The following is a 230,686-nucleotide window of genomic DNA, read 5'->3' as shown; positions in this document are numbered from 1 at the left end:
GCCCACGCATCTGGAGCGCATCGTCGTCAACCTGCTCGACAACGCGTTCGCGTATGGCGCCGAGCCGGTCAATGTGCGCACCGCCGTGGACGAGACCGGCTATACGCTGACGGTGGAAGACCATGGCGCGGGCATCCCCGCTGCCGACGTTGACCGTGTCATGCGGCCCTTTGTGCGCCTGGACCCGGCGCGTGGCGGCAATGCGCACTGCGGGCTTGGCCTGGCAATCGTCGATCGGCTGGTGCGCCACCTGGGCGGCGATCTCGCGGTCGGGCCGACGGCTGCGGGCGCGGCATCGCCGGGCTTCCGTATCACCATGCGGTTTCCGGCCTCAACTGCGGCGGCTTGATCGCCGGATCGCCCGATCGCCCGACTGACATACGGGTAAGCGCTTGCGTAAGCTATCCTAGGCGGGGCGCGCGCGTTTGTTGCGTGCGCCCACCAGAACTCTCGGGAGGAAAACGCATGAATCGCGCTGTCTGTCTCGTCAAGGATGCTGGCCAGGCCCGCAAGGCCGCCGCCGTTGCCGCCTGTGTGCTGGCGATGGGTCTGGCGGCTTGCTCGTCGCCGATGCCTCCGTGGCAGCCGCCGCGCATGACCATCCAGCCCGCGCCGCCGCCCGTACCCACGCCTGCACCCGTTACTACCTTGCCGCCTTCACCGGCCATGCAGCCGGCGCCGTCCGAGCCGCCTCCATATGCACCGCCCCCTGCCGCAGGCACCGAGCCCCCTTCCGCAACGCCGGGCATGGCGAATCCTGCATCCACGTATTGCCTGCAGCGCGGCGGTCAACTTGAGTTTTCCACGCGTGCCAACGGTGCTGACGTGGGAATCTGCGTGAGCCCCCGCGGGGATGAATGCGAGGAATGGGCGTTCCTGCGCGGCAGTTGTACATGGTAAGTGCCGGCAGTTGCCGCAGGTAATGAAAAGGGCCGCAGATGTTGCGGCCCTTTTGTTTGGCAGATGCGCTGCGTTGAGGTGTTTATCGCCGCGCCACCACCACCTTGTCGGCAGATTCGGCCACCAGGCGCATCGGCACGCCGGCTTCCTGCAGCTTCTGCCATGTCGTGCGGCGCATGAAGGCGTAGGCAGGCGGCCCATCGGTCCAGCGCTTGATCCATTCGTCCGTGGTGGCAACCACCTTGCTCGGCTCCAGGCCGGCACCCATTTCCAGTTCGTCAAAGCCCGAGACCAGCGTCATCGGCCGACCGAGGTAGTAGATGGCGGTCTGGTCCAGCCATTCGACGGAGTAGAACGGCGTCTCGGCGGGAATCGGGCCCGTCGCATTCAGCGTTTTTTCGATGACGTCACGGGCGGACAGCGCATCGCGGAAGATCTCGCTGGCGTTGAGCACGCGGTCCCAGCAGAACAGGGCGGACATCGACAGCACGATCACGGCCACGGTGCGCTGCTGCCAGCGCAGCGCCACGAGTGCGGCCAGCGTGCCGACAGCCAGCATGGCCATCACCTCGCGCAGCGCCGGCATGGCTATCGCAACCTGTTCGGCGGGCATCTTCGCGCCGGCCTTGGCGCCGATCATCGGCACGGCAAGCCATAGCCCGATCGCGATCAGCAGATTGATGCCCAGCGACCACGCAACGGCGCGCGTCGGCATTTTCTCCAACGCCAGTGCCAGCACAATCGCGAGGGCGGGGAAGGCCGGCACGATATAGCCCGGCAGCTTCGAGCTGGATGCCGAGAAGAACAGGAAGATCATCCCCGCCCACGCAATCGACCAGCGCATCAGGTCAAACTGCCGCGTGCCGACGAAGAGATCGGCCACGCGACCCATGCGCCGGCCGATGGCCGCAAACAGCAGCGGCGTCCATGGCAGCAGCCCCGCCGCGCCCACCGCGATGAAATACCACCACTTGCCGCTGCGATGGTGCTCGTTGGTCAGGAAGCGCTGGAAATGCTCGTGGATGAAGAAGAAATTGAAGAACTCCGGGTTGCGCTGCTGCACGATCACGAACCACGGCACCGTGGCGACCAGGTACAGCGCAAGGCCCGGCAGCCAATGCATGCGGCGGATCAGCGCCCAGTCGCGCGTCATCAGCAGATAGGCCACGCCGATCAAGCCGGGGACTACCAGCCCGATCAGCCCCTTGGTGAGCGTTGCGCCGGCCAGCGCCAGCCAGACCACCAGCATCCATGCGAGCTGCCCGCCACGCGATGCACCCGGCCGCTGCGCCAGCGCAAAACCACACGCACCGACTGTCAGGAAGAAGCCCACGCCCATGTCGAGCGTGATGACCTGCCCGAACAGCAGATACAGCAGCGACGAGGCGAGAATCGCCGCGCCGGTTGCCGCCGCCCGCCCACCGCGATAGACCGCCAGCGTCCATGCCGTCATCAGGATCCCGCCCAGGCCGAACAGCACTGGCCACAGGCGCGCACCCCAGGCGTTGACGCCGAATGCCTGGAACGTGGCGGCCGTCGTCCAATACTGCAGGGGCGGCTTCTCGAAATATTTGAGATCGTTCAGGCGCGGCGTTACCCAATCGCCGGAGACCACCATCTCGCGCGGGATCTCCGCATAGCGGCCTTCGTCTGGGCGGAACAGGGTGGAGCGCTGGAACAGGTCGTCCGTCCACAGCGCGAGGAACACGGCGACGAGCGCGACGACGATGAGCGCCATCCACGGCGAGCGGCGGCGGGAAGAAACAATGCGGGATTCCATGCAGGGGGGTGATCTTCGCGGGCACGGTCGGAAAGGGTAGGATTCTAGTCCATGCCGGGTTAACCGATGGTTAGCCGCATGGCATGTGGCTTGCATTGGCCGAACGCCCCCAACGACCCCACGCAATACGCCCGATGAGCAAGGCCAAGCTCGATACCTACCTGAACGACCGCCTCGACTGGAACCTGCTGCGCACGTTTCTCGCCATCGCGCGGGAACGCAGCATCAGCCGCGCCGCAACGCGCCTGCACCTGACGCAGCCGGCGGTGAGCCAAGCGCTCAAGCGGCTTGAAGATCAACTCGGCCTGCAATTGATCGACCGTCAGGCCAACCCCATTGAAATCACGCGCGCCGGCGAGGAGGTCCGCTTGATTGCCGAGGAGGTCTACGGCACCATTTCGCGCCTGTCGCAAGCCAGCCGCGAAGGCGGGCACGAGATCGCGGGCATGGTGCGCGTGGCCATCGTCAGCGGGCTGGATTTTCCGGAGTACGACGCGTTTCTCGGGCGTTTCCATCGCGATTACCCGCGCATCGAACTCGAATGCCAGGAGATGCGCAGCGCCGACGTGGTGCGCAGCCTGGAATTGCGCACGGCCACGCTGGGTCTGTCGCCCAAACGGGCGCTGCCGAAGAAGATCGAGCACCGGTTGTTCCTTCGCCAGCGCTACGCCTTGTTCTGCGGGCAATACCATCCGCTGTTCGGCAACGCCAATGTGCAGATCGCCGATCTGGCGGGCGAGAAATTTGTTTCGTTTACCGGCGACAAGATCGGCGATCCGCTCTCGATGCTCACGTTTTTCCGCGACGAGATGGGCCTGACAGGCCCGGTGGTCGGCTCGTCGTCGAGCATGTGGGAAGTGCGGCGCCTGATCGTGGCGGGCTTTGGCATCGGCTGCCTGCCCGAGCACGTAGCGCAGGACGATGTGGAGCAGGGCCGCTTGCAGCGGCTGCCGCCCGAAGGCGGTGTGGCCGATGTCGACATGCACCTGCTGTGGATGGCCGACCGCAAGTACAGCGCGGCGGAAGCGGCGTTTCTGGAGGCACTGCACCGCTTTATCGATGCACGCTATCCGCAGACCGCTCTGAGGACGATGAGCGGTCAGTAACCGCGCTTGATATCCACCACGTTGGCGAGCGCCTCGCCCTTGAGCAGGCGCCGCACGTTCTGCGCGACTTGCAAGCCGATGGTGTCTGAGCTGGCGACTGAGGCCATATGCGGCGTGACGATCAGATTGGGCGCACTCCAGAGCGGATCGCTCGCGGGCAGCGGCTCGTTCGGAAACACATCGACGATGGCGCCCCCGAGGCGGCCGCTTTGCAGCGCTTCGAGCAGATCGTCTGCGACCAGGTGTTCGCCACGCCCGACGTGAATCAGCTTGGCACCTGGCTTGAGTCGCGCGAATGTGTCTGCGTTCAGCAGGCCCCGTGTGGCTTCGGTCAGCGGCAACAGGCAGATCAGAATATCGGTGCCGTCGAGAAACATCGGCAAGCCAGCCTGGCCGCAGTACACACCGATGCCGGGCAGGTCATGCGATTGACGCGCCCAGCCGCGCACAGTAAAGCCCAGGCGATGCAGTTCTTTGGCCACATGCGAGCCGATTTCTCCCAAGCCCATCACGCCCACGGTACAGGTTGACGGATGTTGCTGCAGGGGGCGCAACCACATTGCGTTGCGCTGGTTTGCGAGCACGCGGTCCAGCTGTCGATGGAAATGCAGCACACCCCAGGTGATGAACTCCGCCATGCCGCGTGCGTGCTGCGGGTCGACCACGCGGCACAGCGGTACCGCAGGCAGCGTGGGGTCGATGAGGATGTTGTCGACGCCCGCGGCGATGCTGTGCACGAGCCGCACGCGCGGCATTGCGGCGATTGCACCTGCGGGCGGGTTCCAGCAGACGGCGACTTCCGCGTCCTGCGCGGCGGGCTCGCCATACATGCGCACATCGAACTCCGGCGCTGCGCGCAGGATGGACGGCACCAGGTGCGACATGTCGTAGTCGCGGCTGATGAGGGTGAGGGTCGTCATGCGCATCAACTCCGGTAATCGGAGCGGGATGTGTCGATCAACCGCAGCGCCGCCAGCCATGCGCGGCGCGCGATGACAGGGGACGCTTCCCGATTGAACTGGGCGGCTGTGCGCTGGCGCACTTCTTCCGGCGGAACGCGCAGCGGTGCGCCGCCGGCCAGCGCCTGAATCTGTGCCTGGCAAGCGCGTTCGAGAAAATAGATCTCGTGAAACGCATCCGCTGCGGTGTTGCCGCCGGCAAGCAGCCCATGGTTGCGCAGGATCATCGCCTTGTGTTGGCCGAAGTCATGCACGAGGCGTTCGCGCTCGCCCAGGTCCAGCGCGATGCCTTCGTAGTCGTGATACGCGAGCTTGCCGTAGAACTTGAGCGCATGCTGGCTGATCGGCAGCAGGCCATGCTCCTGGGCAGACACCGCAATGCCCGCCGCCGTATGCGTATGCACCACGAAGTGCAGGTCATCGCGCGCTGCATGGATGGCCGAGTGGATCGTGAAGCCGGCCGCGTTGACGGCGTAGTGTTCAGGGTCCGCGTCGGCACGTTCGTCGATGACGACGCCGTCCAGATCGATCTTGACGAGGTCCGACGCGCGCATCTCGCCGAACAGCACGCCGTAGCGGTTGATGAGGAAGGTCGGGCGGCCGTTCTCATCGGGCAGGCGTGCCGTGATGTGCGTGTCGATCATGTCCGTCATGCGGAAATGGTCGACGAGGCGGTACAGCGCGGCAAGATCCGTGCGGATCTGCCATTCGACTTCAGAGAACACCGCGGAGCGGCGTGTGTGCAGCGAAACGTGTTGGGCTTCCATGGGAATACGGAGGGAGGTGGACATCAATTCGGGGCGAGCACCGCGGATTCTTCAGGCTGCCTGCCGTCGCGATACCGACCCAGACCGATGATGCCGACGAGCGAGATTGCGGAGAGCACCGTAAAGAACAGGGCCAGCGGCAGCCATTCGCCCTTGTAGCGTTCGGCGAGCATGGTGCCGATCAGCGGCGTGGTGCCGCCCGCGATCATGGTGCAGACCTGATAGGCGATCGAGATGCCCGAGTAGCGCACGCGTGTCGGGAATGCGGGCGTCATGAAGCCCGCGATGACGGCATACACGGCCGACAGCGTGATCACCGCCAGCGTGATGCCTGCCACCATCGCCACCGGGTTTTGCGTGCTCACCAGCAGGAACATCGGATACGGCGTGAGCATCGAGATGAACGCAGCCCACGTCAGGAAGCGTGTATCGCCGTAGCGTTGCGCCAGCAGCGCCGACACCGGCTGCGACAGCAATTGCAGGATCGTCACAACGAACAGGCAATCGAGAATCAGCGCCTTCGACATGCCCAGGTACGTCGTCACGTACGAAATCATGAACGTGTTGGTGAAGAAGAAACCTGCGGAGCCGATGGTGGTGGCCATGGCTGCGAGCGCGATGGGACGCCACGCCGTGCGCAGGACTTCGCCGACCGGGTTGTCGAGCACCTCATTGTTCTTCTTCATGCGCTCGAACTCGGGCGATTCCTTCACCCCCATGCGGATCGCCACCCCCACGAGCAGCAGAACGAAGCTCGCCAGGAACGGCAGGCGCCAGCCCCACGTGATGAAGCTTTCATGATCGAGCGATGACACCAGCCGGAACGACAGCAATGACAGGATCAACCCCACCGGGCTGCCCATCTGCGGGAACGACGCGAAGAACACGCGCTTGGCTTTCGGTGCATGCTCGCTTGCCATCAGCACCGCGCCGCCCCATTCACCGCCCACCGCAATGCCTTGCAGCACGCGCAGCAGCACCAGCAGGATCGGCGCCCAGATGCCGATGGTTGCGTAGCCCGGCAGCAGGCCGATGCCGGTCGTGGCAATGCCCATCAGGAACATCGTCACGAGCAGCATCTTTTTGCGGCCGATGCGGTCGCCCAGATGGCCGAACACGGCGCCCGACAGCGGTCGCGCGATAAAGCCCACGAAGAATGTGGCGAACGACGCCATCGTGCTCAGGAAATGGTTGCTGCTCGGAAAGAACACCTCGCCCAGTACGAGCGCGGCGGCGGTGGCATAGGTGTAGTAGTCGTAGAACTCGACGGCGGTGCCGATGAAGGCGGCGGTGGCTGCACGCACGGGCTGGTGCGTCGCGGTGGATGGTTGCGGCGTTGACATTGGGGCGTCCTCCTCTTTTGGGCGTGGCCCCGCCTGCGCGCCGCCGATGTTCGAGCATCGGTCTGTGCCGCGGAAACGGGGGTGTCAGTTGTCAGCCGACGCCGCCATTTATGCGTATCCACGCAGATGTCGGCAAATTCGCATTTTTGATTCCCCGTATTAGCCGGGCTTATGCCCTTGGATTGGGCTTTTACGCGGCGCTCTTGCGTCATCGTGGTGCGAACGTACTCCCAAGGGACGGCAGGATGCACGCTTCGCGCCAGCGATATTTGCCTGATTTATAGCCCGAATAAAGATTCGCAATTTGACGCGCATTTTGCGATTGCCAGATAAAGACGGCTGGATGCGCCGAGCCGGTCGGCGTGCATGCAAAGGAATGGACACATGTTGAAGGTCAACGGGGCGCGACTGTGGTCGAGCCTGATGGAAATGGCGGCGGTCGGCGGCACGCCCAAGGGCGGCGTGCGGCGCCTGGCGCTGACGGAAGAAGACGCGGCTGGCCGCGCACTGTTCGCACGCTGGTGCGAAGCGGCGGGTATGACGCTCAGCACCGACCGGGTCGGCAACCTCTTCGCGCGCCGCGCTGGCAAATCGGCTGAGGCGCGCGCCGTGGCGAGCGGCAGCCATCTCGACACCCAGCCCGAAGGCGGGCGCTTCGATGGTGTCTACGGTGTGCTGGCCGCGCTGGAAGTCGTGCGCACGCTCAACGATGCGGGCGTCGAAACCGACAAGCCCATCGAGATTGTCGTGTGGACCAACGAGGAAGGCGCGCGTTTCACGCCCGCCATGTTGGGCTCTGCCGCTTTTGCGGGCGTCATGCCGCTGGAACAGGCGCTGGCCTCGCGCGATGCGCAGGGCATCACGGTGGCCGATGCGCTGGCGGCGACGGGTTACGCAGGCGAACGCGCCATCCCCGGTGCGCCGTTCGATGCGTATTTCGAGGCCCATATCGAGCAAGGGCCGACCCTGGAAGAGAACGGCGTGCCGATTGGCGTCGTCACGGGTGGGCAGGCGATCCGCTGGCTCGATGTGCGTGTGCAGGGCCAGGCTGCACATGCGGGAACGACGCCCATGCGCTTTCGCCGCGATGCGTTGTTTGCGGCGGCTGAGATGGCGGCCTCGCTGGAAGCGCTGGTCGACAGCTTCGCTCCGCATGGCCTCGTGACCATTGGCGAAATCGGCATCCGCAATGCCTCGCGCAACACTATCGCCGCCGATCTCACCTTCACGGTGGACTTGCGTCACCACGAAGACACGCGCATCGCCGCGATGGAAGCCGCACTGCGCGAGGGCTTTGCGCAGATCGCCGCGCGTCGGGGCGTGGCCGTGCAGATCGACCAGCATTGGGTGAGCCCGGCCACGCCGTTCGATACGGCTTGCGTGAAGGCGGTGGCCGATGCGGTGAAAGCACTCGACTACCCGCACCAGCGCATCGTGAGCGGCGCGGGGCACGACGCCATTCACATTGCCAAGCATTGCCCCACGGCGATGATCTTCATCCCGTGCGTCAACGGCCTGAGCCACAACGAAGCCGAAGATGCGTTGCCCGACGACGTCACGCGGGGCGCCGATGTGCTGCTGCATGCCATGCTGGCCCGGGCGCAGTGAGCGAGATAGCGCTTTGCCCGACCCGTCAGTAGGGTCGAATCATTGCAACTTGTTGCGGTAGCATTGCGCCTGCCGGCGATCCTGCCGGTTCAGTACGTCTTCAGGGCGGGGTGGAATTCCCCACCGGCGGTATGCGGACTTTGTGTTGTGTGAATGAGGTCCGTGAGCCCGCGAGCGCCCGGTATGCACCTGCATATCGGGGTCAGCAGATCCGGTGAGATGCCGGGGCCGACGGTCAGAGTCCGGATGGAAGAAGATGTGCGGAACAACACGCTCCCGCCCTGCGGGCGCGTCTGGCCATGTGCCGGGCTGCGCCGCCGCATGGCTCGTGCGTGTTTGTCTGCTTGCCCTGGAACGTCTTGTCGCCAATCTTGCGAGGAGCGTTTCCATGTTGTCCACCCAGCAATCCCCTGCAGTTCATCCGCCCGTATTGCCTGCCAGCAGTGCGATCCTTGATGCCATCGAAGCCCGCTTTGATCCGGCAGACATGCCTGCACGCATGGCTGCCGCGCTCGATGCGGTGCGGCTTGGCGTGCCCGTTGTCGTGCTCGACGATGCCGACCGCGAGAACGAGGCCGACCTCATCGTCGCGGCCGACAAGCTCACGCAGGCCAGCATGGCCATGCTCATTCGCGAGTGCAGCGGCATCGTCTGCCTGTGCCTGACGGCGCAGAAGAGCGCATCGCTCGGCTTGCGCCCGATGGTGGAAGACAACCGCAGCCAGTACGGTACGGCGTTCACTGTGTCGATCGAGGCGCGCACGGGCGTGAGCACCGGCGTATCCGCGGCGGACCGCATTACGACCATCCGCGCAGCCATCGCGGCAGATGCCGATACGCAATCGGTGGTCAGCCCCGGGCACGTGTTCCCGCTGGTGGCAAAGGAGGGTGGAGTACTGACGCGGCGCGGTCATACCGAAGGCTCGGTCGACCTGGCGCGCCTGGCGGGCTTGCCGCCGGCCGCAGTGCTATGCGAACTGATGCTGCCCGATGGAACCATGGCGCGCCGTGACGATGCGGTGCGCTTCGCTGATCAGCACAACCTGCCGGTGCTGACCATTGAAGACATCGTTCAGTATCGGGAGCAGATGGAGCGCGCGGTCAGCTTCATTTAAAGCCCAAGCCGGCCGCGCGAAAGAGGTGAAGCTGTTTTACCGCTTGAGCGCGGCGGCTTCCTTGGCAAGCGCCGTGATGCCTGCCCAGTCGCCGGCAGCGACCTTGTCCTTGGGCACCATCCACGAGCCGCCCACACACACCACGTTGGGCAGTGCGAGGTACTCGGGCGCGCTTTGCGGCGTGATGCCGCCGGTGGGGCAGAAACGCACGTCGCCGAACGGGCCGTAGATCGACTTGAGCATCGGGATGCCGCCAGCCGCTTCGGCCGGGAAGAACTTGAGCGTGGTCAGACCGAACTCCAGCGCCAGGATCAGCTCGGATGGCGTGGCGATGCCCGGCAGCCAGTCCAGTTCGGCCTTCGCCTGTGCCACGGCCAGCATGGGCGTAATGCCCGGCGACACCGCGAACACCGCACCGGCATCCTTCGCCCGCTGGAAATGCTCCGGCCGCGTGAGCGTGCCGGCACCCACGATGGCATCGCTGCCCAGGTCTTTCACCACCGCGCGGATCACATCCAGCGCCACCGGCGTGCGCATCGTGATCTCGAACGTGCGGATACCGCCCTCGTACAGCGCGCGGCACACCTTGACGCCTTCATCGACAGATTGGAACTGCAGCACCGGGATGACCGGGCCGGCCTTGACGACGGAATCGATACCCACAACGTTCTCCTAGATCAACTTCAACAGAACAAGCTTAAACGACGGTCGCCAGCGCAAGCGTGAGCAGCAGCGCGACGATCGAGATGATGGTTTCCAGCACCGTCCACGTTTTGAAGGTTTGCGGCACGGTCAGGTTGAAGTACTCCTTCACCAGCCAGAAGCCGCCGTCGTTCACGTGCGACAGGATCAGCGAACCGGCGCCGGTGGCGAGCACCATCAGCTCCGGCTTGACGGCGGCGCCCGAAGCCGCGGCGATCGGGGCGACGATACCGCAGGCGGTCGTCATGGCCACAGTGGCCGAACCCGTAGCGATACGGATCAACACGGCCACCACCCAGCCCAGCAGCAGCGGCGACAGATGTGCATCGGTGGCGACAGCCACGATGGCCTTCGACACGCCCGAATCGCGCAGGATCTGGCCGAAGCCGCCGCCCGCGCCCACCACCAGCGTGATCGTGGCGATCGGTGCCAGGCACTCGTTGGTGAACTTGAGGATGGTCTCGCGGTTGAAGCCGCGTGCCTTGCCGAACGTGTAGAAGCTCACGAGGGCGGCAATCAGCAGCGCCATCACCGAGTTGCCTGCCAGCTTGAGAATGTCGTTCGCCAGCGTCTTGGGTGTAGCGATCAGGTCGGCCCAGCTGCCGATCAGCATCAGCACCACCGGCAGCAGGATCGTGAACAGCGTCACGCCAAAGCCTGGCAGTTCGCGCGTCTGGTCTGCTTCAACAAATTGCGCGGCCAGCGGGTTGTTCTCGTCCGGCTTGACGTAGCGCGAGATCAGCATCGCCCACAGCGGACCGGCCAGGATGGCCGTCGGCAGGCCGACGATCAGCGCATACATGATGGTTTTGCCGATGTCCGCCTGGTAAGCCGTCACGGCCAGCAGCGCGGCCGGGTGAGGGGGGATCAGGCCGTGCACCACCGACAGGCCGGCCACCATCGGGAGGCCGACCATCAGGATCGGCGTGCCCGTGCGCTTGGCCACGTTGAAGGCAATCGGGATCAACAGCACGAAACCGACTTCAAAGAACACCGGCAAGCCGATGATGAACGCCACGACCATCATGGCCCAGTGAGCATTCCGTTCTCCAAAGGCACTGATGAGCGTTTTGGCGATGCGCTCGGCACCCCCTGATTCCGCCATCATCTTGCCGAGCATCGTCCCGAGGCCCACGACCAGCGCAATGTGGCCGAGCGTGCCGCCCACACCGGTTTCGAACGCCTTGACGATGTTGGTCATCGGCATGCCGACCACCACGCCCAGCGCGAGCGAGACGACGATCAGCGTGACGAACGGGTTCAGTTTCTGGACAGCAATCAGGTAGATCAGAGCGACCACCGCGAGCGCGGCGGTCAGCAATAGCGAGTTGCCTTGCATCGGGACCATCAGGTTTCCTCCTCAGGGATATTCACGGCTCTTGTTGTCATAGGCGCCCTGTCGTGCAGGACGCCCGTTTTGAACTGCGCTTTTGTATGGCGCGTTACGGCTTTTTGTACGCTACGCAATCGACTTCTACCTTGCAGTCGATCACCATGCTGGATACCACGCAGGCTCGCGCGGGCGGGTTGGCGCCGAAGTATTCCTTGAACACCTTGTTGAACGACTGGAAGTCGCGCGGATCATCCAGCCAGACACCGCAGCGCACGACGTGTTCGGGGCCGTAGCCGGCTTCGGCCAGGATGGCGAGGACGTTCTTGATGGTCTGGTGCGATTGCTCGACGATGCCGTTGCCGACCACCTCGCCGTTGACCATGGGCGTCTGGCCCGAGACAAACAGCCAGCCGTCTGCGCCTGCTGCACGGGCAAAGGGGAGGTGCTGGCCACCGGTGCCGGTGCCGCCTTCAACGCCAATTCGGGTAATCGTCATCGCTACGTTCCTTCTTTCAAACTTTCAAACAAACTCGGATTTCAGTGGACTTCCACGGCCGACGCCGCGTGCGAACGGGGCCCGCGCTTGAGGAAGCGCCCCGCGCCGGGTGTCTGTACGGCGCCGCCTTGATATGACAGATGGCCGTTGACCCACACGGCCGCAATGCCCGCCGCCGGTTGCTGCGGGTCGGTAAAGGTGGCGACATCGCGCACCGTTTCGGGGTCGAACAGCACGAGATCGGCCCAGTAGCCCTCGCGCACCAGGCCGCGTTCGGTGAGGCCGAAGCGCTCGGCGGACTGGCCCGTCATCTTGCGGATGGCAGCTGAGAGCGAGAGCAGCTTGCGCTCGCGGCTGTAGTACCCGAGCACGCGCGGGAAGGCACCCCACAGGCGCGGATGCGGTTTCGGATCGTTCGGCAGGCCGTCGGAGCCGATCACCGTGGCGGGGTGGGTGATGATGCGGTCTAGGTCCAGCGCCGACATGTTGTGGTACACGGCGCCCGCCGGCTGCAGGCGGCGCGCGGCTTCCATCAGGTCGGTGCCCCAGGCGGCGGCAATCTCCTTGAGCGTCTGTCCGGCCATCCCAGGCTCCGGCTCCGACCACGTGATGAAAATGTCGAATTCGTCCGTCACCTGCTTGAGGTCCAGCGTGGACGAACTGGCGGTGTACGGATAGCAGTCGCAGCCCACCGGCTGATAGCGCTGTGCACCTTCGATGGATTCCAGCACTTGGCCCGCGCGGCCCCAGTTGGCCGCGCCCGCGCACTTCAGGTGCGAGATCACGACCGGCACGCGTGCGTGCTTGCCGATGCGGTAAGCCTCGTCCATCGCGTCGAGAATCGCGGCAAATTCGGTACGCAGATGCGTCGTGTAGATGGCGCCGGCCTCGGCCAGCGGCTCGGCCAAGCCCATCACCTCTTCGGTGGTGGAGGCGAAGGCGTTGGCATAGGCCAGGCCGGTGGACAGGCCCAGTGCGCCGTGGTCGAGCGCCTCGCGCAGTTGCGTGCGCATGCCTTCAACTTCATCAGCGGTGGCGGGGCGGTCGAGGCGGTCCAGGTGGTTGTTGCGCAGCGCCGTGTGCCCGATCAGCGCGGCCACGTTCACAGCCGGTTGCGCGCGCTCCACGGCATCCACGTACGACGCGAAGGTCGGGTACGCAAACGCGCTGGCAGGCCCCAGCAGGTTCATCGGGTCCGGTGGTTCGCCCTTGAGCGTGGCCGGCGACGCGCTGATGCCGCAATTGCCCACGATGACTGTCGTAATGCCCTGCGACACCTTGCACAGCATGTCGGGCGTGCGGATCACGTTGGTGTCGTCGTGCGTATGCACGTCGATGAAACCAGGGGCGAGGACGCGGCCTTCGCCGGCGATTTCCGCATCCCCCAGCCAGGCGGTGGAGTCTGATGTGGCGATGGCGGCGATGCGCCCGTCGGTGATGGCGACGTCGAACAGCGTGGCCTCGGGTTCGTGGCCGCTGCCGTCCACAATGCGGACCTGGCGGATGACGGTGTCGTACTGCTGCATGTGCTGCTCCTGCTCAATCTCCGAGCGGCTGGCGATTGCCGCCGCCGCGATGCGCATCGAGCACGTACTTGATGCGCCGTAAGAGCTCCTTGCTGCGATCGGCCTGCTGCAGAGCGACCTCCGTGGCCAGCAGGTCGATCATCATCATCATGGCGTAGCGCGATGACGACGGCTTGAAGATGAAATCGGTTTCCATGGCCTGGATCGGCAGCAAGACATCGGCCAGCGCCGCCAGCGGCGAGCCGATGGCCGTGATGGCGACGATCTTGGCGCCGTACTCGCGCGCGATGGTCACGCTGTCGATCACCTCCGGCACGTGGCCGGTTACGGAAAACACGACCACCACATCGTCCGGGCTGAGCGTGGCCGCGACCATCCGCTGCAGCATCGAATCATGATAGGTGGTGACCGGCCGTCCCAGGCGGGCGAGGCGGTAGCGCATTTCGTCGGCCATGGTGGTCGAGCCGCCGCCCATGCCGAACACGGCAATCATGCGCGCCGCCGCCAGTGCGATTGCCGCAGTGCGGAACGCTTCGGGCTGCACCAGCGCGCGGTTGGCCTCCAGCACGTTGCTGATGTCGGCCAGGATGCCGTCTGCGCTGGAGGGCGGGCGGTCTGCACCGCCATCCAGAAAGCGCTGGCCGACTGCCGCTGCCTGCGCTAGCTTGAGCTTGAGTTCACGCACGTCGCGGCAACCCATCGCCTTGGCAAAGCGGGTGACGCTGGCCTCACTCACACCCGCGCGCTCGGCCAGCGTCTGGATGCTGCCGGCGGCGGCTTCTGCAATGTCGCTCAGCACCGTTTGCGCAACCTTCTGCTCGGCGGGGCGCAGTTCAGCGGCACGCTGGGAGAGTCGGGTCACGATGTCCATCGGTTCACGCATGGGGTCGGGCTTAAGTTCTCGCATTCTGGCCCCCGGTAGTCGTCCGGATAGCGGCTTGGAGAGTGCTTTGGTACTTTGTAACAGGCTGGCCCGGAGAATAATTTCGCCGCTATCATTGTGTCAACCCGATGTTTACCCCCAAAGGAACACGAGCCGAATCCCATGAGTGATACAAAGTACCAAGGAGACGCCAACGCCGTCGTCAACCCGCTCGACAAGGGCTTGGGTGCGTTGGAAACCGCATGCGCGCCGGAGCAGATTGCTGCCCAGCGCTGGAATGTATTGAACGAAGACCTGAACCTGCCCGCGGCGGTGCTCTCGCAATCGCGCGTGGAGCACAACCTGGCCTGGATGCAGCGCTTCGTGAGCGAATACGGTGCCAAGCTGGCCCCGCATGGCAAGACGACGATGGCGCCGCAACTGTTCCAGCGTCAATTGGCGGGTGGTGCATGGGGTATCACGCTGGCGACGGCGCACCAGACGCGCATCGCGTATGCCCACGGCGTACGCCGCGTGCTGATGGCCAACCAGTTGGTCGGAAAACGCAACATGGCCATCCTGGCCGAGTTGCTGGCCGATCCGACGTTCGAGTTCTTCTGTCTGGTGGACGCGGCGGATCAGGTCGATCAACTTGCCGCTTTCTTCGGCAAGGTGGGCCGTCCGATCCAGGTGCTGATCGAACTGGGCGTGCAGGGCGGCCGCACTGGTGTGCGCGACGACGCGCAACTACAAGCGGTGCTCGATGCGCTCACGCGTGCGAATGGCGCCGTCAAGCTCGCAGGCGTGGAAGTCTATGAAGGCGTGATCAAGGAAGAGGCGGATATCCGCACCTTCCTGCAGCGCGCCGTGAAGGTGGTGGGTGATCTGGCGAAGGCGGGCCGCTTGCAGCGCACGCCGGCCGTGCTGACCGGCGCAGGTTCGGCCTGGTACGACGTGGTGGCGGAAGAGTTCGCCAAGGCCAATATCGGCCAGCCGCTGGATGTGGTGCTGCGTCCGGGCTGCTATCTGACGCACGACGTGGGCATCTATCGCGCGGCTCAGGCCCGTATCGACGCCAACAACCCGATCGCGCACAAGATGCGTTCGAGCCTGCTGCCTGCGTTGCAATTGTGGGCCTATGTGCAATCCGTGCCGGAGGCCGAGCGCGCCATCATTGCGCTGGGCAAGCGCGACGCTGCATTCGACGCCGGTCTGCCGCTGCCGGTGCTGCATTTCCGCCCGGGCGACACGACGCCTTCGGCCACGCCCGCACACTGGGAAGTCACCGGCATGATGGATCAGCATGCCTACCTGAAGATCGCCCCCGGCGACGACATCAAAGTCGGCGACATGATCGCCTTCGATATCTCGCACCCGTGCCTGACGTTCGACAAGTGGCGCCAGATTTCGGTGGTTGACGATGCGTACAACGTCGTCGACGTCGTACAAACCTACTTTTGAGCGGGAGTGCCCATGGCAGACATCCTGGCCTATGGCGAAGCGTTGATCGAGTTCAACCAGGCGGATTCCGGCAGCACGTCGTGGAATTTTGGTTTCGGCGGCGATACGTCCAACTTCTGCATTGCCGCGGCACGGCAGGGCGCGCGTACCGGCTACATCAGCGCGGTGGGCGCCGACCGCTTCGGTCAGGCGCTACGCGCGCTGTGGCAGGACGAAAGCGTGGACCATACCTACGTGCACACCGATACGCAGGCGCCCACGGGCCTGTACTTCGTTTCGCACGATGCGCGTGGCCACCATTTCGATTACCTGCGCGCAGGTTCTGCCGCCAGCCGCTTCCAGACGGCGCAATTGCCGCTGCAGGCGATTGCTGCCGCCAAGGCGTTCCACCTGTCGGGCATCAGCCTGGCCATCAGCGATACGGCGTGCGATGCGGGCCTGGCCGCGATGGCGCATGCGCAGGCTTCGGGCGTGCTGGTCTCGTTCGATACCAACTTGCGCCTGCGCCTGTGGCCGCTGGCGCGTGCCCGTGCCGTTATGCGCGAGGCGATGCAAACCTGCGACCTGTGCCTGCCGAGCTGGGACGACGTGACCGTGCTGCTCGATTGCCATGATCGGGACGGCATTGTCGATACGCTCCTTGGTTGGGGCGTGAAGCTGGTGGCACTCAAGATGGGTGCGGAAGGCTGCTACGTGGCCACGCCTGAGTCACGTACGCTGGTGCCGCGTCATACCGTCAACGCCATTGATGCGACTGGCGCGGGCGATTGCTTTGGCGGATCGTTCGTCGCGCGCATCGTGGCGGGGGATTCCCCGGTGGAGGCCGCGCGTTATGCCAATGTGGCTGCTGCGATTTCGACCACTGGGTATAGCGCCGTGGCGCCGATCCCGCGTGCCGAGGCTGTGCGAGCGGCGTTGGCGGCGGCTCCCGCTGTTGTCGTCTGAGGCGAGCGTTAGCGCGCAGTAGCGTTGGCGCGCGCGTCGCCGTATTTGTCGTAAGAGGTTTTGGTGCGGGCTTCGCATTGGCTGCGCGCCTCGCTGTCCTGCGCGTGCAGGCATTGATTGCGTTGCCAATTCTGTGCGGTGTCGTACATCTGCTGGTTGGAGCATGCACCGACCAGCAAAGCAGCTAGCGGCAGGAGAAGGGCTGGTTTCATCGATAGCTCCCAAGGCTTGTGTCCAGAGAAAAACGCCACCGCATCGTACTGCGGTGGCGTTTTTGTTTTGGCGGTTGCCTTGCTGCGTGCTACTTGCCCGGCACCAGATGCACCCGCGACTCGGTTGCCGCCTCCACCGCCTTGCGCGAATACAGCAGCGGGAAGTATTCGCCCTTGAGCCACATCGGCGCGAGGTCGCGGTAGTGCGGGCTGTCTGGGTCGCCCGACTGGCCGGGGAGGTTGACGGCGCGGGAGTTGTCCCAGTTGCCGACGTCCACCACGGTGCGGAACGACGGGCCGTTTGTCTGCAGGAAATCGCTCGCGCGATACGTTGATTGGTTTGGCGTGTAGGGGCTGCCGCCTTCGGGTGTCGGGCCAACGTTGAGCTTGGCGCGCGTTGCTTCGTCGACGATGGCGGCGAACGGATGGGCGTTCAGGTTGTGGTGCAGTTGACCCCAGTTCCAAGCCTGCGGGTTTGGACCCTGGCGCTTCACCATGTCGGCCCACGCGTCTTTCAGGCTGGCGAGCAGCACGGCATCGCGCTTGGCGGCGGCCTGTTGCGGGTCTTCGCCAAACTTGCGTTCGCTGCCTTGCGGGTGTTCCAGCGTGTCCAGCATGACCGCTGTGTCGGGCGTGCCGACGGCATCCGCGCCGGCTTTGGGCAGCACGGCATACTTGAACGCGCGGCCAAGGTGGTGCGTGAACCAGACCTCATGCAGCGCGGCCTGCGGAGAATCCGACAGCATGGTCGCGTTCCAGCCCTTGAACAGATTGAGCGCGGCCTGCGTGTCGGCATCGTTGGACGACAGGGGCGCCAGCAGTGCCATCAGCCTGCGCGCCGGGATCGAGACCATGTCGTTCTGCAAGCGCATCGAATCTTCGATCGACACCTTGTCCAGCTTGGCCAGCACTTCGTCAATGCGCGCGTGGCGTGAACCGTTGGTCCACTCAAAGCCGAGCTTGCGATCGCGGTACGGGTAATCCGGCGGCAGGTTCATCTCGTTGGACGAGGTGAAGTAGCCCGACTTCGGGTTGTAGGTGTTGGGCAGTTGATCGCCGCGCCAGAAGCCGGCCCATTCGTAGCGGCCGTCGCCGGGTACGGGCAGCAGGCCGTCCCAGTTCGGGCGGATGGGGGCGAGGCCACCCGGCACCCAGCCGATGTTGCCCTTTGTGTCCGCGTAGACCTGGTTTTCGGTGGGTGCGCCCCAGTTCATCATCGATTGCTTGAACTGTGCGAAGGTGCGTGCGCGCATATAACCGACCGAGCCGAAATACGGCGACATGCCCGGCGACAGCCATGCCGAGCGCACGGCATACGCGCGGTGCTTATCTGCATCGATGTAGATGACAGGGCCGTGGCGCGTGAAGGTCAGATCGACGGGGCGGGACTCACCGCCGCGCACCTTCACGGTTTCGTGCAGCACGGTGAAGGGCTCCCAGCCACCGTTGTAGCGGTACTCGCTGTTGTTGGCCGGGTTCAGCTCGTAGACGTAGAGGTCTTCCTGGTCGATGTTGAAGATGGTCAGGCCAAAGGCGACGTGGCGGTTGTGACCGATCGATACGGCGGGCAGCGATGGCTCGCCGGCGCCGATGATGTCGAGCGTGGGCGTGCTGATGTGGGCGATGTAGCGCAGGCTTGGTGCGGAATACGCGCGGTGCGGGTCGTTGGCCATCACGGCGCGGCCGGTGGCGGATTTGCCCGGTGCGATGACCCAGTTGTTGCTGCCCTCCATGACTTCTTCGAGGTTGGTGGCGGCGGCCACGCGCGTGCTGTCGACATCGACGCCCTTGAGCGATTCGGGCGTGACGCGCACGCCTTGCGTGGCGAGCGTGAAGACCTTCAGCAGGTCTTTCGGCAGGCACGGGTCCAGGCCTTCGGGTAACTGGGTTTGCCAAGCAGGCTGCAGACCGAAGCGGATGGTGTCGTCGGCGAGGTTGGCCTTGCAGGCCACGTTGGCGCGTGCGACTTCCGATTGCAGATTGCGCGTCAGGCCGTGGCTGCGGATACGCACCACGTCTTCCGGCGCCCAGTGCGCGGGCGTGTAGTTCAGCTTGCGGAACTCGAACGGCATCTGCTCCGGATGCTTGCCCAGCCAGTCGACATACGCATTGATGCCAGCCACGAAGCGTGTGGCAATGCGCTGCGCATCGGGGCTGTAGTGGTTCCATTCGACCTGCATGTCACCGCGATAGACGAATAGCCGCGTGGCGCGATCCTGTTCGACATAGACGGGGCCGAACACTTCCGAAAGTTGCCCGAGGCCCCGGCGGCGCCACAGGTCGATCTGGAACAGACGGTCTCGCGCGGCGTTGAAGCCCTGCGCGAAAAAGCCATCGTCTTCGCTCTTGGCATAGATGTGCGGCACGCCCCAGCGGTCGATCAGGATGTCGGCGGGCTTGGACAGGCCGGGCACGGAGATGGTCTGGGTGGCGGCCCTGGGGGCGTCTTTGGCAACGGCCTGCGCGGACATGCCGAGCGCAACGGCAGACAACAAAATCGGAAGCGGGCGGATGGGCATGGCGATGCAGTCTCCTCTCTGAGCCCGCAATGCCAGCGCAGCCCAGGTGGGCAGGGAGGATTCAGGCGTTCTTATGGATACAGCAGACAGCCGCGAGCGCGGCTGATTGGGAAGGGCAAGCTGGCCGATCGAGTGAGCGGGTGCTGGCAACTGCTAGGGGAGAGATGCCCACCGATCGGCACAGGCTGACGAGTATGCGGATGCGCCATCACCTGCGCCAATGACTTTTATTCGGTCAACTATTCCGTCGAGACATGGTTGGATGGTTGGCCGGTAGGTCATGCCAGCGTTTCAGGCCCCGTTTTGCGGTGCACATTAGCCGCCAGCACGTGGCCCAGTTCGCCCGGGAAGATGGGCTTGGTGATGACGGATTGGTATCCGGCTTCCTTCGCCGCCTTCAGGCGGATAGGGTCGGCAAATGCCGTCACGGCGATGGCGGGCAGCTCGGTCAAGCCGCGTGCGCGTGCGGCCCGCACGAGCTGCATGCCATCCATGCCCGGCATGGCGAGGTCGCTGACCAGCGCGTCGAACGGGTAGGCGTTGGCGACGGCCTGTTCCAGCGCATCGAGCGCGGCTGCGCCGCTGGATACGGTGACAACCTCGGCGCCGTAGCGCTCCAGCATCAGCGCGATCACGCCGAGCGATTCGGGGTTGTCATCCACGGCCAGCACGCGGATGCCATCCAGCGTCGGCATGCCCGTACCTGCGACCAGGCCCGGCGTGCGGTTGGCTTGTTCGCCCGGTTGTGCGGCATGCAGCGGCAACGATACGGCCATGGTGGTACCACGGTCCGCACCGCTGCTGGCCGCGGTGATGCGGCCGTGATGCAGCTCCACGAGCTGTTTGGCAATCGCCAGCCCCAAGCCGAGCCCGCCGTGGCGGCGTGTACTGGACAGGTCGGCCTGCTGGAAGCGGTCAAAGATATGCGGCAGGAAGGCCGGCTCGATCCCGATGCCGGTGTCGCGCACGGTGGCGACCACGCCTTCGGGCTCTGGATGTACCGAGAGCCGGATGTGTCCGCCCTCGGGCGTGAACTTGACGGCGTTGGCCAGCAGGTTCCAGAACACCTGCTTCAGGCGCCCTGCATCGCCTTGCAGCATCGGCACCGGCAGGAATTCGGTATCGACGGTGATGTTCTTCTGGCGCGCCATTGGCTCGATGGTTTCGCGCGCGCGCTCCAGCACGTCGGCCAGGTCCACCGGGCCGATCTCCAGCGGCACTTTGCCCGAGAGGATGGCCGACATGTCGAGCAAGTCGTCGATCAGGTGGACTTGCGTGCGCGCGCTGCGCTCGATGGCTTCAATGCCGCGCTTGAACATCGCTTCATCGTAGGCGCGCATGTTCAGCAATTGCGCCCAGCCCAGCACCGCGTTCAGCGGCGTGCGCAGTTCGTGGCTGACGGTCGCCAGGAAGTCGTCTTTCAGGCGGCTGGCGCGCTCGGCTTCTTCGCGCGCGCGGGATTCGGCTTCGAGCAACTGCGTGCGGCGGGCCTCGGCCTGGCGACGCTCGCTGATGTCGATCACGGCGTTGGTCAGGCCGATGATCTCGCCGGTGTCGTCGCGCAGCGGCATGACCACCACGTCGTAGACCACGCGCTGCGTATGGCGCCGACGAAAGGCGAACTCCACGCGCGCAGGCGTGCCGGACGCGATGACGCGCTGGCCGGCTTCGGTCAGGCGCGATGCGGCGCGGCGGCCAAACACCTCGCGCACCGTCCGCCCCAACAGCTCTTCAGGCTGCAGGCCGAACACGGGATTGTGCACCCACGTGAAGTGCATCGTGTTGTCGACGTCGTAGAGAGAAATGGGCGAAGCCTGCAGGGCGGCCAGCAGGCGCTGCTGCGACAGGCGTTGCTGGGTTTCGGCCCGCGCGCGCCGTTCGGCCCCGGCCCGGGCGCGGCGCAACTGCTCGCATAAGCCGCAGATGAGCAAAGCGCCCACCCCAAATACCGTCATCTGGATTGGCGTGAGCGGCACAGCGGCAGGCCAGCTTTGCAGCGCGGCCAGCGCGATGAACAGCCCCGCGTAGCACACGATAGCCAGCATGCCCGGCCAGAAGCCGCCATACCAGGCGGCAATCGTCACCACCGGAAACGCCAGATAGAACGGCAGATGGATGCCCATCGCCGATTCGAGCAGCACCCGCCCAATGGTGCCGACGGCGGCCGCACCCATCGCCACCAGCCATGCCGATGGGCGAATGGCCGGCGCATCGTTGAACCCGCTGGTGCTGAAGGGGCCAGGGTCCGGCAGCCGGGCAGGGCCGGCAGCGCGCGCGTCCGAGGGGCGAGACGAAGGGGGCGGGATGGACGTCACAGTCGGGCGCAATACCGGGCGTAGATCAAAGCAGCCAAAGGTGACTCAGGATACGAATTGGCTGCCACCGATGCCATCGGGGTTTCGCTGACACGCTTGCAAGACAGCGCCCGATTCTTGCTCAGGCCAGCAGCGGCGCGGGCCCGCGGGTTTATCCCCCTGAAGAGGGGTGCCCGGCATGCTCGGGGTGCGGATCGCGCATGCGGTCGCGGTGCGTGAGGGCAGGGAACAGCCGCATCCAGGCTGCCACCACCAACAGCGTGCCGAGGCCGCCAATCACCACCGAAGCCACGGGCCCCAGCAACCCGGCCAACATGCCCGATTCGAATTCGCCCAACTGGTTGGACGCGCCCACGAACACCGAATTGACCGCACTGACGCGCCCACGCATGGCATCGGGCGTATCGAGCTGCACCAGCGACGTGCGGATCACCACACTGATCATGTCGGACGCGCCCAGCAGCACCAGCGCCAGCATCGACAGCGGCAGCCAGCGCGACACCCCGAACACCAGCGTCGCCAGCCCAAACACCGCCACGGCGGCAAACATCACCCGGCCAACATGCCGATCCAGCGGACGGTGCGCCAGGAAGAGCGCCATGCCCAGCGCCCCCACCGCCGGCGCAGAGCGCAGCAGCCCCAGCCCCCATGCGCCCGTGCCGAGGATATCGCGCGCGTAGATCGGCAGCAGCGCCGTCGCGCCGCCCAGCAGCACGGCAAACAGGTCGAGCGAGATGGCGCCCAGCACCACCGGCCGCCCCTTGATGAACGCGATGCCCGCGAACAGCGATTCGAGGCTCACCGGTGTGCTGGCGGGCACCGCGCGCGCCATCCGCACCCGCGCCAGCAATACGTGCGCAAGCAAAAAGAGCCCTGCTGCCGTGGCATACACCACTGGCGCGCCGGCCACGTACAGAAAGCCGCCCAGCGCCGGCCCCAGGATGACGCCGGTCTGCCCGGCCGAGCTGGACAGTGCCACCGCTCGCGGCAAAGCCTGCGTGGGCACCAGCGACGGCAACAGCGCTTGCAGCGTCGGCGTCTCGAACGCGCGCATCGCGCCAATGATCACGACGCACAGGAAGATCGGCTGTACGCCGGCGTGACCATTGGCCGCCAGGACGGCCAGCGCGATAGCCACCAGTGCCTCGATGGCCTGACAGGCGCGCACAACGTATCGCCGGTCGTAGCGGTCCGCAATATGGCCTGAGGCCAGCACCAGCACCACCGACGGCAGGAACTGCGCCAGCCCGACCAGCCCAAGCACATAGGCGCTGCGCGTCAGGTCGTAGATCTGCCAGCCGACGGCCACCCCGAACATCTGATACGCGAAGGTGGTGGACAGCCTGGCGAACCAGAACAGCCGGAAGGCGGGGTAGGCAAACGGCGCATGCGACAGCGTTTGCGTGGATGCAGCAGAGGAAGCGGGGGAAAGACCGGCGTCGCCAGACACGTTGGATGTGCGCCGGAACCCGGCGATGAATGAAGGGGGCGGAAAAAAGACGTGAAGCGTCCGTCATCGTAACGGAAGTCCACGCTTTGTAGCCGCGCGCGCGGGTACGCCGCTTGCGGAACTGCCGGCACATCATTACAGGAGATTTCAACATGGCCACGCACCCTGCCAAGTCGACGCCGGCACCGGCCAAATCCCGGTCCAACGCCAACAGCCACCGCTGGTCCCACCATGTGATGGAAACAAGCGATGCGCTGGACATCGAACCCGACATCTTCAAGTCGCGCAGCCCCGCGCGGATTGCGGCATCGCTCAAGGCATCGGCCGAGCACAGCCGGCGGCGCAAGGGGACGGCATTCCAGTCGGCCATGTCCATGCTGACGTTCTATATCAATCGAGCGGGGCACAACCTCAGCGCCGGACGGCGCCGGATTCTGGAACGTGCCAAGGATGCGCTGCGTGCCGAGTTTGGCCGCCGTGCGCAGAGCACGGCCAAGGCCCGGCATTGATGGGCGGGATGGCGCCGGTCAGATGGTCAGCATGACGCTGAGCAGTTGGCGGGCGACCGCCTTGTAGTCGGCCTTGTCCCCCTGCGGCGAATACGTGGACAGCGTCTTGCCCCGGTATTTGACCGTCACGATGCCGTTGCGGGTCGAGTAGGTGGCTTCGATGCTCTGCCCGCCGCGCTCGATGTGGAAGGGGATGGTCTCGGCAACCAGTCGCGCGGTTTCCCGCGTGGCCTGCGGCGTGGGTGGTACGGCCGACAGCGGCGAATATGGGGCGGATGCTTGTTGTTCGGGGTGGCGCATGGCGCCTCCTCTTCGGGGGAAACGGGTAGGCACTCCAACGCAGGTTCCGTACCAGCCCCGTTTGACGCGGCCATATCGTGCGTCCGCCCGAAAAGTGACACATCCACAGCGGTCAGACGCTCGGCATGTGCGCGGGTTTGACGTCACGCGTCGGTCCGTTGACGAGATTTGTCAGCTTTGTAAGCGCAATTAACCGCCAGGATTTTTCAGCCCCGTGCAAATCCGGGCTATCAGGGCGGAGGGACAGGTGCCATTCTGGTAAGTGCCGTGGCGCGCATCGCATGCCACCTGCCTGCACATCGCGCGCCATGCAGGCACCCTGCCGACGTTCCAACCATGCCAACAAGGAGGCGATATGGGTTCCCATACCTACAAGATGATCGAGCTGGTCGGTTCTTCACCCGACTCCAGCGATGCAGCCATCCGCAACGCCATCGCGCGAGCGGGCGAGACGCTCAAGCATCTGGATTGGTTTGAAGTGCTGGAAACGCGCGGCCACCTGGTCGACGGCAAGATCGCCCACTGGCAGGTGACGATCAAGGTGGGGATGCGGCTTGAGATGCTGGAGGGCGAGAAGCCCGCCAGCAAGAAGAAGGGCAAATAGCGTGTAAAGAAAAAGGCGGCCAGGATTGCTCCGGGCCGCCTTTTTTGAGGGGACTGCGCTGCTGCGTTATTGCGCTTGCGAGAAGTCCAGCGCGTTGGTCAGGTCACCCATCGGCTTGTTGCCGTTGGCCACCAGGCTGTCGTCACGCTGCTTGATACCGGGCAGCGTCGGCAGCGCGAAGCGGTGCGTGATCAGGCGCAGGACCGAAGCCGTATCGTACTGCGTGTGGTCAACGAAGCCCTTCTTGGCGAACGGCGAGACGATGATCGCCGGGATGCGCGTGCCCGGGCCCCAGCGGTCGGCCTTCGGCACCGTGGCGTGATCATAGAAGCCGCCGTTTTCGTCATACGTCACGACGATCACCATGTTCTTCCACTGCGGGCTCTTCTGCAGCTGGGCGATCACGTTGGCGATGTGGGCGTCACCGTCGGCCACGTTGGCATAGCCCGGGTGCTGGTTCAGGTTGCCTTGCGGCTTGTAGAACGTGACCGGGGGCAGCTTGCCTGCGGCTGCGTCTTGCAGGAAGGCGGCGTCGTAGTCGCGCAAGTGGGCCGCGCGCTCAGCAGCGCCGGTGGTCGTGGCCGGGTCGAAGCGGCTGAAGTAGTTGAACGGCTGGTGGTGCGGCTGGAACTGGATCGAGCCGCTGTAGATCACGCTGCGCGTGGTGTTCGGGGCGTCGGCGATGGCCGAGTTCCAGGCGCCGGCGTACCAGGCCCAGTCCACGCCACGGGCGGTCAGCAGATCGCCGATGTTGGTGGTCGACTGCTTCGGCAGGGTCGTGGCCTTGGTCGGGTCGGCGTAGGCTGCGTTGCCGCTGGCCACGGCGTTGCCTGATGGTTGGTACGGCGGCTGCATCGTGTTGACGGCGTATGAATTGCCGTTGCTGTCGAGCGGGGTCAGGTTGCCGTCCTTGGTGGCGTTGCCATCGTCCGCGGCGCCCGCGTACGACGTCGGCGCACCGGCCATCACCGAGCTTGCAGCGGGGATCAGCGCCGGGTTGCCATTCGCGTCCGTCTTGACGTTCGCGATGCTGCCCTTTGCCGGCGAGTTCGCGGCGTTCGGATAGACCGGCGCGCAGGCGCACACGAGGTATTGGTGGTTCAGGAACGAGCCGCCGAAGGCGCCCATGAAGAAGTTGTCGGCCAGCGTGTACTGCTTGGCGATGTTCCACATGGCCATCTTGCTGCCGTCGTAGTAGCCCATGGTCAGGCCGCCGGCGTCGGCGAAGGCGGCGAACTTGTCGTTCTTGCCGCCGTTGATCTGCATCTGGTTCTGATAGAAGCGGTGCCAGAGGTCACGCGTGATGACGTTCTGCCCGACCACCGTGCCCGTGCTGCCGAAGCCCGACGGGCTGTCGATCTGGAACATCTGGTTGGGCATGTTGGCCGTGGCCGCTTGCGTGATCTGCACGCTCTGGCCGGCGGCGGTGACACCACCCCAGGTCGGCGGCAGCGTCGGCAGCACCGAGCCGTCAAAGTCCTTCTGCGCCACGGCGGTGCCGGTGGACGTCGGGTTCACGCCCGGGATGCCGTTGGCGCCCGGGAACAGGCCGTACAGGTTGTCGAAGCCGCGGTTTTCCGCGTAGATCACCACGATCGTCTTGACGTTGTTGGCCAGCGCCATGCGCTTGCCCACGCTGTCGCGCAGGCTCTTGCCGATGTCGCCGCCGTTGGCAACGGCGTCGGCGATCAGGGCGATGGCCTGGTCGATTTCAGCCTGCAGCGCGGCCTTGGTGGTCGCGTCGGCTTCCTTGTTGTGGTCTTCCAGCAGCTTGTCGATCGTCACGCCCAGGCGTGCGGCGAGTGCCGTCTTGGCAGCGTTGATATCGCCGCCATTGCTGTCCATCAGGACTGCCAGTTCGGTCGAGATGGCGCTGACGACCGCGTTGGCGCCGGCCGGGGCGCGGAACACCAGCGGCTGCGTGATGGCCGTATGCGTGCCCTTGTCCGGGTCGTTGCGGAACGCGTCCGTGCCGATTTCAACGGTGATGGCGCCGGAGCCCGACAGGGTGTAGGCGCCGTTCTTGTCGGTGCGCGTGCTGGTTTCACCGGCATCGCACTTGCCATTGTTGTTGGCGTCGATACAGACCTTGGCATTCTCGAAGTAGCTGCCCGTCACGACGCCCGAGGTGGACGCGGAGGCATTGCTGCCTGAATCACTGCCGCCACAGGCAGACATGCTGGCCGCGACCAACGCGGTCAGCGGCAGAAGACGAAACGCTCGGCTCATGATTTCCCTGGATTGTTGTGTGGGGGACGAAAGCGAGCCGGAGTCTGTGCTTCGTGTGTGACAAGTTGATGATGAAAACGCTGGCGTGGAGCCGATTTCGCCCCAGTTGAGCGTGATGACCGTCATCAGGATGAGCAGGGGTACAAGCGAACGTTTGAAAACATTTGCCACCATGAAGTCTCTCCAAGCGCTGACATGACGCACGTTTGACGACATCAAAGTGTCATGGGAGCCATGCTAAGTTGCAAGGCTCCCAACATTTCGCCTCTCGCAAATGCCCCGCTTTCTGCCTGCTGCAACGCTTCGCGTGATCGCTGTTTCTGCGCTTGCGCTCGTCGGGCTGGCCGCGGGGTTGAGCGGGTACGGACGCGGCGGGCCAGCGATGGCGCATGCAGCAACGGCGCCGGTATCGGCGGCATCGGCATCGGCACCGGCCGCCAAGCCGCCAGCGGCGCCCGCTTACGAAAAAGCCTTCTACACGATGATGGCGACCCGACGCCCCTCGGTGCCGGCCATGACGGCATTGGGCAAGGCGCTGTTCTTCGATCCGGCCATGTCCGCCTCGGGCAAGCTGGCCTGCGCAAGCTGCCACAGCCCCACGCACGCCTATGGCCCGCCGAACGATCTGTCGGTGCAGCTTGGCGGCACGGGCATGAACAAGACGGGCGTGCGCGCCGCGCCGTCGCTGCGCTATCTGCAGAACGTGCCGCCGTTCTCCGAGCACTTCTTCGAGAGCGACGGCAACGACTCTGAAGACCAGGGCCCGACCGGCGGCTACACCTGGGACGGCCGCGTGTCGTCCACGCATGACCAGGCGCGCATTCCGCTGCTGTCGGGGCACGAGATGGCCAACGGCACACAGGCCAGCGTGGTCGCCAAGCTGCGCAATGGCCGCCATGCGCAGACGTTGCGCCAGGTATTTGGCAACGACATCCTCGACAACGAAGACACCGCCTTCCGCGCTGCACTGATGGCGCTGGAGGTCTTCCAGGAAACGCCATCCGAGTTCTATCCGTACAACAGCAAGTACGACGCGTTCTTGCGCAAGCAGGTGAAGCTGTCGCCGCAGGAGATGCGCGGCTTGCGGGCGTTTTCCGATCCCGCCAAGGGCAACTGCGCCTCGTGCCACGTGAGTGCCATCAAGCAGGACGGGGCGTTCCCGGCCTTCACCGACTTCGGCCACATTGCCGTGGGCGTTCCGCGCAACCGCACGCTGGCAGCCAATGCCGATCCGAAGTTCTTCGACCTGGGCCTGTGCGGCCCCGACCGGACCGATCTGAAAGACCACGCCGACTATTGCGGCCGCTTCCGCACGCCATCGTTGCGCAACGTGGCGCTGCGCAAGACCTTCTTCCACAACGGCGCCATCCATTCGCTGGAAGACGCGGTGCGCTTCTACGCCCAGCGCGATACGCAGCCGCAGAAGTGGTATCCGCGCAAGGCTGACGGTACGATCGACAAGTTCGATGACCTGCCGGCCCAGTACCGCGCCAACGTCAACATGGAGCCGCCGTTTGGCGGCAAAGCCGGCGACAAGCCCGTGCTGTCCGAGGCCGATGTGCGCGACATCGTTGCCTTCCTCAAGACGCTCACCGACGGCTACCGCCCCGTGCGGACGACGCAATCCGGCGCCCAAAGCGGCAGCCGCGTTGCACAGCGCTAACCCTGCGGTCCAAGCCCCGCGGCCCGTTTGTTGCAACACCTTGCGTGGGATTCGCGTAGGGCCGTGCGTGCGCTGCGGTTATCATCGGCGGATCGTCTTTCTGCTGTCTTCTACTTCCCGCTATGACCTGGCTTGCTGACCCGTCCATCTGGATCGGCCTGTTTACCCTGGTGGTGCTCGAGATTGTTCTCGGCATCGACAACCTCGTTTTCATTGCCATCCTGGTCAACAAGCTGCCGCCGGCGCTGCGCGACCGCGCCCGGATGATCGGGCTGGGCCTGGCCCTGCTGATGCGCATGGTGCTGCTGGCCGCCATGTCGTGGCTGATCGGGCTCACCAAACCGCTGCTCACGCTTGGGCCGGTAGATCTGTCGGGGCGGTCGATCATCCTGCTGCTGGGCGGCTTCTTCCTGCTGTTCAAGGCCACGTCCGAACTGCATGAGCGCCTGGACGGCGAGCCGCAGGACGAAAGCCACGGCAGTGGCCATGGCAAGTTCTGGAATGTGATCGTGCAGGTGGTGATTCTCGATGCAGTGTTCTCCATCGACTCCGTCATCACCGCCGTGGGCATGGTCAACGATCTGCCGGTGATGATGGCGGCCGTGGTGATTGCCATGGGCGCCATGCTGTTCGCCTCGCGCCCGTTGACGGAGTTCGTCAACGAGCATCGCACGGTGGTGGTGCTGTGCCTGAGCTTCCTGCTGATGATCGGCTTTTCGCTCGTTGCCGAGGGCCTGGGCTTTCATATTCCGAAGGGCTATCTGTATGCGGCCATCGGCTTCTCGATCCTGATCGAGTTCTTCAACCAGGTGGCTCAGCGCAATAGCGTGCGCTACGAGCGCCGCCGCCCGCTGCGCGAGCGCACCGCCGACGCGGTCCTGAGCCTGCTGGGCGAGCACCGTGGCGCGCCGGCCGATACCGAATCGCACGAGGCGGTGTCGCACGAGGCCGGCCAGACCGTCTCCGAGACCGTGTTCCGCCCGGAAGAGCGCAGCATGGTCAGCGGCGTGCTGGACTTGGCCGAGCGCTCGGTGCGCTCGATCATGACGCCGCGCCACGATATCTCGTGGGTGGATCTGAATGCCGACGGGGCCGTCACGCGCCAGTTGCTGCTGGCCGTGCCGCACAACCAGTTCCCGGTATGCCGCGGCGGGCTGGATGACCTGGTGGGCGTGGCGCGCGCCAAAGACCTGATGGGGGATCTCGACACGCGCGGCTCCATTGACGTTGAGCGCAGCGTGAAGCCTGCGCTCAAGGTGTCTGACAGCATCGGCATCCTCCGCCTGATGGATCAGCTCAAGCGCGCACGCGGGCGCATGCTGTTGGTGACCGATCCGCTGGACGTGGTGCAAGGTGTGGTGACGCCCATCGACGTGCTCGAAGCCATTGCGGGTGAATTCCCCGATGAAGACGAGCGCCTGGGCGTAGTTGAAGTCAGCGATGGCTGCTGGGAAGTCGCCGGCGAGGCCGACCTGCGCCAGCTCGAAGATGTGCTGCATGTCGACTGGCTGCTCGACGAGGCCGGTGGGGCGACAAGCCTGGGCGGCTACCTCTTCAGCCAATGGGACCGCCTGCCGGAAGTGGGCGACACGCTCGTGCGCCACGACCTGCGTTTCTTGATCCTCGAAGCCGCCAGCCGCCGCATCGTGCGCGTGCGCATCGAACGCATGGAAGAGGTGACGGCCCCCGACGCGGAAGCCTAAGACGTTGTCGAAGACACCGGCCTTGGTGCGCGCGCCAAACCAAGGCTGAGCACCGCCGCCAGCACGCACGCAATGCCGCCCACCTGACGCGTGCTGACGGCTTCGCCCAGCAGCGCTGCCGCGAACCCCACGGCTGCCACAGGTGCCAGCGCGGTAAACAGGGCTGCCTCGGCTCCGCTCACGCGCGCGGCCCCGGCATACCAGAGCACAAAACCACCGACTGTCGGCACGATTGCGTAGTAAGCCACGGCCATCAGGGCGTGCGTTGCTTGTGCCGATGCGTGCAATTGCCAGGGCGCTTCCCACAGCGCTGGCAGCAGTGCCGTCAACAAACCGAATGCACTCATCAATGCCGACAGCGCCAGCGGCGGCACCGGCGTGCGCAGCCGCTTGTTGAGCAGGATGAAGAGCCCCTCGCATACCACCGCGCCCATCACAAGCAGATTCCCCAGCAGCGGATGTGTCGCGTCGCCGCGCGGCTGCAGGGCGATGGCCAGCACGCCGGCGGTGGCCAGCCCAATCGCCCCCAGTACCGCGCGTCCGGGGCGTTCGCCCAGCAGCATGATGGCGATCAGCGCGGACATGACCGGCAGCGTACCGATGATGACGCCCGCATCTGCGGCTGACGTGTGCCGCAGCCCCGAGATGAGCAGTGTCGTATAGCCCACGCTACCGGCCGCCGCCTGCAGGAACAGCAGGGCCCAATCCCGGCGTGCGAGCACCGGCCAGCGCGTGCCGGTCATGCGCAGGATGATGAGGAACAGCGGCAGCGCCATCGCGAAGCGCAACGCTGTCGCCGTAAAGGGGGGCAAGCCCGCCGCGATGATCTTGCTGGCCGCCACGGTGCTGCCCACCAGCACCATCGCCAGCGCGAGATAGAGACAACCTTCGAATCGTTTGGACATATCGCATCCTGCGTGTGTGGAAGCCACAGGATGGGCGCACGCGGTGCCCGTGTCTTGGACGAAATTGCAGCGGGGAGGGTGCGGCGGATGCGGCTAGCGCGCCGCTGCCACCATGCCTGGCGATACGCCGTACTTGCGGACGAACTGCCGCGTCATGTGGCTTTGATCGGCAAAGCCGCAGGCGGCCGCGACTTCCGCCAACGGTTGGCCCTGCGCGATGAGCCGGCGCGCCAAGGCCACCCGCCGCTGCACCTGATAGGCGTGGGGCGTGAGGCCGGTCACGCGGGCAAAGCCGCGCAATATCTGGAAGCGGCTCAAGCCGGTCTCGTGCGCGAGGTCGAGCAGGGAGACGGCGGCCGCCGGGTCGTCGTCGATGCGGGTGCGGGCGAGCCGGATGGCGTTGGGGGCTGCGTCGTCGTGTTTGCTGGCGGGTCGGTCGGCGGTGTGCAGCGCGTCTGCCAGGACGGACAGCAGCAGTTGCTCGCGCAGCAGCGCATCGCTGTGGGCCACCGGCACCGTCATCTGCGCAAACAGCATCCGGACGCGGGGGGCGAGGTTTGCGTCATGGATGACGGGGCGGTCAAACTCGGCGTCGCCGTAGTGGCCGGGGTGCAGATCCGTCGCCAGGTCGGTGACCACGCCGGGGTCGAGGTAAAGCATGCGCCACGCGCGGCCGGCATCGCCGATGGGTGTGCCATCGTGCACTTCAAACGGATTGACCGTGATGACGTTGCCAGCGCCGGCTTCCACCGTGCCGCGTCCGCTGAATGATTTCTGCGCGCCGCGGTCAACGATGCCGATGCCGAACTGGCCGTGCGTGTGGCGCGGGAACGCGTGGCCGGAATCTGCGGCGACGGCTTCCACGCCGCGCATGGCGCAGCGGTGCATCGAGAACGCGAGGTTGGCCGGCCGGCTGGGCAAGGGCGGTTCCTTGTGGGGGCGGAATGCGTAGCGTGGCAGCAGCATACGCTTTCTTCGCATTTCGCTCATTTTTTGCGGGCGGGCGGTTGGTATGCTGCGGCTTTCTGCGGCAGCGTGCCCCGGTAAGATGAGGCCGTGCCTGCTGCCGGGCAGCGCGGGAACCGCTCCCGCCGGCGGTGCCCGGCAGCCCCTGACTGATCCATGCGCCCGTCTTTCGGTATCACCTCCAAGCTGTTCGTTGCGTTGTTCATGCTGAGCATCGTTGTTGCGCTCGCCATGGGTGCGGCAGTGCGCTGGCGCTTTGACGCCAACTTTCTCGACTACGTGAACGCGCGCGAAGCCGAGCGCATGGCCGCGCTCGCGCAAGGCGTGGAAGCTGCCTACACGCAGCACGGCAACTGGGATTTCCTGCGCGACGACCGCACAGCGTGGTTCCGCCTGCTGCGCCGCGAAGGCGCCCGGGCCCGCGCCAACGGCATGGGCGGCGACCGCTTCGACCTGCCACCGGGCCATCGCTTTGATCCGTTCCCGCCCGGCCCCGACCGTGGCCTGGACCGAGACATGCCGCCGCCCGGCCCGGCTCCCGCAGGCAGCTTGCCGTCGCACCCGCCCGGTGAGCCGCCGATGCCGCACTCGCCGATCTGGCTGCTGGATGCGCAGCGCAACGTCATCATTGGCGATGGGCCCCCGCTGGGGCCGAACGCGCGATGGCAGGAACTGCACCATAACGGCCAGACCATCGGCTGGCTGGCCATGCCGCCGCGCATGCGCGTGCCCGAAGGCGCCGACCAGGCATTCCAGGCGCAGCAACTGCGTGCGACATGGATCATCGCTGGCCTGTCAGTCCTGCTGGCCGCCTTAGTGGCGGTGCTGCTCGCACGCGGTCTGCTGGCCCCGATGCGCCGGCTCACGGATGCCGCGCGCCGCATGGCCGACGGCGACTACGCCACCCGCGTCGACGTACATTCGCGCGATGAACTCGGCGGGCTTGCGGCGGATTTCAACCACCTTGCCGCGTCGTTGGAGGCCAATCAGAAGATGCGTCGTCAGCTCACGGCGGACATCTCGCACGAGCTGCGCACGCCCCTAGCCGTGCTGCGCGGCGAGCTGGAAGCACTGGAAGACGGCGTGCGCCCGTTGACGGCCACTTCGCTCGCGTCATTGCAGGCCGAGGTGTCGACGCTCAGCAAGCTCATCGACGATTTGTACGAACTCTCGCTGGCCGATGTGGGCGCGCTGGCCTTCCACATGGAGCCGCTGGATCTGGCCGATACCGTATGCAGCGCCGTGCAGGGCTTCACACCACGCCTGATGGAAAAGAGCATTGCGCTGCAGCTCGACGTGCCGGCGGCGCCCTCGCATGCAACGATGGTCAAGGGCGACGCGCAGCGCCTGCGGCAGGTCATGCAGAACCTGCTGGAAAACACGCTGCGCTATACCGATGCCGGCGGCACGCTGCGCGTGTATGTCCATCAAGAAGGTGACTGGCAGCAGATCGACGTGCAGGACAGCGCGCCGGGCGTGCCCGAGGCCATGCTGCCGCGCATCTTTGACCGCCTGTTCCGCGTGGATGCCTCCCGCAGCCGAGCGCAGGGCGGGGCCGGCCTCGGCCTGAGCCTGTGCCAGACCATCGTTGCCGCCCACGGCGGCACCATTGAAGCCAGAACTTCGCCGTTGGGTGGGCTGTGGATCGCCATCCGCCTGCCTATTCTTGATGTGCTTGACCCGCTAGCCGACCATGATTCTGATCATTGAAGACGAACCCAAGCTGGCCGCATTGATGACCGACTATCTGCGCGCCGCTCACTACGAGACCGAGTGGCTGGCCGATGGCAACCATGCAGTGCAGCGCATTCGCGAGACCGCGCCCGAACTCGTGCTGCTCGACCTGATGCTGCCCGGCAAGGACGGCCTGGAAATCTGCCGCGAGGTGCGTGCCTTCAGCGAGGTGCCCATCGTCATGGTGACGGCGCGCGTGGAAGAGATCGACCGCCTGCTCGGCCTTGAGCTTGGCGCCGACGACTATGTCTGCAAGCCATTCAGCCCGCGCGAACTGGTGGCGCGCATCAAGACCATCCTGCGCCGTGTCCAGCGCGGCGGCGGTGTGCCAGAGAGCGCATTGCAGATCGATGGTGCTGCCTATGCCGCCACGCTGCGCGGCCAGCGGCTCGACCTGACGCCGGTGGAGTTTCGTCTGCTGGCCGCGCTGGCAGGCGCACCAGGGCGCATCCTGTCGCGCTCGAACCTGCTTGAGCAGATCTACGACGACCACCGAATCGTGACCGACCGCACGGTCGATACCCACATCAAGAACCTGCGCCGCAAGATGGAGCAGGTGAGCCCGGGCACCGAAATGATCCATTCCGTCTATGGCGTGGGCTATCGGCTCGACGCCTGAGGTTCAAGAAAACTCCTCTGTTTGCCCACCTTTGGTGCGGCGTCGATGGCTACAGTGAGCGTATGGCTGGCGCGTCCGGCCGACGATCTCATCAGGAGCCTCAACATGACCGCTGTGACTTCCCGCCTGGCCGGTATTGCTGCCGGACTTTTGCTGTCGTGCGCCGCGCTGGCCCAGACCGCTGCGCCCGGTGCTGTTCCTCTGTCGCCCATGCCACCCATGTCACCACATGGTCCGGGCATGATGGGCCGCGGCCCGGGCCCGGGCCCGGGCGGCCCGCATGGCATGGGCCCGCATCCTGGTGGCGCGTTCTTTCTGCATGGCTTGAAGCTGAGCGAAGAGCAGCGCGACAAGATTTTCGCCATCGAGTATGCGCAGATGCCCGAAGCGCGCGAGCAGCACAAAGCCATCGAGCATGCCCGGCGCGATCTGCACCAGATGGTGGTGTCCGGCCAATACGACGAAGCGCGTGCGCGCACCTTGACCGAATCGCTGGGCCGCGCCGTTGCCCGCGAAGCGCAACTGCGCGCGCAGGCTGGCGCCAAGATCATGCAGGTGCTCACGCCGGAGCAGCGCAAGCAGGTGGGCGAGCGTGAAGCCCAGCGCGTGGCGGAAATCGAGCCCGGAGAAAGCGGCCTTGAACCGGTGCCGATGATGTAAGCCGGGGCTGGACCAAAGATGGAATCGGTTTGCGGCCCCGTAGCGAGCGGCCCGTGAACGGATGCCTAGCGGTAGACCACCACTGGCACGTGCGCGTAGGTCAGCACCTTGCGCGTCTCGTTGCCGATCAACAGTCGCCCCATCAGGCTGCGATGCCCGTGCGATGCCATGAAGATGACATCGCACGCGTGTCGCTTTGCCGCATCCAGGATGCCCAGATAGGGCTCGGCAAACTGCGACACATCGCTGTCGAACTGCACGCCTTCTTCCTTGGCCCGCTCGGCAATGCGTTCGATACAGTCTTTGGCGTAGCCCTGCACCGTTTCCAAGTAGTGCGCATGCGGACACTCGCCCACGCCGGCCGAATAGGCCATGTTGGGGAATTCTTCAATGCAGGTGTAGGCGGTGAGGCGGCAACCGGTGGCACGCGCCAGCTTGAGTGCGCCGTCGATGGCCTTGCTGCATTGCTCGGAGCCGTCGGTCGGCAAGAGGATATGGGTAAACATGGCGGTCTCCATGGGGAACCCGCCTCCACGTTACTGCGCTCGCCGATGTGCCTCTATCGTGGAAAACGCTAGTCCAGCGCAGCTTTTCGGCCGATACGGACGATCGCGATGTACGGTCGTTCGCATATTGACGTGGCAGATTGCGGCTTACCCCCGCTGCCACGCCTGCCGGTAGCGCGAGGGCGACGCGCCCAGTTGCAGCGCAAACCGCCGGCTGAAATGGCTGGCGCTGGCAAAGCCGCAGCGTTCGGCAATCGTCGCCAGCGGAAGCGGGGTGGTGCGCAGCAGCGTCTGCGCACGCGCCATGCGCTGCTGCATCACCCACTCATGCGGCGCCGCCCCGAACGACGCACGGAACATCCGCGCGAAGTGGAATTCCGACAGGTTTGCTTCTGCCGCCAATTGGCCGAGTGACAGGGGCAGATGCAGCTCGGCATCAATGCGCGCGGCAATGCGTCGGCACACGTGCGGCGCCAACCCACCGCGCACGGCCAGCGCCCGCGTGCGGCCCTGGGTCTGAACGAGATATGACAGCGTGTCGTTGGCCAGAGCGTTGGCGCGCATGCGGTCGTCCAGGTCCGCCCAATCGAGCTGGGCAATGCGCGTGCAAGCCTGCGCGAGATGAGCGTCTTCGATGAAGGTGCGGTCGTGCAGCGTGAACAGGCGGGGCTCTGCGTCGAGCAGGCGCACGGCGTGTCCGGCCAGCGCATCGGGCGTGAAATACAGATGAACGAAGCGCATCGGCTGCTCGATCACCCAGCTCGACTGGTGTTCGGCCGGCAGCATGCACACGCGTCCCGGCGCGCCGAACAGGTGCGGCAGATCTTGCCGGTGCGTGGTGTAGCCACCTTGCAGATAGACCGACAGCGTGTGGTGCTCGGGTTGGATGTAGCGCGCCTCGTCGTGCTCGTTGCGCCAGAGGGCGGCAGTCACGCCGTCGCCCAGATTGGAGACGCGCTCGAGCGACGCGCGCGAGCCGCGGGCAAGCGTGCCGAAGACACTCGCATCTGCGGTTACGCGAGGGTCGCCAGGTGGAGACGAAGGGGAAGTGGGGGCGCGGCGCACGCATCGATGTTACCAACGATGGCACCGCGATGCGACGCAAAGGGCCGGGGGGGGGCTATCCGCTACAGAGCTGGCGCGCGACCTCGCCCGCCAGACCGACGCCATCTACGCGTTGCCAACCGGCATCGTTGGCGAGCTGTCGTTCGCTGACGGTCAGCGCGCCTTGGTACAGCTTCGCTTGCGAGACCGAGAACTGCCGGCTGCGGCAATCGATGGTGTACAGAAAATCGGCCATGTCGCCGCGAAAGGCGCCGAACATGCGCTGCAGCGAGCGCATGCCCGCGCGGTTGGACGCTTCCACGCGCACCCAGGCGCTGACGGGCCCGCTGGGCATGCGCTGGATGCTGCCGATGTCGAGCGACGCGTGGCTGTCCGGTTGGCCGGGCAGCGGGATCCAGCGCTCCGCCCCGGCCACCGGCATGGAAAGCGCTGCCAGCGCCGCCAGCATGCCAGCCGTGACACGGCGTGCGAAGACGCAGGGTGTCATCGGGGCTTGCCACCCGGTACAGGGATGGCAATCGAGTCGGAATGGCTACAGGCCATCATCACGCCCGACTTGTCGACGTCGATCATCACGGTGCCGGGCTTGTCGGCGGTGCTGGGCGTGGCGGCCAGGCTGCCCGACAGGCGCTGCATGATCGCCTGGCAGGTCGGAGCCGTAGACGCAACGGTCGTGGCCTTGGCGCTCTTGGGCGTCTTGGCAGCCGGAATGGGGTCGGGTGCGGCAACAGGCGGCCGGCTGGGGGCAGGCGCGGCCGCGGGAGGCGTAGAAGCACGCGCGCGCGGCAGTGCAACGAGCGCGGCCAGCACGCTCACGGCAATCAGCAACCGCGTGGTGCGCCGCGAACGCGATCGATCGGGGGGAGACAGAGACGGCATGACAGTCCAGGCACGGGCATCCAATTTTGCGCCTGCTAGGTCACGGGACAGGCGCGCTCTTTCGACCAGTAACGGCACGCCGCGCCCGAACTTGACGCGGCAATCTGCCTCATCGGTCACTCAGGCGTGATTTTGCCTACGCAAAATGCTGCATGTGAACGACATAATCCTGCAGCGTGGAACATTCTCACCCATGTAGCGACCAACCAATATGCCGGGGAGATTTTCCGGCATCGTCGGCATCGTGAAACGGACCGCACACAAGGCCCGTACGCGCAGACGATGTAAGCAGGCGGGACAAGCAGCAATGGGGTTCGTGCAGTGCCAAAAAAGCAATGGGTCGGCGGAACATGAAAATGGGATGGAATATCCGGTCTTTTCCGCCCTTTGTTTTTCCAGGGGGGCCACTATGATTCACAACATGGCGATGGGACGCATCACGGCGTCGATTGCCTCACGGGTCGGTTCTCCTCTCTGGAACAGATCGACACGGTCCAGAGATTTCAACCCGCGCCTCGTCAACTGAGCGCGGGTTTTTTCTTGGGCTTTGCCAACGCAGGGTTGCCACCACGCGCGCGTCGGGGGTTTCGCACGCAGCACCCTTCAGTTTTCTGCCGGCGCGCCGTTCTGGTTAGGGTCGAAACGCGTGTCGTCTCGCGTCTCGCTTGCCCATTACCGTTGCTGTTGCCGCTATCGCTCAAGCATCGCATTGCTCATGACCCAGTTTCTTCCGGCCCATGCCGGAGCCTCTCCTACAGACGTTGCGCCGGGCCCAGAGGCTGCGCAACGTCCGGTGGCGGCCATGGTCGGGGCGATGACTGAGGTCCGCGGTACCGATTTCGACGCGCTGTCGCGACTGTCGTCCGACGCGGTCTTGCTGGCCGTGGACGGGCGCGTGGTGCGAGCCAACCCGGCCGCCACCCGCTTGTTGGGCGCCCAAGATCCTGCGCAATTGGCCGGCCTGCAATTCGCCGGCCTGATTCATCCCGATGACGTTGCCCAGGTGGTTCCACGCCTGGCAAGCATGGTGAGCAGCGGGGTCTCTGCACAGCCGGTCGAACACCGCCTGGTGCGGGCCGATTACACCCATGTGCTGGTTGCCAGCGAAGCCGCCGCGTGCGAGCACGAAGGCCAGCCCGCCGTCATGCTCGTGCTGCGCGAAGCGGTGTCGCGCCATGCGTTGGAGCGACACGCCGTACAGGCGCGCGCCGAAGCCTTGCACGCGCGCCGTCTGCTCGCTTCGGAGAATGCCGTGCTTGCGCAACTTGCCTCCAATGCGACGCTGTCGACCGTGCTGCGCCACCTGTGCCTGTACGTCGAGCAGGTCTATCCGAATGCCATGTCGGCGCTGTTGCTGCTGGACGCCGACTCCCAGACCCTGCGTGTGGCCGCCGCGCCCACGCTGCCTGCGGCCTATGCTGCCACACTGGAAAATACGCCTGTCAGCCCCGATGCCGGCGCATGCGGTTGTGCGGTGTACCTGGGCGATACCGTCCTCATCGACAACATTGCGACCGACCCGCGCTGGCAGTATGAGCGCACGGCAGCACTGGCAGCGGGCTTTGCTTCAGCCTGGGCGTTGCCGATTCGCGCGTCGCGCGGGGACAAGCTTGGCGTGCTGGCGCTGTTCTATCGACAACCGTGCATGCCCGTGGAAGAAGAGCAGCATTTCCTCGACGACGTCACGCACCTGGCTGGCGTTGCCATTCAGAAAGACAATGTCGAACGCGGCCTGGCCGAAAGCGAAGAGCGCTATCGCCTAGCGATCTCGAACTTGCACGAGGGCGTGGTCATCATGTCGCCCGACGGTATCGTGCAGGCTGCCAACGCCAGCGCCGAGCGCATCTTGCGCGTGCGTCCCGGGCAGCTCGTCGGGCGTAACCGGCTCGACCCGATTCAACGCGTGGTGGACGAAGACGGCAAGGAAGTCGGTTCGACCATGATGCCGTCGGGGGTGGTGCTGCGCACTGGCGAACCCATCTTCGGCCGGGTGTATGGGCTGCTGCTCAAGACGGGCGAATTGATGTGGGTGCGGCAGAACATCATCCCCATCCGTCGCCACAACGAGCCGGCACCCAGCAGCGTGATGCTGTCGTTTGCCGATATCACCGACATCAAACGCGCCGAGCAGCGCCTGCGCCATCTGGCTGCGCACGATGCGCTCACGGGGCTGGCCAACCGCAGCTTCTTCATCGGGCACCTGGAAAGCGCCATTGAGAGTGCACGCGACGAGAGCCGGGAGCTGGCGCTCTTCTTCCTCGATCTTGACCGCTTCAAGAGCGTGAACGACACCGCTGGCCATGCCTGTGGCGACACGCTGCTGCAAAGCGCCGCCGCGCGCCTGACCGATTGCATCGGCCCTGGCGACGTGATCGCCCGCCTGGGCGGTGACGAATTCGTCATCCTGATCGACCAGCGTGTCGAAGGAAAGCGCATTGCGTTGCTGGCTGAACGCTTGCTCCAGGCGATGCGCGAGCCGTTCGATACCGTCAACGGGCGCTACTACCTGGGTGTGTCGATTGGCGTGGCGCTGTATCCGCATGACGGCATTTCGGGCTCCGACCTGCTGCGCTCGGCCGACGCCGCCATGTACCGCGCCAAGCAGAACGGCCGCAACCGCGCACAGTTCTACACGGCCGAACTCAACGCCCGCCTGCAACGCCGCTATATGCTGGAAAACGCGCTGCGCGACGCACGCGAGAACAACGAACTGCAGCTCGTCTATCAACCCAAGTACGACCTGGCCAGCCATCGCATCGTCGGCGCCGAGGCGCTGCTGCGCTGGAACAGCGCCAAGCTTGGGGCGATTTCGCCGGTGGAGTTCATCCCGGTGGCCGAAGAGACCGGGCTGATCGTGCCGATTGGCGCATGGGTGTTGCGCCGCGCTTGTGAACAGGCCGTGATCTGGTACGAGGCGCTGGGCTACGACTTCCGCATGGCGGTCAACCTGTCGGCGCGCCAGTTCCAGGCTGGCGACGTGGTGCCGATGATCGAGCAGACGCTGGCCGACACCGGCCTGCCGCCCACTGCGCTCGAAGTCGAAATTACCGAAAGCCTGCTGATGGGCGGTGCGGATGAGGTTCGCCCGATGTTCGACGCGCTCACCGCGCAGGGCATCCGGATCTCCATCGACGATTTCGGTACCGGATATTCATCGCTGTCGTATCTGCAGCGTTTCCCGATCAGCAACGTGAAGATCGACCGCTCGTTCATCACCGGCATTCCGGGTGATCCTGATTCCGTGGCGCTGACCGAGGCCATCGTCGCCATGGCGCGCGCCCTCGGCATGACCGTCACCGCCGAAGGTGTAGAAGACGCCGACCAGGTGGAGTTCCTCGCTAAGGCGGGCTGCCAGGAAATCCAGGGCTACTACATCGGCAAGCCGGTCACGGCCGAAGGTTTCGACCGGCTGCTGCGGGCGCACCTGTCCGTGGTGGATGCCGGCGTGCGCGCCGCGCTGGGCTGACTGTCTGGCTGATTGCACGGCCAACTGAGCCGTTCACACCGGCGTTTCCGCCGTTCGTCGCAATCCGCTCCCGCGTGCGGGGGCCGGCACCTAAGCTGGCGTCATTCCAACAGGGAGACTGCCATGCTCGAATCGATTATCTCCATCGTGTCGCATACGCCCACCTGGGTGTTCGTGGTGTTTGCCGTGTTGATCGCCATCGGTGTGCGCCAGATGCAGCCGCGCATCGTGTCGCGCCGCCGCCTGATCGTGCTGCCGCTGGTGGTCGCGGCGTATTCGCTTTACGGCGTGTCGACGGCAAGCCATGGCAGCCCGCTTGCGCTCACGATGTGGATGGTGGCCGTCCTGGTGGCATTCCTGCTGACGTACATGTCGCCGCCCAACGGTGCCGTGTCTGAAACGGCCAGCACCGTGCGCGTGCCCGGCAGCTGGGTACCGATGGTGGTGATCGTGGGGTTGTTCACCGCCCGCTATGCCTACAACGTGATGCTGGCGATACACCCGGAAGTCTCGCATTCCGCCAGCTTCATGGCGCTGTTCAGCGCGCTGTTCGGCTTCCTGGGCGGGCTGCTGCTCTCGCGCTCGGTGCTGCTGCATGTGCGTACGCCGCGCCTGGCCGCGGCTTGAGCCGACAAATCAGCGTTAACATCCTGCATGTTGCAATCTCCATCCAAGACGAGACGACATGCTGGAACTCGACGGCACCATCTGGCTGCGCGCCGGTGAAGACAACTGGGGCGGGCGCGGCCGGATCGAACTGCTGGCTGCCATCGGGCAGACCGGCTCCATTACTGCGGCCGCCAAAGCCGTGGGTCTTTCCTACAAGGCCGCGTGGGACGCCATCGACACCATGAACAACCTGGCCGGCGAGCCGCTGGTGGTGCGCACCACGGGCGGCAAGGGCGGGGGCGGCAGCGTGCTGACGCCGCGCGCGCAACGGCTGATCGAGAGCTTTCGCGTGCTCGAAGCCGAGCACCGCCGCTTTGTTGAACGCCTGGATGCCGCCGCGCAAGCTGCCAGCGAAGACGTCAACCTGCTGCGCCGCCTGATGCTGCGCACGAGCGCGCGCAACACGCTGTTCGGCACGGTGGAATCGGTAGCGTCGGGCGCCGTCAATGATGTGGTGACGCTGCGCCTGCCGGGCGGTCAGGCTGTGGCCGCCACCATCACCCAGGAAAGCACGCGCGTGCTGGGGCTGGCGCCGGGTGTGCAGGCTGTTGCGCTCATCAAGGCGCCTGCCGTGATGCTGATGCGCGGCGCCGGTGAGTGGCGCGTCTCGGCAGAGAACCAATTGCCGTGCGTGGTCACGGAAATCCGCGATGGTGCGGTGCAGGCCGAAGTGCGGTTGCGCCTGCTGGACGCGAACGCCACGTCGGCGGCGGAAACCGTGCTGGTGGCCATGCTCTCGCGCACCGCTGTTCAAATGCTGGCACTGGCCGAAGGCGTGGAGGCCGTGGCGGTGTTTGAGGCGTCGAGCGTGATTCTTGGATTGGCTTAAGCCGCCGATGACACCCAAAACCCTGCTGATCGTCTACCACTCGATGACGGGCGGCACGCGCCAGATGGCCGAGGCCGCGCAGGCCGGCACCGCAGAAGAGGGCGGCGTGACCGTGCGGTGGCTGCATGCGGCACAGGCGGGTCCTGACGATGTGCTCGCGGCGGACGGCTATATCTTCGCGACACCGGAAAACCTCGCCGCCATCAGCGGGCAGCTCAAGGATTTTTTCGACCGCTGTTATTACCCGGCGCTCGACCACATCAACGGCCGTCCATACGCGTGCCTGATCTGTGCGGGCAGCGATGGCCAGAACGCTGCGCGTCAGATTGAACGCATTGCCACCGGCTGGCGGCTCAAGCCCGTGGCCGAGCCGATCATCGTCTGCACGCACGCGCAAACGCCCGAGGCCATCCTGGCCCCCAAGCAGATCGGCGCGGACGATTTGGAGCGCTGCCGTGCGCTTGGGCAAGCGATGGCAACAGGGCTCGCGCTAGGCGTTTTCTAGCGGTTCACCACAGCCGCCAGATGCGGATACGGCGATAGCGGTGCCGCATCGGGCGCGCGCACTGCATCGGCCACGACGCGGCCATCGCGTAGTTCGAATACGTGGTCTCCGAAGATTTCCACATCGGCCGGGTCGTGCGTGATCATCAGCATCGGCACTTGCAGCCGCGCTTGAAGGGCAGATAGCTCGGAACGCATGCGCGTGCGCAGCGCCGGGTCCAGCGCGGCAAAGGGCTCGTCGAGCAGCAGCGTGGAAGGCTCGGCGATCAGCGCGCGGGCAAGTGCCACACGCTGGCGCTGTCCACCCGAAATCTGCGTCGGGTAATTGGCGGCGACGGCACCCAGCTCGAACGTGTCGATCCACGGCTGCACGCGTGGGTCGTGCGCCAGGCGCGGCGGGTTGAACCATCCGCGCTTGAGCCCGAACGCGATGTTTTGCGCCACCGTCAGGTGGTTGAAGAGCGCGTAGTCCTGGAAGAGATAGCCGACGCGGCGTTCTTGCGCGCTCAGGTTGATGCCCTTGGCGTGGTCGAACAGCGTGCGGCTGTTCAGCACGATGCGGCCGCGCTCGGGTGTCATCAGGCCGGCAATGGCGCGCAGCGTGAGGCTCTTGCCGGCGCCCGACGGACCGTACAGCACCACGCGCCGGCTGTCCGAGCGTACGGCGATGTCCAATGAGAACACGCGCGCCGCGCTGGTGAGCGTTTTCTGCACGACGAGATCGATCATGCCGCCGCTCATGCCGGTTGCTCCTGCAGGCTCGGGGCGCGCCCTTGCAGCAGGCGGCTGGCCGCCACCAGCACCACGATGCAGGTGAGCGAGGTGATCAGCACCAGTGTATTGGCCGTGGCATCGTCGCCGGCCTGCACGGCTTCGTAGATCGCAACGGAGAGCGTCTGCGTGCGGCCAGGCAGGTTGCCCGCAATCATGAGCGTGGCACCAAATTCGCCCAATGCACGCGCAAAGGCCAGCAGCACGCCGGCGGCAATGCCGCGGGCGGCCAGCGGCAGCGTGACACGAAAGAACACGGCGGCTTCGGGCAGGCCCAGCACACGCGCCGCCTCTTCGAGTTGGTGATTTACGCCTTCAAAGGCGGCACGCGCCGACTTCATGACCAGCGGAAACGCCACCACGGTGGAGGCAATCACCGCACCCTGCCATGTAAAGACGAGCTGGATGCCCATGTTGTCGAGCCACCCGCCGATCGTGCCGCGCCGGCCCAGCAGCACCAGCAGGTAATAGCCGAGCACCGTGGGCGGCAGCACCAGGGGCAGCGTCAAGATCGAATCGATGAGGTCGCGCAGGCGGTTGCGCGTGCGTGCGAGTGCGTAGGCCGCGCCCACGCCCAGCACGAGATTCAGGAGGGTCGCCCAGCCGGCCACCTTGAGTGAGAGCAGCAGAGGCGTCCAGATGGAAGCGGACATGGGGGATACGGTGCGAAGGTGCCGTCGGCAGGCCGGGTGATGCCTGCGAACCACGCGGCGACGCGTTGGGTGCGGGCGACAGATTGGGTGAGTTATTCGCAATATAGGGTTGGTTATAACGATCGGTCAATCCTGACACAGTGATGCCCGGCATGCGGCAAGGGGCATGGTCGCGCCGCCCTGGGGACATTGTCAGCGGCGTCGTTCGTTGCGTTGCAACATAACCCGCGTCGATGGTGGGGCACTAAAAAGTTTTGTTGGACAACGTTGCCGCAGACTTGCAACAATGCGCCAAAACGTAGGCCGGACGTCGCTTTTCACGATCTGCGCCCAGCGGTGCACAGGGTCACCGCACAGCAAATGTCATCCCCCGGGGGGGAAACAGCCTTGGCTATGGTCGGGAGCATTCCGGCGGCCAAGCAGGTGTTTCCAACATGACCGGAGGACGGCAATGGCCGCCGCACATCGCTCAGATGGTTTGCAGGCAGTACGTTTTCCCCGCGCCGAAGACCTGGCGTTGGTGATGGACATGCGCACCGCGCTCCAGGGCGCGGACGCGCAGTCCGGCGTTTCCACGCACGCAAGCGCATCCGTCCAGATTGACGTGAATGCGCTGCCCGACAAGGTGGACGCTGCATCGGTGCCCACGCCGCTACCCGGGCACGCCGATCCCCTGACCGCACGCACAGCCGCAGACGATGCTGCCAATGGCGATCGCTTCTTCGTGCCGCTGCCGCCGGGTACCGATGTTGTTCCAGTGGACGAGTACGCGTTGGTGTTCGAACCGGCGGCCGCGCAGCCCGGTCGCCTGCGTCTGGCTGCCGAGCTGCAGGCCGCACGCGGTGTGGCCGAGCGCGCGCGCATCGTGTCTGGGCTGATGGGGCTGATGGGCTTTTCGTCGCTGGCCTACGCGCTGACCGAGCGCCACGAAAACGCGCCGCCGACGGTGACCATGCTCAAGAACTACGTGACGCCGCGGTTTTTGCAGCGCTATTGCGACGAACGTCTGTTTGCTGTCGACCCGCGCCTGCCCGCGGTGTTTGCCAGCGGCATGCCGCTGGTGTGGGACCTGGCATCGCTAGCGCGCAGCCAGCCGCGCATGGAACCCGCGTTGCGCGCGCTGCTGCAGACGATGGACGAACATGGCCTGCGCAGCGGCGTGATGTTCAGCCTGGGCGCCGGCAAGGGCACGAGCCAGGCGATTGTCAGCCTCAGCGCGTCGCACGCAGGGCGGGAGTGGATCAGCGACAGCGTGCTTGGCCAGTCGATCCTGTTTGGTATGGCGCTGCATCAGGTCTGGCGGGCGCCACTGCAAACGTTCACGCGCAACACGCGTGTATGCAATGAAGACGCACCGCTCACGATCATGCAAAGCCGGGTGCTGACGTGCCTGGCCGCCGGCATGAGCGATAAGGAAATCGCCATCAAACTGCACACCACGGCACACAACGTGGATTACCACCTGCGCCTGATTCGCCGCCGCTACGGCGCGACCAACCGCGCGCAATTGGCCTACATTGCGGGCCGGTTGAACCTGATCTGACCGGGATGGGCGATGTGGAAGGTGCCGCGCAGCATTCAGCGCGGCAGCGCCACGCAGCGCAGGCACGACGTGCCGTCGGCCCGATTGCACGCAATGATCATCACTTGCCGGCCGTTTTGCCCCGTGCATGCGCTGCCTGATAGCACGCGTGGCTGGGCAGATGTTGAGGCCGGCCGTGGTGCTCTTGGGGCTGGCGTACCGCCGCCAGCGGGCACAACAGGAATCGGCTCGATCCGCCCACGCGCTGTATCGGGCACGATGGCCGGAACGTCGCCGGCGTTGGCGACAACCTTCTGCACATAGCCATGGCGGAAGCCGGTCTCGAAATTGCCGCTGTAGTAGCACGAGAGCGCAGCGCGCAGCGCCTGTTGCTGGTCACCATAGCGAGGCAATGAGCGCGCAAAGCACTCGGCGAGGATGGTGCCGCCTGCGCGCAGGTTGCGGCAGGCGTCGAAGGCGGTCTCCAGGGTCTCGCCAAAGCGGGTGAGGTTGTAGCGGTTGACCTGTCCGAGCCCGACGCTGAAGTTGTAACCCTGGCGTTCCAGTGAACGTGCCGTCGCCACGGCTTCTTCCAGCGTGGCGGGCTGGCGCACCAGCCGGCCGCCCACCACGCCAATCGCATAGGGGTTGTAGGCCGATTCCGTGCGCACCAGCGCCTCGAGCGTGAGACGGTCAACGCGCGGTGCGCATGTGGCGGCCAGCGTGGCGAAGGCGCGTGCATCAATGCGCGGCCCCGCCACGGCAGACGTGGCTGCCACGCAAGTCGCAAGCGCCATGGCAGCAAGGATGAAGGCACTGGCACGCATGGCCGCCACCTCTATCGATACGACAGCACGAGCCCGTGCACCAGCACCGACCAGCCATCGAGCATCACGAACAGCAGCAGCTTGAAGGGCACCGAGATGGTCGTCGGCGCAATCATCTGCATGCCGAGCGCGAGCAACAGGTTGGCCACCACCAGGTCGACCACCACGAAGATGATGTAGAGCACAAAGCCCACCTGGAACGCCTTGATCAGCTCGGTGAGGGTGAAGCTGGGCACAAGCACGGTCAGGTCGTCGTTCTTGAGGCCGGCGGCGCGCTCCTTGGGCCAGATGCTCGTGGCGGATTTGACGAAGAAGTTGCGCTCCGATTCCAGCGTATGGGCCTCCAGGAATTTCTTCACCGGCGGCTGCGCTGCATCGAGGATGGCGAGCACGTCATCCACGCTCATCTGGCTGCTCAGGTTGAAGTTGCGCCCGCGCAGGTTGTCGACCATCTCCATGCCGACCGGCGCCATGATGAACACCGTCAGGATCAGCGCGATCCCGTTGAGCACGATATTGGGCGGCACCTGCTGAATGCCCAGCGCCGAGCGCAGCAGGCCAAACACGACCACCAGCTTGGTGTAGCTCGTGACCATGAGCGCGGCAAAGGGCGCGATGCCCAGCGCCGCCACTACGGCAATCATCGCTACGGGATTGGGCAGGTTTCCCATGGTGCGTGTCGTGTGTGTCGATGCGTTGTCTTGTTGAGGGAGAAGCCGGGCGTTATGCCTGCCCAGGTGCCGCCTGACCGATGAAGCGCGATACGCGCACGCCGAGCCGGTTGCCGACCGCTATCAGGTGGCCTTCGCCCACCGGCATGCCATTGGCGAGGATGCGGATGACGGCCTGGTTGAGCGGCTGCGCCAGCTCCATCACCGTGCCGGGCCGCAGCGCACGCAGTTCGGCCAATGACATGCGCCGCTCTTCCAGCTCGAAGGTGGTGACCAGCTCGATGTCGTCCAGGCTGTCGGTGGGAAGCGGGCGTGCGGTGGGCTCCGTGCCGGATGCGGCGGCGGTGGCTGGGCTCTCGGTTGTCATCGGTTTTTCCTCCACGTTTTCCACGACGATGCGGCTGCCGTGCACCCGCCCGAACACATGCAGGTGCAGCCGCCCCCGCACGCGGGCCACGCAGCGCAGCGCGTCGCCGGCGGGCAGCCATTTTTCGATGCGCACGATGTCGCCCAGCGCAATGCCGGCAAAGTCGCGGCGCGACAGAAAGGTGGCGCCCAGCTCGAAGCGCAGCGGCACCTGCGTACCCATGAAGGCGACCAGCGGAATCGGCTCTGCAGCCAGTGCCGCGGGGCACAGTTCGGGTAGTACCTGTGGCGCGTCGAACAGCAGCCCGGCGCGCGCTTGCCACGGTGCGGCACCATCTTCGGCTGATCCGGCATCGCGGCGGGTGACGATGATTTGCAGTACGTCGGGCCGGTCCAGCCGAATGTCGGGCGATGCGGCGTCTGGCAGCCACGCAAGCGGGCGTCCGCAGCGTTGTTCGATGGCGCGCGTGAATGGCGCCAGCGCATCGGCCAGCACCGCGCAGCGCAGGGCTTGCGGCACATGCGCATCTGCGGCGTCGGCCAGCCATGCGCGTTCAGTGGCGGCATCGAGCAGCAGCCAGCCCGGCGCGTCGCCCAGCGTGAATCGGTAGGGTTGCGCCAGCGCCTGAGTGGCATGGGCTTCGCAACGCGCCTCGTAGGGCTTATCGCCGACGGAAAACGGTAGTGCCGCGCGCGCCAGATACAGGCGCGACAGCGTACGCGCCAATGCCGGGTCCACGGCCGAGAGCATGCGGGCGTCCAGCGTATTCATGTCATGAACATGCGCCCGGCCATGTAGGCGAGCTGCACGCGGTTCTGCGCGCCGTACTTCTTCTTGAGCTGGCGCAGGTGGTAGTCGACGTTGTGCGGCGACATGTTGAGCTGCTCGGCAATCGCTTTGTCCGACAAACCGCTGGTGATGAATTCCAGAATCTGCCGCTGCACCTGCGTGAGCGCACGCGCATGTGCGTCTTCATGCAACGGCTTGGCGTGCTGCATGAGAAATTCATGCACGCCCAGCCCCACGGCGTAGGCTTGGCCGACCACGTTGTCGGCAATCCAGCCTTTGGCGTTGTTGCCCGATCCGAAGCAGATGACGCTGTGCTCCAGGCTGCGGGGGCTCACCACACCAAAGCTGATGCCGCTGCGCAGGCCCGAGCGTTCTGCGTCTTGCAGCAGGCGGTGCAGGCGCTCGGCCTCCGATGGCGCAGTGAGCGTGGCGCCCAGGTCGGCCAGATCCCACACCAGGGGCCATTCGTAGCGCAGCGCGAAGGCCAGGCGGGGGTCGATTTCAAAGTAGCGCTCGTCGACGTAGCGCTTGGGCCAGTTGGGCGGGGAATACGCACGGAAGTACAGCACGCGCGTAATCGATTCACCAATGCGTGTCAGCCGGTAGTAGCAGAGCCAGTCGAAGCCGATGCTGCGCAAGACGGCGCGCAATAGCAACTGCCGTTCCTGCGCACCGTGCGCGGCCCGCAGATCCTGCGCGGTTTCGGAGAAGGAGTCGGCGCGCGCCATTGCGCCCAGGCGGATCGATTCCGCATCGACCACGATATGTTCTTCGCCAAACAGGATCGGCGCGCGGACATCGCCGGCACCCACATTCGAAGCAGTCAACCGTGGCCTCTCGCGTGGCAAGTGAATGCACTCACTGTAGTGGCGTGCACACGCCGCAATGAACTACCGAAAAGCGTAGTCCACCCCGAAACTTCGTCAGAGATTGGCCGCGCGACTACGAGTTTCAGCGTTGAGCGGACAGGCCCCCCACTTCTACACTTTCCGCAAGGGAAGCGGGTGCTGGACAGCGCCTGCCTTCTACGGACACTCGTGGGCCCACGGCCCAAACGTCCCAACTGGTCCCCAAACTGGCCCAAACGAGCCCAAAGGCGCTCCATGGCAAAGCCTCGGAATCTTGCTGCAGCGTTGGACGTTCCGCTCACCGGCATGCGCTGGGCGCGGCTGGTGAACTACGACATCGCGATTGCCGTGTTTGTGGTGGCGGTGGTCGCGCTTTTCGTGCTGCCGTTGCCGACCGTGGTGTTGGACGGGCTGATCTCGCTCAACCTGGCGGCCAGCATCGTGTTGCTGTGCGTGTCGATCTATCTGCCGTCGGCGCTGGCGTTTTCGTCGTTTCCGGCGGTGCTGCTCTTTACGACGCTGTTCCGGCTGTCGCTGAACATCGCCTCGTGCAAGCTGATCCTGCTGCAGGCTAATGCGGGCCACGTAATCGACACCTTCGGCAAGCTGGTGGTCGGCAACAACTTCGTGGTGGGCGGCGTGGTGTTCCTGGTGATTGCGGTGGTGCAGTTCATCGTGATCGCCAAGGGCTCGGAGCGCGTGGCGGAGGTTGGCGCGCGGTTCTCGCTCGATGCCATGCCCGGCAAGCAGATGAGCATCGACGCCGATCTGCGCGCCGGCATCATCACGTCAGACGAAGCCAAGCGCCGCCGTGAAGCGCTGGAGCAGGAATCGCAACTGCACGGCGCCATGGACGGCGCGATGAAGTTCGTCAAGGGTGATGCCATTGCCGGCATCATCATCGCGGTCATCAACATCCTGGCCGGCATTGCCGTGGGCGCGCTGATGCACGGCATGTCGATTGGCGATGCGCTGCACCGTTACGCGATCCTGACGGTGGGCGACGGCATGGCCTCGCAGATTCCGTCGCTGCTGGTGTCGATTGCAGCCGGCATCGTCACCACCCGTGTGGCGACGCGGGACCGTGAAGCCCGCCACCTCGGCCAGCAGATCGGGGCGCAGATCACCGCCCATCCGCGCGGCATGCTGATGGCCAGCGGTGTGCTGCTGGCCTTCCTGCTGGTGCCGGGGTTTCCGAAGTGGTCGTTTCTGCTGCTGGCCATCGGTACCGCGGCAACCGCCTTCCTTCGCATGCGCCAGCGCCGGCAGGCGCCGCCGCTTGACCTGCTTGTGCTCGGCCCGGATGCGCGGCGCTTGGCCGAGCCGGAGGCAGGCTCGCCCGCAGAAGGCATTGCGGCGCCCATCGCCGTGCGCCTGTCGGAAGACCTGCGCAGCAAGATCGAACTCGTTGCCCTGCAGACCCGCCTGGCCGAAGCCAAATCGCGTGTGCAGCGCAGGCTCGGCGCGGTGTTCCCGCGTGTGCAACTGAACTGGGATCCGACGTTGCCGGCCCACGGTTACGCGCTGCTCGTGCAGGACGTGCTGGCCGCAGAAGGCACGCTGCCGGAGCGCGATGCGATTTCGGACAGTGCCGTACCCGCTGAAGACCGCCTGGCGGCCGAAGTCGAAACGCTCATCGAGCGCAACGCCGCTTCGCTCATCGGCATTCAGGAAACGCAAAACCTGATCCAGATCATGCGCCGCGAACACGGCGAGCTGGTGGCCGAACTCACGCGCCTGGTACCCCCGCAGCGCATTACCGAAGTGCTGCGCCGTCTGGTGCAGGAAGGCGTGTCCATCCGCAACCTGCGGGCCATCTTCGAGAGCCTGATCACGTGGTCGCCCAAAGAGCCGGAAGACGTGATCGGCCTCGTGGAACTGGTACGCGTGGACTTGCACCGCCAGATCACCGAGCAGTTTTGCGGCACCAGCCGCGTGCTTGACGTGGTGCTGTTCGAGCAGTCCTTGCAGGAGCGCATCGAGCAGGCCGTCGTGCATACCAAGCAGGGCAGCGTGCTGAGCCTCACGCGGGACGCCAAGCAGGCGATTACCGATCAAGTGGTGAAGATCCTGGGCGGCACACGCCCGCTGGAGAAAGACCGCCACGGCCGCCCGCTGGCGGTGATGGTGTCGCTCAACTGCCGGCGTTATGTCAAGACGATGCTGCAGCCGGTGTTTGGCGATCTGCCGGTGCTGTCGTACCAGGAGATCGACGAAGCCATCGAACTCAACACCGTGGGCTGGGTGACCAACCCCGCCTGAACACACAGAACGAAAAAGGAGACGGGCCCATGAACATGAGCGCCACCATTCTCGAAACCACACGCCAGGGCTTGCTGCTGGTGCTGCTGGTCTCGTTGCCGGTGGTGGCGGTGGCGACGGTGTCGGCGTTGCTGATTGCCATCGCGCAGGCAGTGACGCAGATCCAGGATCAGAGCATCGGCCTGTCGGTGCGGTTGATTGCGGTGATGGTGACCATCGTGGTGCTGGCGGGGTGGGGCGGACGCGAAGTGCTGCGTTTTGCCCGCATGGCACTCGATCAGGTGTTTTACGGCGGTGTGGCGCCTTTCTAGCGAGGGGATCGCGAGATGGTGCCGAACGAACAACAACATAACCGAGCGAGAACACGCGTGAACAAACGCTATCGATTCCTGCAGTGGAGTGCATCAGCAGCGTGCCTGTGGCTGCTGACGACGGCCGCCCTGGTGCAGGCGGCCGAGCTGCGCTGGCGCAACCGGTCGTACACGCTGGTGGCCGAAGGCAAGAAGGTGGGCGATTTCATCCGCGAGCTGGCGGCATCCCAGGGGGTGACGGCGGTGGTCGACCCGAAGGTGGAAGGCACCATCAACGGCAAGTTCTCGGGCCCGCCGGCCAGCACACTCAATACCGTGTGCGCAACCTACGGGCTCACGTGGTACTACGACGGCTCGCTCATCTACGTGGACCGTGCGGACGATTCACAGACGCAGGTCTTCCCGATCCCGAAGGGAAGCGGCCCGGAGCTGGCGCAGATCCTGCGCGCCATGCAGATTACCGATCAGCGCTTTCCGCTCGTCGTCAGTGACAAGGAAAACACAGTCTACGCGTCGGGCCCGAAGCGCTATGTGGAACTGGTGCGCCAGGCCATTGCGTCGATCGCCGACCCATCGCGCGGCATGGATCGTGCCGAGATTCGCGCGTTTCCGCTCAAGTACGCATGGGCGGGCGATGTGGAGATCAACCGGTCCGGCAAGCCTGTGACGATCCCCGGCATTGCCACCATGATGCGTCGTCTGCTGGGCGCACCCAACCCCGGTGCCAGCAGTCCAGGCATGTCGCCTACGCGCGCCATGCGGCTGACTGGCCCGACGCGGCAGATGAAGCTCAGCTCCGGTGACAGCATCAACGTGCCGCGCATCGAGATTCCGCTTGCCGGAGCGCAGGGCGATTCCGGCTACGGCGCGCAAGCACCCGCAGCATCGGGCGGTGGCCCGCCGCCCGACCTGCCGCGCATCGAGGCCGATGCCGGCATCAACGCCGTGCTCATCCGCGACGTGCCCGAGCATATGGCGCAGTACGAGCGCCTGATCGCCTCGCTCGACACCAAGCCGCGGCTGGTGGAGATCAACCTCACGATCATCGACATCAGCACCGATTCGCTCGACAGCCTGGGCGTGGACTGGCGCCTGCACACCACGCACGGCGATTTCCAATACGGCAATGGCAACAACCCGCCGCTGACCTTCAATGTGGGCACGACCGAAGACGGCCAGACCGGCACCACAACACCGATCGGCATGGCGCTCACCGCATCGATTGGCGGCAGCCTGCGCAACTATCTGCTGGCACGCATCAACGCGCTCACGCAGAGCGGCAACGCGCAACTGCAAGCCAAGCCCAAGGTGCTGGCGCTGGACAATACCGAGGCCATTCTTGAAAACCTCATCCACTTCTACGTGCCGGTGTCGGGCTTTCAGGATGCATCGCTGTATGGCATTACGACGGGCACGAGCGTGAAAGTCACGCCGCTCATCGTCAACGAGGCCGGGCAGCTGAGCGTGATGATGTCGATCGACATTGACGACGGCAACCTCACGAACGACCGCGTTTCGCAACTGCCGGTGGTGCAGGAGCGCTCGATCGTGACCAAGGCGATGATCGAAGAGGGCAAGAGCCTGCTGATTGCCGGCTTCAACTCTGACAGCCTGAACAACACCAAGTCCGGCATTCCGTTCCTGTCGGACGTGCCCTTCATCGGCAACCTGTTCAAGTACACCAACAAGACCGGTCAGCACATGGAACGCTTCTATCTGCTGACCCCGCGCGTCCTGACCGCCGCCAGCACCAACCCGAACGACGTGCCTGCCGTGTCGATTCCGGGCGTTGGCATGCCCGTGCCGGGAGCGACCGATTGGAAACCGGGCCCGTTGCCCAACACGCCGGCACCCAACCAGCCGCCGGCCAGTGTCGGCACCTTGCCCACGCCGCCTGTTTCGCGATTGCATGAACCAGCCAGCCACACAACCCTCGCCGCACGCGGATAAATCGCCCTGGAAGCTGTGCTTCCTGAGCGGCCCGCTGTACGGCAGATCGATGCCGCTGCGGATGGGCGCCAACGTGGTTGGCTCGGCGCCCAACTGCGACATCATCGTGCCCGACAGCAGCGTCGCCGCGCGCGAATTGATGTTCGAGGTGGGCGGCATTGCGGTGTCTGCACGGCGGTTGGATGACGCCGAGCCGACGCTCAACGGCCAGGCATTCGGCCAGACGCGCCGCAGCGTGGTGCCGGGCGATGTGATTGCCATGGGCGATATCCGCGTCGGCATCGAGAAGGTCGGGACGATCCGCATGCCGGCCGCCGCGGTGGAGGGCGCGGGTGCCGCGGTGCTCGCGCAGCGCGTGCCGTCGTGGCTGCCTCTGGCAGCGGCGGTGTGGCTGTCGCGCGTGTCGACCAAGGCCGGGCGCGGGCGGACGTGGATGGTCGCCGGCATCGGCCTGTGGATCGCGGTACTGCTGGCCGGCGGCGTGGTGGCGTTTGCCGGGCATGACGGCTGGTCGCTTTGGGGCCGAGACCCTGCAGCACGCGCGGCGCAGGTGCGTCATGCATTGGGGGACCTAGCGGAGATTGTGGTGACGCCGGCATCGGACGGCACATCGCGCGTCTCCGGCTACGTGCAGACCGAGGCCGACCATCAGGCGCTGCTGAGCCGCGCGCGCGGGTTGTCCGATGTGTCGATCGGCGATGTGTATGTGGTGAGCGACCTGCTGGCCGCCGCACAGCAGTACTTCAGCGCGGGCGGTACAAGCGGCACGGCAGCGTTGAACGTGGCCTACGACGGACATGGCCGCATCGTGGTGAGCGGCACGGCCGATCGCGCGCAGGCGTGGCAGCGCATCCGCAACTACGCGCGCGACGCCAAGCCCGCCGTCGAAGTGGTCGACCGCGTGGCGTGGGATGGCCCGCCGCCCCCGAACATCGTGGCGGAAACACCGCGCGCAGACGGTCTGCCCGCCATCGTGAGCACGTACGAAGACGAAGATGGCACGCGCTTTGTGCAGACCCGCGATGGCCAGTTGTATTTCGAGGGCGCCCGGCTCAAGGGCGGCCTCCAGGTGAAGAGCATCGCTTCAGATGGTGTGGTGCTCGACCGCGGCGGGCAATCGGTCACGTGGCCGATCCAGCCGCAAACACCGTAGCGCAGCGGGTCCCCTTTTCCCCGCGCGCTGGGTGTGTCGTACGGGGCCAGCCGGCAGATGCGAGGCCGGCTGCCACCGCTAAGCAGTTGGTAGTTCCTTTTGACCCTTTTGACTGACATCCAGGAGAGCACCATGGCAGGTACACCCACCACCGGCGTCGACGGCGCCATCGGCAGCATCAACCAGTCCGGCGAAGACCAGCTGAAGATCGCCACGGCCGTGCAGGCCGCCGCCGCCAAGGGCGCCGCAGCCAGCGGCATCATCGGCGCGGCCCAATCGCTGAGCAACACGGCGGCTTCGGCAGCCGGTGCCGTCCGCGACGGCGCACGCGCGAGCTGACGCGCAACCCCCAGCGGCGGCGGGCGCGGCCTGCCGCCGCTTCACCGAATTCAGGAGGGCACGATGTCGATCGAAGCGAATGCGGTTGCGGCCGTTGCTGCGAGTCAGGCCGCACAGGCGCAAGCCGGCGGTGCAGCCGGCGCCAGCCAGGCCGCGCAGGTGAACCCCGCCGCGTATGCGGCCCAAGGCCCGGGGCAGGTCGAGCAGGGCATCGGTACGCCCACAACGCAAGCCGTTGCGCCCACCGACGCGCAGCAATTCGGCGGCATGATGCGGCCGCTTGCCACCACGACGGTGCAGCCGGCCACGCTGCCGCCGCAGCCGATTCCGATGGCCTCCAACGCAACGCCATCGCCGGTGCCGGATGTGTCGTTCTCGTTCACGCGCGGGCCCGGAGCCGACGGTGCGATGGGCCAATGGCGTGACTACGGCCACGACCTCAACGAGCGCTACACCAGCATCAACAGCAAGCGCCAGGAGATGCTCGACTCGCTCGACAACATGGATGTGACCATGACGATGGTGAAGCTGGCCGACTTCAGCTACTTCGCCTCGATGACGCTGGCCGAGTACCAGATGGACATGAGCTTTGCGCAGGCCGCCAACGGCGTGAGCCACTCGCTGCTGAAGAACCAGGAAAGCTGACATGAACCGATTGCTGGGTGTGCTGATGGCGCTTGCCTGCCTCTTCGGCCTGGCCGGGTGCGAGCAGGAGCTGTACACCGGCCTGTCGGAGGTCGAGGTCAACGAGATGATGGCCGCGCTGTCGTCGGCCGGCATCAGCGGGCAGAAGCTCGTGCAGGACGGCCAGGGGCAGGAGGGACGCACCTGGACGCTCACCGTCGACCAGGCCGACATGGGCCCATCGCTGGCAGTGCTGCGTGCGCAGGGCCTGCCGCGCCCGCGCCTGGCATCGCTCGGCCAGGTCTTCCAGAAACAGGGGCTCGTGGCCACGCCCGCTGAAGAGCGCGTGCGCTATATCTACGGCGTATCGCAGGAGCTGTCACGCACGCTGCTGGATGTGGATGGCGTGATGCTTGCGCACGTGCATGTCGTCATTCCCGAGAACGATCCGCTGGCGGAAAAAACCAAACCTGCGTCGGCCGCGGTGTACATCCGCTACCGGCCGGGCGTGAACCTCACCGCCATGGCGCCGATGGTGAAAGACCTTGTGGCGCACAGCATTGAAGGGCTGAGTTACGACAACGTATCGCTGTTCTTGCAGGGCGCGCAGCCGGTGCCGGTGGACGTGCGAAAGGGCGCGGCGTTGCTCGGCACGTTCAGTACGCGCAACCCACTCGTGTGGTTGCTCGGCTTGCTGATCGTCGCGGCACTGGTGGTGAGCGGTCTCGTGGCATGGCGGCGCGGCGTGTTCGACCACTTGGGCGGACGCGGGCCGGAGCGCGCGTCATGACCACCGATGCGCGCCTGGCAGGGCTGGTTGCAACGTTCAACCTGCGGCCGGATCGCTACATCGACGCATCGTGGCTGCCCGCGGATTGGCCGCTTGCGCTGCGTGATCCCGCCCGCTATGGCGAAGCGGGCCGCGCCGTGCTGGCGCGCGCGCTGCTGCAAGCCCATCGGTTGCACGGCGAATGGGACTACGACTTTGCGGCCGTGGAAAAGCGCATCGCCCTGTTGCCTGCCGACGCGCTGGAGCGCATGGCCGCGTGCTGCGGCCTGTGCCTGCACCGCCAATGGCTGCGCGAGGGCGAGGTCTCGCGCAAGACGCGTCAGGCGATCGACCTGGCCTTCGGGGCCCCGCTGGTGGCATTTGCGTTGGAGCGCATGCCGGCCTTCGAGGCCGTCGCCGAGACCCTGCAGCCGCAGCGTCAATACCCGCGCCTGGCGGTGGAAACACTGCGTGCCCGTGGGCGCCGGCTGCTGACCGATTTCCTGGTGCCGTTCGGCCCGGCCGTCATCCGTCGGCTGGCGCTGAAGTTTCCGCGCAACGCGGCCGATGCCGATCGGCCGCCGTATTTGCTGGGCCGCACGCAACGTGCCGAACTGGGCGAGCTGTTGCGGCTGAGCTTGATTCCTGAACAGGTGCCGGCATGGGACTGGCTTTTCTGATTACCACCGACAAGCTGCAGATCCTGAGCGAGCGCAAGGTGCTCAAGCAACACGAGTACGCCGCGCTGCTCGATGCCACGAGCATCCTCGGTAACGCACAGGAAGAGCGCGCGCGTCTGCTGCAAGAGGCCAAGGCCCATCGCGAGCAACAGCTCAAGGCCGGCTACGACGAAGGCTATGAGAAGGGCGAACGCGAAGCCGCCACGCGCCTCTACGCCGATGCACTGGCCAACGCGCGTGCGCTGGCTGCGATGAAGCAGTTGATGGCCGAACTCGTCACGCGCACCGTGCGCGAGCTGGTGGCCGATCTGCCGCGCGACGCCATCTATGCCAAGGCGTTCGCGCGCATCGAAACACTGGTTGAACACGAACCCGTGCTGACGGTGCGCATCGCCCCGCAGCAGGTGGCGGATCTTGAGCGCGTGCTGGAAACCATGACCGACGGGACCCGCCGAGTGCGTGTGGTGCCCGACGCCAGCCTGTCGGAAGAAGCGTTGGTCGTGGAAACCGCGTCCGGCGTGCTCGAAGCCGGCATCGACACGCAACTGGCTGCGCTGCACGCCGCATTGGTCGGGGACGAAACATGACCGAACCCGCCGTCAGCCACATCATCGACGCAGGGGATCTGGAGCGTAGCCTGCGCGACGTGCTGGAGCGCGCCGACAGCGTGGCCGCCGGCGTGCAGATGCGTGGGCGCATTCACCGTGCGGTGGGGCTCATGCTCAATGCATCGGGCATCCAGGCCCGGCTGGGCGAGGTGTGCGAATTGCGCACGCCCGGTGAACGCAGCATCTATGCGGAAGTCGTCGGTTTCGAGCGGCAGTCCACCTTGTTGACGCCGCTGGGCAGCGTGCATGGCTTGTCGGCGGCCACGGAGGTGATTCCATCCGGCAGCGCGCACCGCTTTGGTGTGGGCGATGCGCTGCTTGGCCGCGTGCTCGATGGCCTGGGCGCGCCCATGGATGACGGCGGACCGCTGTTCACCAACGAGCGTGTTTCCACGCATGCGGAGCCGCCCAGCCCGCTGTCACGCCGCCGCATCGACGCGCCGCTTTCAACCGGCGTGCGCGCCATCGACGCTATGTTGACGGTGGGCATCGGCCAGCGGCTGGGTATCTTCGCACCGTCGGGCGTGGGCAAAAGCACGCTGCTTGGCATGGTTGCACGCGGGGCGCAGAGCGACGTCAACGTCATCGCGTTGATTGGTGAGCGCGGGCGCGAAGTGCGCGAATTCCTGGAGCTGTGCCTGCCCGAGGCGACACGGCGCAAGACGGTGCTGGTGGTATCCACGTCCGACCGCCCGGCCATGGAGCGCGTGAAATGCGCACTGGTGGCCACCGCCGTCGCCGAGTACTTTCGCGATCGGGGCAAGAACGTGCTGCTGCTGGTCGATTCGCTCACGCGGTTTGCGCGGGCGCAGCGCGAGGTGGGGCTGGCCAGCGGCGAGCCGCCCACGCGGCGCAGTTTTCCGCCGTCGACGTTTTCGGTGTTGCCGCAATTGCTGGAGCGCGCGGGCGCCGGTGCGCATGGCGTCATCACCGCCTTCTACACCGTGCTGGTGGAGGGCGATGAAGAGAGCGACCCGATTGCCGAAGAGGTGCGCTCCATCGTCGATGGCCACATCGTGCTCTCACGCAAGCAGGCGCTGGCGGGGCGCTATCCGGCCATCGACTTGCTGGCCAGTATCAGCCGCGTGATGCCGCAGGTGACCACGCCCGCGCACCGCGCCGCCGCACAACGCGTGCGCGAGCTGCTGGCCAAATACCAGGAGATCGAATTGCTCGTGCAGATTGGCGAATACCGCCAGGGCAGCGACGCCCTGGGCGACACCGCATTGCGCGCCCATGCCGCACTCGCGCGCTTTTTCGAGCAGGATTCCGATACGCGTGTGAAGCTGGAGCGCACCGTGGCCGACCTTGAAGCCGTGGTGGGGGCACTATGAGCGAGGTGCTGCGTCAACTCGCCCGCGTGCGCGAGGCGCGCAAGCTCGGTGCCCTGGCGCGTGCCCAGAAGCAGGCCGCCCTGGTGGCCCAGGCCGCCGCGCAGAACGCCGCGGCACAGCAGGGGTTGCAGCAGACGGTATCGGCGCGATCCGCGCACGACGCGGCCATCGAACAGGCCGTGCGTGAAGACGCGCGCAGTGCCGTCGCGCTGCTATGCGGCGCCAATGCCGCGCGGCTGGCGCTGGATCGTGCCATCGTCGAGGCGCATGTCGAATCCACACACACCGGCAAGGCGCTGGCGGCCGAACAAATGGCTCAGGCACGGGCACAGCGGCATGTGGCCCGCGCCAACGCCAAGTGCGAGGCCGTTGACCGCGCCGAGCAGCGCGTGGTGGCCGCCCAGCGCCGCACGGCGCAATGGCAGGAAGAAGACGCCGCGCTCGAAGTGCAGCTCGCACGCCAGTTTGTCAGCCAGAAGATCACCGGCTGAGCCGATGCAAGGGTTCGATCCGCACTCCATGGAAGGCCTGTTCCGGCAGGCGCTGCTGGTGCTGCCGCGTCTGCTGCCCATCATGTTCATCGTGCCCGTGTTCAGCGGACGGGTGGTGACGGGCATGGTGCGCAGCGGGTTCATCGCCATCCTGGCGGTGTTCGTGGCGCCATCCATGGCGGGCGCAGCGATGAACGTGCAGGGCGGCGGGCTGTGGATGGTGCTGGCGCTCAAGGAGGCGCTGATCGGCGTGCTGCTGGGCATGGCGTTTGGCGCGCTGCTGTGGGCCATCGAAAACATCGGCCACCTGATCGACTTTCAGACCGGCTCGGGCAATGCGTCTTTCTTCGACCCGGTGGCCGGGCATGAGAGCGGGCCCACCGCCAGCTTTCTGGGCTTCATGGCCGTCACGTTGTTCGTCACGGGCGGCGGCCTGCACGTGATGCTTGGGGCGTTTTTCGAGTCGTACAAGCTCTGGCCGATCGAGCGTATGTTGCCCAGCGCGTCGGTGGCGCTGGAACAGTTTGCCGTGCACGAGGCCGATAGCGTGCTCGGCTGGACGCTCAAGCTGGCCGCACCCGTGATCATCGTGCTGGTGGTGGCGGAGCTGGGCATCGGGCTGATCAACCGTTCGGTGCCGCAGTTGAACGTGTTCCTGTTCGCGCAGCCGGTGAAAAGCCTGCTGGCCGTGCTGATGATGGTGCTGTTCCTCGGCTTTGTTTTTGAATCGTTGCGCACGTTCCTGGCTGGCAATGGCGAGATGGTCTGGCTGTTGCGCGCGTTGCTTCACGGCTCCGGCTCATGAGCGAGAAACAGCACAAGCCCACGCAGCGCCGCCTGGAAGACGCGCGGCGCGAAGGCGAAGTCGTTCGCAGCACAGACGTGACGAGCGCGCTGGTCTTTATCGGGATGCTCGTGCTGTTGTGGCAAGGCGGGCCGTGGTTGCTCGAACGCTTGCGCGGCCTGTTGATACAGAACGTGACCGCCGTGGCGCAGGCGCGCGACCCCGCTGCGGCGGTGCGGCAGGCATTGGTAGCGGCAGGTGCGGAGTGGATCTTGTTGAGCGCAGCCGTACTGGTGCTGGTGACCGTGCTGGCGGTGCTGGGTGCGTTTGCCCAGGTGGGCGGCATGTTCGCACCCAAACGCCTGGCGCCACAGATGTCGCGGCTCAATCCGGGGGAGGGCATCCAGCGCATGTTTTCCGTGCGTAACCTGGTCGGCCTGGCCATCATGCTGTTCAAGGTGGCGTGCCTGGCGCTGACGCTGTTCGTGGTGATTCGCGGGTCGTTGGCGTTGCCGCTGCAGGCGGGCTATGGTCGGCCGGCGGCCATTCTGGCCGTGGTCTCGCATCTGATTCTTGTGCTGTTCGGCTGGGCGGCGGTGGTGTATGTGCTGATGGCCGCGCTGGACTACTGGCACGTGCGCTTCGAATTCTTCAAGAAGAACCGCATGTCCACCGAAGAACTGCGCCGTGAGCACCGCGAACTGCAGGGCGATCCGCACATCGTGGGGCGGCGCCGGCAGCTTGCACTCGAAGTGCAATACAGCGCGCTGGAAGATCGCATGCGGATTGCCACCGCCATCGTGTTCAGTGCGCGGCATGCGGTGGCCCTGTACTACCCCGGCGATGGTACGTTGCCGATGGTGATCGCCAAGGGCAGCGGCGAGTCTGTCCAGCGCATGCGGCAGATGGCCGAATACCACCTGGTGCCGACCGCGGCCAACGCGGGCCTGGCGGAGCGCCTGCACGACACCGTGCCGATGGATACCACGATTGACCGCACGCTGTTCCGCGATGTGGCGGCGCTGCTGCGCTGGGCCGAAGGCGCGGATGCGGTGGGCAATCCGTACGTGTCGTCCACCTCCTGAAGGCGCAATGCAAACGACGGGCGCCTGACTGCTGCCCACGCCGCATCTTGCCCGCTGCCGTCTTTATCCGATCCGCACGATGTCACCCGGGACGACGAGATCCGGGTCCTGCCCGGTTGCGCCTTGCGTATACGGGTTGCCATCCAGCGCGGCCCAGTCGAACTGGCTGTTCATCGGTGGCAGTTTGTCGAACGCAGCGCCGGTACGCGCATTGGATGCCGGGCCCGTTGTGCCAAGCAGCTTGGCGGCATCGGCCGCGCTCAGTTGCCAGAGCGTGTCACCGGGGCCAACGATCGCGTACTGCGGCGAGGTGGCCGTGCCGATGGATGGCCGCGCGTGCGGGGCGTTGGCGCGCAGCACATCACCGCTGACGCCTTGCATGTCGGGCAGCGGGATCATCGCAATGGGCTGGTTGTCCTGGTCCTGCCCGTTGCCATTGACGTTACCGTTGGCCTGCAGTTGCGCGACCGCCGGTTTGGCCGCCTGGTTGGGCACGAACAGCTCGATGCCGAAGCGCGTGACCGCCGCCACACCCAGGATCACGCCGCCGGGCAGCATGGCGTTGCTCGGCAGGTGCTGACCGACCTTGGGCATCAGGTCGCCGGCAATGCGCAGTGCGCCGGCACCGAATGCCAGGTCGAGTGCTGCTTTGGTGGCGCCCATGGCCGGACTATTGGTATGCATGAGCGCGTCGTTCATCGCCAGCGGCACCGAGCCGACCGTGTACAACGACATCGTGAACGCCTGCGCGCGGTTCAGCCATGGGCTCGTGTTGGTCGCCTTGTCGTTGAACGTTGCGCCCAGGCGGCCGGCAAAGTTGCGGCTCGACAGCGCGAGGTTGGCACTCAGGAACAGCGCGTTGCTCCAGAACGACGGTGTGTTCAGGTGAGCGCCGTGCGTGGCAAACCAATACGCCGTGTTGCCGTTGTTGAGCGCGAGCGTGAGCAGTTGCAGGGTGTCGTTCGCGCGCCCCACGGGGCTCTTGGGCGACAGCAGCTTGCCCGGCGCCCCCTTGAGCGCCAGTAGCGCCTGCACATCGGGGTCGTCCTTGGCCTTGGGGTCGTCAACTTTGGACAGCGCTGCGGCCAGCGCATCGGGGTTGTCCTGGAAGTGCGCGACCGCGTCGGCGATGGTTTGCCGGTCGCCCTTGGTTACGCCCCAGCGGCGGCCGTGGTCGGCCATGTTGGTCTTGAGCCAAGCCAGTGCCGAGTCCGAATTTTCGGTGCCCAACTTGCCGATCTGGTCAGAGACAGCACGTGCCTTGTTGGCACGCAGCGCCGCGATGCTGCCCCGATAGATGAACGACAGCGGGCTCGTGACGGACGGATCGAATACTGCGTGCGTCGCGGCACTTCCGGTGAGCGTGGCGGAACTCGCAGCCGTGGAGAATGCCCCCGTGACCGAGCCCGCGAAGATCCACCGGATCCACGGCTTGCGCTTGGGTTCGCCGGCGTTGGGAGCGAGATCCGGCTCGGTAGGCGGGGTGCCGTTGCCGTCATCGCCCGCTTTGCTGGTCTTGATGGCGGTGGCGGTGGGTTCCGTGGTCTTGCTGCCAGTGGGTTGCGTGCCGGGCGCGGAGTTGTCGGGCGGGGGGCCTTCCGGACCTGTCGGACCCATCGACCCCATCGGCCCCATTGCGCTCGCGGCCGAGGGGGGCGGCACATCGGGCTTCTTGCCGGCTGCCAGGTTGATCATCTGCACGACGGTCTGGTAGGTGTTGCTGTCGTGTCCGCCCACCGTTGCTTCGGCGCGGCCTGTGACGCCGTCAACGGCCCCGGCGTTGACGCTGGCCTCCAGCGCGTCCATGTGCTGCTGGTGCGTGCTGAGCAGATCCGTGCGGCCGGCGGCCTTCAATGCGGATGCAGCAAGGCCGTGCGCGCCCCAGTTGGAGTTCGAAGCGCTTACGTAGTGGTCGGCCGGCACCACGGAGCGCGGGTCGACCACGGTGCCGTCGGGCAGCGTCACCTGCCGGGCCGTGCGGCGCGTGTTGCCCATGCCGGCTTCGTGCCCGCGCGAGCCTACACCGATGGTGGTCACGCCGTCGGTCTTCCAGCCGGTTGCGGCCACTTCATCGAGCGGCACGGTCTGGTCGGTGACATCGTTGCCGTTCTGGTCGATGTACCGGCCATCGGCGTTGCGGCCATGCACGTTGATGGAGACGATGGTGTCGGGGGATTCCCTATTGATGAGGTCTTGCGCGGTGGCGTGTGCCTGCTCGCCGGGTGCCGCATCGAACGGGACGATGCTGTAGTCGTTGACGGCCGCTCCGCGTGCTTGCAGGGCGGCATCGAGTGCGGGTACCGCTTCGTGCGGCACCACGTAGACGACCTGCTTGCCCGATGCCTGCATGTCGTGACCGAACACGGCGGCGCCTGCAATGCCGTCGGTGTCCACGGCGCCATGAGCGTTGCGCGCGCCGGCCAGCACCAGGATGCGGTGGCTGTCTTGCAGCGCGGCGGCGGCGGTGTCGACGCCCTTCGGGTTTTCAATGCGTGCCATGTCCGGGGTGAACATTGCCATCACGGCGTTGCTGATGGGCGTGGGCTCCATGCGCGGGTTCGGCGGAGTGATCCCGTCTAGCGTCTTGCCGGGGGCCGCGATCAGCCCGCCGTTGCTGGAGTCGAATGCGGCAACGGTGAAGGGCTCGTTGGGCGTGGCTTCGTCAAAGGTCTTGCCGTCGGGCATGTGGTTCATGGCGTCGCGCAGCAGCACGAGCATGCCCTGGTGCACCTTCGAGGCGAAGCCGTCGACGCTGGCTTCGCCCTTGCGGCTCACACCGTCCACTGCACCGGCATCCACCGAGGCCTTGATGGCCGCATGCAGTTGCTCGGGCTTGGGCATGAGGTCCAGGCGGCCCATGTTGCGCAGCATGTTGGCCAGGATGGCCTGCGCGCCAAAGTTGGAGTTCCACGCCGTGACAGGAAAGTCCACCGGCACCGTCGATGCGAAATCGACCGTGCTGCCGTCAGCCAGTGTGACGGGCGGAATCTTGCTGCGCAGGCTGCCCATGCCGGCTTCATTGCCGCCGTCGCCCACGCCCACCGTGATGATGCCCTTGCGCTTGTTGGCCTCCAGCACGATCTGGTCTTTCGGCGCGTTGACGTCGGCGATGGAGATGCCGCGCATGTTGAGGTAATCCCCGTCGGCATTGCGCGCCGGCAGCTCAATGGCCACCACGGCTTCGGGCTGCACGCGGTCGAGCAATTCGTTTGCCGCATCGCGTGCGGGCTGGCCGCGCTTGGCATCGAACAGTTCGAGCTTGACGAGGTGGCCGCCCGGGTAGGTGTCGAGCACCGACTTGAGCACAGGCATGTTGGCCGAATCGGTGGCGACGGTGATGTCGTAGCCGGCCCGTGCGAGCGTGGCGGCTTTCTCGCCGGTGCCGACGGGGCCATCGGTTTCCGGCAGCAGGCGGCCCGTTGTCGGATCGCGTCCCACCGTAAAGCCGGTCACCATCAGGATGCGCTTGCCCATCAACGCGGCAGCGGCGTCTTCCGTGCCGCCCTTGACGAAGAAGTTGCGGATGCCGCGATCAATGAACATGGCCTGGATGCGGTCCACGGGCGACATGATGCGGTCGGCCGTGCGGCCGAATACCGACGACTTGCCGCGATAGAGCTGCATGCGTTGGCGCCAGCTTATGCGTACCGGGTCTTTGATGTTGGCGGTGTCGTGAGCGAACTCGGCTTTGCTGAGGATGCGCTGCCGCTGCTCGTCGCTCATTGCGGCAAGCTTGGCGGCCAGTCGACGCACGCCGATGCCGCGCGGGTGGCGGCCGTTGGTGGTGCCGTCGGTGCGGTAGTTCTCGGCATCGAGCAGCAGGTCGGCATGCTGCGAGAGCGCGTTCTGCGTGCCGGCGTCCAGCGCCTTTTGTGTGTCGGTAAAGCTCGTGAGCGTGACTTCCGGGTTGGCGAGGTCATCCAAGGCGCCCGGCAGCGGCCGGGAGGGGCGCGCGGGCCCGGTGTTGGTCGGGGTGCCTTCGTCGCCCGGTGTGCCCGTTCTGCCGGGTTCAGTGGCCGGATCGCCGGCGGTCTTGGGCTTGCGTGTGGCCGGGTCGATCGGGTCGATCGGGTCGGAGCCCGGCTTGCCCGTTGTGCCGTCCTTGCCTTCGCTGCCGGGGGTGGTGCCGCCGGGCTCGGTGGTCTTGCCGCCGGCTTGCGTGATCAGCGGCTCGGTGGTCGGATCGGCTGTAGGCCGGCCGGCAGTGGCTGGATCATTGGCGGCCACCGTGGTGGGCTCGGGCGCCATCTCGGTGGGCTTGTAGCGGTCGGCGTTGTTCTTGAGTGCATTGAGCAGGCCGACGCGTTCGGTGCCTTGAGACAGCCCAACACGTTCGAGCATGCGCGTTGCGCCCACCTGCCCGAGGCCAAGGCCCAGGAACATGATGGATTCGGCCTTCTGCTCGCCCGACATCCGGTCGCCGTACATCAACAAGTCCTTGACCTGCGCGCCGGTCATGATCATGCCGCCGCCGCCGGCCACCAGGTCCGACGCCGTGCGGGTGATCTTGAAGAGCCTCGATGCATTGGCCACGTCCGACACCGCGACCAAGCCCTTGCCGGCAAGGCTGTACTCGCCCGCAGCGGAGGTGACGATGGCCAGCCAGTCGTTCGTCGCTTCCGGGTTGAGGGGCGACCATGAGCGGCCGTGGTCTGCCAGCGTGTTGAGGTGGTCGACCGATTCGCCAACGATCCAGCCTGTGCCCACCGCCACCATGGCGCCGCCCACAATCGATGCGCCGCCAAACGTGCCGACCGACAGGATCACGCCGCCCACCACCGTGGCAACACCGGCTACGATGTCGACGACGTGCCTGATTTGCTGCCCCGTGGTGGTGATATGCGCGCTGAAGTGGTCGACGTCGGGAACGCCATTGCTGTCGAGCGCCACCGTGCCGGCAAGGTTTTTCGGTAGGTAGACCGTGCCCCCGTCGGACAGCGCGTTGTTGTGGCGATAATCATCGAGGCTGCTGTAGTCCCAGCCGCGATCGTCAATGTAGTGAGGCTTGCCTCCATTCTTGTCGGCCACTTCGAACAACGCCGTCGGCATCACGCCCGCACTCTTGTCCACGTAGGTGATAGGGATGGCCTTTACGGTCGGGTTGTCCCCGCCCGCCTTGTGGATCGCCTGATCGACCTCGTCGATGACCTTGGTGCTGTTGCCGCTGGTGAACCACGCGGTGCCGGTCGTGCCGCTACTCTGCGCGCCGGCGTTGTCGGCCTCGATCATCAGCGCGCCGCCGATGTAGTTCTTGAGCTGCGTGCCGGCATCGGGGCCGGTGAATGGCACCGCCTTGTCGTTGTAAAGCGGCGTGTCTTTGCCGAAGGTGGCCTTGGACATCTGCCCGAAGATGGTCTTCAGCCCCGCATTCTGGTCCGACTGGAAGGTCTTGTAGTCGGCCTCTGCCTGCTTTTGCTGGACCTTCTCGTTGCCGCGGTCGAAGGCGCGTTGCAGCATGTCGGCGTTGGGCAAGTCCTTGCCGTGCTGCTGGATCAGCGCGTTGGTGACGGTGGCGCCGTTGCCATCGCCCACGGCGTTCTGCACCGGCACCCACGACGGCATGCTGCCCCCGGAGCCGGAGGTCTGCATGCTGTAGAGGAACGATTTTGCGTCAGCGTTGGTGGTCAGCCAGTTGGCAACCTGCTGCGCGTGGTCGGTGCTGGACTGATCGCTGGAGAAGCGCGGCGCATCGGCCACGGCAGCGGTCAGGCTCAGGCCGCCGTAGAAGTCGGAGCCGTTCGGCATGAGGCCCGATGAATCGCCCGAGTTGCTCTGGAACCAGTGGCCGTTGTCGTTGAAGCGGTCTTCAACGGTGGTCAACAGGTTGCTCGCCACCTCGGGCGGCGCCACCTTGGCGAGATCCTTCATCCATTTGCCGACGGCGTCGTACTTGACGGTGCTGTCGGCCATCTTCTTGGCGCTATCGGGGTCTTCCGGATCGTATTTGTAAACCTGCGTGAGGTCGCTGATCTGCTTGTTGAAGTAGTCGCTGTGCGCGTTGAAGAACGGGGCGCCGGCCATCTGGTAAAGATGGTCGCGCGCGTCGGGGTCGGCACTGGTGACCGACACGTCGTTCATGTTGGTGGACAGGATCTTCAGCGCGCCCTGGGCATCGCCGGCCTGCATCTTGGCGGCGACCTGGTCCTTGGTGTACGTCACGCGCACGTCGTAGCTGGCCGCGCCGATCTGCTCGTAGATCTGCTCGGCGTTCTCGTCGTTGGCGTGAGGGCGCGCAAGCTGCACGCACGCAAACTGCACCGGGTCGTTTGTGGCAAGCGCCTTGTCCTGTGCCGAGAGCGTCGGGTCGTTCGGGTTGATGTGGTTGACCTGGTACTGGATCGCATCGGCCGTGGCGATGTTCCTGGCAAATGCGAGGCTGCCGTCGTCCCAGTCAGGGTGGGGCTTGGCCAGCGCGTCGGCCGCGTCGTTGGCGGCCTTCAGGTTGTCGCCCGAGCCGAAATGTTCGTAGGTGGAAAGTTCGCCACCAATGGCGGTCTTGAAGTCCTGGATGGCCTTGTCCAGGTTGGCCTGCGCGGTGTTGATCGAATCCTGCTTGTCTTCGGCGATCGTGCGGTTGGTGACCTTGATGTTCTGCGCGTCCTGCAACGTGTCCTGCGCGTCGAGCACGCCGTCGCGCGCTTCCGATGCGGTGCGCTGGCTCGGGTCTTGCTTTTCCACCGCGTCTTTTGCGTCGTCGACGATCTTGTCGAGCCATTTGGCATCGGGGTCACGCTTCTTGATGGCGGCGGCTGCATCTTCGATGGCTTTCTTTTCGCCGCCGGCGGGCGCTTCGTCGGCCTGCCGGCGCAACTCGTTCTGCACCGAGCCGATGACGTCCGAGAGCGGTTTGTCGAGCGTGGCCTGCGCGGCTGTGGAGTCGTCGCCGTTCTGTATGTACTTGTTGACCGCCGTGTTGGCCGTCTGGACGGCAGCGTCGGTCTTGGCCTTGGCGTCGGCGGCAGCTTGTTTTTGCGCGGGGGTGGGCGGAGGCGGCGCAGGGGGCGGCGGACGGTAGTAGACGATGCGGCCGTTGATCTCGTCGATGGCGGGCATGGCGTTCTCCGGCTGCGCCCATGTGGGGTGGGCCTGATTGAAAGCACTCGGGTGATAGGGGCATTCTGGATGCCGGTTGCCGGCGCAGCTATTGGCGAATTACGTAGGGCAGCGCTGGTGTGGAGGCGCCCGCGTTGTAGAAACTACGAAGTCCCGTGGCGGTTTTGGCGGGGCGTTGGTAAAAACTGCCGGGCAGGCGTGCAGGAGCGTGCGCCCCAGCACGAAAATCCGTAATCTAGGCGCGGTGCATGGGCCGATGGCGCAGCGGTAACGGCGCAAGCGAGCCACATACAACAACACGAGGGGTAGGCATGAACCTACGTTTTCTGGAAACCTTTGTCTGGGTGGCGCGGCTGCGCAGTTTTCGTCTCACTGCAGACAAGCTGTTCACCACGCAGGCCTCCATTTCCGCGCGGATTGCAGCGTTGGAAGAAGAACTGGGCGTGCGCCTGTTTGACCGCGATACACGTGGCGTGCAACTCACGCCGGATGGCCACAAGGTGCTCGAGTATGCCGACCGCATGGTGAGCACGCTGCACCAATTGCAAGCCGCGGTGGCGCAGCGCCCGGGCTTCGAAGGGCGCGTGCGGGTGGGGGCGATGGACAGCGTCATCCATACGTGGCTTTCGCCGCTTGTCGCGCGCACGGCGGAGATGTTTCCTGCGCTGGAAATCGAACTTGTGGCCGACAGCGCCATGCACCTTGTCGAGCACTTGCAGAAGGGCGCGCTGGACATTGCTTTCCAGACCGATCTGCTGCGTGCCGAGAGTGTGCGCAACGTGCAACTCGCGCAGTATCCGATCCACTGGGTGGTGGCCACCAACTCGCGGCTGGCGCACCCGTATGCCAGTCTGGGTGAACTTGCGCGCGAACGGCTCATCACCTTCGTGCGCAACTCGCGGCCGCATCAGGACATGCTGAACCTGCTGCACCTGAGCGGGGTGGAGTCGCCACGCGTGAACTGCGTCAACTCGGTGGCCGCCATGACGCGCCTGGTGGGCGATGGTTTTGGCGTGGGTGCGTTGCCAACCGTGCTGGTGCGCGACCGCATTGAGAGTGGTGCGTTGACGGTGCTGGAAGTGGAGCCGGCGTTGCCCACGTTGCCAATCATCGCGTCGTGGCGCGCGGGGGCGGGGCTGGAGGTGCACGAGGCCATCGTCGGCCTGGCGCGCACGATGGCGCGGGAATTCTGCCTCTCGGTTGGCCCGCGCTACGCCATTGCCGAAGAAGTCGAGCGCAACACAGAAGCCGCCTAAGCCACGTCAGCGCGCCGTGGCGACAGCGTTAGAAGATCGAACGGCCGGACAACGTCGTCAGCCATTCCAGCGCCTGCAGCCCGGCCAGCGAGTTGCCGGTGACGTCGAGCCCCGGAGACCACACGCATACGCCAAATTCGCCCGGCAGCACGGCAACGATGCCACCACCCACGCCGCTCTTGGCAGGCAGGCCAACGCGAAAGACGAAGTCGCCCGCCGCGTCGTAGGTGCCGCAGGTCAGCATCAGTGCAGAGAGGCGCTTGGCCGGACTGGTATCGACGATGCGCTCGCCGCTCCAGGGCACGACGCCGCCGTTGGCGAGAAACAGCACCGCGCGGGCAAGCTCGGTGCAGTCCATCTCGATGGCGCATTGCCGGCAGTACGCGTCAATGACGGTTTCCACCGGCATGTGCAGGTTGCCGAAGCTCTTCATGAAATGCGCCATCGCGCGGTTGCGGTCGGCATGCGCCAGCTCGGACTCTGCCACACGCCGGGCGTAGTCGATGCGCGGATTGCCCACTAGCCGCCGCATGAACTGCACCAGGGCGGTTTCGGCCTGCACGAAACGGCGGCACAGCACGTCGGTGACGACCAGCGCCCCCGCGTTGATGAATGGGTTGCGCGGGACGCCGTTCTCGTACTCGAGTTGCACCAGCGAGTTGAACGCATTGCCCGAGGGCTCGCGGCCGACGCGCTGCCAGAGCGTTTCGCCTTCGAGCTGGAAGGCCAGCGTGCAGGCAAACAGCTTCGAGACGCTCTGGATCGAAAACGGCACGTCGGCCTTGCCCACGCGGTAGACATCTCCGGCCAGCGTGACGATGGCCATGCCGAAATCCGCCGCATTGGCGCCGGCCAGCTCGGGGATGTAATCGGCAACCCGGCCCTGGCCGAGGTACGGTTGAATGTCGCGGTGGATGGTGTCCAGGATCGCTTGGTAGTCCATGGTGGCCAGGCGGGCAAAACGGTGGGGCGACGGATTTTACACGCGCGGGTGCTGGGCCCGCCTCGGCAATCATGTTTTCCTATCGCCTGCAATCCGAAACTTTCGTTGGACCGCGTTTCATCACGCTTTCACAATTTGCCGCACGAACAACCTTGTGGAAGAGCTTGCATGACTACGGCAGTGGAGACAGCCCAGGCAAAAAGAATGCCGGAACAACCGGCGCCGGTGCCCGTACACGCCCGCACGGGTGCCCGCGTGGCCTACGCAAATCCGTACTCCGCCCGCCTGGCGGCGCGCTCGGGGGTGCTACGCGGCCATACCAGCGGCCTGTGCGATGGCTATGTGCAGGCCAACATCGTGATGCTGCGAGATACGTGGGCCAATGAGTTCCTGCGCTTCTGCCAGCTCAACCCGAAACCGTGTCCGCTGCTGGACGTGACCGAACCCGGCGTGCCTGTGTTCCGCCGTCTGGGCCAGGAGGTGGACGTGCGCCGCGACGTGCCGCGCTACCGCGTGTACCGCAACGGTGAACTTGCCGACGAGCCGGCCGACGTGCAAGCGCTGTGGACCGACGACATGGTCGCCTTTGCCATCGGCTGCTCGTTCTCGTTCGAGCATGCATTGATGGAAGCCGGCGTGCCGCTGCGGCATATCGCCATGTCGCGCAACGTGGCGATGTATCGCACCTCGGTCGAGACGGTCGGTACGTCGCGCCTGGCGGGCAAGCTGGTGGTGTCGATGCGGCCCATGTCGGTGCCTGACGCCATCCGCGCGATCGAAATCACCTCGCGCATGCCGCGTGCGCATGGGGCACCGGTGCATTTCGGCGATCCGGCGGCCATTGGCATTGCCGATCTCGCGCAGCCCGATTGGGGTGATGCAGTGCCGGTGCAGCCGGGCGAAGTGCCGGTGTTCTGGGCCTGTGGCGTGACACCCCAGGCGGTGGTGCAACAGGCGCGGCCGGAGCTGTGCATCACGCATGCGCCGGGACACATGCTGATCACTGACCTGCGCACCGCGGCGCTGACCTGAACACGCAGTCGCAAGACCGAAAGACGGACGGGTATTGGGGTTCCTGCCGGCGCACGCAGAGGCGCTGGCTTATAGCAAGCCATAAGCGATAGACGCATCGAGACAGCATCAGTAAAAAAGGAGGAAACACCATGACAACCGAAGCAACGGTTGCGCGAGCGCCCGCCGGGACGGACGCAACAGTCGCAGCCAAATCCGGCGGGCTATTCCGCTGGTACCGAGAGATCTCCGCGCAGGAGCGGCGCACGTTCTGGAGCTGCAAGGTCGGCTACGCGCTCGACGCGATGGACACGCAGATCCTGAGCTTCGTCATCCCCACGTTGATCGGTGTGTGGGGCCTTTCCAAGGCCGATGCGGGGCTGATCGGGACGTGCACGTTGCTGGCATCGGCGGCGGGCGGCTGGGTGGCGGGCATCCTGTCGGATCGCATTGGGCGCGTGCGCGCGTTGCAGATCACCATCCTCTGGTTTGCGGTGTTCACCTTCCTGTGCGGCCTCGCGCAGAACTACGAACAACTGCTGATCGCACGCACGCTGATGGGCTTCGGCTTTGGCGGCGAGTGGACGGCCGGCGCGGTGCTGATCGGCGAAGCCATTCGCTCGCAGGATCGTGGCAAGGCCGTTGGCATGGTGCAGGCCGGGTGGGCGCTGGGGTGGGGCGCATCGGCATTGCTGTATGCGTGGTTCTTCAGCGTGATGCCGCCCGAGACCGCGTGGCGCGCGTTGTTCCTCGTGGGGATCGTGCCGGCGGTGTTTGTGTTCTTCCTGCGCCGGCTGGTGAAAGAGCCGGAGGTGTTTCAGGAAGCGAAGTCCCAGGCCGCCGCGCGCACGCGCTTCTTCGAGATTTTCTCTCCACGGCTGTTGAGCACCACGCTGCGTGCCGCCGTGCTGACCACTGGCGCGCAAGGCGGCTACTACGCCATCACCACGTGGCTGCCGACGTTCCTGAAAACCGAGCGCCATCTGACCGTGCTGGGCACCGGCGGCTATCTGGCCGTGGTGATCATCGGCTCGTACATCGGCTACCTGACCAGCGCGGTGCTGACCGACCGCCTGGGCCGCAAGCGTAACTTCATCCTGTTTGCAGTGGGCTCGATGGTAGTGGCGCTGGCCTACACGCACCTGGAGGTGACCGACAACATGATGCTGCTGCTCGGCCTGCCGCTGGGCTTCTTTGCTTCGGGCATTTTTGCCGGCATGGGCGCGTTCCTGACAGAGCTGTTCCCGACGGCGGTGCGCGGCTCGGGCCAGGGCTTTTGCTACAACGTCGGCCGGGCGGTCGGTGCGTGCTTCCCATTCATGATCGGGCAGGTGAGTGCGCATTCGTCGCTGGGGCATGCCATCGGCATCTTCGCGGCGGGCGCCTATGGGCTGCTCATCGTGGCGGCACTCACGTTGCCCGAAACGCGCGGCCGAGAACTTGAATCGATTTAACTCCTGTGCTTCCCCCAACAGTGCACAGCGCGCGGCGTTTGGAAGGCGCCGCGCTTTTTTTCCAGTCGATAAATCGGCATACCCCTCGAATGGGTGGGAATGATTTAGCGTTTTTGTGTTTTCAATTGCGTTGCAATTGCGCATGATTCGGTTTCAAGACAAACCGGACATGAAACGCTAATTTTTCAGCCGATCATTCGCGTTCAGGCAATCAATCGGCTGCAACGCAATGACCAGTGCGGCTCCGCGCCCTGCGGGCAGTTTCAGCAACGCACGCATTCCATCATCACTTTTTTTCCCCTCCACCGGTTTATCTCCGGTCACCCCTAAAGAAGGGGTAATCCTAGTCAGCCTTTCTGTTTAAAAAAACGAGGGGTGGCGGCAATGGCGCATTCATTGAGAAAATTGCGGCCTGCACGACACCCGATTTCCCCGCCCCCACGGTCTTACAAGAACAAGAAGGAGGCACGGAGGTGGCGTCACCCGATTCCCTTCGTCAGTCCTGTGTGCTGTATGCGCGTCTGCGATGCGTATGCCGTGCTTCTTCTATCCGGCTATGAAAATTCTCTCCGTCTTCGGCACGCGTCCCGAAGCGATCAAGATGGCGCCGCTTGTCAAGGCGCTGGCCGAGCAGTCGGCCATGGAGTCCGTCGTGTGCGTGACGGGGCAGCACAAGCAGATGCTGCAGCAGGTGCTAGACCTGTTCGACATCGTGCCGCAATACGACCTGGAGTTGATGACGCAGAACCAGACGCTGAACGGACTCAGCGCCCGCCTGCTCACGGCCTTTGACGACGTGCTGGAAACGGTGCGACCCGACCGCATCCTGGTGCATGGCGACACGACCACCGCGATGATGTCGGCAATGGCTGCGTTCCACCGCCGTATTCCCATCGGCCACGTTGAAGCCGGTCTGCGCACGGGCGACCTCCACCAGCCGTGGCCGGAAGAGATGAACCGCCGCACCATCGACGTGTGTGCCGATCTGCTGTTTGCTCCGACCGATTCATCGCGCCGCAACCTGCAGGCCGAGAATCTGGGTGGGCGCATCCTGGTGACGGGCAATACCGTGATCGACGCGCTGCTGCAGACGACGCAACGCATCGTGAAGGACGCTGCCTTCCGCGCCGGGTTGGATGCGCATTTCCCCTTCCTGACGGACGACCGCAAGGTGCTGCTGGTGACCGGCCACCGCCGCGAGAACTTCGGTACGGGCTTCGCCAATATTTGTGAGGCACTGGCCAGGCTGGCGCGCCGCGACGACATCCAGGTCGTCTATCCGATCCACCTGAACCCGAACGTGCGCGGCCCCGTGCAGACCGCGCTGGCGGGCCTGCCGAACGTGCACCTGATCGAACCGCTGGACTATGCCCGCTTCGTGCGCCTGATGCAGCGTGCCCACGTGATCCTGACGGACTCGGGGGGTGTGCAGGAAGAAGCGCCGTCGCTTGGCAAGCCGGTGCTCGTCATGCGCAACGTGACGGAGCGCCCGGAAGCCGTGCAGGCCGGCACCGTCCGGCTGGTCGGCACGGAAGTGGACAGCATCGTGGGCGCCGTCAACCACCTGTACGACAACGACGACGCATGGCGCGCGTTCTCGCAGCATCTCAACCCATATGGCGATGGGCTGGCTTCGCAGCGCATCGTGTCCGCCCTGGGCGGCGGGTTCGTCCGGGAATTCCTCGGCGACGTGGACAAACGCGAAGCGGCCTGAGCCTAACCCAAAAGAGGCTATGACGACCATGTCCACGCTTGCGATCGATATCCTGCTGGTGCTTGCGTTCTGCATCATCACGCTGCTGGTGGTCTACACCGCGCGGCACTACCTGTTCACGCTGAACCGGCTGTTCGGCCGTCAGCGTCAGCCGTATCTGGACATTGAACAAGGCGTGTGGCCCAGCGTGGTCGTCTGCGTGGCGGCGCACAACGAAGAGCGCGTGATTGCCGACTGCCTGAACGCATTGCTGCTGGTGGATTACCCGCACGACAGGCTGACCATCATGCCGGTCAATGACCGTTCGAAAGACCGCACGCGCGAGATCATCGACGAGATTGCGGCGCGCAACCCGGGCCGCTTCCAGCTGTTCCACCGCACCGAAGGCCGGCCCGGCAAGGCGGCTGCATTGCGCGACGCCACGCAGTTGATCGACGCCGAGATCATGATCGTGTTCGATGCCGACTACCTGCCGGCGCGCGGCCTGATCAAGCAACTCGTGGCGCCGTTCTTTGACCCCGAAGTGGGCGCCATCATGGGCCGTGTGGTGCCGGTGAATGCCGGTGCGAACCTGCTCACGCGCCTGCTCGATCTGGAGCGCTCCGGTGGCTACCAGGTGGATCAGACCGCCCGCATGAACCTGGGCCTCGTGCCGCAATACGGCGGCACCGTGGGCGGTATCCGCCGCCGCGCGCTGGACGACATTGGCGGCTGGAACATCGACACGCTGGCCGAAGACACCGATGTGACGTTCCGCCTGCTGCAGCACGGCTGGAAGACGGTCTACCAGAATCGCTCCGAGTGCTACGAAGAGGTGCCCGAAGTCTGGCCCGTTCGGCTCAAGCAGATCAGCCGCTGGTCTCGTGGGCACAACCAGGTGATGGTGCACAACATCCGCAAGCTGCTCGCCAACGATCGCATCAGCCGGCTCGAGCGCTTGGACGGCGCATTGCTGCTGTTGATCTTCGTCATGCCGATGGTGCAGTTGGCCGGCTGGGTGGTGGCCGTCATCCTCTTCTATGCAGCGGCGCAGTCCATCGTCTCGGGCTGGATTCTTCTCGCAGCGTTGCTGTGCTACGGCGGGCTGGGCACCAATGCGGCCTTCTTCGAGATCGCGGCGGCCACCTACCTGGATGGCCATCGCAACCGCATCCGCTTGCTCCCGCTGAACCTGTTCGGCTTCCTGGTGAGCATGATGACGATCTCGCGCGCGGGCGTCACGCAGGTGATGGATGCCGTGAAAAAGCGCGAGCTGGTGTGGGACAAGACCGAGCGCTTCCGCACGGAAGCCGCGGGTGTGGTCAACATCATGGCCGGCGAGGTGCCCGTGCGCACCGGCACGGAGGGCGCATGATCGGAAGCGTGCTGCTGCTGAGCGGCTCGGTTGCGGGCCTGCTGGTGCTGCCGTTCCTGCCGGCGCTGTCGGAATGGCTGCGTCCGACCGATTCCGCGCCGCTGCCGATGCGGCGTGACCAGCCGAACAATCTCACCTTCTTCGCCAACAGCTTCCGCCGCCGGCTGCAAGAGCAGTACGGCGTGGATGTTGAAGCCATGCGCGCCGCCGGTGCCGCCTATCAGGTGCCCGTGAGCGCCGAACTGAGCGTGGCGCGTGACCCCCGCGGTCGGCCGCCTGCCGAGCAGTCAGGGCTGGCGCGCATGCTGGACAAGGTCAACCACATTGTCGTGTTCCGGGGCAACGCGTGGCTTGGCCCGCGCAGCCGCGTGCGTGCCGACTTGTATGTCGAGCAGGATGTCGAGGTCGAGCGCGATACCCGCCTGCGTGCCTGCCTGGCCGAAGGCGATATCGAGCTGGGCGAGAACGTGGTGGTGCAGCGCTGGGTCCATGGCCGCAACGTGCGGTTGCTGCCCAACGTGCGTGTCGAAGGCCGCGTCACGGCGGAGAAGCGCATCGTGATGGCCGTGCCGGCGCGCTTCGAACGTGCGGGTGCCGGTGAAGTGATGTTCGGCGACGTGCGCAGCGCTGCGCAGCCGGTGAACCTGCCGAACCCCGCAACCGGGCGCCGCGTGCTCGACGGCGATGCCACGCTGTCGGCCGACGAGGCAACCGATTGCGACTACGTGGTGCGCGGCGACTGCCGTGTCGCGGGCGGTATCGTGCTCGAAGGCAGTATCAAGACGCACGGGCACCTGCGCACGGGTGACGGCGTGCGCATCGCCGGCACGCTATCGGCGCGCAAGAATCTGGAGATCGGTGCGGGCAGCGCGGTGCTGGGCCCGCTGATCGGCTTTGAGGACATCGTCCTCGGACCGAACTGTCGCATTGGCCGCCCGGATGCGCCGACCACGCTTGTCTGCAACCGCTTGTTCGTCTCGCCAGGCTGTGTCGTGCATGGCGTGATTACCGCGCACGAGTTCGCTCGTGTGCAAGGGTGAGGAGGCGCGCATGATCACGTTCTGGAGCGCTTGTGTTCGCCGCTGCGGTGCCATGCTGGCAGGGCTTGCGCTGTCGACTGCCGCCGCGCACGGTGCCACGATGTTTGATGACTTCACCACGCCCGACGGGGCCATGACCGTATTCGCTCAAGGCGATTACGTGGAGCCTTACGTTGCCATCGAAGCGCTTCTGGTCGCCCACCGCCTGGGTGCCGACGTGCAGGTGCCGGCCGTGGGGCTGGCCAATTGGCTGCTGCCGTATCAACAGGCCAATGGCACGTTCCCACGTATCTGCCGCAGTGGCACGGACGGCTGGGCCGCATGTGGCCAGGCCGATGCGGACGACTCGCAAGCCGTGTTCTGGTGCCTGCTTGTCAACGAGATCCTGCATGGCCCGCCGCAACTGCTCGCCAGCTGCAGCCTCTCGTTGATGCACCTGGCCACGCTGTGGGACCCGAAACGCATGACATTCCAGGCGTTTGCCGACCGGCCGGAAGCCTACTTTGCCGACAACGTGGAAGTGGCCGGAGCACTCAAACGCCTGCGTGCCGACCCGAAGGCCTCGTTGCACTACACGCTGGAGCTGGCCGCACTGCCGTCGAACAAGCAGATGATGGACGGCCTCGCCCGCGCCTACGGTTATCAGTTGAACGGCGCGTTGGAGCCTGCACGCGTGAGCCTGCCACCCACGCCGTATGGCTTCTACCCGACGGCGGTTGCGCCGGTCTATCCGTGGGTCCATGACATTGAGACCGGCCCTGCCGCCCAGCGCAAATGGGCCGTATGGAAGTTCCGTTACGGGCACGCGTGGCTGTCGGGCAAGGCAGACCCGTTCCCGTGGGGCCTGATCGCCTGGGCCGCCTACAAGCTGGGCGATACGCCCACCGCACAGAAGTGGTTGCAGGCCGCGCCGCAATGGCGCGCAGCCGGCCACTGGAATTTGATGGAAGAGGGCGCGCTGATCGGGCTCTCGCATGCACTGGTTGCTTCCGAATGAGTACACCTTCCAAACGCATCAACTGGCGCAAGCACCTGGCCAGTCTGCTGATCCTGATCGCCTTTGCTGCCTGTGCGCTGCTGCTGGCACGCAACCTCAGCGCCGGCCCGGGCCGCCCGCAGACCGACGACATCGTGCTGGTGGTGCCCGACAACTTCGGGCAAGACAACCGCATTTACGTGCAGGCCTGGGAGGACGCCGCGCTGGAAGAGGGCGTGCGCCTGCGCACCATGTCGGCGTCGGATTTTGTGCGCCATGGGTTGAATGGCGAGCGTGTGTTTGCTGGCGTGATCTTGCCCGATACCGTGCACCGGTCCATGACCACCGCACTCGTCAACCAGATCAGCCAGTTCGTGCACGATGGTGGCGCACTGATGCAGGTGTACGACGCGGGCATCCTCAACGAAAAGGGCTTCTACGAGGAAGGCGCCTCGCGCATGTCGACGCTGGCCGGGGTGCCATACGGTTTCTATTCGACGCTGGGTGCCAAGATGGCGAGCCAGGCGACCGTCTATGGCCAGCCCGGTGCGATGGTCGATCTGCATATCCCCCCGGGGCGCTGGATTGTTTCGCAAGGGCGCGCAGTGCTGTCGGGCTATGGGCAGGACATGCTGCAGTATCCGACCCTGCACACGCAGGGCGACTACGCGGGCAAGGTGCTGCTGCGCTCCGAAGACAACTCGATCATCGCGGGCGAGCGCAACGTGGGCAGCGGCCATGTTTTGTTTGTCAATCTGCCGCTGACGTATCTGAAGCTGCGCACCGACGGCGTGCTGATGCACGGCTTCCTGAGCTACTTTGCCGGTCACATACTGGAGCAGCCGCGCCTGTCGCCAGCGCCGCAGGGTGTGGGCGGTCTGGTGCTGAACTGGCACTGCGATGCGCGCATCTGCATTGACGCAACGGACAAGCTGATTCAAAACGGCGTCTTCAAGCGCGGCCCGTTCAGCTTCCACATCACCGCGGGCCCTGACCAGCGCCAGTTTGGCGATGGGCTTGGCGTGAACCTGGCCAACAACCCTGCGTTTGCGGAAGTCGTGCATGGCCTGATGAAGCAAGGGCACGAGGTGGGCAGCCACGGCGGCTGGATTCACGACTGGTTCGGCCTGAACGTGACGGAAGAGAACCAGGCCACCATGGAAACCTACCTGCAGAAGAATGCCGACGCCATTGAGGCACTGACCGGCAAGCCGCAGACCGAATATTCCGCGCCCACCGGCAACCAGCCCGAGTGGGCGACGCGCTGGCTTGATGAGCACAACGTCAAGGGCTACTACTTCACCGGCAACATCGGCCAGGGGCCCACACGCACGTATCGCAATGGCCGGCGCGATGAGCATATCTGGTCGTTCCCGGTGCAGACGTATGGTCAGTACGCCACCATTGAAGAAGCTGACATGGCGCACATTCCCGAAGCGGAGATTGCGGCATGGCTGACGTCGCTGGTGAAGTTCTCCACGGATTCCGGCGAGATTCGCCTGATCTACTTCCACCCGCCCGGTGCGGTGCGTTACCTGCACGCCATTGACGCGCTGATGGAAGCCGCCGACGCGGAAGCGGCACGCAAGCGCTTCCGCTGGCACACCATCACGCAAATGGCGGAATTTGCCGAGCGGCGCGAGAAGACCGTGTGGCAGACGACATCGGAGCGCGGCGACGTGCGCGTGAATGCAGAGAATGCGCAAACACTGAACGACCTGACATGGCTGTTCCCGGCGGATCGTTATGCCGAGCCGCGCGTGGAAGCGGGTCAAGCCAGTGTGGTCCGGGAAGGCAACAACTGGCGCGTGGTGGCGGGCGCGGGCAACAAGCTCGCCATCGCAGCGAGGCTGAAGACGGGCAGCTGACCGCCAGACATTGAGCAGACAGGGCCGCTGCCACGCAACAAAAAAAAACAGGCCGGCACCCACATCAAAAACAGACGGGGAAATATCAGCGTGGACCGAACTCCAATCGCGTGGATGGTGGCGGTTGCCATCTGCGGCATGACAGCGCCAGCGGTGTGGGCACAGACCGCAGAGCCCGCCACTGCACGGGATGCCGCCACCGAGCCGGTGGAAGAGGCACAACCGGCTGCAGCGGAAGGCGCGACGCCACCGGCAGACGCCACTGCATTGGCCGCAACGCCTGTGCCCACACCTGGCGCCGACGCGCCCACCGTGCCGCAGCCCGTGCCGGAACACTATGCACCCGAGCGCGCCGCCATCGAGGCCGTGCTCGACACCGGCCATATGAGCGATGGCTTTGGCGGCGCCACGGCAGTGGCCTTGCGCGGCATGATGGTCACCTCGTACGGCATCTGGCAGGCCGAGCTGGATCGGCAGAGCCGCTTTGGCTTTGCGGGCCAATATGGCGCGCTCTCGCTCACGCGCGATATCTCTGAGGACTACTACTTCCTGGTCGGTGCGGGCACGGGCAACAGCGAGCTGTTCTCGAAATGGCGTGTGGATGTGGCTGGCTATCGCAAGTTCGGCCCCGACCGCCGCTTCGTGTTTGGCATCGGCACTTACTACGCGCAGGGCCAGGACAGCGTGCGCAATGACCAGGGGCTGGTGCTCAGCTCGCTGGCGTACCTTCAATCGGTGGTGCTGGAAGGCGGTCTGCGCTTCAACCGTGCCAATCCGGGCCAGGTGTTCGGCCCGAGCCAGTACATTGCCGCCACGATCGGCAACGACGAAAAGCGCGCGCTCGTCTTGCGTGTGGAACATGCCCGCGAGGCCTACCAGGTCCTGACCACCGGCACCGAGCGTGCCGACTACAACAGCATGAGCTACGCGATCCAGTGGCGCGAGCGGGTGTCGCGTGATCTGCTGCTGCTCATCGGCGCGCAGTACTACCACAATCCCTTCTACAACCGCACCTACGGTGAAATCGGCTTGCGCTGGAGTTTCCGATGAACGCCAAGCCGATTGAGGAAGGCCCGGCAGACGATCTGCCCACCAGGCGCAGATTGCGCGGGCATGAGCCCAAGCGCGCGATCGGCTATCGCGGCGATCGCATCGTCATGCACCGAGCGATGCGGCGCCTGTCATTCCCGCTCTCGCGCTGGATCGACGTGCTCGGGATTCCGCTGGCGCTCACCGCCGGCTACTGCGCGCTCTGGCCGACCGTGGCCCGGCTGTGGGAGCGCATCATCGGGTTCTGGAGCGTGGCGCTGGAGGGGCAGGTTCGCGTGGCGGTCGTCAAGGCGCTCGTGCCGGGCTTTGGCGCCATTCCGTATCCGCACAGCGACGCCGCGTTGCCCACTGCCGTGCAATGGCTGGTCGGGATGATCGTCACGCTGGTGCTGCTGTTCGGCACCCGCTTCATCGGCGGCCGTGCGTTGCCTCTGGCGTACTGGCTGCGCTTTATCGGCGTGGTGCAGGCCAGTGCCCAGTTCTATTTCTTCATGTGGCCCGCGAGCTTTCCATACGACGGTGGCGGGTCGATCGGCTCGCTCACGCAGGCGTCGGTGGTGGTGGTGCTGATCACGCCGTGGCTCTATGCGCTGATCTACAACGTGCTGGACTTTGGCCTGATCCGCAAGCTGGTGCTGTCGGTCATGGGCATGGCGTATCTGACGGTGTTCATTCCGTTTCAGTACACGCTGGCATCCGTGGTGCTGCTCAAAGGCTCGATGCTCTGGTACCCGCAGATCTTTCTGCTGTGGGCCGTGTTTCTGCAATTCGGTACGCTGGTGGGCTTCTATGCGTGGGCGATGAGCTGGAACCCGCGCGGAGCCAACAGCCCCCGCTGAACTGACAAAAAAAACGCGGCCGAAGCCGCGCAGATCTCGCTTTCCAGAGAGAGAGGGAGCAATCCTGATATCTACTGTTGTGCCACCGTTGCCGGTTTGGCCGGGTCCGTTGGCGGCAGATCCCCCCAGCCGCCGCCCAGCGCCTTGATGAGCCCCACTGTGGAGTTCACGCGGCTGCCGGCCAGTTGGACACCGATGCGTTCGGCGGACAGCATGTTGCGCTCGGCATCGATCACATCCAGGTAGTTGACCGAACCCGCGTTGTAGCGCGTGCGCGAGAGTTGTGCGGCACGCGTGGAAGCGCGCACGGCATCGTCCTGTGCCTTGGATTGGTCGGCCAGCAGGCGCAGTTCCGAGAGGTTGTCTTCCACCTCGCGGAAGGCGACGAGCACGCTTTCGCGGTAGTTGGCAACGTTCTCTTCGTACGCTGCACGCGCTTGCTTCACGCCCGCGCTGCGTGCGCCCCCGTCGAAGATCGGCAGCGACAGCGCGGTGCCCACCAGCGGCCCGAGAATCCACGTGCGGCTGCCCCATTTGAGCAGATCGCCGATGTCGTGCGACTCGTAGCCGAAGCCGCCCGTGAGCTGAAGTTGCGGGAAGAACGCCGCACGCGCCACACCGATGCGCGCGTTGGCCGCAGCCATCGAACGCTCGGCAGCGGCCACGTCGGGGCGGCGCTCCAGCAGGGCGGAGGGCAGGCCAGCCGGTACGCGCACCTCGGCCGATTGCAGCGGGTCGGCGCCCATTGTGAAATCAGCCGGTGCCTTACCCAGCAGCGTTGCCAGTGCATGCTCCAGCACCGCGCGACGACGCTGTACACCGATGCGGTCGGAGCGTGCTGTCGCCAGTTCGGCGTCGGCGCGGGCGACGTCCAGCTCGCCAATGTCGCCGGTGTTGAAGCGGCGCTGCACCAGCTTGAGTGCCTCTTCACGGCCGACCAGCGTGCGGGACAGCAAGGCCTCTTCCGCATCCAGCGTGCGCAGGCTGAAGTACGTCTGCGCCACGTCGGCCTGCAATGACAGGCGGGCAGCGCGGTACAGCGCTTCGACACGCTCGGCATCGGCGCCGGCGGCATCGATGTTGTTGCGCACGCGGCCGAACAGGTCGACCTCATACGCCACGGTGGACTGCGCACGCCAGTACGTCTGCGGCTGCACGGGCGCGCCCACCGGCAAGCCGGCCGATGCCGCCGAAGCCCGCTGCCGCGTCGGGCCGAAGCCCGCATCCAGTTCCGGGAACAGCGATGCCCGGTTGGCCTGCACAAAGGCACGCGCCTGCGTCACGCGTGCGGCTGCGGCAGACAGCGTGGGACTGGCTTCAGCGGCCTGCGCTTCGAGCTTGTCGAGCGTTGGGTCGTTGAAGATCTTCCACCACGCGCCGTCGGCGGGCATGGCCGGCTCGGCGGTCTTCCACTTGCCTTGCTCACCTGCGGCCAGCGGTGCATCCGCCGCTTGTGCCGCTTGCGCCGATGCTGCGGCTTCCTTGAAGGCGTTGGGTGTGCCAACGTCCGGCTTCTCGTAGGTCGGGGCGAGCGAGCAGGCCGCGAGGAACAGCGCGGCGGCCAGCGCCAGCGGGGTCCAGCGGCCCGAGCGCATGGCCGGACCTGTTTGTTGTGTAGACGCGTTCATAACGATGTCTTGAGTAGTGTTGACCTTAGTGCTGAGCCGAGGGCACAGGCAGCGCGCCGTCCAGGTCCAGATCACGATCGGGTGCGTCTTCCGAACGCTGGCCGCGGCGTGCCGCCAGCGTGCGCAGCAGCACGTAGAACACCGGCGTGAGGAACAGGCCGAACAGCGTCACACCCAGCATCCCCGCGAACACGGCCACGCCCATGGCATGACGCATTTCCGCGCCGGCACCGGTCGACACCACCAGGGGCACCACGCCCATGATGAAAGCGATCGACGTCATCAGGATCGGGCGCAACCGCAGGCGGCAGGCCTCGATGGCGGCTTCCACGATGGTGCGTCCTTGCAGCTCAAGCTCGCGCGCAAACTCCACGATCAGGATCGCGTTCTTGCATGCCAGCCCCACCAGCACCACCAGACCGATCTGCGTGAAGATGTTGTTGTCTCCATGCGAGAGCCAGACGCCCAGCATGGCGGCAAACAGACTCATCGGCACGATCAGGATCACGGCCAGCGGCAGCGTCAGGCTTTCGTACTGCGCGGCCAGCACCAGGAACACCAGCAGCACGCACAGCGGGAAGATCCACACGGCGGAGTTGCCGGCCAGGATCTGCTGATACGTCAGATCCGTCCACTCGAAGCGCACGCCCTTGGGCAGCGTTTCGTGTGCAATGCGTTCCACCGCCGCCTGTGCCTGACCCGATGAGAAGCCCGGAGCCGGACCACCGTTGATGTCGGCCGAGGTGTAGCCGTTGTAGCGCACCACCATGTCTGGCCCGAAGCCTTGCGACACGCGCAGCAGCGAAGACAGCGGAACCATCTCACCCGCGGTGTTGCGCGTCTTCAGTTGCAGGATGTCTTCTGCATGGGCGCGGAACGGCGCGTCTGCCTGCACCTTCACTTGATACGTGCGGCCGAAGCGGTTGAAGTCGTTCACGTACAGCGAGCCCAGGTACACCTGCATGGTGTCGAACACATCCGTGACGGGCACGCCAAGCTGCTTGGCCTTCACGCGGTCGAGGTCGGCGTTCAACTGCGGCACGTTGATCTGGTAGCTCGAGAACGACGGGCCCAGCTCAGGCGTCTTGCGGGCCTTCGCCATGAAGGCCTGCGTGGCGGCAAAGAGCTGTTCGTAACCCACCGAGCCACGGTCTTCCAACTGCAGCTTGAAGCCACCCACCGTGCCAAGGCCTTGCACCGGCGGCGGCGGGAACACGGCAATGAACGCGTCCTTGATCGCCCCGTACTGCTGGTTCAACTGACCGGCGATCGCTCCGCCCGACAAGTTGGGGGCCTTGCGCTGGTCAAACGGCTTGAGCGTGACGAACACGATGCCGGCGCTCGGGCTGTTGGTGAAGCCGTTGATCGACAGGCCCGGGAACGCTACGGCGCTTTCCACGCCAGGGTGCTTCAGGGCGATGTCCGACATGCGGCGGATCACGTCTTCCGTGCGGTCCAGCGAGGCGCCATCGGGCAGTTGCGCGAAGCTCACCAGGTATTGCTTGTCCTGCATCGGCACGAAGCCGCCCGGCACCTTGTTGAACAACAGCGCGGTCGCACCGATCAGCGCCAGGTAGATGCCCAGCATCACTGCCTTGCGGCCGATCACGCGCGAGGTGCTGCGGCCATACGATTCCGATGCGGCACCAAACACGCGGTTGAACGGACGGAAGATCCAGCCCAGGCCCTTGTCCATCACACGCGCCAGCCAATCCTTCGGCGCATCGTGGCTCTTGAGCAGCAGGGCGGCCAGCGCCGGCGACAGCGTGAGCGAGTTGAAGGCCGAGATGACGGTCGAGATCGAGATCGTCAGCGCGAACTGCTTGTAGAACTGGCCGGTCAGGCCCGTCATGAAGGCCAGCGGCACGAACACGGCAATCAGCGTCAGTGCAATGGCGATGATCGGGCCGCTCACCTCGCGCATGGCCTTGTACGTGGCCTCGCGTGGCGATAAGCCTTCGGCGATGTTCCGCTCGACGTTTTCCACCACCACGATGGCATCGTCCACCACAATCCCGATCGCCAGCACCAGCCCGAAGAGCGACAGCGCGTTGATCGAGAAGCCGAACATCAGCATCAGGCCAAACGTACCGATGATCGACACCGGCACCGCCAGCAGCGGAATGATCGACGCACGCCACGTTTGCAGGAACAGGATCACCACCAGCACCACAAGCGCCACCGCTTCCAGCAGCGTGTGCGTGACGGCTTCGATACTCGATCGGACGAACTGCGTCGGGTCATAGACGATGCGGTAGTCGACGCCTTCGGGAAAGTCTTCCTTGAGCTCCGCCATCGTCTTGCGCACGTCATCCGAGATCTGCAGCGCGTTGGAACCCGGCGCCTGGAAGATCGGAATGGCCACGGCTTGCTTGTTGTCCAGCAGCGAGCGCAGGCCGTATTCCGACGCGGCCAGCTCGATGCGGGCCACGTCACGCAGGTATGTGACGGCGCCATCGGGCGAACTCTTGAGGACGATGTCGCCGAATTCCTGCTCGGTCTTCAGCCGCCCTTGCGCGTTGACGGACAGTTGCAGGTCCGTGCCCGGCACCGACGGTGAACCGCCGATCACGCCCGCCGCCACCTGCACGTTCTGGTCACGGATGGCACGTACGACTTCATTGGCGGTCAGGCCGCGCTCGGCGACCTTGTTCGGGTCGAGCCACACGCGCATCGAGTAGTCGCCCGAGCCGAACAATTGAACCTGGCCCACGCCGCTGATACGCGCAAGGCGGTCCTTGACGTTCAGCACGGCGTAGTTGCGCAGGTACGTCATGTCGTAGCGGTCATTGGGCGACAGCAAGTGCACCACCATCGTCAGGTCGGGGCTGCTCTTGACGGTGGTCACGCCCAGGCGTTGCACCACGTCGGGCAGACGCGGCAGCGCCTGCGACACGCGGTTCTGCACGAGCTGCTGCGCCTTGTCCGGGTCGGTGCCCAGCTTGAAGGTGACTGTCGTGGTCAGGTTGCCGTCGCTGTTGGCTTGCGACTGCATGTAGAGCATGTTCTCGACGCCGTTGATCTGCTCTTCGAGCGGCGAGGCGACGGTCTCGGCAATCACTTTCGGGTTGGCGCCCGGAAACTGCGCGCGCACCACCACCGAAGGCGGCACGACCTCGGGGTATTCCGAGATCGGCAATCGCCAGATCGAGATGATCCCGATCAGTAGGATCAGCGTGGATAACACGCCCGCAAAGATCGGGCGGTCCACGAAAAATTTAGAGAAGTTCATGGCTGTCAGCGATGAGTTTCAGTCGCAATCAGGCGCGATCGGCCGGAAGGCGTTGGGCGTTGGCTGCGGTCTTGGCGTTGGCGGGCTTGACTTCAGCCTTGGCGGCAGGCGCAGCGGGGGTGTCGGCTTTGGCTTCGGCAGGCGTGGCGGGCGCTTCGGGCTGTGCACCCGGCAGCACCACGCGCTTGGTAACCAGGCTATCCATGGTCACCGCGTTAGGTGCCACTGCGTCGCCCGGGCGCACGCGCTGGATGCCATTCACGACGATGCGCTCGCCGGCCTTCAGGCCCGACTTCACCACGCGCAGGCCGTCAATGGAGGCGCCCAGCACCACCGGGCGATAGCTCGTCTTGTTGGCGGCGTCCACCACCAGGACGAACTTCTTGTCCTGGTCCGTGCCGATGGCCTTGTCGCTGATGAGGATGGCGTCGTGCGGTGCGCCGGTGCTCATGCGCACGCGGGCGTAAAGGCCCGGCGTGAGGCGGCCGTCGGCGTTGTCCAGCGTGGCGCGCACGCGGATGGTGCCCGAGCGCACGTCCAGCCGGTTGTCGACGGACTGGATCAGGCCTTCGCGTGTGTAGCCGTCTTCATTGGCCAGCCCGATGTAGACCGGCGTCTTCGCGCCCTGGGCCGCCTTGGCGGAGTAGCGCAGGTAGCTTTGCTCATCCGCGTCGAACGCCACGTACATCGGCGAGACCGACACCAGCGTCGTCAGTACCGGCGCTGCACCGCCGGCAGAGACCACGTTGCCGACGGTAATTTCTGCGCGCGACACGCGGCCCGCGACCGGCGCCACGATGTGCGTGTACTCCAGGTTCAGCTTGGCTGCATCCAGCGCGGCGGCGGCACCTTGCAGATTGGCTTGCGCCTCGCGTGCGGCGTTTTCCTTCTCTTCAAATTCACGGCGCGCGATGGCGTTGTCGGCCACCAGCTTGCGCGCACGGTCCAGCTCCGACGTGGTGTAGGCCACGCGCGATTTGGCGGCGGTCAGCGCGGCTTGCGTGCGGGCCACTTCCGCGGCGTAGGGGCGGGGGTCGATGGTGAACAGCGCGTCGCCCTTCTTGACGATGCTGCCATCCTTGAAGTGGACCGCGGTGACGGTGCCGCTCACCAGCGGGCGGACTTCAACACGTTGAACGGCTTCGATGCGGCCGGAAAACTCGTCCCATTCGGCCACGTTCTTTGCCAAGACCGGCGCCACATCCACCGGCGTGGCGGCGGGTGCGGCGGCCGGCTGCTGCGATGCGCCGGCACTGGAGACCAGACCGTAGGTGCCCACAGCTGCAACGCCGAGCACGGCGGCAACCGAAATGGCGAGTGTGCGTTTGGACAGGCTCATGATGACTCTCTCGATTTTGTTGGGTAAGCAAAGAGAAAAAGACTGGATAAAAGCGCTTTGGCCGCAGCGTAGAAATACGCGGGCGGCCTCGCACTCCGTTTCTTGTTGTATGGGTTCAGCCAGGCGTCTCCCCGGTCGGGTCAATTGAGGTGCGGTCCTTTCGATCCGCACGTGGACGGCGTTTGCGTGGTGCCTCCGCCTGGCGCGTCATGCCGAGGTGCCAGCGCAGGAAGCACGTCATCTCGTCTTGCGCCACTGCGCTCATGGCGATCGAGTCATGGCAGGCTTCGTTCACGCGCACGACTTGCGTGACCACGCCCGCTTCAATGAGGCACGCGGCATAACGCTCGGCTTCGGTGCGCAGCAGGTCTTGCGGTGCGGTGAGCAGCAGGGCAGGGGGCAGGCCCTGCAGGCGGCGCGATTCCACCGGCGCGGCGTATGGGTGCACGCGCTCGGTCGGCCGGGGCAGGTACTGGCGATAGCAATCGGCGCAGACTTCGGCCGAGTTGTCGGCGTCGGCCAGGTGGTCGGGGCGCATGCGAGCCATGGTCGGATCGAGCATCGGCGCGATCAGGACCTGCGCACGCAGGTTCGGGCCGCCACGGTCGCGCGCAATCATGGTCAGCGCGGCAGAGAGGTTGCCGCCAGCATCATGTCCGGCCACTGCGATGCGGCGACGGTCAATACCCCATGCGCCGGCATGGTCGGCCATGCAGCACAGCGCGGCGTACACATCTTCCGGCGCGGCAGGAAAGGGCGCGGCTGGCGCCAGTGAATAGCCCACCGTGACCACCACCGCCGGCAATGTGGCCGCCAGGTGGCGCGCCGGCGCATCGGAGTCATCAATCGAGCCGCGCACGAAACCACCACCATGCAGGTACAGCACGCCGGGCCGGCGCAACGGCGCGGCGGCATCGTCGGGGTGCATTTCAGGGCGGAACACACGCAGGCGGATGCGGCTGGCGTAGCCCTGCGTCCAATAGTCTTCGGCCGTGACCTCTCGCGGCAGCGGCGCCGCACCAGGCGTTTCCTTACATGCAGAAGCTTGCTCAGGCAGCTTGGATGCTGCGGTGCGCAATTTGTTATTCAGTGCAACATTTGTGGGGGCGGGCGTGGCGTACGGTTGTGCTGGGCGAACAGCGGCCGATGCCGCATCGCTGGTCAGCGTGCGATCCGAAACAACGAGGCGCGGTGGAGAAGAACCCATGATGTCAGGCGGGGCTTACCTTTGCGGATAACCCGGATATCGATGGGCTGAATGATGGTGATTAGACGAACGCGGATAAATGCCTATAATCGGACATCACTATTAGTTGCAGCCGAACAATCAAAATTTGCGGTTGTGCTAAAAAGTGTCCTTGCTCGAGGCCGATCTTGTTGCACTGCGAAAATCCGTAGTCGCCGCCTTCCTGATCGCGCCTCATGCTCAGAGCGCGTGCGCGTTCTCGAGCATGGGCAGAGACCCCTTGATTCCACAGGTCCGGCGCATTGCCCGTTTGATTCGGCAGTGCGCCCGCCCCGTGGAGTCCGTCCCTAAGGAGCCGCAGATGGATCGCTTGCAGGCCATGCAGGTTTTCACGCGCGTCGTGGAAGCCAGCAGTTTCACCAAGGCTGCCGACAGCCTTCAGTTACCCCGCGCCACGGTGACGAACCTGGTGCAAAGCCTTGAGGCGCATCTGGGCGTGCGCCTGCTGCACCGGACCACGCGCCGCGTGAATGTCACCGCCGATGGCGCTGCGTACTACGAGCGCTGCGTGCGTCTGCTCGGCGATCTGGAAGAGACCGAAGCTGCGTTCTCGCAAAGCGCATCGGGCGCACGCGGCACGTTGCGCATCGACGTGCCTGCGTCGATTGGCAAACGGTTGCTTGTGCCGCGCATTCGCGATTTTCACGAGGCGTACCCCGATCTTCAGTTGGAGATCGGCATGAGCGATCGCACCGTCGACCTCGTACAGGAGGGGGTGGATTGCGCCGTGCGCGGTGGGGAGTTGCAGGACTCCAGCCTCGTTGCACGCCGCATCGGCCAACTGTCGATGGTCAATTGCGCGTCGCCGGAATATCTGGCCCGCTGCGGCACGCCCCAGACTTTGGAAGACCTGCAGGACCACACGGCGGTGAATTACTTCTCTGCGCGCAACGGCCGCCGCATGGACTGGGATTTCGTGATCGATGGGCAGAAGCAGATTCACAAGGTGCGCAGCATGGTGTCCGTCAACGATGCCGAATCGGCGGTGGCATGCGGCCTGCATGGCCTGGGGCTGCTGCAGACTTCGCGCTTCCTGGTGTACGAGCACCTGATGTCGGGCGCGCTGGTGGAAGTGCTGCCGGATCATATTTCCGAGCCGGTGCCGGTGTCGGTGGTGTATCCGCACAACCGGCACCTGTCGCCCAAGGTGCGGGTATTCGTGGACTGGGTGGCGACGCTGTTTGCCGACCACCCGTGCCTGCAGCTCAAGGAAAATCCGCGGCTGCAGATTGTTAGTGCTGCCTGAACAGTTATTTCTGAAAAGTCGCATTTATCAGACGGGAGCAACGATCTATTCTGCCCTCCAAGCGCAACAACGAGCGCAAACGAACAAGGAACTGATCATGAACTCCCGTCTCTTCTCCGCCATTTCCCGCCGCGTCGTTCTGGCCATGGTGGCCACCGTGTCGGCCTCCGCGGCACTGCTGTCGCTGCCTGCAGCCGCATCCATCCAGCCGAACTTTGACGCGCCGGCCGCTACGCAGGCAGGCCGCTTCGACCCGTACACGCAAGGCGCCGACCGCCAGGCCGATACCTACGGTTATCTGTCGTGGAAGAACGATCGCTTTGACCCGTACAGCCAAGGCGCGGATCGCCAGGCTGACACGTATGGCTACCTGTCGTGGAACGGCGATGCGAACTATCCGAAGGACGGGGCCGCATCGCGCGCTTAAACTGCGCACCCGCTGAATTTCTCCTCCTCCCTGTTTGCGGCGTGACTTCACCGGTCTCGCCGCATTTTTATTGGCACGAGAACCCGAGCGCGGGCGCGGCGGCGCCGCGCAATGTATGAGGTACGCGCGCGAGCGTGCCAGGGCACCGATGTTGGGTTCGGAGTATCGTGGCAGGCATGCAGACCGTCGTCCTCACGTTCGATTCCAGTCTGACGCCGCTTCTTCCGCTGGCGTTGCGCGGGCATCCCGTTGCGCGCCCGTGGGCGGAGGGCGCCACGCTCAAGCACGCCATCGAGGCGCTCGGGGTGCCGCATACCGAGGTGGGGCAAGTGCAGGTGGATGGCACACCCATGGCGCTGGAGGCCCTGTTGCCGGCGAGGGGCCACGTTGCCGTTTCAGCCGTGCAGCCCCTGTTGCCGACCGCGCCGCTGCATTTTCTGTGCGATGCCCACCTGGGCGCCACGGCGCGGCTGCTGCGCATGGCCGGCTTCGATACCGCCTACGACAACAACTACGCCGACGCGGCCATCGAAGCTCTGGCCCAGGGGGAAGACTGGATCGTGCTCTCGCGTGATCGTGAACTCCTCAAGCGACGTGGCATCCGCCGTGGCGCGTTCATTCGCGCGCGCGCGCCGCAGGCGCAGATGCGCGAAATCGTCACGCGCCTCCGGCTGGCCGATGTGGCCAGGCCGTTCTCACGCTGTCTCGAATGCAATGAACCGCTGCGGATGCTGAGCCCGGAAGAGGCGTCCGCCAGCGTGCCGCCCCGCGTGCGCGAGCGCCAGCGGCTCTTTAGCACCTGTGATGTCTGCCGGCGTATCTATTGGCCCGGTTCGCACTGGGCGCGCATGAATGCTGTGCTGGCCGACATGCTGTGGCCCGAGGCGGGCGCATCGGGCGCATCGATGGACACCGCAGAAGCCGCCGAGCGCATGTCGCGCACCGGCAGCGCAGGCGCCTGACTACTGCGAGGGCGCGTTGCGCAGGTCGGCCACAAACCGCTCGCGCCAGATGGTCAGGTTGGCCGAGCGCAGTCGATCCATCATGTGGGCGTAGCGCGCCTTGCGTTCTTCCAGCGGCATCGTCAATGCGCGGTTCAGCGCCTCGGCCATGCCACGCGTGTCATACGGGTTGACGATGAGCGCGGCGTCCAACTCGCGCGCCGCGCCGGCAAAGCGCGAGAGCACCAGCACGCCAGGGTCTTCCGGGTCTTGCGCGGCCACGTACTCCTTGGCGACGAGGTTCATGCCATCCCGCAACGGCGTGACGTAGCCGATCTGCGAGCTGCGGAACAGCGCCATCAGCACGCGCCGCTCGTACTGCTTGTTGATGTAGCGGATGGGCGTCCAGTCCAGCTCCGAGTGCTTGCCGTTGATGCGGCCGGATTCGGCCTCCAGCCGCTGGCGGATCTGCTGATAGCTCTGCACGTCCTGACGCGACGTTGGCGCGATCTGGATGAAGGTCACGTGCCGGCGATGGTCCGGAAAATCGTCCAGCAATTGTTCGAACGCGTGGAAGCGCTCGGGCAGGCCCTTGGAATAGTCGAGCCGATCCACGCTCATGATGAGTTTTGCCGGCTGCTGGCCTTGACCCTGCCCCTGACCGGCGGTGCGCTCGCCGCGCGGGCTCGCATGCCGCGTGAACGGATTGCGCCGGGCCAGCGACGCCTTCGCCTGCTGCGCGATCTCGTCCGGATGCACGCCGATCGGGTAGACCTCCGCGCGCAGCGTGTGGCCATAGGCGTGCACCGGGCCGTTCTGTTCCTTCTGTTCGATGTAGCCGCGCGCTTCGCGCTCGATGTAGTCGTAGAAGGCCACGCGGTCGGTCTCCGTCTGAAAACCGACCAGGTCATACGCACAGAGCGCACGCATCAGCTCTTCATGCGGCGGAATCGTCGTCAGGATTTCCGGCGACGGAAACGGAATGTGCAGGAAAAACCCGATGCGGTTGGTGAGGCCCAGCGCGCGGCACTCCGCGGCAAACGGGATCAGGTGATAGTCGTGCACCCACAGGATGTCATCCGGCTGCACCAGCGCCTTGAGCTGATGCGCAAACTGCGCATTGACGCGCCGGTAGCCGTGGTACTCCTGGCGCTCGTAACGCGACAGATCCACGCGGTAGTGGAAGATCGGCCACAGCGTCGCGTTGGCAAAGCCGCGGTAGTACTGGTCGTAGTCTTTGCGGTTCAGGCCGACGGTGGCATAGGTGATGTTGCCCTTGGTAACGATGTTGGGCTCATGCGAAACGGTGGTCGCGCTTTCGCCGCTCCAGCCAAACCAGACGCCGCCGGTTTCGCGCAGCGCGTCGAACACGCCCACGGCCAGGCCGCCCGCGGTGCCCTGGCCTTCGGCAACGGGCGCAACGCGGTTGGAGACAACAATGAGTCGGCTCATGCGGCACCTCGCTGGGTCGGAGTCGTGAGCGTTGCCAGCCATGCACGCAATGCCGCTGCGTCTTGCAGGCGCCAGCGCGCCTGGCTCGGGCCCGCGCCCACCTTGATCGACCAGCCCTTGAGCGCATTGACGGCATCGAAGGCGCTTTCATCGGTCAGGTCATCGCCGGCAAACAGCACGGTGCGGCCCATGAAGGGCGGCTCGGTCATCAGCGTATGCACCACGTCGCCCTTGCTGGCGCCGCGCGGTTTGAGTTCGACGACCATCTTGCCGGCCTGCAAGCGCACGTGGTCGGCATAGCAGCGCGCGAGTCGGTCAGCCACCGTCAGCACGGCGTTCTCGGCTTCGGGCGCGTGGCGATAGTGCAGGGCAAACGCAATGCCCTTGCTTTCCAGCACCACGCCGGAAAACTGCGTCGACAACTGCGTGAGTTCGGCGCGCAACTCGCGCTCCAGCCGTGCGAGTGCATCGGCGTCGGTGTTCAGGCGGACGAACGCGCCGTCTGCGTAGCGGCGTTCGGCGCCATGCACTCCGGCGATGACGAGCCCGGGCAGAGACAGGCGCGACTCCACATCGTGCACCGTGCGGCCGCTGATGATGGCCAATGCGCCCCCGCTTGCGGCGTGCAGTGCGGCCAGCGTTTCGCGCAAGGGCGCAGAGACATGCACGGCATCGGGTTGCGGCGCGATATCGACGAGCGTGCCGTCAAAGTCGAGCAGGAAGGCCGTTCGATCAAGGTCGAGCGAAGGCAGGGGCGCCGCGTTGGCAGAGGACTGAGGAGAGATGTTTTTGGACAAACCGGTTTTTGTGAATGTGCTTGATACGCCTGTTCACGCAAGAACCGGGCCGACCAAAGGGCGGCGGCGCCACACGTTGTCATTTCGCCATTTGCGGCCCGCGCGGCAGGAGCCGTGTTTGTAAAAACGGAAGCGGGATGCAAATCCTTCACACCATCCGCGCTCATCCCGCCTCAGCTATGAAACCAGCCATTGACCGTGAAGCGGCCGTCCTCCATGCGGCCGGATGGCACGCTCACCGGCCGCAGCTCGTGCATGAGGAAGCTTGGGAACACGATCAGCCGATTCTGCACGGGCGCGATGTCGACGAAGTCTGCGGTTTCGCGCCACCGCCGGCCATCGGTGCGCGAGGCATAGAGCCGCAGGTTGCCGCCTTCAAATGCGCGCGGCTCGCGATGAAAGTAGTAGATGAACGTGACGCGGCGCGTGCGCAGCTGCGCGTGCGTGTTGTCGTTGTGGACTTTGAAGAATTCGCCGTGTCCCGTCACGGTGAGCTGCACTTCCAGCCGCTGCACCGGAAACGGCGCAATGCGCAGGCGCTCGAAAATATTGTCGGCATAGGCGAGCAGGCGTTCTTCGAACAGCGCGACGATGGTCGGCTCGTCGTAGCGCACGCGTGAGCGGCGGATGTCGAGTTCGACACCACCGCCGGCTGCGTTGAGGACCGCAGACGGGCGGTATGCCGCCGGATTGGCGAGTGCCGCTTCGCGCACGAGTTCGAGTTCGTTGGGCGGCAGGAATTCGTCGCATGACGCCCACCACGGCGGGTGGACCAGCTCCACCGGCAACAGGTCGGGCGACGCCATCGGCAAGTGTTGGGGTTCGAGCGTCAATTGAGCGACCCACGAAAGTTGAGGTTGACGTAGTGCAGCAGCAGCGAGGTCGAGATGTGTCCTTCGGGCAGTGCCTCTCGAAAATGCACCACGCGCGGACCGGCATAGACGAGCGCGTCGCCCAGGCTTTGATAAATCAGCACCTCGGCATCGGGCAGGCCCAGGCGGATGGGCCACGAGGCTTCGAGCGTGGGTTCGGGCGTGTAGTCGACGGCGATGGTCAGGCTGTATTCGCATTGCGGCCGGTCGACGTGGCGGTGCAGCACCGCGCCCTGCGTATAGGCCGCGAGGTATGCGTACGACGGTTTGACGGGAACGCCGACCACGTGCGAGATCAGCGGGGTGAGGCGCGCCTGCAGTGTCCGCAGTACCGGATCGTTGTGAGCGCGGTACCGGCGCGGCACCTGCGGGTCGCCAAACCGGATGGCGCCCGTGCGCACCCCGTGGCGAAGATAGCGACGCACGGTAGCCACTTCGTACGGGTGCAGGGCGTCGGTCACCACGCCATAGCTTTCGCGTGCGAACGACGCTCGCGCAGCTTCGAGCGGCGGCTCGTACGGCGCATCGAACTGCGCGGCCGATATCAGCACGCCGGCATCGACGAGCACGGTCTGCATGAACGGGTCCATCGACGGCGCGATGTCGCCGGGGCGCATCCGGCGCAGGCTGCTCCAGGCGTTCGGGCTGATGGCGAAGGTGTGCTCGATGCGGTGGCCCGGGTCTTCAACATGCAGCAACCAGCCTTGCTCCGATTGCCCGAAGCGCAGCCGCGGGTTAATGCGCAGCGGCTGATCCGACATCGCCCGGGCGCGGATGCGCTGCACCGCGGCACGCGGCGCGAGCACATCCGGCTGATAGTCGAGCATGGGGGCGATCACGCTGGCCTCCGTTCACTTGATGGACAGCTCGGCCAGCACGATTGCGACCAGCAGCGGCCTGGCGTGCGCTGCGGCAGGGGCGACGATTTCCGCAGGGCGCAGTGCGGGCACGACCACGGCGCGCCCCGTGGCAAGCGGCACCACGATCTGCCCACGGCGCGGGTCGACACCCGCCAGGCGCAGCGGGCCCCGCAGCATGCGCAGCGATGCGTTGGCCGTGCCGGTGCTGCCGAGCGTTGCGACCAGCACCACGTCGTTGGCATGCGCAGGCTGGTTGGCCAGGTCGATGCGCGTGCTTGTGCCCGGCTGCAACGCCAATACGGAAACACGGATCCGGCCCACTTGACGTGCGCGCGGCGCAAGCCGGCGGGCAGCGCCCGGCAAGGCGCGCTCCACGGGCCCCACAAGCAGCTTGTCGACCTGCGGCGTGTCGCGCAGCACTTGAATGCGCACGGGCGCCGGCGCCAGGGTTTCGCTGGCTTCGATCGAACGCGTGTAGACGAGCTGCGTTTCGAACCGTGCGCCTGCCGCTGCCACAACGCCGGCCACCTGCTGCAGCACCGCCACGCTGGCGAACTGGTCAATGATGGATTCGAGTGCGCCTGGGTCCAGCACGCCGTTCCAGCGGCCCTCCGGGTCGGAAGGACCAGGCTCCGGCGAGCCCGGGTCTGACGGGCCCGGATCGACGGGGCCCGGGTCCCCGGGGCTGCCAGGATCGGCAGGCCCCGGGCCGCCCGGATCCACCGGGCCAGGATTGATCGGGCCGGTGGGCTCGCCCGGGCCGACGGGGCCTGGGCCGCCGGGGTCCCCAGGATCGCCCGGGCCGGGCTCGCCAGGATCGACGGGTTCCGGATTGCCCGGCTCACCCGGCTGCGGATCGCCCGGCCAGCCTGGGTCGACCGGTTGCGGATCGCCTGGGTCGATGGGCTCCGGAGGCGGCGGAACACCTGGATCGCCGAGCGGGATCGGCGGGAAGATCGGCTGCGGTCCGTGCGGGAAGAAGGGGTCGTCCGGCGGCAGCGACGGCGGCACGGGAATCGGAAACCATGGCGGCACGCCCGGCACGGGTACCGGTTGCGGGTCGACGGGAATGGGGATGGGGACAGGCACCGGCCCCGGCCCGGGGTTGGGCGGGACAGGCGGAATGGATGGCGGAAAAAGCGGCGGCGGATTCAACGGCGGCCACACCCAGGGTCCGCCGCTCGGGTCGTTCGCGACAGGCCCGATGGGCGATGGGGCAATCGGGCCGAAAATGCCTGGCTCAGACACCACTGGCGCCACCGGATGCGCCACCACGGGCCCTGCCGCCGGGTTGACCTGCACCGGCACACGGCTCGCGCCGCCCAGCAGATGCGATGCGATGGCCGCACCGAGAACATCGCTGGCGCGCTTGCCGAGCGTGTTGGTCAGCGCGGTGTGAATCGCGTTGCCGACGTTCGGGTCGGTGGTCTGCGTCTTGAGTTGTGCGACGAGGCTGGCGAGCAACTCACGCTCGCGCTCGGAGAGCACACCCGGATGCGTCGACAGGTCTGCGCCAAGGGCACGCAGCAGATCGGATGATCCGGAGTTGGAAGGCTGGTCGGGCATGGCGCGATCCTCCGGCAATGGCCGTGGTCGTGCCCATGCACCGTCCCACCCCACTGCAAGGCGTGCCGCTTCCTATTGCGTGCTACTGCGGCCGATGGCCGGTTGAGCGGCTTGCGCAATGGCATCTAAGGTCACGGCGCGCACTTCAGCAAGCGCAGGACAGGCCTTTTATGCGTCTATTTTTTTAACTCTCATTGAAAGCGCGAAACATGAAGCGAACGCTGAGTTTTTTCATGCAACGCGCCACGCAGCCGAGCCGCCGTTACAGCGATGCGGCCAGGCGCGTGCCCTGGTCGATGGCGCGCTTGGCGTCCAGTTCGAGCGCCTCATCGGCACCGCCAATGATGTGTACCTTGGCGCCGCCGGCCTGCAGTGGCTCGACCAATTCGCGCAGCGGCTCCTGCCCTGCGCACAGCACGATGGAATCGACGGGCAGCCATTCGGGGGTTTCGCGTTTTTCGCCATAGCTCACGAGCAGACCTTCGCTACCGATGCGCTCGTAGTTGACGCCGCCCACCATGCGCACGCCCAGGTTCTTCAGGCTTGTGCGATGGATCCAACCGGTGGTCTTGCCCAGGCCGCCGCCGAGTTTTCCGGCGCGCCGCTGCAGCAGGATGATGTCGCGCGCGGGTGTCTGCGGTTCGGGGCGAATGCCATCCACACCGCCGCGTACTTCGGTCGGGTCCCCCACGCCCCATTCAGCACGCCACGTTTGCAGGTCGAGCGTGGGCGAGTGGCCATCGAGCGCGAGGAATTCCGCCACGTCAAAGCCGATGCCACCCGCACCGACAATCGCCACGCGCTTGCCCACCGGCTTGCGGTGGCGCAGTACATCGATATACGACAGCACGCTCGGGTGATCCTGCCCCGGGATCTTCGGGTTGCGCGGCGACACGCCCGTCGCGATGATGATCTCGTCGTATTTGGCCGCGAGCAGTTGCTGCGCCTCCACACGTGTGCCGAGGCGCAGCGTCACGCCTGTCGCTTCGACGCGGCGCGTGAAGTAGCGCAGCATCTCGTGAAACTCTTCCTTGCCCGGGATGGTCTTGGCCATGTTCAACTGGCCGCCGAGTTCCGGTGCCGCATCGAACAGGTCCACGGCGTGCCCGCGTTCGGCCAGCGTGATCGACGCCGACAACCCAGCAGGCCCGGCACCGACCACCGCAAAGCGCCGCTTGGCGGGCGTCGGGCGGATGACGAGTTCGGTTTCATGGCACGCACGCGGGTTGACGAGGCAGCTCGCAATCTTGGCCTTGAACGCGTGGTCCAGGCATGCCTGGTTGCAGGCGATGCAGGTGTTGATGTCCTGTGCGCGGTTCGTTGCGGCCTTTCGCACGAAATCGGCATCCGCCAGCAGCGGCCGCGCCATCGACACCATATCGGCGCAGCCGTCGGCCAGCACGGCCTCCGCCACCTCCGGCGTGTTGATGCGGTTGGACGTCACCAGCGGAATACCGACCTCGCCCTTCATCTTCTTCGTGACCCACGCAAAGGCCGCACGGGGCACGCTCGTCGCAATGGTGGGGATGCGCGCCTCATGCCAACCGATCCCCGTGTTGATGATGGTGGCGCCGGCGCGCTCCACCGCCTTGGCGAGCTGCACGACTTCCTCCCACGAGCTGCCGTCCGGGATCAGGTCGATCATCGACAGGCGATAGATGATGATGAAATCCTTGCCGACCGCCTCGCGCGTGCGCTGGACGATTTCCACGGGCAGGCGCATGCGGTTCGCATAGCTGCCGCCCCAGTCATCCATGCGCTTGTTGGTATGCGTGACAAGAAACTGGTTGATGAAGTAGCCCTCGGAACCCATGATCTCGACGCCGTCGTAGCCGGCTTCGCGGGCCAGTTGGGCGCAGCGCACAAAGGCGCGGATCTGTCGTTCGATACCGCGCGCCGACAACTCGCGCGGCGTGAACGGGCTGATGGGCGAGCGCAGTGCCGTGGGTGCCACCGCAAACGGGTGGTAGCCGTAGCGGCCGGTGTGCAGGATCTGCAGAGCGATCTTGCCGCCTTCCTCGTGCACAGCGTTGGTGACCGCGCGGTGGCGGCGTGCTGCTCCATGTGTGGCCAGGCGCCCGGCAAACGGCTTGGTCCAACCCGCAATGTTTGGCGCAAATCCGCCGGTGACCATCAGCCCGACATCGCCGCGTGCCCGCTCGGCAAAGTAGGCGGCCAGCCGGTCAAAGTGGTTGCCATCTTCCAGCCCGGTGTGCATCGAGCCCATCAGCACGCGGTTCTTGAGCGTGGTGAAGCCAAGATCGAGCGGGCTAAGCAGGTGGGGGTAAGGCGAGGAGGGCGTGGAGGCGGGCATGTCCGGCGCAGGGGGAGACGCTGCGATGATGTGGAAACGCGCCGGACGGTAGCACCCAAGCGCCCGTTGGAACAACAGGGCGGGGCTCTAGATGTGCGGGAGGCGCGTCAGGATTTTCCCGACTTCTGCGGGGCGTCTTCCGCGGGCTTGCCGAGCAGCGCCTTCAGCAGTTTGTTCTGTGGAATCGCCTTGCCGGTGCCCTGGCCGGGCTTGCCGGTGCGCTGGCTGTCGCGCTTGATGTTGTTGGCGATCTTCAGGCCCTTGAGTTTTTCGAGGTCGGTTTTCTTCACGATGGGGTTCGCAATGGGATACATGAGCTGCGTGTTACGCTCGGCAGGATACGCGAATTTGCCAAACTCCCGGTCCGCCCACGCCCGTTTTTCTGCAGTTCTGCTACCGCATTGACCGCATTCACGCCGCCCGCCACGCCCGTTCCCGACCTGTTCCAGCCCGGCCTGCAAGACTGGGCCGAGCAGCCCGCGCAAGCCTTCGAACACTGGTTGGCCGCACGCGGCTATCGCGAATCGTCGGCGACGGTGTATCGCGCGATGTGGCGAAAATGGCTGCGCTGGGCCGAGTCGCGCCAGCGCGCATTGGCCGACTGGAGCGCTGGCGACATCGCCGCCTTTCTCGATGAATCGGGCCTGACCAAGCTGCATCGTTATCGCTACGCGCGCCTGATCGAGCGCGTCTTCCATCAGATCGAGCAACAGCGGACTGGCACGCACAACCCCGCAAGCTCGGCGGTGCAGCAGAAGCTGGCCGAGGGCGAGAACGACCCGACCACATTCCTTTCATTGACCGAGCGCGCGGCGATCGAGGCTTCCCTGGTGGTGGGCGAACAGGCCAGCGGGGCGGCCGCCAACGCCAGCGCGTTCAAGCTGGCGCGCGACCGCGCACTCGTTGCGGTCTGCCACGGCGCGGGGCTGAAGGTCGCGCAGGTGCAATCGCTGCTGCTCCGCCAGGTGGATGAGGCGCTGGAGGTGATTACCGTCGAGCGCTCGCGCGGGCCGTCGTACCAGGCGCCCATGCTTGAAGCCGCGCGACCTGCGCTGGCCGCCTGGCTGGCGGTGCGCGCACACGCAGAGGTGCCGGGCGAGCACGTGTTCGTTGCCGACGCCAGCGGGCGCGTCATGCACGCAGCGTCGGTGTACCGGCGCGTGGAGGCTTGGCTGGCCGCGCAGCCGGCGTTGTTGCACCGCAGCGAGCGGCTGTCCCCGCAGACGCTGCGCAACGGTTACACCGCCGCGCTGTTCGATGCAGGCGCAGACCCTGCTGAGGTGGGGTATGCGCTGGGCCTGCGCGATGCGACTTCGGCATGGCGGCTGCGTGCGGCCTATGCTGAGTGGCAGGCGGCCGCCCATCCCGACGGCCAGCCGTAGGCCGTTCTTTGCTTAACCGGGGTTTCAAACTGCCCGCAAGCCGTTGGCAGGCTTTGCTATGATCGCGCTGTTTTACACGCTGCGGAGCAGGTCGACGCAGCGTAGAACGACGATGCCGCGTTTAAACCGGCACGCTAGCTCTCTCCTTCCTCGATACCTCGCACCCCATGACAGAAACCATTCTGCTGACCGGCGCTACCGGCTACATCGCCTCGCACACCTGGGTTGAACTGCTGGATGCGGGCTACCAGGTAATCGGCCTCGACAATCTCTGCAACAGCAGCTCGACGGTGCTCTCCCGCATCGAGCAGATCACCGCCAAGACGCCCAAGTTCGTGCAGGGCGACGTGCGTGACCGCCGCCTGCTCGATGACCTGTTTGCCAGCTCGCGCATCTCTGCTGTCATCCACTTTGCGGCGCTCAAGTCGGTGGGCGAGTCGGTGCAGAAGCCGCTGACCTACTACGACAACAACATGGGCGGGCTGGTCACGCTGTGCGCGGCCATGGCGCATGCGAATGTGCGCCAGCTCGTGTTCAGCTCGTCGGCAACGGTGTACGGCAATCCGCATACCGTGCCGATTACCGAATCGTTTCCGCTGTCGGCCACCAACCCGTATGGCCAGACCAAGGTGATGGGCGAGCAGGTACTGCGCGATCTGGAGATTTCCAATGCCGCCTGGCAAATCGCTTATCTGCGCTATTTCAACCCGGTGGGGGCGCACCATAGCGGCCTGATCGGCGAAGACCCGCGCGGCATCCCCAACAATCTGATGCCGTATGTGGCACAGGTGGCGGTGGGCAAGCGCGAGAAGCTTTCGATTTACGGCGGCGACTGGCCCACGCCCGACGGCACCGGCGTGCGCGACTACATCCACGTGGTGGATCTGGCGCGCGGGCACCTGTCAGCGCTCGACACGCTGCGCCGTGACAGCCGCGGCTTTACCGTCAACCTCGGCACGGGCCGTGGGTACTCGGTTCTGGAAGTCGTGGAGGCCTACAAGCGCGCCAGCGGCAAGCCGGTGCCGTATCAGATCGTGGATCGCCGCCCCGGCGATATTGCAGCGTGCTATGCCGATCCGGCACTGGCGGCCTCGCTGTTGGGGTGGCGCGCGCAATACGGCATCGAGCGCATGTGTGAAGACTCGTGGCGTTGGCAGAGCATGAATCCGGACGGCTTTCAAACCCGTGGCTGATTCATTCGATCTTGCAGGACTTTCATTGAACGGCCCAAACCAACAGGAGACGCCCCGTCGTGGATGAGGCGTTCATCGCTCACCTGATCAGTACGCTGGCGCGTGGACTGTTGCCTGCGTTGCTGCCATTTGTCGTGGCATGCGGCGCGGGCAGTTTGCTGCTGCGTTTGCTCGATGATTTGCGCAGCGCCACGGCCTCGCGCACGCGCATGCCGCTGGTCATGACAGCGTTGTTCTCGGCCGTTGGGTTGTGGGCGGTGCCGCTGCTGCCGCTGCTTGCGCATTGGCCGCTGCACGAAGACACCGCAGTGCTTGTGATGACGCTCGCTTCGTTCTGCTGGAGCCTGGCCGTTGCGGCGCTGTGGTGCGTGCTGGGCGGGCGTGCGGGCATGGTGCGCGCCATGTTGCTCGGCGCGTTGCTGAGCGTAAGCGGCCCGGTGGCGGTGTTGCTGCTGGCGGGCGTGACGAGCTTCAGCACCACCGCCTGGGAAGACGCCGGGTTGCTCGGCATCGTCATGGTGCTGTCGGCGGTGGCGTGTGCGGCGGCGCTGCAGCTTGCGCTCTCTGCGCGGTCGGGGGCGACTGGGGTGGCGGTACGCCGCCCGGGCGTGAGTCTGTTTGTGAGCGTGCTGTTTGGCATCGCCTTGACGGTGGATGCGGTGTATACGGCGTCGCTCGCGGGCTCGTTCTCGGCGCTTTCCGCCATGCCCGGCAATGCACCGGCAGGGTTGCGGTTGCTGCTGGTGGTGGGTGCAGTGGCAACGGTGCTCGCTGCTTTCCTGCTGGGCTATCGGGATCGCGCTACGGGCGACACCGCCGCTGCCATCGCCGCTCGCGAAATTCGTCTGCGCAAGGAAACCGTACAGGCGCTCAACGACCTGGAGCAGAGCTACCGCCGCCGTGAAGCTGAACTCGTTGCACGCCATCAACTGCTGCTCGACGGCGCAGATGTCGGGCTGTGGGAGTTCGATCTCATCACGCGCGCCGCACAGTTTTCCACGCGCTTTGCCGCCATGCTGGGTTACACGCTCAAGGAGATCGGCCCCAGCACGAGCGAGTATCTCCGCCTGGTGTATCCCGATGATCTGCCAATGGTGCTCAATCGCATCCAGGCACATGTTGACGGCAACGCGCCGGCATACGTCGCGGAATTCCGCATGCGGCACAAGGATGGCAGCTATCGCCAGATTGCTGCGCACGGTGTGGCAGTGCGTGACGCCGGCGGCCATGCCGTGCGCATGGCAGGGTCGCATATCGAGGTGGTCGCAAAGATAGCCTCGGCAGAAGTTGCCGTGTCAGCCTCTTCAACCGCTGCCGAAGCACCGGAAACGCTGCGCCGCCATGGTTTGTGGGAGTCCTGGACGCCAACCGATCATCCCGCGGCAGAAGCGGTCGCACCGCAAACAAAATCGACATCAACGCCTGTGCCTGACGCAACGTCCACAGGCGGTCTGCTTCCCAGCATCAATCCCGACGCCTTGCGTTGAGGCGTTCTTCTTTTTTCTCTCGTCGTTCCTCGGTGGCGAACCGGCACGTGAGTACATGTCCCACTCAAGTTTTCCGCGTGTCTGTTCGTTAGCTCAAGCAGAGCGCGTGTCATCGCGCCAGGGGAGCGCCGCGAACAGCACTTGTGCCGTGCGCGGACAAAAGAAACGCTTGGAGGGAAGGAAGATGAATCGACTCACGCTTCGTCAGAAGCTGTGGCTGCCGCTTGTCCTGAGTTGGCTGTGCCTGCTTGTCATCACATTGTGGAGTGCGTGGGGCGCGCGCACCGTGCGAATGGAAGAGCGGCAACGCGATCTCCAGAATGTCAGCGCAACGGCGTTCAGCGTTATCAAGGAATACGCCCAGTTGGCGCAGGACGGCAAGATGACGGTGGACGAGGCCAAGGCCCAAGTCATCGAGCGCCTGAAAGGCATGCGCTATGGCACCGACGGCTACTTCTCGCTGTCGAGAACCGACACCGTGTCGGTCATGCATCCGATCAAGCCCGAGATGGTCGGCAAGAACATGTCCGCCGCAACCGATCCGGAAGGCAAGCACCTGTTCGTGGACATCGCGCAAACGGCCAAGGCCGGCGGCGGGTTCGTGCGCTACCTGTGGCCCAAGCCCGGCAGCGACAAGGCGGAACCCAAGCTGACCTACGTCTCGTACTACCAGCCTTGGGATTGGTCGATGACGACGGGGCTGTATATCGACGATGTGGATGCGGCATTCCGCACGTCCCTGATTCAGTCGCTGGGCTTGCTGTTTGGTATTGGCCTGCTGATGACCGTGGTTGTGGTGGCCGTGACGCGTGGCTTGCAACGCCAGCTGGGCGGCGAGCCCGCTTACGCCGCAGATATTGCCGCGCGCATCGCCAGTGGCGATCTGGCGTTGCGCGTGCAGACCCGCCCAGGCGATCGTGACAGCATGCTTTTCGCCATGTCGCAGATGCAGCAGCAACTGACCGGCACGATTGGCGACATCAAGAACTCGGCGGATTCCATTGCCAGCGCCACCAAGCAGATCGCCGCAGGCAATGCCGACCTGTCGCAGCGTACGGAGCAGCAGGCGTCGTCGCTGGAGGAAACGGCGTCGAGCATGGAGGAGCTGACGTCCATCGTGAAGCAGAATGCCGACAACGCGCGTCAGGCGAGCACGCTGGCCGTCAACGCGTCGGATATTGCGGTCAAGGGCGGCGAGGTGGTCGGGCGTGTGGTCGAAACGATGTCCGGCATCAACGAAAGCAGCAAGAAGATTGCCGACATCATCGGTGTGATCGAGGGCATTGCTTTCCAAACCAACATCCTGGCGCTGAACGCTGCTGTGGAGGCCGCCCGTGCGGGCGAGCAGGGCCGTGGCTTTGCCGTGGTGGCGGGCGAGGTGCGCAGCCTGGCGCAGCGCTCGGCGAGCGCGGCCAAGGAGATCAAGGAGCTGATTGGCGATTCGGTGGGCCGAGTGCAGAACGGCTCGGCGCTGGTGGAAGAGGCCGGTGTGGTGATCCAGGACGTGGTGACTGCCGTGAAGCGCGTAACGGACATCATGGGTGAGATTTCCGCCGCGTCAGACGAGCAGAGTTCCGGCATCGAGCAGGTCAACCAGGCCGTGAATCAGATGGACGAAGTGACGCAGCAGAATGCCGCGCTCGTGGAACAGGCGGCGGCCGCTGCGCTGTCTCTGGAAGAGCAGGCGCAATTGCTGCGCACGGCAGTGGGGCGCTTCCAGGTATAACTGCGCCTGACTTTTGGAAGGCAGAAATGGAAAAGGCCGGCAAATTCGCCGGCCTTTCTCTTGTGTGGTTTCCGGCGCGCCTCTTTGTGCGGGCTCGGAATGCTGCGCTGAAAGCGCAGCTCAGGCGACCAGAAAATCCTCCATCTTCCGGCCCGACGACAGCTCCTTTACCAGCCAGCCCGGGCGCTTGCCACGGCCAGTCCAGGTATTGCCGTTGTTGTCGCGGTAACGCACCGGCACCTTGCGGCCAGCCTTCTTCGATGCCACGGCGCCTTTGGCGCCAAAACCGAGGTCTTCGGCGGTCAGGCCGTATTCCGCGATCTTGTGCTTGATTTCAGCGATCACCGTCGCTTGTTCATTTGCCCGGAGTTCATCGGCTTGGCGCTGCAGTTCAGAGATCTTCTGAACGATTTCCTTGTAAGTCGGCATTATGGATTCCTCAACTTTGCAATTGAAACATGGGCACGCTCCCCGTAGCCCAGGGCATTATAACGACTTTGCAGGTGTGAATTGAATTTCGTTAAGACCTCATGTCAACGGCGTGGATTTTCTGCCGCACTGAGCTTTGCGCAAAGCTGCATGGGGCGGGCGTTTGCGCGGTGTGTCGAAATCGTAAACATATGAACCATTGCAAAGCCGGTGAGCTGTATTGCAATCGAAGCAGTGCACTGTCTACGCAATCCCTACACAATTCTTTTCTTATGTGACTGCTTCATTGCTTGGGCACTTGTTGGAGTCTTGGCCAAATATTTCCGAATATGAAGGTGAAAGGTTCCCGAAAGGTTATGGTGAGTGCATCAAAATGGCGCATTTTCTGTGCCGCCTATTCGATGTCGCCTGTTCAGGCGTACTCGATTCCAAGTAAGCCCTGAAAATCCTTGGCCGGCATCGGACGTGCCAGCAGATAGCCCTGCACCTGATCGCATTGCAGATTCACCAGCGCCTGCATTTGCGCGTCGGTTTCCACGCCTTCCGCCACCACGGTCATGTCCAGCGAGTGCGCCATCGCACAAATGGCGCGAATGATGGCAGCGGCCTCGGGCGGGTTGTCGTCAAGCGCAGAGACGAATGCGCGATCGATCTTGATCTGCTGGGCGCGAAAGCGCTGCAGATAACTGAGGCTGGAATAACCGGTACCGAAATCGTCAATGGCCACCTCAAAGCCGAGCGACTGGATTTGACGGATGACCGCGATGCTCTGGCCGGCATCGCGCATGGCCGCCGTCTCGGTAATCTCGAACATCAACCGATGCGCGGCAACCTGGTAGCGATGCAGGATCTGCGACAGGCGCAGCACGAGATCGGGCTGCTGGAATTGCCGTGGCGAGAGGTTGACGGCAATGCGTTGCGGCGACATGCCGATGGCATCCCAATGCATGATCTGGCGGCAGACTTCTTCGACCACCCAATCGCCCAGTTCGACGATGGTGCCGGTGCGTTCGGCCAGCGGGATGAACTCCGCCGGTGACACAGGGCCCAGCTCCGGATGGTTCCAGCGCAGTAGCGCTTCAGCGCCGGTCATGGCTTGCGTGCGCGCGTCGTACTTCGGCTGGTAATACACCGAGAGCTGCCCGTTGAGGGCCGCGTGCGAGAGCGCACGTTGAATCTGCAGCACGCGGTGCGCGGTGGTGTTCAGGCGCGGCTCGAAGAAGCGGTAGGCGTTGCCGGTGGACTGCTTGCAATCGAACATGGCCGTGTCGGCATGTTCAAGCAGCGTGTCTGCCGTCGCGCCGTTGTGCGGATGGACGACGACGCCAATGCTGGCGGTGGCACGCAGGCGCCGGCCTTCCACTTCCACCGATTCACGCAGGCGGAACAGCAGCTTGTCGCCAATGGTGGCGGCCGCCTCGGGCAGCGCCAGACCTTCCACGAGGATGCCGAATTCGTCGCCGCCAAGGCGTGCCACGGTATCTTCGCCGCGAATGGTCTGGCGCAGGCGCTCGGCAATGATCTGCAGCACGCGGTCGCCCGCGTTGCGGCCGTATTGGTCGTTGATCTGACCGAAGTTGTCGAGATCCAGATAGAAGAGGGCAAACGGCCGCCCGCGCCGCGTGGACGACAGGATTGCCGCCTCCAGCGCTTCGCGCAGATGCAGGCGGTTTGGTAGACCGGTCAGCGTGTCGTGGAGTTGGGGCCGGGGCGCCTGGTTGGCCACGCGCGCCAGCGATGCTTCCAGATGTGCCTGCGCCGAGTCGACGCGGGTTTCGAGCATCATCAGCACCGCATGCAAGCCCAGCGCGATCAGCACGCCGCCAGCGCTGAGCATGATGACGGGCACGATATGCATCGTCGACTCGTCAGCCGGCCATGCGGCAGTGCACGGCCACAACACGAGCGATAGCACCGCTGTTGTTGCCAGCACGGCTGCGGCACGTGCCCGCAAACCCACGGCGGCGCGACGCTGCCCCGGCGGCATATGGAACGCCATGCACATCGCCAGGCACACGCCTGCGCCCAGCACCAGCGTGCCCCCGCCCCAGCCGAGCAGGGCGCGGCGCAGCGACAAGGCCTCGTCATGCACCCAGGGGCGTGTCAGATACAGCTCCATCGTGAGCAGCCCGATGCCAAGCGCCACGGCGCTCATGGCAATGCTGCGTCGTTGCGGAGCTTGCGCGCCATTGGCCGCCGAGGTGTCCGGCAACACGATAGAGAAGGCTGCCAGCGATGCCGCCAGCGCTGTCATGAGTGTCGCCGCGATGGGCGCGGATATGGGTGTGCCGACCTGTCGATGCAGGCCAAGCTGGCCGAGCCAGAGCCCCGACCACAACCCAATGCCAAGAATGGCCGCGCAGGCGATGCGCCAGTTGCGGCGTTTTGCGATCGTCGAGCCCCCCGGCAGACGTGTCGCAGCGTCCAGTGCGGCAAACGTGGTCAGCCCAGTGCTGACCCACGCAAACAGCAGCAGCGCAATATGAAAATCGTTATGCATGCGAGCGCATCCGGCGCGGCCCCCCGATCTACGACCAGCGCCTAGTCTGTGTTTTGCGGCGAGGATAGCGCAAAAACCTGTCGTTTCAGGCCGCGAAAAAGTGCGTTTGTTGCGCGCTATTCACAGAATGCGTCGGGATCATTCGCCGCTACCGCGTCGCATCAAGCGAGCATGACGGCGCCACGCCTGTCTTGGAGGATCGGCAGAAACCGCCGAAACGTGAGCCGGGTATACGCGGATGGCTCGACGCCCGTGATTGGGCGTCGGAGGTCAGGCGAAGCGGGGAGAAAAATCGCGCACGTGCTCAGGCATTGAGGCGGCCGCGCCGACGTGAAGCCGGCGTAGCGGCGCCCGCACGCTCCAGATCGACGCTGGGCAGCAGATGCAGCAGGCGCACAAGCTCAGACTGGCGATGGGTGCCGGTCTTGCGCAGGATGTCGCGGATGTGCACACGCACCGTGTGCAGCGAGAGGAATTCGCGCTCGGCAATTTCCTGCAGCGTTTCGCCTGCAGCCAGCCGCGCAGCGACGATGCATTCCTTGTTGGTCAACCCGAAGAGCGACGCGAGCACGCCGGCGTCCATGACCGAGCGGGCTTCGGAGTTGCCGACCAGCACCAGCGCCAGCGGTGAAGCCCAGGCGGAGCGCAGCGCATCGGAGGGCGCGAGCGGCGTGGCAATGAAAGGCACCGGGCGGCCATCGCGAGCCAGGTACATCCACGAACCGGCCGCGCCTTGCACGCCGAGTGACCCGGCGGCGTGTTCGATGAGGTTGCGCAGTGCTGCGTCGTGTGTGTGATCTGCCGAGTGCAACAGGCTGCCATCGAGCGACAAACGGTCGTCTTCAGCCGTCATTGTGCGCGCCCAGGCGTTGGCGTACTTCACGCGCATGGTGCGCTCGATCACCATCACGCCAAAGTCCAGCGTATCCAGCCCGGCCATGCCGAGCGCGGCGAGTTCGTTCAACTCCAGATTGCGCTGCTGCATGCGCGCAGCCCGCTGCAGATGCGGCAGCACGCGTTGAAGGCGGGTCTCGCGCTCGATGGCGCTGACTTCCGACAGATCGTCGTCGCGCGTGCGCAGGCGCATCGTGACGCGCATGTCGGGCGTATCGATCAGGGTCATCGCTGCCGACGGTGCTTCTTCAGGCTCCCCGGCGCTGAGCAATTGCGGGTCTTGGCAGAAGGCGTTGCAGTGGCCCGGTTGCGGGCAGTGCTGGCACCAGCCCGACGAAACGCCTTGGCGCGGCGAATCGGTGTGCTTGTCCCAAACGAAATAGTGTGCGCTTTCGGCGCCGGCGTAGACAGAGAGCAGGGCCAGGGCGATCGGCATCTGCGCAGGCTCGAGTACCGCCTCATAGATGGTATCGACGAGTCGATGGAACTCTGCGTCATCCGATAGACGTTGCAGCATGATGGCCCCCGGTGCGTATTGCGACAGCTCAGAGTGCACCCCGTTGCTGTCGATGTGTTGCGGCGTGACGCCGCCGTCGCTGTAATGATTATTGTTGTTCTGCGCGACTTCTGTGGTAATCGGCAATCCTTTGAAGGAACTTAACATTCCGCTTTCGATGCTCCCAAATTCCGGCGGTGATGTATCCCCCCCGAGAGAGGGGAGTATGGGTGACTTTCAGCGCTGAAAATATAAAAAATATAAAAAATTCGTACACATGTTCACGATGCGGGTGCGCGTCAATTGAACTGGTAGGTATAGGCCGCGTTGAACCGCAGGCTGCGCGAGCTTGAGTTGATCGGTTTGTCACCCACCGGGCGCGCGATGGCGAGGTCCAGCGTGTAGTACTTCCGATCGGAGAAGCGCACGCCCAGCGCGATCGACCCGAGTTGATCATGGACCAGCGTGCCGGCGTTCGAATACACCTTGGCAGTGTCGTACAAGATGTAGGGCTGCACGGTCTTCAGGTAATCCATCGACACCGTAAAGAGCCGATTGAGTTCAACCGACGCGCCCCAGCCGCGATCCCCCGCCACTTCACCGGCCGGATAGGCGAGGCCGAAGAAGCGCCCACCAAAGCTGATCTGCTCCGATGACGGCAGCGTCGCGCCGCTGTACTGCGCCGCACCCGACACAACCACGCCAAAGCCCAAGGGCAGGTCGTGGGCTTCGCTGGCGGTGATGCGCGTGCGCAGGAAGCTCAGGTCGATGTTGTTGTTGACCGACTTGCCCGCGCCAAGGCTGTTGATGCCTTGGTAGATGCCCAGCGATGCCCGGCGCGTTTCTCCCGGCTTCACTTCGGTGTACAGCGCCTCGGCGCCAGCCACGCGCACCTTGGCATCCAGTTCGGTCTGCGCGAAGGCGGGGTTTTGCGGTGTGTATCGCTGCTTGTCGTCGTTGCCGTAGAAGGTGCCTGTGAGCGTCAGGTTGCGCGTGTTCGACAGCAGCACCGGATAGCTCAACGAGAGCCCCAGCCGCTGCGTGTCGGTCAGGTAGCGCGACTGGTAGCCCAGTTGCTCCAGCGGCAGATTCTCGGGCATGCCGCGATAGTGCGACCAGGTAAGCTTGGCCAGCAGCCCATCGGTGCCGATCGGCTGCGCCCACGTGGCGGAGTAGAACGTCTCGTGATCCGACCCGCGCGGTTGCAGGGTCGATACGGTGATCTGCTCGCCCAGCGGCGTCACGCTATTGAGTGTGCCCGTGATGATGGCCCGCACACCCGGCGAGCGGTATTCGACCCCCGTGCCGATGGTGTATGGCTGGCGCTTGACGTTCAACACGAGTTCGCTCGCGCCATCGGTGGTCGTGGGCGGCTGCACGGTCGCGGTGATCTGCACGCCGGGTTGCAGCGCCAGCACGCCGGTCACGCGCTCGAATGTTTCGCGGCGCAGGGGCTTCTCATCCATCAGGCGCTGCGAGATTTCTCGCAGGCGGCCTTCCAGTGGCCCGGGTGTGCCTTCGATGCGCATGCGTGCCACATAGCCTTCGACTACGGTAACGCGTACCACGCCGCCTTCAAACGTTTGTGCCGGCACGAAAGCAAACGAGAGCGGGAAACCGCGGTCGGCATACAGCTTGGTGACATCGTTCGCGGCTTGCAGCAGTTGCGCGACGGTGACGTCGTGCCCGGCCAGCGGCGCAAAGTGCGCGGCGATCTCGGGGAACGGCAGCGTCTTGACGCCTTCGATCTGGAACTTGGTCGGTGTGAGATGCGTGGCGAGCAGGTTTTCCAGCGCCGGATTCGGTCGCTGGACTTCCACCTGGATCTTCTGCTGGGGCGGGCGGGAGGTATCGACCTTGGGAAGCGTGTCGATCGGGTTGCCTTGGGTGGGGCTGCTCTGGGCCCAGCTCAACGCCGGGCCGGTCAGTGCTACGCCTGTGGCCAGGGCCAACCGCATGGTGGTGGTCCGCACGCCTGTCTCCTCCGTGGTGTTCGTGTTTGTGGTGTCGCGAAGCCGTACAGCCGCGCGTTCCATCGAACGATAACCGCGAGACATGGTGCTTTACAACAAGACACATAGAGGGAGCGTTCACGCGGCGCAACGGCCCAGGTAGATGCCGAGGGCGCGTAGGTGCGTGGCAGCCAGCCCAATGACGATGCCGCATTGCGCGGCATCGGTTCGTTTGAAACGCGACAGCGGCGGACTGGCGTGATAGCCGGTCCACCGAAGTGTGGATCGTGGATCAGTGACGCGTGCCGCCCAGTGCGGTGCCCACCGTGCCCAGCAGGCCGCCAACCGCGCCGGTGACCGGCGACAGTGGCGTTGCCGCACCTGCCGACGTCAGACCGGTGCCCACCGTGGTGACCACGCTGCCAACCGGGGCCGTGATCGTGCTGACGGGGCCCAGCGGGCTGGCACCGCCGGCTGCGCCGCCCAGGCTACCGAGTGCGCCGGTAACGGGGGCGAGCGGGTTGCTGCCGCCCGTCGCTCCACCCAGGCCGCCCAGCAGGCCCGTGACCGGAGCCAGCGGGTTGGAGCCACCAGCGCCGCCAAGGCCGCCGAGTGCGCCAGTGATCGGGGCGAGCGGGTTGCTGCCGCCCGTCGCACCACCGAGGCCGCCCAGCAAGCCGGTGATCGGAGCCAGCGGGTTGGAGCCACCAGCGCCGCCAAGGCCGCCGAGTGCGCCAGTGATCGGGGCGAGCGGATTGCTGCCGCCCGTCGCGCCACCCAGGCCACCAAGCAAGCCCGTGATCGGCGCGAGCGGGTTGCCGCCCGATGCCGTCGGCGAATACACGACGCCGCCCAGCGCGGCAACCGTGTTGCCCGTGGCCGTGACCACACCACCCAGTCCGCTGACGACCGGAACATTGGCCGCGGTGAGCGTGGTACCGCCCTTGGCCACAGCGCCACCAATCGTGCCCAGCAGCGTGTTGACCGGCGACCCCAGGCCCGTGGCTGCGCCCAGCGTCTGCGTACCGCTGGTGACCTGCGAAGTCAGCGGCACGATGGCCGTGCTCAGTTGCTGCGTGAGTTGCTCCACAGGGCCGGTCGACAGGGCGGTGCCCAGCGTGCCGCCGCCGTTGGCAACCGCTTGGCCGATTTGCGTGACCACGCCTCCCAGCGGTGTCGTCACCGGAGCCAGCGGCGCCAGCGGGCCGGTGCCCAGGTTGTTGACCAGCGTGCCGGCGCTCGTGACCGTATTGCCCGCACCGGTCACCACATTACCGAGGCTGGAAACCGTGGTGCCAACCGGATTGGCGGTGCGGCCGATGCTGCCCAGCCCGCTCTGCACGCCCGTACCCAGCGCCGAGACCGTCGCGCCTGCGTTTTCAACCACACCGCCCAGGCCGCTTTGCACGCCGCTCAGTTGCGAGGGCAGCGGCGCGGTGGCGATCGTCGTACCGAGGCCGCTCACAGTCGAGCCGGCCGCCGTGACGACGCCGCCTGCATTGTTGAGGACAGCGCCAGTCGGCGTCAGCGGCGCAGGTGCCGGAGTGGGGCTGGGGGACGGCGACGGGGAGGGCGAAGGTGAAGGAGAGGGCGACGGGGACGGTGCCGGCGAAGGCGTTGGCGTTGAACCGCTGCCGTTGTTGTTCGAGCCACCGCCGTTTGAACCGCCCAGCGAACTGCCCAGGTCGCCGGATCCGGAGCTGGCGCAACCACCCAAAACCAACAGGCTTGCCATGGTGGCGGCCAGGCACTTGATGTTCTTATTCATGATGGATCTCCCGTTTTAAAAAGTCCGCTTTAGTCAGCTGGAAAATGTCTCACTGTCGATGTGAGGTGGCCGGACTCTGCAAACGGTGTGCCATGTCGCCATTATTACGCAATGCGTAATGGGGTATCTGTATTTGCCACGTTTAGCTCAATAAAAATAGAAAGATTGTGAAAACTAACCAGAATATGGGATTTACATACCCTACCAAAGTGGGGGTTAAACGTTTGCGTTTTGGGTTATGTCGGAGGAGAGCGTGTTCCGTGTCACGTTACGTCGTAACGCTCGGAACATGGATTTTGGCGGCGTAACAGCCGGCGTTTAGGGTGGGTAACACCTGACGTGCTGCCCGCAAAACCAATACACGGGCCGTCCTTGGGAAACTGAGCCACGTTTCTAATGCGGCTGGCATGCCATTTGCAGAATGTGGCGCGCAGTCCGCAGTACCGAGCTCAGACATCAAGACACATCATTCCAAGAAGGGGACGGACCATGACTCACATTCGACACTCCATTCGCGTTGCGCCCTTGGCCTGCGCTGTTGCCGCTCTCATGTTGGCGGCTTGTTCTTCGGGAGGTTCAGGCTCGGGCAGTTCGCCGAATCCGAGCCCGAGTGATACGACCGGCGTGACGCCCGTCGGCAAGGTCGCCAACGGTACCGGCAACACCGTTGTGGCGACCGGCCAGGCGGTCAGCAGCCTCGGCACGACGCTTCAGAACGCAAACATTCCGGGCCTGTCGGACCAGGCCAAGGCTGGGCTCGGCGGCACGGTCGACAACGCCGGCAAGGCTGTGAGCGATCTCGGCCTGGGCATCCAGACCGGGCTCGGCAAGATGGGCCAGAACCCCAACCCGATCGGCACGACCGTGGCCAGCACCGGCAATGTCGTGACGGATCTGGGCCAGGCCACCGTGAGCGCCGGCTCGCTCGTGCAGGGGCTCGGCCAGGGCTCCGGCGCACCGCTTGCACCGATCACCCAGCCTGTGGGCGGTGGTGTCCAGCAGGTCGGCCAGGCGCTGATCGGCGGCGGCACGCTGCTAGGTAGCGCGCTGTCTTCGGGCGCGGTGCAGCAGGTGACGCAGCAACTGAGCACGGCCATCGTGCCGGTGACCACCCAGCTCAGCGGCGCTACGCAGATGATCGGCGATTCGACCGGCTTGGGCGGTGCCCTGAACAACCTGCTGGGGACGGTTGGCGGCGGGGTGGCCGGCGCCGGCAATACCATCACCGGGACGGGCGTGCCGGTGGTCTCGAACCTGGGCCCCGTGGTGACCTCGCTCGGCACGACGGTCGCGGCAATTGGCGGCGTCGCTACGACCGGTGGTTCGGCGGGCAGCAATCCGCTGAGCGGCCTGCTCGGGGGCGTCGGCGGCAGCAGCGGCGGCACGAACCCGCTGGCGCCTTTGACCGGCCTGTTGGGCGGCGCAGCTGGCGGCTCCAACCCCCTCGCGCCTGTCACGGGTCTGCTGGGCGGCGCAGCCGGGGGCAGCAATCCGCTGGCACCTGTCACCAACCTGCTGAGTGGCGCGACCAGCGCTGCCGGCGGCGCATCGGGCAGCAATCCGCTGGCCCCTGTCACCAACTTGCTGGGCGGCCTAGGCAGCCTGGCGCACTGAGCAGTACCTGTCTGTGCTCTTGAAGGTGCGCGGGCGTGTTCCCGTCGCTCGCGCATCCTTTTTTTGCCTGGACAGAGATGGGGAGCGTGCAGACCAACCCTGAGGGGATTAACGGGAAGCCCCGTCCGAATGGTCGGTTTAGTCTCGACTCATTAAGGGATTCCCATTAGATTCAGTGAGTTGGCGCGTAATTAATAAGATTAAATAGAGATTTCACTCTAATTTGTGACAAGTACCTCAATTAAGTTATTTTGTTTGCGGCGGCGCACGCCTATAAAGTTGTTACGGGGTGTTACGTGACATACGTGACACTCCGAACAAAATAGACGCCCGTGGGGGCGAGCGGTGATCATTGGACGTGTGCGGGACACCATCGTCCGATGAATCTTGAATTTCGTTCCACTGATGGAACAGCGCGGGCAGCAGAAATTTTTGCGGTTCGTGTCATCGCTATAAATCCCCACGCGTTTTATTTGTCATTAGCAAATATGAACTGGCTAAGGTTGGAGCGCCGAAAGCTGGTCGAGATCAACACATCCGCGGGCGAGTGCAAACAGGAGAGAGATCATGAAAAACGCCATTCTGAAGTTCATCCGTGACGAACAAGGTGCCACCGCCGTCGAGTACGGCATGATCGCAGGCCTCATCGCAGCGGCGATCACGGTCATCGTGGGCAAGCTGGGTACGCAGCTCAACACCGTCTTCACCAACATCTGTACGGCCGTCAAGGGCGGGACTGCGTGCTAAAGCTTGGCATTGCATAGCCACATCGACATTGCCGGCTGGGCAAGCGTCGCAGTACTCGCAATTCTTGCAATCGCATTGGACATCCGTTCGCGGCGCGTGCCGAACTGGCTCGTCGTCGTGGGGTTGGTGCTGTCCATCGCGCTGATCAAGTTCGGCGGAGTACAAGACCTTGCCTATGACTGGCAAGACTTCTGGCTGGGTGGCGCAATCGCGTTCGCCTGCTTCCTGCCGCTTTACGCAATGGGTTGGATGGGGGCCGGCGACGTCAAGTTCTTCACGGTAGCCGGGCTGCTGGCCGGCTGGCACGGCTTGGTGGCCGTGTGGCTGGTTTCGAGCCTGCTCGCCGGGTTGCATGGCCTTGCGATCATGCTGGTTCGTCAGCTTGACGCATCTTCGCCACCTGCCTGGATTGTGATGCGCCTTTACCCGGGGATCGCGCGCTGGGATACCGCTCAGGCCGGGCGCCGGGGCATTCCGTACGCTGCGTACATGGCGATTGGGTTGCTCAGCCTGCCATGGGTCCCCTCAGTGATGCGCATGCCATGGCTGCCGGGAATGTAGTTCAGACAGTTGAAGCGTTGAACAAGAGCCGCCAAGCGGCCAGCCTATAAGAAAGGAGTCGGCCATGCCGACATTGCAACGGGAACGGGAGGGTGCATGCATGCACCCGCATGTAGGTGCGCTGGCTGTCCGCCGCCCCCCGCGGCGCTGTAGCCGCGGTGCAACTGCAGTCGAATTCGCCTTCGTCGTGCCGGTGCTGCTGGTGCTGATGCTTGGCATCGTGTACTACGGCGTGATCCTCGCCATGCAACAGGCGCTGACCTTGGCCGCGGAAGAGGGCGCACGCGCCGCGCTCCGCTATCAGCCTTCCAACACGCAGCGTGTGGCAGCAGCCTATGCGGCCGTGACGTCGGTGCTTCCCACGTTCCTCACCGGGCGGGTCCAGACCAACCAGAACAGCTCCCCGCTGGTGAATTGCCAGAACGTGGCAGGCATGCAATGCCTGAGCGTGGTCCTGACGTTACCCGTGACGTCCGGCAATAACCCGCTACTGCCTTCCATACCGCTGCTGCCCGCGCCCGCCACATTGACGGGTTCGGCCGTCGTGCAGCTGGTGCCCGGCTCCTGACATTTTCAGTTCGCTGACCTTCTCGATCGACCGCTCGGACACGCCGCCCAGATGACCAGCAAACACCTCCAGATCTTCGCCGCCGCACTATTGCTGCTTGCCGCCATTCTTGGCGCCGTGGCGTGGAAGACGGCGCATCGCCCGCCGGCACCCGTGGCCGAGCAGAAAGATGGCAAACCCGTCTATCCCGTGGTTGTGACAACGAAACCGCTGGAGGCGGGCAAGCCCATCACCGCGGACCAGGTGACCATCGAGCAATTGCCCATCAATCCTGCAGAGGCGTTTTCGGAAGTGACGAAGGTGGTCGGGCGTGAACCTATTCTCCCGGTCGGTGTGGGCGTGCCTTTGATTGCCTCGCAGCTGTCGTCGGGCCTTGCGCAGCAGGTGGAGGCTGGCCAGCGCGCAGTTGCCATCACGGTCGACGAGGTAATCGGCGTGGGCAACCGTGTGATGCCTGGCGATTACGTCGATGTGTTTCTCGTGATGCGCAAGGACGGCCAGGAGGTCGAAGACAGCCAGGCGCGCCTGCTGTTGCCGCACCTGCGCGTGCTGGCATTTGGCCCGCTGGCCGTCAATGAAGGGCCGCAGAAGCAGCCCGAGAACAACGGGGTCACGCGCAAGGTCGATCAGGCCAAGACGGCGGTGCTTGCGGTGCCGGTCGCGGCCGTCAGTCAACTGGCCATGGCGCACCAGACCGGCCGTCTGCTGCTGGCGCTGCGCAATCCGGCCGACGATGCCGAGCCCACCGTAAAGCCGCAGGACGCGGCCCTGCTGGCTACCGCCAACCGCAACCCGATGGACGTGGCACAGGCGGGAGTGTCGATTGCCAGCCTGACCGGCACGGCGCGCCGCCCGCCGGTGCTCCAGGTGCCGCCGCTGCCCGTGGTGGCGTCAACGCGCACGACCGCACGAACCAGTACAGCCGCCACCGGTGGCGTTGAAATCATTCGCGCAGGAAAACGTGAGGAGCAACATGACTGACGCCGCCATCCTTCGCGGTTATGTGGGCACGCTGGTGTTGGCCGCCTGCGTGTCGACGGCATTTGCTGACACGGCGCCCGCCGGTCAGACCCTGCATCTTCTGAGCGGCAGCCAGCGCGAGATCCGGCTGGGCAAGCCGCTCGAGCGCATTGCGATCGGCAACCCGGAGATTGCCGATGCGCTGCTGCTCAAGGGCCGCGGCGCCGCGAGCAGCCTGCTCATCATCGCCAAGAAGCCCGGTGCGGCCAGTGTGATGGTGTGGACGCAGGGCGGGGCTGCCATTACATACAACGTGCAGGTGGATGCGGGCGAGCCCTTGCCGGGCGATCCGAATGTCGACGTGAAGGGCGACACGGCCGTCGTGTCGGGACAGCCCAAAGACGTGTACGCCCTGTCGCGTGCGCGCCGTGCGGGTGGATTGGCGACCGGTGCGGAGAAGCCCAAGGGCGGCAACGTGGTCGATACCACATCGATGAATGTGCCCGGTACGGTTCAGGTCGACGTGCGCGTGGTCGAGTTCAGCAAGACGGTGCTCAAGGAGGCAGGCTTCGTTTTCGGGCGCACGCGCGGGGGCTTCACGTTCCGCACGTTCTCTCCGTCGTCGCTGACCAAGTACACCTTTGATTCCACAGGCCTGACGACGGAATCGACCTCGCCCGTCAGTTCGGCTTTCAACCTGCTGATCGGCTCGCTCAGCAAAGGCATCTTTGCCGATCTGAGCCTGATCGAATCGAACGGTATGGCCCGGGTTCTGGCTGAGCCGAGCCTGGTCGCGCTCTCGGGCCAGAGTGCCAATTTCCTGGCCGGCGGCGAGATTCCGATTCCCGTGCCGCAGGCGCTCGGCACCACGACCATCGAATACAAGCCCTTCGGCATCGGGCTGACGGTGTCGCCCACCATCCTCTCGGAAAACCGCATCGCGCTGAAGGTGGCACCGGAAGCGAGCGATCTCGACTTCAGCCGCGGCATCACGCTCAACGGTGCGACGGTCCCAGCCATCGTCACGCGGCGGGCCGATACCACGGTCGAACTGGGCGACGGCGAGAGCTTCGTCATCGGCGGCCTCGTTAGCCGCTCCACGCTCTCCAATGTCGACAAGGTGCCGTTCCTGGGCGACCTGCCGGTGATCGGCAGCTTCTTCAAGCGCCTGAACTACAACCAGGAAGAGCGCGAGCTTGTGATCATCGTTACACCGCATCTCGTCAAGCCGATGGCACGCAATGCCCCGATCGACAAGATGCTGCCGGGCCAGGCAGGTGGGCAGGACCGGGACCAGGCGGGTGCACCGGTGTGGCGCCCATTTGCGCTGGGCGTAGCGGATCCGGCAACCATGCCGGGCTTCTCGCAATAACGGCAAGGGCTGGCATGGATTACTTTCTCCTGCATGGTGGCGGACAGGGCGATGCACAGTCGGCTGCCGCGCATCGCTGGCTGGCTGGCGCGATCCGCGAACTCGGCGTGCTGGTCGCGCAGACGAGCGGCCACGACGGCTTTCTGGAGCAGATCGCCGCGGTGAATCCCGAGGTGGTCTTCGTACGCTTCATCTCGGCCCCGGCGTTGCTCGACGTGGCCGATCAAGACCAGAAGCTGGGCGAAGGCGCCGACGCCATCGGTGAGGCAACGCAACTCGTCGGTCAACTCGCTCGGCTGTATCCGGGGTTGCCGCTGGTTGCTGTCGGATCGGCGGCGGACGGCCGCGCGATGCTCGCCGCCTTGCGTGCCGGCGTGAAGGATTTTGTCGACATGGATGGCGCCCCGGCCGAAGCAGTGCGCGTGGTGCGCCGCCTGCTGGCCGAGCGGGCCTCTGCCGAGCCTACGCGCCGCGGACGCGTGCTGGCTGTCCTGGGTGCGCGCCCCGGGGTGGGCGCCACGACGTTGGCGACGAACCTCGCCACGCTCGTGCGTCGCACTTCGGCCAGCGATGTGATGCTGCTTGATCTGGGCCAGCCGCTGCGCGATGGAGCGCTGTACTTGAACGTGCAGGCCAATTTCCACTTTGTCGAAGCCGTGCGCAACCTGCGCCGCTTCGACCAGGTGTTTGTCCAGACTGCGCTGTCGCGCCATCCGAACGGACTTGCCGTCCTGCCGCTGCCGATCTCGCTGGCCGAGATGCGCGACATTTCGTTCTCGGAAGCGCTCGGCCTGCTCAATCGGCTGCGCACGTTCTTCGACCTGCAGGTCGTGGACCTGGGCGGCTTCGGCAACATCGACTTCATCGCGCAGATCATCAAGGCCGCCGATGACGTCATGCTGGTGACCGAGCAGAGCGTCGGCGCCATCGTCTCGGCCGCCGAGCTGATGCAGGAACTCAAGAAGCGCGAAATTGACCGCGACCACCTGCACCTGACCATTTCGAAGTTCGACACACGGCTGTCGCTGGACGCAGCGCAGATTGCCGAGCGGCTGGAAATCCCTTCGGTGCTGACGGTGCCGAATCGCCGTGAAGCCCTGGTCATCGCTTCCAACCAGGGCGCGATGCTCGCGGAAACGCATCCCACCGATGCCTACGTGCGTGCGCTTGCGCAGATTGCCCAGACGCTCGGCTACGCCCAGCAGAGCGAGCGCGCTTCAGGGGTGTCGAGCTGGGTCTCGGGCGTGACTGCGCGACTGGGCGGGCGCTTGGGCGGACGCTCCAAACGCAAGCCGGCAGACGCCACTGAACTGGATATCGGTACCACCGAACGGAACGCGACATGACACAACCCATCGAGTTCTCCAACCAGGCGGACGCGGGCAACGGCGCGTTTGCCGTTTCGCAGGCCTTCCAGGACATCAAGGAAGCCGCGCACGAACACCTGCTGACGCGCATCGAAGAACTTGGCGCCGAGTTCGGCCGCTGGTCGCGCACGGCCATCCAGCGTTTTGTCGATCTGGAAGTGGAAGGCTTCACGCGCATGCGCCGCATCCCCGTCAACGAGACGGAGATCCGGCAGATTGCCGAGGCACTGACGAAGGAGCTTGCCGGCTTCGGCCCGATCGAAGACCTGCTGGCCGACCCGGCGGTCGAAGACATTCTGGTCAACGGCCACCTGGACGTGTACGTGTCGCGCCACGGCATTCTGGAGCGCATTCCGGTGCGCTTTGCCGACAACAACCACCTGCTGCGCATCGTGCGCCGCATCCTTGCGCCCATCGGCCGCCGGCTGGACGAGTCGAATCCGATGGTCGACGCGCGCCTGCCCGATGGCGGGCGGATCAACGTGGTCATTCCGCCGCTCGCGCTGGAAGGGCCGGTGGTGTCGATCCGCAAGTTCCGCAAGGATCCGCTCAAGCCGGAAGACCTGCTCGGCCTCGGCACCATGAACGAAGAGATCGGGGCGCTGCTGGACGCCGCGGTGCAGGCACGCTGCAACATCCTCGTCAGCGGTGGCACGAGTTCGGGCAAGACTTCGCTGCTCAATGCGATGGCGTATCACATTCCCACGACCGAGCGTGTCATCACCATCGAGGACACGGCAGAGCTGTCGCTCAATCACCCGCACGTGGTGCGACTGGAAAGCCGGCCGGGTGGTTTCGAGGGCACGGGCGTCGTCACGATTCGGGAGCTGCTGCGCAACAGCCTGCGCATGCGGCCCGACCGGATCATCGTGGGTGAAGTGCGCGGCGGTGAAGTGCTGGAAATGCTGCAGGCCATGAGCACCGGCCACGATGGCTCAATGGGCACCATCCACGCCAGCAGCCCGCGCGAATGCCTCTATCGATTGGAAATGCTCGCGGGCTTTGCCGGCTTCCAAGGCAGCGAGGTGAGCCTGCGCCGGCAGATCACCAACGCCATTGATTTCATCGTGCAGATCGGGCGGCTGTCCAACGGCAAGCGCCGCATCCTGTCGATCACGGAAGTGACGGGGCTGGGTGACAACATCATCTCCACGCAAGAACTGTATCGCTATGAGCCCTACATCGGCCCCGACGGTGAAGAGGTCGACCGCTGGACGGCGCTCGGCCTGCAGCCGCATTCCCCCAAGCTGGCGCGCATGCGCAACGCGGGAATGGACAACGGTGTGAACGGCGGTGGTATGGGCGGCGGATTCGGCGGTGGAGGCCGTTTCCATGTCTAGCGCCACGCTTTGGTTCGGTTGCCTCGCGCTGCTGTTGATGGGCGCATCGCTCATGCTGTGGGCAGAATCCGTGCGCCGTCGCGAGCGCGAGGCGTCGCGCAGCTTTGTGCGCGCACAGACCGACCAGATCAATGCGCGTTATCAACCGAATGTGGAGGCCGTGCCGGCAAGCGTGCCCGACTCGCTGAATCGCGCCTGGCAGGATGCACTGCGCCGCGCAGATATCGAACCGAACCGGCGCTTCTACATGCTGCTGATTGGCCCCGCGCTCATGATTGTGCTCGTCGTCTGGGCGGTGTCCAGCGTGCTTTCGGCCTTGACGGCGCTGGCGCTGTACGTGGTGATCGTCGTTTTCCTGATCTGGAATCGCACCCGGAAGGTGAACGAACGCCTGTTGCAGCAGCTGCCGGGCTTTCTCGATGGGGTGGTGCGGCTGATGAGCATCGGCAGCGCAGTGCCGGCGGCGTTTCAGGCCGCCAGCGCCAATACCGAGCAGCCGCTGTGCAACTGCCTGACCGCCATCACGCAGATGCAGCGTGCCGGCAAGGACCTCGACGCCGCGGTGCTGACCGTCGGCCAGCAGTACCGCGTGAACGAACTGGTCCTGTTGTCGTCGGTGCTGCGCCTGGCGTTGCGCTACGGCGGGCGGGCGGACATCGTGATGGAGCGCACGGCTGCATTCATGCGCGACCGGCAGCAAGCCCAGCGCGAGCTGTTTGCGCTGTCGGCGGAGACGCGGTTGTCCGCATGGATCATCGGGCTGCTGCCGATCGTGGTGGGCGGTGTCATCGTCATGTTCAACGCGGCGTACATCATGTCGATGTGGCGCGATCCGTTTGGCGAGACGTTGATTCTCACGGCGTTCGGCATGGAAGTGCTTGGGGCCGTCATGCTGGCCCGGCTGGCGAAATCGGTCTGAGGAGGGCGCATGGACGATACCCTGATCACCCTCAGCCTGACCGCGGCGGCGGCGGGCGTGCTGGTATTCGGCGGGCTTGCGCTGCGTGCGACGCTTGCGCGATATCGCAGCGCACGCAAGCTCGATACGGCGCTGTCCGACATGCGCGCGACCTCGGCCAATCCGGGCGCGCCCGCAGCGTCGCCGGTTGTTCCGCCCACGGCTAAGCCGCGCCCGCATGGCCCGCGTGAAGCCCAGCAGCTCCAGCAGCAGATCGCCAAGGTGGGGCAGCGCTGGATCGACACGGGCCTGGGCCGCCGCATCGTCACCGAGGAAGACCGCAAGCTGCTTGAAGAATGCGGCTACTACGGCGAGCACGCCCGCACGGTCTTCGGCGGCACCCGTATCCTGCTGCCGCCGCTGCTTGCCGTGTTTGGCGCTTTGCATGCGTCATCGCTCCTGTTCGTGTTCGTATTTGGCTTTGTTGGTTTTGCGCTGGGCTACCTTGGGCCGAAGTGGCTGCTCGGGCGTCGCAAGGAAAGCCGTCGGCGCCGTATGGATGACGAGCTGCCGGTCATGATCGACATGCTGCGGCTGCTGCAGGGCGTCGGCTTGTCGATTGACCAGAGCCTGCAGGTGATTGCCAACGAATTCCACAGCATGCTGCCCGTGCTCGCGGGTGAATTCGGTCGCGCCAACCAGCAGTTCGCCTCGGGCCGCCCCCGTGAACAGACGCTGCTGCGCATTGCGCGCCTGTTCGACAACGAAGACCTGAAAGGCCTCATCACGCTGCTCACGCAGGTGGATCGCTTCGGCGGCGCGGTGCAGGAGCCGCTGCGGCAGTTCGGTGGGCGTTTGCAGGAGAACCGCCGTGCCCGCCTGAAGGAGCGTGTGGGCAAGTTGACTGTGCAGATGACGATGATCATGGTCATGACGCTGCTGCCCGCACTGCTGATCATCACCGCAGGGCCTGGCTTCATGGGTGTCATGCGCGGCCTGCAACAAACCGGGGGACATTGAGATGACACGCTTGCCAAACACCGCGCGCGCCAGCCTGGCCTGCGTGACCATGCTGACCGTCCTCCTGGCGGGCTGCGGCTCGATGGCCACGTCCGACATGAGTCTGCGCGCCGATGCCGACATTGAAATGGCCCGCCAGCGCCAAAGCCAGGAGAAGGCCGAGATCACGAACCCCGCAACCTATCTTTCGTTGATCCGCAAGATGCAGGAGCAGGGCCTGTATTACGCATCGCTGGCGCATATCGATGCCTACCAGCAACGTTACGGACGCGCGCCCGAAGTGCTGCTCATGCGCGCCGATGCGCTGCGCGAAACGGACCAGCTTGCTGCTGCCGACGCCGAGTATCGCGCGGTGGTCGGCGCCACTTCGACCATGGGTGCGGGCACGCAGGGCGCCTTGCTCAATGCGGCTGCCTGGCGAGGCCTGGGCATCGTTGCGGGCCGGCAGGGCAATTTTGCCGAGGCGGCTCGCCGGCTGCAGGTGGCGGCACAGGCCAACCCCACCGATGCCAACACCGCCAGCGACCTCGGCTATGCCCTGATGCGCGCCGGCGAGGTCGAGCAAGCCCGCGTGCCGTTGATGCAGGCGCAGCAGATGGCCCTGGGCAACCCGAAGGTTGCCGGCAACCTGGTGATCTGGCTCACCGTGAATGATCGTAAGGACGATGCGGCCTCGCTGGCGGCGCATGCGCAGCTCACGGCATCGGCCCGTAAGGCCGTGGATGAAGACGTCGCGCGTGTGCGCGGCGCCTGGCGCGATCGCCGTATCGCCCGGGAAACGGCCACGACGGCGCCGCGCACCGTGGTAGCCGGGCCCTCGGCGGCAGCGTCGGCGGGCGTTTCGATTGCCGCGGCGGCGACAGCCACCCGCACACCGGCCCGCCCGCTGGCATTGCAGCGTGGTCGCCTGCTTGACACATTGGAGGTTTCGCAATGACTTACCGCATCCTGATGGCCATCGGTGTGGCGACATGGCTGATGTGCGACGTCGCCTGCGCCCAGGGATTCTCCGGCAGCGACCCGCAGAGCGCGGCGGTGCCGGCGCCAAAGGTCGGTACCAACGTGAGCGACGCGACGCGAGCGCTGCTCAAGGCGCAAGCCGAGGGAACCTACGCGGGCGAGTTCGTGCCGTTGCAGGGTGAGCAGGCGGCGCTGGCCTACCAGCGCTACCTGAATTCGTTCACGCAGGCCATGCCCGGCCTGGCTCAGCAGAATTCGGGAACACGTGCGTCCACGGTCAACCTCGTCCAGCAGTCCGGACGTTGACGCTTCCTTTGACGATTCCCCCCGTGACGCGAGCCGCCCCCCATCTTCGCCAAGCGATCACGCTGCGCCGCCGCCTGCGCGGTGCGGTGAGCGTGATGACGGCCACGTTCATCGCCACAGTCGGACTGGCGGTGCTGGTGTCGGTCGACATCGGCAATCTGTTCTATCAGCAGCGGGCCCTGCAACGCTCGGCTGATCTGGCTGCCATGGCGGCGGCCCAGCGGCTTGACCTCCCGAGCGCCGCACAGCAGGCCGTGGTGCAGAACGGGCTGACGGTGGACGGCACCAACATCACGCTCGCCGTCGTGCCGGGCGTTTGGGATGCCAGCGCGGGCACGGCGCCCACGTACTTCACCGCACAGGGTGCCGTCGACGGCAACACCAACGCCGCGCAGGTGACGATCACGCAGAACGTGCCGTATTTTTTCATGGTGGGCCGGCGGCAACTGACGGCGACGGCGATTGCGAAGAACACGTCCATCGTGGCGTTCTCCCTGGGCTCTGGGCTCGCCTCCGTCAACAACGGACTTCTGAACCAGCTGCTCGGGTACCTGCTCCACACGAACCTGAATATCGATGCCGTCTCGTATCAGGGGCTGGCCACGACCAACATCCGCCTCGCCGATCTTGCGGTTGCGCTGGGGGCGGGATCAATGCAGGAACTGCTATCACTGTCGCCAAGCCTGGGGACGCTTTTCAACGCTGTGATCTCGGTGGCGTCGCAGTCTGGTCTGGCCGGGGTGTCGGTGGGTGGGGCAGGGGCCAGCAATGCGCTGTCGTTTGGCAGCGATCTGAATGTGCCGATCAATATTGGCGATGGTGGAGCTTCGTCGCCAGGCTTGCTTCAGGTGCTGGCGCTGGCCGGTAATGAACAGGCTGCACTCAATGCCACCGTCAACGTGCTCGATCTCCTGACAACGGCCGCGCAGATTGCGAATAGTCAGTCGGCCGTGAATGTGGCGCCCGTTACGTTGAACCTTGTCGGATTGGGGACCGTCACGCTGTCGCTGAAGATTATTGAGCCGCCGGCGATTGCTGTTGGACCGCCCGGGCAATTTCTGTCGGGGCCGAACGCTGGGCAGTGGCGCACGCAGGCGCGTACGGCCCAGGTTCGCTTGGGTTTAGGCATCAATGCCAACGTGCTGGGGCTTGCCGGTATTACGTTGCCGATCGGTTTGCAGGTTGCCGGCGCACAAGGGCATGCGAAATCAACGAACTGCGTCGTTCCTCGTCAGAACTCGACAGCCACAATCTCGGTACAACCGCAGCCTGTCTCGCTGTGTATTGCTACGGGTGCAGATACAGCAGTCAATGGTGCGTTGAATTGCTCATCTGCCGCGCCGGCGCCTCTTGTCAGTCTGCTCGGGATCGGCGCAGTGAGTATTAAGGCCAATGTTTCGCCGGCCGCCAATTCTGCTTGGACTGATGAAACCATTGCGGCCACTCAGATCGGTTTGAATCCGCAGACAGATACGAGCGGCAATTCACCACCGCGTGTGACCACACAGGCGGTGTTCAGCTCGGTCCTGAACAGCAACCTCAATCAATTGCAGTTGACAGTCCTCGGAATTCCGCTGGGTGCGATCGGTGCAGCGATTCTGGCACCGGTGCTAGCCGTGATTGGCTCGACGCTCGACGCCGTTCTCACCCCTCTACTCGAAGTCCTCGGCATCCAGCTCGGCTATGCCGACATCAAACTCCTTTCGCTCGACTGCGACGCCGTCGAGCTGGTCTACTGACATGGAAGCGACGACATGAAAACCGATCGCTGGGCGTACGAAACGCTTGAGATTTTTGTCTGGGAAGGCCGTCACGATATTGCCGATCGTGTGGCGCGGTTCATGGCGCCGTTTGGTGCGGAGGTGATCCGCGCAGGTGGTATCGATTTTCAGCCGGCCGAGCCTCGTTTGAAGCCGGCGGTGGCGGTGATCAGCGCATCGGTAGTGGAAAGCGGCGGCTTTACGGTGCTTGACTGGCAGGCTGCGCAAGGCATGCCGGTGATCTGGGTGGCGGCCGATACGCAGCATGATTCGAGCCGTTTCCCCCCCGAATACACCTACGTGCTGGGGCCGGACTTTGGCGCTACAGAACTCCGCGCGCAGATCAGCAAGGTCTTGCCGTCGATGTCGTCTGCGCAGGCTCAGGCGCAGGACCAGAGCGACCTCGTGGCCGCGTCGCCGGCCATGCACGGGTTGCTGGAGCAGGTGGATACCTTTGCCGATTGCGACAGCAACGTGATGCTTTACGGCGAAACCGGCGCCGGCAAGGAACGCATTGCGCGCCTGCTGCACGACAAGAACAGCGTCTACGGCAAGGGGCCGTTCGTGGCAGTCAACTGCGGTGCGATTCCCGATGGGCTGTTCGAATCGCAGTTCTTCGGCCATGCCAAGGGCGCGTTCACCGGTGCCATGTACGCGCACCGAGGCTACTTCGAACAGGCCAACGGTGGCACGCTGTTCCTCGATGAGCTGGGCGATCTGCCGCTGTATCAGCAGGTGAAGCTGCTGCGCGTGCTGGAAGACAGCGAATGCACGCGCCTGGGTTCGACAGTGCCCGTCAAGCTGGACTTCCGCCTGGTGGCCGCGACCAACAAGAACCTGCGCGAGATGGTCGCCACGGGTAAATTCCGGGCTGACTTGTATTTCCGCCTGGCCGTGATCGAGCTGCGTATTCCGAGCCTCGAGCAGCGCGGTGCCGATGACAAGATCGCGCTGCTGCTGTCCTTCCTGCGGCACCTGCTGGGCGACAAGGCGTACGCGAGCATGCCGCCGGTGCCGGAATGGGTGCGCGCATCGGTCGGGCGGGCGTACTTTGCCGGCAACGTGCGCGAACTGCGCAATCTGGCAGAGCGCATCGGCATCACGTTGCGGCAGTTCGGCCGCTGGGACGAGGCTCGCATCCTGCCGCTGTTCGCCGGCCTGCAGCGCGACGCCTTCGAACGCGAGGCCGGCAGCGGCAGCTACAACGAGCGGGGCAACGGGGGCACCGGCGGTGATGAAGAGCGCCGCCGCATCCTTGCCGCGCTCGACGCCAACAACTGGCGCCGCCAGGACACCGCCGCCACGCTGGGCATCAGCCGCAAGGTCCTGTGGGAAAAGATGCGCAAATACCAGATTGCCGACGGCGAAACCGAGCTGCGCGAGCTGGAGTGACGCCATACAACACCCTACTGCGCGGTGGCCGCCCGGCGCGCCACTCGGGCGGCGGATCGCGTATAGTTTTCGGCTGCAACACCTGCGCAGAATCCACAGGGTCGAGATGAGAACAAAAGAACAATCAGGGAAAGCGTCGCACCAGGCGTGTCAGAGGGGATTGGCCATCGTGGCCGCAGTCGCAGTCATGGCCGGTACGGCCGGCTGTACATCGGCCGTGGCGCAGAGCCCGGCCGCACCGCCCACCGCCATTGCACCGATTACCGCCGCCGCGCCCGTGCCGGCGTTGACCGCCACGGTTGGCCAGCCGGCCGCAACGGCACCCGCTGCCAGCGCGCCAGCCACGCCCGTCGGCGCGGCACGCGCCGAGCGTCCGGCCCCGACCAGCGCCGTCTTCGAGCTGCAGCAGCGCATGCAGGCGCACGAACTGTCGGAGCTGCGTACTACGTACAACGGGGCCTATGGTGCCAGCCTGCTGTTTGCCCAGAGTGACCTGACGTACTACGTAACGCTGTTCCAGCAGAAAGACCTCTGGCGTGTCATCAAGACCACCAACGAAGCCTTTGCCGAACGCCTGTACAACGACTTCGGCAAGCAGACCCGCGCGATGGCCGATCTGGAGCTGCAGCGCATCCGCCTGGAAGCCCAGAAGGAGCGCTCCGAGCGCCAGATTGCCGCCCAGCAGGAAAAGCTTCGTGGTCTGAAGACCGATTTGGACATTCAACGCCAGCAACAGGCCCAGGCACAGGAACGGCAGAAGACTGCCCGCACGGAAGCCGAGGCACTGGATATCGAACGCCGTGCCGCTCGCGCCCGCGTGGACGAGTTGCAGCGTCAGATCCGTGAACTCGAAGCGCAGGTCAACGCGCCGTTCAATTCACAGCCGCGCCGTCGCTGATTCAAGCTCCGCATCACCCAGATCGGGCGGCCCACGGGTCGCCCGATTCACTTTTAGGCGCCCGCATTCAAACATGGCGACTTTGTTTGATGCCGGGCGGGGCGGCGCGTACATTGGCGGACAACCCATTTTCGCAGTCGACCGCGCATGCGTTCCGCCTCCGAGTTGCCCGCCACTGCCTCGCCCGCAGCGGCGGAGCCCATCCCGCAGCCCAAGGGCTTGCCGTGGCTGGGCAACCTGCTTCAACTACCCAAAGACCGCCTGGCCCAGACGCTTCTGGACACCAGTCGGCAGTTTCCCCAAGGGCTTTACCAGCTCGACTTTGCCGGGCGGTGCGTGCCATTCGTCTATTCCGCCGACCTGGTGGCCGAACTGTGCGACGAAACGCGCTTTCGCAAGCTGATCGGCCCGCCACTGTCGTTCCTGCGGGCGGGGGCAGGCGATGGTCTCTTCACCGCGCATCAGGACGAGCCCAACTGGGGCAAGGCCCATCGCATTCTGCTGCCAGCCTTCAGCCAGCGTGCGATGAAGGGCTACTTCGATGTCATGCTCGACGTGGCCAACGCGCTGGCCGACAAGTGGGCGCGCCAGGGTCCCGACGCTGATATCCCCGTGGCCGACGACATGACGCGGCTCACGCTCGACACCATCTCGCTGGCGGGCTTCGGATACCGCTTCGACTCGTTCAACACGCCGGAGCTGCATCCGTTCCTGGCGGCCATGGTGGGAGTGCTATCCGAAGCCATGGGCAAGCTCACGCGCCTGCCGCTCAAAGACCGCTTCATGCGCGAGCACCATCGCCGGTTCGAGCACGACGTGGCCGCCATGCATCAACTGGTGGACGAGGTGATCCGCGCGCGCCGTCAGGCAAGAGATGGCGGCATCGGCGCAAGCGACTTGCTGGGGCTGATGCTCAACGCGCGCGATCCGCTGTCAGACGAGCCGCTGGATGACACCAACATCCGCTTCCAGGTCATCACCTTCCTGATTGCCGGGCATGAGACCACAAGCGGCCTGCTGACCTTTGCCCTCTACATGCTGCTGCGTCATCCGGCCGTACTGGCGCAGGCATATGCCGAGGTCGACCGTGTGCTGCCCGGCGATACCGTGCCCCAGTATGCGCACCTGGCCCAGCTTGACGTGATCGAGCGCGTGCTGAAGGAAACGCTGCGCCTGTGGCCGACCGCCCCAAGCTTTGGCGTGGCGCCGTACGAAGACACGCGCATTGGCGGCCGCTATGCCATCCGCAAGGACCAGCGCGTCGTGACCGTGCTGCTGGCCCTGCACCGCGACCCGGCGGTGTGGGACCGCCCAGACGTCTTCGATATCGACCGCTTCCTGCCCGAAAACGAAGCCAAGCTCCACCCGCACGCCTACAAGCCCTTCGGCAACGGCGAGCGCGCTTGCATCGGGCGCCAGTTCGCACTGACCGAAGCCAAGCTGGCGCTGGCGGTGATCCTGCAGCGCTTCGCGTTGTCCGACCCGTACGACTACGGCTTCCACATCAAGGAAACGCTGACGCTCAAGCCAGACGGTTTCTGCCTGCGCGCGCGGCTGCGCAACGCGCGGGAGCGGCTGTCGATGGCCATGCCTTCGCGCACGGAGGTGGCCACGCAAAACGACGCCGAAGCCGCACTTGCCGGTGGCGGCGAACCAATGCATGTGCTGTACGGCGGCAGCCTGGGCACCTGCCAGGACATCGCCGAGCAGCTAGCCGCGGCCGCATCACGCGCCGGCTTCGATACGCGGGTGGCACCGCTGGACACCATTGCCGATGCGCTGCCGCAGCAGGGCACGCTGGTGGTGGTGGCCGCCACCTACAACGGCCGTGCGCCGGACAGCGCCCGTACGCTGGAGGCACGGCTGGATGCCCCCGGCGCGTTCACCCGGCAGGCAACTGGATTGCGCTACGCGGTGCTTGGCTGCGGCAACTCGCAATGGCCCGCGTTCCAGGCGTTTCCAAAGCGTGTGGAAGCGATGCTCGCGGCATCCGGAGCACAAGCCATCGTGCCGCGCGGCGAGGCCGACGGTAACGCCGGTTTCGACGCCGCCGTCGATGCCTGGACGCGTAGCCTGTGGGGCGCCCTGGGCGCCCGCCAGACACAAGCCGATGGCCCGTCCGTCCACGTCGACTATGTCGCTCCCGATGCCGTGCGCGCCACCACGCTGCCACCCACTGCGCACGCGATGACGGTGCTCGCCAACGAAGAACTCGTCAGCGACCCCAGCGGCCTGTGGGATTTCGCGCAGGAGGCACCGCGAGGCCCCACGCGTCACCTCACCGTGCGGTTGCCCGACGATGTGACCTACGCCACTGGCGACCACCTCGCCGTCTACCCGCGCAATGCCGAGGACCGTGTCGACGCGGCCATCGCCCGACTTGCGCTGGAGGGCGATGCGCTCGTCACGCTGACCGCGCGCCATGCGCACGTGCGCCACTTGCCGCTCAACCAACCGGTGTCCGTGCGCCAGTTGCTGCGCGATTTCGTCGAGTTGCAGGACACCGCCACCATGCGCGACATCACCGCACTGCATGCGGCCACGCGTTGTCCGTTCACGCGTGGTCAGCTTGCCGTCTGGCTGGAAGGCGACGATGCGGCCCAGCGCTTCGACAAGGACATTCAGGCCGCACACGTGAGCGTGCTCGATCTGCTGCTGCGCTTTCCCGCGATCGAATTGACGCTGGAGGCGTTCCTCGCGCGGCTCGGGGCGATGCGGCCGCGGTTCTATTCCATCGCGTCGTCGGCGCGGGTGTCACCGCGCGTGGCCGCGCTAACGGTGGGCACGGTGTCCGGGCCTGCATGGTCTGGGGTCGGCACGTATCGCGGTACGGCATCGAATTACCTGATGGCGTTGCCTGCGGGCGCGGAGATCGCAGCCGCCGTGCGCACGCCCAACCCGCCGTTTGCGCCTGACGCTGATACCAGTAAGCCGATGGTGCTGATTGGCGCCGGCACGGGCATCGCGCCGTTCCGCGGTTTCCTGGAGGAGCGCGCTGCGCAGCACGCGGCAGGCGAGGCGGTGGCAACGTCGCTGCTGTGCTTCGGCTGCCGCCACCCCGAACACGACTTCCTCTACGACGACACCTTGCGTGCATGGGAAAACGCAGGCGTGGTGCGCATCTTCCCGGCGTATTCATGCATGGCCGACCATCCGCATCGCTTCGTGCAGCATGCCCTATGGGAAGCGCGCGAAGCCGTGTGGTCGGCGTTCGATGCTGGCGCCACGTTGTACGTGTGTGGCGACGGCCGGGCGATGGCGCCAGCGGTGCGTGACACGCTCATCCGCATGCACCGGGCGCGCTACGGCAGCGATCTGGCAACGGCGTCGGACTGGTTGACGGCGCAGATGCAATCCGGCCGCTATCGCCAGGACGTCTTCAACTGAAGCTGCTGGCAGGGGCGCTGGTGTTGCGGCAGTGCCGCATCGGCGGCCCCGCTTGAGCGGGGGCGCAGGTGCCCCATGTTACGATTTGCCTCTTGGAGCACTGCGCTTTTGGCCCAGCGACGCACTGTCACACGCGTCCGGCGCAGCGGCTCCGCGAGGAGAAATGAGAATGTGGCGCCGAATCAAAGCGTCCTGGATGGCGATCTTTTTGGTCACCCTGTTGGGTGCCGGGTACTTGTGGATGTACCGCTTCGAGCCGCTGCTCTCTGGCGAGGCGGGCAGCGATGTGTTCGTGTGGGATCGCTGGACCCACCGTGTCTGTGCGCTGACCGACAACGGTGAAGCCACCGAATGGCGCTGCGATAACGCCATGGAAACCGACGGCTCCAGCAACAACACCAACTCGGATGTCTCGATACGAAAACGCATGCGCGACGCCGTGCAGCGTATCAAGCTGTAGATCCCACGCCCGCCGTTCGTCGCGGGCGTTTTTCCTTCTTGGTTTCTATCCCTGACTGGGTTCAGCCGCGTCCACCAACTCCGGCGAGGGCACGGGTGGCAGCTTGCGCACCTGCGCGGTCTCCATACGGGCCTGACGCTGGAACGGTCCAAGGTTTTGCGGCTGGCCCGACTCCAGGGCGCGCTCAATGGCGGCCAGTACGCGCACGTCGGCCAAGCCTTCTTCGCCGTTCGGCTCAGGCTCGCGGTTGTGGAGGATGCAATCGGAGAAGTACTGCAGCTCGCCGCCAAACTGGTCGGTCGCGTCGAACGCTTCTTCGTGCGTCTTGCCCTCGATTGTGGCGCGATACTTCAACCCCACACCAAACATGAAGCCGGGAGAGACTTCCAGATCTCCCTTGGTCCCAAGGATGCGGTACTGATCGATGCTCGCGCCGCCATAGCTGACCACGAACTGTGCGACGCGGTGGTCGGCAAAGCGCAGCGTTACGCTGACGGTGTCATCGAAGTTAAAGAGCAGATCGGGGTCGCGCACCCCACAGGCCGAGACCTCGACCGGCTCTTCGCCAAACAGATTGCGCACTGCGTTGATGGGGTACACACCCATGTCCGACACCGGTCCGGCCCAATAACCATGGCTGGCGCGATGATTGGATGCCGCCACCGTTTGGCTGAACATGGCTGAGAACGCGCGAATGCGCCCGAGCTTGCCTGCGCGCACGAGTTCGATGGCGGCCAGCGTGGCGGGCTCGAAATGCAGGCGGTAGGCGATCATCAATTTCGCGTTGCCGTTGCGGGCTGCTTCGATCATCGCTTCGCAATCGGCTTCGCTGGTTGCCATGGGCTTTTCAAGCAGGACGTGGATGCCGCGCTGCAGGGCGGGCAGGGCGTACTGCCGGTGCATGTCGTTGGGCAGCGCAAGGTAGATCGCGTCGATGTCGCCTGAGGTGAGCAACTGGTCGTAGTCGGCATAGCCGTGGACGTGCTCGATGCCGTAGCGGTCAGCCAGCACCGTGGCCTTCGCCTCATCGCCGGTGACCAGGGCGGTGACGATGGAGTTGCCGCTTTGCGCCACGCCCGGCAGAAACGCTGCCTGGGAAATCCACCCGGCGCCGACCACGGCATAACGCACAGGGCTCTGAACGGTGCGGGCGGGAGCGACTTGCGGCTCACGTTCAGCCTCATGAAAAGCGGTAGACATGACAATTCCTTTGCAATCGTTGCGCACGCGGGCATGCCGGAGCCGTGTTGCAGCGCGCTCGGCCGTGCAGGTTCTGACTGATTAAGCAAAGGTGGTGCCCGGTGAAGGCAAAAGCCATCACATCGGGCACCGTCAAGGTGCCGTGCGATGCACTCAGGCGTGCTCGGCGCGGCTGTCGGCCGGGGCTTCGTCGCGCTCGGTCATGCCGTAGTCGCGTACCACGTGGGCGATGCGCAGCCGATAGTCGGCAAACGCGTGGTCGCGGCCGACGTGCTGTGCGCCGCGGTGCTGCTCCAGGTTGCGCCAGGCCTTGACGGCCTCTTCATCGCGAAAGAACGACAGCGAAAGCATCTTGTCGGGGTTGGTGATGCTCTGGAAACGCTCCACCGAGATGAAGCCGTCGACCTGCTCAAGCAGCGGCTTCAAACGTGCGGCCAGGTTGAGGTAGGTGTCGCGCTGGCCCGCGGCGGGCTCGACTTCAAAGATGACGGCGATCATGGCAAGTCTCCTGTGGGGTGTCTTCGCGGTGATTTCGTTTCTGCAATTTCAAGCGTGAAAGCTGGGAATGCGCGCATTGGGCGACGGGCGATACGCCACCTCGCCGAGGCCGGCGAGCCACCGGTCGACATCCGGCAGGCTCAGCAGATGCAGCACGGTTTCGCGCGCGATGGCGGTGGCCAACGCGTCGGCGGGGCAGCGGTGCGTACCTGCGCCGAACGTCCACAAACGCGGCTCTGTGCGGTCGATGTCGAAGCGTAATGGGTCGGGGTTGGCTGTGCCATCCACATTGGCGGCGGCCAGCAGCACCAGGATCTTGTCGCCAGCGCGCAGCGGCTGGCCCAGCAGCGCAACATCGTGCGCCACAAAGCGACGCGTGTTCTGCACGGGGGCATCGCGGCGCAGGACTTCACGAACGAAGGGCTCGACGGCTTGCGGTTGCGCACGCAGCCGGGCAGTCAACGCGGTGTGCCGCGACAACGCAACGATGCAGTTGCCCAGCAGCCCCGCGCAGGCGTCGTAGGTTTGCGCGAGCAGGGCGGCGAGGTTGGCAATCTCGGCGTCGCCGTCACGGCCATCGCCGCTGGCGAGCGGAGAGCCGGTAAAGCGCCGCAGCAGGCGGTCGACGGCGGCATCTGCCTGTACGACGGCTGCTGCGCCGGCACCGGGGCCCAGCGCGGCCAGGTACGCTGCAATGTCAGCCTGGCAGGCAGGCGAATCAGCGTGATCGCCCAGCAGCGTTTGCGCCATCGTGGCGAGCGGCACGCGGAAGTGGGCCTCGGTCTTCAGCGCGGCATCCAGACTCGCTGCATCGGGCAGCGCTGTGCGTGCATGCCGCTGCGCGCGACCGGCCAGCGTGCACACATCCAACCGGCCAAGCGCGGCCATCACCCGGGCCTTGCGCGCGCTGTGATCGGGCTCGTCGATCTGGCGTACGAGGCGGCTGAAGAATGCGCCCGTGGCCGAAGCGGCCACGGCCTTGGGCACAGGTTCATCGGCCGGTCTGACGTGGCAGGCGGTGCTGCCGAGCACGGCGTCCACCGCTTCGGCGCTGGCGGCCACCCACCAGCCGATGGCGGCATCGAAGAAGAATGGGCGTGTGGCGGCAAGTTCGGCGTAGTAGGGGGCGGGGTCAGCGTGCACGATGGCTTGCAGCGCGTCGGCGGGCGGGACGATGTCCATGGCAGTCATCAGCGTGGGGCGCGGGAGTAAGATGGCCCTCATTGTCTGGACTGGCCGCCCGCCTGTCACGCGCCAACAGTTTGGTCTCCATCGAACCATGACCGCATCTTCCCCAGCCATCGAAGCGACAACCATCGAAGCGACAACCCAGCCGGATATTGGCCGCGTGGCCGCCACCATTGGTGACCCGACCCGCATCCGCATGCTGATGCTGTTGATGGAAGGCCGCTCGCTCACAGCCAAGGAACTCGCCTACGGCGCCGGCGTGGAGCCGGCCACGGCCAGCGCGCACTTGCGCCGGCTTGAGGCCGACGCGCTCATCACCTCGCTGTCCAGCGGGCGCTACAAATACTTCGGGCTGCGCTCACCGGCGGTGGCGGAGATGATCGAATCGTTGCTGGTGGTCGCCCCTGAAAAACCGGCTGACCCGCGGCGTTCGGCCGTGCCCGAGAACCTGCGTGCGGCACGCCTGTGTTATGACCATCTGGCCGGCCAGCTTGGCACGGAGGTGTCGGAGACACTGCTGTCGCGGGGCTGGCTGGCGCAGCTCGATGCAACGCACGGCGCCTATGATGTCACGCCCGAAGGTGAGCGGGCGCTGGCCGCCATCGGCGTCGATGTGAATGCGCTGCGCAACGGCCGACGCCGCTTCGCATACGGCTGCATGGATTGGAGCGAGCGTCGCCCGCATTTGGCCGGTGCGCTCGGGGCCGCCGTGGCGGAACGCTGCATGGCACTGGGGTGGCTGGCGCGGCAAAAACACTCGCGCGCACTGAGCATGACCGAAGCCGGGCAGCGCGAATTGCACGCGTGGCTGCACACTGCATAGGCTCTTGCCGCCTTGGCTTAGCTGACGTCGCGGACCGCCTTTACGTAGTCGCGCTGGAACACGCACATGCGCAACGCGTTGTGATACTCGCCGTTGCTGAAGAACTCTTCGACCAGCTCGCCTTCGCGCTGGAATCCGCATTTCTCGTACACGTGGATCGCACGTTTGTTCTCCACGTCGACGACCAGGTACAGCTTGTGCAGATTCAGCACCATGAATGCGTAATCGACGGCCAATCGCGTCGCGGTTGACGCATAACCGTGCCCCTGCCACCCCGGCGCGATGATGATCTGGAATTCGCCGCGGCGGTGGATGTAGTTCAGCTCCATCAACTCGACCAGACCCACGGCTTCGCTGGCAGTGTTCTCGCAGATGAAGCGGCGCTCGCGCTGGTCGTGCACGTGGCGGTCGTAGAGTTGTGAGAGTTCGGTGAAGGTTTCGTACGGTTCCTCGAACCAGTAGCGCATGATCTTCGCGTCGTTGTTCAACTCGTGCACGAAGCGCAGGTCATTGCGCTCCAACGGGCGCAGGGAAAGGTCGCGGGCTTTTTCGATCACCATGGTTTGTCCTTGTTGTGTTGAGGGCGCGCGACATCGCGTCGACGTCCCTACGTTGTCAGCAAGGACGTGTCGCTGCGGATGCGTGTTTGCGCTGCGGTTGCGCGCGTCGGCGCCGATCCAGATACAGCCACCACCCCGTTGCCGCGAACATCGGCAGCATCAACGCTCCGATCGACACTAGCACGACGCCGATCGGCCCGAAGTAGCGTCCGTTGTGGAGCGGCAACATACCGGCCAGCAGGCGTTGCATCGGCGGCTTGTCGGCGAAGGATTCGTTGCGGATGACGGCGCCGGTGCTGGGGTCTAGGGTCAGACGGTTGAAGGCGCGGTCGTGCGGTGCGTCGGCCGGGAGCCAGTTGATATCGACCTTGCCTGTGCGGGCATCGTCGATTCGGAGGGTGGCCGCTCCGTAGTTCGACACGTTGGCCAGGAAGGCGTTCCAGGTGCGCTCAATTGCCGCATCTCCGAGCGGTTGTCGCGGGCCTTCCGTCGGCTTTGCCTTGGCGATAACGGGCATGCCGGCCAAGCGCTGCAGGCCATCGCGGTACCAGTCATATGTCCAATACAGCCCGGTGAAGGCGGCCAGCAAATACAGCGGCAGCACCAGCGTGCCGATGACGGTGTGCACGTCCCACCAGCGGATGCGGCCAGCGCGGCCCCAGCGGATGACGAGCCAGCTTCGCCAGTTCGTTACGCGGCGCGGCCAACGCAGGTACAAGCCTGACAGCGCCATCACGATGAGTCCAACCGTGCTGGCTCCCACGATCTGCTTGCCGATCTCATCAGCAAGCAACGTCCGGTGCAGCAGCTTGACGGTGGCAAAGAAGCGTTGCGCGCGCGCCTCGGGCAGCAACGTGCCGGTGGCGGCATCGATGTAGCGCAGCTCCCCGCGGCTGCTGCCGCCCTGTTTGCCGGGCGGCCACGCATACCAGACGCGCCACGGCTCGGTTGGGTTGGATGCGGCGGTGATGAAGGTGACGGGGCGCTCTGGCATGGCGGCACGTGCCACGGCGGCCACCTGCGGCAGCGTCGGGGCAGGGCCGGTGCGCGCGGGCAGGGTGAGCACGCCGGGGTTGAGCGCGCGCAGCAGTTCGTCCTCGTACGCCATCAGCACGCCGGTGGTACCAACGATGGCCAGCACCACGCTGGCTGATAGCCCGATCAGCCAGTGCAGGCGGAAGAGCACCCGTCGCAGCATCGCCAGTTCGCCTGTTCGCCGCTTACATCTTGTAGCGCACGCCCAGCAGCGCCATGCGCGGGGCACCCGGCATGTTGTAGTTCTCGGCGCCGCCGTGAGCCGACACGTAGTACGCGCGGTTGAACAGGTTCTGCAGGTTCAGGGTGACATCCAGGTGCTTGCTGCGATAACCGGCGCCCAGGTCCACCGTCATGTAGCCGGGCAGCGTCGTCAGGTTGTACTGCGATGCGTAACGCGCAGCTTCCGCACGCACGCCGCCGGCCACGTAGAAGCCGTTCGGCAGATCGTGCTTAAGCCATACCGAGCCGCTATGCCGCGGCGTGAGCGACGGCTGATTGCCGTTGACGGCCACGCCGCCGCTGCGGTCGTTCGGGTTTTCCAGGCGGCCGTTCAGATAGGCATAGCTCGCCATCAGCGACCAGGTTTTCACAATCTCGCCTGTAAACGACAGCTCCAGCCCGCGCGTGCGCTGCGTGCCGATGGGCACGCCCAGCAACGTGACCGGATCGGCCGCCGTCAGGTTGGTCTGCTTCATATCGAACAGCGCGGCCGTCACGCTGGCGCCGGCCGAGAGGTCGTACTTGGCGCCGATCTCGTAGTTCGTGGTCGACTGCGGTGCCAGCGCGCCGCTGTTCGGGAAAAATGTGAAGCTGTCCGCCAGCGGCTGGAACGAGCGGCTGTACGACGCGTAGAGCGACAGCGGCTCGATCGGGTGATACACAACCCCCAAGCGCGGGCTGACCGGCTTGTCGGTGCGCGACAGATCCACATTGCGCGGGGTCAGGTCGTCGCGGCTCTGCTTGAGGATTTCGTAGCGAAGGCCGGCGAGCACCGTCCATTGCGGCGAGAACTTGATCAAGTCCTGCACGTACGCCGCATACGTCTCGTTGTGCGAGAGGCCGTAGTTGGTTGGCACTGCGTTACCGGGTACGGTCGGCAACACCTGCAGCGTCGGGTTGAACAGGTTGTAGGTCGTGCTGCCCGGCGCGGCGGCCACGCGGTCGCTCTTGTCCTGATAGCCCAGCTCGATGCCGTACAGCAGCGTGTGCTGGATGCCCCAGGTCTCGGCCTTTTGCGTCAGCTCGTTCTGCCACAGCGTGCCGCGGTCGCTGCGGTTGCGCTGGTTGACGGCGAGCGTGACGGTCGGGATCGGCCCATCGGTGACGCGGCTGACCGTCGTGTAGTTGTTGCGGCCGAGCGAGTATTCGTAGTTGCGCACCACGCTGTGGAACGACCACTTGTCGTTGAAGCGGTGGTCCAGCGTGCCGGTCACGCTCTTGACGGTGGATTCCACGTTGCCGGCGCCCGCATCGGCCGAACCGTAGCGCGTGTCGATGGGAACGTTCACGGGACGGCCCCGATACGATGGCACACCCTGGTCGGCAATGCGCTTGTCGTGCAGGTAGTCGAACTGCACCATCAACTTGGTATCAGGCGCCAGATTGAACAGGAACGACGGCGAAATCGCCTGGCGGCGCAGGAAATAGTCGTTGCGGAAACCGCCCGAATCTTCAACCGCACCGTTGATGCGCGCGCGGATGGCGTCGTTGTTGATGGACGTGTTCAGGTCGAACTCGGCGCGCTTCTGGCCTTCGGTGCCCACCACCACGCCCACTTCGGCCAGCGGCGTGGCCAGCGGTTTCTTGGTCACGCGGTTGATGATGCCGCCGGACGAACCACGCCCATACAGCACGGCCGCGGGGCCCTTCAGCACTTCAACGCGGTCGATGTTGGACAGATCGCGGAAGTAGAGCGAGTCATCGCGCAGGCCGTCGACGTACTGGTCATTGATCGACGAGAAACCGCGAATGGTCACCTGATCGCGCTGCGCATCGCCCAGCGAGGCCGACACGCCCGGCACGTTGCGCAGCGTGTCGTTGATCGACAGCGCGCCCTGATCCTGGATGACTGCACGCGGCACGACGTTCACCGACTGCGGAATTTCGCGCAGCGGCACGGGAATCTTCGTGGCCGTGTTCGCGATCGGCGTGTCGTAGCTCGCGCTGCTGCGCGTACCCTTGACCGTGGAAGTCGGCAACGTGCCGGCGTCGGCTGCCGCCACGGTGTCGGCGGCAGTTGCCACGTGGGCAAATGGCAGCGTTCCAAGGACGGCCAGTGACAGGCACAAACGTTTCGGCGGCATTGCAGTTCCCGTAAAGTGAAAAGTAGGGCCGACTCCCTCCCCCGGGGTTGGCGCCTTCAGAATGTGAAGGCGCAAATAATAATGAGAACAATTCCTATTTACAAGAGAGTTAAGGCGTATTTTTGACGATGGGCAACGGTTGCCAATGTTGTGCGCGGCAATTTTCCGTGGCGTGCCACAAGATTCCGGGCACCAAGTTGCGTCGGGAGCGTCTCAATCGCCTGCTTTCTGCCATTTTTTACACATGTCGTATTCATCACATCAGATGCCGTTGAGAGCCGCTTTGGTGGGCTATGGCTATGCAGGCAAGCTCTTTCACGCCGCATTGATCGACGCCACGCCGGGGCTGCATTTGCAGGTCATCGGCTCCAACCGGCCGGATGCCGTGCATGCAGATCGGCCAAACGCCGTGGTCTGCACGCCCGAAGCGGCGGCAACGCATGCGGACGTCGACCTCGTGGTCATCGCTGCGCCCAACGACCGTCACGCGCCGTTGGCCGAAGCCGCGTTGCGCGCCGGCAAGCATGTCATCGTGGACAAGCCGTTCACCGTCACGCTGGCAGAGGCGCGGCATCTGGCGCGGGTGGCGCGTGAGACGGGGCGCATGCTGTCGGTCTTTCAGAACCGTCGGTGGGACAGCGACTTCCTCGCCGTGCAAGCGGCGATTGCGGGCGGCGCCATTGGCGAAGCCATGCACGTGGAGGCCCATTTCGACCGCTATCGCCCGCAGGTGCGCGCCCGCTGGCGCGAGCAGGCAGGGCAGGGCACGGGCATCTGGTTTGATCTTGGCCCGCATTTGGTCGACCAGGCACTGCAACTGCTCGGCTTGCCCGATGTGGTGAGCGCCTCGTTCGCACGCCAGCGGCCGGGCGCTGAAACGCCGGACTGGGCGCATGTCGTCCTGGAAGTGGGCGAGCGCAGGGCGATCCTCCACGCGAGCATGCTGGTCGCGGGCGGATCGCCGCGCTGGGTCATCCACGGCACGCGCGGTTCATTCGTCAAGCGCCGGATGGATCAGCAGGAAGCGCAACTGCTGGCCGGCATGCGGCCCGGCGAGCAAGGCTGGGGCCTGGACGATGACGCGGGCTGTCTGATCGACGGCGCAACATCCACGGAAACCGCCATCGCAACGCCCGCCGGCGACCAGCGCGCCTACTACGCCGCTGTGCGCGATGCCATCGTCGGCCGGGGCGCAAACCCCGTCCCGCCCGTGCAAGCCGTGGCCGTCATGGCCGTCCTCGAAGCCGCAGTGGCCGCCGCCGAGACCGGTACGGCAGTCGTGCCGGACCTGACCGATGCCGAGCGCGCGGATTGGTTGGCCGCACGGGAGACCGTCTCGTGAACGGTGTCGTCATCCTGTTGCTGGTGGTGGGCGGTTTGCTCGCCGTGGTGGCGCTGGTGCAGATGCTGGCCTCGCGCCTGACGCTGCCGGAATCGACATTGCTGGCGCTGGCGGGCATTGGCATCGGCGGCGCCTATGTGATCGTGCAGAACAGTGCCCCTGCCTTGGCGACCACGTTCTTCGCGCCGCTCGTTGATCCGAGTTGGCCAGCGGAGGCGTACCTGTGGCTGTTCCTGCCGCCGCTGTTGTTTCAGGCAGCGCTGTCGGTGGATGTGCGCAGCATGGCGCCGGATGCCGCACCGATTTTGATGCTGGCCATCGTGGCCGTCGTGGTGGCCACGGGTGTGATCGGGCTCGCCGCGGCCGCAGTCACACCGTTCGGCATCGTCACGTGCCTGCTGCTCGGCGCCATGATTGCCACGACCGATCCGTCCGCCGTGATCGCGGTGTTTCGCGATGTGGGTGCGCCGGCGCGGCTGATCCGCCTGGTGGAAGGCGAGGCGCTGCTCAACGACGCGGCGGCCATTGCCATCATGGGCGTGCTGCTTGCCATGCTGACAGGGCACGGCGGTGATGCCTCCGTCGGCAGCGGCTTGCGTGAACTGGCCAGGGCGTTCGGTGGCGGCGTGGTGTTCGGGTTGATTGCCGGGCGTATCGCCGCATTCCTGCTGCCGGCGCTGCACGGCATTGCCCAGGCCGAAGCCGCCTGGACGCTGGCGCTGCCCTATCCGCTGTATCTCGTGGCCGAGGACGTGCTCGGCGTGTCAGGCGTGGTGTCGGTGGTGTGCGCAGGGCTGGTGATTGGCGCGCTGGGCCGCACGCGCCTGACGCCGCGCAACTGGTCGCACCTGCAGCTCATTTGGGAGCAGATTGCTGCGCTGGCCGGGGCGGTGGTCTTCCTGTTGGCCGCAGTGCGCGTGCCGGAGCTGTTGCACGGCGTGGTGTGGAAAGACGCGCTGTGGCTGGCGGTGATCGTGCTCGCCGCACTTGCTGCTCGCCTCGCCGTGCTGTTCGGTCTGTTGCCGGCGCTCGCGTGGTTCAAACTCTCCGCGCCGGTCAGCCATGCCTACAAGCTGGCGATTTCGTGGGGCGGCCTGCGTGGCGCCGTCACGCTGGTGCTGGCGCTGGGTGTGGCCGAGAACCAGGCCGTGCGCGAGGCAGATCGTCATTTCGTGACCATTCTCGCCACCGGTTTTGTGCTGGTCAGCGTGCTCTTCAATGGGGCGACGCTGCGCTGGGTGATGCGCCGGCTGGGGCTCGATCAGTTGTCGCCGCAAGAGCAGGCCCTGCAAGGGCAGGCGTTGAACATGTCGACGGAGGAAGTGGAGTCGACCATGCGCCGCATCGGTGGGCATTTCCATTTCACGTCGGGTGCGACGGATGAGGCCGCGGAGGTGTATCGGCGGGAGGTCGCGGCTGGCGCTGTCGAGCTGAACCTCGAGGAAGCTCTGTCCGAACGGGAGCGCCTGACCATCGGCCTTGTTTCGCTCGCCACGCGTGAGCGCGAATTGATTCCCGAGTACGGCAACGGGCTCATCTCCATCCGCAACCTCGACGCGATGATGCGCAACACCGCCGACATGATCGACGCAGCGCGCACGGAAGGGCGCCTGGGCTACAAGCGCGTATCGAGGCGCATCCTGGCCAAGCACGTCGGCTACCGGTTCGCGGTCTGGCTACACCGGGTGGTGCATATCGACCGCCCGCTGGCCAACGCGCTGGCCGACCGCTTTGAATTGCTCATTTGCCGCCAGACGGTGCTCGAACGCTTGCGCGCGTACAACCGCGCATCGCTGCAACCCGTGCTGGGCGAGCGCATGGCAGACCTGCTCGACGGCGTGTTGATTGCCCGGATCGAGGCGGCGGAAGAAGGCCTGGCCGAGCTGCGCGAAAAATTTGGCGACTACAGCGCCGCGTTGGAAAAGCGCCTGCTGGTGCTGTTCGCGCTCTACATCGGCCAGAGCAAGATCGACACGATGCTGGCCGAAACGGTGATCTCCAAAGAGGTCTACAAGCAGATCAGTGCGGTGATCCGCCGAGCCTGGACGGCGGCGCTGCCGCGCCCGCCGTTGTCGACTGCGCTGCGGGCGCCGGCCACACCGCACTAGTGCGACTCAGGGGCGGCTGAGGGGCGACTCAGCGCGACCCAGCGGCGAGCGACTCAGAGCCGCTTGTCTTCCCGCTCCACGCCCGGATGGCGGTGGATGTCGTGCGTAACGAAGCCTGTGTCGTTATTGGGCATCTCCAGCCATTCCGGGTGCGAGAGCGATTCGCGAATATCCGCCAGGCCCGAGGCCCAGTGGTCCCGCATGGTCGAGGGCCCGAACTGGATGTCCTTGCCCGGCCCTTCATGTTCCTTGGCCGCGTAGATGAGGTGGAAGACGTTGTAGCGCTTGGTGCAGGCCATCTCCTGCGCGTGCTTGTACCACTGCGTGCGCTCGAACTCCTTGGGCGGCAGGTGATCGAGCAGCTTGCGCATCAGCCGGCGCGTGGATTGCGAGCGTTCCATCCAGTCGGTGGTGAGCCGCGTGCGGCTGGAGTACTGCAAGTCCTTCTGCCGGCTTGCCACGCCGATCATCGTATTCGGCACCGGCCCCAGCGCGCTCCAGAGGTCCACCTGAAACACCAGCGTGTCGCGGCGGGGCTTGGAGCCCAGCACATACGACAGCGGCGTGTTGGAGACGACACCGCCGTCCCAGTAGTACTCGCCGTCGATCAGCACGGGTGGAAAGCCCGGCGGCAGTGCGCCCGATGCCATGAAGTGCTCCGCGCGCAGGCGGCGCTCGGTGTTGTCGAAGGCTTCCAGATTGCCGGTGCGGACGTTCACCGCCCCCACCGACACGCGAATGCCGCCGTCGTTGATCCGGTCGAAATCGCACAGGCGTTCCAGCGTCGCCTTGAGCGGCGTGGTGTCGTAGTAGCTGGCTTCGAGCGGGTCGACTTCGTTGGCTGGCAACGGGGCAGGAAATCGCGGCGTAAAAAAGCCGCGCTGGCCTTCAAGCAGCGTGTCGGCCGCCTGCATGGCGGTCAGCCATTTGCGCAGATGCGCGTTGCCGTCAAACCAGGCGTTTTCCAGAATGTCGGGCAGCGGCGGCGAGAACGTCGGCTGCGTGATGATCTGCCAGAACTCCCGCAGCTTCGCTTGCCGATGCTCGGGTGCATTGCCGGCAATGATGGCCGTATTCAGCGCCCCGATGGAGATGCCCGCAATCCAGTTCGGTACGATGCCGGCTTCGTCCAGCCCTTCGAACACGCCGGCCTGGTACGAGCCAAGCGCGCCACCGCCTTGCAGCACCAGCGCGATATTCTCGTAGGCCGGCAGCACGATGCGCTGTGCCGTAGTGAGCGGTGCATCTGCCGGGCGTGACGATTCTGCCGGAGTGGGCCGCTTGCTCGCGGCCACGCGTAGTTTTGGTGCGGGCATATCTCCTCCAACCTCCTTGCGTGTGCAGAGATTTATTGCATGAACCAGCCGTGGCTCACCACGAACGATTGGCCGGTCAGCGCAGCGCTCGGGAACGTGGCCAGGAAGCGCACCGTCTCGGCCACGTCTTCCACCGTGGTGAACACGCCGTCCACGGTATCACCCAGCATGACCTTTTTCACGACCTCGTCTTCGCTGATGCCGAGTTCCTTCGCTTGTTCGGGAATCTGCTTTTCGACCAGTGGCGTGCGCACAAAACCCGGGCACACCACATGTGAACGCACGTTATGCGCGGCGCCTTCCTTGGCCAGCACCTTGTTCAGGCCGAGCAGCGCATGCTTGGCTGCCACGTAGGCCGACTTCAGCGGCGAGCCCTCGTGCGAGTGCACCGAGCCCATGTAGATCACTACGCCGCCACGGTCGTCCTTGTACATGTGGCGCAGCGCCGCGCGCGTGGTCAGGAACGCGCCGTCGACGTGGATGGCCTGCATCTTCTTCCAGTCGGCAAACGAGTAGCTCACGAACGGATTGACGATCTGGATGCCGGCATTCGAGACCAGGATGTCGACCGAGCCGAGTTCTTCGGCCACGCGGTCGATGCCGCTGTCCACGGCTTGTTCGTCGGTCACATCCATGCGCAGGCCGATGGCCTTGCCGCCTGCATCGGTGATCTCTTTGGCGACGGCCTTGGCACCGTCCTCGTTCAAGTCAACGATGGCGATGGCCGCGCCCGAATTGGCGAGCGTGAGAGCGATCTGTTTGCCGATGCCGCTGGCGGCACCCGTGACGACGGCGACTTTGCCTTTCAAATCAGACATGTGTGTACTCCGGGGGTTGACGGGGAAAAGGATGGCGTTGGGCAGGCGTTACTGCGCGAGGTAATCGAACACGACCTCGCCCATGCCAAGGGTCAGATCTGCAACGATGTGTCGGGCTTCGACAATCTCAAGCACGGGCAGTTCGGCCACGGGCGCCAGCGCATGGTGCGCCAGTTCCAGCGATGCGGGGCCCGTCCAGGCGCCTTTCATGTCGATGTCGATCAAGTAGTTGCGCGACAGCTCGCAGATGCGCGCGGTCTTGCCGTCCACGTGCGGAATGATCTTGAGCAGGAAGTTCGGGCGCTCCAGGCGGCGTTTCTGTTCGGCCAGATCCAGCTCGCGGTGCTTGTAGCCCATGGTGCCGGTCGCCACGCGCACGGGGCCGTAGTCGAGCGTGCCGATCAGCGTGTCCTTGTCGGTCACGAGCTTGGGCGTCGCGAGTTTCTTGGGAAAGCCCCACATCTCGCGGCCGCCGGCCAGGGGCGGGTGGTCGTCCAGGTACATCGCCAGCGTGTAGGTGCCCGGCTTGCCTTCATACGTGACGGGGATCACCTGGCCGCTCTCGGTGTAATCGCCAAAGCCGGTGGAGTCGGCCATGCGGATGAACTCGTAGGCGACGAGCGGTTCCGGCACTTCCAGCGGTTCCGGAACCATGGCACGCAGCTTGGCCGGGTCGGTGCGGTACGTGATGATGAAGAACTCGCGATGGATGAAGCGGTACGGGCCGGGCGGGTAGGCGGGGCTCGTGAGCGGCATCGCGAAGGCGGTTTCGCGGACGGTCTTGATGTCCATGGCACTCCTTGTGCAGGTTCGGCTGCAGGTGGCGTTGGGAATCGGTACGGCGCAAGAGAACGGTAGGTGACAGCGCATCGTGTCGCGCTTTTGTGACCCTGCAACCTTCCGTTCACGCGAAGTTCACGTTTGAGTGCCGTTCACGCAATTGATTGCATGCAATACGCCATTGCGGCGCACGCAGAGCAGCCAGTCAGGCGTGCGAGAGAAATTCCCAGAGTGCCGGTTCGGCGGAGTACGCCACATTGAAGCGCAGCCAGGGGCTGGCCTCGTCATGCGGCCGGAAATACTGCCCGGGCGCCAGCCAGATGTTGTGGTCAATGGCCCGGTTGGCCAGTGCGGAAGCATCTGCCTGACCCGGCAGCCGCGCCCACAGGAAGAGCCCGCGCCCCGGCGTATCGAATGGTTCGGCACCATGTTGGCGCATCAGGGCTTCGGCGTGCGTGTGGGCTTCGTCCAGCCGTGCGATCAGCCGCGCCACGTGTTCCCCATAGACGGGGCGGGTGACGAACGCATGCACGATGCGCTCTGTGATTTCCGACGACGTGAGCGCCACTGCCATCTTGGTGCGCGCCAGCTCGCGTGTGATGGCGGCATCGGCTACCACGTAGCCCGCGCGCAATGAAGGCGAGATCGTCTTGGAGAAACCGCTCACGTACAGTGTGCGGCGCAGGCCGTCGAGTGCGGCCAGCATCGGCGCGGCCGGGTCGGCAAGCTCGCGGTGCAGGTCGTCTTCAACGATCCAGAGGCCGTGCTGTTCGGCCAGCTGCAGCACACGATAGGCGTTCTGCGCGGTCATCGACGAGCCGGTGGGGTTCTGCAGCACGGAGCTGGTGAAGAGGGCGCGCGGCCGGTTGGCGTCGTCCGCACGCAGGATGGTTTCCAATGCCGCTGTGTCGAGCCCGTCCGGCGTGCGCGGCACCCCGACCACGCGCAGGCCGGCCAGCTTGAGCACTTGGAGCACGTTGCAGTAGCCGGGGTCATCCACGGCTACAACGTCGCCGGCTTTGAACAGGGTGCGGACGACCAGGTCGAGCGCCTGCGTCGCGCCGCTGGTCAGCAGCACCTGCGAGCGTTCCACCGGCAGCCCACGCAGCGCAAGCGACTGCGCCACGTAGTCACCCAACGGTGCATAACCCCACGGGTGTCCGTAGCCCGCCACCCGCAGCGCAGACACACGGCTCACCGCACGCATGGCTTCCTGCACACCGCGCTCGTCCAGCCAGTCGTTCGGCAGCCAGCCGCAGCCCGGCTTGATGGCGATGGAGCGATCGGCAAACACATCCGACAGCAGCCACGCAGCGTTCAGTGTGGGCGGTTCCCAGCGCGGGGCCACTGGCGCGGGTTGGGTTGGTGTGCGCGCCGCCACCAGATAGCCCGAGCGCGGCCGCGCGACGATGGCCCCGAGCGCCGCCAGCCGTGTATAGGCCTCCGCCACCGTAAAGGTGCTCACATCGTGGGCCTGGGCCAGCTTGCGCACGGATGGCAGCCGCGTGCCCGGCAGCAGGGCATGGTTGTCGACCGCCGTACGAATGCCTTGGACGATCTGGTCGACCAACGTACGCTGGGGATGAGAAGGATCGAGTTCGAGTTGCATGTTGCGGTGCGGCACGGAAGCCGTGGGTGGGCGCCTATACAGTTTCTTATAGAACCGCCATCTGTGCATGTCCGTCTCGCATTCGACTCTGTACAGTTTGCTCCAATTGCTGGCTTGCCCAGTCCGTTCCCTTTCCGCTGTTTTTTCGGAGCCGCCGATGAAACCCGCACCGCACCCGCTGGAAACCACCGATCTGTCCTATTTCTGGATGCCGTTCACGGCCAACCGCCAGTACAAGGCCGCACCGCGCCTGCTGACGTCGGCCCAGGGCATGTACTACCGTGACGGCGACGGCCGCGAGGTGCTGGATGGCACAGCCGGCCTCTGGTGCGTCAACGCCGGTCACTGCCGCAAGGAAATCGTCGACGCCATCACCACGCAGGCCGCCACGCTGGATTTCGCACCCACCTTCCAGATGGGGCACCCGCTGGCTTTCCGCGCGGCAGAAAAAGTCGCCGAGATCATGCCGGAAGGGCTGAACCGCATCTTCTTCGCCAATTCCGGTTCGGAAGCGGTGGATACGGCACTCAAGATTGCGCTGGCCTACCACCGCGCGCGCGGCGAAGGGCAGCGCACACGCCTGATCGGCCGCGAGCGCGGCTATCACGGCGTAGGCTTCGGCGGCATCTCCGTGGGCGGCATCTCTCCGAACCGCAAGGCGTTCTCGGCCAATCTGCTCCCGGGCGTGGACCACCTGCCCCACACGCATGCGCCCGAGCACAATGCGTTCTCCAAGGGCCAGCCGGCCTGGGGCGAGCATCTGGCCGATGAGCTGGAGCGCCTTGTCACGCTGCATGACGCGTCGACCATCGCCGCCGTCATCGTCGAGCCGCTGGCGGGTTCCACCGGCGTGCTGGTGCCGCCCAAGGGCTATCTGCAGCGCCTGCGCGCGCTGTGCGACAAGCACGGCATCCTGCTGATCTTCGATGAAGTCATCACCGGTTTTGGTCGCCTGGGCGCGGCAACGGCGGCGGAGTTCTTTGGCGTGACGCCGGATCTGCTGACGATGGCCAAGGGTATCAACAACGCCGCCGTGCCGATGGGCGCCGTGGCCGTGCGTCAGTCGGTGCACGACACTGTGGTCGACGCCGGCGCGCCGGGCGCGATCGAGCTGTTCCACGGCTATACGTATTCGGCGCACCCGCTGGCTGCGGCCGCAGCGGTGGCGGCGCTGGATCTGTATCGCAGCGAAGGGTTGTTCGAGCGTGCGCGTGCGCTGTCGCCGGCCTTTGAAGCGGCAGCCCATTCAGTCAAGGGCGCGCCCCACGTGAAGGACATCCGCAACCTGGGCCTCGTGGCGGGCATCGAGCTGGAATCGCGCCCGGGCGCGGTGGGCGCGCGCGCTTACGAAGTCTTCCTGAAATGCCTGGAGCGTGGCGTGCTGGTGCGCTACACCGGCGATATCCTGGCGTTCTCGCCGCCGCTCATCATCGAAGAGGCGCAGATCGCGCGCATCTTCGAAACCGTTCGTACCGTTCTGCAAGAGGTAGCCTGAAATGAACCGACCGATTGATCCTGCCGTGACGGAATCCGTTGTCAGCCATTACATCGGCGGCCAACGCCATGCCGGCAGCGGCACGCGCAGCGCCGATGTGTTCAACCCCGCCACGGGCGCTGTGAGCGCGCAGGTGCTGCTGGGCGGCAAGTCCGAGGTAGACGCCGCGGTGTCCGCCGCACACGCTGCCGCTCCGGCCTGGGCCGAGACCTCGCCGCTCAAGCGTTCGCGCGTTCTGTTCAAGTTCAAGGAGTTGCTCGACCAGAACCAGGATGCCCTGGCTGCCGCCATTACGCGTGAGCACGGCAAGGTGTTCTCCGATGCCAAGGGCGAAGTCACGCGCGGCATTGAAGTGGTCGAGTTCGCCTGCGGCATTCCGAACCTGCTCAAGACCGAGTTCACCGACAACATCGGTGGCGGCATCGACAATTGGAACCTGCGCCAGCCGCTGGGCGTTGTGGCCGGCATCACGCCGTTCAACTTCCCGTTCATGGTGCCGATGTGGATGGCACCCGTGGCGCTGGCGTGCGGCAACACGTTCATCCTCAAGCCGAGCGAACGTGACCCGAGCCCGAGCCTGATGATTGCTGACCTGCTCAAGCAGGCTGGCCTGCCCGATGGCGTGTTCAACGTCGTGCAGGGTGGCAAGGATGCCGTCGATGCGCTGCTTGAGCATCCGGACGTGCAGGCCATCTCGTTCGTCGGCAGCACGCCCATCGCCGAATACATCTACGCCGAGGGCACCAAGCGCGGCAAGCGCGTGCAAGCCCTGGGCGGCGCAAAGAACCACCTCGTCGTCATGCCCGATGCGGACCTCGACCAAGCGGTGGATGCCCTCATTGGTGCCGGCTACGGTTCGGCCGGTGAGCGCTGCATGGCGATCTCCGTGGCCGTGGCAGTGGGCGACGTGGCTGACAAGCTCGTCCCGCGCCTTGCCGAGCGCGCCAAGGCGCTCAAGATCGGCGACGGCATGCAAGCCGACAGCGAAATGGGTCCGCTCGTGACCGCCGCGCACAAGGCCAAGGTGGAAGGCTATATCGCCAAGGGCGTGGAAGAGCGCGCCAAGCTGGTGGTGGATGGCCGTGGCCACACGGTCGACGGCCATGCCGAAGGCTTCTTCACGGGCGGCACGCTGTTCGATCACGTCAAGCCAGGCATGACGATCTACAAAGAAGAGATCTTCGGCCCGGTGCTTTCGGTGGTGCGCGTGCATGATCTTGCCGAGGCGGTGAACCTGATCAACGCGCACGAGTTCGGCAATGGCGTGTCGTGCTACACGAGCGATGGTGGCGTGGCGCGCGCCTTTGCGCGGCAGATCCAGGTGGGCATGGTCGGCATCAACGTGCCGATTCCGGTGCCGATGGCGTGGCACAGCTTTGGCGGCTGGAAGCGCTCGCTGTTCGGGGACCACCACGCCTATGGCGAAGAAGGTGTGCGTTTTTACACGCGATACAAGAGCGTGATGCAACGCTGGCCGGATTCGATTGGCAAGGGTGCCGAGTTCGTTATGCCAACGGCCAAGTAAGCCGGCGCATCATCCATGAGAAAGGGAGGCACTGCCTCCCTTTTTCCTTTTGAGCATGCCGAGTTGAAACCGGCGTGTCATATTGGTTTGATGTTGACGGCGATGAGTTCGCCATCGGGCCCGATCTCTACGTCAAAGCTGACGCGCTGGCCCTCATGAAATGTCTGCGAGCGCGAAAACTGGATTTCCGAGTCCCGAATAAAACTCGGGGCAGCATGCATTTCTGCAGCTGCCCCGGCGGGCGGATCATATTGAACGGCGTTCTCTTCAATTCGGCTGGCCATTGCATGCTCCCAATAGGGGTTCGTCAAACCAGGCCACCGCTTCCGGCGGCCATCCGACTGCTTGATGGCAAACACGTACTGAACAACCTGCCTGGCGGAATATCCCGGCCAATACTCGCGCGAGGAAACCTCGCGCGGCAAGCCAAAACCGGGCTACCGCGCCCGCGTGCTCCTTGTTACTGGGGCACGATGTTCGAAGCTTGCTTGCCCTTGGGGCCTTGCGTGACTTCGAACGACACCTTCTGACCTTCCTTCAGGCTTTTGAAGCCCGCGGCGTTGATAGCAGAGAAATGTGCGAAAAGGTCTTCGCCGCCATCATCCGGGGTAATGAAGCCGAAACCCTTTGCGTCGTTGAACCACTTGACGGTACCAGTAGCCATGATTTTGAGTCGTGAAGTTGAGAAATCGATCGGCCGCCGGCCAAATACAAACGCAGCAGGCAGACCCGGCCGAACCGGCCAAACGATCGTTTGGTGAATATATGCTTGGCGCGTCTCCCCGTCAAAGTCTGTTTTTTTTCCCTTTCTGTTTAGGACGGTCGGGGCGGTCGTTTTTGGGTGCGCAGCAGGGTTGGGGCGCGCTTGCCATCGGTGCAAACACCCGCGCAAAACCGAGCGTTTTCACCTAAGCTTTAGTGGCTTCTGCCGCACTCGGCTCGCCCCGCAAAGCCGGTGTCACAGACGGTGCACGAAAATTGCGTGCGCCCCCGTCGTTCCAGTCGCAGCCTACCCATGACGACAGCCGCAGCCAGTCAAACCAACAAAAATCCCGCGTTGATGGCCACCATGGTGGGCGCGATCGGCGTGGTCTTCGGGGACATCGGCACCAGCCCCCTGTATGCACTAAAGGAATGCTTCAACCCCGAGCATGGGGTTCCGTTTTCCGATCAGACCGTCTTTGGCATCCTGTCGATGCTCTTCTGGGCGATGACGCTGGTGGTGTCTGTCAAATACGTGTTGTTCGTCATGCGCGCCGACAACAACGGCGAAGGGGGCATCCTCGCGCTTACGGCGCTGGCCATGCGCGCAAGCAGCGGTAGCGCCCGGTTCACACGCACGTTGATGCTGCTTGGCCTGCTCGGCGCCGCCATGTTCTACGGCGATGCCGTCATCACACCCGCCATTTCGGTGCTCTCCGCCATTGAGGGCATGGAGATCATGGCGCCCGCGCTGCAGAAGTGGGTGTTGCCCCTCGCGCTGATCGTGCTGATCGGCCTGTTCCTGATTCAAAAGCAGGGCACGCACGTGGTCGGGCGCCTGTTCGGGCCGATCATGGTGATCTGGTTTGTGCTGCTGGGGCTGCTGGGGCTGGCTTCGGTGGTGAAGTCACCGGAGATATTGGTGGCGCTGAGCCCCGTGTACGCCATTGAATTCGGATTCCGGCATACGGTGCTGGCGTTTGTCGTGTTTGGCTCGGTGTTTCTGGCCCTGACCGGCGCCGAGGCGCTGTATGCCGACATGGGCCACTTTGGCGCGCGCCCGATCCGCTATGCGTGGTTCTACATTGCCATGCCGTGCCTGCTGCTGAACTACTTTGGCCAGGGCGCCTTGCTGCTGCGCGAGCCGAGCGCTGTGCAGAACCCGTTCTTTCTGTTGATGCCGAACTGGGCCGTCGGCCCGATGGTGGTACTGGCCACGGCGGCCACCGTCATTGCGTCGCAGGCCGTGATCTCGGGCGCGTTTTCGATGACGGCGCAGGCCGTGCATCTGGGTTATGCGCCGCGCATGAAGATTCTCTACACGTCGGATGTGGAGATCGGCCAGATCTACGTGCCGGTCGTCAACTACATGCTCTTGGTATTGGTGGTGGCGGTGGTGCTGGCGTTCGGTAAGTCCGACAACCTGGCCGCGGCCTATGGGATTGCGGTGACGACCACCATGGTGCTGACGACGGGGTTGGTCACGGTGGTCATGCGCAACGCCTGGAAGTGGCGCCTGTGGCTGGTTGCCTGCCTCGGCACGGTGTTCCTGGCGGTGGATTTGTCGTTCTTCTCCGCCAACCTGCTCAAGATCGCGGCGGGTGGCTGGTTCCCGCTGCTGCTGGGCGGCTTGATCTTCTTCCTCATGGTGACGTGGCATACCGGCACGCAGCTGCTGAAGGCGCGTAATGTGGAAGGCGGCATTCCGCTCGAGCCGTTTATGGAAGGGCTGCTGCGCCATCCGCCGTATCGTGTGGACGGCACAGCCGTGTATCTCACGCCGAGCATCGATTTCGTACCCCTGGCGTTGCTGCACAACCTCAAGCACAACCATGTGCTGCACAGGCGCGTGCTGTTCATCCACTTCCGCACGCTGGCTGTGCCGTATGTGGACCCTGCCAAGCGCCTGGTCATCAAAACCATTGGGGAAGACATCTACGCGGCAGTGGTGGATTTCGGCTTCAAGGAGACACCGGCCGTGGACGAGATCGTCCGCAACGTGGGTGAGCGGCTGGGCATCGTTTTTGAAGATATGGAAACCTCGTTCTTCATTACGCGCGCCACGGTGGTGCCGTCACCGCTGCCTGGCATGGTGATGTGGCGCGAGTCGTTGTTTGCCTGGATGCAGCACAACAGCGCCAAGCCGTCGGACTTCTTCCGGATTCCTGCCAACCGCCTGGTTGAGCTGGGAAGCAAGGTGGAGATCTAAGCGTGGCCGGAAGAAGAAGCCCGCACGGCGGAGGGCTCGACGGTGCTCTGCCAGGACAGGACAGCACTGCAATACACCGTTATGCAGGCGGCGACGGCTCGCGAGTCTTCGGCGTGATGTGAGCGCTATGGCGTGATCGCGCGCTGCTCAGGCGAACCGCGTCACGCTATCGCCCCGGCAGAACGCCAGCAGTGTCAGCTGTCCGGTCTTGGCGTGGCGGATCGCCAGCGAGGACGGCGCGGAAATGGTCGCCAGCAACGGAACCTCCACATGCACGCACTTGCGCGCCAGTTCGAAGCTCGCACGACTCGTCATGACGATGAAGCCGTCAGCGGGGCGGACGCCCAGCCGGGCCAGCCGGCCGATCAGCTTGTCCAGTGCGTTGTGACGGCCCACGTCTTCAAGCACATGCAGCGGCACGTTGCCGTCCGCAGGCACCCAGCCTGCGGCATGCATGCCCCCCGTGAGCGCGTTGGCCGGTTGATGCGTGGTCATCGCCTGCATGGCGTCCAGCACCTGCGCGTCGGTAAGCGATGCCATCCACGCCGGGGGCACCAGCGGTGCCGGTGCGTCTTCAAAGGTCTGCAGGCTTTCAATGCCGCATAGGCCGCAGCCGGTCGGGCCGGCCAGCGCGCGGCGGCGTTCCTTCAGCCGCACGAAGCAATGCGAGGCGATCTCCGCGTGCACTTCAAGCCCATGCGGATGCGTTTCCACATCTGCGCCACGCCAATCGGCGCGGCTGTCGATGATGCCCTCCGACAGCGCGAAACCCAATGCAAAGTCTTCCAGGTCGGCTGGCGACGCCATCATGACCGCATGCGTGATGCCGTTGAAGACGAGCGCCACGGGGGCTTCATCAGCCACAGCGGTGGAGGCGTCTTCTTGCGTGCCGACGCGCGTGCGTTTCGTCGCGGTGGTGGAAACGACGGGTAATCCGGCGGGGTGGCGGGGCAGGAAGGTCATGCAGTGAAATCGGGAAGAACGCGGCCGGCGTCGAGCAGCACGATGCGCCAGCGTGTGTCGTCCATGGCGACGCACAGCAGGCCCGCGTCAGCCAGAGGATGCAGTGCGCGCAGCACCGTGCTGGCGCGCTCGTCCACGCGCTTGGTCAGCCATGGCAGCGACACCGGCTTGCCGGCGTCGGTCTCGCGCAATGCCGCCAGCAGCGCCAGTTGAAGCGCAGACCACGCCGGCTCGGTTGGCATCACGCGTCGGCCGTGGTGGCCGCTTGGCTGTCAGCGGTGCGCTCGACCTGGCTTGGCACCAGCATCACCGGAATCGACTTGGATGTCGGCGTGCGGGCCTGGTCTGCCACGGAAGACAGCGGCACCAGCGGATTGGTCTCGGGGTAATAGGCCGCCAGACAGCCGCGCGGAATGTCATACGCCACCAGGCGGAAGCCATCGGCGCGGCGCGTGGTGCCGTCGTCGGAGAGGGTCACCATGTCGACCCACTCGCCGTCTTTCATGCGGATCGTGTGCAGGTCTTCCTTGTTGATGAAAACCACGCGGCGCTGGCCGAATACGCCGCGGTAGCGGTCGTCCATGCCGTAGATGGTGGTGTTGTACTGGTCGTGCGAGCGCACCGTGGCCAGCGTAAAGACGGTCGCGTCGGCATGGCGCTCGCGGGCGCGGTGGACCGGCGTGTCGGTCGGCACGGCATGCGCGTGGAATTCCGCCTTGCCAGACGGCGTGTTCCACACGCGCTCCGACGCCGTGTTGCGCAGGCGGAAGCCGCCCGGCACGCGAATCTTCTCGTTAAAGCCGGCAAAGTCGTCGAACACGGCTTCGATGCGCTCGCGGATGCGGTCGTAGTCTTCTACCAGCCAGCGCCAGGGGATCGTGCTTTCGGGCAGCGTGGCTTCAGCAAGCCGCGCCACGATGGCGGGCTCCGACAGCAGATGCGGCGACGCCGGCGGATTGATGCCCGCCGACATGTGCACCATGCTCATCGAATCTTCCACGGTCACGCCTTGCGTGCCACCGGCCTGTTGGTCAATCTCGGTGCGGCCCAGGCACGGCAGGATCAGCGCGGCCTTGCCGTGCACGATGTGGCTGCGGTTGAGCTTGGTGGTCACGTGCACGGTCAGGTCGCACTGGCGCAGGCCGGCCCACGTGGCAGCGGTGTCCGGCGTGGCCGCCGCGAAGTTGCCGCCCATGGCGAAGAACACGCGCGCCGCGCCGTTGCGCATCGCCTCGATGGCGCCGACGGTGTCGTAACCGTGTTCGCGCGGCATCTGGATGCCGAAGACGTGCTCGAGGCGGTCGAGGAACGCAGGCGCGGGCTTCTCGTAGATGCCCATGGTGCGATCGCCTTGCACATTGCTATGGCCGCGCACGGGGCACGCACCGGCACCCGGGCGCCCGATGTTGCCGCGCAGGAGCAGCAGGTTGACGATCATCTGGATCGTCGCGACGGAATGCTTGTGCTGGGTGATGCCCATGCCCCAGCACGCGATCACGCTGCCGGCCTTGATGTACGTATCGCCGGCTTGGCGGATTTCATTTTCCGGCAGGCCCGATTCAGCCTCGATGGTCGCCCACGACTCCGCGCGCACGTCGGCGGCGAAGGCGTCGTAGCCGCCGGTGTGCTGGGCGATGAACGTGTGATCGATGATGGCGGGCTCGCCGCGGCTGCGTGCCACGTCGTCACGCTCGATCACGTGTTTGATGATGCCCTTGACGGTCGCCAAGTCGCCGCCGATGCGCACCTGGTGATATTCGGTACTGATGCGCGTAGAGCCCAGCGTCAGCATCTCGATCTTGCTTTGCGGATCGGCAAACCGCTCCAGCCCGCGCTCGCGCAGCGGGTTGAACGACACAATCTTTGCGCCACGCTTGGAGGCCTCGCGCAGCTCACCGAGCATGCGCGGGTGATTCGTGCCCGGGTTCTGGCCGAAGATGAAGATGGCATCGGCTTTGGTGAAATCGTCGAGCGTGACGGTGCCCTTGCCAACGCCGATGCTGCCCCGCATGCCTGTGCCGGAGGGCTCGTGGCACATGTTGGAGCAGTCGGGGAAATTGTTCGTGCCATACGCGCGCACGAACAACTGGTAGAGGAAGGCCGCCTCATTGCTGGTACGGCCAGAGGTGTAGAAGATCGCCTGGTTCGGATCAGGCAGTGCACGCAGGTGCCGCGCAATCAGCGCGAAAGCGGCGTCCCACTCGATCGGGATGTACTTGTCGCTGGTCGCGTCGTACACCATCGGGTGCGTCAGGCGGCCCTGGTCTTCGAGTGCGTAGTCGGACCACTCGGCCAGTTCCCGCACGGTGTGCTGCGCGAAGAACTCAGGCGTGGTGCGGCGGGACGTCGCTTCGGCAGCCACGGCTTTGACGCCGTTCTCGCAGAATTCGAAGGTGGAAGCGTGATCGCGATCGGGCCAGGCGCAGCCGGGGCAGTCGAACCCGTCGGGCTGGTTGGCCGACAACATCGTCTTGGCGCCCTTGGCCGCAATGCCCTGCGACAGCAGTTGATGCGCAACGCTTTTGAGCGCGCCCCAGCCACCGGCCGGATGACGGTAAAACTCGATCTTCTGGTGCTTCATGGGTGGCGGGGCGGCTTCAAATCAGGTGTCAGGAAAAAAGAACGGCGGCTTTTTGGAGTGTAATCCAAACGCCCCAGCCCAACGGCAGGCCGACCGCCGCCCAGGCCAGCACCACGGCCACGGCCGATCCCGGATGTGCCTTCCATTCGAGCGACGTTTCCGGTGAAGCAACCGACGGCGTCGGGTTCTTGGTTGCCGCAGCGTGACGCTGCTCGTCGAGTTGCGCTTCGGTCATGAAGTGCTTCGCGTTGACGGGGCGCACCAGCAGGTTGCAGATGAAGCCGAGGATCAGCAGGCCGGCCAGGATCATCATCGTGATGTCGTATACGGCCGCGCGTTCCACGCCATGGGCGATCTGGTATTCGCGCAGGTAGTTCACCAGCACGGGGCCCAGGATGCCGGCCGTGGACCACGCTGTGAGCAGGCGGCCGTGGATGGCGCCCACCATCTGCGTGCCGAACATGTCAGCCAGGTAGGCCGGCACGGTCGCAAAACCGCCGCCGTACATCGACAGGATCACGCAGAAGGCCAGTGCGAACAGCGCGATATTGCCCGTGTGCGACGTCCACGGAATCGATGCGTACAGCACGAAGCCGAGCACGAAGAAGACCGCGTACGTCATCTTGCGGCCGAGGCGGTCCGACAGCGAGGCCCAGAAGAAGCGGCCGCCGATGTTGAACAGGCTCAGCAGACCCGTGAAGCCCGCAGCGATGGCCGCGATCTGTCCCTTTTGCGCGGCGGTCAGGTCCATGAACGATGTCGTCACGCCCAGCAGCTTGCCGCCAAACACTTCCTGCAGCAGCGGCGAAGCCATGCCCAGCACCCCAATACCGGCAGACACGTTCAGGCACAGCACGGCCCAGATCAGCCAGAACTGCGGCGTTTTCAGCGCTTCATTTGCGTGGACATGGCGTTGGGTAACCATCGTGTCCTTCGCCTTGGCTGGCGAGGGCGTCCAGCCGGCCGGTTTCCAGCCCGTGGGCGGCACGCGGTAACCCAGCGCACCCGCCATCATGAACACGAAGTAGATGCCCGCCAACACGATAAACGTTTGCGACACGCCGACCGATTCGGGCGTGGCAAACAGCTTCATCAAACGGTCAGCCAGCGGGGCGCCGATCATCGCGCCGCCGCCAAAGCCCATGATGGCCATGCCGGTGGCCATGCCGCGCTTGTCCGGAAACCACTTGATCAGCGTCGACACGGGCGAGATGTAGCCCAGCCCCAGGCCAATGCCGCCGATCACGCCCGAGCCCACCCACAGCAGCCACAGTTGGTGCATCTGGATGCCAAGTGCGGAGATCAACAGCCCGCCGCACCAGCACACGGCCGATACGACGCCAGCCTTGCGCGGGCCAACGCGTTCGAGCCAGCCGCCCCACATGGCAGCAGATGCGCCCAGGAACACAAAGAACAGCGTGAACATCCAGCCCAGGCTGGAGACGCGCCAGTCGCAGGTGGTCGTGAACAACTCAGCGATCAGCGAGACATCGGCGCCGCAGGTGAGCGGCTTGGTAATGCCCAGCGCGCGGCCAAGCGGCAACCAGAAGACGGAGAAACCGTAGGCCATGCCAATGCAAAGATGGATGGCCAGCGCGGCAGGCGGAACCAGCCAGCGGTTGAAACCAACCGCGGCGACGGTGCGCTCGCGCGAAAAAAATGGATGCAGGACTGCTTCGGACATCGAATCCCCCCGGATAAGTTGAGCCCGTGTTGTGACGTTCGTGGTGAAACGGTGCGGCCGCGCCGGTCATGGCCGGTGCGTGCCAGCCGGCTGCAGTTGGAATGCGCCGACGTTGCCCGCGAAAGATAGTGGGGCATCGTGCTCTAGATCAATAGTTGTAGTCACCCGTTGTATTGCGAATTGCGCAACGTACAGCCTAATTGCTTAATTTATGTGAACAAAAACATAAATAACCGGGTGAGGGATCGCCGCAGTTGGTGTTCCGGTTGCAAGCGTCAATACTGAAGAAATGGATCGTGGAGGTGGCGATGGCAGGCGATACGCAACTTGAATCCCATGCGTTGGGTGTGAGCGAATCCATCGTCATGGGTGTGGCGGGCACCGCGCCCGCGTTCAGCATTGCCGCCACCACGGCCACGCTGATCGGCGCGGTGGGGGGGCTCACACCGGCCAGCCTGCTGTATTGCGGGCTCATCATGTTTGGAGTGACGTTCGCCTACCTGCACCTGAATCGCCTCAACCCGCATGCCGGCGCGGCGTATGCCTGGGTGGGCGCCATCTTCAACCGCACGCTGGGCTTCTTTGCCGGTTGGGCGCTGCTGGTGGCCTCAGGCGTGTTTATGGTGTCGGGCACGATCCCGGCCGCCACGGCCACGCTCACGCTGGTGGCGCCGTCACTGGCGGCCCAGCCCGCTGTGGTCGCGCTGGTGGCCGCAGCGTGGCTGCTGGTGGTGAGTGCCGTCATCATCAAGGGCATCAAACTGACGAGCTATTCGCAGATCGCCATGACCGTCACGGAAACAGTCATTCTGGGCGGCCTGATCGTGCTGGCGGTGGTGAAATTCGGTGCGCATCCGGCGCATGCCTTGTCATGGGCGTGGCTGTCGCCGACGGCGTTTACGCCACAGTTGTTTGCGACTGGCGCACTCACCGCGCTGTTCTTCTTCTGGGGCTGGGATGTAACGGTCAACCTGACGGAAGAAACACGCGACGCCAATCACGCGCCCGGCCGTGGCGCACTTTGGGCCATGGTGATCGTGCTGGCACTGTTCATGGGTTTTGCCGCCGTGATCCTGCTCGTGCTGAGTGATTCGGAGATCGAGCAGTCAAGCACCAACGTCATTTTTGCGGTGGCTGACAAGCTGCTGCCGCGTCCGTGGAGCTACGTGGCGGTGGTAGCCGTCATGTTGAGCACCGTCGGAACGCTGGAGACTTCCATCCTGCAGTTCACGCGCACGCTGTACGCCAAGGGCCGCGACGGCATGCTGCATGCGCGCTATGCCATGCTGCATCCAACCTGGCGCACGCCATGGGTGGCCACCATCGTGATCGCCGCGATCGGGTTGGTGCTGCTGTTTGGTGCGTCGTTCTTTCCGAGCATCAACGCCATCATCAAGGACTCGGTCAATGCGATCGGGTTTCAGGTGGCGTTCTACTACGGGCTGGCGGGCTTCGCCTGCGCGTGGCACTACCGGCGTGAAGCGCTGCGCTCGGTGTTCAACGCGGTGTTTCTGGTGGGGTGGCCGTTGGGCAGCGCGTTGTTCTTGTGGTTTATCGCGGCCTACAGCGTACCGACGTTTGATTTGACGACAAACCTGGTGGGCCTGGGCGGCATCGCCGTGGGCGTGGTGCCGCTGCTGTTCAACCGATGGTCTGCCGAGCGTGGCGCACGGTTAGCCCGCCACCGCTGAGTTGGGCCACGGGCAACTGCTTGCCAGCTGGCGGAATTCATCGGCCAGCACGCGCAGGTGGGTGAGGGCGGATTGCATTTGTGCCGCGCGCTCGTGATACGGCCCGGGGTTCTGTGCAGTGCGCTCGATGCTGCGGGCAGCATCGCCAATGGGCTGATGCCCAAGCATGCGCGCGGAACCGACGATGCGGTGCGCCGCTTCAACGATCTGCGCGTCTGCCCCGCTGCGGATGGCCTGCTCCAGGTTGGCGAGATCCTGTTCCATCGTCTCGCAAAACAGATCGACGATAAAACGCCATTGCTGCAGATCGTTGCCAAGCAGCTCGACGAGCGTGGCGACGACCTGCGGCGGGAACTGTGCGGCGACGCTGGCAGGTACGTTGGGCGTGGTGTGCATGGTGGCGGTGCGTGCGATGAGGGTCAGAGACGCACTCTGCACGCCTGGCCCACGCGCAACCATGAGATTGCTCCGATTCTGATGCAGACCCCAATGAAAACGGGCGCACCGCCTGGGAAGCGATGCGCCCGTTGCGCTTTCAGCACACGCGCGGTTTAAGGCAGCATGGCGGCGGTCGGATTGACGTCCGAATCGCGCGACGGTGGGCGGCGATGACGGTGCGCCCAGGTAAAGACCACCGGCAGCACCAGCAGCGTGAGGATCGTCGTCGTGACCATGCCGCCGACGATCACCAGAGCCAGCGGGCGCTGCGCTTCCGAGCCGATGCTGTGCGACAGCGCCGCGGGCAACAGGCCCAGGCCCGCCAGCATGGCCGTCATGATCACGGGGCGCAGGCGCAGTGCGGCGCCGTCCACGGTGGCTTCCCGCACGTTTTCAGATTGCGCCAGACGATTGACGTACGAGATCAGGATCACCCCGTCCTGGATGGCGATGCCGAACAACGACAGGAAGCCAATACCCGCCGAAATCGACAGCGTTTCATGCGCGATATGCAGCGCCAGGAGCCCGCCGATGGCGGCAAACGGCACATTCAGCACCACCATCAGCGCATCCTTGAAATTGCCGAAGGTGCTGTAGAGCAGCAGGAAGATCACGAGGATAGTCAACGGCACGATCACCATCAGCTTGCCTTGGGCGACCTTCATCTCGTTGAACTGGCCGTCCCACTTGACGGTGTAGCCCTCGGGCAACTGCACGCTGTCGCCCACCACGCGCTGAGCTTCGTCCACGGCGCTGCCCAGGTCGCGGCCGCGCACGCCGAACTTGATGGCGATGTAGCGCTTGCCGAGTTCGCGGTAGATGAAGAACGGGCCGTCGGTCATTTCCACCTTGGCGATCATCGACAACGGGACGTGCTGGCCGTCGGGCGTATCGATCAGCAACTCGCGGATGGCATCGTACGAAGCGCGTGCCTGCTGGTTCAGGCGCACCGCCAGGCCGAATGATTTCTCGCCTTCCAGGATCTGCGTGACCGGCGCGCCGCCAATGGCGTATTGCACGAGGTTCTGCACGTCGCTCACGTTGATGTTGAAGCGTGCAGCGGCCTGGCGGTCGATGGAAACGTTCAGCGTCGGCTGGCCCAGCTCGCGGAAGATGCCCACGTCCACCAGTCCTGCCACCTTCTTGAGCTGCGCCTGGATCTCGTTGGCCTTGGCCTCGAGCACGTTCAGATCGTTGCCGAACAGTTTGACCGAGTTCTCGCCCTTCACGCCCGAGAGCGCTTCATCCACGTTGTCCTGGATGTACTGCGAGAAGTTGTATTCGATGCCGGGAATCTTCTCCAGACGCTTGGACAGACGCTCGACGAGTTTCGCCTTGGTCATGCCGGCGGGCCATTGGTCAGGCGGCGCGAAGTACAGGCCGTACTCCTGGTTGAAAACGCCGGTGGAATCGGTGCCGTCATCGGGGCGCCCGATCTGCACCGAGACCTGCTTGATTTCGGGCTGCTTGACGAAGTACGCGCGTAGGTCGCTCGCCACGGAAGCCGAGTAGTCCAGATCGACCGTGTTGGGCAACGTAATGCGCAGCCACAGGTTGTTTTCTTCCAGCGTGGGCAGGAACTCGGTGCCGAGGAACGTGGCGCTGTACAGCGTCAGCACAAGCGCCGCGACGGCGGTCGCAAAGACCGTCATCGGGCGCGCAATCAGGCGGCGCAGCAGCGGCTTGTACCAGCGCAGGATCGCCGTGATGAACGCCGGCGAATGCGGATGCAGCGTCTTGCCGAACACGAATGACGTGGTGGCCGGCACGAAGGTCAGGCTTAGCACGATCGACGCCATCAGGGCAAAGCCCATCGTGAATGCCATCGGCTTGAAGATGATGCCTTCCACGCCGCCGATGAAGAACAGGGGCGAATACGCCACGATGATGATGCCCGTGGAAAAGATCATCGCGCGCTGCACTTCGCTGGTGGCCTTGACGATGGCGTCATCCAGCTTCTCGGCGCCTTCTTCCAGGTGCCGCATGATGTTTTCCATCACGATCACGGCGGCGTCGACAATCACCCCAAAGTCGATCGCCCCGAGCGAGATCAGATTGGCCGGCACATGGAAGTGCTCCATGCTGATGAACGACACACACAGCGCCAGCGGAATCACCGCTGCCACCACGGCCGCTGCGCGCAGGTTGCCCAGGAAGACGAACAACACCGCAAGCACCAGAGAGATGCCCACCACCAGTGTGTGTTCGACCGTGCCCATGGTGATGTCGAGCAGCACCTGGCGGTCGTAGAACGGCTTGATCTGAATGCTCTTGGGCAGGATGCCGTTGTTCAGCTCGGCCACCTTCTCGCGCACCTTGGCCAGCACCTCGCTGGCGTTGGCGTCGCGCTTGAGCAGCACGATGCCTTCCACCACGTCGGGCTGGTCGTTGTATTGCACCTGTCCCAGACGCTGCACGTTGCCGACTTCCACCTCTGCAATATCGCGCACGCGCACCGGTACGCCATTGTTGGCGTTGACCACCACGTTGCGGATGTCGTCCACCGTCTGCAGCAGGCCGACGCCGCGCACGACGAACTGCTGCTCGCCGTCGCGCAGCAGGTTGCCGCCGGTGTTGTTGTTGGCGTTGCCGATGGCCGTGATGAGCTGCGACAGCGTGAGGCCGTACGACTGCAGCTTCGCTGGCGACGGGACGATGTGGTACTCCTTCACCTTGCCGCCGAAGGCGCTGACATCCGCCACACCCTGCACGTGCTTCAGCTCTTTGGTGATGTCGTAGTCCTGATAGCTCTTGAGCGTGGTGAGGTCTACGCCGTCGCCCACCAGGCGAAAGCGCATGATCTCGCCGGTGGCATCGGAGTCGGGGCTCAGCGACGGCTGCACGCCGGTCGGCAGGTTGGCGGCGGCCACGTATTGCGAGAAGTTCTGCCGCGCCTTGAAGCTGTCGGTGCCTTCCTTGAACTTGAGCGTCACCACCGACAGCCCGAACAGCGATACCGAGCGGAACGACTGCACATCGGGCACACCGGCCAGTGCGTTTTCAATCGGGATGGTGATCTGCTGCTCGACTTCGGTCGTGCTGCGGCCCGGCCATTGCGTGATGGCCTGGACCGACAACGGCGCCACACCGGGATACGCCTGCAGCGGCAGTTCGCGGAACGACAGCACGCCGGCCACCAGCAGCGCGATCGCCAGGAAGACAATCAGCAGCCGCCGCTTGAGAATGCCCGCGATGGGGTTGAAGCCCATGCCTACGCTCCCGCCTTGACGATCATCTCGTTGAGCAGCGCGGCGCCGCGCACCACCACCTGCGACGAAGCCTCAAGCCCGGCCGTCACGGCAAAGTTGCCATCGGTACCGGTGTCTTTGCCGTGCACTTCCACGCGCTTGAAGTGCGTGGCATCGCTCTGCACGATCACGTAGTAGCTGCCGTGGTCTTTCACCAGGGCGGACTTCGGCACCACCGTGGCTTGGCCGCTGCCCGTCTGGATGCGTGCCGTGGCGTACATCTCGGGGCGCAGCAGGCCGTCGGGGTTGGGCACGTCGCACCGCACCGTCAACGTGTGTGTTGCCGGGTCGATGTTCGGGGCGATAAAGCTCACGCGGCCGGTGAACTCGCGGTCCGGATATGCCGACGCGCGCAGCGAGATCGGCTGGCCGATGCGCACGCTGGCGATGTCGTTCTCATACACATTGCCCGTGAACCACAACACACGCGTATCGACGATGCTCATGAACGAGTCGCCCACGTTCAGGAAGGCGCCAGGGTCCATGTTGCGCTTGACGATCGTGCCCGAGATGGGCGCGCGCAGCGTGAGGTGTTCAGCGGGCGTGCCGCGCTTGGCGATCTGCGCGACATCGGCATCGGACATGCCCAGCACGTGCAGGCGACCTGCGGCGGATTGCACGGTAGCGTCCGCGTCGTCCTGCAGATCCTTCATGCTGGAACCCTTGAGCTGGCGGGCGGTATTCAGCGCCAGCAGGTATTCCTTCTGCGCGGAAATGAAGTCCGGGGCGTACAACTGCGCAATTGGCTGGCCCGCGCGCACCGGCGCACCTTCGAACAGGAGGATCTGGTCCAGCCGCCCAGCCACGCGCGCCGACGCAAGCTTGGTGCGCTCGGCGTTGTAGGCAAGCTTGCCCGGCGTGGACAGCTCCACCGGCACCGACAGCTGGCTGACCTGCGCGACCTTCACCTGCTGCGGGTCGAAGCCGCCGGCAGGAATTTCTACAGAGTCGGGTTTCGGGCGCGCGGCGGCAGCCGGAGCCGATGCAGCGGTGGCAGCGGTGGCAGTGGGTTTTGCGTTCTCGGCCGGCACAGTGGCAGGCCACTTGCGTCCGACCACCACACCAACAGCGAGGGCTGCCGCCAACGCGATCACGGCAACAACGGGAGAGAACTTCTTCATGATGTTATTGAGCTTGAACCGGCGAGCGGCCGGTGGCCGCGAGCAGCGCGTGATAGGCCTGCAGGGCCGTGGCCTGTGCCTGGGCGACCGACAGTTCGGCGTTCTTGAGGGCGCCCTGGGCGGTGAGCAGGTCGTTGAAGTCGGCGTTGTTGCTGGCGTAGTTGGTCATCGTCACGCGATAGGCCGCCAGCGCCTGCGGCAGTTGCCGTTGCTTGTTGAAGTCGAGCTGCGCAAGTGTCTGGCGCAGCGTGTTGTAGGCGGTATCGACGGCCAATAACGTCTGCTGGCGCACCGACACGTCATTCGCCTCGGTGGCGATCTGGCTTTCCACCGCCTGATTCACGCCGTACTTCTCTTTGGTCAGGAACCAGAACGGGATGATCACGTCCAGTTCGATCTGGTAGCTGTTTGGGCGCACGCCATACGGGGGGTTGTCCGTCGTGACGGTGGCGATGACCTGGAAGTCGGGCAGGTAAGCCTTGCGCGCCAGCGTCACGCTCTTGCGCGCGGCGTCCATCAGCTCGGCTGATGCCTTGATCGACGGGTGCTCGCGCAGCGCCTGGTTTTCCAGCTCCGGCAGCGGTTCTTCGGGCAGGCGTACCGACTCGTCGTCGGCCCGCAGCACGAGCGGGAAGCTCGGCTCCTTGCCGATGAGCGTGTTCAGTGTCTGCAGCGTGCTGTCGTACTGGCGTTGCGCGGCGAACAGGTCGTTCTGCGCGCTGCTCTGCATGACCTGTGCGTTAAGGAAGTCGGCGTAGGCAGCGGCGTTGTTGGCGTAACGCACGCGCGTAATCTGCTTGACCTGCTCCAGGCGCGTGATGGTCAGCTTCTGTACATCGATCTGTTTCTGCAGCGCGATCGCCTGGTAGTACGTGGTGGAAAGCTGCGCGTAGAGCTGCAGGTACAGCGCGTCGTTTTGCGAGTTCAGCGATTCAGCCTGGCGATCGGCAATCTCGGCCGCCAGCGCTTTCTTGCCCGGAAACGGGATCTGCTGAGTCAGGTTGTACTGGCTACCGCCCGCGCGGTTGACCGCCAGCGGAAACCCCTTCGGGATGCTGTTCCAGATGTAACCGAGCTGCGGGTTATTGGGTGAGGCAAGCTGCGGCGGTATCGACTTGGCCGACAGGTAGTTGTGGCGCGCCTGGAGCAACTGCGGGTTGTTGCCTTTGAGCTCTTGCAACAGTTCGACCAGGTTGAAGCCGGCGCCCGTCACGCCCGGCACAGAACGCTGGATCGGCGGCATGGTTGCGACCGGCATGCTGGCTGCAGCGGGCACGGATGCCGGCGTGGCTGCCCAGGCAGCGGCAAATGGCAGGCAGGCTACCGCGCACAACACGGCCCTTGCCCGTGGATGGAACGCACCCCGATGTTTCACTGCAGCAGACTCCCCTTGAGACGGGAGCGTTTTTACCGACGCGAACTTTCAAGCGCCTTTCACGACTCAGCAAGCCGTCAGGGCGCGGAAAAAACGCGCAAAAACCCGCCCTGCGGCGGCAGTCTGCGACAGTTATATGACAAGACATGGCGGACGTCTCAGGCGGTTGCAAGCGGGCAAGGCATGCCGAGGCGGGTGGCAAGTGCATCGCGCGTGGCCTGCAGGCTCGCGATGCGGGCATCGATGGCGGCCAACTTCTCGCGCAGCAACGCGGTAACGGCTGTATCGGTGTCGGGTTGCTGCCACACCTGTGTCATCCCTTCGCCGATTTCGGCGAGCGTGAAACCCAGTTGCTGCGCCGTGCGCATGTAGTGCACCAGTTCCACGACTTCGGGCGGGTAGGCGCGGTAACCGTTGCCGCGGCGACGCGCGCGGATTAGCCCGCGTGCCTCGTAAAAGCGCAGGGCATCTCGCGAGACACCGGTGGCGGCGGCCAGTTCGCCGATGGAAAGGTCGTGGGGGCCCGCGTCGGGAGCGGGGAGGGCGGCGGGCATGGCGGTTCCGAAAGAGAAGGGTGGCGGGGGGTTGACCTTGGAGCGTACACCAGGCTTTACCGTGACGGCTCATCCACTTCACTCATGGAGTTCCGCCATGGTTTCCGAATCGACTTTCCTACGTTTTGTGCGCGCCAGCGCCTGGTATGACCTGATCGTGACCTTGCCGTTTGCCACGCCGTGGACCTTTGCATTGCTGCATCAGGGGCTCAGCCTACTGGCGCACGCGCTGGGCATCGGCAGCTTGCCGGCATTTGAGCCGGCGCATCTGCTGATGGCCAACCTGATGGGTTCAGTGGTGTGCGTGTGGTCGGTGCTGCGGATCCGACAGCCGAGTGTGGCGCTGGGCCGGTACGACGCCGTGGCACGCAGCCTGTTTGCGGCGTGGCAGGCGTATGCGCTGGCATGGGGCGCCACGCTGCTGGTGGTGCCGTTCCTTGTCGCGGAAATCGGCTTCGGGCTGCTGCAATCGGTGCCCGTGGGTCGCGTGCCCGAGCGTACGGGCACGCAGGCGGCTGGGCTTGAGTGTTTAAGCGATCAAGCGCTTGATTAGCGCGCGGCCGGGGCGCTGGCCGGTGCGGCGGGCGGCAAGCCGGCCGGGATCAGGGGGCCGCCGCCGAGCACCTGCATGCGTGAGAGCACGCGTAACTGGTTGTCGAGCTTGGCCGGGTCAACAAAGCGTTTGACGTCGTCGCCGGCCCGGCGGGCCATTTCCAGGGTATCGACCCAGCCTGTCAGCGTGACCTTGCCGTCTGGGGTGGAGCGGATGCGGATCTGGCGCGTGCTGAGCGCCGTGTCCTGATCCAACGCCGCCTTGACTTGGTACGACAGCAGCGAGTCGTCGAGCATGCGTGCGCCGGTGGTGTTCAGGCTATCGCCCCAGGCGCAGGCCGTAAGAAGTGCTGCGGCGCCGATTGCAGCCAACACACCGGCCGAGGCAGCGAAGGACAACTGAGGAAAGCGCATCGATGCTCCTGAAGAGAGGGCGACAAGTCCACATCATAAGCCCGACGCGCGCGCAATTCCCTTAGCGCGTGCGGCGCTGCCAAAGGGTCTGCGCCGCAAGCCAACCGGGCCCCACCGTTGCCACGAGCGCAATCAGCACGCCCCACACAAAATGGAACTCGATGGCCGATGCCGACAGATTGGCCCAGTACGACACCGCCGCCACCGCGTTGACGAAGAACAACCCCGCCGCCGCCAGCCGCGGCACGATGCCGGCCAGCATCAGCGAGGGGAAGACCAGTTCGCCAAACGTGCCAAGCGCAGCTGCCAGCGCGGGCGGCAACAGCGGCACCTTGTATTCCTCGGTGAAGAGCAGCAGCGTGGTATCCCAGTCGTGCAGCTTGGTCAAGCCCGAGCGGAAGAACACGTAGAAGAGATACGCGCGTGCGATCAAGAGGATGAACGAACAGAGCGCGCTTTGCGGGCCGGCAAGCCGGTCAAGCGACGCGCGGATGCGCGTGAGCGGGGCAAAGGTCGGGGTGAGGGTGTTCATGGCGTGTCTCCGGTAGGCGGTGTTGTTGGACATGCAGACAGCGCGAGCAGCCCCGAGCGATAGAGGCCAGACAGGCACGCGGTCAAATCAAAATGCGGCCGCTGGGCCAGCGTGGTTTCGAGCGCTGCCTGAAGCGATGGCGTAGCGTCGCAAGCGGCGAGGAACGCAGCCGTGGCGGCATCCAGATCGAGCACGGCAACGCGATGCCCGCGCACGGCAATCGCGGCGGCTTCCCCTGCACCCAGGTCGATTTCGTTGAGCGCGATGTCTGCGTGGGGCTGATGTGCCCGCCAGATCGACACCACCGGCCACGCAGATGCCATCCACTGCGCGCCTTCGACCAGCCCGGCGCGAAGGGTCTGTGCAGGCTGTGCGAGCAGGCTGGGGCTCGTCGGCTCGACGTGGGTATCCGGTGCGAAATGCGCCCAGTGCACGCACCATTCCAGTCGCGCCACGTCAGCCAGATAGGGCAGGCTGCGCGCCAACGGGGATTGCGCAACGACTTCGGGCAGCGCGGTCCCATAGCGATGCAGATTCGGTGATGTGGACGCCTGCGCGGCCAGCGTGTCGCGCACGAGCGCATCAAAGCAGTCGTCGCCGACGAGCGCTCGGCAGACCGGGTATGCCCCCGCCAGCGCGTTGCGCAGAATTGCCAGGCGCGCGTTGCGGTAGATGGCGATGCCGCGCGCTTCTTCGTTGCTTGCGGGATTGGTGAGGGCGCCGATCACGTGCGCTTCCCATTCAGGCAGTCGCATGGCTTGGCTCCTGCATGGGGGCGTCGGCATGGCGGTCAAGCATCGCTTGGGCGCGCGCGGCTTCCTCCAGCAACACCTGCACGGGCGGCAGCTCAGCATCCCATTCGATCAGTGTTGGGCGTGCGCCGTGCTTGGCGATCCATGCTTCGTACAGCGCCCAGACGGGCGCATGAACCGGCGCGCTATGCGTGTCGATCAGCATGCCGTCTTCCACGCTGAAGCCCGCCAGGTGGATCTCGCCGACGCGCGCAGGGTCGATATCGGCGAGCACCGATTCGACGGTCGCGCCATGATTGACGCTGTTCACGTACAGGTTGTTCAGGTCCAGCAAGATGCCGCAGCCCGTACGTCGCGCGAGGGCGGTCAAGAATGCGCCTTCGGAGACGGCTTCTTCTGCGTCGACCAGTGTGCGGCAGTCGATATACGCGGCAATGTTTTCGATCAGCAGCGGCCGCTTGAGGATGTCCTGTGCACGCATGACGTTGGCGCAGACGATATCGAGCGATTCGCGGGAATAGGGCAACGGCAGCAGATCGTTGACGACCTGCGCGCCGCTGCGGTTAAAGCACAGGTGCTCGGAAACGGCGGCGGGTGCTACTGCATCGGCCAGCGAGGCAATGGCGCGAACGTGGTCGAGGTCCAGCCCATCCGCATTGCCGAGTCCCATGCCCACGCCGTGCAGGCTCACGGGCTGGTGCGCTCGCGCGGCCAGCAGTGCCGCGCGGGCCGGGCCGCCATACAGATAGTTCTCGCTGTGCACTTCCACCCACGGGAAGCGGGCTTTCCCGTGCAGCAGGGCTGGAAAGTGCGGCGCGCGCAGGCCTGCGCCGGCGCAGGTTGGCAGAGCGGTCTGCATGGCGGTCACCCGGCGTCGCGCGTTACTTGGACGGTGCCTGCATCATGCCGCCCATCTGCGCGCAGGTGCCGGCGGGTACGTACTTCCACGACATCGGGTCTTTGTCGATCTTCGACTGGCCGGCGCAGGCGTGAGCGCTGCCGGGGCTGGCGCAGTCGTTCTGGCCGGCCTTGGCGACGCCGTAGCATTTTTCCTTGCCGGCGGCATCGGCGGCGTGCACTGGCGTCGACAGTGCACCCAGTGCGAGCAGGCTACCCAGAGCGGCGGCGATCATGGCGTGTTGTTTCATTTGCGTTCTCCTTGAGTGAACAGGTGTCGTTGAACGGCGGACAGGGTGGAATCCCTCGCCGTACGGTGCATTGCGGCATCGCGCAGATGTGTTCCGTGCACCTTCGTCGGCGCACATGCCCGTTCCTGACACGGAGAACAGAAATTTTTTTAGCTTTTTTTTTTATGGGGCAAACCGGCAATAAAAAAGGCGACCCGTATGGGGTCGCCTTCAGGCTGAACAGGAAAAATTTACCTGGCGTGCGCAGCGCGGGTGCGCGCCGCCTTCTTGGCGGCAGCGGATCGGCCCGCCGCACCCTTGGTGGCGGCGCCCTTCTTGGCGGCCGCCGAGCGCTCACTGCTCGAGCGCTTGGAGGCCGCGCTATGCGCTTGCTTGGAGAGCGACGCCTTGGATGCCGCCGAATGGCCTTCCTTCTTCAGCGTGCGGTTTGTGGTCTTGCTGCGCTTGGCCGTGGATTCGTTACTGGCACTGGCGTGGCTGCTTTTCTTGCTGCCGGCCTTGACGTCCTGTTCCGCCTTCTTGCGCGTGGCGGCCGACGCCTTGCCTTCCCCCGGCGGTTTGACGGCAACGCCAGAGCGGCGTGCCTTGGATAGCCCAATCGCAATGGCCTGCTTGGTGTTTTTCGCACCGTGCTTGCCTTCGCGGATGTGATCCATCTCTTCCTTCACGAAGTTGCTCGCCTGGGTCGAGGCGGCCTTGCCGTGGCGCTTGTCGGCGCGCGCACGTTCTACGGTTTTGCGTTCCGGCATGATGACGTCCTCCGTTGAGTTGGAGCGCCGGCCGGCAATGCAGTGGATCAACTCACAGATCAGCAAACCGGCAGCGCTTGCGCCAACAACCACGCAACCGGCGTACCTGCATTGCTAGCGCCTCAGCTCACGCGGAAATGCTCGATGCTCTGTCCGGCGTTGACGGCGCGTTGCAGCCAGTCGGGCATGTCGCCCGAGCCGTCCCAGTGCTGGCCGTCGGCGCTCATGTAGACCGGGCCGATGGGTGCGGGTGGCGCGGGCGGTGGCGGAGGCGCGTCAAAGCAGCCATGCGCCTGCAGATCTTCGACAGACAGGTCGTAGGTTTGCATTTGTTCCAGGATCCAGGCGATCGCGGTTTCGCGACCCAGCTCCGGCGGGTGACCTTCCTTCATCTTGTACGTATGCTTTTGGGGTTTCTGTCCGCCGGCTGCCAACGGGAGAGAGAGGCAGGCGCAGGGCGCGCCGGGCGCCAGCGGAAAACGCACAAGAATAACAGCAGTTGGGCCGCCCATTCGTGTTGCGAACGCGGCGGCCTATTGCGCGTATTGCGTTATTTCGAAACGGGTGAATCGGCCTGCGCCCGCAACCATCGATAGGGAGACCACCCCAGGTTCATGCCTGCCGCCGCCAGCAGGATCGCCCCCGCGCCCAAAAACTGCGCCAATTGCAGCCGATGCCCGAACGCAATGATGTCCACCACGATGGCAACGATCGGATAGACGAACGACAACGACCCCGTCAGATGCGTCGGCAGCCGCTGGATGGCGCCATAGAGCAGGATGTACATCAATCCCGTATGCACCACGCCCACCGTGACAAGAATCACCCACGTATGCGCATCGGCCGGCGGATGCGACAGGTTGGCCAGCGGTGCCAGCATCAGTACGCCCACGCACACCTGGATGAGTGCAATCAGATGCGGCGGCGTACCGGCCAGCTTCTTGATCAGGAGCGCGGCCACCGCGTAGGCAAACGCCGCGCCCAGCGCCATCGCAATGCCCGTCAGGTAATCGGTACCCATGCTGGCCACAGGCCCCACCTGCACGATCAGCACGACGCCGATGAAGGCGATGGCCAACCATGTGAGCTTGGTCGCCGTCAGTTTTTCCGACAGAAACAGTGCCCCCAGCCCCACCAGCATGAATGGCTGGGTGTTGTAGACCGCCGTGGCAATCGAGATGGACGCGCGCGGATACGCCGCAAACAGCAGCAGCCAATTGATGACGATGGCCACGCCGCCCAGCGCGGCAATGCCGGCGCGACGCCACGTGATCGCACCGCGCAGCAAACCCAAGCCGGCGCATACGCCCAGCAGCGTCAGCGCGCCGAACACGCAGCGCCAGAACACCACGTCGGTCACCGGCTGGCCTGAGCGGACGACAAACCAGCCGATCGTCCCCGAGATGACCATGGCGGTGGTCATCTCCACCGTGCCGCGCGTCTTATCGTTCATGCGAATCACCTTGAGCCTTGGATGCAATAAGGATCGCATGCGGATGGCCTGACTTCCATTGCATTTCTAAGGCAAAATAAGCATTCTTTCTAATGAAATAAGGCAGAATGCCTGAATGGGCGACGGGAGATATGGTGAACACGATTGACGCGCTGGATCAACGCATTCTGGATGTCCTGCTGACCGATTCCCGCATCTCGCTCAAGCAACTGGCTGAGCAGGTGGGCCTGTCGTCCCCCAGCGTGTCGGAGCGCCTGCGCCGGCTGGAAGAGCGCGGCGTGATCCGGCATTACACCGTCGAGATTGACCCCGCGGCGCTGGGCTACACGCTGCAGGCCATCGTCCGGGTGCGGCCGATGCCGGGCAAGCTGCATATCGTGCAGAAGCTGATCGAAGAGATTCCCGAGATTGGCGAATGCGACAAGGTCACGGGCGAAGACTGCTTCATCGCCCGGTTGTACGTGCGCTCGATCGATCAGCTCGACCAGATTCTTGATCGCGTGGCTTATCACGCCGAGACCAATACCGCCATCGTCAAGACCCAACCGGTGAAGCGGCGTGCGCCGCCCCTTGCACCGGCGGATTGACGTGTCGGCGGTTATGCGATGACAGCCTGCTCCTGGATGGCTGCGCGGGCCATGGCTTGCCGCAGATCGGCAATCAGGTCTTCCGGCGCCTCCAGCCCCACATTGAGCCGCACCAGGCGGCCGCGATAGTGGCGATTCGGTCGGGCCAGCGCCGGATATGGCATCACCAGGCTGCTCGTGCCGCCCCAGCTCATGCCAATCCTGAACATGCGCAGCGCGTCAATGAAGGCGTTGACCTGTTCGGCGCAGACGCTCTCCTGGAACACCACCGAAAACACGCTGGTTGCGCCGGTAAAGTCGCGCTTCCAGAGTTCATGGCCAGGGCATGACGGCAGCGCCGGATGCAGCACCCTGGCAACGCAATCCTGCAGATGCAGCCAGCGCGCCACTGCCAAGGTGGAGGCTTGCAGGCGTTCGAGCCGCAGGCCCAACGTTTGCAAGCCACGTAGCGCCAGGCTGCAATCGTCGGGCGAGGCGCCCATGCCCAGATCGGCGAAGGCGCTGCCCACACGTTCGAACATGGCTTCCGAGTTGACCGAGACCGACCCGAGCAACAGATCGCTGTGGCCGCCCACGTACTTCGTCAGCGCCTGCATGCTGATGTCTACGCCGTGCGCAAAAGCATCGAAATACACGCCGGCCGTGTACGTGTTGTCGAGCGCCACCGGCACGCCGCGCGCATGCGCCGCTGCCACGATTGCGGGCACGTCCTGCACTTCCATCGTGACCGAGCCGGGGCTTTCGGTCCAAACGAGCGTGGTGTTCGGGCGGATGAGGCCGCCGATGCCAGCACCGATGAGCGGGTCATAGGTTTCGACCTCGATGCCCATGCGTTTGAGCAGGCCGTCGGCCATGCTGCGGTTGGGCCCGTAGGCACTGAACGGCACCAGCACATGGCTGCCCGCGCCGCAGCAGGCCAGGTAGACGAGGGCGATGGCCGCCTGCCCGCCGGGGACGATAAAGCTGTGGCGTGCGCGTTCGAGTTGCGCAATCCGCGCGCCGAGTTCAATGGCGGTCGGGGTGCCGTACAAGCCGTAGGTATAGCCGTGCTGCGCATGGCGCCAGTCGTCTACGACCTGCGCCGCATTGTCGAACAGCACGGTTGAACCGCGGTAGACGGGTGTCACCAACGACCGAAAGCCGCCAGGGGCAAGCGTTTCCGGGTTGACGAGCTGGGATTGCCAATGCATGGGGCGGGCCTCTGCGAACGAATGGACCATGAAATCCTATGTCAGGTCCGCAGAGCAATTTCAGCTATTCTGCCCAGCCAGACGCAAAAATTTCTCGCTCCGAGCCGGCTATGGCCCCACAGAAATCGCTCGAACTCGACGCATTCGACATCGCGATCCTCAACGCTGTGCAGCGGTGCTACACCACGCCGCTGCGCGTGATCGGGGAGGAGGTCAATCTATCGACCGCGGCCGTGCAGCGGCGCATCAAACGGATGGAGGAGGCGGGCGTCATCGTCGGCAACGTGGCGCTGGTGGACCCAGAGCGGGTGGGCAAACCCATCACCGTCATCGTTGAGGTGCATGCCGAGCGCACCAATACCGCGGCGATGGCTGCGCTCAAGAAGGCGCTCTCCGGCCCCGAGGTGCAGCAGTGCTATTACGTGACCGGCGAGGCCGATTTCGTCCTGATCCTGAACGTGGCCACGATGACAGAGTACGAAGCCCTGGCGCGTCGGCTGTTCGACGACAACGACAACATCAAGTGGTATCGCACGGCCGTGGTGCTCAACCGCGTGAAGATCGGCCTCGAGGTGCCGCTGGGCTAGCGTTGCGTGCCGTTCCACCGCCAGCCCAAAGCGTCAATACGGGGATGAGGCTATAGTGCCCCAGCGCTCGGCTTGATAAGGTTCGGGCGCCCATAACACGTACGCTGGCACGACCGGCGTCCATGAAGGTACCAAAGGAGCTCCTATGCAGAATCCAAGAACAGGCATGCGGTGGATCACCGCCGCAATCGCATCCATCAGCATCACGACCGTCGCACACGCGGCATCCGTCGCACCCGTGGCCGCGGAGAACGGCATGGTTGTCGCAGCACAGCATCTGGCCAGCAAGGTCGGTGTCGACGTGCTCAAGCGCGGTGGCAATGCGGTGGATGCCGCAGTGGCAGTGGGCTACGCACTGGCGGTGGTCTATCCGGCTGCCGGCAACCTGGGCGGCGGTGGTTTCATGACCATCCAACTGGCCGATGGCCGCAAGACCTTCCTCGACTTCCGTGAAGTCGCCCCGAAGGGCGCCACCGCCAACATGTACCTCGACAAGGACGGCAACGTCATCAAGGGCGCGTCCACCAAGGGCCACCTGGCAGTGGGTGTGCCGGGCACCGTGTCGGGCATGGAATACGCCCGCCAGAAGTACGGCACCATGCAACGCGCTGCACTGATCGCGCCGGCTATCACGCTGGCCGACAAGGGCTTCGTCCTCGATCAGGGCGATGTCGACATGCTGCACACCTCCACCAAGGACTTCCAGGAAGACGCTGCATCCGGCGCGATCTTCCTGAACAAGGGCCAGCCGTTCCAGGTGGGTGAGAAGCTGGTGCAACGCGATCTGGCCAAGACGTTGCGCGAGATCAGCAGCAAGGGCACCGACGGCTTCTACAAGGGCTGGGTCGGGCAGGCCATTGCTGCGTCGAGCAAGGCCGGTGGTGGCCTGATCACGCAAGAGGATCTCGTCAGCTACAAAACGCGCGAACTGGCGCCGGTCGAGTGCGACTACCGTGGCTATCACGTGGTGTCGGCACCGCCCCCAAGCTCGGGCGGCGTGATCATCTGCGAAATGCTGAACATCCTGGAAGGCTATCCGCTCAAGGATCTGGGCTGGCATTCCGCGCAGGCCACCCACTACCAGATCGAAGCCATGCGCCACGCTTATGTGGACCGCAACAGCTACCTGGGCGACCCGGACTTCGTCAAGAACCCGCTGGACCGTCTGCTGAGCAAGGACTACGCGGCCAAGATCCGTGCCGTGATCGACCCGAAGAAGGCCGGTGTGTCGAAGGACATCAAGCCGGGCGTCGAGCCGCACGAGGGCAGCAATACGACGCACTACTCGATTGCTGACAAGTACGGCAACGCAGTGTCCGTCACGTATACGCTCAACGACTGGTTTGGTGCAAAGGTGACGGCCGCCAAGACGGGCGTGATCCTGAACGACGAGATGGACGACTTCACCGCCAAGGTGGGCGTGCCGAACCTGTACGGCCTGGTGCAGGGCGAGGCCAACTCGATTGCCCCGGGCAAGCGTCCGCTGTCGTCGATGAGCCCGACCATCGTCACCAAGGACGGCAAGCCCGTCATGGTGGTGGGCACGCCGGGCGGCAGCCGCATCATCACGGCCGTCATGCTGACCATGATCAACGCGATCGACTACGGCATGAACGTGCAGGAAGCCGTCGATATGCCGCGCTTCCACCAGCAATGGCTGCCGGACGTGACCAACGTCGAGCCGTACGCGCTGTCGGAAGATACGCGCAAGATGCTGACGTCGATGGGCCACAACCTGGGTGCGCCGCAGCCGGCCAACCACCTGGCGGCGATCATCGTCGGTGCGCCGTCGCTGGGCGGCAAACCGGTCGGCAACAACCGCTTCTATGGCGCGAATGATCCGCGTCGCAACACGGGGCTGGCAGCCGGTTATTGATTGGCGTTGCAGCACCCGCAGTATGGAAAAAGCCCGCAAATGCGGGCTTTTTTCTTGGGCGGCACAGAAAACGGTCGATCAGGCCAGCGCCGTCAACACCGGCAGATTGCCTTCGCCAAAGCCGTGATGCCCGCGCCGCTGCACGATCTCGAAGAAGATCTCGCCCGGGTGGCGTTTGACGAAGGTTTGCAGGAACAGTTTGGGTACGCCGTCGACGATCTCGCCGTCGATCAGGATGCCGTACCGGCGCAGTGCTTCCAGGTCCAACCCGTGACCGGGCAGGCGCGCGTCGACGGTGTCGTAGTAGTGCGCAGGGGGCTCGACGAAGGTCAGGCCGTTGGCGGCCAGCGCGGTGGCTGTGCGCAGGATGTCGTCGGTGGCCAACGCAATGTGTTGCACGCCTTCGCCGGGGTGGTCGGGCAAGTAGGCGTGCATGAGGTGCGCGCGGTGCGTGCCTTCTTCATAGAGGGGAATGCGGATCATGCCGCACGATGACACCATCACGCGGGAATCTGCCGCGACGTGCCAGTTGGCATGCAGTTCGTGGATTTCACTGAAGCCGAGCTGGTTGCGGTAGAAGTCGATCCAATCCTGCAGGCGGCCGGGGCCGACGGTTTGCGTCAGGTGGTCGACCCGCGCCAGCCCAACGCCGGCGTGGTGCCAGTCCTCATGCGCGGTCGCGGTGTCCAGCGGCCGGAAGTCGATGTCATAGATGGAAATATCGCCCAAGCCTCCCCTGGCGCCGTGCTTGCCGCGCCAGCGGTCGACAAAATACAGGTGCGTATCGCCCACGCCCTGGATGGCCGGGATCACCAGCTCGCTCGGGCCGATCGGCTCGGCCTCGGCCGGCCATGCGCCCAGTTCAACGGTGCGGTCATAGGCGCGCTGTGCATCGTCGACGCGAATCCCGATGGCGCAGATGCCCACGCCATATTCCTCTGCCCAGCGGTGCGCGAAGGAATCGGCTTCGGCATTGACAAGGAAGTTCATGTCGCCTTGCCGGTACAGCGTGACGTCCTTGCTCACGTGCCGCGCAATGGCCTTGAAGCCGAGCGATACGAACACCTGGCCGAGCGCGACAGGCGCTTGGGTGGCGAACTCAATGAACTCCAAGCCGGCGGTCTTGAATGGCAGGTCGGCGTTGCGGCTCATGGTCAAACTCCTGTGGCTGAAGCAAAGAATGAGGACACCGCATTGTGTACCACGCGCGTGGCAATGCACATCCAACAGTCGTTATGCGGCAGCCCTTTGTGGATCCGGCTGATTCTGCAGCTTTGGTAGCCAAAGGAAGGCGATGCACGCGAGCACGGCGCCGGCAAGCATCATCGGCACGACCATGGGCCAGGCGCCGAGGCTGTGCGATGGGTTGTCAAAGGCGGCCGCGGTCTGCCCCAGGCAGAAGGCAGCCAGCATCATGATGAAGCCCGACCATGACACCGCCCGCCCCGCAAGATGCGGTAGCTCGCCCACCGCGCCTGCCTGGCCGCAAGGCTGGTGGATGCCGTGGCCCATGCAATAGACGCCGTGCCCGAGCAGCAGCGGCCATGCATGCCCGGGAAGCAGCCAGCAGCCCAATCCCTGGATGCAGGCGCCGATCAGGCTGAGCGTTGCGCCTTGCTGCACCGTCCGCACGAGGCTTTGGCGACGCAGCAGGCGTCGGCAGCCGGTTGTACTCACGATATAGACGAGCGAGCCGCCGGCCGGTATCCAGCCGTAAAGCTCGGGTGACAGGCCGAGGTACGCGATATAGACCATCGGCGAAAGCAGCAGGAAGCAGAAGATGCCGGCGTAGGTTGTGGCGGCCAGCAGCCCCCAGAGGCGAAAATCCGCACTGGAAAAGATCTCACGCACGCTGCCTGCCTGGTTGTGCGTCTCTTGCCGGGTCTCGGCAAAGCCGTACCAGCACATCGCCCACAGCACGATCGCATAGAAGCTCATGCCCGCCAGCACCCAGCGCCAACCTGCGTGTTGCGCGACAAAGGCACCGAGAATCGGTGCCATCAACGCCACGAAGCCCAGCCCCGTGAGACCGCGCGCCATGACGTGCGGACCATCGCGTGCCGGGTGCAGATCGCGTACGGCAGCGCGCGTGCATACCAGGATGGCGGCCATCGAGAAACCCTGCAGGGCGCGCGCTGCGGTCAGCATGGAAGCGGTCGTTGCCAGCGCGCCGGCCAGCGCAGCCATGGCGTAGCATGCGAGCCCGATCAGCAGCACCTGGCGGCGGCCAAAACGATCGGCCAGGCTGCCCATCGGCAGTTGCCCAATGCCAAAGGCCAGCGCGAAGACCGTGAGGCTCGTGCTGGCCGATCCCAGCGTCTGGGCAATGGCTGGCAGGGCGGGGAGGTAACTGTCGGTCGCAACCGGCTGTGCCGACAGCAACAACGGCAGCAGCAGGGCAAAGCTCAGGGGGCGACGCGTCATCGGCTCAATATGCAATGGCTGCGCTGCGCCGCAGCTCCTCTGCGGAAGCGGTGCCGAAACCGAAGAACTCCAGATACGCGGGAATCATCTCGAACAGCATGTCGGTACCGACCTGGACGTCGCAACCCTTGTCGAGCGCCGCGCGCAGCAGCGGCGTGTACTCGGATTTCATGACCACTTCGCCCACAAAGCAGTTGGGCGCGATGCGCGTCACGTCGAAGGGCAGCGGATCGTCTTCCTTCATCCCCACCGGTGTGGCGTTGACGACGACATCGAAGCCGTCCGGATCATTCGACCCGGTGCGCACGAGCAACGCGGGGTAGTGCTCGCGCAGACGTCGCCCCAGCGATTCAGCGGATTCTGCGCGCGTGTCATACAAGGCCAGCTCGCCCACACCGGCCGCCGCCAGCGACGCGGCAATCGCCGAACCGACACCGCCGGCTCCTGAAAGCAGCACACGCGCCCCTTCAAGCTGGCGCCCCTTGCGCAGCACGCCGCGCACAAAGCCGGCACCGTCGAATTGGTCGCCCAGCAAGGTGCCGTCATCGCGCTTGAGCACCGCATTGCAGGCGCCCGCAATGCGCACGGCGGGCGTGACTTCATCGACCAAATCCACCGTGGTGACCTTGTGTGGCATGGTGATCAGCGCGCCGCGCAGGTTGGTGAAGCGGCAGATCGATTCGAGGCTCTGCGCGTAATCCTCTGCCTTGACCCCCATGGGCACCACAACGGCATCGATGCCTTTTTGCTCGAACCAGGGGTTGTAGATCATCGGCGACTTGAACGTCTCGGTCGGGTAGCCGATGTGGGCGATGAGGGTGGTTTTTCCAGAAATCATGGTTCAGGAGAGGCGTGTTTCAGGCGGCCAAGGCTCCGGCCCGCTGGCGGGCATATTCAGCCTTGTCGACGGGTTGGGCGGTGGGCTGCCCCAGGTCGTCCATGTGGATGCGGTAGGTCTCGCGTGCGCTCATGGCGGCCACGGCGGCAATCACCGTGACGCCAAAGGCAATGGCGCCCACGGTCAACCAGATGTTGGTGGCTCCCGGCGGCGCCACGGCAGTGAAGAGCGCTGGCAGCATGGCGGTGATGGCAGTACCGATGTTCTGCGAAATCGCCATGGCCGACACACGGGTGCGCGTCGGGAACAACTCTGGATAGAAGCTCGGGAACACCGCGTTGTAGCCTTGGTAGACCACACCCCACATCAGGATCGACATGGCAAACGCGAGCGGCACGTTCTTGATGCTGATGGCGTACAGGTAGGCAAAGGCAAGCACCCCGGCGAGCAGGGAGCCCAGCACGATCGGCGGCTTGCGGCCAATGCGGTCGGACAGATCGCCAACATACGGAATGACCAGCACTGCAACGATGTTGCCCACCACCGGAATCCACAGGTAGATGTCTTTGGCAAAGCCGATGCCGTAAGCCGGCTGCACCGCATAGGCCGCGCCGAAGATGGTTGCCACCACCGGAATCACGTTCATCAGCGCCATGCAGACCACGCGCAGCATGTCGGGCGTGCTGTATTTGAAAGCGTCGAGCACGGGCGAGCGCGGGCGGCCTTGTTGCTGTTGCTCAGCGGTAAACGCGGGTGTTTCGTGCACTTCGCGGCGGATGATGTAGCCGGCAATGATGACCACGAAGCTCAGCAGGAACGGAATGCGCCAGCCCCAGGTGTTGAACTGGTCGGCAGGCATGTAGTGCGCCAGCGGCAAGAACACGGCGGCCGCCAGAATCTGCCCGGCTTGCACGCCTTGCAGCGTAAAGCTCGCGTAGAAGCCGCGCCGGCCAAACGGTGAGTGCTCCAGGATCATCGAGCTGGCGCCCGAGATTTCACCGGCCACGGCAAACCCCTGGATCAGGCGCATGATGACCAGCAGTGTCGGCGCCCACAGGCCGACTTGGTCATACGTCGGCAACAGGCCCACGCCGATGGTCGAAAAGCCCATCAGGAACATGCACCACAGCAGCACGTTCTTGCGCCCGTGCGTGTCGCCGAGATGGCCCAGAACGAACGCGCCGATCGGCCGCGCGACATAGCCCACGCCATAGGTGGCGAGCGAGGCGATGATCGCCGTCTTCGGGTCGCCCTTGGGGAAGAATATCTGCGGAAAGATCAGCGCCGCTGCGGTGGCGTAGATAAAGAAGTCGTAGTACTCGAGCGCCGAGCCGATCCAGCCGCTGGCGGCGGCTTTCTTCGACTGGTGCTTGCCCAGGGGCTCGTGGGCAGGGGCTGCGGTCATGGTTGTCTCCGGTTTTATCTGTGCGGCCTATCGTGCAATGCGTTCGATGAAGGGCCGTCTGTACACGCAACGCAGCGTAGTCCGCCGCCAGGGCGGGGCACAAGCGACTGTCGCTGGAAAGCGTTCGATAATCGCACAATATGGTGCGAATAACGAACGACTCAAGGGTTTCTCCGAGTCCGTAGGTGTGTCAACGCATGACGCCTTGGTGCAACGGACGTGCGTGGCGAGTTACAGCACACGCATGATCGAAAGTGCGGTGTCCTGCAGCACCTGCAGCACACGCTGCAAGGCGTGCTCGGTCGTTTCTGCGCCGACTTGCATGTTCACGCTCAACGCTGCGATCACGTTGCCATGACGGTCGCGCAGCGGTACCGCCACCCCGCGGACGCCAATCTGCAATTGCTGCTCGACCACGGCGTAGTCTTGCCGGTTGGCCTTGCGGATCTCATCGAGCAGCCGGTCGCGCTGCAGGATCGTATAGGGCGTATAGGGCGTCAGCACGCAGGTCTCCAACCAGGCCTGGACGGTCTGTTCGGGCAGCGCGGCCAGCATCATCACCCCCGCCGATGCGAGCGGCGCCGGAACGCGCGCCCCCAGCACGAAACCGGTGCTCATGACGCGGCTCGTGCTGGTGCGCGAGATGAACACCAGCTCCCACTCGTCGAGCACGCTGAGGTAGGCCACTTCGCCAACTGCGGCCGTGACCTGCTGCAGGAACGGCTGCACCGTGCGCGGCAGGCGTGCCGAATCGAAGTACGACCAGCCCACCTTCAGCACGCGCGGCGTCAGGCTGAATAGCGTGCCTTCGCTGGTGAGGTAGCCCAGGTGTTCAAGCGTCAGCAGGTAGCGGCGCGCGGCGGTGCGGGTGAGGCCGGTCAACTCGGCCGCCTGCGTGGGGGTTAGCCGCGGATGGTCATGGTCGAACGCTTCCAGGATGGCGAGCCCTTTTTCCAGCCCGGCGATCCAGTCGCGCCGGTTCAGCGGTTCCTTCGTCATGGCGATAACCCTAAAAACGAGCGATATGTGCGCACGATTGTACGATCATCGCACGTTGTTGCGCGAATGCCGCTTGTGAATGCACTGCGTGCCCACCTACGCTGCGGGCATCGTCAGACCAACGCATTGCCATGAATTCGCTCCGCGCAGCGCGCCATCCCAAATGCATTGCCACCGTGTGCCTGTCCGGCACGCTGCCTGAAAAGCTGGAAGCGGCGGCCGCTGCCGGCTTTGATGGCATCGAGATCTTCGAAAACGATCTGCTGAACTTCGACGGCTCGCCGGCCCGCGTGCGGCAGATGGCGGCAGACCTTGGGCTGGCGATCATGCTGTACCAGCCGTTCCGCGATTTCGAATCCATGCCGCGTGAGGCATTGGCCCGAAACCTTGCGCGCGCCGAGCGCAAGTTCGACGTGATGGCCGAGTTGGGTGTCGAGACGGTGCTGGTATGCAGCAACGTGCAGGACATCGCCATCGACGACCCGGCGCGCGCGGCAGACGATCTGCGCCAGATGGCAGAAGCAGGGGCGCGGCGCGGGTTGCGCGTCGGCTATGAGGCGCTTGCATGGGGGCGGCACACGCGGACGTGGCGCCAGGCCTGGCAGATCGTGCAGCAGGCTGACCATCCGGCGCTCGGGCTGATTCTCGACAGCTTCCATACGCTGTCGCTGGGCGATTCGCTGCAGGGGCTCCAGGAGGTACCTGCGGACAAGCTCTTCTTTGTGCAGTTTGCGGATGCGCCAAGGTTGTCGATGGACGTACTGTCCTGGAGCCGGCATCACCGTAACTTTCCGGGGCAGGGCGACCTGCCAGTGACGGACTTTGCACGCGATTTGCTTGCCGCTGGCTATGCCGGGCCGCTATCGCTGGAAGTCTTCAATGATGAATTCCGCTCTGCGCCCGCGCGGCTGACGGCGCTGGACGGCATGCGTTCGCTGCTCTGGCTGGAGTCCGAAGCGGGCGGTGCGGAACTGCCCGCCGCCGCTCAATTTGAAGGCGTGGATTTCCTGGAGTTTGCCGTGGATGCCGCGGCAGGGCGGGAGCTTGAAACGCGCCTGCGTGCGCTGGGTTTTGCCTGGGCCGGGCACCACCGCTCCAAGGCGGTTGACCTGTATCGGCAAGGCCGCGTCAACGTGATCCTGAATATGGAGCAGGACAGCGCGGCGTCCGAGCATTTCGAGCTGCACGGGCCCTCTGTCTGTGCGATCGGCCTGAAGGTGGACGATGCCGAGCGCGCCATGGCACGCGCACGTATGTTGTGCGCGCAGGAGTGGCGGGGGCCGGTGGGGCCTGCCGAACGCAGCATCCCCGCGCTGCGCGCCCCCGATGGCACGCTGCTCTATCTGATCGATGATCGCCAGGCCGATCGCAGCATTTATGAAAGCGATTTCGTTTTGCATCCTGGCGTGCAAGACGATGCAGCAGGTCTGGCATCGATCGACCACGTTGCGCAGGCGCTTCCCGCGCACCGGCTCGACAGCTTCGTGCTGTTCTACCGGGCCATTTTCGGCATGCAAGCCGAAGCCGTACAGGAGATTGCCGACCCGTACGGCCTGGTGAAAAGCCGGGCAATGGTGAGCCCCGACCGCAACGTACGGATTCCGCTCAACGTATCGGAAAGCGGGCGCACGGCCACCGGCCGGTTCATCGCCGCCTATGCGGGCTCGGGCGTGCATCACATTGCATTTCGCACTGACCGGCTGTTCGAAACCGTTGAAGCCATCGACCGCGGCGCGGCCCACCTGCAGCACGTGCCCGAGAACTACTACGACGACGTCGCAGCCCGGCTCGGGCTTGACGATGCGCTGCTCACCCGCCTGCACGACGACGGTCTGCTCTACGACCGCGACCCGCACGGCGATTTTCTGCACACCTACACCGAACCCTTTCGCGAGCGCTTTTTCTTCGAGCTTGTCCAGCGCAACGGCTACCTCGGCTACGGCGCGGCAAACGCTGCCGTGCGCATGGCCGTGCAGGCGCAACTGAGCCGCAGCAGCACCACGACGGCCGACCACTGAATCACGAGAACCTTGGCGCTCACGGTTGTGCGGCCGTGGGCGGTATCCACGCAACACCACGGCTGCGCGGGCAGCCGTCGCACATCCATACCCATCACATCAAAGAGGAGACAAGGGAGCCATGAACAAGACAATGATTGCCGCACTGGTGCTCGGAGCCACGAGCCTGCCAGCGGCTGCGCAAACCGCCGGCGGTGTCACGCTCTACGGGCTGATCGACACCACCGTCCGCTATAGCACGCACGAAAACGCGGCCGGCAACAGCAATCTGCAGATGATGGACGGCGTGCTGACCGGCAGCCGCTGGGGCTTGCGCGGCACGGAAGATCTGGGAGGCGGCACCAAGGCCATGTTTATTCTGGAATCGGGCTTCTTCCCCGATACCGGCGGTAGCCAGCAGGGCGGGCGTCTGTTCGGACGCACTGCGGTGGTCGGCCTGGAAGGCGACTACGGCAAGCTCTACCTGGGCCGGCAGTACACGCTGGCGCACGAGGTCTTGTCTTCGTACGAGGCAATGGCGTTTGCCAACAACTCCATTGTCGGCTATCAGGGTGGTAACTACACCGGCCTGCGCTACGACAACACGCTCAAATACATCAAGTCGTTCGGCGGCCTGCAACTTGCCGGCGCATGGACCTTTGGCGAAGCCGCGGGCAGCTTCAGCAAGAGTTCGGCCGGCGCGGGGTCGATCGTCTACAGCATGGGACCGGCGGAAGTGGGCGCGGTGTACCAGGTCACGCACGATGTGTCATCGGCGTTCTTCGGGGCAGTGCCGGCAGCCCTGGCCAGCAAGCAGACGGTCTGGGGCTTTGGTGGCAAGCTCGATACCTCGATCGCCACGTGGTACCTGGGCTATACGAACAGCCGTCTCGACGTGGCCGACTACAAGAACCAGGCCGCTTATGTGGGCGCGAAGGTGCCGATCTCCGGCGCACTGAGCTTCATCGGCACCGTGCAGTACGACTGGATGAAGCACCTCGACGCGAGCGGCAAGCGCCTGACCACTGCCGGCATGCTCGACTACGCCTTCAGCAAGCGCACCGACGTCTACGCCGAAGTTGACTACACCCGCCTGCAGGGCGCCTGGATTGCGCTGAACAGCGCGACCACGTTCAGCAACTCGGGCAACACGTATGGCAACAACTCGCGCCTGGGTGTCATGCTGGGCGTGCGGCACAAGTTCTGACCGCTTTGGTCGTTCTCGCAATGAAAAAGCTCGCCAGAGTCTTGGCGAGCTTTTTCTCTTGCTGCGATCAATGCACCGGGCAGTCGCGCGCGATCACGTCGCCCACCATCGCGGCCGTGGCGCCGGACAGCGTCCAGCCCAGGTGCCCGTGGCCCGTGTTGTAGAACACGCGTGCATGCCGCCCACGGCCGACGCGCGGCATCATGTCCGGCATCATCGGGCGCAAGCCTGCCCATGGCACCACGCGCGACGTGTCAATAGCAAAGTTGCGGCGCGTCCAGGCCACCAGGGGTTCGATGCGATCCGCACGGATGTCGCGGTTGTAGCCGTTGAACTCTGCCGTGCCGGCCACGCGGAAGCGGCCAGTGCCCAGGCGGCTTGTCACGATCTTCGCGCTCTCATCGAGCAGGCTGACCCACGGCGCGCCTTGCACGCTGGCGTCGTCGTCCAGGTGCACGGTAATCGAATACCCCTTGACCGGATACACGTTGATGCGATCGCCCACCAATTGCGCGATCTGCCGGCTGCCCACGCCCGCGCACACGACCATCGCGTCGGCGGCAAGGTCCTGTACGACATTCGCCGCCTTGGTGGAAAGGCGGTCATCCAGTGTGGTCTGCAGCCGGAGGCGAACGCCGGCTTCAGTGGTTTCCACATCCCGCACATCCACGCCTTGCATGAAGCGAACGCCCCGCTTTGCGCAGGCCTGTGCGAGGCCGCGCGTGAACTTGTGGATGTCGCCGGTGGCGTCGGATTCGGTGAAGTAACCGCCGTAGTAGGTGCCGCGCAGTGTCGGCTCAATGGCAGCAATGTCTTCGGGGCTTACGGCGTGGCGCTCAAGCCCGCCGGCGACGAGCAGCGCGTTGGCCTTGCCTGCTGCCGCAAAGCTCGCCTTGTCGTGGTAGACGTGCAGAATGCCGCGTTTCTGCAGGTCGAAATCGATCTGCTCCCGTTCGGCCATCGCAAACAGGTGCTTGCGTGCCTCGATGGCCATGCGCGTGGTTTCGATGGTGTTGCGGCGGTAGTGCGCGATGCTGGCCACGAACTCGCCGATCCATGAGTACTTATGCCACGACGGCTTGGGATTGAGCAGCAGAGGGGCGTCGTTGCGCAGCATCCATTTGATGCCTTTGAGCAGCGTGCCGGTGCTGTTCCAGACTTCAGCGTTGCTGGCGGAAAGCTGCCCGCCGTTGGCGAACGAGGTTTCCATGGCCGGATACAGGTGGCGGTCGAGCACCGTGACCTGATAGCCGAGTTGCGAGAGCGTGTAAGCGGTGGTGACGCCGGAGATACCGGCGCCGACGATGACGATGTGCGTCATGGCGGTCCCTATGGAGTGATGTCATGACCGGACGATCCGGTCGGCTCACCCCATCTGTCTCGGGACCTGAGAGCTTGGGCGTCAGCAGCGCTGGCGCCTTCCCCTTCGGTGGGCGCGCGCGTGCACGCCTCTCTCCAGATTCGCAGTCGACGCCACAGTCCTTTTGCCTGAGAGTTTCCGGGGTGGTTGCTCCATCGGCGCCGGGCGTAGATTTCAGCCCGGTCTCTCCTGCGGCGTGTAGCAGCTGTCGTTGGTGCGCCAGCCGCGCCTGCATGCTGCCGGTGTCGGCAGCGGAGGGGAGTGTGTCACGGGTTGTGACGTTCGGCAAGTCGGGCTGACTCGGGGGAAACGGCTGGCGTGTCGTCTTTCAGGTCTACGCCACTGCGGCCAAGCGCCAGCGCGCCATTGAGCAGGAACACCAGCTTGGTCGCTGCCTGGTCATAGGTCAGCCCAGCCGGGCGCACATTCGAGATGCAGTTGCGCTCTGCATCGGTACGGCCGACGCGCGGCCCATGGGTCAGGTAGATGCCCAGGCTGTCAGGCGAACTTAAACCGGGCCGTTCGCCAATCAGCATCACCACCTGCCGCGCGTCGAGTAACGCGCCGATCTCGTCACCCAACGCCACACGGGATTGCTCGGCCACGACGACGGGCCCGATTGACCAATCCCTCGGCAGACGCTCACGCACGCGATGCAGGAGCGGAACACCGTGGCTCTGCGCGGCCAGCGCCGACAGCCCATCGGCAATCACGAAGACCACGTCGAATGGCTGCATGGCCCGCGCGGCTGCGAGCGTTGCCCGGCTGGCATCGTCAAGCTGGCGCCCAAGATCGGGGCGGCGCAGATACTGGGTGCGGTCTGCCGCCGCGCTGTGCACGGCGAGGGCAGTGAAGCCGCTTTGCGCTAGCGCCTCGGCCAGTGCTGCACGGTCTAGCGGCAAATGCACGGCATCGCGCGCCTGGGCATGCGCCACGCCAAAGGCGAGCACGGCGTCGGTCGTCTGACTGTTGCCGGCGCGGCCTAGCGCGATGCGTGCGTCGGTAAAGGCGCGCAGATGTGCCCAGGGGTTCGGCTGAACGAGGTTCTGTTTCGACATGTCCGGGTTTCTGACGGCGCTTATAGCGCCTGCGCCAGCTGTAGCAACGGTTGCCGCGCCGTGGGGTCTTGCAGGCGGCCAGCGGGGTCGACAATGCCCATGCTCTGCAACCACGCCTCGAACTCGGGTGCAGGCCGCAGGCCGAGCGTGTCGCGCAGATAGAGCGCGTCATGAAACGACGTGCTCTGGTAGTTCAGCATGATGTCGTCGGCGCCCGGCACGCCCATGATGAAATGGATGCCCGCCACGCCAAACAGCGTGAGCAGGGTATCCATGTCGTCCTGATCCGCTTCGGCGTGGTTGGTGTAGCAGACGTCGCAGCCCATTGGCAGGCCCAGCAGCTTGCCGCAGAAGTGGTCTTCCAACCCGGCGCGGATGATCTGCTTGCCGTCGTAGAGGTACTCCGGGCCGATGAAACCGACCACCGTATTGACCAGCAATGGCGAAAACGCCCGCGCCACCGCATAGGCACGTGCTTCCATGGTTTGCTGATCGACGCCGTGATGCGCATTGGCCGACAACGCGCTGCCCTGGCCGGTCTCGAAATACATCACGTTGTTGCCGACCGTACCGCGCGCCAGGCTCTGCGCAGCATCATGCGCCTCGTCCAGCAAGGCGAGGCTGATGCCGAATCCCGCATTGGCCTGTTCGCTGCCCGCCACGGACTGGAACACCAAGTCCACCGGCGCGCCCTGGTCGATGGCGCGCACGGTGTTGGTCACGTGGGTCAGCACGCACGACTGCGTGGGAATGGCGTAGCGATTGCGCAGCTCATCGATCAATTGCAGCAGGGAAACGATGGCGCCGAGGTTGTCGCCGGCAGGGTTGACGCCGATGGTCGCATCGCCGCAGCCGTAAAGCAGGCCATCGATGATCGACGCGGCAATGCCTTTGGGGTCGTCCGTCGGATGGTTGGGCTGCAACCGGACCGACAACCGGCCCGGCAAGCCGATGGTGTTGCGAAAGCGTGTGACCACGCGGCACTTGCGGGCCACGGCAATCAGATCCTGATTGCGCATCAGCTTGCTGACCGCAGCCGCCATTTCGGGCGTGATGCCGGGCGCGACGCTTGCCAGTGTCTGGCTGTCGGTCTCATGCAGAAGCAGCCAGTTGCGGAATTCGCCCACGGTGAGCGAGGCGATCGGCCCGAAGGCCTGGGCGTCGTGCCGATCGAGAATCAGGCGCGTGATCTCATCCTCTTCATACGGCACCAGCGCTTCGTTGAGGAACACTGACAGCGGCACATCCGCCAGCGCCATGCGCGCGGCCATGCGTTCGGCTTCGCTGGCGGCGGCCAGGCCGGCCAGGTAGTCCCCCGATCGCGCGGGGCTGGCCTTGGCCAATAGCGTTTTTAGATCGTTGAATACATGGCGCTGTGCGCCAATGGTGTAAGCAAAGTGCATGATGGGATACGCGTGGGAAGCCAGCGAGGTGACCGCGATGCCTATCGTGCCACTTTAGCCGCCATCGACGCCGATCGTCCGCTGCGATGGTGTCTTCGCAGACGGGGCCAATCAATCTTCAGTGCCATCGTGAGATTTCGGCCCTATCAGGGACGGCCGTTTTGATGCCACAGAGGCAATGTTCTAATACGAATCTCTCAAACGTCGATATCTCATTGCCAATGACCGCCTCCGCCACACCGTCCCGCATACGTCAGGCGGGCTCTGCCATGGAAGTGTTGGCGGTCTTTCTCAAGCTGGGCCTGACCAGCTTCGGTGGGCCGGTCGCACATATCGGCTATTTCCGACGTGAATTTGTGGAGCGCCGCCGCTGGCTGGACGATGCAACATTCACCGACCTCGTTGGGCTGTGTCAGTTTCTGCCGGGGCCTGCCAGCAGCCAGGTCGGATTTTCCGTCGGTCTGCTTCGGGCCGGATGGCGCGGTGGGTTGGCGGCATGGTGTGGCTTTACGCTGCCTTCGGTTGCGCTGCTGCTGGCCTTTGCGATGGTCGCGCCGGGCCTGGGCGGCCCGCTTGGCAGTGGCTTGATCCACGGTTTGAAGCTGGTTGCGGTTGCAGTGGTGGCGCAGGCCGTGTGGGACATGGCGCGCAAGCTTTGTCCTGACTGGCAGCGCGCAGCCATTGCGTTGATCAGCGTCGCCGTGCTCAGCGCGTTGACGACCGTGTACGCGCAACTCGTCGTGATTGTGCTCGGTGCCCTGCTGGGGCTGGCGTTGTGCCGATCATCCTGGCCGGCTGGCGGAGGTCCGAGGGCAGGGCACGGCGCCGCATTCCGCGTGTCTCACGTGGCCAGCATCGTCAGCCTGGTGCTCTTCTGCGCGCTGCTGTTCGGGCTTCCGGTTGTGACGGATCTCCATCCATGGAGGCCCGCGAGCGTGTTCGACGCATTCTATCGTTCGGGCGCGCTGGTTTTCGGGGGCGGGCACGTCGTGCTTCCGTTGCTGGAACAGCAGACGGTCGCGACCGGTTGGGTCGCGTCGAACGATTTTCTGGCGGGCTATGGTGCCGCGCAAGCCGTGCCGGGGCCGCTATTCACCTTCGCCGCTTTCCTCGGCTGGACGATGGGCCCGGGGATCAATCACTGGGCCGGCGCCGCGCTTGCAACGGTGGGCATTTTTCTACCGGGCTTGCTGCTGGTCATCGCGGCGCTGCCTTACTGGCAGGCATTGCGCGCGCGGCCTTCCATGGCAGCGTTGCTGGCTGGCGTGAATGCGGCAGTGGTTGGGTTGCTGGCGTTTGCGCTTTACACGCCGGTCTGGACAAGCGCCGTGCGGTCATGGCGCGATTTTGCTGTCGCTGCGATTGCGTTCCTGCTGCTGACGCGATGGAAAACGCCACCCCTGGTTGTGGTGGCGTTCTGTGCGGCAGCGGGAATGGTTGCCGCCGTGCTGGTTTGAATCAGGGCAGGGGCGTCATTCGTCCATCAGCCGAACCCTGACCTTCTTGCCTTTCACCGTGCCGGCGTTGAGCTTGCGCAGCGCGTCGCGTGCGACGCCGCGCTCGACCGCGACGTAGGTCGAGAATTCGGTCACGTTGATCTTGCCGATCTGGTCGCCGCGAAAGCCTGCATCGCCGGTCAACGCGCCGAGCACATCGCCGGGGCGGATCTTCTCCTTGCGTCCGCCGAGAATCTGCAGCGTTTCCATGGGCGGCAGCAGCGGTGCGTCGTTGCCGGTATCAAGCTCGTCGAGCGGATGCCATTCGACCTCGCGGCCCAGCGCCTGCTCGATGTTGCCGACTCGCCCCATCTCGTCCATGCTCGCGAGGCTCAGCGCCCAGCCGTTCTCGTCGGCGCGGCCCGTGCGGCCAATCCGATGGACGTGCACTTCGGGGTCGGGCGTCACGTCAACGTTGATCACCGCTTCGAGCTGTGCGATGTCGAGCCCGCGCGCGGCAACGTCGGTCGCGACGAGCACCGAGCAACTGCGGTTCGCGAACTGGATCAAGACCTGATCGCGCTCGCGCTGCTCGAGTTCGCCATGCAGCGCGAGGGCGTGGATTCCCTGTGCGCGCAGCACATCGAGCAGGTCGCGGCATTGCTGCTTCGTGTTGCAGAACGCGAGCGTGCTGACCGGCCGGTAGTGCTTGAGCAGCAGCCCGACCGCATGCAGACGCTTGTTGTCGGGCACCTCGTAGAAGCGCTGGCGGATCTTGCTGTCGTCGTGGCGCTCTTCGAGCTTCACTTCCTTTGGATTGCGCAGAATCCGCTGGCTCAGCTTCGCAATGCCTTCCGGGTACGTCGCCGAGAACAGCAGCGTCTGCCGGTCGGGCGGGCACTGGCGCACGACCGTCGCAATGTCGTCGAAGAAGCCCATGTCGAGCATGCGGTCGGCTTCGTCGAGTACGAGCGTCTTCAGTGCACCGAGCGCGAGATTGCCGCGCTCCAGATGGTCCATGATGCGCCCCGGCGTGCCGACGATGACATGCGCGCCGTGCTCAAGGCTTGCCGCCTGCGGACGCATCGGCGTGCCGCCGCAGAGCGTCAGCACCTTCACGTTTTCTTCGGCGCGCGCCAGCCGGCGGATTTCCTGCGCGACCTGGTCGGCAAGTTCGCGCGTGGGGCAGAGCACCATCGCCTGCACGTCGAAGCTGCGCGCATCGAGCTGTGCGAGCAGGGCGAGCGCAAACGCTGCGGTCTTTCCGCTGCCCGTTTTTGCCTGCGCGATCAGATCATGGCCCGCAAGTGCGATAGGCAGGCTCGCAGCCTGGATCGGCGTCATGTCGGTGTAGCCGAGCTGTGCAAGATTCGCGAGCACGGCGGGGGCGAGCGCTAGGGTGCTGAATGGCATGCTGGTCGGTTCGATGGTCATGTTGTTGCGCTGAGTCACTTGTTCGGCTTGCCTTCGAGTTGTTCGTAGACGACGGTGCCGTCGTCAGCCTCGAAGCGTTCGACATAGTTGCGCGCGCCGCATAGCGCACAGCGGAACAGCGGCCCTTGGCCCTCATCCTTGATGACAACGTCGGACAGTTCCCACTGCGTGCCGCAGCTCTGGTTTATGCAAGTGAACACGATTTTCTCTGATGGATTCTTTGTTGCGCCTCGATGACGAGGCAGGTGGTCCAGGGCCACGCCCTTGATCGGGCGCAGTGCGCCGCTGTCGATCTCAATGCAATACCTCAGCCGGAAATGGCCTTGCTGCGCCATTCGTAGGGGATTGCGCTGCCCTTGTTTATTCGGAAACTGACGTATTTTGCCGGGTCAGGCCAGCAGAGACGCTCAAGCCGTGAACCAAAAGAACGCGTGTGGGGCATGTCAGTCAAGGCCAGCGCGAATCGATCGATGAGACGCTCGCGCCGTTTTTACCATGCAAACACTCGGTTTGGGGCGAACAGGTGGTGATTACGTCTCGTCTCGAGGGGATAGCCTCATGCGCGATGTCGCATACCGGGCAGGGTCCACGCCGAGCGCCCCATGCATTCTGTTGTTGCAACAGATTTGTGGGTGCACCGTTGGGTGCGATGGAGAGGTATCCGATGTTGCAGGCCGCCACGGTTTCCCCGCCGGACTCTAACACACCCCTATAGGTCCGTGACGCGCCGCCCGGTCACCGCATTCCTTTTGGGAGCAGCCGATGGTGTCGGTTCTGTGAAACCGCCTAGAGTCCGCACTCTTGTCTCGGTTTGAGATGTATCAAGTCCATGCCCTGGCCGCTGGCATCTAATGGGTTGCACATTCGCAATCGTTTGACGCCCCGACCATGCGCACCGCCGCCGTGCCGTCTTCGCCGACAGCAGAGCAGATTGATTTGCCGTTTCACGCCGCCCTTGCCCGCGCATCGAATTCGCTGTCGCTTGCATCAATGGAACTGGCGTTGCTCGATTGGGCACTGCACTTGGCCGTTTCGCCCGGCAAGTGGCTGGATCTGTGCCGCTTGGCGCTGACGCAGGCCGAACAACTCGAGCGTTACATCCGCAGCTGCATGGCGTCCGGCCCCCAGGAGGTGTGTCTTTGCGTCCAGCCGCCGGCCCACGACCGTCGTTTCTCGGCCGAGGAGTGGCGCCTGTGGCCGTTCAACGTGCTGCACCAAGCCTTCCTGTTGACCGAGCAGTGGTGGGAGGCGGCCACGCACGGCGTTTGGGGTGTCGCCAAGCATCATGAGGACGTGGTTGCCTTCGCTGCACGTCAATGGCTCGACATGATGTCGCCAGGCAACCAACTGGCAACCAACCCGATTGTCCTGCGGCAGACCTTCGAGCAGCACGGCAGCAATCTCGTGCGCGGCGCGCTCAATGCGCTTGACGATCTGGAGCGCTCCATGAGCGGCGCGCCGGCTGCCGGTACCGAACGCTTCATGGTGGGCCGTGACGTGGCCATAACACCCGGCAAGGTGGTCCTGCGCAACCGCCTGATCGAGCTGATCCAGTACACGCCGGCCACGCGCAAGGTTCAAGCCGAGCCCATCCTGATCGTGCCGGCATGGATCATGAAGTACTACATCCTGGATCTGTCGCCGCAGAACTCGCTGATCCGCTATCTGGTAGAGCAGGGCCATACCGTGTTCTGCATCTCCTGGAAGAACCCGGACGAGGCGGATCGCGACCTCGACATGGATGACTACCTCAAGCTCGGTGTTTTCGCCGCGCTCGATGCCGTCAATGCCATCGTGCCGGGCCAGCGCGTACACGCTACCGGTTACTGCCTCGGAGGTACGTTGCTGGCCATTGCCGCTGCTGCCATGGCGCGCGATGGCGATGCACGGCTGGCGTCCATGACGCTCTTTGCCGCGCAGACAGACTTCTGCGAGCCGGGCGAGCTGGGCCTGTTCATCGACGAGGCGCAGGTCAGTCTGCTTGAAGCGCAGATGGAGCAGACCGGCTATTTGCGCGCCAGCCAGATGGCCGGAGCCTTCCAGATGCTTCGGTCGTACGACTTGCTGTGGTCGCGCGTGGTGGGGGAATACCTGCTGGGCGATCGTGCACCCATGAACGATCTGATGGCCTGGAACGCCGATGCCACGCGCATGCCCGCGCGCATGCACAGCCAGTACCTGCGGCACCTGTTCCTGAACGACGACCTGAGTGAGGGCCGCTACCCCGTCAACGGCAAGCCGGTGGCCTTGAACGATATCGACCTGCCCATCTTCGTGGTGGGCACGTTGACCGACCACGTGGCGCCATGGCGCTCGGTCTACAAGCTGCATCACCTGACCGAGGCGGAGCTGACGTTCGTGTTGACAAGCGGCGGCCATAACGCAGGCATCGTCAGCCCGCCGGCCAACTCGCATCGGCGGTTTCAGATGCAGACACGCCACGTTGGCGAGACATCGGCGGCGCCCGATGACTGGCTGGCATCGGCACCCACCACCGATGGTTCGTGGTGGCCGTCATGGCATGCATGGCTGGTTGCGCATGCATCGGGCTCGACACTGGTTGAACCGCCGAAGATGGGGCCCCCCGGACTGCCGCCACTGGCCGATGCGCCCGGCACCTACGTGCTGGAGGCATAGATGGGTGTGCTGAAGCAACTCCGGGCGTGTGGCGGGTACGCCGGCGCGCGTATGGCCGCCATGGCAGCCACCGCCACTGCGCTGGCGCTGTCGGGTTGCATCTCGATGGCGCCGCCTTACGAGGCACCCGCGCTGCCCGTGGCCCAGCACTACGACGGCGACGATGGCCGCGATGGCCTGTCAGCCTCCGCCACCGGCTGGCGGGCGTACTTTACCGACAAGCGCCTGCAGGCGTTGATTGCGCAGGCGCTGGAGAACAACCGCGACCTCCGCACTGCCGTGCTGCGTGTGGAAGAAGCGCGTGCTGCGTTTGGCATCCAGCGGGCGGAGACATTTCCACATCTCAATGCACAGGCCGGCATCAACCGGCTGAGCATTCCGGCAGATCTGAGCCCCTTCGGCATGCCGATGCGTGTAAGTCAGTACCAGGTGGGTGCCGGTGTCTCCAGTTGGGAGATCGACTTTTGGGGGCGTGTGCGCAACCTCAACGACGCCGCGCTGGAAAGCTACGTGGCTTCCGACGCCGCGCGCCGTGCGGTGGCGCTTGGGCTGATCGCGCAGGCGGCTGACAGCTACCTGGTGCTGCGTGAACTGGACGAGCGCATCGTGCTGGCACAGCAGACCGTGGACAGCCGCACCGAGACACTGCGCATCTTCTCGCGCCGTGTGGCGGTGGGGGCGACTTCACGATTGACTCAAACACAGGTCGAGACGCTGCTGACCCAGGCGCAGGCACTGCTGACGCAATTGCAGCAGGCACGCGACGCACAGGCGCACGGCCTGGCGTTGCTCGTCGGTAAGCCCATCGACCTGCCACGGGTAGCCGAGCCGCTTGACGAGCACCGCATGCTGGCCGAGCTGCGCGCAGGCCTGCCTTCCGATCTGCTGACGCAGCGCCCGGACATTGCTGCCGCAGAGCACCGGCTGCGTGCCGCGCACGCCAGCATTGGCGCGGCACGTGCGGCGTTCTTCCCCCGCGTGGCGCTGACCGGCGCTTACGGCACGATCGGCCCGGAACTGGGCAATCTGTTTGCACCCGGCACGCGCGCCTGGGTTTTTGCGCCGAGCATCAGCCTCCCGCTGTTTGAGGGCGGCAAGCTGCGCAGCAACCTCGACCTGGCAGAAGCCCGCCGAGACCTTGCCGTCGCCGGCTACGAGAAGACCGTGCAGAGCGCTTTTCGCGACGTGTCCGACGCGCTCTCCGCACGCAAGTGGCTGGCCGAACAGCTGGGCATCGCTCAGGCCGCACTGGCAGCGCAGACCGAACGTGCTCGGTTGTCGCAACTGCGCTTCGACGCCGGAGCGTCGACGTTCCTGGAGGTGCTCGACGCCCAGCGCGATCTGCTGGCCGCGCAGCAGCAACTGGTGCAGGTGCGCCGCGCGCTTCTCTCTAGCCGCGTTGGTTTGTATGCGGCGTTGGGCGGCGGCGCGCAGGCCGTCGAATCCGCATCCGATCCGCAACCCCATCTGAGCCTGACGCCGCCCCCGCGCGTATCGGGCGGAACATCGGGCCGAACAACACCATGATCACGACTCCCCAACAACGATGGATTGCCTTGCTGGCGGCTGCCCTGGTGGTGGCCGGTGGGGCTTTTGCGTGGAAGGCCTTGCGGCAAGACGGTCCCGGCAAGGGCTTTGCAAGCGGCAATGGCCGCATCGAGGCAACCGAAATCGATGTGGCCACCAAGCTTCCCGGCCGCGTGCAGGACATCCTGGTGGACGAGGGCGACTTCGTAACGGCCGGCCAGCCGCTTGCGCACATGCAGATTCAGGCCCTGGAAGCGCAGCGCGACGAGGCCCAGGCACGCCAGCAGCAATCCGTCTCTGCGGTGGCGAGTGCACAGGCCCAGGTGGCCGTACGTGAGGCGGATCGGCAGGCTGCTCTGGCGCAGATCGCCCTGCGCGAGAGCGACCTGGATGCCGCGCAGCGCCGGCTAGCGCGTTCCGAAACGCTGTCGCACGAAGGCGCATCGTCGATGCAGGAGCTGGATGACGACCGCGCCCGCGTGCGCGGCGCCAAGGCCGCGCTGGTGGCGGCGCGCGCGCAAGCCGAGGCGGCGCAGGCGGCGGTATCGGCAGCCCGTACACAGGTGGCGGGTGCCGGCGCCACCGTCAAGGCGGCAGACGCCACCGTACTGCGCATCAAGGCCGATATCGATGACAGCGCCTTGGCGGCCCCGCGCGACGCCCGTGTGCAATACCGCATTGCCCAGCCCGGGGAGGTACTGGCCGGCGGCGGGCGGCTGCTCAACCTGGTGGATCTGTCCGACGTCTACATGACCTTCTTCGTGCCGGAGGCGGACGCTGGCCGCATCGCCATGGGCAGCGAGGTGCGGATCGTGCTCGACGCGGCGCCGCAATATGTGATTCCGGCGCGCGTGTCGTTTGTGGCCAGCACCGCGCAATTCACCCCTAAGACCGTGGAGACGGCCAGCGAGCGCCAGAAGCTGATGTTCCGCGTCAAGGCGCAGATCGATCGCGATCTGCTGCGCAAGCACCTGAAGCTGGTGAAGACGGGCCTGCCCGGCATGGCGTGGCTCAAGCTCGACGCGCAGGCCGAATGGCCGGCCAACCTGGCGATCAAGGTGCCGCAGTGACCCGGTTTGCCGACCCATCCACCTTGCATGACCCGCGTCTGGTGCCGCCGGTGGTCAGCCTTGCCGGCGTGAGTCTGCGCTACCGCAAGACGCTGGCGCTGGATGACCTCACGCTCGACATGCCTGCCGGCTGCATGGTGGGGCTGATCGGTCCTGACGGCGTGGGCAAGTCCAGTCTGCTGTCGTTGGTGGCCGGCGCGCGGGCCCTGCAGGACGGTGCCGTGCATGTGCTGGGCAGCGACATGGCCGACCGCCGTGCGCGCGCCACGGTCGGCCCACGCATCGCATACATGCCGCAAGGGTTGGGGCGCAACCTGTACCCCACGCTGTCGATCGAGGAAAACCTGCAATTCTTCGGGCGCCTGTTCGGCCACGATGCAGCGGAGCGCCGTCGCCGCATTGATGCCCTCACGGCCAGCACCGGTCTGCGGGCGTTTCTCTCCCGGCCTGCGGGCAAGCTGTCGGGCGGCATGAAACAGAAGCTGGCGTTGTGCTGCGCGCTGATCCACGACCCGGATCTGTTGATCCTGGATGAACCGACCACGGGTGTCGACCCGCTCTCGCGCAGGCAGTTCTGGGATTTGATTGCCAGTATTTGCGCCGCGCGCCCGGGCATGAGCGTGATCGTGGCCACCGCCTACATGGAGGAGGCCGAACGCTTTGACTGGCTGATCGCCATCGACGGGGGGAAGGTGCTCGCTACCGGCACGCCGGCCGGGCTGCGCGGCCGCGCGGGTACCGATTCGCTTGAGGCCGCTTTCATTGCGCTGCTGCCGGCGACGCGCCGGCAGGGGCATCGGCCCGTGGTGGTGCCACCTCTAATGGCCGGCGCGGAAGACGATGTGGCCGTGCAAGCGAACGGCCTGACCATGCGTTTCGGCGATTTTGTGGCGGTCGATCACGTGGACTTCCGTATCCGTCGGGGAGAAATCTTCGGCTTTCTCGGCTCCAACGGCTGCGGCAAATCAACCACCATGAAGATGCTCACCGGCCTGCTGCCCACCAGCGAAGGTCAGGCGTGGTTGTTCGGCCATCCGGTCGACCCGAAAGACATCGACACACGCCGGCGCGTGGGCTACATGTCGCAGGCGTTCTCGCTGTATGGCGAACTGACCGTGCGCCAGAACCTCGTGCTGCATGCACGCCTGTTCCAGGTGCCCGAACCCGAGGTGCAGTCGCGTGCGGCTGAGATGCTGACCCGCTTTGGGCTCCAGGAGGTGTCTGACAGCCTGCCCCAAAGTTTGCCGCTGGGCATGCGGCAGCGCTTGTCGCTCGCCGTGGCGATGGTGCACAAGCCCGAGCTGCTGATCCTGGACGAGCCGACCTCCGGCGTGGACCCAGTCGCGCGCGACATGTTCTGGCGCCTGATGATCGACCTCGCCCGGCGGGATCGCGTGACCATCTTCATCTCCACGCACTTCATGAACGAGGCGGAACGATGCGACCGCATCTCGCTCATGCATGCCGGGCGCGTGCTGGTGAGCGATTCGCCCGCGGGGCTGGTGCGCGCTCGCGGCACACACACGCTGGAGCAGGCGTTCATTGCCTATCTGCGGGAGGCGGCCGAAGCAGCTGCGGGTGCCGACGAGGTTGCCGCGCCGCTGCCGGTGCGCCCAGCGCAAGCCAACGCGCCTACCGGCATATCCGCCCGCCGCCGCTTCAGTCTTGCGCGTGCATTGAGCTATTCGCAGCGTGAGGCGCTGGAACTGCGCCGCGACCGCGTGCGCGCCACGCTGGCTCTGCTGGGCACGGCCATCCTGATGTTCATCATCGGATACGGAATCAGCCTGGATGTGGAGAACCTGACCTACGCCGTGCTCGACCGCGACCAGACCATGCTCTCGCGCGACTACGCGCTCAATCTGGCGGGCTCGCGTTATTTCATCGAAAAACCCCCGATTCGCGACTACGCTGAGTTGGACCGCCGCATGCGCAACGGCGAGTTGTCGCTGGCGATTGAGATCCCGCCAGGCTTTGCACGCGACGTGGAACGCGGCACGGCCGTGCAGATCGGCGCCTGGGTGGACGGTGCCATGCCCACCCGCGCGGAAACCGTGCGTGGTTATGTGCAGGCCATCCACCAACTCTGGCTGGCGGATGCGGCCGTGCACCGGCTGGGGGTGCGGCTTGCGACGCCCAGCACCATCGAAACGCGCTATCGCTACAACCCCGACGTGAAAAGCCTGCCCGCCATGGTGCCCGCCGTGATTCCAATGCTGCTCATGATGATTCCCGCCATGCTGGCGGCATTGTCGGTCGTGCGGGAAAAGGAGCTGGGGTCCATCATCAACTTCTACGTGACGCCGGTCACCCGTGCGGAATTCGTGCTGGGCAAGCAAGCGCCGTACATCGTGCTGGCCATGCTGAACTTCCTCCTGCTGGCGCTGCTGGCGGTGACGGTGTTCAGTGTGCCGATCAAGGGCAGCTTTGCGACGCTCGCGTTGGGGGCGCTGATCTTCGTGACGTGTTCGACGGGTTTTGGGCTGTTTGCGTCCACCTTCACGCAAAGCCAGATCGCGGCCATGTTCGTCACCATGATCGGCACAATCATTCCGTGCGTGCAATTTGCAGGGCTGTTTAATCCAGTCTCGTCGCTGGAAGGGGCGGGGGCCGTGATCGGACGCATGTATCCGGCCACGCATTTCCTGACCATCAGCCGGGGCGTGTTCAGCAAGGCGCTGGATGTGGGCGCCCTGGGCAGCGCATTCTGGCCGCTCCTGGCAGCGGTGCCGTGCATCCTGGGTGCCACGTTGCTGATGCTGCGCAAGCAGGATCGGTAGGAGAGCCACACCATGCCCGGCCTTCCGACAGATCGCCGCTCGGCCCGCCTGAGCAACATCTTCCGCCTTGGTATCAAGGAGTTGCGAAGCTTGGCGCGCGACCCGATGATGCTGGTGCTGATCGCCTACACCTTCACGCTATCGATCTACGTGGCGGCCACCGCCATGCCGGAGAGCCTGCACAACGCCTCGATCGCCATCGTCGATGAAGACAGCTCGCAGCTGTCGGCGCGCATTGTCTCCAGCTTCTATCCACCGCATTTCCGCTCGCCGGCGGTCATTACGCTCACCGAGGTCGACCCCGGCATGGACAGCGGCCGCTACACATTTGTGCTCGACATCCCGCCCAACTTCCAGCGTGACGTGCTGGCTGGGCGCACACCGTCAATCCAGCTCAACATCGACGCCACGCGCATGAGCCAGGCTTTTACCGGCAACGGCTACATCCAGCAGATCGTCTCGGGCGAGGTGAACGCGTTCCTGCAGCGCCACCGCGCCGCGCCCGCCACGCCGGTCGACCTGGTATTGCGCGCGCGCTTCAACCCCAACCTGGAACAGACGTGGTTCGGCTCGTTGATGGAAATCATCAACAACGTGACCATGCTCTCGATCATCCTGACCGGCGCCGCACTGATCCGTGAACGCGAGCACGGCACGATCGAGCACCTGCTGGTGATGCCTGTCACGCCGTTCGAGATCATGATGTCCAAGGTCTGGTCGATGGGGCTCGTGGTGGTGCTGGCCGCGCTGGTGGCACTGGTGTGCGTGGTGCAGGGCGCATTGCACGTACCGATCGAAGGCTCGATCCTGCTGTTCATGCTGGTGGCCATGCTGCATCTGTTTGCCACGACCTCCATGGGGATCTTTCTTGCGACAGTGGCGCGGTCCATGCCGCAGTTCGGCATGCTGTTGGTTCTGGTGCTGCTACCGCTGCAGTTGCTCTCGGGCGGTACCACCCCGCGCGAGAGCATGCCCGGTGTGGTGCAGGACATCATGCTCGCCGCGCCGACCACGCATTTTGTCTCGGCGTCGCAAGCCATTCTCTATCGGGGCGCGGGCCTGGGGGTCGTGTGGCCGCAGTGTCTGGCCATCTGTGTAATCGGCGCCGTGCTGTTTATCGCATCATTGACGCGCTTTCGCCAAACCATCAGCCAGATGGCATAAGGAGCCAACATGGAGACACACGCCAACCTTCCTCTCGCGCTCCAAAAGGCGCAGGTTGCATTCGGACTGCAAACATTGGGTCTGCTCAAGGCAACGCGTCAGCGCTGGTATGAGCTGGGCGCCGATCTGCTGGCCGAAGACGTTGCCCGTACGGAGTCTGCGTTGGCCGATCTGCGAAGCGTGGAGGACTGGAACGCGTTTGCAGCACTGCTGCCCAACGCATTCTGGCAGACCAGCCAGCGCGCCGTGCATGTGCTGCAGGGTGTGTTGCAGACGGCCATCTCGAACCAATCGGGCTTGGCGGCGGATTACCAGCGCATCATGCTGGAATGGCAGCAGGCTTCCGTACGGGCGTTGAGCACGGCCGGCAACGCGATGCCGATCCACACGGCGCTGCAGGGCATGCTGTCGGCGTTGGGCGCGCCGCACGATGCATTCATCCGCTCCGCAACCGTACGGCCAAACCCCGTGCCAGCGCCCGGTAAGGGCAACGGTCAACCCCACAACGCTTCCTGACGAACACGTATGGGCCTCGATCATCTACCTGCACCGCCGGCGTTGCTGCCGGCCAGCGATCTGAGCGTGGTGCGCAACCGCACCTTTGACGAGATTGCCATTGGCGACACGGCCGCCATCCTGCGTACGCTGACAGCGGAAGATATCCAGCTCTTTGCCGTGCTGTCGGGGGACGTCAACCCGCAGCATCTTGACCCGGAGTTCGCGGCATCCACGCGCTTTCATGGCGTGATTGCCCACGGCATGCTGGGCGGCGCGCTGATTTCTGCTTTGCTTGGGACCCGTTTGCCGGGGCCAGGCACGATCTACCTGGGACAGACGCTGCGATTCCTCGCTCCGGTGCGTGTTGGCGACACCTTGACCATCCGCGTGACGGTGGTCAGCAAGGAGGAGGAAACCAAGCGGCTCAAGCTGGCATGCACGTGCACAAACGACAGCGGCACGGTCGCCATCACGGGGGAAGCCGAGGTCATCGCGCCCACCGAGCGGATCGAGCGTCCGCGTACCACGCTGCCGGATGTGCGTATCACCACCGGCGGTGACGGTATCCACCGGCTGCTCGATCATCTACGGCCTCTTGGCGCGATCCGCATGGCCGTCGTCCACCCATGCGATGCGCTGAGCCTGTCCGCTGTGATGGACGCGTACGCTGAGGGCCTCATCGTGCCTTGCCTCGTCGCGCCGCGTGCCAAGCTGATGCGCGTCGCCACCGAGGCCGGTCTTGACCTCAGCGGCATAGAGATCGAAGACGTGCCGCACAGCAGCGCCGCTGCCACCCGCGCAGTGGAGCTTGTAACGCAGGGCAGGGCAGAAGCGCTCATGAAGGGCAGCCTGCATACCGACGAGTTGATGGCGGCGGTGGTGCGCGCGGATGGAGGGCTGCGTACCAAACGTCGGATCAGCCATTGCTTCCTGATGCAGTCGCCAGCGTATCCGCGCCCGTTTATCGTGACGGATGCGGCCATCAATATCGCACCGACCCTGGAACAAAAGGCGGACATCATCCGCAACGCCATCGATCTGGCCCATGCGATTGGCGTGGAACGGCCTCGGGTGGCGATCCTTGCGGCGATCGAGACCGTGAACCCACGCATGCCCGCCACGCTCGATGCCGCCGCGCTGTGCAAGATGGCAGACCGCGGCCAGATTGAGGGTGGTGTGCTAGACGGGCCACTGGCTTTCGATAACGCGGTATCTGCCGCCGCCGCGCGCATCAAAGGCATTGTTTCGGAAGTGGCAGGTCAGGCCGATGTGCTGGTGGTGCCCGATCTGGAAAGCGGCAACATGCTCGCCAAGCAGTTGGAGTACCTGGGTGGGGCTGCCAGCGCGGGCATTGTGCTCGGCGCCCGCGTGCCGATTGTTTTGACCAGCCGCGCCGACTCGCGCGAATCGCGCATCGCGTCGTGCGCTATTGCCACGTTGCTGGCCCACCGCTACCGCAACTTTCCCCCATGAACGATTACATCGCCGTACTGAACTGCGGGTCGTCGAGCATCAAGTTTGCGTTGTTCGATGCCACCGAGCCTCCATTGCCGCGTACACCCGTGTGGAGCGGGAAAGTGGAGGGGATCGGCACTGACCACCCCACGGTGACAGAGGCCGGTATGCCGCCACGGGCGCTAGAACTTGATGGTGCGAAGCCGTATCACGCTGCGCTCATGCACATTCGCCAGCGTGTCGAGCAAAGGCTGGACGGCCGCCGGCTGATGGCCGTGGCGCATCGGGTCGTGCATGGCGGCTCCAAGTACTTTGCGCCAGTACGTGTGAATGCGCAGGTGCTTTCCGACCTGCGCAGCTACATTCCGCTGGCGCCGCTGCATCAACCGTTTGCACTGGAGGCCATTGAGGCGCTTCTGTCGGATTTGCCTGAAGTGCCGCAAGTCGCATGCTTCGATACCGCGTTCCACCGCACGCTGCCTCAGGTCGAGACGATGCTGCCGTTGCCCTACACGGCATGGGAGCGCGGTCTGCGGCGTTATGGCTTTCATGGGTTGTCGTACGAGTACATGTCGATCGCTTTGCCAGAACGACATGGCGATCTGGCCCTGGGGCGCACCATCGTTGCGCACCTGGGCAGCGGCGCCAGCCTGTGCGCAATGCACGGGCTGAAGAGCGTGGCCACAACGATGGGATTTTCCGCGCTTGATGGCCTGATGATGGGGACGCGATGTGGCTCGCTTGATCCGGGTGCGGTGCTCTACATGATGGAGACGGAGCATCTTTCCCCCGCACAAGTCGGGCACGTGCTGTATCACGAATCGGGTCTGCTTGGCGTGTCAGGGCTGTCTTCCGACCCGCGCGAGTTGATTTCGCACGAGGCCGATAACCCGCGTGCGCAGGCAGCGCTGGCGCTCTACGTGCGCCGCATCGTGCGCGAAATCGGCGCCCTGGTGGCGGTGCTCGGTGGCCTGGATTGTTTGGTCTTCACGGCGGGTATTGGCGAACACAACGCCGTACTGCGCGAACGCGTTGTGGGCGCACTTGACTATTTGGGTGCCGACCTGGATGGCGAGGCCAACAAAGCGCATGCAGCGATCATTTCCAGTTCAGCCAGCCGGATTCGCGTGGCGGTAGAGCCGACAAACGAGGAGTGGGTGGCAGCACGGCATGCAATTCAATGCAATCTATAGCGGATAGGTTTTCTTGTCGAAAGTGCTGGATGGCCGTGCCGGCCGAAGCGCTGTTTGGAGACAATCTTTATATTTAACATAACACAAATTATGCGAGATATAGATGTTAGGGATTTTTTCTAAAGTCGTACTTGGGATGACCGCTCCAACGCAAACATGGGTCGAAATTCGCCGCTTTTTGATCCCACCCACGAGCACGAGGCGACGGTGTGGTTGCCCGCCGCCTTCCCGTTTCATCTAAGACCACCTATTTGAGCGTGCTCGCGTCCGCCCATTGGTACCCCAAGCGAGAGATGCCACTCACCAAATTCTGGAAGTCCTGGAATGCGTTGGAAGCGGCCGTTCCCGCCATATCGGAATCCAGCCAGAACGGATGGAAGAAGAACGAGGCAAAGCCGTCTCGCACCACCCACGCGTATTGCGCGTTCAGGTAAAGGTCTTGCCACGTGTAGGTGAGGCACGAGAACGGATCGATGCTGCAGATGTTGTATTCGATGTTGCCCAAATTCTCCGGAATGATGCGTTGGCCGTAATAGTCGGAATTGATTACGTACGGAAAGAACTGCCCGACCGCGAATGCATGGTTGTTGGCCGTTGAGTTGAGGGTGTACAGGTCACTGTTGCTGCAGATGGTATTGGTGTTGGTGACGCTGCTTGTGGTGTTGTTGGTGCAGGCGAAGTACACCACGCGCTGGTACGTTGAGTTGAAGCGCGGTGGTACTGCAGCGATCGAAAGCGGCGACGATTCGTAGTGCGGGGCTTCCCATGCGAATGGCGTATAGCCGTTGCTGGTGAACTGTTGCAAGCCCGCATCCAGGCGCCCTCCAGCCCATTGGAGCGAGTCGTCGTCGGTCGGAGTATTGGCCGTCGCATACCAGAACTCGAAATCATTACCGCTCACTGCGTTGTCGATGTTGGGAATGTTTTCGTATTGATGTGTGTAGCCATGCATCATCACCCTGCCCCCGCGCTTGAGCGCGTAGTTGAGCGCCGATTTCAACCCGGTTGCGTTGGCCAGCGTGATGGTCTCTGGCACACCGTTGTTGTAATACCCGTTCGGGTCCGTGTACACGGGAATGGTCGCCATCGAAAACGGGATGTGCTTGTTATAGAGATAATCCGTCAGCTTCTTCATCGAACTGGTGCTGGTGTAAGCGTTCATGTCTTCGAAGCGCACCATGGCTCGGTGTGTGTACACCGTTGACGGGCTGTCACCCAAAATGTCGTGTAGCAGATCGCAGAACGCCAGGTAGCGATCACGTGGGCCGATGTACGAAAACGGCTGATCGGCGAAATACCAGAAGTTGCCGGAGCGGACCACGTAGGGCGCTACGGCCCCGGTCTGGCTGTCCGTGATGTTGACCAGGACCTTCGCCTTCGTTGCATCCGTGACTTGCGTGATGCCGATGTCCGGGTCGGCGCTGACGACGCCCGTCGTTGCGTTGAAGTTGTAGTACTTCAACATCGACATGCCCTTGTAAGTCACGGTATCGAAGAAACCGGGATTCGGGTTGCTGGACGACGGATAGACATTGCCGTTGAAGCCGTACACCTCGTTGAAGGCTATGCCGAATTTCTGGGTGAACGTGGGATTGGTGTAGTCAACCGTGTCCCAAGCCAGCTCCCACAGGTTGTACTTGAACCAGACCACGGTGGAGGTGGTCGACATGACGTCCTTGAGGAACGCCGGAGGAATCGTGTTGTTGTAGTAGTCGCCCAGATAGAACGTAGCCTGGTTGGCCTGCACCGAGCCTGCGGTGTAGTTCTGGATCGGTACCAGACTGACCGTGGTGTTCCAATGCCCGAGCAAGTTGCGCAGCATGATTGCGTAGGCAAAGCCCAGATTGCTGTACGGGTCGTTTGCCGGTGCGTCATACAGCACGAGTACCTTCAAGGTGGTTGCGGCCTGCGCCGTTGGCATCGTGATCGGCCGATACACGATGAGGAGACTGAGCGCGAGCAAACACGCCAAGATGACTTTTTTCATGATCGCGCCCCTTAGTCGACCCAGACATTGCCGTTCTGACGATGCACCGAACTCGGAGAGACGATCGTCCCACCCGTGCTATGGCCGTGCTCCGCTTCACGCATGAGTGAACGCGGCATGCCGGGCACGATCACCGTCGGCACACTAGGACGCGGCGGTGGAACCACCTTGCCGTTCTGCATATGCGGTGATGGGTTCGTGTTGGTATTGGTGGCCGCGCCCGTTGGCCCCGCCGCCCCTGTCGTCCCTACAAGCCCGACAACGGCGGCCAGCAAGGCTGTCCATGCCCACGCTGGCGCGTAATGTTTGGATGCCATGATCTTTCCCCTTGATCAAACGCGTCTCTCTCATCGTGGAGAAGCGCTCGTCCCGGTTTTCCAAACACCGCTGCAAGAATGAGATTCGACGGCCCTCGTGCCCTTCCCTCTCAATGCCGCTGGTCGACCACGCTACCCGCCGCGCTAAGTCAATGGCGGATGGCGTTGAGGCAGCATGTATGCGCCAGCTCCGCCACTTCCAGGGAGGAAGTGGGATCGTGTCGGAGTTGTAGCGTCGCGTTGACGAAGGTGGCGTAGCGCAGCAGGACGTTGCGCCATGGCATTGCTTCGATGGAATAGCCGATGTTGTCGGCCGCAGCGCGCAGAACGGCCGGCGGCACCATCACAACGGCGTTCGTGACAGGGTTGGGGGTCGTCTGGTATTTCCCGCGTCATGGCGGACTTCTCGGCAACTATGCGCGCAGCATCGGCTGGAGAATCGCGCAAAAATCGAGCCAATTCAGCTAAAGGCTCGAACGTGCTACGCCTGAGGGCCTTGGGTATGGCCGGTCTTCAAGAAAAACGCCAAAACTGATTCAAACGTGAAACAAGCTGGCGTTCTCTTCTTGCCGTATGGGCTTCGCGTGGGTATGCCATATGCAGTGCGTGCTCGCCGTGCGCCGCTTTGCATGCCCGCAGGACCACGCGACTCATGTGAGGAACCACGCCTGCGTCGCCTCCTGGCCGTTGCCGGCCATGACGACGCAGATTTCCCGTGGCAGGCGCCACTGCCCGGCGATGCCGCCCCTCACGCTTTCGCAACCCGTCGGCGGCGCTCCATGAATGCTGCCCCCCCGCCACGACGAGCAACGTGGAGACCACTCGCGTGTCCGCGTCGATGCGCAAACTCGCACCGGAGAACGTTGTCATCCGACCGTTGAAGGGAAAAGTGAAGGCATCGTCCCGTGAACGCATTTTGCGATCAGCGCCCAACTACGCCAGTTTGATGTCATTTCGATGACAACTGTGTCGATTCGCAGATGAATCGCGTTTGCACCGGAAGATCACTCTTTGGGGTGATATATGAGGCAATTGTGAGCGCTATGCTTGTTATGGAGGAAATAGGCGGGGCCAGCGTATTGGCACCGCATCAGCGAGGGCTTGCCATGAAATTCGCCATACTCACCAGCAATTCAGCCAGTTTCGAGTACGTGGCCGCGTGCCTGTCACCGCAAGACGTTACATGCGTACGGTTCGACGATGCATTGGCCCTGCTGCGCGCCCGGCGCACTGAGGTCTTCGATGTCCTGTTGATTGATGCGCAGCTATTCAGCAACGCCGGCCGACTGGTGTTGTCCTGGCGCGAGTGCAATGCCGATATGCACTGGCCAACGTTGGTGTTCGGCCACTTTGTGGAACGGGAGGCAATACGGAACATCTTCGACGCCGGTATCGACGATTTCGTCGCCGGCCACTTCACCGCCGATGAGCTGTGCGCCCGTGTGCACCGCATCCTGCGCAGTGCTGAACGAAAGACGCAAGACGCCGACGCCGGCACCCGTATCGCGGTGGGCCCTTACCGCTTGTGCCGGCTCACCCGCACGGCGATGTTGCGCGGCACGCCCATTCGCTTGACCGCACGGGAATTTGCCACGGCCTGGCTCCTGTTCTCCTCGCCGGGAGCGTTCGTCTCACGCCAACAGATTGCTTCCGCAGTATGGGGAACGGAGGCCAGTCTTGCAGAGCGCTCGATCGAGCAACACATCTACAAGCTGCGCAAGAAGCTGGGCCTCGGAGACGCGACCGGAGTCGAGCTCAAGACGATCTACTCGCTCGGCTATCAGTTGACCGTCCAGCAGATAAGCGAGCCGTCGCGCAACGTCGAGCCGTCGCAACGCATGCTGGCGGCTTGACGCCTGCACGCCTTGGTATTTCTGGCAATCGGCGCGTCAGGTGTCTTTGCTGCCGGGCACAGGCGCCCTGTTGAAATGCCCTGCGGTTCATGTAATGGACGCGCACCCCTTGCGTAACTGCGCTCTACTTTATTGAACCGCGTGACCAATGTTCGCGACTCCGTCCAAAGAAATCCTGAGAATCCGCCCGCATTGGGTTGCGCCCGTGATGCTAGTGGCGGCCGCCCTAGTCGTTCCGCAATTGACTTACGCTTCGGCCATCGACGATGTCCATGACTTTCGCATCGAACGCGCATCGCTCGAACACGTGCTGTTGGAGATTGCGCAGCTGGCGGGCCGGCCCATCTCTATGCCATCCGATGCGATTGAGAACCGCCTTGTTGGACCGGTGGTGGGTGTCATGTCCCTGGCGGCGGCGGTCCGGCAGGCGTTATCGGAGACAAACTTAACGCTCGCCGAACTGCCCGACGGCACGTTGACCGTGGTGCCTGCCAAGGCGGCTGTACCGCCGTCGGAGAATGCCCTCATGCTAGCGCCTACCGAAGTGCGCGGCGTATTGGATCGTGGATTCGCGGTATTTAGCAGCACTGCCGTGACGGGGACCGAAACGCCGATCATGAGTGCGCCACAGTTCGTCACCACAGTCTCAAACACGCAGTTGATCAATGAACGTCCTGGCTCCGTCGCAGATGCTTTGCGCGATGCTGGCGCTGCGCCTATCACTGCGGATCCTGCGTACGTGACGCAGTTCGATTTGCGCGGATTTACCTCGAACACAACCTATATAAATGGAGACCGGGATCGCCTGTCCAACTTGCGACCGATTGATGCCGTGGAAAGCCTCGCAATCGTCAAGGGCCCGAGCAGTGGCGTAGTTGGCCTAGCTCCGCCAGGCGGTGCGGTCAGCGTGGATCTCAAATCTCCCCTGGCGACGGGGCGGCACAGCGTCGCCGCAGAAGTCGGCTCCTACGGGGAGCGTAAAGCAGTGGCTGACCTCGGGGGGCCATTGGGCGAGCATGGACTGAGCTACCGCGTGATCGGTGTCCACGACACCGCAGCCAACAGTCCAGGCGGTTATGCGGGCCACCGGCTCGGCTACGGCATGCTCGCGCTCGGCTGGCATGACGGCACTACCCAAATCACGGCCGGGACCGAAACAGTATCGAGTCGCCAACCCGTGGTGCCTTCGACCGTGGCGTTGAATGGCAGCCCGCTGCGCATTCCGTCGACGATGCCGCTCGGCAACGCATCCGACCGGACCGACGCGCGTGGTTCGCGTCTGTACTTCGATGTTTCTCGGGCGTTGACGGAAGAATGGACTTGGCACTCACGTGCTCAGTACCAGCAACTGACGACGTTGTCGGTGCTATGGGCGTCGGCGCCGGATACCCAGACGGCCACTCAAGTGGCAGAAATTAACGTGGCCTACCAGATTCCGGATCAAGGTTGGAGCGTGTCGAACGAACTCACTGGCACCGTGCGTCAGGGGGCGCTGACGCACGCACTGACGTTGGGCTGGGATGAGTACCAATGGCGCCGTGACATCCTCTCGCCAGTCGACTACCCCGTTGTCATGCAGAACCTGTTGGCACCGCAGCCGTTGCCACCCGCGGTGTTCATGCCGAGCTTCAATGTCTCGCAAAGTGTCCGACAATCGGTTTTTCGTTTGCAGGATCAGGTGTCAATCGGCGAGCGATGGGAACTGTTAGCTTCTGTGCGCGCCAATGACTACGTCGCGAAGCTTCCGTTCTCACAAGACGCGGGCTTAGCCTGGGCCCCCGCCTTCAACATGCTCTACAAGCTGACGCCGCAAACCGCTGTGTTTGGTGGCTACGGACGCAGCTTCCAGATCAACCCAACCTACACTGACAATGGCATGCCAATAGCGCCAGAACGCGGTGGCGAGTGGGAGATGGGAGTCCGCTGGAGCGATGTGAGCAAGAAATTGCTGGCCCAGGCCGCATTGTTCCGGACCAATGCGCGCAATGTCAGTGTGTTCGATGAACAGCATCCCGGCGCATACGTTCAGGTCGACTCTCAGACCAGTCAGGGCGCCGAACTGTCGTTGCATGGTGCACTGTGCAACGCCGTTGAAACATCCATGGCTGTCACTTATACGCGCGTGTCGGCAGTCATCCAGGGGCAATCATCGGCCCCGGCCCCCACGCTGCGTGTCAGCACATGGACCAACTACACTGTCCACGGCGGACTCGCCGATGGTGCTGGCTTCGGCCTGGGCCTACACGGCAGAACTGCCTCGACCGCTTACGGCGTCAACGGACCTCGCATCCCAGGGCACCTGCTGGCGGACACCAACATATTCCTCAACCGCAAGCGCTGGCGGCTGGATTTCACGGTGCGAAACCTCTTCAACTCGCGCGCCTATGGTGAGACTCGATCCAGCATCTTCATCCCGATTTTGACAGGGCGAACCGCCAGCATGCGATTGACGTGGAATCTCTGACTTGCCGCGTGACGATCCCCGAGTGGCGACGATAGCTTCGAATAACACCACTGGTTTGAGCGCACGCCTCGTCCAGGGGGATACGCTCGTTGCCGGGAGCTATCTGCATGGGCGCTCGGTCTTGAGCCCCCCCAAAGAAACCTTCACAGGCCGCATTATCGGGAGAGCATCCTTTACGTAACATCCAGCGGATTAACTTGACGTCGCGTATTCGTGAGATCCTTCCGGGCCAATAATGGTGTGCACCGCAAGCGGAGTGAGCCACAGGTTATTCATCGCAATTAGCCACCGTCCCGAGGCGAACCGCTTTAATCGACAGTCCGGATATGATCGAAAAATCTTGAGTTTTCAGCCTCCGCGCGGGCGACATTTTGGATTGCGTAGACTCGCCTTCTAGGCGGCTTGGGTCGCCAAGTACAAGCCAGACAACAGACAATTGACCTTCCCACGAGATACACCGATGCGTCGCGCCGATTTCCTGGAACTCCTGACGCTAGCTGCCCTATGGGGTGCTTCTTTTCTGTTCATACGCGTGGCCGCGCCGCCGTTCGGCCCGGTCGTACTGATCGCGCTGCGCTTGGCGATCGCTTCGTGCTTCCTTGTGCCGTTGCTGGCCATGCGCGGCAAACTCGGTGCGCTGCGCCTGCACTGGCCGCACCTGCTGGTATTGGGCGTGCTGAATGCGGCTATCCCCCTCTGCCTGTTTGCATATGCTGAACTAACCCTGACGGCAGGCTTCACCTCGGTGCTCAACGCAGCGGCACCGCTGTTCGCTTCCATCGTGGCGTTCGTTTGGCTGGGTGACCGAATGTCGTCTCTGCGCGTGCTGGGGATCGTCATCGGCTTCATCGGCGTGATCGTGCTGGTGGGCGGGTCATCGCTCATCGACGCCAGGCAAGGCGGTGTGGCGGTGGTGGCGGCGCTATTGGCCACAGTGTTGTACGGCGTCGCGAACAGCTACACCAAGCGGTTCCTCACCGGCGTATCGCCACTGGCAGTGGCCACCGGCAGCCTGTTGGCAGCCACCATCGTGCTTGCACCGCTGGCCTTCTGGCTGTGGCCCACACAGACGCCCGCCGGCAGCGTGTGGCTGCATGTCATCGGTTTAGGCACCGCCTGCACTGGCATCGCGTACATCTTGTTTTTCCGGCTCGTTGCGAATGTGGGGCCAACCCGTGCGGCGTCGGTCAGCTTCCTGATCCCGGTGTTCGGCGTGTTGTGGGGCATCCTATTCCTGGGCGAACGGTTGAGCGTCAACATGGCGATTGGCTGCGCGGTGATCCTGCTGGGCACTTCTCTGGCGGCCGGTGTGCTCGCGCCACGCAAGAAGCCCGATGCCAATGCACGTGGCGCACTCAACGGGAAGGATTCTCTTTTGCGTTCGGGCCGCTGATCGGCAAAACATCACCTTCCTCGCGCCTCGTCTGATGGCGCCCCCCCTGATTTGAACCCTTCCCATTAATCCGCCCATGACTTGATCGGCGGCGCGGTGTATTTCGTCGTTGGCCGGCACATTACGGCGGCACTTTGGCCGTCGCTAAGTGACGCGCGGCAGCATGCCGCTCGGACCAAGACAGGGTCAGCGTCTTGGTCAGGAAGAAAAAATCCTATTTGAAAATCAAATTGAGAGGCGGCATCAAGGTGCCGTCGGCCTGTCGCTGCGCCTTGCATGAGAAAAGTTGAGAGTTTTTGCGCAACGAAGAAAATATTATTCCGACCTTATATAAAGACGCCGTTTCATGGTTCTTGAAAATATTACGCGGCGAAGTAAAAAATCGCTTTTCTACAAAAGCTTTCGAAAGGCAAGCCTTTTGAATATTTTTCATATCGATCAAATCGGCCGGCAGTTTTTTCAATTCGAATTTTCAGCAGCACAATGAAAAACGAACAGGAGATAGTGTGAGTCGCACTTCAGATTACAGTCCGTATATCAGATACCACGCCGGCGATCAGCGCATACCGATCGTCAGCCTGGCAGCGTTTCGCACGCGTGACGAATTGCGCAAGCGGGAACTCGCCCAAGCGCTCGGCAAAGTCTGCCGGGAAAACGGCTATTTCTACGTTGAGCATCACGGGGTGTCCGAAGACGTGCTGACGGCGGCGGCCGCGGCCGTGCACGAATTCTTCGACCTGCCGCTTGCCCACAAGATGGCCATCAACATTGCCAAGTCCCCATTCCATCGCGGCTACGTGCCGGCGGGCGAGGAAACGGCCTACGGCAGCACGATCAAGGACATCAAGGAAGCGTTTGACATGGCGCTTGAACTGGGGCTGGACGATCCTGACGTTCGCGCGGGCAAATTCTTCCACGGCCCGAATGCGTGGCCCGCCGCACAGCCACTGTTGCGGCCCACCCTGTCGTGGCTGTACCGCGAATGGCTGACGATGTGCGGGAACATCAGCGAGCTGTTTGCGCTTGCTCTGGGCCTGCCAAACAGCTATTTCGCCGAGCGCACCCTGAAGCCGCTCGCGCAACTGCGTGCCGCTCGCTATCCGCAGCAGCCACCAGGCGATACGGGCGGCGCGATTGGCTGCGGCGCCCACACCGATTACGGGATCGTCACGGTGATCTGGCAAATCGACGCCGAGGGGCTGGAGGTGTGCGACCCGGCAGGGAATTGGATTCGGGCGCCACGCATTCCGGGCACGTTCACCTGCCTGCTCGGCAATGTGACAGGCATGTGGACGAACGACTACTGGCGTGCCACCCCACACCGCGTACTGAACGTCTCGGGACAGGTGCGTCACTCGCTTAATTTCTTTTTCGATCCGGACTACGACTGCGAGATCGAGCCGTTGCCGGCCTTCGTTACGGCGACGACGCCAGCATCCTACGCACCCACGACGATGGGCGCCCACCTCATCCAGAGCTTCGACGGCGTCTTCGAATACCGCAAGCACACCTCTCAAGCCGAAACGGCGGCATTTCAGGAGTAAGGCAATGAAGAACATCATGGTCATCGGCGGAGGCGTGGTCGGCCTCGCGATCGCGCTCGAACTGAGCGAGAGCGGCGTGAATGTGATCAATGCGTTTCCGCGTAGCGGCGATACGCTCTCGGCTTCACGCGCTGCGGGCGCCATGCTTGGGGCGTTTGGGGAGCTGTCTGCCGACGATGGTCCCGAAGAGATGGCGGAGTTCGAATTTCGGCTGGCGGCACAGCGTTATTACCCATCGTGGCTTGCGCGGCTTCGTGAACTGTCGGGTGCGCGCGTATCGCAAGTCGAAGGCACGGTCATCGTCGCAAACAATCAAGGGGCGCGCGATCGCGATGGCATTCGCCGGATGCAGCAGGAAGCGGCGCAGCGCGGCGAACCCGCAGAGTGGATCGAGCCTGGCGACGTACCCGGACTCAAGCCGAGCCCCGTCCATGCACCGACACTCTGCCTGTATCTCAAGAACGAGCACGCCGTTCATTCCGGGGAGTTGCTCGACGCGATGAGCCAAGTGCTTGCACGGCGCGAGAACTACCAGCACCTCGATACGTCGGTGGTGCAGGCTCGGCCCGAAGGCCAGTCGTGGACCGCCGCGCTCGCGGACGGGAGCACGGTTGCAGCCGACGCTGTTGTGCTGGCGAACGGATCGCGCTCGCTCCAGTGTCTCGACCCGTCGCTCGTCAAAGACGCAGCGCTACCTGCGGTGAGCTTCGGCAAAGGCGTTTCGTTACTCGTCAGCGGTATGCCAGCCGTCGCGCACACGATGCGCACGCCGAATCGCACGTTCGCATGCGGCATCCATGTGGTGCCGCGGCCTGAAAGCGGCTGCCTGTACGTTGGCGCAACCAACTTCACGGGCACCGACGAGGACGCCGAGGTCAAGATTCAGCCTGGGGAGCTGCACGGCCTGATCGACGAGGCCATCCATCAGATCAACACCGACATCCGCACGAGCCGCATCGAGCAGATTCGCGTCGGCTTTCGACCGATTGCCGCATTCAAACGACCGCTCGTCGGCAAGACGCGCATTGACAATCTGTATATCGCCACCGGCACGTATCGCAACGGCGTACTCATGGCACCGCTCGTCGCCGCGATGATCGCCACAGAACTCGGTCTGCGCGCCATATCGCCATACGAGGGTAATCCGTTCTCGGTATTGAGCGAGGAGAACAAGACCGGTTGGGGCATGGACCGGCTGCTCGATGTCGGCGTGCGCGATCTGGTGGCCTTCCTTCAGGAGCCGCGCAGCCCGCTCCCATACAGCCGGGCACGGGAGCTAGAGGCCTATCTGCGCAGTCTGTTGCAAGCGGCGGTGCAGAACGACACAAGCGGCCACGCACTGCATAAGATGATTCAAACCCGGTTGAAAGAGGCGCCTTTCAACGAGACCGTTCACAAACTCTTCTACGAGATCGGGGAAGAAGTACGCCGGCCCCTCGCACAGGCCACCGAAGCGTGAACGATTGTCGAGGTATTTTCGTCTGAATTTGCAGGGCGGCCATGGCCATATGGCCGATTCCTGCAATGCCAGCATCCCCGTTTCGGCGGCTGTTTCTTATCGCTTCAGAAAGCTGGTCCAATTCAGGCGTACTCAGCCTGTATAGGGCTTGTACCCGACGCTGTTGGTGCCGCTGACCTGGTTTTTGTTGGGGGCGAGCGCATCGGTGGGCGTGTTGGTTGAATTCACGTTCGAGAACGCTGCGGTTGACGTGCTTGAGTCGGTACGGAAGATGGCCTCTTTCACGTTGGTAAAGGTCGAGTCAGCAATGCTCAGGTGCGTGTTCAGCGGCTGGCCGCCATTCGTACGGAAGACTTTGCCTGCGCCGTTGACGTAATCGCCCTTCATCTGCACGTCCGCATCACCGTTGTCTTGCACGATCTTGTCTTTGCCGCCGTAAAACGCGCTCTCGAGGATCTTCACCTGAGCCGGTCCGCCAGGAATGGAATTAGGATCAATGCCGGCGAGCTTGGCGTCGTGTGCGCGGTTCTTCGCGCCGTCGATCGTAACGGCGTCTTCGCCCACCTTACGGTTGACGACATGATCGAGCGTGGCATTGCCCAGCAGATGAATGCCATCCGCACCCGAATACTGCACGTTCTTGAGCGTCGCGCCCTGGCCCAAGATGAACACGGGTTGCTGGTGCTCATTCTGCGAACCGTCACCCAGAGCCTTGGTTGGGCGGAAGTACTTTCCGCCGCCGTCGAAGGTCTGCCCAGCGGGAACGTAGATCGGCTTGCTGACATCCACCACTCCGTTGGATGCGGGAGGTTGCGCACCGTATGAGACGGCGCCGCCCCCGGACACGCTCGATGTACCCGACACAGCGTTGTGTGCGGATACCGCCGGCGTGCTGCCCGCGGGGTCGGCATGCGCCGCATGGCCGCCATGTTGTGTCCGGCCGACAGAAGGCACGCTTTGGCTACCGCTGGTGCCCCCGCCAGTACTGAGACGGGCCTGCAGATCCCTCAACACGCTCTCAAGCAGGCGCAGCGCGTTTTGCACTGCGTGGTTGAACGACGAGGAATCCGGTTGCTGGGCGCTGGCCTCACTCCAGGAAGGCTGGCGCGTCACATGGTGATGTTGTGGGGAATCGATCTGAACGGGCATGATAACCTCGGCATCAACGGTTGAAATGACACCCCCAGAAATGGAGTGCGGAATACCGTTGTACTTCCCAGGAACCTGCGACCGGCCTCGCAAAGCGCAATCTTGCGCGAGATTGCGAAGCAGATCATTGCGGCGGTGTGCCCCGGCCCATGCGGTTAGCGATCACCGTGGCCATGCGCGTGAAGTTGACGTGCACGTTGGCGCAGTAGCTTGTGCACCGAAGCCCCCCCCCTCACCCCACGCCACCGAGTCCAGATGGATCTCGAGAATGCGCTCCTTGTCGAGACAAGACTCAGGTATGCGCATGATGGGCCCGACCGATCTGCCAACGTCCATTAGCTTGCGGTGACAATGCGCTGGCGTACATCGTATTTTTGGCCGGTGTCGAGCGGGCTCTGCTGGCTAGGATCGAATATCGTGCGAGCCGAGACTGCTGTGTTTGCTCGCCCTCATCCCGGGGTTGAGCGCAGTTCCGTTCATCGCATGAAAATATCAACGACAATAGCGGCTGCGTCGGCGTGGGGCATTCTGAACGGCCACGCCGGCGCCTACCCCTCTAACTCGGAGAACGCCATGCGCGACATCATTGACGGTTTCCTGCGCTTCCAGCGCGACATCTATCCACAGCGGATGGAGCTATTCAAGCAGCTTGCAACATCACAGAGCCCCAAGGCATTGTTCGTGACATGCTCGGACAGTCGCGTCGTGCCGGAACTGCTTACACAACGCGAACCTGGGGAGCTTTTCGTGATCCGCAACGCCGGCAACATCGTGCCATCGTATGGGCCGGAGCCAGGCGGGGTTTCGGCGACGGTCGAATACGCTGTCGCGGTGTTGGGTGTCCACGACATCGTCATCTGCGGCCATTCGGACTGTGGCGCAATGGGGGCCATTTCACGTTGTACCTGCCTTGACCATCTGCCAGCCGTGGCCAACTGGCTCAGGCATTCCGACGCTGCAAAGGCGATCAATTCCGCGCATGAATTTGACTCGCCGCGGGCCAAACTGGACGGGCTCGTGCGTGAAAATGTCATCGCACAACTTGCAAACCTGCGCACCCATCCGTCGGTGGCACTTGCGCTTGAGCAAGGCCGAATGACGCTGCACGGCTGGGTGTATGACATTGAAACCGGGAGCATCGATGCGCTCGACGGTGAGACGCGCCGCTTTGTGCCGCTGGCTGAATCGCCGACAACGGTTGCCGTCACATCTCGGAACCTGAGGCAGGCGTAATGGCATCGACCGGAGCATTTGCTCCGGTCAGCAAATTGGCCAATGCGTCTTCCAGGCGCGAAAAGCGAAACCGGTAGCCAGCGTCCAGGGCCCGCCTGGGCTCCACATGCTGGCTTCCGAGCAACAAGACCGCCATTTCCCCCAGCGCTATGCGCAACGCCCATGCGGGAACGGAAAAGAGCATTGGGCGGTGAAGCGCTCGCGCCAGTGCCTGCGCAAAATCCTTATTGCACACGAGATGCGGTGCGCACGCATTGAACACCCCTTCGCAGTCGTCGCGCGGCAGCAAAAAATCGATCAGGCCAACCACGTCGTCGAGATGAACCCACGGCATCCATTGCCGTCCATTCCCTAGGCGGCCGCCAAACCCCATGCTGAAGGGCAGTCGCAGCTTGGGCAGCATACCGCCGCTACGGGCCAGCACCGGGGCTGTTCGCAGCCGAACGACTCGGATGCCGAGCAGCTCGGCACGCTTGGCTTCCTCCTCCCACGCCACGCAAAGCCGGCTGCCGAAATCCCCCTCGCCTGCGCAACTGCCCTCATCGAGGCACTCGTTTCCGCGGTCTCCATACCAGCCGGTAGCGGAAGCCGAGAGCAACACGCGAGGACGCAGCACGCCTTGGCCGAGCCAATCCACCAGTTTGCGGGTCAAATCGATACGGCTGTGCCATAGGACCTCGCGTCTGTGCGCGGTCCACGGGCGGTCGGCAATCGGGGCACCTGCCAGATTCACCACGGCGTCCAGCGGAGCCGAGTCCTCCAGCTCTTGCAGTGCGGCGACGCCGCGTGCGCCCGCGCACAGCGTAGGCACTCTGTCCGGTGTGCGGCTCCAGACAACGATGTCGTGGCCCTCGGCTTTCCAGTGGTGGCAAAGGGCTCGCCCGATCAGGCCCGTGCCGCCAGTCAGCAAAATGCGCAAGATAATTTGTCCTCTGAATGGTTGAGCTCAAGATGCCACTTGGCGCGCAGAGCCAGCCGCTGGCCAACGTCTTCCACGAGCTGCCACATGTTCCCCTTCATAGCTTATCGAGCCGGGCGCGCAGCCAGGTGGCCTGCGTACGCAGGGCATCGCGTTCCCCCTCCTGCATGTTGGCCAGCTGCCGATACACCATGCCAAGACGAGGATTGCGGCTGAACACATCGGCGTGGCGATCAAAAAAATCCCAGTACAACGCGTTATACGGACAAGCGCCCTCCCCGATCCGCTGCTTGCTGTCGTAGCGGCAGCCCTTGCAGTAGTCACTCATGCGGCCGAGATAGGCTGCGCTGCTGACATAGGGCTTGGTCGCAATGAGGCCGCCGTCGGCCCACTGGCTCATGCCAAGGGTATTGGGCAGTTCCACCCATTCGAAGGCGTCGATGTACACCCCAAGGTACCAGCGGTGAAGTTCTCCGGGATCGAGCCCTGCCAGCAGTGCAAAGTTGCCGATCACCATGAGCCGCTGGATGTGATGCGCATGGGCAGTCTGCAAGGACTGTCCGATGGCGTGCTGCAGGCAACGCATCTGCGTATGCCCGTTCCAGAACCAGGATGGCAACGGCGTGTGGTGGCCGAGCGCGTTACGCGCGTCATACCCCGGCATGTGCGCCCAATAGATGCCACGCACGTATTCGCGCCATCCAAGAATCTGACGGATGAAACCCTCCACAGCAGGCAGCGGTGCCCTGCCCTCACGGTAAGCCGCTTCCACCCGGGCGATCACCTCGCGCGGACTGAGCATCTTCACGTTCAAGGCGAACGACAGGAGCGAGTGGAACAACCTCGGGCTGGTGCTGCTCATTGCATCTTCAAAATCGCCGAAGTGCGGCAGCGCCTGACTGACAAACGCCTCCAGGCAAGCCAGTGCCTCCGCGCGATTCAAGGGCCAGCGGAACTGTGCCGCCTGCGGGTCGCCGAAGCTCTTCACGCCACTGCGCTCCAGCGCGGCCCACAGATCGCGGTGGTCATGGACGGGGCGTGCATCGGCGGGCTCGCGCGGCGTGCCTCGCCAGGGCTTGCGATTGTCGTGGTCGAAGTTCCATTGCCCCCCTTCCGGATCGCCCTTGTCGTCCAGCAAGACATGATGGCGCCGACGCATGTCTCGATAGAACCGTTCCATGAGCCACTGTTTGCGGCCCGCAAACATGGCTGCCAAGTCATGTCGGCCAGTCATGAAGTGGCCTGTGTCGGCCTCGTGCGTGGTCAAGGACTGTTTCTCCGCCCAAGCGCGCAGTTGCGCGTGCAGCCTCCATTCGTCCGGGGACTGCCATTCCACGCGCTCGGCGCCGTACCCCCGTGCCAGCGCGGCCAGATTCTCCGTCACCGACTGGGTGTTGCTCGCGTCATCGATAGACAGGTAGTGCACCCGATGACCTTGAGTCCGGAGGTCGCGCGCAAAGTCGCGCATGGCCGCAAAGATAGCGAGGATCTTTTGCGCATGGTGCAGTACGTAGTCCGTTTCCTGACGCACCTCCATCAGCACGTAGACCACATCACGATCGGCCTCTGCGAACCACGCGTGCAGTGGGTTGAGCTGGTCGCCAAGCACCAGCCGCACCGTCTTGGCGCTCTTCGTCATGGCATTCCCCAGAGGCGAAGGTACTGACCTTCTGCGTCATATTGTGAAAGCTGCTTTTGGATATTGAAGCGCCGGCCCCCCTGTGGGTCGGTCCCGCGACCCGCGATGTAGAGCCAGTTGCCCTGGTTGCTGTAGACGTCATAGTCCAGCAGTTGCGCTTCGAACCAGGCCGCGCCAGCGCGCCAGTCGGCTCGTAACTCGTACACCAGATAGCTGGCAACCACCTGCCTCAGCCGATTGCTCAGGTATCCGGTCGTCTGCAGTTCGTGCATGGCGGCGTCCACCAGCGGTTCGCCCGTGCGCGCCTCGCACCAGCGCTCGAACCCTTGCGCATTGTGTTGAGCCGGTGGTTGCTGCGAAAGCCCCCGGGCACGGTACAGCCGACGCCCATGCTGCAGATGCAGGAATCGAAAGTAGTCTCGCCAGAGCAGCTCGAACCACAACCAGTAGCTGCCTTCGTTGCCCCCGTGTGTTGCCTCGAACTGACGGAGTTCGGCCACGATCCTGCGAGCGGACAAGGCACCCGTGGCGAGCCATGGTGACCATTTGCTCGAATAGTCCACTCCAGCCAAACCGTTCCGGGTGCGCTTGTAGGTGTGCGGGAGCTTGCGCGCCAGATACTGCGCCAGATGGGCCAGGCCCGCCGTCTCGCCACCATCGAACGCGGGCCTGTCATAAGGAAACGACGCGCGCGCATCCGGGGCCGCGTGTTCGACGCTGCTTGATGCGGGCACGCAATACAGGCCGGGAGGGATGTCGATGCCGGGAGGCCACGGAGGTACTCTTACCGGCGGCTTGAGCGGAACGGGAGGGTTGACCTGTGCACGCTCCACCGCCTGCCGGAAGCGCGTGAAGGTGCGAGGCAAGGCGTGCACGGCCCACGGCAAGTCGCCTGGCTCAAGCAGGCTGCTCTGCCACAGGGTGTGGACCTGTAGGCCAGCGTTGCGCAGTGCCTCGACCTCGGCCTGCTCCTGCGGGGCGGCGATCTCCTCGCATACCACGGCGGTGGCACCCACGGCGCGTGCCAGCGCAGGCAGCGCGGTGCTGGCCGGCCCCCTGCACTCGAGCAAACGGCTTCCCATATTGGCAAGCTGACGGTCGACATCGCGCAGGGCCGCCGACAACACGGCGCGCCGATGACGGCCGACACGAGAAAAGCCCCATGGGGTCGGCTCGTCGTAGTCTGCGTGGCAGTACACCGGCACGACGTACCGGGCGCCACTCGCACATGCCGTACGCAATGCGGGCTGATCGTGCAAGCGCAGGTCGTTGCGAAACCAGAACAGCACCGTACTCAAGCTGCCCCCTCTGCGCCAGGGGCCCGCTTGCGGGCCTGACGACAACGCGCGGAGCAGTACTTGACCTCGTCCCAGGTCTTTGCCCATTTCTTGCGCCAGACAAAGGACAACCCGCACTGTGGGCAGGGTTTGCTCGGCAGGTTCTGCTTCTTGTGCATGTGTGAGGTCAGAAATCGAGACTCTGCTGCTGGGGCATGGCCGCACCCCGGTGAGGCCGATCAACGCTGTCGCGCCGCAAGCGCGAGCCGTGCTTCTGCACGATGGCGGCATTGGCAGCTCGCACATCGGTGCGCGCCCGCAGTGCGTGGATGCGAGCCTTGGCTTGGCGGGTTGCCGCTTCCAGATCGACAACCGGCTCGGGGATGTCCACGCCCACGCGCACGCCACAGCGCGCCTGCACATCGGGCGGCATACGCCAGGGCTGCAGCAGCCATGTATCTGGCACACGACGCAGCGCCGGCAGCCAGTGCCGCACAAAGCGGCCTTGCGGGTCGTGGTCTTGCGCCTGCTTGATCGGGTTGTAGACGCGCGTGGTGTTGATTCCCGTTGTGCCCGCCTGCATCTGCATCTGGCTCCAGTGGATGCCCGGCTCGTAGTCGATGAACTGCCTTGCCAGCCAGAGGCCCACCGGCCGCCAATGCAGCCACAGCGGGTACGACGCCACCGAAACCAGCATGGCCCGCATACGGAAGTTGATCCAGCCGGTCTCCCGCAACATGGCCACGCAGGCATCCACCATTGGCCAGCCGGTGCGCCCATTCACGAGTGCGGCAAAGTGGGCCTCGTTCCATTCCTGCTCGCGCAGTCCGTCGTAGCCCCGGTGCAGATTTCGAAACTCCAGCGCAGGCTCGGACTCCAGCTTCTGGATGAAGTGGCAGTGCCAGTGCAGGCGGCTGATGAATGCTGCCAGCCCCTTGCACTGCCAGACTGCAGCAGGATCGGCGCTCTCTTTCAATTGCAGCAAGCGCAGCTCCGTGGCGTGCACAACCTCGCGCATGCTCAGGCACCCCAGTGCCAGGTATGGCGACAGACGCGAACATGCGCTGGGGGCCGTGAGCGGTGAAGAGATTCCGCCACGGTAACGCTGGCTGCGCTCGAACAGGAAGTCCTGCAGCAACGCCCCGCCGACGGCACGCCCGCCGCGCTGACGATGCCGTGGCGCGTCGGCTGTCAGTCCGAGCCCTGGGCCTGCCGGCAGTACCTGGGTCGCCCACGGCAACACAGCGCCGCGCAGGCTGCCGGCCTGTGGCGCGGGCAGGCAAGGCGCGTGCATGTGAGCGCGCCAGCGCGCGTGCCAGACATCTCGTGTACGCAGTCGTCGTACGACCCCGTGCTGGGGCCATTCCCGCCACGTCACGCCATGGTCCCGACACCAACGCGCTACAGACCGATCTCGCTCAAATGTATGACCGTTCCCGGTTTCCTCGTGAGACACCAGCCGAGTGAATGGCGTCGCAGCATGCAGGCGTGCGAGCACCTGCGTGACCTCGCCGACGGCAACCTGCAGCGCAGCCCCACACGCGTGCAGTTGCTGTTTCAGGTCGTGCAGACACTCCTGCAAAAACAGGTAGTGCTGCAATGCTGCGTCTGGTTGCGCCCAGTAGCTCGGCTCAACCACGTAAAGGCAAAGCACCGGCCCCTGCCGGGCGGCATGGAACAGCGGAGCATGGTCATGCACCCGCAGGTCGCGCTTGAACCAGACCACGGTGAACGTCATCGGCGCACATCCCCTTATCGGGCAGGGTCCTGCCGCTCATGCGACACCCAGATCAGTGCCGCGGTGTCGATGCCGAGCGCGCGTGCGCGCGCAACGATGGACTCGCGCAGCATCGCGTCGAGATGCTTCGCGCGCGTCAGGATCCAGCAATAGCTGCGATCCGGCCCCACGACCAGCGCCCAGCGGTAATCGGCATCGAGCGCGGCCACGTGATAGCCGCCGTAGAACGGCCCGAAAAACGAGACCTTCAAGGAGCCGGTATTGGGGGCGCCCGTGAACATGGCCTTGCCGATTGCCTCCCGCCACATTCCCGTAGCCGGATCGAAGCCGCGGTTCACGACGCGGACGGTTCCGTCAGACTGCGGCTGGTACGTCGCCGAGACATCCGTCAAGCCGCGCTCGAATGCGTGATCCAGTCGCGCCTGCTCGTACCATCGGCCCTGGTAGCGCTGGAGATCGAACGGTGAAACCGGAGCGATGCCTTGCGGAGGACTCGTTGGAGCGCAGCCAGCCATCAAGGCACCGCCCGCAACCGTGAGCACCAGCAATTGCAGTCGCCATCGACGGACTTGCGTTACGCCTTGGGGCATGAGGGGGCGCTTTAGCGTGCACAACACATGCCATATGCGTTTGAGTGTTTGGAGTACCCACCGAGCAGCGCGTTCGCCTTGCATTGTGCTCACCTTCTGTCCTGTCAGCTGTACTGCCTTGCCAAAACTGTCTCGGCCCGATTTGCGCATGCAGGGTCCGTCCATGATTGCTGGATCGCGGCACCCAGACGATTACCGCTCAGCCATGCCCCCTCGACACCACCGCCCGCCAGCCAATCGCCGCAGACACCGACTCCGTCCTGCGCGCGCCACATGTAGCCCGGTGCGCCTTCACCCTTCGTCTCAAGCGGATGCGCGTAACGCCAGCGATGCGCGATCGCCGTCCTCACGGCTGGTCCGCCCAGCTCGCGAAATGCTGCAACCAGCGCGTGCACGACATCTGCGGGCTCGTCCTCCAGATGCGCTTCGGTCCAGGTAGACGACGCGTGCAGCGCCCACGTTCCGTGGCCGGCACGGCCGGGCTTGCTGTTGTCGTTTGCAATCCAGCCCAACGGCCCTTCGTTGACGACCGCCGCGTCGAAGCCCAGGGCTGGATCGGCTTCGCACTGCGCCATCACGACCCAAACCGGGCGCATCCGGGCGCGCGCAGCCGCACGTGCCAGCTCAGGCGCTGCGCAGTCAAGCAGCGGCACAGCCTGCGGCGAGGGAACGCCGACGACAACAACGTCGAACCGTTCATCGATCAGGCCACTCTCGGTAGATGACAGTCGCCAGCTGCCACCTTCGCGAACCAGCTCGTTGATGGTTGCGCTCGTGACCGTGTTGATCCCCTTGGACAACAGCCGAGCCGGCATGGTCATACCCGGCACCCCCACGTATCGCGTCACAGGCGGGAGGGCCTCAGGGGGCGCATGCGGTGCAATCGACACCACGCGCGCGTGCCATGGCGCGACCGCGCCCGCTGCCATCCAGCGAGCCACCTCTGAAGCAAAGCTGGGATCGCGCGCCAGAAAGTAAGGCGCGCCGTGGTCGCATTGCCAACCATCGCCGCGGCGGGTACTCATGCGGCCGCCGACACCCCGGCTCTTCTCGAACACGGTGACCCGATGTCCACTCTGCGACAACACATACGCGCAGGCGAGCCCGGCAATGCCGCCCCCAAGGACGACAACACTGGCTGACGCATATTTTTGATTCATGAAACGAACTTGGCCGACGTCATCAACCTTCGGCATTGCTATGAACTTGGTGGGGAGTATAGGGACGTAAAGGGTTCGCTGCGCGCTGCTTCTGGCCGCTTCGGCAACGAATATCAACGCAGTTCTAACTCATGCATCGACCTCACGTTTCAAGGTACCCAAAAGGCTTTGTCTTCTGATGCAGTGTGCCGCTAGCCTGATGGCGTGATCAGGAGAGATTGTGGGAAAGCACGACACCTCAATAGAGCCACGTCGCTATCGAAGCGGTGAAGCGGCCCGTCTGGCGCGGATGCCTGCCGCCACGTTGCGGATCTGGGAACGTCGATATGCAGTCGTCTCACCCCCAAAGACTGCTTCGGGTCAGCGTCGCTACTCAGATGAAGACGTGCGGCGGCTACGGTTGATCAAGACCCTGGTGAATCAAGGTCACCCCATCAGCGCAATCGCCGGCTTGGACTGGGATGCATTGACGGCGCTGATGCCGCCGCCGGACGACACGCAGCCGGAACTGCCGGAGACATTCTCGCTGCTGGTCGTCGGCCATGTGGACATGCCGAGCACCGCATCGGCGTTCGGCAACGTGCGCCTCTGCGCGCATGCCCGCTCGCTCGAGGACGCCTTTGAATATGCCCATGCCGGGGTAGAGGCAGATGCATTGCTTGTCTCAGTCCCTTCACTGCGTGACGAGACATTCGCGCGCATCGTCGCGCTGTCAGATGCTTTGCACGCAAAGGCGGTTAGCGTCGTCTACGGGTTTGGCAGCAGTCGTGCAACTGAACTCGCGGGCCTCGCTGGCGTACGCGTTGTGCGTCGAGTCGACACGCAGGCCAAGCCCGCACACCTCATCGCAGAACTTGCCGATTGGGCGATGGCACACCGTCAGGCAGACCGGTTGAATGTCGGCACAGGGCCGCGCGCGATGCGCCGGTTCGACGACAGAACGCTTGCCTCTCTCGCAGGCATCGCATCGGCAATTCGATGTGAATGCCCTCGGCACCTTGCCGAGCTTGTACTGCAGCTCAGCGCGTTTCAACGCTACAGCGATGAATGCACATCGCGATCACCAGGCGATGCCCTGTTGCACCGCCGTCTTGGCAACGTCGCGAATCGCGCGGTGCAACTGCTTGAGACCGCCCTTGCGGAAATTGTGCGTCAGGAAGGGTTGATGAACCGCGAGCTTTTGCGTGCCATTTGAAGGAGCCGGGGGCGCCATGCGTCATTGCCGGCTGCCTGTCGTTTCGAGGTCAGAACACGTTAGGACGTGACAATGGGATTTGTTTGGATTACTGGGGCCAGCGGCGCTGTCGGCAGCGCGCTCGCGCGACGATTGAACCGCGCGGGCATTCCGCTGGTCCTCACGGCGCGGGATCGGGACAAGCTGGAGGCGCTCGCTGCGTCGCTCGTGTCACCAGAGGTATTGGTATGCCCCGCCGATGTGATTGAGAGGAATGGCGCCCAACTTGCCATCGAGGCCGGTGTCGCGCGATTCGGTGCACCGGCGGGTCTGGCGCACTGCGTCGGTTCCATCATCATCAAGCCGCTTCACCTGACATCGGACGACGAACTCAAGCAGGCACTCGACACCAATTTCTTCTCCGCGTGGAATGTGCTGCGCCTGTTCGTGCAGCAGGCTATCGCGCACAAGGCGCGCGCAAGCGCGGTGTTGATCGGCTCCGTCGCCGCGACAGTTGGTTTTCCAAATCATGAAGCCATTGCCAGCGCCAAGGCAGCGGTCGGCGAACTTGCGCAGTCAGCGGCTGCGACGTACGCGGACCGTGGTATCCGTGTGAACTGCATTCATCCGGGGCTCACAACATCGGCCATGTCAGCCCGCCTGACGGGTTCCCCGGCGGTTGCAGAGCGACTTGCAAAGGCTAACCCGCTGGGCCGGCTAGGGCATGGTGACGATACCGCGGCGCTTGCAGAATTCCTGCTTGGCCCCGCCGCCTCCTGGGTCACGGGCCAGCAGATCAACGTGGATGGCGGCCACGGTAGGTTGCTCGTGCCACCGAAATCATGAGCGGGCGCCGGGCTGCAGACGTGCGCGTCTTTGCTGTAGTGCTCGGCATCGGTGGGCTTATACCGTTTGTCGTCCTGGCATGCCTTTCGGCGCGGAACGCAGCGGGCAGCCGCGAATACCAGCATTCGCTGTTGATGTACGCCGCATCCATCGCCGCATTCGTGGGCGCGGTGCACTGGGGTCTAGTGCTGCGCGAAGCCGACGCAACGCGCAAGCATGTTCTTCAGCTTGCCTGGAGCGTTGTGCCATCGCTCGCAGCATGGGCCGTGACGATCAGCAGCGAGCCGCGCGCGGCTCTCGTCAGGATGGCGCTTGTGCTGGCGGCCTGCTGGGTGGTCGATGCGGTTTTTTGGGCCCGTAGAGCGATTCCGGCTTGGTATTTCGGGTTGCGTAGCCTGCTGACCTCCGTCGCGGCTGCGTCGCTTGTGCTTGCCGGCTTTGCAGGCGCCGGCTGATCGCTAGAGACCAACGTACCGTGGCGCCAAGCGCTTCTGCACGTGTTTGCCCCATTCAATGTCTGTCTGGAGTCTGTCTGGAGAACAACGTGGCAATCCATTCAAAAAGAGGAACGGCCGTCTACAGGAACATCGGGTTCAGCGATATCACGACCAAGTACCGCATGCCTCTGGCGGCGCGGGTGTCGATCCTTCATCGGGTCAGCGGCGCACTCCTGTTCCTGTTCATTCCTTTCCTGCTGCATCTCTTAGGCCAGAGCTTGGCTTCTGAGCGGTCTTTCGATGGCGTCAAGCAGGCACTGGCAACTGTTCCGGCAAGGCTTGTCATCCTTGGACTCAGCTGGGCTTACTTGCATCATTTCTGCGCCGGCATTCGCTTCCTGTGGATGGACGTGGATCACAACGCGACGGCAAGGCAGAGCAGTCGCCGGTCAGCCATCGCGGTGTTCGCGGTGTCGTTGGCACTGACGGCGATCGCGGTATTCAAACTGTTTGGAGCAGCCTCATAACATGGCACAGCACTCAATCGGTCCCAAGCGCCTCGTTGTCGGCGCGCACTACGGCCTGAAGGATTTCCTCGCGCAGCGCGTCACCGCCGTGATCATGGCGGTCTACACCATCGTGCTGCTGGCTG

General features: G+C 64.6%; 192 protein-coding genes, 5 pseudogenes and 2 riboswitches (1 of these 199 cut by a window edge). Of the genes and pseudogenes, 99 read left to right on the top strand and 98 right to left on the bottom strand.

The features are described from left to right. Together R2N16_RS07795 and R2N16_RS07790 are read left to right on the top strand one after the other, a co-directional pair. Positions 1-349, top strand: partial view of an ATP-binding protein gene (locus R2N16_RS07795; RefSeq protein ID WP_316665059.1) — the 3' end only. The gene continues 938 nt to the left of window position 1, outside the view; 349 of the gene's 1,287 nt are visible here — the last part of the coding sequence; its start codon lies beyond the left edge, outside the window; it ends in the stop codon at positions 347-349. 116 nt (positions 350-465) lie between these two features. Next, positions 466-900 carry a putative hemolysin gene (locus R2N16_RS07790; RefSeq protein ID WP_316665058.1) on the top strand — a complete coding sequence of 145 codons (435 nt, stop codon included), beginning with the start codon at positions 466-468 and terminating at the stop codon, positions 898-900. Between the two features lie 82 nt (positions 901-982). Here R2N16_RS07790 and R2N16_RS07785 read toward each other — a convergent pair whose 3' ends face one another. Continuing rightward, positions 983-2,680, bottom strand: coding sequence for a phospholipid carrier-dependent glycosyltransferase (locus tag R2N16_RS07785; protein ID WP_316665057.1), 1,698 nt, complete (start codon positions 2,678-2,680; stop codon positions 983-985). 134 nt (positions 2,681-2,814) lie between these two features. On the opposite strand from R2N16_RS07785, the gene R2N16_RS07780 reads away from it, so the two are divergent. Next, positions 2,815-3,786 carry a LysR family transcriptional regulator gene (locus tag R2N16_RS07780; RefSeq protein WP_316665056.1) on the top strand — a complete coding sequence of 324 codons (972 nt, stop codon included), beginning with the start codon at positions 2,815-2,817 and terminating at the stop codon, positions 3,784-3,786. Here R2N16_RS07780 and R2N16_RS07775 read toward each other — a convergent pair. Genes R2N16_RS07775 through R2N16_RS07765 form a run of 3 tightly spaced genes read right to left on the bottom strand, consistent with a single transcriptional unit; the run spans position 3,780 to position 6,855 of the window. Continuing rightward, positions 3,780-4,706: a 2-hydroxyacid dehydrogenase gene (locus tag R2N16_RS07775; protein ID WP_316665055.1), complete on the bottom strand. Its 927-nt coding sequence runs from the start codon at positions 4,704-4,706 to the stop codon at positions 3,780-3,782. The genes R2N16_RS07780 and R2N16_RS07775 overlap by 7 nt on opposite strands. Positions 4,707-4,711: 5 nt before the next feature. Continuing rightward, complete coding sequence (locus tag R2N16_RS07770) at positions 4,712-5,512, bottom strand: class II aldolase/adducin family protein (RefSeq protein WP_316665404.1); 801 nt, start codon at positions 5,510-5,512, stop codon at positions 4,712-4,714. Positions 5,513-5,535: 23 nt separating this feature from the next. Beyond that, a complete protein-coding gene (locus R2N16_RS07765; protein WP_316665054.1) occupies positions 5,536-6,855 on the bottom strand; it encodes an MFS transporter in 1,320 nt (439 codons plus the stop codon). Between the two features lie 384 nt (positions 6,856-7,239). Between R2N16_RS07765 and R2N16_RS07760 the strand changes: the two genes are divergently transcribed. Together R2N16_RS07760 and ribB are read left to right on the top strand one after the other, a co-directional pair. Next, complete coding sequence (locus R2N16_RS07760) at positions 7,240-8,463, top strand: Zn-dependent hydrolase (protein WP_316665053.1); 1,224 nt, start codon at positions 7,240-7,242, stop codon at positions 8,461-8,463. A 92-nt stretch (positions 8,464-8,555) separates the two neighbouring features. Beyond that, positions 8,556-8,725, top strand: a riboswitch (FMN riboswitch). A gap of 126 nt (positions 8,726-8,851) precedes the next feature. Further along, positions 8,852-9,577 (top strand): 3,4-dihydroxy-2-butanone-4-phosphate synthase, encoded by a 726-nt coding sequence (gene ribB / locus R2N16_RS07755; protein ID WP_316665052.1) that lies wholly within the window; start codon positions 8,852-8,854, stop codon positions 9,575-9,577. Between the two features lie 36 nt (positions 9,578-9,613). Here ribB and R2N16_RS07750 read toward each other — a convergent pair whose 3' ends face one another. The 5 genes from R2N16_RS07750 to R2N16_RS07730 all read right to left on the bottom strand — a co-directional run bounded on the left by R2N16_RS07750 (position 9,614) and on the right by R2N16_RS07730 (position 14,517). Further along, positions 9,614-10,240 carry a bifunctional 4-hydroxy-2-oxoglutarate aldolase/2-dehydro-3-deoxy-phosphogluconate aldolase gene (locus tag R2N16_RS07750; protein WP_316665051.1) on the bottom strand — a complete coding sequence of 209 codons (627 nt, stop codon included), beginning with the start codon at positions 10,238-10,240 and terminating at the stop codon, positions 9,614-9,616. A 34-nt stretch (positions 10,241-10,274) separates the two neighbouring features. After that, the gene (locus R2N16_RS07745) at positions 10,275-11,627 is read right to left on the bottom strand and encodes a GntT/GntP/DsdX family permease (RefSeq protein WP_316665050.1); all 1,353 of its coding nucleotides are present in this window, start codon (positions 11,625-11,627) and stop codon (positions 10,275-10,277) included. 94 nt (positions 11,628-11,721) lie between these two features. After that, entirely contained in the window at positions 11,722-12,108 is a 387-nt protein-coding gene (locus tag R2N16_RS07740; protein WP_009240594.1) for a RidA family protein, read from the bottom strand. Positions 12,109-12,149: 41 nt separating this feature from the next. Further along, a complete protein-coding gene (locus R2N16_RS07735; protein WP_316665049.1) occupies positions 12,150-13,634 on the bottom strand; it encodes a D-aminoacylase in 1,485 nt (494 codons plus the stop codon). A gap of 13 nt (positions 13,635-13,647) precedes the next feature. Then, entirely contained in the window at positions 13,648-14,517 is an 870-nt protein-coding gene (locus R2N16_RS07730; protein ID WP_316665403.1) for a MurR/RpiR family transcriptional regulator, read from the bottom strand. Between the two features lie 162 nt (positions 14,518-14,679). Here R2N16_RS07730 and R2N16_RS07725 point away from each other — a divergent pair, with 162 nt between their 5' ends. Both R2N16_RS07725 and R2N16_RS07720 read left to right on the top strand, forming a co-directional pair. Then, positions 14,680-15,957, top strand: a complete 1,278-nt coding sequence (locus R2N16_RS07725) for an amino acid deaminase (protein WP_316665048.1) — start codon at positions 14,680-14,682, stop codon at positions 15,955-15,957. A gap of 12 nt (positions 15,958-15,969) precedes the next feature. Beyond that, on the top strand, positions 15,970-16,902 hold the full coding sequence (locus R2N16_RS07720; RefSeq protein WP_316665047.1) for a sugar kinase: 933 nt from the start codon (positions 15,970-15,972) through the stop codon (positions 16,900-16,902). Between the two features lie 8 nt (positions 16,903-16,910). Here R2N16_RS07720 and R2N16_RS07715 read toward each other — a convergent pair whose 3' ends face one another. The 4 genes from R2N16_RS07715 to R2N16_RS07700 form a co-directional block, all read right to left on the bottom strand. Then, positions 16,911-17,114 carry a hypothetical protein gene (locus R2N16_RS07715; protein ID WP_316665046.1) on the bottom strand — a complete coding sequence of 68 codons (204 nt, stop codon included), beginning with the start codon at positions 17,112-17,114 and terminating at the stop codon, positions 16,911-16,913. Between the two features lie 89 nt (positions 17,115-17,203). After that, positions 17,204-19,633 (bottom strand): penicillin acylase family protein, encoded by a 2,430-nt coding sequence (locus tag R2N16_RS07710; RefSeq protein WP_316665045.1) that lies wholly within the window; start codon positions 19,631-19,633, stop codon positions 17,204-17,206. 278 nt (positions 19,634-19,911) lie between these two features. Then, positions 19,912-21,807, bottom strand: a complete 1,896-nt coding sequence (locus R2N16_RS07705) for an ATP-binding protein (RefSeq protein WP_428984108.1) — start codon at positions 21,805-21,807, stop codon at positions 19,912-19,914. 292 nt (positions 21,808-22,099) lie between these two features. Then, positions 22,100-23,398: an MFS transporter gene (locus R2N16_RS07700; protein ID WP_316665043.1), complete on the bottom strand. Its 1,299-nt coding sequence runs from the start codon at positions 23,396-23,398 to the stop codon at positions 22,100-22,102. 152 nt (positions 23,399-23,550) lie between these two features. On the opposite strand from R2N16_RS07700, the gene R2N16_RS07695 reads away from it, so the two are divergent. Then, positions 23,551-23,907, top strand: coding sequence for a DUF3175 domain-containing protein (locus tag R2N16_RS07695; protein ID WP_316665042.1), 357 nt, complete (start codon positions 23,551-23,553; stop codon positions 23,905-23,907). An 18-nt stretch (positions 23,908-23,925) separates the two neighbouring features. Here R2N16_RS07695 and R2N16_RS07690 read toward each other — a convergent pair whose 3' ends face one another. Further along, a complete protein-coding gene (locus tag R2N16_RS07690) occupies positions 23,926-24,207 on the bottom strand; it encodes a hypothetical protein (protein ID WP_316665041.1) in 282 nt (93 codons plus the stop codon). Positions 24,208-24,562: 355 nt separating this feature from the next. Here R2N16_RS07690 and R2N16_RS07685 point away from each other — a divergent pair, with 355 nt between their 5' ends. After that, complete coding sequence (locus R2N16_RS07685; RefSeq protein WP_316665040.1) at positions 24,563-24,811, top strand: dodecin; 249 nt, start codon at positions 24,563-24,565, stop codon at positions 24,809-24,811. 66 nt (positions 24,812-24,877) lie between these two features. Here R2N16_RS07685 and acpA read toward each other — a convergent pair whose 3' ends face one another. Continuing rightward, positions 24,878-27,040, bottom strand: coding sequence for an acid phosphatase (gene acpA, locus R2N16_RS07680; protein ID WP_316665039.1), 2,163 nt, complete (start codon positions 27,038-27,040; stop codon positions 24,878-24,880). A 274-nt stretch (positions 27,041-27,314) separates the two neighbouring features. Between acpA and R2N16_RS07675 the strand changes: the two genes are divergently transcribed. Together R2N16_RS07675 and R2N16_RS07670 are read left to right on the top strand one after the other, a co-directional pair. Then, the gene (locus R2N16_RS07675; protein WP_316665038.1) at positions 27,315-28,703 is read left to right on the top strand and encodes a cytochrome-c peroxidase; all 1,389 of its coding nucleotides are present in this window, start codon (positions 27,315-27,317) and stop codon (positions 28,701-28,703) included. Positions 28,704-28,825: 122 nt separating this feature from the next. Continuing rightward, on the top strand, positions 28,826-30,406 hold the full coding sequence (locus tag R2N16_RS07670; protein ID WP_316665037.1) for a TerC family protein: 1,581 nt from the start codon (positions 28,826-28,828) through the stop codon (positions 30,404-30,406). On the opposite strand, the gene R2N16_RS07665 is transcribed toward R2N16_RS07670, so the two are convergent. Together R2N16_RS07665 and R2N16_RS07660 are read right to left on the bottom strand one after the other, a co-directional pair. Beyond that, positions 30,403-31,311 carry a DMT family transporter gene (locus R2N16_RS07665; protein ID WP_316665036.1) on the bottom strand — a complete coding sequence of 303 codons (909 nt, stop codon included), beginning with the start codon at positions 31,309-31,311 and terminating at the stop codon, positions 30,403-30,405. The genes R2N16_RS07670 and R2N16_RS07665 overlap by 4 nt on opposite strands. 93 nt (positions 31,312-31,404) lie before the next feature. Beyond that, entirely contained in the window at positions 31,405-32,184 is a 780-nt protein-coding gene (locus tag R2N16_RS07660; protein WP_316665402.1) for an AraC family transcriptional regulator, read from the bottom strand. A gap of 249 nt (positions 32,185-32,433) precedes the next feature. Between R2N16_RS07660 and R2N16_RS07655 the strand changes: the two genes are divergently transcribed. The 3 genes from R2N16_RS07655 (at position 32,434) to R2N16_RS07645 (ending at position 35,290) form a co-directional block, all read left to right on the top strand. Next, positions 32,434-33,987, top strand: coding sequence for an ATP-binding protein (locus tag R2N16_RS07655; protein WP_316665035.1), 1,554 nt, complete (start codon positions 32,434-32,436; stop codon positions 33,985-33,987). Continuing rightward, complete coding sequence (locus R2N16_RS07650) at positions 33,971-34,630, top strand: response regulator (RefSeq protein WP_316665034.1); 660 nt, start codon at positions 33,971-33,973, stop codon at positions 34,628-34,630. The genes R2N16_RS07655 and R2N16_RS07650 overlap by 17 nt, the downstream gene beginning before the upstream one ends. A 105-nt stretch (positions 34,631-34,735) precedes the next feature. Further along, positions 34,736-35,290, top strand: coding sequence for a Spy/CpxP family protein refolding chaperone (locus tag R2N16_RS07645; protein WP_316665033.1), 555 nt, complete (start codon positions 34,736-34,738; stop codon positions 35,288-35,290). A 65-nt stretch (positions 35,291-35,355) separates the two neighbouring features. Here R2N16_RS07645 and R2N16_RS07640 read toward each other — a convergent pair whose 3' ends face one another. From R2N16_RS07640 to R2N16_RS07625, 4 genes are all read right to left on the bottom strand, one after another. Continuing rightward, entirely contained in the window at positions 35,356-35,796 is a 441-nt protein-coding gene (locus R2N16_RS07640; RefSeq protein ID WP_316665032.1) for a universal stress protein, read from the bottom strand. Between the two features lie 147 nt (positions 35,797-35,943). After that, on the bottom strand, positions 35,944-36,861 hold the full coding sequence (locus R2N16_RS07635; protein ID WP_316665031.1) for an AraC family transcriptional regulator: 918 nt from the start codon (positions 36,859-36,861) through the stop codon (positions 35,944-35,946). 55 nt (positions 36,862-36,916) lie between these two features. After that, positions 36,917-37,348: a hypothetical protein gene (locus tag R2N16_RS07630; RefSeq protein WP_316665030.1), complete on the bottom strand. Its 432-nt coding sequence runs from the start codon at positions 37,346-37,348 to the stop codon at positions 36,917-36,919. Beyond that, entirely contained in the window at positions 37,345-37,740 is a 396-nt protein-coding gene (locus tag R2N16_RS07625) for a glycoprotein (protein ID WP_316665029.1), read from the bottom strand. Before R2N16_RS07625 ends, R2N16_RS07630 begins: the two co-directional genes overlap by 4 nt. A 715-nt stretch (positions 37,741-38,455) precedes the next feature. On the opposite strand from R2N16_RS07625, the gene R2N16_RS07620 reads away from it, so the two are divergent. From R2N16_RS07620 to R2N16_RS07605, 4 genes are all read left to right on the top strand, one after another. Then, positions 38,456-41,206: a sensor domain-containing protein gene (locus R2N16_RS07620; RefSeq protein WP_316665028.1), complete on the top strand. Its 2,751-nt coding sequence runs from the start codon at positions 38,456-38,458 to the stop codon at positions 41,204-41,206. Between the two features lie 123 nt (positions 41,207-41,329). Next, complete coding sequence (locus R2N16_RS07615; protein ID WP_316665027.1) at positions 41,330-41,833, top strand: DUF6622 family protein; 504 nt, start codon at positions 41,330-41,332, stop codon at positions 41,831-41,833. A 58-nt stretch (positions 41,834-41,891) separates the two neighbouring features. Continuing rightward, the gene (locus R2N16_RS07610; protein WP_316665026.1) at positions 41,892-42,704 is read left to right on the top strand and encodes a TOBE domain-containing protein; all 813 of its coding nucleotides are present in this window, start codon (positions 41,892-41,894) and stop codon (positions 42,702-42,704) included. A gap of 7 nt (positions 42,705-42,711) precedes the next feature. Further along, positions 42,712-43,209, top strand: coding sequence for a flavodoxin family protein (locus R2N16_RS07605; RefSeq protein WP_316665025.1), 498 nt, complete (start codon positions 42,712-42,714; stop codon positions 43,207-43,209). Here the strand turns inward: R2N16_RS07605 and R2N16_RS07600 are convergent. Then, positions 43,206-43,949, bottom strand: a complete 744-nt coding sequence (locus R2N16_RS07600; RefSeq protein WP_316665024.1) for an ATP-binding cassette domain-containing protein — start codon at positions 43,947-43,949, stop codon at positions 43,206-43,208. The genes R2N16_RS07605 and R2N16_RS07600 overlap by 4 nt on opposite strands. Then, complete coding sequence (gene modB / locus R2N16_RS07595) at positions 43,946-44,632, bottom strand: molybdate ABC transporter permease subunit (protein WP_316665023.1); 687 nt, start codon at positions 44,630-44,632, stop codon at positions 43,946-43,948. The genes R2N16_RS07600 and modB overlap by 4 nt, the downstream gene beginning before the upstream one ends. A gap of 451 nt (positions 44,633-45,083) precedes the next feature. Between modB and R2N16_RS07590 the strand changes: the two genes are divergently transcribed. Further along, positions 45,084-46,175, top strand: coding sequence for a helix-turn-helix transcriptional regulator (locus tag R2N16_RS07590; RefSeq protein ID WP_316665022.1), 1,092 nt, complete (start codon positions 45,084-45,086; stop codon positions 46,173-46,175). Positions 46,176-46,210: 35 nt separating this feature from the next. Here R2N16_RS07590 and R2N16_RS07585 read toward each other — a convergent pair whose 3' ends face one another. The 4 genes from R2N16_RS07585 to R2N16_RS07570 are packed head-to-tail and all read right to left on the bottom strand — an operon-like array spanning position 46,211 to position 49,635. Beyond that, entirely contained in the window at positions 46,211-46,981 is a 771-nt protein-coding gene (locus R2N16_RS07585) for a lytic transglycosylase domain-containing protein (protein ID WP_316665021.1), read from the bottom strand. Between the two features lie 11 nt (positions 46,982-46,992). Further along, the gene (gene sctR, locus R2N16_RS07580; protein ID WP_316665020.1) at positions 46,993-47,652 is read right to left on the bottom strand and encodes a type III secretion system export apparatus subunit SctR; all 660 of its coding nucleotides are present in this window, start codon (positions 47,650-47,652) and stop codon (positions 46,993-46,995) included. A gap of 52 nt (positions 47,653-47,704) precedes the next feature. After that, positions 47,705-48,790 (bottom strand): type III secretion system cytoplasmic ring protein SctQ, encoded by a 1,086-nt coding sequence (gene sctQ / locus R2N16_RS07575; RefSeq protein ID WP_316665019.1) that lies wholly within the window; start codon positions 48,788-48,790, stop codon positions 47,705-47,707. Beyond that, a complete protein-coding gene (locus R2N16_RS07570) occupies positions 48,787-49,635 on the bottom strand; it encodes a helix-turn-helix transcriptional regulator (RefSeq protein WP_316665018.1) in 849 nt (282 codons plus the stop codon). Before R2N16_RS07570 ends, sctQ begins: the two co-directional genes overlap by 4 nt. Positions 49,636-49,883: 248 nt before the next feature. Between R2N16_RS07570 and R2N16_RS07565 the strand changes: the two are divergent. The 13 genes and pseudogenes from R2N16_RS07565 (at position 49,884) to R2N16_RS07505 (ending at position 62,046) form a co-directional block, all read left to right on the top strand. Beyond that, a pseudogene (locus R2N16_RS07565) lies at positions 49,884-51,918 on the top strand (FHIPEP family type III secretion protein). Positions 51,919-51,953: 35 nt separating this feature from the next. Beyond that, positions 51,954-52,229 (top strand): type III secretion system export apparatus subunit SctS, encoded by a 276-nt coding sequence (sctS, locus tag R2N16_RS07560; protein ID WP_316665400.1) that lies wholly within the window; start codon positions 51,954-51,956, stop codon positions 52,227-52,229. Positions 52,230-52,244: 15 nt separating this feature from the next. Then, complete coding sequence (gene sctC, locus R2N16_RS07555; protein ID WP_428984100.1) at positions 52,245-54,179, top strand: type III secretion system outer membrane ring subunit SctC; 1,935 nt, start codon at positions 52,245-52,247, stop codon at positions 54,177-54,179. Further along, a complete protein-coding gene (locus R2N16_RS07550) occupies positions 54,139-55,332 on the top strand; it encodes an FHA domain-containing protein (RefSeq protein WP_316665017.1) in 1,194 nt (397 codons plus the stop codon). Before sctC ends, R2N16_RS07550 begins: the two co-directional genes overlap by 41 nt. A gap of 132 nt (positions 55,333-55,464) precedes the next feature. Beyond that, positions 55,465-55,671, top strand: coding sequence for a hypothetical protein (locus tag R2N16_RS07545; RefSeq protein WP_092971972.1), 207 nt, complete (start codon positions 55,465-55,467; stop codon positions 55,669-55,671). Between the two features lie 63 nt (positions 55,672-55,734). Next, positions 55,735-56,316 carry a hypothetical protein gene (locus R2N16_RS07540; RefSeq protein ID WP_316665016.1) on the top strand — a complete coding sequence of 194 codons (582 nt, stop codon included), beginning with the start codon at positions 55,735-55,737 and terminating at the stop codon, positions 56,314-56,316. A gap of 1 nt (position 56,317) precedes the next feature. Further along, a complete protein-coding gene (gene sctJ / locus R2N16_RS07535) occupies positions 56,318-57,085 on the top strand; it encodes a type III secretion system inner membrane ring lipoprotein SctJ (protein ID WP_316665015.1) in 768 nt (255 codons plus the stop codon). Next, entirely contained in the window at positions 57,082-57,744 is a 663-nt protein-coding gene (locus tag R2N16_RS07530; RefSeq protein ID WP_316665014.1) for a SctK family type III secretion system sorting platform protein, read from the top strand. Before sctJ ends, R2N16_RS07530 begins: the two co-directional genes overlap by 4 nt. Then, positions 57,726-58,331, top strand: coding sequence for a type III secretion system stator protein SctL (gene sctL, locus R2N16_RS07525; protein WP_316665013.1), 606 nt, complete (start codon positions 57,726-57,728; stop codon positions 58,329-58,331). Before R2N16_RS07530 ends, sctL begins: the two co-directional genes overlap by 19 nt. Next, the gene (locus R2N16_RS07520; RefSeq protein WP_316665012.1) at positions 58,328-59,686 is read left to right on the top strand and encodes a FliI/YscN family ATPase; all 1,359 of its coding nucleotides are present in this window, start codon (positions 58,328-58,330) and stop codon (positions 59,684-59,686) included. The genes sctL and R2N16_RS07520 overlap by 4 nt, the downstream gene beginning before the upstream one ends. Continuing rightward, positions 59,683-60,177, top strand: coding sequence for a hypothetical protein (locus tag R2N16_RS07515; RefSeq protein ID WP_316665011.1), 495 nt, complete (start codon positions 59,683-59,685; stop codon positions 60,175-60,177). The genes R2N16_RS07520 and R2N16_RS07515 overlap by 4 nt, the downstream gene beginning before the upstream one ends. A gap of 4 nt (positions 60,178-60,181) precedes the next feature. Then, complete coding sequence (sctT, locus tag R2N16_RS07510) at positions 60,182-60,982, top strand: type III secretion system export apparatus subunit SctT (RefSeq protein ID WP_316665010.1); 801 nt, start codon at positions 60,182-60,184, stop codon at positions 60,980-60,982. Next, entirely contained in the window at positions 60,979-62,046 is a 1,068-nt protein-coding gene (locus R2N16_RS07505; RefSeq protein ID WP_316665009.1) for an EscU/YscU/HrcU family type III secretion system export apparatus switch protein, read from the top strand. The genes sctT and R2N16_RS07505 overlap by 4 nt, the downstream gene beginning before the upstream one ends. A 63-nt stretch (positions 62,047-62,109) precedes the next feature. On the opposite strand, the gene R2N16_RS07500 is transcribed toward R2N16_RS07505, so the two are convergent. After that, positions 62,110-69,099 (bottom strand): glutamate cyclase domain-containing protein, encoded by a 6,990-nt coding sequence (locus R2N16_RS07500; protein ID WP_316665008.1) that lies wholly within the window; start codon positions 69,097-69,099, stop codon positions 62,110-62,112. Positions 69,100-69,410: 311 nt separating this feature from the next. Between R2N16_RS07500 and R2N16_RS07495 the strand changes: the two genes are divergently transcribed. Next, positions 69,411-70,355: a LysR family transcriptional regulator gene (locus R2N16_RS07495; protein WP_316665007.1), complete on the top strand. Its 945-nt coding sequence runs from the start codon at positions 69,411-69,413 to the stop codon at positions 70,353-70,355. Positions 70,356-70,383: 28 nt separating this feature from the next. Here the strand turns inward: R2N16_RS07495 and R2N16_RS07490 are convergent, their stop codons facing one another. Beyond that, entirely contained in the window at positions 70,384-71,298 is a 915-nt protein-coding gene (locus tag R2N16_RS07490; protein WP_316665006.1) for a glutaminase, read from the bottom strand. A gap of 204 nt (positions 71,299-71,502) precedes the next feature. Here R2N16_RS07490 and R2N16_RS07485 point away from each other — a divergent pair, with 204 nt between their 5' ends. The 9 genes from R2N16_RS07485 to R2N16_RS07445 all read left to right on the top strand — a co-directional run bounded on the left by R2N16_RS07485 (position 71,503) and on the right by R2N16_RS07445 (position 82,604). After that, the gene (locus R2N16_RS07485; RefSeq protein ID WP_316665005.1) at positions 71,503-72,330 is read left to right on the top strand and encodes a putative hydro-lyase; all 828 of its coding nucleotides are present in this window, start codon (positions 71,503-71,505) and stop codon (positions 72,328-72,330) included. 131 nt (positions 72,331-72,461) lie between these two features. Continuing rightward, positions 72,462-73,763, top strand: a complete 1,302-nt coding sequence (locus R2N16_RS07480; protein ID WP_316665004.1) for an MFS transporter — start codon at positions 72,462-72,464, stop codon at positions 73,761-73,763. A gap of 556 nt (positions 73,764-74,319) precedes the next feature. Beyond that, complete coding sequence (wecB, locus tag R2N16_RS07475; RefSeq protein ID WP_316665003.1) at positions 74,320-75,477, top strand: non-hydrolyzing UDP-N-acetylglucosamine 2-epimerase; 1,158 nt, start codon at positions 74,320-74,322, stop codon at positions 75,475-75,477. Positions 75,478-75,505: 28 nt separating this feature from the next. Then, complete coding sequence (locus tag R2N16_RS07470; protein ID WP_428984099.1) at positions 75,506-76,831, top strand: glycosyltransferase family 2 protein; 1,326 nt, start codon at positions 75,506-75,508, stop codon at positions 76,829-76,831. Continuing rightward, the gene (locus tag R2N16_RS07465) at positions 76,828-77,871 is read left to right on the top strand and encodes a bactofilin family protein (protein ID WP_316665001.1); all 1,044 of its coding nucleotides are present in this window, start codon (positions 76,828-76,830) and stop codon (positions 77,869-77,871) included. The genes R2N16_RS07470 and R2N16_RS07465 overlap by 4 nt, the downstream gene beginning before the upstream one ends. 10 nt (positions 77,872-77,881) lie before the next feature. Then, positions 77,882-78,868 (top strand): hypothetical protein, encoded by a 987-nt coding sequence (locus R2N16_RS07460; protein ID WP_316665000.1) that lies wholly within the window; start codon positions 77,882-77,884, stop codon positions 78,866-78,868. Next, a complete protein-coding gene (locus tag R2N16_RS07455; protein WP_316664999.1) occupies positions 78,865-80,715 on the top strand; it encodes a polysaccharide deacetylase family protein in 1,851 nt (616 codons plus the stop codon). Before R2N16_RS07460 ends, R2N16_RS07455 begins: the two co-directional genes overlap by 4 nt. 90 nt (positions 80,716-80,805) lie before the next feature. Beyond that, positions 80,806-81,765, top strand: a complete 960-nt coding sequence (locus tag R2N16_RS07450) for a YaiO family outer membrane beta-barrel protein (protein ID WP_316664998.1) — start codon at positions 80,806-80,808, stop codon at positions 81,763-81,765. Next, positions 81,762-82,604, top strand: coding sequence for a hypothetical protein (locus tag R2N16_RS07445; RefSeq protein ID WP_316664997.1), 843 nt, complete (start codon positions 81,762-81,764; stop codon positions 82,602-82,604). Before R2N16_RS07450 ends, R2N16_RS07445 begins: the two co-directional genes overlap by 4 nt. Positions 82,605-82,675: 71 nt before the next feature. On the opposite strand, the gene R2N16_RS07440 is transcribed toward R2N16_RS07445, so the two are convergent. The 4 genes from R2N16_RS07440 to R2N16_RS07425 all read right to left on the bottom strand — a co-directional run bounded on the left by R2N16_RS07440 (position 82,676) and on the right by R2N16_RS07425 (position 90,010). Next, on the bottom strand, positions 82,676-84,232 hold the full coding sequence (locus R2N16_RS07440) for an efflux transporter outer membrane subunit (protein ID WP_316664996.1): 1,557 nt from the start codon (positions 84,230-84,232) through the stop codon (positions 82,676-82,678). 25 nt (positions 84,233-84,257) lie between these two features. Then, positions 84,258-87,464, bottom strand: coding sequence for an efflux RND transporter permease subunit (locus R2N16_RS07435; protein WP_316664995.1), 3,207 nt, complete (start codon positions 87,462-87,464; stop codon positions 84,258-84,260). A 28-nt stretch (positions 87,465-87,492) separates the two neighbouring features. Further along, positions 87,493-88,803, bottom strand: coding sequence for an efflux RND transporter periplasmic adaptor subunit (locus tag R2N16_RS07430; RefSeq protein ID WP_316664994.1), 1,311 nt, complete (start codon positions 88,801-88,803; stop codon positions 87,493-87,495). Between the two features lie 115 nt (positions 88,804-88,918). After that, on the bottom strand, positions 88,919-90,010 hold the full coding sequence (locus R2N16_RS07425; RefSeq protein WP_316664993.1) for an alpha/beta hydrolase: 1,092 nt from the start codon (positions 90,008-90,010) through the stop codon (positions 88,919-88,921). A gap of 340 nt (positions 90,011-90,350) precedes the next feature. Between R2N16_RS07425 and R2N16_RS07420 the strand changes: the two genes are divergently transcribed. The 3 genes from R2N16_RS07420 (at position 90,351) to R2N16_RS07410 (ending at position 92,684) form a co-directional block, all read left to right on the top strand. Further along, a complete protein-coding gene (locus R2N16_RS07420; protein WP_316664992.1) occupies positions 90,351-91,295 on the top strand; it encodes a LysR family transcriptional regulator in 945 nt (314 codons plus the stop codon). 97 nt (positions 91,296-91,392) lie between these two features. Then, positions 91,393-91,722 (top strand): hypothetical protein, encoded by a 330-nt coding sequence (locus R2N16_RS07415; RefSeq protein ID WP_316664990.1) that lies wholly within the window; start codon positions 91,393-91,395, stop codon positions 91,720-91,722. A gap of 176 nt (positions 91,723-91,898) precedes the next feature. Then, positions 91,899-92,684, top strand: a complete 786-nt coding sequence (locus R2N16_RS07410) for a Mut7-C RNAse domain-containing protein (protein WP_316664989.1) — start codon at positions 91,899-91,901, stop codon at positions 92,682-92,684. Here the strand turns inward: R2N16_RS07410 and otsA are convergent, their stop codons facing one another. The 7 genes from otsA to R2N16_RS07375 all read right to left on the bottom strand — a co-directional run bounded on the left by otsA (position 92,685) and on the right by R2N16_RS07375 (position 100,838). Next, a complete protein-coding gene (gene otsA / locus R2N16_RS07405) occupies positions 92,685-94,115 on the bottom strand; it encodes an alpha,alpha-trehalose-phosphate synthase (UDP-forming) (RefSeq protein WP_316664988.1) in 1,431 nt (476 codons plus the stop codon). It lies immediately after the preceding gene. Continuing rightward, the gene (gene otsB, locus R2N16_RS07400) at positions 94,112-94,912 is read right to left on the bottom strand and encodes a trehalose-phosphatase (protein ID WP_316664986.1); all 801 of its coding nucleotides are present in this window, start codon (positions 94,910-94,912) and stop codon (positions 94,112-94,114) included. The genes otsA and otsB overlap by 4 nt, the downstream gene beginning before the upstream one ends. Positions 94,913-95,085: 173 nt before the next feature. Further along, the gene (locus R2N16_RS07395; RefSeq protein WP_316664985.1) at positions 95,086-95,745 is read right to left on the bottom strand and encodes a 2OG-Fe(II) oxygenase; all 660 of its coding nucleotides are present in this window, start codon (positions 95,743-95,745) and stop codon (positions 95,086-95,088) included. Beyond that, positions 95,742-96,623 carry a hypothetical protein gene (locus R2N16_RS07390; RefSeq protein WP_316664984.1) on the bottom strand — a complete coding sequence of 294 codons (882 nt, stop codon included), beginning with the start codon at positions 96,621-96,623 and terminating at the stop codon, positions 95,742-95,744. Before R2N16_RS07390 ends, R2N16_RS07395 begins: the two co-directional genes overlap by 4 nt. Positions 96,624-96,635: 12 nt before the next feature. Further along, complete coding sequence (locus R2N16_RS07385; RefSeq protein ID WP_316664983.1) at positions 96,636-98,210, bottom strand: hypothetical protein; 1,575 nt, start codon at positions 98,208-98,210, stop codon at positions 96,636-96,638. A gap of 262 nt (positions 98,211-98,472) precedes the next feature. Continuing rightward, positions 98,473-100,524 carry an oxidoreductase gene (locus R2N16_RS07380; RefSeq protein ID WP_316664982.1) on the bottom strand — a complete coding sequence of 684 codons (2,052 nt, stop codon included), beginning with the start codon at positions 100,522-100,524 and terminating at the stop codon, positions 98,473-98,475. A gap of 107 nt (positions 100,525-100,631) precedes the next feature. After that, entirely contained in the window at positions 100,632-100,838 is a 207-nt protein-coding gene (locus tag R2N16_RS07375; protein WP_316664981.1) for a hypothetical protein, read from the bottom strand. An 87-nt stretch (positions 100,839-100,925) separates the two neighbouring features. Between R2N16_RS07375 and R2N16_RS07370 the strand changes: the two genes are divergently transcribed. The 4 genes from R2N16_RS07370 to R2N16_RS07355 all read left to right on the top strand — a co-directional run bounded on the left by R2N16_RS07370 (position 100,926) and on the right by R2N16_RS07355 (position 106,312). Continuing rightward, on the top strand, positions 100,926-101,906 hold the full coding sequence (locus R2N16_RS07370) for a tyrosine-type recombinase/integrase (RefSeq protein WP_316664980.1): 981 nt from the start codon (positions 100,926-100,928) through the stop codon (positions 101,904-101,906). Between the two features lie 167 nt (positions 101,907-102,073). After that, positions 102,074-103,099 (top strand): UDP-glucose 4-epimerase GalE, encoded by a 1,026-nt coding sequence (galE, locus tag R2N16_RS07365; RefSeq protein ID WP_316664979.1) that lies wholly within the window; start codon positions 102,074-102,076, stop codon positions 103,097-103,099. A 59-nt stretch (positions 103,100-103,158) separates the two neighbouring features. Beyond that, positions 103,159-104,586 carry a PAS domain-containing protein gene (locus tag R2N16_RS07360; protein ID WP_316664978.1) on the top strand — a complete coding sequence of 476 codons (1,428 nt, stop codon included), beginning with the start codon at positions 103,159-103,161 and terminating at the stop codon, positions 104,584-104,586. 184 nt (positions 104,587-104,770) lie between these two features. Then, the gene (locus R2N16_RS07355; RefSeq protein ID WP_316664977.1) at positions 104,771-106,312 is read left to right on the top strand and encodes a methyl-accepting chemotaxis protein; all 1,542 of its coding nucleotides are present in this window, start codon (positions 104,771-104,773) and stop codon (positions 106,310-106,312) included. A gap of 120 nt (positions 106,313-106,432) precedes the next feature. Here R2N16_RS07355 and R2N16_RS07350 read toward each other — a convergent pair whose 3' ends face one another. From R2N16_RS07350 to R2N16_RS07330, 5 genes are all read right to left on the bottom strand, one after another. Then, the gene (locus tag R2N16_RS07350) at positions 106,433-106,741 is read right to left on the bottom strand and encodes an H-NS histone family protein (RefSeq protein WP_316664976.1); all 309 of its coding nucleotides are present in this window, start codon (positions 106,739-106,741) and stop codon (positions 106,433-106,435) included. Between the two features lie 412 nt (positions 106,742-107,153). Next, positions 107,154-109,241, bottom strand: coding sequence for a putative bifunctional diguanylate cyclase/phosphodiesterase (locus tag R2N16_RS07345; protein WP_316664975.1), 2,088 nt, complete (start codon positions 109,239-109,241; stop codon positions 107,154-107,156). 304 nt (positions 109,242-109,545) lie between these two features. Then, complete coding sequence (locus tag R2N16_RS07340; RefSeq protein ID WP_316664973.1) at positions 109,546-110,799, bottom strand: helix-turn-helix transcriptional regulator; 1,254 nt, start codon at positions 110,797-110,799, stop codon at positions 109,546-109,548. Positions 110,800-110,930: 131 nt separating this feature from the next. Beyond that, positions 110,931-112,604 (bottom strand): ShlB/FhaC/HecB family hemolysin secretion/activation protein, encoded by a 1,674-nt coding sequence (locus R2N16_RS07335; RefSeq protein ID WP_316664972.1) that lies wholly within the window; start codon positions 112,602-112,604, stop codon positions 110,931-110,933. 271 nt (positions 112,605-112,875) lie between these two features. Continuing rightward, entirely contained in the window at positions 112,876-114,351 is a 1,476-nt protein-coding gene (locus tag R2N16_RS07330) for a collagen-like triple helix repeat-containing protein (RefSeq protein WP_316664971.1), read from the bottom strand. A 489-nt stretch (positions 114,352-114,840) separates the two neighbouring features. On the opposite strand from R2N16_RS07330, the gene R2N16_RS07325 reads away from it, so the two are divergent. The 17 genes from R2N16_RS07325 to R2N16_RS07245 all read left to right on the top strand — a co-directional run bounded on the left by R2N16_RS07325 (position 114,841) and on the right by R2N16_RS07245 (position 133,961). Beyond that, positions 114,841-115,965: a collagen-like triple helix repeat-containing protein gene (locus R2N16_RS07325; protein WP_316664970.1), complete on the top strand. Its 1,125-nt coding sequence runs from the start codon at positions 114,841-114,843 to the stop codon at positions 115,963-115,965. Positions 115,966-116,532: 567 nt separating this feature from the next. After that, positions 116,533-116,712 carry a Flp family type IVb pilin gene (locus R2N16_RS07320; protein ID WP_004627381.1) on the top strand — a complete coding sequence of 60 codons (180 nt, stop codon included), beginning with the start codon at positions 116,533-116,535 and terminating at the stop codon, positions 116,710-116,712. A gap of 69 nt (positions 116,713-116,781) precedes the next feature. Next, on the top strand, positions 116,782-117,273 hold the full coding sequence (locus tag R2N16_RS07315) for an A24 family peptidase (RefSeq protein WP_428984107.1): 492 nt from the start codon (positions 116,782-116,784) through the stop codon (positions 117,271-117,273). A gap of 64 nt (positions 117,274-117,337) precedes the next feature. Continuing rightward, positions 117,338-117,841 carry a TadE/TadG family type IV pilus assembly protein gene (locus R2N16_RS07310; RefSeq protein WP_316664969.1) on the top strand — a complete coding sequence of 168 codons (504 nt, stop codon included), beginning with the start codon at positions 117,338-117,340 and terminating at the stop codon, positions 117,839-117,841. Between the two features lie 51 nt (positions 117,842-117,892). Next, positions 117,893-118,822: a Flp pilus assembly protein CpaB gene (gene cpaB, locus R2N16_RS07305; protein ID WP_316664968.1), complete on the top strand. Its 930-nt coding sequence runs from the start codon at positions 117,893-117,895 to the stop codon at positions 118,820-118,822. Further along, on the top strand, positions 118,815-120,173 hold the full coding sequence (locus R2N16_RS07300) for a type II and III secretion system protein family protein (RefSeq protein ID WP_316664967.1): 1,359 nt from the start codon (positions 118,815-118,817) through the stop codon (positions 120,171-120,173). Before cpaB ends, R2N16_RS07300 begins: the two co-directional genes overlap by 8 nt. A 14-nt stretch (positions 120,174-120,187) precedes the next feature. Then, positions 120,188-121,519 carry a CpaE/TadZ family protein gene (locus R2N16_RS07295; protein ID WP_316664966.1) on the top strand — a complete coding sequence of 444 codons (1,332 nt, stop codon included), beginning with the start codon at positions 120,188-120,190 and terminating at the stop codon, positions 121,517-121,519. Further along, complete coding sequence (locus R2N16_RS07290) at positions 121,516-122,880, top strand: TadA family conjugal transfer-associated ATPase (protein ID WP_316664965.1); 1,365 nt, start codon at positions 121,516-121,518, stop codon at positions 122,878-122,880. The genes R2N16_RS07295 and R2N16_RS07290 overlap by 4 nt, the downstream gene beginning before the upstream one ends. Continuing rightward, positions 122,873-123,799, top strand: coding sequence for a type II secretion system F family protein (locus R2N16_RS07285; protein WP_316664964.1), 927 nt, complete (start codon positions 122,873-122,875; stop codon positions 123,797-123,799). The genes R2N16_RS07290 and R2N16_RS07285 overlap by 8 nt, the downstream gene beginning before the upstream one ends. 9 nt (positions 123,800-123,808) lie before the next feature. Next, positions 123,809-124,798: a type II secretion system F family protein gene (locus R2N16_RS07280; RefSeq protein WP_316664963.1), complete on the top strand. Its 990-nt coding sequence runs from the start codon at positions 123,809-123,811 to the stop codon at positions 124,796-124,798. 1 nt (position 124,799) lies between these two features. Further along, positions 124,800-125,735 (top strand): tetratricopeptide repeat protein, encoded by a 936-nt coding sequence (locus R2N16_RS07275; RefSeq protein ID WP_316664962.1) that lies wholly within the window; start codon positions 124,800-124,802, stop codon positions 125,733-125,735. Next, positions 125,732-126,064 carry a DUF3613 domain-containing protein gene (locus R2N16_RS07270; protein WP_316664961.1) on the top strand — a complete coding sequence of 111 codons (333 nt, stop codon included), beginning with the start codon at positions 125,732-125,734 and terminating at the stop codon, positions 126,062-126,064. The genes R2N16_RS07275 and R2N16_RS07270 overlap by 4 nt, the downstream gene beginning before the upstream one ends. A gap of 23 nt (positions 126,065-126,087) precedes the next feature. Then, positions 126,088-127,803, top strand: coding sequence for a TadG family pilus assembly protein (locus tag R2N16_RS07265; protein ID WP_316664960.1), 1,716 nt, complete (start codon positions 126,088-126,090; stop codon positions 127,801-127,803). Between the two features lie 15 nt (positions 127,804-127,818). Next, positions 127,819-129,216 carry a sigma 54-interacting transcriptional regulator gene (locus R2N16_RS07260; protein WP_316664959.1) on the top strand — a complete coding sequence of 466 codons (1,398 nt, stop codon included), beginning with the start codon at positions 127,819-127,821 and terminating at the stop codon, positions 129,214-129,216. A 106-nt stretch (positions 129,217-129,322) separates the two neighbouring features. After that, positions 129,323-130,114 (top strand): DUF2968 domain-containing protein, encoded by a 792-nt coding sequence (locus R2N16_RS07255; protein WP_316664958.1) that lies wholly within the window; start codon positions 129,323-129,325, stop codon positions 130,112-130,114. A 147-nt stretch (positions 130,115-130,261) separates the two neighbouring features. Next, a complete protein-coding gene (locus R2N16_RS07250; RefSeq protein WP_316664957.1) occupies positions 130,262-133,501 on the top strand; it encodes a bifunctional cytochrome P450/NADPH--P450 reductase in 3,240 nt (1,079 codons plus the stop codon). A 169-nt stretch (positions 133,502-133,670) separates the two neighbouring features. Further along, positions 133,671-133,961, top strand: a complete 291-nt coding sequence (locus R2N16_RS07245; protein WP_316664956.1) for a hypothetical protein — start codon at positions 133,671-133,673, stop codon at positions 133,959-133,961. Between the two features lie 45 nt (positions 133,962-134,006). On the opposite strand, the gene R2N16_RS07240 is transcribed toward R2N16_RS07245, so the two are convergent. From R2N16_RS07240 to R2N16_RS07230, 3 genes are all read right to left on the bottom strand, one after another. Continuing rightward, on the bottom strand, positions 134,007-135,161 hold the full coding sequence (locus tag R2N16_RS07240; RefSeq protein WP_316664955.1) for a Gfo/Idh/MocA family protein: 1,155 nt from the start codon (positions 135,159-135,161) through the stop codon (positions 134,007-134,009). A 153-nt stretch (positions 135,162-135,314) separates the two neighbouring features. Next, positions 135,315-135,659, bottom strand: a complete 345-nt coding sequence (locus R2N16_RS07235) for an antibiotic biosynthesis monooxygenase family protein (RefSeq protein ID WP_316664954.1) — start codon at positions 135,657-135,659, stop codon at positions 135,315-135,317. A 48-nt stretch (positions 135,660-135,707) separates the two neighbouring features. Then, positions 135,708-136,841 carry a cytochrome P450 gene (locus R2N16_RS07230; RefSeq protein ID WP_428984098.1) on the bottom strand — a complete coding sequence of 378 codons (1,134 nt, stop codon included), beginning with the start codon at positions 136,839-136,841 and terminating at the stop codon, positions 135,708-135,710. A 97-nt stretch (positions 136,842-136,938) separates the two neighbouring features. Here R2N16_RS07230 and R2N16_RS07225 point away from each other — a divergent pair, with 97 nt between their 5' ends. Continuing rightward, the gene (locus R2N16_RS07225) at positions 136,939-137,670 is read left to right on the top strand and encodes an ArsR/SmtB family transcription factor (RefSeq protein WP_316664952.1); all 732 of its coding nucleotides are present in this window, start codon (positions 136,939-136,941) and stop codon (positions 137,668-137,670) included. 17 nt (positions 137,671-137,687) lie between these two features. Here R2N16_RS07225 and speG read toward each other — a convergent pair whose 3' ends face one another. From speG to R2N16_RS07210, 3 genes are read right to left on the bottom strand one after another with little or no spacing between them, the layout of a single operon-like run. Further along, complete coding sequence (gene speG / locus R2N16_RS07220; protein ID WP_316664951.1) at positions 137,688-138,230, bottom strand: spermidine N1-acetyltransferase; 543 nt, start codon at positions 138,228-138,230, stop codon at positions 137,688-137,690. Positions 138,231-138,285: 55 nt separating this feature from the next. Continuing rightward, positions 138,286-139,428 carry a PepSY-associated TM helix domain-containing protein gene (locus R2N16_RS07215; RefSeq protein ID WP_316664950.1) on the bottom strand — a complete coding sequence of 381 codons (1,143 nt, stop codon included), beginning with the start codon at positions 139,426-139,428 and terminating at the stop codon, positions 138,286-138,288. Between the two features lie 22 nt (positions 139,429-139,450). Next, positions 139,451-141,571, bottom strand: coding sequence for a TonB-dependent receptor (locus R2N16_RS07210; protein ID WP_316664949.1), 2,121 nt, complete (start codon positions 141,569-141,571; stop codon positions 139,451-139,453). A gap of 265 nt (positions 141,572-141,836) precedes the next feature. On the opposite strand from R2N16_RS07210, the gene R2N16_RS07205 reads away from it, so the two are divergent. After that, positions 141,837-142,913 carry an oxidoreductase gene (locus tag R2N16_RS07205; RefSeq protein WP_316664948.1) on the top strand — a complete coding sequence of 359 codons (1,077 nt, stop codon included), beginning with the start codon at positions 141,837-141,839 and terminating at the stop codon, positions 142,911-142,913. Next, on the top strand, positions 142,910-145,021 hold the full coding sequence (locus R2N16_RS07200) for a cation:proton antiporter (RefSeq protein WP_316664947.1): 2,112 nt from the start codon (positions 142,910-142,912) through the stop codon (positions 145,019-145,021). The genes R2N16_RS07205 and R2N16_RS07200 overlap by 4 nt, the downstream gene beginning before the upstream one ends. Before the next feature lie 53 nt (positions 145,022-145,074). Here R2N16_RS07200 and R2N16_RS07195 read toward each other — a convergent pair whose 3' ends face one another. From R2N16_RS07195 to R2N16_RS07180, 4 genes are all read right to left on the bottom strand, one after another. After that, positions 145,075-146,337 (bottom strand): patatin-like phospholipase family protein, encoded by a 1,263-nt coding sequence (locus R2N16_RS07195; RefSeq protein WP_316664946.1) that lies wholly within the window; start codon positions 146,335-146,337, stop codon positions 145,075-145,077. Between the two features lie 32 nt (positions 146,338-146,369). Beyond that, complete coding sequence (locus tag R2N16_RS07190) at positions 146,370-147,155, bottom strand: 3-hydroxybutyrate dehydrogenase (protein ID WP_169340920.1); 786 nt, start codon at positions 147,153-147,155, stop codon at positions 146,370-146,372. A gap of 48 nt (positions 147,156-147,203) precedes the next feature. Then, complete coding sequence (locus R2N16_RS07185; RefSeq protein ID WP_316664945.1) at positions 147,204-147,947, bottom strand: acetoacetate decarboxylase; 744 nt, start codon at positions 147,945-147,947, stop codon at positions 147,204-147,206. Positions 147,948-148,140: 193 nt separating this feature from the next. Next, on the bottom strand, positions 148,141-149,544 hold the full coding sequence (locus R2N16_RS07180) for an aminotransferase-like domain-containing protein (RefSeq protein ID WP_316664944.1): 1,404 nt from the start codon (positions 149,542-149,544) through the stop codon (positions 148,141-148,143). A gap of 67 nt (positions 149,545-149,611) precedes the next feature. Here R2N16_RS07180 and aptA point away from each other — a divergent pair. Beyond that, positions 149,612-150,973 (top strand): annotated as a pseudogene (gene aptA, locus R2N16_RS07175) (omega-aminotransferase AptA); the annotation flags it as partial. On the opposite strand, the pseudogene R2N16_RS25625 reads toward aptA, so the two are convergent. Then, positions 150,929-151,027, bottom strand: a pseudogene (locus tag R2N16_RS25625) (hypothetical protein); the annotation flags it as partial. The pseudogenes aptA and R2N16_RS25625 sit on opposite strands and share 45 nt — an antisense overlap. Positions 151,028-151,040: 13 nt before the next feature. On the opposite strand from R2N16_RS25625, the gene R2N16_RS07170 reads away from it, so the two are divergent. Then, a complete protein-coding gene (locus R2N16_RS07170) occupies positions 151,041-152,564 on the top strand; it encodes a CoA-acylating methylmalonate-semialdehyde dehydrogenase (RefSeq protein ID WP_316664942.1) in 1,524 nt (507 codons plus the stop codon). A 77-nt stretch (positions 152,565-152,641) separates the two neighbouring features. Here the strand turns inward: R2N16_RS07170 and R2N16_RS07165 are convergent, their stop codons facing one another. Together R2N16_RS07165 and R2N16_RS07160 are read right to left on the bottom strand one after the other, a co-directional pair. Continuing rightward, positions 152,642-152,848, bottom strand: a complete 207-nt coding sequence (locus tag R2N16_RS07165) for a cold-shock protein (RefSeq protein ID WP_024978714.1) — start codon at positions 152,846-152,848, stop codon at positions 152,642-152,644. Between the two features lie 176 nt (positions 152,849-153,024). Further along, positions 153,025-153,228, bottom strand: coding sequence for a cold-shock protein (locus R2N16_RS07160; protein ID WP_027679026.1), 204 nt, complete (start codon positions 153,226-153,228; stop codon positions 153,025-153,027). A gap of 351 nt (positions 153,229-153,579) precedes the next feature. Here R2N16_RS07160 and R2N16_RS07155 point away from each other — a divergent pair, with 351 nt between their 5' ends. Then, the gene (locus R2N16_RS07155) at positions 153,580-155,475 is read left to right on the top strand and encodes a potassium transporter Kup (RefSeq protein ID WP_316664941.1); all 1,896 of its coding nucleotides are present in this window, start codon (positions 153,580-153,582) and stop codon (positions 155,473-155,475) included. Between the two features lie 147 nt (positions 155,476-155,622). Here R2N16_RS07155 and fdhD read toward each other — a convergent pair whose 3' ends face one another. From fdhD to R2N16_RS07135, 4 genes are read right to left on the bottom strand one after another with little or no spacing between them, the layout of a single operon-like run. Next, positions 155,623-156,438, bottom strand: a complete 816-nt coding sequence (gene fdhD / locus R2N16_RS07150; RefSeq protein WP_316664940.1) for a formate dehydrogenase accessory sulfurtransferase FdhD — start codon at positions 156,436-156,438, stop codon at positions 155,623-155,625. After that, positions 156,435-156,680 (bottom strand): MarR family transcriptional regulator, encoded by a 246-nt coding sequence (locus tag R2N16_RS07145; protein WP_316664939.1) that lies wholly within the window; start codon positions 156,678-156,680, stop codon positions 156,435-156,437. Before R2N16_RS07145 ends, fdhD begins: the two co-directional genes overlap by 4 nt. After that, positions 156,680-159,019 carry an FdhF/YdeP family oxidoreductase gene (locus tag R2N16_RS07140; RefSeq protein WP_316664938.1) on the bottom strand — a complete coding sequence of 780 codons (2,340 nt, stop codon included), beginning with the start codon at positions 159,017-159,019 and terminating at the stop codon, positions 156,680-156,682. Before R2N16_RS07140 ends, R2N16_RS07145 begins: the two co-directional genes overlap by 1 nt. Before the next feature lie 28 nt (positions 159,020-159,047). Beyond that, positions 159,048-160,703, bottom strand: a complete 1,656-nt coding sequence (locus tag R2N16_RS07135; RefSeq protein WP_316664937.1) for an OFA family MFS transporter — start codon at positions 160,701-160,703, stop codon at positions 159,048-159,050. A gap of 308 nt (positions 160,704-161,011) precedes the next feature. Between R2N16_RS07135 and R2N16_RS07130 the strand changes: the two genes are divergently transcribed. Beyond that, positions 161,012-162,394 (top strand): APC family permease, encoded by a 1,383-nt coding sequence (locus tag R2N16_RS07130; RefSeq protein ID WP_316664936.1) that lies wholly within the window; start codon positions 161,012-161,014, stop codon positions 162,392-162,394. On the opposite strand, the gene R2N16_RS07125 is transcribed toward R2N16_RS07130, so the two are convergent. From R2N16_RS07125 to R2N16_RS07105, 5 genes are all read right to left on the bottom strand, one after another. Further along, the gene (locus R2N16_RS07125; protein WP_316664935.1) at positions 162,377-162,853 is read right to left on the bottom strand and encodes an Hpt domain-containing protein; all 477 of its coding nucleotides are present in this window, start codon (positions 162,851-162,853) and stop codon (positions 162,377-162,379) included. The two genes, R2N16_RS07130 and R2N16_RS07125, sit on opposite strands and share 18 nt — an antisense overlap. 92 nt (positions 162,854-162,945) lie before the next feature. Continuing rightward, positions 162,946-166,041, bottom strand: a complete 3,096-nt coding sequence (locus tag R2N16_RS07120; protein ID WP_316664934.1) for an efflux RND transporter permease subunit — start codon at positions 166,039-166,041, stop codon at positions 162,946-162,948. 2 nt (positions 166,042-166,043) lie between these two features. Continuing rightward, positions 166,044-167,201 carry an efflux RND transporter periplasmic adaptor subunit gene (locus R2N16_RS07115; RefSeq protein WP_316664933.1) on the bottom strand — a complete coding sequence of 386 codons (1,158 nt, stop codon included), beginning with the start codon at positions 167,199-167,201 and terminating at the stop codon, positions 166,044-166,046. A gap of 4 nt (positions 167,202-167,205) precedes the next feature. After that, a complete protein-coding gene (locus tag R2N16_RS07110; protein ID WP_316664932.1) occupies positions 167,206-168,576 on the bottom strand; it encodes a TolC family protein in 1,371 nt (456 codons plus the stop codon). 158 nt (positions 168,577-168,734) lie between these two features. Then, positions 168,735-169,130 (bottom strand): MerR family transcriptional regulator, encoded by a 396-nt coding sequence (locus R2N16_RS07105; protein WP_316664931.1) that lies wholly within the window; start codon positions 169,128-169,130, stop codon positions 168,735-168,737. A 97-nt stretch (positions 169,131-169,227) separates the two neighbouring features. On the opposite strand from R2N16_RS07105, the gene R2N16_RS07100 reads away from it, so the two are divergent. Beyond that, positions 169,228-169,683, top strand: a complete 456-nt coding sequence (locus R2N16_RS07100; protein WP_316664930.1) for a hypothetical protein — start codon at positions 169,228-169,230, stop codon at positions 169,681-169,683. Here the strand turns inward: R2N16_RS07100 and R2N16_RS07095 are convergent. The 8 genes from R2N16_RS07095 to R2N16_RS07060 all read right to left on the bottom strand — a co-directional run bounded on the left by R2N16_RS07095 (position 169,680) and on the right by R2N16_RS07060 (position 174,730). Beyond that, positions 169,680-170,096: a BON domain-containing protein gene (locus R2N16_RS07095; RefSeq protein ID WP_316664929.1), complete on the bottom strand. Its 417-nt coding sequence runs from the start codon at positions 170,094-170,096 to the stop codon at positions 169,680-169,682. The genes R2N16_RS07100 and R2N16_RS07095 overlap by 4 nt on opposite strands. Positions 170,097-170,157: 61 nt before the next feature. Continuing rightward, positions 170,158-170,628 (bottom strand): DoxX family protein, encoded by a 471-nt coding sequence (locus R2N16_RS07090; protein ID WP_316664927.1) that lies wholly within the window; start codon positions 170,626-170,628, stop codon positions 170,158-170,160. After that, positions 170,625-171,383, bottom strand: coding sequence for an HvfC/BufC family peptide modification chaperone (locus R2N16_RS07085; protein ID WP_316664926.1), 759 nt, complete (start codon positions 171,381-171,383; stop codon positions 170,625-170,627). Before R2N16_RS07085 ends, R2N16_RS07090 begins: the two co-directional genes overlap by 4 nt. Beyond that, on the bottom strand, positions 171,370-172,239 hold the full coding sequence (gene bufB, locus R2N16_RS07080) for an MNIO family bufferin maturase (protein WP_316664925.1): 870 nt from the start codon (positions 172,237-172,239) through the stop codon (positions 171,370-171,372). Before bufB ends, R2N16_RS07085 begins: the two co-directional genes overlap by 14 nt. Positions 172,240-172,261: 22 nt before the next feature. Continuing rightward, positions 172,262-172,528, bottom strand: coding sequence for a BufA1 family periplasmic bufferin-type metallophore (locus R2N16_RS07075; protein ID WP_316664924.1), 267 nt, complete (start codon positions 172,526-172,528; stop codon positions 172,262-172,264). A 230-nt stretch (positions 172,529-172,758) separates the two neighbouring features. Then, complete coding sequence (locus R2N16_RS07070) at positions 172,759-173,277, bottom strand: DNA-binding protein (RefSeq protein WP_316664923.1); 519 nt, start codon at positions 173,275-173,277, stop codon at positions 172,759-172,761. 122 nt (positions 173,278-173,399) lie between these two features. After that, positions 173,400-173,669, bottom strand: a complete 270-nt coding sequence (locus R2N16_RS07065; RefSeq protein WP_316664922.1) for an H-NS family nucleoid-associated regulatory protein — start codon at positions 173,667-173,669, stop codon at positions 173,400-173,402. Positions 173,670-173,827: 158 nt separating this feature from the next. Beyond that, on the bottom strand, positions 173,828-174,730 hold the full coding sequence (locus R2N16_RS07060; protein ID WP_316664921.1) for a DMT family transporter: 903 nt from the start codon (positions 174,728-174,730) through the stop codon (positions 173,828-173,830). 134 nt (positions 174,731-174,864) lie between these two features. Here R2N16_RS07060 and R2N16_RS07055 point away from each other — a divergent pair, with 134 nt between their 5' ends. After that, positions 174,865-175,317, top strand: coding sequence for an Lrp/AsnC family transcriptional regulator (locus R2N16_RS07055; RefSeq protein WP_316665397.1), 453 nt, complete (start codon positions 174,865-174,867; stop codon positions 175,315-175,317). 11 nt (positions 175,318-175,328) lie between these two features. Here R2N16_RS07055 and R2N16_RS07050 read toward each other — a convergent pair whose 3' ends face one another. Beyond that, positions 175,329-176,507 carry a cystathionine beta-lyase gene (locus R2N16_RS07050; RefSeq protein ID WP_316664920.1) on the bottom strand — a complete coding sequence of 393 codons (1,179 nt, stop codon included), beginning with the start codon at positions 176,505-176,507 and terminating at the stop codon, positions 175,329-175,331. 110 nt (positions 176,508-176,617) lie between these two features. Between R2N16_RS07050 and R2N16_RS07045 the strand changes: the two genes are divergently transcribed. Both R2N16_RS07045 and ggt read left to right on the top strand, forming a co-directional pair. After that, complete coding sequence (locus tag R2N16_RS07045; protein WP_316664919.1) at positions 176,618-177,094, top strand: Lrp/AsnC family transcriptional regulator; 477 nt, start codon at positions 176,618-176,620, stop codon at positions 177,092-177,094. A 145-nt stretch (positions 177,095-177,239) separates the two neighbouring features. Beyond that, positions 177,240-178,970 carry a gamma-glutamyltransferase gene (ggt, locus tag R2N16_RS07040; protein WP_316664918.1) on the top strand — a complete coding sequence of 577 codons (1,731 nt, stop codon included), beginning with the start codon at positions 177,240-177,242 and terminating at the stop codon, positions 178,968-178,970. Positions 178,971-179,048: 78 nt separating this feature from the next. Here ggt and R2N16_RS07035 read toward each other — a convergent pair whose 3' ends face one another. The 5 genes from R2N16_RS07035 to R2N16_RS07015 all read right to left on the bottom strand — a co-directional run bounded on the left by R2N16_RS07035 (position 179,049) and on the right by R2N16_RS07015 (position 184,636). Continuing rightward, positions 179,049-180,122, bottom strand: a complete 1,074-nt coding sequence (locus tag R2N16_RS07035) for a 4-hydroxyphenylpyruvate dioxygenase family protein (protein WP_316664917.1) — start codon at positions 180,120-180,122, stop codon at positions 179,049-179,051. Positions 180,123-180,203: 81 nt separating this feature from the next. Next, complete coding sequence (locus tag R2N16_RS07030; RefSeq protein ID WP_316664916.1) at positions 180,204-181,394, bottom strand: MFS transporter; 1,191 nt, start codon at positions 181,392-181,394, stop codon at positions 180,204-180,206. A gap of 4 nt (positions 181,395-181,398) precedes the next feature. Continuing rightward, positions 181,399-182,232, bottom strand: a complete 834-nt coding sequence (locus R2N16_RS07025) for a shikimate dehydrogenase family protein (protein ID WP_316664915.1) — start codon at positions 182,230-182,232, stop codon at positions 181,399-181,401. A gap of 19 nt (positions 182,233-182,251) precedes the next feature. Then, positions 182,252-183,637 (bottom strand): MFS transporter, encoded by a 1,386-nt coding sequence (locus tag R2N16_RS07020; RefSeq protein ID WP_316664914.1) that lies wholly within the window; start codon positions 183,635-183,637, stop codon positions 182,252-182,254. 231 nt (positions 183,638-183,868) lie between these two features. Further along, complete coding sequence (locus tag R2N16_RS07015; protein ID WP_316664913.1) at positions 183,869-184,636, bottom strand: IclR family transcriptional regulator domain-containing protein; 768 nt, start codon at positions 184,634-184,636, stop codon at positions 183,869-183,871. Between the two features lie 131 nt (positions 184,637-184,767). On the opposite strand from R2N16_RS07015, the gene R2N16_RS07010 reads away from it, so the two are divergent. Both R2N16_RS07010 and R2N16_RS07005 read left to right on the top strand, forming a co-directional pair. Continuing rightward, positions 184,768-186,654: a bifunctional sugar phosphate isomerase/epimerase/4-hydroxyphenylpyruvate dioxygenase family protein gene (locus R2N16_RS07010; RefSeq protein WP_316664912.1), complete on the top strand. Its 1,887-nt coding sequence runs from the start codon at positions 184,768-184,770 to the stop codon at positions 186,652-186,654. Between the two features lie 121 nt (positions 186,655-186,775). Then, positions 186,776-187,840, top strand: coding sequence for a porin (locus R2N16_RS07005; protein WP_316664911.1), 1,065 nt, complete (start codon positions 186,776-186,778; stop codon positions 187,838-187,840). 67 nt (positions 187,841-187,907) lie between these two features. On the opposite strand, the gene R2N16_RS07000 is transcribed toward R2N16_RS07005, so the two are convergent. The 3 genes from R2N16_RS07000 to R2N16_RS06990 all read right to left on the bottom strand — a co-directional run bounded on the left by R2N16_RS07000 (position 187,908) and on the right by R2N16_RS06990 (position 191,661). After that, positions 187,908-189,161 carry a D-amino acid dehydrogenase gene (locus R2N16_RS07000; protein WP_316664910.1) on the bottom strand — a complete coding sequence of 418 codons (1,254 nt, stop codon included), beginning with the start codon at positions 189,159-189,161 and terminating at the stop codon, positions 187,908-187,910. 145 nt (positions 189,162-189,306) lie between these two features. Then, a riboswitch (glycine riboswitch) is annotated at positions 189,307-189,402 on the bottom strand. 64 nt (positions 189,403-189,466) lie between these two features. Further along, positions 189,467-190,258 (bottom strand): ethanolamine ammonia-lyase subunit EutC, encoded by a 792-nt coding sequence (gene eutC, locus R2N16_RS06995; protein ID WP_316664909.1) that lies wholly within the window; start codon positions 190,256-190,258, stop codon positions 189,467-189,469. A 20-nt stretch (positions 190,259-190,278) separates the two neighbouring features. After that, complete coding sequence (locus R2N16_RS06990; RefSeq protein ID WP_316664908.1) at positions 190,279-191,661, bottom strand: ethanolamine ammonia-lyase subunit EutB; 1,383 nt, start codon at positions 191,659-191,661, stop codon at positions 190,279-190,281. Positions 191,662-191,882: 221 nt separating this feature from the next. Between R2N16_RS06990 and chrA the strand changes: the two genes are divergently transcribed. Continuing rightward, complete coding sequence (chrA, locus tag R2N16_RS06985; RefSeq protein ID WP_316664907.1) at positions 191,883-193,118, top strand: chromate efflux transporter; 1,236 nt, start codon at positions 191,883-191,885, stop codon at positions 193,116-193,118. Positions 193,119-193,133: 15 nt separating this feature from the next. On the opposite strand, the gene dbpA is transcribed toward chrA, so the two are convergent. Both dbpA and R2N16_RS06975 read right to left on the bottom strand, forming a co-directional pair. Continuing rightward, entirely contained in the window at positions 193,134-194,531 is a 1,398-nt protein-coding gene (gene dbpA, locus R2N16_RS06980) for an ATP-dependent RNA helicase DbpA (RefSeq protein ID WP_316664906.1), read from the bottom strand. Positions 194,532-194,545: 14 nt separating this feature from the next. Next, entirely contained in the window at positions 194,546-194,731 is a 186-nt protein-coding gene (locus tag R2N16_RS06975; RefSeq protein WP_316664905.1) for a hypothetical protein, read from the bottom strand. A gap of 688 nt (positions 194,732-195,419) precedes the next feature. Between R2N16_RS06975 and R2N16_RS06970 the strand changes: the two genes are divergently transcribed. The 8 genes from R2N16_RS06970 to R2N16_RS06935 are packed head-to-tail and all read left to right on the top strand — an operon-like array spanning position 195,420 to position 206,855. Further along, the gene (locus R2N16_RS06970) at positions 195,420-197,168 is read left to right on the top strand and encodes a PHA/PHB synthase family protein (protein WP_316664904.1); all 1,749 of its coding nucleotides are present in this window, start codon (positions 195,420-195,422) and stop codon (positions 197,166-197,168) included. Continuing rightward, positions 197,169-198,695, top strand: a complete 1,527-nt coding sequence (locus R2N16_RS06965) for an efflux transporter outer membrane subunit (protein ID WP_428984097.1) — start codon at positions 197,169-197,171, stop codon at positions 198,693-198,695. Then, a complete protein-coding gene (locus tag R2N16_RS06960; protein ID WP_316664903.1) occupies positions 198,692-199,765 on the top strand; it encodes an HlyD family secretion protein in 1,074 nt (357 codons plus the stop codon). Before R2N16_RS06965 ends, R2N16_RS06960 begins: the two co-directional genes overlap by 4 nt. Further along, positions 199,729-202,545: a ribosome-associated ATPase/putative transporter RbbA gene (gene rbbA / locus R2N16_RS06955; protein WP_316664902.1), complete on the top strand. Its 2,817-nt coding sequence runs from the start codon at positions 199,729-199,731 to the stop codon at positions 202,543-202,545. Before R2N16_RS06960 ends, rbbA begins: the two co-directional genes overlap by 37 nt. A gap of 12 nt (positions 202,546-202,557) precedes the next feature. Beyond that, the gene (locus R2N16_RS06950) at positions 202,558-203,709 is read left to right on the top strand and encodes an ABC transporter permease (RefSeq protein ID WP_316664901.1); all 1,152 of its coding nucleotides are present in this window, start codon (positions 202,558-202,560) and stop codon (positions 203,707-203,709) included. A 9-nt stretch (positions 203,710-203,718) separates the two neighbouring features. Further along, positions 203,719-204,225, top strand: coding sequence for a hypothetical protein (locus R2N16_RS06945; RefSeq protein ID WP_316664900.1), 507 nt, complete (start codon positions 203,719-203,721; stop codon positions 204,223-204,225). Positions 204,226-204,234: 9 nt separating this feature from the next. Continuing rightward, positions 204,235-205,680 carry a bifunctional enoyl-CoA hydratase/phosphate acetyltransferase gene (locus tag R2N16_RS06940; RefSeq protein WP_316664899.1) on the top strand — a complete coding sequence of 482 codons (1,446 nt, stop codon included), beginning with the start codon at positions 204,235-204,237 and terminating at the stop codon, positions 205,678-205,680. Continuing rightward, entirely contained in the window at positions 205,677-206,855 is a 1,179-nt protein-coding gene (locus tag R2N16_RS06935) for an acetate/propionate family kinase (RefSeq protein WP_316664898.1), read from the top strand. The genes R2N16_RS06940 and R2N16_RS06935 overlap by 4 nt, the downstream gene beginning before the upstream one ends. A 247-nt stretch (positions 206,856-207,102) precedes the next feature. On the opposite strand, the gene R2N16_RS06930 is transcribed toward R2N16_RS06935, so the two are convergent. The 3 genes from R2N16_RS06930 to R2N16_RS06920 all read right to left on the bottom strand — a co-directional run bounded on the left by R2N16_RS06930 (position 207,103) and on the right by R2N16_RS06920 (position 209,506). Next, positions 207,103-208,842: a DUF2334 domain-containing protein gene (locus tag R2N16_RS06930; RefSeq protein ID WP_316664897.1), complete on the bottom strand. Its 1,740-nt coding sequence runs from the start codon at positions 208,840-208,842 to the stop codon at positions 207,103-207,105. 11 nt (positions 208,843-208,853) lie between these two features. After that, positions 208,854-209,159, bottom strand: a complete 306-nt coding sequence (locus R2N16_RS06925) for a hypothetical protein (RefSeq protein ID WP_316664896.1) — start codon at positions 209,157-209,159, stop codon at positions 208,854-208,856. A gap of 149 nt (positions 209,160-209,308) precedes the next feature. Next, on the bottom strand, positions 209,309-209,506 hold the full coding sequence (locus tag R2N16_RS06920) for a hypothetical protein (protein WP_316664895.1): 198 nt from the start codon (positions 209,504-209,506) through the stop codon (positions 209,309-209,311). 759 nt (positions 209,507-210,265) lie between these two features. Here R2N16_RS06920 and R2N16_RS06915 point away from each other — a divergent pair. Both R2N16_RS06915 and R2N16_RS06910 read left to right on the top strand, forming a co-directional pair. Next, positions 210,266-211,012, top strand: a complete 747-nt coding sequence (locus R2N16_RS06915) for a response regulator transcription factor (RefSeq protein WP_316664894.1) — start codon at positions 210,266-210,268, stop codon at positions 211,010-211,012. A 148-nt stretch (positions 211,013-211,160) separates the two neighbouring features. After that, positions 211,161-213,476: a TonB-dependent siderophore receptor gene (locus tag R2N16_RS06910; protein ID WP_316664893.1), complete on the top strand. Its 2,316-nt coding sequence runs from the start codon at positions 211,161-211,163 to the stop codon at positions 213,474-213,476. Positions 213,477-213,606: 130 nt separating this feature from the next. Here the strand turns inward: R2N16_RS06910 and R2N16_RS06905 are convergent. Next, positions 213,607-213,744: pseudogene (locus R2N16_RS06905) on the bottom strand (IS3 family transposase); the annotation flags it as partial. A gap of 192 nt (positions 213,745-213,936) precedes the next feature. Here R2N16_RS06905 and R2N16_RS06900 point away from each other — a divergent pair. The 3 genes from R2N16_RS06900 to R2N16_RS06890 all read left to right on the top strand — a co-directional run bounded on the left by R2N16_RS06900 (position 213,937) and on the right by R2N16_RS06890 (position 217,872). Continuing rightward, positions 213,937-214,869 (top strand): DMT family transporter, encoded by a 933-nt coding sequence (locus R2N16_RS06900; protein WP_316664892.1) that lies wholly within the window; start codon positions 213,937-213,939, stop codon positions 214,867-214,869. A 506-nt stretch (positions 214,870-215,375) separates the two neighbouring features. Further along, on the top strand, positions 215,376-216,413 hold the full coding sequence (locus tag R2N16_RS06895) for an isopenicillin N synthase family dioxygenase (RefSeq protein WP_316664891.1): 1,038 nt from the start codon (positions 215,376-215,378) through the stop codon (positions 216,411-216,413). 4 nt (positions 216,414-216,417) lie between these two features. Then, a complete protein-coding gene (locus R2N16_RS06890; protein ID WP_316664890.1) occupies positions 216,418-217,872 on the top strand; it encodes an NAD(P)/FAD-dependent oxidoreductase in 1,455 nt (484 codons plus the stop codon). A gap of 132 nt (positions 217,873-218,004) precedes the next feature. On the opposite strand, the gene R2N16_RS06885 is transcribed toward R2N16_RS06890, so the two are convergent. Beyond that, entirely contained in the window at positions 218,005-219,021 is a 1,017-nt protein-coding gene (locus R2N16_RS06885; RefSeq protein WP_316664889.1) for a pectate lyase, read from the bottom strand. Positions 219,022-219,594: 573 nt separating this feature from the next. Here R2N16_RS06885 and R2N16_RS06875 point away from each other — a divergent pair. Next, a complete protein-coding gene (locus R2N16_RS06875) occupies positions 219,595-220,254 on the top strand; it encodes a carbonic anhydrase (RefSeq protein WP_316664888.1) in 660 nt (219 codons plus the stop codon). Here R2N16_RS06875 and R2N16_RS06870 read toward each other — a convergent pair. The 7 genes from R2N16_RS06870 to R2N16_RS06840 all read right to left on the bottom strand — a co-directional run bounded on the left by R2N16_RS06870 (position 220,226) and on the right by R2N16_RS06840 (position 227,613). Further along, entirely contained in the window at positions 220,226-221,173 is a 948-nt protein-coding gene (locus tag R2N16_RS06870) for a TIGR01777 family oxidoreductase (RefSeq protein ID WP_316664887.1), read from the bottom strand. The genes R2N16_RS06875 and R2N16_RS06870 overlap by 29 nt on opposite strands. Before the next feature lie 97 nt (positions 221,174-221,270). Next, positions 221,271-222,812 (bottom strand): cryptochrome/photolyase family protein, encoded by a 1,542-nt coding sequence (locus tag R2N16_RS06865; RefSeq protein WP_316664886.1) that lies wholly within the window; start codon positions 222,810-222,812, stop codon positions 221,271-221,273. Further along, complete coding sequence (locus R2N16_RS06860) at positions 222,809-224,110, bottom strand: DASH family cryptochrome (RefSeq protein WP_316664885.1); 1,302 nt, start codon at positions 224,108-224,110, stop codon at positions 222,809-222,811. The genes R2N16_RS06865 and R2N16_RS06860 overlap by 4 nt, the downstream gene beginning before the upstream one ends. Further along, entirely contained in the window at positions 224,107-224,268 is a 162-nt protein-coding gene (locus R2N16_RS06855) for a DUF2256 domain-containing protein (RefSeq protein WP_316664883.1), read from the bottom strand. The genes R2N16_RS06860 and R2N16_RS06855 overlap by 4 nt, the downstream gene beginning before the upstream one ends. Before the next feature lie 8 nt (positions 224,269-224,276). Continuing rightward, positions 224,277-225,827, bottom strand: a complete 1,551-nt coding sequence (locus R2N16_RS06850; protein WP_316664882.1) for an FAD-binding domain-containing protein — start codon at positions 225,825-225,827, stop codon at positions 224,277-224,279. 14 nt (positions 225,828-225,841) lie between these two features. Next, positions 225,842-226,417, bottom strand: coding sequence for a lipocalin family protein (locus R2N16_RS06845; protein WP_316664881.1), 576 nt, complete (start codon positions 226,415-226,417; stop codon positions 225,842-225,844). A 104-nt stretch (positions 226,418-226,521) separates the two neighbouring features. Beyond that, positions 226,522-227,613, bottom strand: coding sequence for an NAD(P)/FAD-dependent oxidoreductase (locus R2N16_RS06840; protein WP_316664880.1), 1,092 nt, complete (start codon positions 227,611-227,613; stop codon positions 226,522-226,524). A 184-nt stretch (positions 227,614-227,797) separates the two neighbouring features. Between R2N16_RS06840 and R2N16_RS06835 the strand changes: the two genes are divergently transcribed. From R2N16_RS06835 to R2N16_RS06815, 5 genes and pseudogenes are all read left to right on the top strand, one after another. Then, positions 227,798-228,772, top strand: a complete 975-nt coding sequence (locus R2N16_RS06835) for a MerR family transcriptional regulator (RefSeq protein WP_316664878.1) — start codon at positions 227,798-227,800, stop codon at positions 228,770-228,772. 72 nt (positions 228,773-228,844) lie between these two features. Further along, positions 228,845-229,597: an SDR family NAD(P)-dependent oxidoreductase gene (locus R2N16_RS06830; protein WP_316664877.1), complete on the top strand. Its 753-nt coding sequence runs from the start codon at positions 228,845-228,847 to the stop codon at positions 229,595-229,597. Further along, complete coding sequence (locus R2N16_RS06825; RefSeq protein WP_316664874.1) at positions 229,594-230,052, top strand: DUF3429 domain-containing protein; 459 nt, start codon at positions 229,594-229,596, stop codon at positions 230,050-230,052. Before R2N16_RS06830 ends, R2N16_RS06825 begins: the two co-directional genes overlap by 4 nt. Positions 230,053-230,141: 89 nt before the next feature. After that, complete coding sequence (sdhC, locus tag R2N16_RS06820) at positions 230,142-230,561, top strand: succinate dehydrogenase, cytochrome b556 subunit (protein WP_316664872.1); 420 nt, start codon at positions 230,142-230,144, stop codon at positions 230,559-230,561. Between the two features lies 1 nt (position 230,562). Further along, positions 230,563-230,686: pseudogene (locus R2N16_RS06815) on the top strand (succinate dehydrogenase, hydrophobic membrane anchor protein); the annotation flags it as partial.

The organism is Ralstonia psammae (assembly GCF_958405935.1).
Lineage (GTDB): Bacteria > Pseudomonadota > Gammaproteobacteria > Burkholderiales > Burkholderiaceae > Ralstonia > Ralstonia psammae.
Note: the sequence above shows the minus strand (reverse complement) of the source record. Positions and strands in the feature narration are given on the sequence as shown.

What these genes read in the sequence shown, in the direction of transcription:
- R2N16_RS07785 (WP_316665057.1), bottom strand. Translation starts at nt 2,680, where the DNA reads ATGGAATCCCGCATTGTTTCTTCCCGCCGCCGCTCGCCGTGGATGGCG.
- R2N16_RS06925 (WP_316664896.1), bottom strand. Translation starts at nt 209,159, where the DNA reads ATGGCATCCAAACATTACGCGCCAGCGTGGGCATGGACAGCCTTGCTG.
- R2N16_RS07480 (WP_316665004.1), top strand. Translation starts at nt 72,462, where the DNA reads ATGACAACCGAAGCAACGGTTGCGCGAGCGCCCGCCGGGACGGACGCA.
- R2N16_RS06855 (WP_316664883.1), bottom strand. Translation starts at nt 224,268, where the DNA reads ATGCACAAGAAGCAGAACCTGCCGAGCAAACCCTGCCCACAGTGCGGG.
- R2N16_RS07310 (WP_316664969.1), top strand. Translation starts at nt 117,338, where the DNA reads ATGCCGACATTGCAACGGGAACGGGAGGGTGCATGCATGCACCCGCAT.
- R2N16_RS07285 (WP_316664964.1), top strand. Translation starts at nt 122,873, where the DNA reads ATGTCTAGCGCCACGCTTTGGTTCGGTTGCCTCGCGCTGCTGTTGATG.
- R2N16_RS07130 (WP_316664936.1), top strand. Translation starts at nt 161,012, where the DNA reads ATGGCAGGCGATACGCAACTTGAATCCCATGCGTTGGGTGTGAGCGAA.
- R2N16_RS06825 (WP_316664874.1), top strand. Translation starts at nt 229,594, where the DNA reads ATGAGCGGGCGCCGGGCTGCAGACGTGCGCGTCTTTGCTGTAGTGCTC.
- ribB (WP_316665052.1), top strand. Translation starts at nt 8,852, where the DNA reads ATGTTGTCCACCCAGCAATCCCCTGCAGTTCATCCGCCCGTATTGCCT.
- R2N16_RS06850 (WP_316664882.1), bottom strand. Translation starts at nt 225,827, where the DNA reads ATGACGTTCACCGTGGTCTGGTTCAAGCGCGACCTGCGGGTGCATGAC.
- R2N16_RS07050 (WP_316664920.1), bottom strand. Translation starts at nt 176,507, where the DNA reads ATGCATTGGCAATCCCAGCTCGTCAACCCGGAAACGCTTGCCCCTGGC.
- R2N16_RS07295 (WP_316664966.1), top strand. Translation starts at nt 120,188, where the DNA reads ATGGATTACTTTCTCCTGCATGGTGGCGGACAGGGCGATGCACAGTCG.
- R2N16_RS07415 (WP_316664990.1), top strand. Translation starts at nt 91,393, where the DNA reads ATGAACTCCCGTCTCTTCTCCGCCATTTCCCGCCGCGTCGTTCTGGCC.
- R2N16_RS06890 (WP_316664890.1), top strand. Translation starts at nt 216,418, where the DNA reads ATGAAGAACATCATGGTCATCGGCGGAGGCGTGGTCGGCCTCGCGATC.
- R2N16_RS07610 (WP_316665026.1), top strand. Translation starts at nt 41,892, where the DNA reads ATGCTGGAACTCGACGGCACCATCTGGCTGCGCGCCGGTGAAGACAAC.
- R2N16_RS06970 (WP_316664904.1), top strand. Translation starts at nt 195,420, where the DNA reads ATGCGCACCGCCGCCGTGCCGTCTTCGCCGACAGCAGAGCAGATTGAT.
- R2N16_RS07350 (WP_316664976.1), bottom strand. Translation starts at nt 106,741, where the DNA reads ATGCCGACTTACAAGGAAATCGTTCAGAAGATCTCTGAACTGCAGCGC.
- R2N16_RS07260 (WP_316664959.1), top strand. Translation starts at nt 127,819, where the DNA reads ATGAAAACCGATCGCTGGGCGTACGAAACGCTTGAGATTTTTGTCTGG.
- R2N16_RS07015 (WP_316664913.1), bottom strand. Translation starts at nt 184,636, where the DNA reads ATGACGAAGGAACCGCTGAACCGGCGCGACTGGATCGCCGGGCTGGAA.
- R2N16_RS07720 (WP_316665047.1), top strand. Translation starts at nt 15,970, where the DNA reads ATGGCAGACATCCTGGCCTATGGCGAAGCGTTGATCGAGTTCAACCAG.
- R2N16_RS07470 (WP_428984099.1), top strand. Translation starts at nt 75,506, where the DNA reads ATGTCCACGCTTGCGATCGATATCCTGCTGGTGCTTGCGTTCTGCATC.
- R2N16_RS07075 (WP_316664924.1), bottom strand. Translation starts at nt 172,528, where the DNA reads ATGAAACAACACGCCATGATCGCCGCCGCTCTGGGTAGCCTGCTCGCA.
- R2N16_RS07745 (WP_316665050.1), bottom strand. Translation starts at nt 11,627, where the DNA reads ATGGTCCCGATGCAAGGCAACTCGCTATTGCTGACCGCCGCGCTCGCG.
- R2N16_RS07655 (WP_316665035.1), top strand. Translation starts at nt 32,434, where the DNA reads ATGCGCCCGTCTTTCGGTATCACCTCCAAGCTGTTCGTTGCGTTGTTC.
- R2N16_RS07230 (WP_428984098.1), bottom strand. Translation starts at nt 136,841, where the DNA reads ATGGACATCGTCCCGCCCGCCGACGCGCTGCAAGCCATCGTGCACGCT.
- R2N16_RS06865 (WP_316664886.1), bottom strand. Translation starts at nt 222,812, where the DNA reads ATGACGAAGAGCGCCAAGACGGTGCGGCTGGTGCTTGGCGACCAGCTC.
- R2N16_RS07540 (WP_316665016.1), top strand. Translation starts at nt 55,735, where the DNA reads ATGTCGATCGAAGCGAATGCGGTTGCGGCCGTTGCTGCGAGTCAGGCC.
- R2N16_RS07780 (WP_316665056.1), top strand. Translation starts at nt 2,815, where the DNA reads ATGAGCAAGGCCAAGCTCGATACCTACCTGAACGACCGCCTCGACTGG.
- R2N16_RS07095 (WP_316664929.1), bottom strand. Translation starts at nt 170,096, where the DNA reads ATGCGCTTTCCTCAGTTGTCCTTCGCTGCCTCGGCCGGTGTGTTGGCT.
- R2N16_RS07060 (WP_316664921.1), bottom strand. Translation starts at nt 174,730, where the DNA reads ATGAACGATAAGACGCGCGGCACGGTGGAGATGACCACCGCCATGGTC.
- R2N16_RS07085 (WP_316664926.1), bottom strand. Translation starts at nt 171,383, where the DNA reads ATGCGACTGCCTGAATGGGAAGCGCACGTGATCGGCGCCCTCACCAAT.
- R2N16_RS07695 (WP_316665042.1), top strand. Translation starts at nt 23,551, where the DNA reads ATGGCCACGCACCCTGCCAAGTCGACGCCGGCACCGGCCAAATCCCGG.
- modB (WP_316665023.1), bottom strand. Translation starts at nt 44,632, where the DNA reads ATGTCCGCTTCCATCTGGACGCCTCTGCTGCTCTCACTCAAGGTGGCC.
- R2N16_RS07135 (WP_316664937.1), bottom strand. Translation starts at nt 160,703, where the DNA reads ATGTCCGAAGCAGTCCTGCATCCATTTTTTTCGCGCGAGCGCACCGTC.
- R2N16_RS07045 (WP_316664919.1), top strand. Translation starts at nt 176,618, where the DNA reads ATGGCCCCACAGAAATCGCTCGAACTCGACGCATTCGACATCGCGATC.
- R2N16_RS07660 (WP_316665402.1), bottom strand. Translation starts at nt 32,184, where the DNA reads ATGCGCGGCGTGGAAGCCGTCGCCGCAGATTCCGGCCACGCGTTCCCG.
- sctT (WP_316665010.1), top strand. Translation starts at nt 60,182, where the DNA reads ATGCAAGGGTTCGATCCGCACTCCATGGAAGGCCTGTTCCGGCAGGCG.
- R2N16_RS06935 (WP_316664898.1), top strand. Translation starts at nt 205,677, where the DNA reads ATGAACGATTACATCGCCGTACTGAACTGCGGGTCGTCGAGCATCAAG.
- sctQ (WP_316665019.1), bottom strand. Translation starts at nt 48,790, where the DNA reads ATGAATACGCTGGACGCCCGCATGCTCTCGGCCGTGGACCCGGCATTG.
- rbbA (WP_316664902.1), top strand. Translation starts at nt 199,729, where the DNA reads ATGGCCGGCCAACCTGGCGATCAAGGTGCCGCAGTGACCCGGTTTGCC.
- R2N16_RS07140 (WP_316664938.1), bottom strand. Translation starts at nt 159,019, where the DNA reads ATGAAGCACCAGAAGATCGAGTTTTACCGTCATCCGGCCGGTGGCTGG.
- R2N16_RS07270 (WP_316664961.1), top strand. Translation starts at nt 125,732, where the DNA reads ATGACTTACCGCATCCTGATGGCCATCGGTGTGGCGACATGGCTGATG.
- R2N16_RS07320 (WP_004627381.1), top strand. Translation starts at nt 116,533, where the DNA reads ATGAAAAACGCCATTCTGAAGTTCATCCGTGACGAACAAGGTGCCACC.
- R2N16_RS07035 (WP_316664917.1), bottom strand. Translation starts at nt 180,122, where the DNA reads ATGAGCCGCAACGCCGACCTGCCATTCAAGACCGCCGGCTTGGAGTTC.
- R2N16_RS07275 (WP_316664962.1), top strand. Translation starts at nt 124,800, where the DNA reads ATGACACGCTTGCCAAACACCGCGCGCGCCAGCCTGGCCTGCGTGACC.
- R2N16_RS07155 (WP_316664941.1), top strand. Translation starts at nt 153,580, where the DNA reads ATGACGACAGCCGCAGCCAGTCAAACCAACAAAAATCCCGCGTTGATG.
- R2N16_RS07005 (WP_316664911.1), top strand. Translation starts at nt 186,776, where the DNA reads ATGAACAAGACAATGATTGCCGCACTGGTGCTCGGAGCCACGAGCCTG.
- R2N16_RS07515 (WP_316665011.1), top strand. Translation starts at nt 59,683, where the DNA reads ATGAGCGAGGTGCTGCGTCAACTCGCCCGCGTGCGCGAGGCGCGCAAG.
- R2N16_RS07355 (WP_316664977.1), top strand. Translation starts at nt 104,771, where the DNA reads ATGAATCGACTCACGCTTCGTCAGAAGCTGTGGCTGCCGCTTGTCCTG.
- R2N16_RS07455 (WP_316664999.1), top strand. Translation starts at nt 78,865, where the DNA reads ATGAGTACACCTTCCAAACGCATCAACTGGCGCAAGCACCTGGCCAGT.
- R2N16_RS07490 (WP_316665006.1), bottom strand. Translation starts at nt 71,298, where the DNA reads ATGGACTACCAAGCGATCCTGGACACCATCCACCGCGACATTCAACCG.
- R2N16_RS07000 (WP_316664910.1), bottom strand. Translation starts at nt 189,161, where the DNA reads ATGACGCACATCGTCATCGTCGGCGCCGGTATCTCCGGCGTCACCACC.
- R2N16_RS07120 (WP_316664934.1), bottom strand. Translation starts at nt 166,041, where the DNA reads ATGGGCTTCAACCCCATCGCGGGCATTCTCAAGCGGCGGCTGCTGATT.
- R2N16_RS07070 (WP_316664923.1), bottom strand. Translation starts at nt 173,277, where the DNA reads ATGCCGGAACGCAAAACCGTAGAACGTGCGCGCGCCGACAAGCGCCAC.
- R2N16_RS07435 (WP_316664995.1), bottom strand. Translation starts at nt 87,464, where the DNA reads ATGAACTTCTCTAAATTTTTCGTGGACCGCCCGATCTTTGCGGGCGTG.
- sctS (WP_316665400.1), top strand. Translation starts at nt 51,954, where the DNA reads ATGAGCGCCACCATTCTCGAAACCACACGCCAGGGCTTGCTGCTGGTG.
- R2N16_RS07065 (WP_316664922.1), bottom strand. Translation starts at nt 173,669, where the DNA reads ATGAAGGAAGGTCACCCGCCGGAGCTGGGTCGCGAAACCGCGATCGCC.
- R2N16_RS07625 (WP_316665029.1), bottom strand. Translation starts at nt 37,740, where the DNA reads ATGCCGTCTCTGTCTCCCCCCGATCGATCGCGTTCGCGGCGCACCACG.
- R2N16_RS07725 (WP_316665048.1), top strand. Translation starts at nt 14,680, where the DNA reads ATGAGTGATACAAAGTACCAAGGAGACGCCAACGCCGTCGTCAACCCG.
- R2N16_RS07440 (WP_316664996.1), bottom strand. Translation starts at nt 84,232, where the DNA reads ATGAACGCGTCTACACAACAAACAGGTCCGGCCATGCGCTCGGGCCGC.
- R2N16_RS07115 (WP_316664933.1), bottom strand. Translation starts at nt 167,201, where the DNA reads ATGAAGAAGTTCTCTCCCGTTGTTGCCGTGATCGCGTTGGCGGCAGCC.
- R2N16_RS07460 (WP_316665000.1), top strand. Translation starts at nt 77,882, where the DNA reads ATGATCACGTTCTGGAGCGCTTGTGTTCGCCGCTGCGGTGCCATGCTG.
- R2N16_RS07775 (WP_316665055.1), bottom strand. Translation starts at nt 4,706, where the DNA reads ATGACGACCCTCACCCTCATCAGCCGCGACTACGACATGTCGCACCTG.
- R2N16_RS07665 (WP_316665036.1), bottom strand. Translation starts at nt 31,311, where the DNA reads ATGTCCAAACGATTCGAAGGTTGTCTCTATCTCGCGCTGGCGATGGTG.
- R2N16_RS07500 (WP_316665008.1), bottom strand. Translation starts at nt 69,099, where the DNA reads ATGCCCGCCATCGACGAGATCAACGGCCGCATCGTCTACTACCGTCCG.
- R2N16_RS07425 (WP_316664993.1), bottom strand. Translation starts at nt 90,010, where the DNA reads ATGGGTTCTTCTCCACCGCGCCTCGTTGTTTCGGATCGCACGCTGACC.
- R2N16_RS07205 (WP_316664948.1), top strand. Translation starts at nt 141,837, where the DNA reads ATGCCGTTGAGAGCCGCTTTGGTGGGCTATGGCTATGCAGGCAAGCTC.
- R2N16_RS06885 (WP_316664889.1), bottom strand. Translation starts at nt 219,021, where the DNA reads ATGCCCGTTCAGATCGATTCCCCACAACATCACCATGTGACGCGCCAG.
- R2N16_RS07345 (WP_316664975.1), bottom strand. Translation starts at nt 109,241, where the DNA reads ATGCATAACGATTTTCATATTGCGCTGCTGCTGTTTGCGTGGGTCAGC.
- R2N16_RS07105 (WP_316664931.1), bottom strand. Translation starts at nt 169,130, where the DNA reads ATGCCCGCCGCCCTCCCCGCTCCCGACGCGGGCCCCCACGACCTTTCC.
- R2N16_RS06900 (WP_316664892.1), top strand. Translation starts at nt 213,937, where the DNA reads ATGCGTCGCGCCGATTTCCTGGAACTCCTGACGCTAGCTGCCCTATGG.
- R2N16_RS07710 (WP_316665045.1), bottom strand. Translation starts at nt 19,633, where the DNA reads ATGCCCATCCGCCCGCTTCCGATTTTGTTGTCTGCCGTTGCGCTCGGC.
- R2N16_RS07090 (WP_316664927.1), bottom strand. Translation starts at nt 170,628, where the DNA reads ATGAACACCCTCACCCCGACCTTTGCCCCGCTCACGCGCATCCGCGCG.
- R2N16_RS07715 (WP_316665046.1), bottom strand. Translation starts at nt 17,114, where the DNA reads ATGAAACCAGCCCTTCTCCTGCCGCTAGCTGCTTTGCTGGTCGGTGCA.
- R2N16_RS06910 (WP_316664893.1), top strand. Translation starts at nt 211,161, where the DNA reads ATGTTCGCGACTCCGTCCAAAGAAATCCTGAGAATCCGCCCGCATTGG.
- R2N16_RS07645 (WP_316665033.1), top strand. Translation starts at nt 34,736, where the DNA reads ATGACCGCTGTGACTTCCCGCCTGGCCGGTATTGCTGCCGGACTTTTG.
- R2N16_RS07125 (WP_316664935.1), bottom strand. Translation starts at nt 162,853, where the DNA reads ATGGTTGCGCGTGGGCCAGGCGTGCAGAGTGCGTCTCTGACCCTCATC.
- R2N16_RS07550 (WP_316665017.1), top strand. Translation starts at nt 54,139, where the DNA reads ATGAACCAGCCAGCCACACAACCCTCGCCGCACGCGGATAAATCGCCC.
- R2N16_RS06965 (WP_428984097.1), top strand. Translation starts at nt 197,169, where the DNA reads ATGGGTGTGCTGAAGCAACTCCGGGCGTGTGGCGGGTACGCCGGCGCG.
- R2N16_RS07770 (WP_316665404.1), bottom strand. Translation starts at nt 5,512, where the DNA reads ATGGAAGCCCAACACGTTTCGCTGCACACACGCCGCTCCGCGGTGTTC.
- R2N16_RS06945 (WP_316664900.1), top strand. Translation starts at nt 203,719, where the DNA reads ATGGAGACACACGCCAACCTTCCTCTCGCGCTCCAAAAGGCGCAGGTT.
- R2N16_RS06840 (WP_316664880.1), bottom strand. Translation starts at nt 227,613, where the DNA reads ATGCCGAAGGTTGATGACGTCGGCCAAGTTCGTTTCATGAATCAAAAA.
- R2N16_RS07615 (WP_316665027.1), top strand. Translation starts at nt 41,330, where the DNA reads ATGCTCGAATCGATTATCTCCATCGTGTCGCATACGCCCACCTGGGTG.
- R2N16_RS07380 (WP_316664982.1), bottom strand. Translation starts at nt 100,524, where the DNA reads ATGCCCGCCTCCACGCCCTCCTCGCCTTACCCCCACCTGCTTAGCCCG.
- R2N16_RS06830 (WP_316664877.1), top strand. Translation starts at nt 228,845, where the DNA reads ATGGGATTTGTTTGGATTACTGGGGCCAGCGGCGCTGTCGGCAGCGCG.
- R2N16_RS07670 (WP_316665037.1), top strand. Translation starts at nt 28,826, where the DNA reads ATGACCTGGCTTGCTGACCCGTCCATCTGGATCGGCCTGTTTACCCTG.
- R2N16_RS06875 (WP_316664888.1), top strand. Translation starts at nt 219,595, where the DNA reads ATGCGCGACATCATTGACGGTTTCCTGCGCTTCCAGCGCGACATCTAT.
- R2N16_RS07600 (WP_316665024.1), bottom strand. Translation starts at nt 43,949, where the DNA reads ATGAGCGGCGGCATGATCGATCTCGTCGTGCAGAAAACGCTCACCAGC.
- R2N16_RS07495 (WP_316665007.1), top strand. Translation starts at nt 69,411, where the DNA reads ATGAACCTACGTTTTCTGGAAACCTTTGTCTGGGTGGCGCGGCTGCGC.
- R2N16_RS07235 (WP_316664954.1), bottom strand. Translation starts at nt 135,659, where the DNA reads ATGATCGCCGTCATCTTTGAAGTCGAGCCCGCCGCGGGCCAGCGCGAC.
- R2N16_RS07375 (WP_316664981.1), bottom strand. Translation starts at nt 100,838, where the DNA reads ATGTATCCCATTGCGAACCCCATCGTGAAGAAAACCGACCTCGAAAAA.
- R2N16_RS07290 (WP_316664965.1), top strand. Translation starts at nt 121,516, where the DNA reads ATGACACAACCCATCGAGTTCTCCAACCAGGCGGACGCGGGCAACGGC.
- R2N16_RS07100 (WP_316664930.1), top strand. Translation starts at nt 169,228, where the DNA reads ATGGTTTCCGAATCGACTTTCCTACGTTTTGTGCGCGCCAGCGCCTGG.
- wecB (WP_316665003.1), top strand. Translation starts at nt 74,320, where the DNA reads ATGAAAATTCTCTCCGTCTTCGGCACGCGTCCCGAAGCGATCAAGATG.
- R2N16_RS07325 (WP_316664970.1), top strand. Translation starts at nt 114,841, where the DNA reads ATGACTCACATTCGACACTCCATTCGCGTTGCGCCCTTGGCCTGCGCT.
- dbpA (WP_316664906.1), bottom strand. Translation starts at nt 194,531, where the DNA reads ATGACCATCGAACCGACCAGCATGCCATTCAGCACCCTAGCGCTCGCC.
- R2N16_RS07690 (WP_316665041.1), bottom strand. Translation starts at nt 24,207, where the DNA reads ATGCGCCACCCCGAACAACAAGCATCCGCCCCATATTCGCCGCTGTCG.
- R2N16_RS07675 (WP_316665038.1), top strand. Translation starts at nt 27,315, where the DNA reads ATGCCCCGCTTTCTGCCTGCTGCAACGCTTCGCGTGATCGCTGTTTCT.
- R2N16_RS07650 (WP_316665034.1), top strand. Translation starts at nt 33,971, where the DNA reads ATGATTCTGATCATTGAAGACGAACCCAAGCTGGCCGCATTGATGACC.
- R2N16_RS07685 (WP_316665040.1), top strand. Translation starts at nt 24,563, where the DNA reads ATGGGTTCCCATACCTACAAGATGATCGAGCTGGTCGGTTCTTCACCC.
- R2N16_RS07790 (WP_316665058.1), top strand. Translation starts at nt 466, where the DNA reads ATGAATCGCGCTGTCTGTCTCGTCAAGGATGCTGGCCAGGCCCGCAAG.
- R2N16_RS07025 (WP_316664915.1), bottom strand. Translation starts at nt 182,232, where the DNA reads ATGATTTCTGGAAAAACCACCCTCATCGCCCACATCGGCTACCCGACC.
- R2N16_RS07185 (WP_316664945.1), bottom strand. Translation starts at nt 147,947, where the DNA reads ATGGACATCAAGACCGTCCGCGAAACCGCCTTCGCGATGCCGCTCACG.
- R2N16_RS07225 (WP_316664952.1), top strand. Translation starts at nt 136,939, where the DNA reads ATGACCGCATCTTCCCCAGCCATCGAAGCGACAACCATCGAAGCGACA.
- R2N16_RS07215 (WP_316664950.1), bottom strand. Translation starts at nt 139,428, where the DNA reads ATGCTGCGACGGGTGCTCTTCCGCCTGCACTGGCTGATCGGGCTATCA.
- eutC (WP_316664909.1), bottom strand. Translation starts at nt 190,258, where the DNA reads ATGTCGAAACAGAACCTCGTTCAGCCGAACCCCTGGGCACATCTGCGC.
- chrA (WP_316664907.1), top strand. Translation starts at nt 191,883, where the DNA reads ATGACCGCCTCCGCCACACCGTCCCGCATACGTCAGGCGGGCTCTGCC.
- galE (WP_316664979.1), top strand. Translation starts at nt 102,074, where the DNA reads ATGACAGAAACCATTCTGCTGACCGGCGCTACCGGCTACATCGCCTCG.
- R2N16_RS07545 (WP_092971972.1), top strand. Translation starts at nt 55,465, where the DNA reads ATGGCAGGTACACCCACCACCGGCGTCGACGGCGCCATCGGCAGCATC.
- bufB (WP_316664925.1), bottom strand. Translation starts at nt 172,239, where the DNA reads ATGCAGACCGCTCTGCCAACCTGCGCCGGCGCAGGCCTGCGCGCGCCG.
- ggt (WP_316664918.1), top strand. Translation starts at nt 177,240, where the DNA reads ATGCAGAATCCAAGAACAGGCATGCGGTGGATCACCGCCGCAATCGCA.
- R2N16_RS07280 (WP_316664963.1), top strand. Translation starts at nt 123,809, where the DNA reads ATGGACGATACCCTGATCACCCTCAGCCTGACCGCGGCGGCGGCGGGC.
- R2N16_RS07730 (WP_316665403.1), bottom strand. Translation starts at nt 14,517, where the DNA reads ATGCGTGAACCGATGGACATCGTGACCCGACTCTCCCAGCGTGCCGCT.
- R2N16_RS07585 (WP_316665021.1), bottom strand. Translation starts at nt 46,981, where the DNA reads ATGCGTGCCAGTGCCTTCATCCTTGCTGCCATGGCGCTTGCGACTTGC.
- sctL (WP_316665013.1), top strand. Translation starts at nt 57,726, where the DNA reads ATGGGACTGGCTTTTCTGATTACCACCGACAAGCTGCAGATCCTGAGC.
- R2N16_RS07530 (WP_316665014.1), top strand. Translation starts at nt 57,082, where the DNA reads ATGACCACCGATGCGCGCCTGGCAGGGCTGGTTGCAACGTTCAACCTG.
- R2N16_RS07245 (WP_316664956.1), top strand. Translation starts at nt 133,671, where the DNA reads ATGTGGCGCCGAATCAAAGCGTCCTGGATGGCGATCTTTTTGGTCACC.
- R2N16_RS06960 (WP_316664903.1), top strand. Translation starts at nt 198,692, where the DNA reads ATGATCACGACTCCCCAACAACGATGGATTGCCTTGCTGGCGGCTGCC.
- R2N16_RS07465 (WP_316665001.1), top strand. Translation starts at nt 76,828, where the DNA reads ATGATCGGAAGCGTGCTGCTGCTGAGCGGCTCGGTTGCGGGCCTGCTG.
- R2N16_RS07590 (WP_316665022.1), top strand. Translation starts at nt 45,084, where the DNA reads ATGGCCGCCGCACATCGCTCAGATGGTTTGCAGGCAGTACGTTTTCCC.
- R2N16_RS07170 (WP_316664942.1), top strand. Translation starts at nt 151,041, where the DNA reads ATGAACCGACCGATTGATCCTGCCGTGACGGAATCCGTTGTCAGCCAT.
- R2N16_RS07195 (WP_316664946.1), bottom strand. Translation starts at nt 146,337, where the DNA reads ATGCCCGCACCAAAACTACGCGTGGCCGCGAGCAAGCGGCCCACTCCG.
- R2N16_RS07240 (WP_316664955.1), bottom strand. Translation starts at nt 135,161, where the DNA reads ATGTCTACCGCTTTTCATGAGGCTGAACGTGAGCCGCAAGTCGCTCCC.
- fdhD (WP_316664940.1), bottom strand. Translation starts at nt 156,438, where the DNA reads ATGACCTTCCTGCCCCGCCACCCCGCCGGATTACCCGTCGTTTCCACC.
- sctC (WP_428984100.1), top strand. Translation starts at nt 52,245, where the DNA reads ATGGTGCCGAACGAACAACAACATAACCGAGCGAGAACACGCGTGAAC.
- otsA (WP_316664988.1), bottom strand. Translation starts at nt 94,115, where the DNA reads ATGAGCCGACTCATTGTTGTCTCCAACCGCGTTGCGCCCGTTGCCGAA.
- R2N16_RS07420 (WP_316664992.1), top strand. Translation starts at nt 90,351, where the DNA reads ATGGATCGCTTGCAGGCCATGCAGGTTTTCACGCGCGTCGTGGAAGCC.
- R2N16_RS07765 (WP_316665054.1), bottom strand. Translation starts at nt 6,855, where the DNA reads ATGTCAACGCCGCAACCATCCACCGCGACGCACCAGCCCGTGCGTGCA.
- R2N16_RS07030 (WP_316664916.1), bottom strand. Translation starts at nt 181,394, where the DNA reads ATGACGCGTCGCCCCCTGAGCTTTGCCCTGCTGCTGCCGTTGTTGCTG.
- R2N16_RS07740 (WP_009240594.1), bottom strand. Translation starts at nt 12,108, where the DNA reads ATGACGATTACCCGAATTGGCGTTGAAGGCGGCACCGGCACCGGTGGC.
- R2N16_RS07605 (WP_316665025.1), top strand. Translation starts at nt 42,712, where the DNA reads ATGACACCCAAAACCCTGCTGATCGTCTACCACTCGATGACGGGCGGC.
- R2N16_RS07250 (WP_316664957.1), top strand. Translation starts at nt 130,262, where the DNA reads ATGCGTTCCGCCTCCGAGTTGCCCGCCACTGCCTCGCCCGCAGCGGCG.
- R2N16_RS06845 (WP_316664881.1), bottom strand. Translation starts at nt 226,417, where the DNA reads ATGCCCCAAGGCGTAACGCAAGTCCGTCGATGGCGACTGCAATTGCTG.
- R2N16_RS07330 (WP_316664971.1), bottom strand. Translation starts at nt 114,351, where the DNA reads ATGAATAAGAACATCAAGTGCCTGGCCGCCACCATGGCAAGCCTGTTG.
- R2N16_RS07010 (WP_316664912.1), top strand. Translation starts at nt 184,768, where the DNA reads ATGAATTCGCTCCGCGCAGCGCGCCATCCCAAATGCATTGCCACCGTG.
- R2N16_RS07505 (WP_316665009.1), top strand. Translation starts at nt 60,979, where the DNA reads ATGAGCGAGAAACAGCACAAGCCCACGCAGCGCCGCCTGGAAGACGCG.
- R2N16_RS07020 (WP_316664914.1), bottom strand. Translation starts at nt 183,637, where the DNA reads ATGACCGCAGCCCCTGCCCACGAGCCCCTGGGCAAGCACCAGTCGAAG.
- R2N16_RS06940 (WP_316664899.1), top strand. Translation starts at nt 204,235, where the DNA reads ATGGGCCTCGATCATCTACCTGCACCGCCGGCGTTGCTGCCGGCCAGC.
- R2N16_RS07485 (WP_316665005.1), top strand. Translation starts at nt 71,503, where the DNA reads ATGCCGGAACAACCGGCGCCGGTGCCCGTACACGCCCGCACGGGTGCC.
- R2N16_RS07760 (WP_316665053.1), top strand. Translation starts at nt 7,240, where the DNA reads ATGTTGAAGGTCAACGGGGCGCGACTGTGGTCGAGCCTGATGGAAATG.
- sctJ (WP_316665015.1), top strand. Translation starts at nt 56,318, where the DNA reads ATGAACCGATTGCTGGGTGTGCTGATGGCGCTTGCCTGCCTCTTCGGC.
- acpA (WP_316665039.1), bottom strand. Translation starts at nt 27,040, where the DNA reads ATGAGCCGAGCGTTTCGTCTTCTGCCGCTGACCGCGTTGGTCGCGGCC.
- R2N16_RS07705 (WP_428984108.1), bottom strand. Translation starts at nt 21,807, where the DNA reads ATGGGTGCGGCCGCCGTCGGCACCATTGGGCGGGTGCTGCTCGAATCG.
- R2N16_RS07300 (WP_316664967.1), top strand. Translation starts at nt 118,815, where the DNA reads ATGACTGACGCCGCCATCCTTCGCGGTTATGTGGGCACGCTGGTGTTG.
- R2N16_RS07520 (WP_316665012.1), top strand. Translation starts at nt 58,328, where the DNA reads ATGACCGAACCCGCCGTCAGCCACATCATCGACGCAGGGGATCTGGAG.
- R2N16_RS06950 (WP_316664901.1), top strand. Translation starts at nt 202,558, where the DNA reads ATGCCCGGCCTTCCGACAGATCGCCGCTCGGCCCGCCTGAGCAACATC.
- R2N16_RS06930 (WP_316664897.1), bottom strand. Translation starts at nt 208,842, where the DNA reads ATGAAAAAAGTCATCTTGGCGTGTTTGCTCGCGCTCAGTCTCCTCATC.
- R2N16_RS07410 (WP_316664989.1), top strand. Translation starts at nt 91,899, where the DNA reads ATGCAGACCGTCGTCCTCACGTTCGATTCCAGTCTGACGCCGCTTCTT.
- R2N16_RS07445 (WP_316664997.1), top strand. Translation starts at nt 81,762, where the DNA reads ATGAACGCCAAGCCGATTGAGGAAGGCCCGGCAGACGATCTGCCCACC.
- R2N16_RS07180 (WP_316664944.1), bottom strand. Translation starts at nt 149,544, where the DNA reads ATGCAACTCGAACTCGATCCTTCTCATCCCCAGCGTACGTTGGTCGAC.
- R2N16_RS07620 (WP_316665028.1), top strand. Translation starts at nt 38,456, where the DNA reads ATGACCCAGTTTCTTCCGGCCCATGCCGGAGCCTCTCCTACAGACGTT.
- cpaB (WP_316664968.1), top strand. Translation starts at nt 117,893, where the DNA reads ATGACCAGCAAACACCTCCAGATCTTCGCCGCCGCACTATTGCTGCTT.
- R2N16_RS06915 (WP_316664894.1), top strand. Translation starts at nt 210,266, where the DNA reads ATGAAATTCGCCATACTCACCAGCAATTCAGCCAGTTTCGAGTACGTG.
- R2N16_RS07255 (WP_316664958.1), top strand. Translation starts at nt 129,323, where the DNA reads ATGAGAACAAAAGAACAATCAGGGAAAGCGTCGCACCAGGCGTGTCAG.
- R2N16_RS07340 (WP_316664973.1), bottom strand. Translation starts at nt 110,799, where the DNA reads ATGTTAAGTTCCTTCAAAGGATTGCCGATTACCACAGAAGTCGCGCAG.
- R2N16_RS07210 (WP_316664949.1), bottom strand. Translation starts at nt 141,571, where the DNA reads ATGCCGCCGAAACGTTTGTGCCTGTCACTGGCCGTCCTTGGAACGCTG.
- speG (WP_316664951.1), bottom strand. Translation starts at nt 138,230, where the DNA reads ATGGTGATCGAAAAAGCCCGCGACCTTTCCCTGCGCCCGTTGGAGCGC.
- R2N16_RS07735 (WP_316665049.1), bottom strand. Translation starts at nt 13,634, where the DNA reads ATGCAGCAGTACGACACCGTCATCCGCCAGGTCCGCATTGTGGACGGC.
- R2N16_RS07145 (WP_316664939.1), bottom strand. Translation starts at nt 156,680, where the DNA reads ATGCCAACCGAGCCGGCGTGGTCTGCGCTTCAACTGGCGCTGCTGGCG.
- R2N16_RS06990 (WP_316664908.1), bottom strand. Translation starts at nt 191,661, where the DNA reads ATGCACTTTGCTTACACCATTGGCGCACAGCGCCATGTATTCAACGAT.
- R2N16_RS07190 (WP_169340920.1), bottom strand. Translation starts at nt 147,155, where the DNA reads ATGTCTGATTTGAAAGGCAAAGTCGCCGTCGTCACGGGTGCCGCCAGC.
- R2N16_RS07430 (WP_316664994.1), bottom strand. Translation starts at nt 88,803, where the DNA reads ATGAGCCTGTCCAAACGCACACTCGCCATTTCGGTTGCCGCCGTGCTC.
- R2N16_RS07630 (WP_316665030.1), bottom strand. Translation starts at nt 37,348, where the DNA reads ATGACACCCTGCGTCTTCGCACGCCGTGTCACGGCTGGCATGCTGGCG.
- R2N16_RS07160 (WP_027679026.1), bottom strand. Translation starts at nt 153,228, where the DNA reads ATGGCTACTGGTACCGTCAAGTGGTTCAACGACGCAAAGGGTTTCGGC.
- R2N16_RS07165 (WP_024978714.1), bottom strand. Translation starts at nt 152,848, where the DNA reads ATGGCCAGCCGAATTGAAGAGAACGCCGTTCAATATGATCCGCCCGCC.
- R2N16_RS07385 (WP_316664983.1), bottom strand. Translation starts at nt 98,210, where the DNA reads ATGCCCGACCAGCCTTCCAACTCCGGATCATCCGATCTGCTGCGTGCC.
- R2N16_RS07640 (WP_316665032.1), bottom strand. Translation starts at nt 35,796, where the DNA reads ATGTTTACCCATATCCTCTTGCCGACCGACGGCTCCGAGCAATGCAGC.
- sctR (WP_316665020.1), bottom strand. Translation starts at nt 47,652, where the DNA reads ATGGGAAACCTGCCCAATCCCGTAGCGATGATTGCCGTAGTGGCGGCG.